The 230,686-nt window shown below is 65.5% G+C and carries 188 protein-coding genes and 2 pseudogenes (1 of these 190 cut by a window edge); 94 read left to right on the forward strand and 96 right to left on the reverse strand.

Annotated elements, in window-relative coordinates; all coding sequences use genetic code 11:
- The 8 genes and pseudogenes from HL671_RS12285 to HL671_RS12325 all read left to right on the forward strand — a co-directional run.
- A partial coding sequence (locus tag HL671_RS12285) for a methyl-accepting chemotaxis protein (protein WP_246705853.1) occupies window positions 1-795 on the forward strand: 795 nt, incomplete at its 5' end.
- 77 nt (window positions 796-872) lie between these two features.
- Window positions 873-1,951, forward strand: a pseudogene (locus HL671_RS38770) (methyl-accepting chemotaxis protein); the annotation flags it as partial.
- A gap of 265 nt (window positions 1,952-2,216) precedes the next feature.
- A complete protein-coding gene (locus tag HL671_RS12300; RefSeq protein ID WP_049795495.1) occupies window positions 2,217-3,860 on the forward strand; it encodes a methyl-accepting chemotaxis protein in 1,644 nt (547 codons plus the stop codon).
- Window positions 3,861-4,107: 247 nt separating this feature from the next.
- Entirely contained in the window at window positions 4,108-5,778 is a 1,671-nt protein-coding gene (locus HL671_RS12305) for a methyl-accepting chemotaxis protein (protein ID WP_012043055.1), read from the forward strand.
- 252 nt (window positions 5,779-6,030) lie between these two features.
- Window positions 6,031-7,716, forward strand: a complete 1,686-nt coding sequence (locus HL671_RS12310) for a methyl-accepting chemotaxis protein (RefSeq protein WP_012043056.1) — start codon at window positions 6,031-6,033, stop codon at window positions 7,714-7,716.
- A 261-nt stretch (window positions 7,717-7,977) separates the two neighbouring features.
- A complete protein-coding gene (locus tag HL671_RS12315; RefSeq protein WP_172236542.1) occupies window positions 7,978-8,973 on the forward strand; it encodes an MBL fold metallo-hydrolase in 996 nt (331 codons plus the stop codon).
- Between the two features lie 40 nt (window positions 8,974-9,013).
- On the forward strand, window positions 9,014-10,090 hold the full coding sequence (locus tag HL671_RS12320; protein WP_012043058.1) for a J domain-containing protein: 1,077 nt from the start codon (window positions 9,014-9,016) through the stop codon (window positions 10,088-10,090).
- 110 nt (window positions 10,091-10,200) lie between these two features.
- Window positions 10,201-10,539 (forward strand): hypothetical protein, encoded by a 339-nt coding sequence (locus HL671_RS12325; protein WP_041750624.1) that lies wholly within the window; start codon window positions 10,201-10,203, stop codon window positions 10,537-10,539.
- 51 nt (window positions 10,540-10,590) lie between these two features.
- On the opposite strand, the gene HL671_RS12330 is transcribed toward HL671_RS12325, so the two are convergent.
- Window positions 10,591-12,105: an acetyl-CoA acetyltransferase gene (locus tag HL671_RS12330; protein WP_012043060.1), complete on the reverse strand. Its 1,515-nt coding sequence runs from the start codon at window positions 12,103-12,105 to the stop codon at window positions 10,591-10,593.
- A 183-nt stretch (window positions 12,106-12,288) separates the two neighbouring features.
- On the opposite strand from HL671_RS12330, the gene yghU reads away from it, so the two are divergent.
- Window positions 12,289-13,164, forward strand: coding sequence for a glutathione-dependent disulfide-bond oxidoreductase (gene yghU, locus HL671_RS12335; RefSeq protein WP_172236543.1), 876 nt, complete (start codon window positions 12,289-12,291; stop codon window positions 13,162-13,164).
- 164 nt (window positions 13,165-13,328) lie between these two features.
- Here yghU and HL671_RS12340 read toward each other — a convergent pair whose 3' ends face one another.
- The gene (locus tag HL671_RS12340) at window positions 13,329-13,940 is read right to left on the reverse strand and encodes a flavin reductase family protein (protein ID WP_012043062.1); all 612 of its coding nucleotides are present in this window, start codon (window positions 13,938-13,940) and stop codon (window positions 13,329-13,331) included.
- Window positions 13,941-14,123: 183 nt separating this feature from the next.
- On the opposite strand from HL671_RS12340, the gene HL671_RS12345 reads away from it, so the two are divergent.
- Window positions 14,124-14,417: a hypothetical protein gene (locus HL671_RS12345; protein ID WP_172236544.1), complete on the forward strand. Its 294-nt coding sequence runs from the start codon at window positions 14,124-14,126 to the stop codon at window positions 14,415-14,417.
- 94 nt (window positions 14,418-14,511) lie between these two features.
- On the opposite strand, the gene HL671_RS12350 is transcribed toward HL671_RS12345, so the two are convergent.
- Both HL671_RS12350 and HL671_RS12355 read right to left on the reverse strand, forming a co-directional pair.
- Entirely contained in the window at window positions 14,512-15,345 is an 834-nt protein-coding gene (locus HL671_RS12350) for an alpha/beta hydrolase (protein WP_012043064.1), read from the reverse strand.
- Between the two features lie 169 nt (window positions 15,346-15,514).
- The gene (locus tag HL671_RS12355) at window positions 15,515-16,294 is read right to left on the reverse strand and encodes an SDR family NAD(P)-dependent oxidoreductase (RefSeq protein ID WP_172236545.1); all 780 of its coding nucleotides are present in this window, start codon (window positions 16,292-16,294) and stop codon (window positions 15,515-15,517) included.
- On the opposite strand from HL671_RS12355, the gene HL671_RS37995 reads away from it, so the two are divergent.
- From HL671_RS37995 to HL671_RS12370, 4 genes are read left to right on the forward strand one after another with little or no spacing between them, the layout of a single operon-like run.
- Window positions 16,287-16,463 (forward strand): hypothetical protein, encoded by a 177-nt coding sequence (locus tag HL671_RS37995; RefSeq protein WP_168167892.1) that lies wholly within the window; start codon window positions 16,287-16,289, stop codon window positions 16,461-16,463. The two genes, HL671_RS12355 and HL671_RS37995, sit on opposite strands and share 8 nt — an antisense overlap.
- Before the next feature lie 9 nt (window positions 16,464-16,472).
- Window positions 16,473-17,267: an enoyl-CoA hydratase/isomerase gene (locus HL671_RS12360; RefSeq protein WP_012043066.1), complete on the forward strand. Its 795-nt coding sequence runs from the start codon at window positions 16,473-16,475 to the stop codon at window positions 17,265-17,267.
- Window positions 17,264-18,253 (forward strand): phosphotransferase family protein, encoded by a 990-nt coding sequence (locus HL671_RS12365; RefSeq protein WP_041750626.1) that lies wholly within the window; start codon window positions 17,264-17,266, stop codon window positions 18,251-18,253. Before HL671_RS12360 ends, HL671_RS12365 begins: the two co-directional genes overlap by 4 nt.
- Window positions 18,253-18,639: a DUF6285 domain-containing protein gene (locus tag HL671_RS12370; RefSeq protein WP_012043068.1), complete on the forward strand. Its 387-nt coding sequence runs from the start codon at window positions 18,253-18,255 to the stop codon at window positions 18,637-18,639. Before HL671_RS12365 ends, HL671_RS12370 begins: the two co-directional genes overlap by 1 nt.
- 247 nt (window positions 18,640-18,886) lie before the next feature.
- Here the strand turns inward: HL671_RS12370 and HL671_RS12375 are convergent, their stop codons facing one another.
- On the reverse strand, window positions 18,887-19,666 hold the full coding sequence (locus HL671_RS12375) for an enoyl-CoA hydratase-related protein (protein WP_012043069.1): 780 nt from the start codon (window positions 19,664-19,666) through the stop codon (window positions 18,887-18,889).
- Window positions 19,667-19,835: 169 nt separating this feature from the next.
- Between HL671_RS12375 and HL671_RS12380 the strand changes: the two genes are divergently transcribed.
- Complete coding sequence (locus HL671_RS12380) at window positions 19,836-21,110, forward strand: acyl-CoA dehydrogenase family protein (RefSeq protein WP_012043070.1); 1,275 nt, start codon at window positions 19,836-19,838, stop codon at window positions 21,108-21,110.
- Between the two features lie 294 nt (window positions 21,111-21,404).
- Here HL671_RS12380 and HL671_RS12385 read toward each other — a convergent pair whose 3' ends face one another.
- Together HL671_RS12385 and HL671_RS12390 are read right to left on the reverse strand one after the other, a co-directional pair.
- Complete coding sequence (locus tag HL671_RS12385; protein WP_172236546.1) at window positions 21,405-22,985, reverse strand: fatty acid--CoA ligase; 1,581 nt, start codon at window positions 22,983-22,985, stop codon at window positions 21,405-21,407.
- Window positions 22,986-23,119: 134 nt separating this feature from the next.
- On the reverse strand, window positions 23,120-23,995 hold the full coding sequence (locus tag HL671_RS12390) for an SDR family oxidoreductase (protein WP_012043073.1): 876 nt from the start codon (window positions 23,993-23,995) through the stop codon (window positions 23,120-23,122).
- A gap of 102 nt (window positions 23,996-24,097) precedes the next feature.
- On the opposite strand from HL671_RS12390, the gene HL671_RS12395 reads away from it, so the two are divergent.
- From HL671_RS12395 to ppc, 3 genes are all read left to right on the forward strand, one after another.
- Entirely contained in the window at window positions 24,098-24,907 is an 810-nt protein-coding gene (locus tag HL671_RS12395) for a crotonase/enoyl-CoA hydratase family protein (RefSeq protein WP_172236547.1), read from the forward strand.
- 93 nt (window positions 24,908-25,000) lie between these two features.
- Window positions 25,001-26,545: an acyl-CoA synthetase gene (locus tag HL671_RS12400; protein ID WP_172236548.1), complete on the forward strand. Its 1,545-nt coding sequence runs from the start codon at window positions 25,001-25,003 to the stop codon at window positions 26,543-26,545.
- A 137-nt stretch (window positions 26,546-26,682) separates the two neighbouring features.
- Window positions 26,683-29,469, forward strand: coding sequence for a phosphoenolpyruvate carboxylase (ppc, locus tag HL671_RS12405; protein ID WP_172236549.1), 2,787 nt, complete (start codon window positions 26,683-26,685; stop codon window positions 29,467-29,469).
- An 82-nt stretch (window positions 29,470-29,551) separates the two neighbouring features.
- Here the strand turns inward: ppc and HL671_RS12410 are convergent, their stop codons facing one another.
- From HL671_RS12410 to HL671_RS12425, 4 genes are all read right to left on the reverse strand, one after another.
- Window positions 29,552-30,667, reverse strand: coding sequence for an SMP-30/gluconolactonase/LRE family protein (locus tag HL671_RS12410; protein WP_012043077.1), 1,116 nt, complete (start codon window positions 30,665-30,667; stop codon window positions 29,552-29,554).
- A 126-nt stretch (window positions 30,668-30,793) separates the two neighbouring features.
- Window positions 30,794-31,708 carry an SDR family oxidoreductase gene (locus tag HL671_RS12415; protein WP_012043078.1) on the reverse strand — a complete coding sequence of 305 codons (915 nt, stop codon included), beginning with the start codon at window positions 31,706-31,708 and terminating at the stop codon, window positions 30,794-30,796.
- 249 nt (window positions 31,709-31,957) lie between these two features.
- Window positions 31,958-33,097, reverse strand: coding sequence for a thiolase C-terminal domain-containing protein (locus tag HL671_RS12420; RefSeq protein WP_172236550.1), 1,140 nt, complete (start codon window positions 33,095-33,097; stop codon window positions 31,958-31,960).
- Between the two features lie 4 nt (window positions 33,098-33,101).
- Entirely contained in the window at window positions 33,102-33,515 is a 414-nt protein-coding gene (locus HL671_RS12425) for a Zn-ribbon domain-containing OB-fold protein (protein ID WP_172236551.1), read from the reverse strand.
- A gap of 194 nt (window positions 33,516-33,709) precedes the next feature.
- On the opposite strand from HL671_RS12425, the gene HL671_RS12430 reads away from it, so the two are divergent.
- The 4 genes from HL671_RS12430 (at window position 33,710) to alkB (ending at window position 36,878) form a co-directional block, all read left to right on the forward strand.
- Window positions 33,710-34,033 (forward strand): AtuA-related protein, encoded by a 324-nt coding sequence (locus tag HL671_RS12430; protein ID WP_172236552.1) that lies wholly within the window; start codon window positions 33,710-33,712, stop codon window positions 34,031-34,033.
- A gap of 6 nt (window positions 34,034-34,039) precedes the next feature.
- Window positions 34,040-35,392 carry an amidase gene (locus tag HL671_RS12435; protein WP_172236553.1) on the forward strand — a complete coding sequence of 451 codons (1,353 nt, stop codon included), beginning with the start codon at window positions 34,040-34,042 and terminating at the stop codon, window positions 35,390-35,392.
- An 89-nt stretch (window positions 35,393-35,481) separates the two neighbouring features.
- Window positions 35,482-36,225: a 2OG-Fe(II) oxygenase gene (locus HL671_RS12440; protein ID WP_172236554.1), complete on the forward strand. Its 744-nt coding sequence runs from the start codon at window positions 35,482-35,484 to the stop codon at window positions 36,223-36,225.
- A 5-nt stretch (window positions 36,226-36,230) separates the two neighbouring features.
- A complete protein-coding gene (alkB, locus tag HL671_RS12445) occupies window positions 36,231-36,878 on the forward strand; it encodes a DNA oxidative demethylase AlkB (protein ID WP_172236555.1) in 648 nt (215 codons plus the stop codon).
- 6 nt (window positions 36,879-36,884) lie between these two features.
- Here alkB and HL671_RS12450 read toward each other — a convergent pair whose 3' ends face one another.
- The 5 genes from HL671_RS12450 to hpaH are packed head-to-tail and all read right to left on the reverse strand — an operon-like array spanning window position 36,885 to window position 42,201.
- Entirely contained in the window at window positions 36,885-38,510 is a 1,626-nt protein-coding gene (locus tag HL671_RS12450) for a thiamine pyrophosphate-dependent enzyme (protein WP_172236556.1), read from the reverse strand.
- A 22-nt stretch (window positions 38,511-38,532) separates the two neighbouring features.
- A complete protein-coding gene (locus tag HL671_RS12455) occupies window positions 38,533-39,405 on the reverse strand; it encodes a fumarylacetoacetate hydrolase family protein (protein ID WP_172236557.1) in 873 nt (290 codons plus the stop codon).
- A gap of 12 nt (window positions 39,406-39,417) precedes the next feature.
- The gene (gene hpaE, locus HL671_RS12460; protein WP_172236558.1) at window positions 39,418-40,956 is read right to left on the reverse strand and encodes a 5-carboxymethyl-2-hydroxymuconate semialdehyde dehydrogenase; all 1,539 of its coding nucleotides are present in this window, start codon (window positions 40,954-40,956) and stop codon (window positions 39,418-39,420) included.
- Window positions 40,949-41,347 (reverse strand): 5-carboxymethyl-2-hydroxymuconate Delta-isomerase, encoded by a 399-nt coding sequence (locus HL671_RS12465; protein ID WP_012043088.1) that lies wholly within the window; start codon window positions 41,345-41,347, stop codon window positions 40,949-40,951. Before HL671_RS12465 ends, hpaE begins: the two co-directional genes overlap by 8 nt.
- Before the next feature lie 47 nt (window positions 41,348-41,394).
- Window positions 41,395-42,201: a 2-oxo-hept-4-ene-1,7-dioate hydratase gene (gene hpaH, locus HL671_RS12470; protein WP_012043089.1), complete on the reverse strand. Its 807-nt coding sequence runs from the start codon at window positions 42,199-42,201 to the stop codon at window positions 41,395-41,397.
- Between the two features lie 114 nt (window positions 42,202-42,315).
- On the opposite strand from hpaH, the gene hpaR reads away from it, so the two are divergent.
- The 4 genes from hpaR (at window position 42,316) to HL671_RS12490 (ending at window position 46,637) form a co-directional block, all read left to right on the forward strand.
- Complete coding sequence (hpaR, locus tag HL671_RS12475; RefSeq protein WP_012043090.1) at window positions 42,316-42,831, forward strand: homoprotocatechuate degradation operon regulator HpaR; 516 nt, start codon at window positions 42,316-42,318, stop codon at window positions 42,829-42,831.
- Window positions 42,832-42,998: 167 nt separating this feature from the next.
- Window positions 42,999-44,084: a malate/lactate/ureidoglycolate dehydrogenase gene (locus tag HL671_RS12480; RefSeq protein WP_012043091.1), complete on the forward strand. Its 1,086-nt coding sequence runs from the start codon at window positions 42,999-43,001 to the stop codon at window positions 44,082-44,084.
- A gap of 140 nt (window positions 44,085-44,224) precedes the next feature.
- Window positions 44,225-45,004: an HpcH/HpaI aldolase family protein gene (locus HL671_RS12485; RefSeq protein WP_008964011.1), complete on the forward strand. Its 780-nt coding sequence runs from the start codon at window positions 44,225-44,227 to the stop codon at window positions 45,002-45,004.
- Window positions 45,005-45,113: 109 nt separating this feature from the next.
- Window positions 45,114-46,637: a UxaA family hydrolase gene (locus HL671_RS12490; protein WP_012043092.1), complete on the forward strand. Its 1,524-nt coding sequence runs from the start codon at window positions 45,114-45,116 to the stop codon at window positions 46,635-46,637.
- Window positions 46,638-46,734: 97 nt separating this feature from the next.
- Here HL671_RS12490 and HL671_RS12495 read toward each other — a convergent pair whose 3' ends face one another.
- A complete protein-coding gene (locus HL671_RS12495; protein ID WP_012043093.1) occupies window positions 46,735-46,932 on the reverse strand; it encodes a hypothetical protein in 198 nt (65 codons plus the stop codon).
- Window positions 46,933-47,368: 436 nt separating this feature from the next.
- Here HL671_RS12495 and HL671_RS12500 point away from each other — a divergent pair, with 436 nt between their 5' ends.
- The 4 genes from HL671_RS12500 (at window position 47,369) to HL671_RS12515 (ending at window position 54,603) form a co-directional block, all read left to right on the forward strand.
- On the forward strand, window positions 47,369-50,680 hold the full coding sequence (locus tag HL671_RS12500; protein WP_172236559.1) for a transglutaminase family protein: 3,312 nt from the start codon (window positions 47,369-47,371) through the stop codon (window positions 50,678-50,680).
- A gap of 30 nt (window positions 50,681-50,710) precedes the next feature.
- Window positions 50,711-53,245, forward strand: a complete 2,535-nt coding sequence (locus HL671_RS12505; protein ID WP_012043095.1) for a circularly permuted type 2 ATP-grasp protein — start codon at window positions 50,711-50,713, stop codon at window positions 53,243-53,245.
- Window positions 53,242-54,120, forward strand: coding sequence for a transglutaminase family protein (locus tag HL671_RS12510; protein WP_172236560.1), 879 nt, complete (start codon window positions 53,242-53,244; stop codon window positions 54,118-54,120). The genes HL671_RS12505 and HL671_RS12510 overlap by 4 nt, the downstream gene beginning before the upstream one ends.
- A 102-nt stretch (window positions 54,121-54,222) precedes the next feature.
- Window positions 54,223-54,603 carry a hypothetical protein gene (locus HL671_RS12515; protein WP_012043097.1) on the forward strand — a complete coding sequence of 127 codons (381 nt, stop codon included), beginning with the start codon at window positions 54,223-54,225 and terminating at the stop codon, window positions 54,601-54,603.
- Between the two features lie 685 nt (window positions 54,604-55,288).
- Here the strand turns inward: HL671_RS12515 and HL671_RS12520 are convergent.
- The 9 genes from HL671_RS12520 to HL671_RS12560 form a co-directional block, all read right to left on the reverse strand.
- Entirely contained in the window at window positions 55,289-56,182 is an 894-nt protein-coding gene (locus HL671_RS12520; protein ID WP_012043098.1) for an SMP-30/gluconolactonase/LRE family protein, read from the reverse strand.
- 154 nt (window positions 56,183-56,336) lie between these two features.
- The gene (locus HL671_RS12525) at window positions 56,337-58,382 is read right to left on the reverse strand and encodes a PQQ-dependent sugar dehydrogenase (protein ID WP_172236561.1); all 2,046 of its coding nucleotides are present in this window, start codon (window positions 58,380-58,382) and stop codon (window positions 56,337-56,339) included.
- Window positions 58,383-58,390: 8 nt separating this feature from the next.
- Window positions 58,391-59,674 carry a sodium:proton antiporter NhaD gene (nhaD, locus tag HL671_RS12530; RefSeq protein WP_012043100.1) on the reverse strand — a complete coding sequence of 428 codons (1,284 nt, stop codon included), beginning with the start codon at window positions 59,672-59,674 and terminating at the stop codon, window positions 58,391-58,393.
- Between the two features lie 98 nt (window positions 59,675-59,772).
- Entirely contained in the window at window positions 59,773-61,299 is a 1,527-nt protein-coding gene (locus HL671_RS12535) for a cryptochrome/photolyase family protein (RefSeq protein WP_172236562.1), read from the reverse strand.
- A gap of 9 nt (window positions 61,300-61,308) precedes the next feature.
- On the reverse strand, window positions 61,309-61,905 hold the full coding sequence (locus HL671_RS12540) for an RNA polymerase sigma factor (protein WP_172236563.1): 597 nt from the start codon (window positions 61,903-61,905) through the stop codon (window positions 61,309-61,311).
- A 187-nt stretch (window positions 61,906-62,092) separates the two neighbouring features.
- Window positions 62,093-62,743 carry a ChrR family anti-sigma-E factor gene (locus tag HL671_RS12545; RefSeq protein WP_012043103.1) on the reverse strand — a complete coding sequence of 217 codons (651 nt, stop codon included), beginning with the start codon at window positions 62,741-62,743 and terminating at the stop codon, window positions 62,093-62,095.
- Complete coding sequence (locus tag HL671_RS12550; protein ID WP_012043104.1) at window positions 62,740-63,285, reverse strand: sigma-70 family RNA polymerase sigma factor; 546 nt, start codon at window positions 63,283-63,285, stop codon at window positions 62,740-62,742. Before HL671_RS12550 ends, HL671_RS12545 begins: the two co-directional genes overlap by 4 nt.
- Before the next feature lie 203 nt (window positions 63,286-63,488).
- On the reverse strand, window positions 63,489-64,109 hold the full coding sequence (gene folE / locus HL671_RS12555; RefSeq protein WP_012043105.1) for a GTP cyclohydrolase I FolE: 621 nt from the start codon (window positions 64,107-64,109) through the stop codon (window positions 63,489-63,491).
- Between the two features lie 134 nt (window positions 64,110-64,243).
- Window positions 64,244-65,980: a methyl-accepting chemotaxis protein gene (locus tag HL671_RS12560; RefSeq protein WP_172236564.1), complete on the reverse strand. Its 1,737-nt coding sequence runs from the start codon at window positions 65,978-65,980 to the stop codon at window positions 64,244-64,246.
- Window positions 65,981-66,521: 541 nt separating this feature from the next.
- Between HL671_RS12560 and HL671_RS12565 the strand changes: the two genes are divergently transcribed.
- Window positions 66,522-68,108, forward strand: a complete 1,587-nt coding sequence (locus tag HL671_RS12565) for a B12-binding domain-containing radical SAM protein (protein ID WP_172236565.1) — start codon at window positions 66,522-66,524, stop codon at window positions 68,106-68,108.
- Between the two features lie 358 nt (window positions 68,109-68,466).
- Window positions 68,467-70,824, forward strand: coding sequence for an efflux RND transporter permease subunit (locus tag HL671_RS12570; protein ID WP_172236566.1), 2,358 nt, complete (start codon window positions 68,467-68,469; stop codon window positions 70,822-70,824).
- Between the two features lie 300 nt (window positions 70,825-71,124).
- Here HL671_RS12570 and HL671_RS12575 read toward each other — a convergent pair whose 3' ends face one another.
- A complete protein-coding gene (locus HL671_RS12575; protein WP_012043109.1) occupies window positions 71,125-71,619 on the reverse strand; it encodes a hypothetical protein in 495 nt (164 codons plus the stop codon).
- Window positions 71,620-72,090: 471 nt separating this feature from the next.
- On the opposite strand from HL671_RS12575, the gene HL671_RS12580 reads away from it, so the two are divergent.
- The 5 genes from HL671_RS12580 (at window position 72,091) to HL671_RS12600 (ending at window position 76,628) form a co-directional block, all read left to right on the forward strand.
- The gene (locus HL671_RS12580; protein ID WP_012043110.1) at window positions 72,091-72,324 is read left to right on the forward strand and encodes a hypothetical protein; all 234 of its coding nucleotides are present in this window, start codon (window positions 72,091-72,093) and stop codon (window positions 72,322-72,324) included.
- Between the two features lie 226 nt (window positions 72,325-72,550).
- On the forward strand, window positions 72,551-73,429 hold the full coding sequence (hpnC, locus tag HL671_RS12585; RefSeq protein WP_012043111.1) for a squalene synthase HpnC: 879 nt from the start codon (window positions 72,551-72,553) through the stop codon (window positions 73,427-73,429).
- Window positions 73,426-74,265: a presqualene diphosphate synthase HpnD gene (hpnD, locus tag HL671_RS12590; protein WP_172236567.1), complete on the forward strand. Its 840-nt coding sequence runs from the start codon at window positions 73,426-73,428 to the stop codon at window positions 74,263-74,265. The genes hpnC and hpnD overlap by 4 nt, the downstream gene beginning before the upstream one ends.
- Complete coding sequence (hpnE, locus tag HL671_RS12595) at window positions 74,265-75,515, forward strand: hydroxysqualene dehydroxylase HpnE (protein ID WP_172236568.1); 1,251 nt, start codon at window positions 74,265-74,267, stop codon at window positions 75,513-75,515. The genes hpnD and hpnE overlap by 1 nt, the downstream gene beginning before the upstream one ends.
- Window positions 75,516-75,863: 348 nt before the next feature.
- Window positions 75,864-76,628 (forward strand): phosphorylase, encoded by a 765-nt coding sequence (locus HL671_RS12600; RefSeq protein WP_374050100.1) that lies wholly within the window; start codon window positions 75,864-75,866, stop codon window positions 76,626-76,628.
- Window positions 76,629-76,914: 286 nt separating this feature from the next.
- Here the strand turns inward: HL671_RS12600 and hpnH are convergent, their stop codons facing one another.
- Together hpnH and ispH are read right to left on the reverse strand one after the other, a co-directional pair.
- Window positions 76,915-78,063 (reverse strand): adenosyl-hopene transferase HpnH, encoded by a 1,149-nt coding sequence (gene hpnH / locus HL671_RS12605; protein WP_012043115.1) that lies wholly within the window; start codon window positions 78,061-78,063, stop codon window positions 76,915-76,917.
- A gap of 34 nt (window positions 78,064-78,097) precedes the next feature.
- Window positions 78,098-79,024 carry a 4-hydroxy-3-methylbut-2-enyl diphosphate reductase gene (ispH, locus tag HL671_RS12610; RefSeq protein ID WP_041751430.1) on the reverse strand — a complete coding sequence of 309 codons (927 nt, stop codon included), beginning with the start codon at window positions 79,022-79,024 and terminating at the stop codon, window positions 78,098-78,100.
- 488 nt (window positions 79,025-79,512) lie between these two features.
- Between ispH and hpnN the strand changes: the two genes are divergently transcribed.
- Entirely contained in the window at window positions 79,513-82,101 is a 2,589-nt protein-coding gene (gene hpnN, locus HL671_RS12615) for a hopanoid transporter HpnN (RefSeq protein ID WP_012043117.1), read from the forward strand.
- Window positions 82,102-82,178: 77 nt separating this feature from the next.
- Here the strand turns inward: hpnN and HL671_RS12620 are convergent, their stop codons facing one another.
- Window positions 82,179-82,802 carry a DUF2147 domain-containing protein gene (locus HL671_RS12620; protein WP_012043118.1) on the reverse strand — a complete coding sequence of 208 codons (624 nt, stop codon included), beginning with the start codon at window positions 82,800-82,802 and terminating at the stop codon, window positions 82,179-82,181.
- Between the two features lie 101 nt (window positions 82,803-82,903).
- Between HL671_RS12620 and hpnO the strand changes: the two genes are divergently transcribed.
- On the forward strand, window positions 82,904-84,295 hold the full coding sequence (hpnO, locus tag HL671_RS12625; protein WP_041750630.1) for an aminobacteriohopanetriol synthase HpnO: 1,392 nt from the start codon (window positions 82,904-82,906) through the stop codon (window positions 84,293-84,295).
- Between the two features lie 261 nt (window positions 84,296-84,556).
- Here hpnO and HL671_RS12630 read toward each other — a convergent pair whose 3' ends face one another.
- From HL671_RS12630 to HL671_RS12645, 4 genes are all read right to left on the reverse strand, one after another.
- Window positions 84,557-85,339 carry an anti-sigma factor family protein gene (locus tag HL671_RS12630; protein ID WP_172236569.1) on the reverse strand — a complete coding sequence of 261 codons (783 nt, stop codon included), beginning with the start codon at window positions 85,337-85,339 and terminating at the stop codon, window positions 84,557-84,559.
- Window positions 85,340-85,342: 3 nt separating this feature from the next.
- Entirely contained in the window at window positions 85,343-85,891 is a 549-nt protein-coding gene (locus tag HL671_RS12635) for a sigma-70 family RNA polymerase sigma factor (RefSeq protein WP_172236570.1), read from the reverse strand.
- Between the two features lie 97 nt (window positions 85,892-85,988).
- Window positions 85,989-86,321 (reverse strand): cupredoxin domain-containing protein, encoded by a 333-nt coding sequence (locus HL671_RS12640; RefSeq protein WP_012043122.1) that lies wholly within the window; start codon window positions 86,319-86,321, stop codon window positions 85,989-85,991.
- A 12-nt stretch (window positions 86,322-86,333) separates the two neighbouring features.
- Window positions 86,334-87,278: a metallophosphoesterase family protein gene (locus HL671_RS12645; protein ID WP_012043123.1), complete on the reverse strand. Its 945-nt coding sequence runs from the start codon at window positions 87,276-87,278 to the stop codon at window positions 86,334-86,336.
- Window positions 87,279-87,468: 190 nt separating this feature from the next.
- Between HL671_RS12645 and HL671_RS12650 the strand changes: the two genes are divergently transcribed.
- Window positions 87,469-88,674: an acyltransferase family protein gene (locus tag HL671_RS12650; protein WP_246579477.1), complete on the forward strand. Its 1,206-nt coding sequence runs from the start codon at window positions 87,469-87,471 to the stop codon at window positions 88,672-88,674.
- A gap of 258 nt (window positions 88,675-88,932) precedes the next feature.
- Here the strand turns inward: HL671_RS12650 and HL671_RS12655 are convergent, their stop codons facing one another.
- Window positions 88,933-90,552 carry a GMC family oxidoreductase gene (locus HL671_RS12655; protein WP_172236571.1) on the reverse strand — a complete coding sequence of 540 codons (1,620 nt, stop codon included), beginning with the start codon at window positions 90,550-90,552 and terminating at the stop codon, window positions 88,933-88,935.
- 190 nt (window positions 90,553-90,742) lie between these two features.
- On the opposite strand from HL671_RS12655, the gene HL671_RS12660 reads away from it, so the two are divergent.
- Window positions 90,743-91,912, forward strand: coding sequence for a M20 aminoacylase family protein (locus HL671_RS12660; protein WP_172236572.1), 1,170 nt, complete (start codon window positions 90,743-90,745; stop codon window positions 91,910-91,912).
- A gap of 72 nt (window positions 91,913-91,984) precedes the next feature.
- Here the strand turns inward: HL671_RS12660 and HL671_RS12665 are convergent, their stop codons facing one another.
- Together HL671_RS12665 and HL671_RS12670 are read right to left on the reverse strand one after the other, a co-directional pair.
- Window positions 91,985-93,475 carry a UdgX family uracil-DNA binding protein gene (locus HL671_RS12665; protein WP_172236573.1) on the reverse strand — a complete coding sequence of 497 codons (1,491 nt, stop codon included), beginning with the start codon at window positions 93,473-93,475 and terminating at the stop codon, window positions 91,985-91,987.
- A 132-nt stretch (window positions 93,476-93,607) separates the two neighbouring features.
- Window positions 93,608-94,846, reverse strand: coding sequence for a putative DNA modification/repair radical SAM protein (locus tag HL671_RS12670; protein ID WP_172236574.1), 1,239 nt, complete (start codon window positions 94,844-94,846; stop codon window positions 93,608-93,610).
- Between the two features lie 181 nt (window positions 94,847-95,027).
- Here HL671_RS12670 and HL671_RS12675 point away from each other — a divergent pair, with 181 nt between their 5' ends.
- From HL671_RS12675 to HL671_RS12695, 5 genes are all read left to right on the forward strand, one after another.
- Entirely contained in the window at window positions 95,028-95,822 is a 795-nt protein-coding gene (locus tag HL671_RS12675; RefSeq protein WP_172236575.1) for an ImuA family protein, read from the forward strand.
- A complete protein-coding gene (locus tag HL671_RS12680) occupies window positions 95,716-97,305 on the forward strand; it encodes a Y-family DNA polymerase (RefSeq protein ID WP_172236576.1) in 1,590 nt (529 codons plus the stop codon). Before HL671_RS12675 ends, HL671_RS12680 begins: the two co-directional genes overlap by 107 nt.
- Window positions 97,306-97,639: 334 nt before the next feature.
- Window positions 97,640-101,230 carry an error-prone DNA polymerase gene (locus HL671_RS12685; protein ID WP_172236577.1) on the forward strand — a complete coding sequence of 1,197 codons (3,591 nt, stop codon included), beginning with the start codon at window positions 97,640-97,642 and terminating at the stop codon, window positions 101,228-101,230.
- A 401-nt stretch (window positions 101,231-101,631) separates the two neighbouring features.
- Complete coding sequence (locus HL671_RS12690) at window positions 101,632-102,870, forward strand: efflux RND transporter periplasmic adaptor subunit (RefSeq protein WP_371260196.1); 1,239 nt, start codon at window positions 101,632-101,634, stop codon at window positions 102,868-102,870.
- 39 nt (window positions 102,871-102,909) lie between these two features.
- The gene (locus HL671_RS12695) at window positions 102,910-106,032 is read left to right on the forward strand and encodes an efflux RND transporter permease subunit (RefSeq protein ID WP_172236578.1); all 3,123 of its coding nucleotides are present in this window, start codon (window positions 102,910-102,912) and stop codon (window positions 106,030-106,032) included.
- Here the strand turns inward: HL671_RS12695 and HL671_RS12700 are convergent.
- The 7 genes from HL671_RS12700 to HL671_RS12730 form a co-directional block, all read right to left on the reverse strand.
- Window positions 106,029-106,730: an ABC transporter ATP-binding protein gene (locus HL671_RS12700; protein WP_172236579.1), complete on the reverse strand. Its 702-nt coding sequence runs from the start codon at window positions 106,728-106,730 to the stop codon at window positions 106,029-106,031. The two genes, HL671_RS12695 and HL671_RS12700, sit on opposite strands and share 4 nt — an antisense overlap.
- On the reverse strand, window positions 106,727-108,541 hold the full coding sequence (locus HL671_RS12705) for a branched-chain amino acid ABC transporter ATP-binding protein/permease (RefSeq protein ID WP_311991863.1): 1,815 nt from the start codon (window positions 108,539-108,541) through the stop codon (window positions 106,727-106,729). Before HL671_RS12705 ends, HL671_RS12700 begins: the two co-directional genes overlap by 4 nt.
- Window positions 108,534-109,370, reverse strand: coding sequence for a branched-chain amino acid ABC transporter permease (locus HL671_RS12710; RefSeq protein ID WP_172236580.1), 837 nt, complete (start codon window positions 109,368-109,370; stop codon window positions 108,534-108,536). The genes HL671_RS12705 and HL671_RS12710 overlap by 8 nt, the downstream gene beginning before the upstream one ends.
- A gap of 61 nt (window positions 109,371-109,431) precedes the next feature.
- On the reverse strand, window positions 109,432-110,592 hold the full coding sequence (locus HL671_RS12715; RefSeq protein ID WP_172236581.1) for a substrate-binding protein: 1,161 nt from the start codon (window positions 110,590-110,592) through the stop codon (window positions 109,432-109,434).
- Between the two features lie 44 nt (window positions 110,593-110,636).
- Window positions 110,637-111,512 carry a nitrilase family protein gene (locus tag HL671_RS12720; protein ID WP_172236582.1) on the reverse strand — a complete coding sequence of 292 codons (876 nt, stop codon included), beginning with the start codon at window positions 111,510-111,512 and terminating at the stop codon, window positions 110,637-110,639.
- Between the two features lie 240 nt (window positions 111,513-111,752).
- The gene (locus tag HL671_RS12725; RefSeq protein WP_041751433.1) at window positions 111,753-112,376 is read right to left on the reverse strand and encodes an ANTAR domain-containing response regulator; all 624 of its coding nucleotides are present in this window, start codon (window positions 112,374-112,376) and stop codon (window positions 111,753-111,755) included.
- A 14-nt stretch (window positions 112,377-112,390) separates the two neighbouring features.
- Complete coding sequence (locus HL671_RS12730) at window positions 112,391-113,566, reverse strand: transporter substrate-binding domain-containing protein (RefSeq protein ID WP_012043140.1); 1,176 nt, start codon at window positions 113,564-113,566, stop codon at window positions 112,391-112,393.
- Window positions 113,567-114,006: 440 nt separating this feature from the next.
- Here HL671_RS12730 and HL671_RS12735 point away from each other — a divergent pair, with 440 nt between their 5' ends.
- The 4 genes from HL671_RS12735 to HL671_RS12750 all read left to right on the forward strand — a co-directional run bounded on the left by HL671_RS12735 (window position 114,007) and on the right by HL671_RS12750 (window position 120,683).
- Window positions 114,007-115,086, forward strand: coding sequence for an AI-2E family transporter (locus HL671_RS12735; RefSeq protein WP_012043141.1), 1,080 nt, complete (start codon window positions 114,007-114,009; stop codon window positions 115,084-115,086).
- A gap of 577 nt (window positions 115,087-115,663) precedes the next feature.
- A complete protein-coding gene (locus HL671_RS12740) occupies window positions 115,664-116,644 on the forward strand; it encodes a fatty acid desaturase (protein WP_049795358.1) in 981 nt (326 codons plus the stop codon).
- 729 nt (window positions 116,645-117,373) lie between these two features.
- Window positions 117,374-119,545 (forward strand): DUF3141 domain-containing protein, encoded by a 2,172-nt coding sequence (locus HL671_RS12745; RefSeq protein ID WP_172236637.1) that lies wholly within the window; start codon window positions 117,374-117,376, stop codon window positions 119,543-119,545.
- A gap of 19 nt (window positions 119,546-119,564) precedes the next feature.
- The gene (locus HL671_RS12750; protein WP_049795359.1) at window positions 119,565-120,683 is read left to right on the forward strand and encodes a CBS domain-containing protein; all 1,119 of its coding nucleotides are present in this window, start codon (window positions 119,565-119,567) and stop codon (window positions 120,681-120,683) included.
- A gap of 32 nt (window positions 120,684-120,715) precedes the next feature.
- Here the strand turns inward: HL671_RS12750 and HL671_RS12755 are convergent, their stop codons facing one another.
- From HL671_RS12755 to HL671_RS12770, 4 genes are all read right to left on the reverse strand, one after another.
- Window positions 120,716-121,678: an amidohydrolase family protein gene (locus HL671_RS12755; protein ID WP_172236583.1), complete on the reverse strand. Its 963-nt coding sequence runs from the start codon at window positions 121,676-121,678 to the stop codon at window positions 120,716-120,718.
- Between the two features lie 148 nt (window positions 121,679-121,826).
- The gene (locus HL671_RS12760; RefSeq protein WP_172236584.1) at window positions 121,827-123,236 is read right to left on the reverse strand and encodes a TolC family outer membrane protein; all 1,410 of its coding nucleotides are present in this window, start codon (window positions 123,234-123,236) and stop codon (window positions 121,827-121,829) included.
- A gap of 455 nt (window positions 123,237-123,691) precedes the next feature.
- Window positions 123,692-124,471, reverse strand: coding sequence for an enoyl-CoA hydratase (locus tag HL671_RS12765; RefSeq protein WP_012043147.1), 780 nt, complete (start codon window positions 124,469-124,471; stop codon window positions 123,692-123,694).
- 83 nt (window positions 124,472-124,554) lie between these two features.
- Window positions 124,555-124,935, reverse strand: a complete 381-nt coding sequence (locus HL671_RS12770) for a hypothetical protein (protein ID WP_012043148.1) — start codon at window positions 124,933-124,935, stop codon at window positions 124,555-124,557.
- 341 nt (window positions 124,936-125,276) lie between these two features.
- Here HL671_RS12770 and HL671_RS12775 point away from each other — a divergent pair, with 341 nt between their 5' ends.
- A complete protein-coding gene (locus tag HL671_RS12775; protein ID WP_172236585.1) occupies window positions 125,277-125,822 on the forward strand; it encodes a sigma-70 family RNA polymerase sigma factor in 546 nt (181 codons plus the stop codon).
- A gap of 3 nt (window positions 125,823-125,825) precedes the next feature.
- Window positions 125,826-126,464 (forward strand): NrsF family protein, encoded by a 639-nt coding sequence (locus HL671_RS12780; RefSeq protein ID WP_012043150.1) that lies wholly within the window; start codon window positions 125,826-125,828, stop codon window positions 126,462-126,464.
- A gap of 120 nt (window positions 126,465-126,584) precedes the next feature.
- On the opposite strand, the gene HL671_RS12785 is transcribed toward HL671_RS12780, so the two are convergent.
- Window positions 126,585-127,694 (reverse strand): DUF2336 domain-containing protein, encoded by a 1,110-nt coding sequence (locus HL671_RS12785; protein ID WP_012043151.1) that lies wholly within the window; start codon window positions 127,692-127,694, stop codon window positions 126,585-126,587.
- A 15-nt stretch (window positions 127,695-127,709) separates the two neighbouring features.
- Complete coding sequence (locus tag HL671_RS12790; protein WP_012043152.1) at window positions 127,710-128,858, reverse strand: sensor domain-containing diguanylate cyclase; 1,149 nt, start codon at window positions 128,856-128,858, stop codon at window positions 127,710-127,712.
- A 423-nt stretch (window positions 128,859-129,281) separates the two neighbouring features.
- On the opposite strand from HL671_RS12790, the gene HL671_RS12795 reads away from it, so the two are divergent.
- Window positions 129,282-129,851, forward strand: coding sequence for a sigma-70 family RNA polymerase sigma factor (locus HL671_RS12795; protein ID WP_012043153.1), 570 nt, complete (start codon window positions 129,282-129,284; stop codon window positions 129,849-129,851).
- The gene (locus HL671_RS12800) at window positions 129,848-130,729 is read left to right on the forward strand and encodes a zf-HC2 domain-containing protein (protein WP_172236586.1); all 882 of its coding nucleotides are present in this window, start codon (window positions 129,848-129,850) and stop codon (window positions 130,727-130,729) included. Before HL671_RS12795 ends, HL671_RS12800 begins: the two co-directional genes overlap by 4 nt.
- A gap of 314 nt (window positions 130,730-131,043) precedes the next feature.
- On the opposite strand, the gene HL671_RS12805 is transcribed toward HL671_RS12800, so the two are convergent.
- A complete protein-coding gene (locus HL671_RS12805) occupies window positions 131,044-131,934 on the reverse strand; it encodes an ATP-grasp fold amidoligase family protein (protein ID WP_172236587.1) in 891 nt (296 codons plus the stop codon).
- A gap of 488 nt (window positions 131,935-132,422) precedes the next feature.
- Between HL671_RS12805 and HL671_RS12810 the strand changes: the two genes are divergently transcribed.
- Window positions 132,423-132,995 carry a TIGR03809 family protein gene (locus HL671_RS12810; protein WP_210263871.1) on the forward strand — a complete coding sequence of 191 codons (573 nt, stop codon included), beginning with the start codon at window positions 132,423-132,425 and terminating at the stop codon, window positions 132,993-132,995.
- 37 nt (window positions 132,996-133,032) lie between these two features.
- Here HL671_RS12810 and HL671_RS12815 read toward each other — a convergent pair whose 3' ends face one another.
- Complete coding sequence (locus HL671_RS12815; RefSeq protein WP_172236588.1) at window positions 133,033-134,409, reverse strand: TIGR03808 family TAT-translocated repetitive protein; 1,377 nt, start codon at window positions 134,407-134,409, stop codon at window positions 133,033-133,035.
- A 292-nt stretch (window positions 134,410-134,701) separates the two neighbouring features.
- Between HL671_RS12815 and HL671_RS12820 the strand changes: the two genes are divergently transcribed.
- On the forward strand, window positions 134,702-134,989 hold the full coding sequence (locus tag HL671_RS12820) for a GlsB/YeaQ/YmgE family stress response membrane protein (protein ID WP_012043158.1): 288 nt from the start codon (window positions 134,702-134,704) through the stop codon (window positions 134,987-134,989).
- Window positions 134,990-135,005: 16 nt separating this feature from the next.
- Here the strand turns inward: HL671_RS12820 and HL671_RS12825 are convergent, their stop codons facing one another.
- From HL671_RS12825 to HL671_RS12875, 11 genes are all read right to left on the reverse strand, one after another.
- Window positions 135,006-135,662, reverse strand: coding sequence for a pyroglutamyl-peptidase I (locus tag HL671_RS12825; RefSeq protein ID WP_172236589.1), 657 nt, complete (start codon window positions 135,660-135,662; stop codon window positions 135,006-135,008).
- Window positions 135,659-136,651, reverse strand: a complete 993-nt coding sequence (gene meaB / locus HL671_RS12830; RefSeq protein WP_012043160.1) for a methylmalonyl Co-A mutase-associated GTPase MeaB — start codon at window positions 136,649-136,651, stop codon at window positions 135,659-135,661. The genes HL671_RS12825 and meaB overlap by 4 nt, the downstream gene beginning before the upstream one ends.
- A gap of 35 nt (window positions 136,652-136,686) precedes the next feature.
- Window positions 136,687-137,463 (reverse strand): DUF3298 and DUF4163 domain-containing protein, encoded by a 777-nt coding sequence (locus HL671_RS12835; protein WP_012043161.1) that lies wholly within the window; start codon window positions 137,461-137,463, stop codon window positions 136,687-136,689.
- 122 nt (window positions 137,464-137,585) lie between these two features.
- Window positions 137,586-139,742, reverse strand: coding sequence for a methylmalonyl-CoA mutase (gene scpA, locus HL671_RS12840; protein WP_172236590.1), 2,157 nt, complete (start codon window positions 139,740-139,742; stop codon window positions 137,586-137,588).
- Window positions 139,743-139,970: 228 nt separating this feature from the next.
- Complete coding sequence (locus HL671_RS12845) at window positions 139,971-140,435, reverse strand: GFA family protein (protein WP_172236591.1); 465 nt, start codon at window positions 140,433-140,435, stop codon at window positions 139,971-139,973.
- A 2-nt stretch (window positions 140,436-140,437) separates the two neighbouring features.
- Window positions 140,438-142,303 (reverse strand): methylmalonyl-CoA mutase family protein, encoded by a 1,866-nt coding sequence (locus tag HL671_RS12850; protein WP_172236592.1) that lies wholly within the window; start codon window positions 142,301-142,303, stop codon window positions 140,438-140,440.
- A gap of 100 nt (window positions 142,304-142,403) precedes the next feature.
- Entirely contained in the window at window positions 142,404-142,895 is a 492-nt protein-coding gene (gene folK, locus HL671_RS12855; RefSeq protein WP_172236593.1) for a 2-amino-4-hydroxy-6-hydroxymethyldihydropteridine diphosphokinase, read from the reverse strand.
- A gap of 4 nt (window positions 142,896-142,899) precedes the next feature.
- Window positions 142,900-143,268 carry a dihydroneopterin aldolase gene (folB, locus tag HL671_RS12860; RefSeq protein ID WP_012043166.1) on the reverse strand — a complete coding sequence of 123 codons (369 nt, stop codon included), beginning with the start codon at window positions 143,266-143,268 and terminating at the stop codon, window positions 142,900-142,902.
- Window positions 143,265-144,122: a dihydropteroate synthase gene (gene folP / locus HL671_RS12865; protein WP_172236594.1), complete on the reverse strand. Its 858-nt coding sequence runs from the start codon at window positions 144,120-144,122 to the stop codon at window positions 143,265-143,267. The genes folB and folP overlap by 4 nt, the downstream gene beginning before the upstream one ends.
- A gap of 79 nt (window positions 144,123-144,201) precedes the next feature.
- Entirely contained in the window at window positions 144,202-144,609 is a 408-nt protein-coding gene (locus tag HL671_RS12870; RefSeq protein ID WP_012043168.1) for a DUF4332 domain-containing protein, read from the reverse strand.
- 38 nt (window positions 144,610-144,647) lie between these two features.
- Window positions 144,648-144,884 carry a hypothetical protein gene (locus HL671_RS12875; RefSeq protein ID WP_172236595.1) on the reverse strand — a complete coding sequence of 79 codons (237 nt, stop codon included), beginning with the start codon at window positions 144,882-144,884 and terminating at the stop codon, window positions 144,648-144,650.
- A 322-nt stretch (window positions 144,885-145,206) separates the two neighbouring features.
- Between HL671_RS12875 and HL671_RS12880 the strand changes: the two genes are divergently transcribed.
- Both HL671_RS12880 and HL671_RS12885 read left to right on the forward strand, forming a co-directional pair.
- Window positions 145,207-146,817 (forward strand): helicase HerA-like domain-containing protein, encoded by a 1,611-nt coding sequence (locus HL671_RS12880; protein WP_012043169.1) that lies wholly within the window; start codon window positions 145,207-145,209, stop codon window positions 146,815-146,817.
- Between the two features lie 145 nt (window positions 146,818-146,962).
- Window positions 146,963-148,366 (forward strand): M20/M25/M40 family metallo-hydrolase, encoded by a 1,404-nt coding sequence (locus HL671_RS12885; RefSeq protein ID WP_172236596.1) that lies wholly within the window; start codon window positions 146,963-146,965, stop codon window positions 148,364-148,366.
- A gap of 18 nt (window positions 148,367-148,384) precedes the next feature.
- Here the strand turns inward: HL671_RS12885 and HL671_RS12890 are convergent, their stop codons facing one another.
- Both HL671_RS12890 and HL671_RS12895 read right to left on the reverse strand, forming a co-directional pair.
- Window positions 148,385-149,602: a GGDEF domain-containing protein gene (locus HL671_RS12890; RefSeq protein ID WP_172236597.1), complete on the reverse strand. Its 1,218-nt coding sequence runs from the start codon at window positions 149,600-149,602 to the stop codon at window positions 148,385-148,387.
- Between the two features lie 149 nt (window positions 149,603-149,751).
- Entirely contained in the window at window positions 149,752-150,849 is a 1,098-nt protein-coding gene (locus HL671_RS12895; RefSeq protein ID WP_012043172.1) for a trypsin-like peptidase domain-containing protein, read from the reverse strand.
- 222 nt (window positions 150,850-151,071) lie between these two features.
- Here HL671_RS12895 and groES point away from each other — a divergent pair, with 222 nt between their 5' ends.
- The 5 genes from groES (at window position 151,072) to HL671_RS12920 (ending at window position 154,860) form a co-directional block, all read left to right on the forward strand.
- The gene (groES, locus tag HL671_RS12900) at window positions 151,072-151,386 is read left to right on the forward strand and encodes a co-chaperone GroES (RefSeq protein WP_012043173.1); all 315 of its coding nucleotides are present in this window, start codon (window positions 151,072-151,074) and stop codon (window positions 151,384-151,386) included.
- Between the two features lie 40 nt (window positions 151,387-151,426).
- Complete coding sequence (groL, locus tag HL671_RS12905; protein WP_172236598.1) at window positions 151,427-153,049, forward strand: chaperonin GroEL; 1,623 nt, start codon at window positions 151,427-151,429, stop codon at window positions 153,047-153,049.
- 263 nt (window positions 153,050-153,312) lie between these two features.
- Complete coding sequence (locus tag HL671_RS12910) at window positions 153,313-153,543, forward strand: hypothetical protein (protein WP_012043175.1); 231 nt, start codon at window positions 153,313-153,315, stop codon at window positions 153,541-153,543.
- Between the two features lie 218 nt (window positions 153,544-153,761).
- Window positions 153,762-154,211 carry an Hsp20 family protein gene (locus tag HL671_RS12915; RefSeq protein WP_172236599.1) on the forward strand — a complete coding sequence of 150 codons (450 nt, stop codon included), beginning with the start codon at window positions 153,762-153,764 and terminating at the stop codon, window positions 154,209-154,211.
- 88 nt (window positions 154,212-154,299) lie between these two features.
- Window positions 154,300-154,860 (forward strand): hypothetical protein, encoded by a 561-nt coding sequence (locus HL671_RS12920; RefSeq protein WP_172236600.1) that lies wholly within the window; start codon window positions 154,300-154,302, stop codon window positions 154,858-154,860.
- Between the two features lie 125 nt (window positions 154,861-154,985).
- Here the strand turns inward: HL671_RS12920 and HL671_RS12925 are convergent, their stop codons facing one another.
- Entirely contained in the window at window positions 154,986-155,765 is a 780-nt protein-coding gene (locus HL671_RS12925) for a class II aldolase/adducin family protein (protein ID WP_012043178.1), read from the reverse strand.
- 292 nt (window positions 155,766-156,057) lie between these two features.
- On the opposite strand from HL671_RS12925, the gene HL671_RS12930 reads away from it, so the two are divergent.
- Window positions 156,058-157,449: an NAD-dependent succinate-semialdehyde dehydrogenase gene (locus tag HL671_RS12930; RefSeq protein ID WP_041750634.1), complete on the forward strand. Its 1,392-nt coding sequence runs from the start codon at window positions 156,058-156,060 to the stop codon at window positions 157,447-157,449.
- A 180-nt stretch (window positions 157,450-157,629) separates the two neighbouring features.
- Here HL671_RS12930 and HL671_RS12935 read toward each other — a convergent pair whose 3' ends face one another.
- Window positions 157,630-159,282 carry a glycosyltransferase family 39 protein gene (locus tag HL671_RS12935; protein ID WP_172236601.1) on the reverse strand — a complete coding sequence of 551 codons (1,653 nt, stop codon included), beginning with the start codon at window positions 159,280-159,282 and terminating at the stop codon, window positions 157,630-157,632.
- A 442-nt stretch (window positions 159,283-159,724) separates the two neighbouring features.
- Here HL671_RS12935 and HL671_RS12940 point away from each other — a divergent pair, with 442 nt between their 5' ends.
- The gene (locus tag HL671_RS12940; protein ID WP_172236602.1) at window positions 159,725-160,690 is read left to right on the forward strand and encodes a hypothetical protein; all 966 of its coding nucleotides are present in this window, start codon (window positions 159,725-159,727) and stop codon (window positions 160,688-160,690) included.
- 200 nt (window positions 160,691-160,890) lie between these two features.
- Complete coding sequence (locus tag HL671_RS12945) at window positions 160,891-161,307, forward strand: Ros/MucR family transcriptional regulator (RefSeq protein WP_012043182.1); 417 nt, start codon at window positions 160,891-160,893, stop codon at window positions 161,305-161,307.
- 9 nt (window positions 161,308-161,316) lie between these two features.
- On the opposite strand, the gene HL671_RS12950 is transcribed toward HL671_RS12945, so the two are convergent.
- Together HL671_RS12950 and HL671_RS12955 are read right to left on the reverse strand one after the other, a co-directional pair.
- A complete protein-coding gene (locus HL671_RS12950) occupies window positions 161,317-161,742 on the reverse strand; it encodes a SufE family protein (RefSeq protein WP_012043183.1) in 426 nt (141 codons plus the stop codon).
- Window positions 161,743-161,815: 73 nt separating this feature from the next.
- Window positions 161,816-162,277: a DUF5330 domain-containing protein gene (locus HL671_RS12955; RefSeq protein ID WP_012043184.1), complete on the reverse strand. Its 462-nt coding sequence runs from the start codon at window positions 162,275-162,277 to the stop codon at window positions 161,816-161,818.
- A gap of 455 nt (window positions 162,278-162,732) precedes the next feature.
- Here HL671_RS12955 and HL671_RS12960 point away from each other — a divergent pair, with 455 nt between their 5' ends.
- From HL671_RS12960 to HL671_RS12970, 3 genes are read left to right on the forward strand one after another with little or no spacing between them, the layout of a single operon-like run.
- Window positions 162,733-164,496 carry a sensor histidine kinase gene (locus HL671_RS12960; RefSeq protein WP_012043185.1) on the forward strand — a complete coding sequence of 588 codons (1,764 nt, stop codon included), beginning with the start codon at window positions 162,733-162,735 and terminating at the stop codon, window positions 164,494-164,496.
- Window positions 164,489-165,184: a peptidoglycan-binding domain-containing protein gene (locus tag HL671_RS12965; RefSeq protein WP_012043186.1), complete on the forward strand. Its 696-nt coding sequence runs from the start codon at window positions 164,489-164,491 to the stop codon at window positions 165,182-165,184. The genes HL671_RS12960 and HL671_RS12965 overlap by 8 nt, the downstream gene beginning before the upstream one ends.
- A 59-nt stretch (window positions 165,185-165,243) precedes the next feature.
- Window positions 165,244-165,594: a DUF1491 family protein gene (locus HL671_RS12970; RefSeq protein WP_012043187.1), complete on the forward strand. Its 351-nt coding sequence runs from the start codon at window positions 165,244-165,246 to the stop codon at window positions 165,592-165,594.
- Between the two features lie 85 nt (window positions 165,595-165,679).
- On the opposite strand, the gene HL671_RS12975 is transcribed toward HL671_RS12970, so the two are convergent.
- Window positions 165,680-166,642 carry a DUF2336 domain-containing protein gene (locus tag HL671_RS12975; protein ID WP_172236603.1) on the reverse strand — a complete coding sequence of 321 codons (963 nt, stop codon included), beginning with the start codon at window positions 166,640-166,642 and terminating at the stop codon, window positions 165,680-165,682.
- 398 nt (window positions 166,643-167,040) lie between these two features.
- Here HL671_RS12975 and HL671_RS12980 point away from each other — a divergent pair, with 398 nt between their 5' ends.
- Together HL671_RS12980 and HL671_RS12985 are read left to right on the forward strand one after the other, a co-directional pair.
- Window positions 167,041-167,229: a hypothetical protein gene (locus HL671_RS12980; RefSeq protein ID WP_172236604.1), complete on the forward strand. Its 189-nt coding sequence runs from the start codon at window positions 167,041-167,043 to the stop codon at window positions 167,227-167,229.
- Window positions 167,230-167,259: 30 nt separating this feature from the next.
- Window positions 167,260-168,009 (forward strand): hypothetical protein, encoded by a 750-nt coding sequence (locus HL671_RS12985; RefSeq protein ID WP_012043190.1) that lies wholly within the window; start codon window positions 167,260-167,262, stop codon window positions 168,007-168,009.
- A 113-nt stretch (window positions 168,010-168,122) separates the two neighbouring features.
- On the opposite strand, the gene HL671_RS12990 is transcribed toward HL671_RS12985, so the two are convergent.
- From HL671_RS12990 to HL671_RS13010, 5 genes are all read right to left on the reverse strand, one after another.
- Window positions 168,123-169,613 (reverse strand): acetyl-CoA hydrolase/transferase family protein, encoded by a 1,491-nt coding sequence (locus tag HL671_RS12990; RefSeq protein ID WP_172236605.1) that lies wholly within the window; start codon window positions 169,611-169,613, stop codon window positions 168,123-168,125.
- A 109-nt stretch (window positions 169,614-169,722) separates the two neighbouring features.
- Window positions 169,723-170,226 (reverse strand): CYTH domain-containing protein, encoded by a 504-nt coding sequence (locus HL671_RS12995; protein ID WP_012043192.1) that lies wholly within the window; start codon window positions 170,224-170,226, stop codon window positions 169,723-169,725.
- Window positions 170,227-170,347: 121 nt separating this feature from the next.
- The gene (locus HL671_RS13000; RefSeq protein WP_172236606.1) at window positions 170,348-170,932 is read right to left on the reverse strand and encodes a DUF1254 domain-containing protein; all 585 of its coding nucleotides are present in this window, start codon (window positions 170,930-170,932) and stop codon (window positions 170,348-170,350) included.
- Window positions 170,929-171,510, reverse strand: a complete 582-nt coding sequence (locus HL671_RS13005; protein WP_012043194.1) for a DUF1214 domain-containing protein — start codon at window positions 171,508-171,510, stop codon at window positions 170,929-170,931. The genes HL671_RS13000 and HL671_RS13005 overlap by 4 nt, the downstream gene beginning before the upstream one ends.
- A 14-nt stretch (window positions 171,511-171,524) precedes the next feature.
- Window positions 171,525-173,804, reverse strand: coding sequence for a transglycosylase domain-containing protein (locus tag HL671_RS13010; protein WP_012043195.1), 2,280 nt, complete (start codon window positions 173,802-173,804; stop codon window positions 171,525-171,527).
- A 338-nt stretch (window positions 173,805-174,142) separates the two neighbouring features.
- Between HL671_RS13010 and HL671_RS13015 the strand changes: the two genes are divergently transcribed.
- Both HL671_RS13015 and HL671_RS13020 read left to right on the forward strand, forming a co-directional pair.
- Entirely contained in the window at window positions 174,143-174,655 is a 513-nt protein-coding gene (locus HL671_RS13015) for a YcgN family cysteine cluster protein (protein ID WP_041750638.1), read from the forward strand.
- Window positions 174,656-174,824: 169 nt separating this feature from the next.
- Window positions 174,825-176,408: an MDR family MFS transporter gene (locus tag HL671_RS13020; RefSeq protein WP_012043197.1), complete on the forward strand. Its 1,584-nt coding sequence runs from the start codon at window positions 174,825-174,827 to the stop codon at window positions 176,406-176,408.
- Between the two features lie 68 nt (window positions 176,409-176,476).
- On the opposite strand, the gene HL671_RS13025 is transcribed toward HL671_RS13020, so the two are convergent.
- The 4 genes from HL671_RS13025 to HL671_RS13040 all read right to left on the reverse strand — a co-directional run bounded on the left by HL671_RS13025 (window position 176,477) and on the right by HL671_RS13040 (window position 184,209).
- Window positions 176,477-178,633 (reverse strand): cell envelope biogenesis protein TolA, encoded by a 2,157-nt coding sequence (locus tag HL671_RS13025; RefSeq protein ID WP_246705855.1) that lies wholly within the window; start codon window positions 178,631-178,633, stop codon window positions 176,477-176,479.
- A 12-nt stretch (window positions 178,634-178,645) separates the two neighbouring features.
- On the reverse strand, window positions 178,646-180,769 hold the full coding sequence (locus HL671_RS13030; RefSeq protein ID WP_172236607.1) for an OmpA family protein: 2,124 nt from the start codon (window positions 180,767-180,769) through the stop codon (window positions 178,646-178,648).
- 262 nt (window positions 180,770-181,031) lie between these two features.
- Entirely contained in the window at window positions 181,032-182,633 is a 1,602-nt protein-coding gene (locus HL671_RS13035) for an MBL fold metallo-hydrolase (RefSeq protein WP_172236608.1), read from the reverse strand.
- A 40-nt stretch (window positions 182,634-182,673) separates the two neighbouring features.
- Entirely contained in the window at window positions 182,674-184,209 is a 1,536-nt protein-coding gene (locus HL671_RS13040) for a thymidine phosphorylase family protein (protein ID WP_172236609.1), read from the reverse strand.
- A gap of 410 nt (window positions 184,210-184,619) precedes the next feature.
- Between HL671_RS13040 and HL671_RS13045 the strand changes: the two genes are divergently transcribed.
- Window positions 184,620-184,784 carry a Flp family type IVb pilin gene (locus HL671_RS13045; protein ID WP_041750640.1) on the forward strand — a complete coding sequence of 55 codons (165 nt, stop codon included), beginning with the start codon at window positions 184,620-184,622 and terminating at the stop codon, window positions 184,782-184,784.
- Between the two features lie 162 nt (window positions 184,785-184,946).
- On the opposite strand, the gene HL671_RS13050 is transcribed toward HL671_RS13045, so the two are convergent.
- From HL671_RS13050 to ku, 3 genes are all read right to left on the reverse strand, one after another.
- Window positions 184,947-186,443 carry a porin gene (locus tag HL671_RS13050; RefSeq protein WP_012043202.1) on the reverse strand — a complete coding sequence of 499 codons (1,497 nt, stop codon included), beginning with the start codon at window positions 186,441-186,443 and terminating at the stop codon, window positions 184,947-184,949.
- Window positions 186,444-186,848: 405 nt separating this feature from the next.
- Window positions 186,849-187,838, reverse strand: coding sequence for a LysR family transcriptional regulator (locus tag HL671_RS13055; protein ID WP_172236610.1), 990 nt, complete (start codon window positions 187,836-187,838; stop codon window positions 186,849-186,851).
- 442 nt (window positions 187,839-188,280) lie between these two features.
- A complete protein-coding gene (gene ku / locus HL671_RS13060) occupies window positions 188,281-189,246 on the reverse strand; it encodes a non-homologous end joining protein Ku (RefSeq protein WP_172236611.1) in 966 nt (321 codons plus the stop codon).
- Window positions 189,247-189,498: 252 nt separating this feature from the next.
- On the opposite strand from ku, the gene HL671_RS13065 reads away from it, so the two are divergent.
- The 13 genes from HL671_RS13065 to HL671_RS13125 all read left to right on the forward strand — a co-directional run bounded on the left by HL671_RS13065 (window position 189,499) and on the right by HL671_RS13125 (window position 203,377).
- Window positions 189,499-189,651: a hypothetical protein gene (locus HL671_RS13065; protein ID WP_012043205.1), complete on the forward strand. Its 153-nt coding sequence runs from the start codon at window positions 189,499-189,501 to the stop codon at window positions 189,649-189,651.
- A 294-nt stretch (window positions 189,652-189,945) separates the two neighbouring features.
- Window positions 189,946-190,620, forward strand: coding sequence for a response regulator transcription factor (locus tag HL671_RS13070; protein ID WP_006614547.1), 675 nt, complete (start codon window positions 189,946-189,948; stop codon window positions 190,618-190,620).
- A 62-nt stretch (window positions 190,621-190,682) separates the two neighbouring features.
- The gene (locus HL671_RS13075) at window positions 190,683-192,059 is read left to right on the forward strand and encodes a sensor histidine kinase (RefSeq protein ID WP_012043206.1); all 1,377 of its coding nucleotides are present in this window, start codon (window positions 190,683-190,685) and stop codon (window positions 192,057-192,059) included.
- 110 nt (window positions 192,060-192,169) lie between these two features.
- The gene (locus HL671_RS13080; protein ID WP_012043207.1) at window positions 192,170-193,639 is read left to right on the forward strand and encodes a hypothetical protein; all 1,470 of its coding nucleotides are present in this window, start codon (window positions 192,170-192,172) and stop codon (window positions 193,637-193,639) included.
- A gap of 105 nt (window positions 193,640-193,744) precedes the next feature.
- Window positions 193,745-194,014 (forward strand): hypothetical protein, encoded by a 270-nt coding sequence (locus tag HL671_RS13085; protein WP_012043208.1) that lies wholly within the window; start codon window positions 193,745-193,747, stop codon window positions 194,012-194,014.
- A gap of 138 nt (window positions 194,015-194,152) precedes the next feature.
- Complete coding sequence (gene ccmI, locus HL671_RS13090; protein ID WP_012043209.1) at window positions 194,153-195,253, forward strand: c-type cytochrome biogenesis protein CcmI; 1,101 nt, start codon at window positions 194,153-194,155, stop codon at window positions 195,251-195,253.
- Between the two features lie 31 nt (window positions 195,254-195,284).
- Window positions 195,285-195,797, forward strand: a complete 513-nt coding sequence (gene ccmE, locus HL671_RS13095; protein ID WP_012043210.1) for a cytochrome c maturation protein CcmE — start codon at window positions 195,285-195,287, stop codon at window positions 195,795-195,797.
- Window positions 195,794-197,773 (forward strand): heme lyase CcmF/NrfE family subunit, encoded by a 1,980-nt coding sequence (locus HL671_RS13100; protein ID WP_172236612.1) that lies wholly within the window; start codon window positions 195,794-195,796, stop codon window positions 197,771-197,773. Before ccmE ends, HL671_RS13100 begins: the two co-directional genes overlap by 4 nt.
- 5 nt (window positions 197,774-197,778) lie before the next feature.
- A complete protein-coding gene (locus tag HL671_RS13105; protein ID WP_172236613.1) occupies window positions 197,779-198,267 on the forward strand; it encodes a cytochrome c-type biogenesis protein in 489 nt (162 codons plus the stop codon).
- A gap of 216 nt (window positions 198,268-198,483) precedes the next feature.
- Window positions 198,484-199,827 carry a methyl-accepting chemotaxis protein gene (locus tag HL671_RS13110; protein ID WP_172236614.1) on the forward strand — a complete coding sequence of 448 codons (1,344 nt, stop codon included), beginning with the start codon at window positions 198,484-198,486 and terminating at the stop codon, window positions 199,825-199,827.
- A 653-nt stretch (window positions 199,828-200,480) separates the two neighbouring features.
- Window positions 200,481-200,744, forward strand: coding sequence for a hypothetical protein (locus tag HL671_RS13115; protein ID WP_148221440.1), 264 nt, complete (start codon window positions 200,481-200,483; stop codon window positions 200,742-200,744).
- Window positions 200,745-200,835: 91 nt separating this feature from the next.
- Window positions 200,836-202,419 carry a Do family serine endopeptidase gene (locus tag HL671_RS13120; protein ID WP_172236615.1) on the forward strand — a complete coding sequence of 528 codons (1,584 nt, stop codon included), beginning with the start codon at window positions 200,836-200,838 and terminating at the stop codon, window positions 202,417-202,419.
- A 277-nt stretch (window positions 202,420-202,696) separates the two neighbouring features.
- Window positions 202,697-203,377 carry a response regulator transcription factor gene (locus HL671_RS13125; protein WP_172236639.1) on the forward strand — a complete coding sequence of 227 codons (681 nt, stop codon included), beginning with the start codon at window positions 202,697-202,699 and terminating at the stop codon, window positions 203,375-203,377.
- A 33-nt stretch (window positions 203,378-203,410) separates the two neighbouring features.
- Here HL671_RS13125 and HL671_RS13130 read toward each other — a convergent pair whose 3' ends face one another.
- A complete protein-coding gene (locus HL671_RS13130) occupies window positions 203,411-204,085 on the reverse strand; it encodes a response regulator (protein ID WP_041750641.1) in 675 nt (224 codons plus the stop codon).
- 26 nt (window positions 204,086-204,111) lie between these two features.
- Complete coding sequence (locus HL671_RS13135; RefSeq protein WP_172236640.1) at window positions 204,112-206,445, reverse strand: GAF domain-containing protein; 2,334 nt, start codon at window positions 206,443-206,445, stop codon at window positions 204,112-204,114.
- A gap of 368 nt (window positions 206,446-206,813) precedes the next feature.
- Between HL671_RS13135 and pufB the strand changes: the two genes are divergently transcribed.
- The 6 genes and pseudogenes from pufB (at window position 206,814) to HL671_RS13165 (ending at window position 214,230) form a co-directional block, all read left to right on the forward strand.
- Window positions 206,814-206,969: a light-harvesting antenna LH1, beta subunit gene (gene pufB, locus HL671_RS13140; protein WP_008963656.1), complete on the forward strand. Its 156-nt coding sequence runs from the start codon at window positions 206,814-206,816 to the stop codon at window positions 206,967-206,969.
- A 10-nt stretch (window positions 206,970-206,979) separates the two neighbouring features.
- Window positions 206,980-207,159 (forward strand): annotated as a pseudogene (locus HL671_RS38730) (light-harvesting protein); the annotation flags it as partial.
- Window positions 207,160-207,487: 328 nt separating this feature from the next.
- On the forward strand, window positions 207,488-208,915 hold the full coding sequence (locus HL671_RS13150; protein ID WP_172236641.1) for a PucC family protein: 1,428 nt from the start codon (window positions 207,488-207,490) through the stop codon (window positions 208,913-208,915).
- A 14-nt stretch (window positions 208,916-208,929) separates the two neighbouring features.
- Window positions 208,930-209,517 carry a hypothetical protein gene (locus HL671_RS13155; RefSeq protein WP_172236616.1) on the forward strand — a complete coding sequence of 196 codons (588 nt, stop codon included), beginning with the start codon at window positions 208,930-208,932 and terminating at the stop codon, window positions 209,515-209,517.
- Between the two features lie 298 nt (window positions 209,518-209,815).
- Complete coding sequence (locus HL671_RS13160; RefSeq protein WP_012043221.1) at window positions 209,816-211,276, forward strand: ATP-binding protein; 1,461 nt, start codon at window positions 209,816-209,818, stop codon at window positions 211,274-211,276.
- Window positions 211,273-214,230: a bifunctional [glutamine synthetase] adenylyltransferase/[glutamine synthetase]-adenylyl-L-tyrosine phosphorylase gene (locus tag HL671_RS13165; RefSeq protein WP_172236617.1), complete on the forward strand. Its 2,958-nt coding sequence runs from the start codon at window positions 211,273-211,275 to the stop codon at window positions 214,228-214,230. The genes HL671_RS13160 and HL671_RS13165 overlap by 4 nt, the downstream gene beginning before the upstream one ends.
- Window positions 214,231-214,267: 37 nt before the next feature.
- On the opposite strand, the gene HL671_RS13170 is transcribed toward HL671_RS13165, so the two are convergent.
- From HL671_RS13170 to HL671_RS13190, 5 genes are read right to left on the reverse strand one after another with little or no spacing between them, the layout of a single operon-like run.
- Window positions 214,268-214,510, reverse strand: coding sequence for a formate dehydrogenase subunit delta (locus tag HL671_RS13170; RefSeq protein WP_012043223.1), 243 nt, complete (start codon window positions 214,508-214,510; stop codon window positions 214,268-214,270).
- Entirely contained in the window at window positions 214,500-215,336 is an 837-nt protein-coding gene (gene fdhD / locus HL671_RS13175; protein ID WP_172236642.1) for a formate dehydrogenase accessory sulfurtransferase FdhD, read from the reverse strand. Before fdhD ends, HL671_RS13170 begins: the two co-directional genes overlap by 11 nt.
- Window positions 215,337-215,349: 13 nt before the next feature.
- Window positions 215,350-218,229, reverse strand: a complete 2,880-nt coding sequence (gene fdhF / locus HL671_RS13180; protein ID WP_172236618.1) for a formate dehydrogenase subunit alpha — start codon at window positions 218,227-218,229, stop codon at window positions 215,350-215,352.
- A gap of 22 nt (window positions 218,230-218,251) precedes the next feature.
- The gene (locus HL671_RS13185; RefSeq protein ID WP_012043226.1) at window positions 218,252-219,808 is read right to left on the reverse strand and encodes a formate dehydrogenase beta subunit; all 1,557 of its coding nucleotides are present in this window, start codon (window positions 219,806-219,808) and stop codon (window positions 218,252-218,254) included.
- Window positions 219,805-220,281, reverse strand: coding sequence for a formate dehydrogenase subunit gamma (locus HL671_RS13190; protein ID WP_012043227.1), 477 nt, complete (start codon window positions 220,279-220,281; stop codon window positions 219,805-219,807). The genes HL671_RS13185 and HL671_RS13190 overlap by 4 nt, the downstream gene beginning before the upstream one ends.
- Window positions 220,282-220,541: 260 nt before the next feature.
- On the opposite strand from HL671_RS13190, the gene HL671_RS13195 reads away from it, so the two are divergent.
- On the forward strand, window positions 220,542-221,435 hold the full coding sequence (locus HL671_RS13195) for a LysR family transcriptional regulator (RefSeq protein WP_012043228.1): 894 nt from the start codon (window positions 220,542-220,544) through the stop codon (window positions 221,433-221,435).
- Window positions 221,436-221,516: 81 nt separating this feature from the next.
- On the opposite strand, the gene HL671_RS13200 is transcribed toward HL671_RS13195, so the two are convergent.
- The 7 genes from HL671_RS13200 to oxlT (HL671_RS13230) form a co-directional block, all read right to left on the reverse strand.
- Window positions 221,517-221,834, reverse strand: a complete 318-nt coding sequence (locus tag HL671_RS13200; RefSeq protein ID WP_172236619.1) for an antibiotic biosynthesis monooxygenase family protein — start codon at window positions 221,832-221,834, stop codon at window positions 221,517-221,519.
- Between the two features lie 339 nt (window positions 221,835-222,173).
- Window positions 222,174-224,498 carry a sensor histidine kinase gene (locus HL671_RS13205; RefSeq protein WP_172236620.1) on the reverse strand — a complete coding sequence of 775 codons (2,325 nt, stop codon included), beginning with the start codon at window positions 224,496-224,498 and terminating at the stop codon, window positions 222,174-222,176.
- Between the two features lie 207 nt (window positions 224,499-224,705).
- Window positions 224,706-226,094, reverse strand: coding sequence for a cation diffusion facilitator family transporter (locus HL671_RS13210; protein WP_012043231.1), 1,389 nt, complete (start codon window positions 226,092-226,094; stop codon window positions 224,706-224,708).
- Window positions 226,095-226,202: 108 nt separating this feature from the next.
- Window positions 226,203-227,171, reverse strand: a complete 969-nt coding sequence (locus HL671_RS13215) for a quinone oxidoreductase family protein (RefSeq protein ID WP_172236621.1) — start codon at window positions 227,169-227,171, stop codon at window positions 226,203-226,205.
- A gap of 131 nt (window positions 227,172-227,302) precedes the next feature.
- Window positions 227,303-227,722, reverse strand: a complete 420-nt coding sequence (locus tag HL671_RS13220) for a CBS domain-containing protein (protein ID WP_012043233.1) — start codon at window positions 227,720-227,722, stop codon at window positions 227,303-227,305.
- Window positions 227,723-227,970: 248 nt separating this feature from the next.
- Complete coding sequence (oxlT, locus tag HL671_RS13225) at window positions 227,971-229,287, reverse strand: oxalate/formate MFS antiporter (RefSeq protein WP_172236622.1); 1,317 nt, start codon at window positions 229,285-229,287, stop codon at window positions 227,971-227,973.
- A 245-nt stretch (window positions 229,288-229,532) separates the two neighbouring features.
- Window positions 229,533-230,686, reverse strand: the 3' portion of a protein-coding gene (gene oxlT, locus HL671_RS13230) for an oxalate/formate MFS antiporter (protein ID WP_172236623.1). The gene runs 136 nt beyond the window's last position; only the last 1,154 of its 1,290 coding nucleotides appear in the window; the start codon falls outside the window, past its right edge — the gene reads right to left on this strand; it ends in the stop codon at window positions 229,533-229,535.

Genomic DNA, 230,686 nt, shown 5'->3' on the forward strand with positions numbered 1-230,686 from the left:
ATCGTCGAGACCGTGTCCCATGCCTCGACCGAGCTCGAAGCCTCGGCCACCTCGCTGAGCACGACCGCCACGCGCTCACAGACGCTCGCCACCACCGTGGCGTCCGCCTCGCACGAGGCCTCGACCAATGTGCAGTCGGTGGCGTCGGCGACCGAGGAGATGGCTTCCTCGGTCAACGAGATCAGCCGGCAGGTGCAGGAATCCGCGCGCATGGCCAGCGATGCCGTCGACCAGGCGCGCCGGACCAATGAGCGTGTCGGCGAGTTGTCGAAGGCTGCAACCCGGATCGGCGACGTCGTCGAGCTGATCAACACCATTGCCGGCCAGACCAATTTGCTGGCGCTCAACGCCACGATTGAGGCGGCGCGCGCCGGCGAGGCCGGCCGCGGCTTTGCGGTCGTCGCCTCCGAGGTGAAGGCGCTGGCCGAGCAGACCGCCAAGGCCACCGGTGAGATCGGCCAGCAGATCGGCAGTATCCAGGCGGCGACGCAGGAATCGGTCGGCGCAATCCGCGAGATTTCCGGCACCATCGAAAAACTGTCGGAAATCTCCTCGACCATCGCCGCCGCGGTGGAGGAGCAGGGCGCCGCGACGCAGGAGATCTCGCGCAACATCCAGCAGGCGGCCATCGGCACGCAGCAGGTCTCGGCCAATATCTCCGAGGTGCAACGTGGCGCCGGCGAGACCGGCTCGGCCTCGTCCCAGGTGCTCTCGGCAGCGCAGATGCTGTCCGGCGACAGCAACCGGCTGAAGGTCGAGGTCGACCGCTTCCTGAGCACGGTGCGCGCCGCCTGAGCGCGGCGGTCGAGTCGAGTTTGCTTCGTCGACGAACAAGGCGCGGCCGCAAGGCCGCGCCTTGTACGTGTACCGCTTTCAAGAAGGCACTGACGGAGGTGAAGCAGCTGACCTCCGACAATCGGCTCAGCAACGCCGCCTTGAGCAGAGCGAGAAGGCTGCGACCGGCTGGCGCCAGGACGTTGCGGAGAAAGAGATCGCGCTGATGCGCAATCCGCAGACCGTGCAGGAGGCGCGCAACCTCGCAGCCTCCGGCGCCGGCAAGAAGTACATGGATGGCCTCGGCGGCCTCGTGAAGGAGGTGATCGACGTCGAAGCGGCCCTGCTGCAGACGCAGCCGAGGCCGCTCTGGCGTCGTCGAAGACCTCGATCGTGGTGGGTGGCACCGTCATGGCGGTGATCGCGCTGCTCGTGCTGAACTCCGCCGTGACCCGCGGCATCACCTGCATGACCGCCGCCATGGGGCGGCTGGCCAACAATGATCTCAGCGTCACGATTCCCTATGGCCGATCGCCGTGACGAGGTCGGCGCGGTGACCGAGATCAGCCGCCAGGTGCAGGAATCGGCCCGGATGGCGGGCGAGGCCGTCAACCAGGCCCGCCGCACCAACGAGCAGGTGAGCGAGCTCTCCAAGGCGGCCGCGCGGATCGGCGACGTCGTCGAACTGATCAACACGATCGCCGGCCAGACCAACCTTCTGGCGCTCAACGCCACGATCGAGGCGGCGCGCGCCGGCGAAGCGGGCCGTGGCTTCGCCGTGGTCGCCACCGAAGTGAAGGCGCTTGCCGAGCAGACCTCGAAGGCGACCGGCGAGATCGGTCAGCAGATTTCCGGCATCCAGAGCGCGACCCAGGAATCGGTTGGCGCCATCAAGGAAATTTCGGCGACCATCGAGCGGCTTTCGGAGATCGCGTCGACCATTGCCGCCGCGGTCGAGGAGCAGGGCGCCGCGACCCAGGAGATTTCCCGCAACGTCCAGCACGCTTCCCAGGGCACGAAGGATGTCTCGACCAACATCGTCGAGGTCCAGCGCGGCGCCAATGAAACCGGCTCCGCCTCCTCCGAGGTGTTGTCTGCGGCCCAGGCGCTGTCGTCCGACAGCAACCGTCTCAAGGCCGAAGTGAGCCGCTTCCTCAATACCGTCCGCGCCGCCTGATTGCGGCGTTCGACCGGCGTACTCGTCCTGGGCGTGGCCGCTGGCCACGCCCTTTCGCTTGGCGCGGGAGCAACGCAAAGGAGCGCCATCGTGAGATGCATGAGCGCCATGCAATCCGCGAAACTACGGGCGCGGCGGCTTAAACTTTATCCTATGTTAAACTGATCAGGCGAATTTTAACTCTCTACAACTTTTGGAATGAGAGACATTCGCCGTGCTCAGCAATTTTCGCATCGTTTTCAAGATCGGCCTGATCGCCCTGATCATGGGCGTCATCATGATCGGCCTGGTCAGCCATATGTCGAGCCAGATGTCCGGCATCGACTTGGCCTATACCGATGTCGTGAAGCGGATCGACAGTTCCACGGTGCTGCTGGCGCGGACCGGGCGCCGGGCCGAGACCTATCGCGCCTCGGCCTTCGAGCTCCTCGCCGAAACCACCGAGGCGGGCAATGCGCGCCTGCTCAAGGCGGCACAGGATGCCGCGGCCCAGGTGCGGAACGGTCTCGACAAGATCCGGACGGATCTGCCGGAAAAGGCCGATCAGATCGGCAGGATCGCCGATCGCTTCAAGACGGCTTTCGCCGCCTGCGAGCCGGGCATCCAGGCCGCGAGCGCCGCGATGACCCCGGAGCAGAACGTCAAAGCGGGGCAGAAGTTGAACGACGAATGCCGGGATGTCCTCAATTCCGCGGTGAGCGTCCTGCTCGCGGCGGTGAACGATGTCGTCGCGTTCTCGGAGGCCAAGGCGAGGGAGCAGCATGAGGCGACCGTCAACGGCACGCGCGACACGCTGATCATGGCGGTGCTGGCCACCCTTGTTGCCATCGGCGGCGCGCTCGCCACCGGCGTGTTCGGCATTGCGCGGCCGATGCGGGCGCTCGTCCTGGTGCTGCAGGGCATGGCGCGCGGCGAAGCGCCGGCGATGGTCGGTCTCGACCGCAAGGACGAGATCGGCGACACCGCGCGGGCGGTGGAAGGCGTCAGCCAGATGCTGGCCGAGAAGGCGCGCCATGAGGCGGAGGCCAAGATCGCACAGGACCAGATCGCCGCCGAGCAGCGCCGGGCCGAGATGCAGACACTCGCCGATGGCTTCGAGGCCGCGGTGGGGCAGATCATCGAGGTGGTGTCGTCAGCCTCCACCGAGCTCGAAGCGTCCGCCACGTCGCTGTCGTCGAGCGCGGACCGCGCCAGCCGGCTCGCCACCACCGTGTCGGCGGCCTCGGAGGAAGCCTCGACCAACGTCCAGTCCGTCGCCTCGGCGACCGAGGAGTTGTCCTCATCGGTCAACGAGATCAGCCGCCAGGTGCAGCAATCGGCGCGCATGGCGGTCGAGGCTGTCGGTCAGGCGCGCTCGACCACCGATCGCGTCGGCGAGTTGTCCAAGGCCGCCACCCGCATTGGCGACGTGGTCGAACTGATCAATACCATTGCCGGCCAGACCAACCTGCTGGCGCTCAACGCCACGATCGAGGCGGCGCGTGCCGGCGAGGCGGGCCGTGGCTTCGCCGTGGTCGCCTCCGAGGTGAAGGCGCTGGCCGAGCAGACCGCCAAGGCCACTGGCGAGATCGGCCAGCAGATCGGCAGCATTCAGAGCGCGACCCACGACTCGGTGACGGCGATCAGGGAGATCTCGGTCACGATCGAGAAGCTGTCGGAGATCTCGTCGACGATCGCGGCTGCCGTCGAGGAGCAGGGCGCGGCCACTCAGGAGATCGCCCGCAACGTGCAGCAGGCCGCCGCGGGCACCGAAGAGGTCTCGGCCAATGTCGGCAATGTGCAGCAGGGCGCGACCGAGACGGGCAGCGCGTCATCGCAGGTGCTTTCCGCCGCCAAATCGCTCGCAGCGAACAGCAACCGCCTGAAGCTCGAAGTGTCACGTTTCCTGCAAACCGTGCGCGCCGCCTGATCGGAGACCCCAAGCGCTGGGAGGCGTGGTGATCAGCTACGCCTTCTTGCATTGCGGCCGCGTTCTCGTCGGCTAGAGATCTCGCTTAGTCGGAAAAGAGCTGATCCCGCGCGGCGGCCCGCTGGATCCGTAGGATTACGGTGAATTCAGTATCCTTTAACCAACGTTAATAGGGCGCGCACAATCGTCCCTTCACGCAGCTTTTCATACGCAACAGAGAGACGTTCTCGTGCTCAACAATACTCGTATGGTCTTCAAGGTCGGTCTGATTGCGCTTCTGATGGGCACCGCCATGATCGGTCTTGTCAGTTACATGTCCAGCCAGACATCGTCCATCGATCGCGCTTATGCCGATGTCGTGCAGCGGGTCGATGCCTCCACTTCATGGTTGATCCGCTCGACCCGCCGGGCCGAGACGTATCGTGCTGCTGCCTTCGAACTGCTGACGGAAACCTCCGATGCGGGCAATGCGCGCCTGTTCAAGACGACGCAGGACATGTCGGCTCAGGTCATCGACGGTCTGAACAAGGTCGATCTGCCGGAGAAGGCGAGCGGCATCGCGAGGCTGAAGGGACTTTACGGTCACGCATTTTCAGCCTGTGCTCCGGTGATCCAGATCGCAGCGAGAGCCTCCACGGTTGAGGAAAAGGCGAAGGCCGCAGAACGCATGCGGGCAGAATGCAATGACAAGCTCAGAGCCGCTGTGGACCTCTCGGTCGAGCTTCAACGCGAAGCGATCGCGTTCTCGGAGGCCAGGGCGAGGGAGCAGCACGAACTGGCCGTCGCGGGGACGCGCAATACGCTGATCATGGCGGTGCTGACCGCCCTTGCAGCCCTCTCCGGTGCGCTCGCGATCGGTGTGTTCGGCATCGCGCAGCCGATGCGGGCCCTCGTTCTGGTGCTGCAGGGCATGGCGCGCGGCGAAGCGCCGGCGATGGTCGGTCTCGACCGCAAGGACGAGATCGGCGACACCGCGCGGGCGGTGGAAGGCGTCAGCCAGATGCTGGCCGAGAAGGCGCGCCACGAGGCGGAGGCCAAGATCGCACAGGACCAGATCGCCGCCGAGCAGCGCCGGGTCGAGATGCAGACACTCGCCGACGGCTTCGAAGCCGCAGTGGGACAGATCATCGAGGTGGTGTCATCGGCCTCCACCGAGCTCGAAGCCTCCGCCACGTCGTTGTCATCGAGTGCGGACCGTTCGCGACGGCTGGCCACGACGGTGTCTGCGGCATCGGAAGAAGCCTCGACCAACGTTCAGTCCGTCGCCTCTGCCACGGAGGAGCTGTCGTCCTCGGTGACCGAGATCAGCCGCCAGGTGCAGCAATCGGCGCGCATGGCCGGCGAAGCGGTCGGTCAGGCGCGCTCGACCACCGATCGCGTCGGCGAGTTGTCGAAAGCTGCGACACGGATCGGCGACGTGGTCGAACTGATCAACACCATTGCCGGCCAGACCAACCTGCTGGCGCTCAACGCCACGATCGAGGCGGCGCGTGCCGGCGAGGCGGGCCGCGGCTTCGCCGTGGTCGCCTCCGAAGTGAAGGCGCTGGCCGAGCAGACTGCCAAGGCCACTGGCGAGATCGGCCAGCAGATCGGCAGCATCCAGAGCGCGACCCACGACTCCGTGACGGCGATCAGGGAGATCTCGGTCACGATCGAGAAGCTGTCGGAGATCTCGTCGACCATCGCGGCTGCCGTCGAGGAGCAGGGTGCGGCCACTCAGGAGATCGCGCGCAATGTGCAGCAGGCTGCGGTCGGCACTGGAGAGGTGTCGTCCAACGTCGTCGAGGTGCAACGCGGTGCGACCGAGACGGGCAGCGCGTCCGCCCAGGTGCTGTCGGCCGCCAAATCGCTTGCGGCCAACAGCAACCGGCTGAAGCTCGAGGTCGGCCGCTTCCTGCAAACTGTTCGCGCCGCTTGACGCGGCCGGGTCGCAGAAGCGAGCGAATCATTCCGGAGGACGGCGGCGACGGTGCCGCCGTTCGTTCATGAGCGGAGCGCTGCCCAGAACAGCGAACAACAGTCATGAGCGTAACGCGCCGTACTTCCACGGGGGTAGGGCTTTATCTTGGGTTAATTTACCCGTGCGATGTTCGAGCTCTTCATTGCCCTAAAAGTAGTCATGCCAACGCAGGTATGACGATTGACTGTCATTGTGGATCGGAAATCCCGCATGCGTAAGAACCTGCCCATCACCAATGTCGAGTATCCGATCTCCGACGATACTCTGATCGTCTCGAAGACCGACACCAAGGGCAAGCTGACGTTCTTCAATGAGGACTTTGTCAAGGCGGCCGGCTTCACCGAGACGGAGCTGATGGGGCAGCCGCACAACATCGTGCGCCATCCTGACATGCCGCCCGAGGCGTTCGACAATCTCTGGACCACGCTGAAGGCGAAGCGCCCCTGGGTCGGCGCGGTCAAGAACCGCCGCAAGAATGGCGATTATTACTGGGTCCTGGCGACGGCCTCGCCGATCTGCAAGGACGGCCAAGTCGTCGGCTACACGTCGGTGCGCACCAAGCTGCCGTCCGACCAGCGTACCGAGGCCGAGCAGGTCTACGCCGCGATTCGCGAGAACAAGCCGCACAACTACAAGATCGAGGACGGCATCATTCGCCGCCGTTCGGTGTTCGACCACCTCGCGATGTTCACCGGCACCATTGCCGCCCGGCTGCGGACGCTGGTCGCGCTGCAGACGCTGTTTCTGATCGTGCTGGGCGCGATGTCCTTCGGTGCGGGCGGCGGCATGACGGCCGCGGCGATTGCGGCTCTCGGTGTCGTGCTCTGCGGCCTGGTCGGCTATCGTACGATGAGCGTCATCGTCGGTCCGCTCGATCATGTCAACGAGACGATGGAGGCCATCACCCAGGGCAAGCTCGACACCCGCATGCGCATCGAGCGCGACGACGAGATCGGCCGCGCCTTGCGCAACCTGCAGACCGTGCAGACGATGGTGCGCTTCAACGCCCGGGAGCTCAAGGAGCAGGAACAGCGCGCCGCTTCGCTGCGCAAGCAGGAGATGTCCAAGCTCGCCGACAGTTTCGAGGGAGCCGTCGGCAATATCGTCGAGACCGTGTCCTCGGCCTCGAACGAGCTCGAGAGCTCGGCGAACTCGCTGTCGGGCACCGCGATGCGGGGCCAGGAGCTTTCGACGGCTGTTGCTGCGGCGTCCGAGGAGGCGTCGGCAAACGTTCAGGCGGTCGCGTCGGCGACCGAAGAGCTCACGTCGTCGGTGAAGGAGATCAGCCGCCAGGTGCAGGAGTCCGCGCGCATCGCGTCCGATGCCGTCGATCAGGCGCGTCGCACCAATGACCGCGTGGGCGAGCTGTCGCGGGCTGCGACCCGCATCGGCGACGTCGTCGAACTGATCAACACCATCGCAGGCCAGACCAATTTGCTGGCCCTGAACGCGACCATCGAGGCGGCGCGCGCCGGTGAAGCGGGCCGCGGCTTTGCGGTCGTGGCGTCCGAAGTCAAGGCGCTGGCTGAGCAGACAGCCAAGGCCACCGGCGAGATCGCGCAGCAGATCTCGGGGATCCAGGCTGCGACGCAGGAATCGGTCGGCGCCATCCGGGAGATTTCGACGACGATCGAACGGCTGTCCGAGATCGCGGCCACCGTCGCCGCCGCAGTGGAGCAGCAGGGCGCGGCGACCTCCGAGATCTCTCGCAACATTCAGCACGCTGCGACCGGGACCCAGGAGGTCTCGTCCAACATCACAGACGTCCAGCGCGGCGCAAGCGAGACCGGGGACACATCGAACCAGGTGCTCAACGCAGCGCGCCAGCTCTCCGAGGATAGTCATCGCCTCAAGCAGGAGGTCAGCCGCTTCCTGCAATCGGTTCGCGCCGCCTGATGTGAATGATGAGCGCGACCCGGCCGGCGACGCCCTCAATATGGGGGCCTTTCGTCGGCTGCAGTATCGCCCGGACAGCGAACAGGTTGGCATGTGGTATGATGTAGCTGATCTACCAACGCCGTAGCGTTGCAGCGATCCCACACTGGCCGGCACCTGCCAGAAACGCCGCCGTCGCGCCTTAATCCCGCTAAGGTGCGCATGTCCTTTGCCGCCCGACTGGTCAATCAACCAGAGATTTGATTGGTGGCGGACGATGTGATGGCAGGCGAACCTTCCCGAAGGACCTTGGTGCTGTCGGCGGCGACCGCTGCCATGGCCTTTGGTCTCGATGCGAGCCTTGCCATCGTCGCTGCCGGGCCGCGCCGCCGGACCGCGGACCCCGAGCCTGGTTACCGCCGGATCGCCATCGGTGAGGCTGAAATCATCGCGCTCTATGACGGCATGTGGGAGAAGCCGCATGAGGCGGGGTTCTTGAGCAATGCCAGCGTCAGCGACGTCAAGCAGGCGCTGCGCACGGCGGGTCTCGACGCCAGCTTCGTCCCGGTGCCGATCTCCACCTTCGTGGTGCGGCTGAAGGGCAAGACCGTGCTCTGCGATGCTGGCGGCGGCGGCCAGGTGCAGGGCTACAATTCCGATTCCATCTTCGTCTCGGGGCGAATGCTGAACAATCTGAAAGCGGCTGGCATTCGCCCTGAGGATATCGACACCATCCTGATCTCACATTTCCATCCCGATCATATTTTTGGATTGCTGAGTGAGGACACCAACGCCCAGGTGTTTCCTCATGCCGAGATCATCGTCGCTGCGGCGGAATACAAATTCTGGACCGATTCATCATCGACCGCCCGCCTGCCGCCATGGCGGCAGTCGCTGGCACGGCGAATTCAAAGTGTGATCCCGAGCTGGAAAAACGTGCTGCCGGTCGAGGGCGAGGACGAGGTTGTGCCTGGCATTCGCTTCGTCAGCGTCTTCGGTCATACGCCGGGGCACACGGGATTTCATATCAGCTCAGGTGCGGAGCAATTGATGATCTCAAGCGATACTGCCTATGTTCCGGCGCTTTGCCTGCGCCATCCCGAATGGCACGGCGCCTATGACCAGGACGGCGCTGCCGCCGAGGTCAGCCGGCGCAGATTGCTCGACCGGGTGGTCGCCGAAGAGATGATGATCTGCGGATCTCATTTTCCCTGGGCCGGGTTCGGCCGGCTCGTTCGCGATGGCGCCCATTATGCGCTCGACCTGCTTCCCGCCTGATTCCGGTCCGGCCCCAGAGCAAGCGCGGGGGCGCTGAGCCATGAAGACGCATTATCAGGTGCTCGGTGTTTCGCCGCGCGCCGATCTCGACACGATCAAGCGGGCCTTCAGGCGGGCCGCCAAGGCTCATCATCCTGATCTCACGGGCGGCGGTGATGCAGCCGCGGATCATCAGCTCAAGGTGATCCTGGCCGCCTATAAAGTGCTGCGTGATCCCAATCTGCGCGCCGAGTACGACGCTCAACTCGCATTCGAACGTGAGTCCGTGCGGCGCGAGCGCTGGGATGCGGTTCTGCAGTTCGTCGCGGCGACCGCCGTGCTCAGCGCGATCCTGATCGGGCTCGAGATCCTGCTGCTGCCCTCGGTCGGAGACTGGATGAGCAGGCAGCCGCAGACCCGCTCGGCCACGGTCCAGCCCTTGCCGCCATTGCCATCCAGGCCACAGCCCGATGTCGGTGGCCTGACCGTGCCGGGGCCCGCAGCGCCGCAGGCGACCGGCGCGTTGCCTCCCACCAAGCCGCCTCAGACCGCCAGCCTCCCTGAGGCGCCCGCATTGACGGATGCTGCATCCTACCTGAAGCGCGCGCTCGACCGCAGCCGGCTGGGCGATCTCGACGGCGCCATTGCGGATTTCGACGAGGCGGTACGGCTGGCGCCACGAAACGCCGACATCTATCGCTACCGCGCCCGCGACCTTGGCCGCAGGGGACGCTGGGAGCGCGCGCTCGCCGATTATGACCGGGCGATCCGCCTGGACCCGAACAACCCCGCGCTGTTTCATGATCGCGGCCTGGCGCTCCAGCAGCAGGGCGAACTCGACGGTGCGCTGATCGATCTCGATCGCGCGGTGCGCATGAGCTTCAGCGATGCGCGGCTGTACAGCGACAGGGGCGCGGTCTGGCTGGCAAAGGGGCGCTACGACCGCGCACTCGCCGATTTCAACCAGGCGCTCAAGCTCGATCCGGCCCTGGCGGTCGCTGCCGCGCGCCGCGACGAGGCGCTGGATCGCAAGCGTGAGCAGCGAATGGCGAACGACAGCAGCGTACCGGGAGCCCCCGGGAACGAGACGACGGGGACATTGCCGCCCAAGGCGCCGTCGAACACGCCGCCGCGCTGATCTCGTCTCCGTCGCGGGAACCCGACATCCAAGCTGCGTTCAGCAGCGTTGCCCTTGCAGCTGTCCGGGCGCGCGATCGCGACGCCTGCCAACCACGCGCAGGAGCCGCGATGAGTGTCTACGTCTCTGTGACGGGCTTCCGGCCCCATCGCGGTTGGCTCCGGCTCGTCCGCTTCTGGTGGCACGTGCTGCGGGCCGGCCGGCAGGCTCGCCGGGCGGCCGGTAATCTGCGCGTCGAGCTGCGTCCCGTCGATGGCATCTATCACACGCTGACAGTCTGGACGGATGAGGCCAGCATGCGGGCCTATGTCCGGAGCGGTGCGCATCGCCGCGCGATGATGAATTTCCGTGATCTCGGCGGCGGCAAGACGCTGGGTTTCGTCGCCGAAGCGGATCCCGGCTGGGACGCGGCCTATGCGCGCTGGCAGCGCGAGGCGCGGGACGCGTAAGCAATCCAGGGCGCGCAGCGATAGAGGAGTTCGCTGCAGCGGCATCGATCCTCAATTCGCGCGCCACTCCGGCACGCCGTCGGCGGACATGGAAATCGTACCGATCGCGCTTACCGGTGTCCGGTCGGGCCTCATCAGCTGCGCCAGCGTGACCTGGTCCTGCGCCGGCACACGCGCCAGGGTACGCGTATCCTGCTCGGTGCGCAGCATCACCACGCCATGCTCGATCTCGCCGTTGCGATCATAGAGCGCGGTGAAGCTCTCGACCTTGCCGTGGCCGCGCGCCTCGCTGACAAAGTCCGGCGCGGCCGCGCGACGCCGGTCAGCATCCGCCTGGACGCTGACGTCCTGGGACAGAGAGGGCGGCGGTTCCCGCGAGATCACCAGAGCATGGTGCTTGGTGACGAAGCCGCCCTGGCCGTAGAGGAGGCCGCGCTTGGCGCCGCCGCCGCGCAGCCGGCGGACCATCGCGCAGGCGGCATGTGTCATGTAGGTGTTGAGCGGCGCGCCGAAGAAGGTCAGGCCGCCGGTGACGGTCGGCTCGACGTCGGCGCCGAGCCCAAGGGTGCGCCGCGCCATCTTCGGCACGCAAGGAAAACAGCTGTAGAGCTCGATGACGTCGAAGGCCGTGCCCTTGCCGCCGACGAGATCCATCGCCGCCTGCAGCACCGCGTTCTGCGGATGGCTTTCGGCGAACTGATCACGGGTGAGATAATCGCGTGGATCTTCGGCCGAAGCGCCACCGAGCGGGTAGATCATGCGCGCGTCGGCGATGCCGGAGGCGCGTGCCTTTGCGAGGCTGGTCAGAATGAGCGCGGCGCCCATGTTGACCATGGGATTGGCCACCATCAGCTTGGTATAGGGCCAGGCGATCGGCCGGTTGTCGACCGATGCCGTCGTGATCTCCTCCGGCGTAAAATGCCGCTTCAGCCAGGCATTCGGATTGTAGGCCGCGACCGCCGAGAACCGCGACCACAGCTCGCCGGATTCGGCGAGCGCCTGCCGCGGCGTCTGGCCCCACTTCGCCGCGCTCGCGACTTCGTAGAACGGATAGACCGAGACCGGGCGGAACACGCCGAGCTTCACCGCCAGCGGATTCTGGAACGCCGCGCCGCGCTTCGGCTCCTCGACGTCATGGGCGAACGGTGTCCATGGCAGCTGTACGCCGGCGCGCTCGGCCTTGGTCGCGGTCGACTGCGCCTCGGCGCCGCAGACCACCGCGACCTCGCATTCGCCGCGCGCGATGCGCAGGGCGGCTTCATGCAGATAGCGGATCGGGCTCTCGCCGCCGACCGGACCGTAATAGCAGTGCGACGGTGTCACGCCGAGCCGCTGCGCCAACAGCTGCTCCGGATCGCGGTAGCGCCAGCTCAGGAAGTTGACGACGTCGAGCGAGCCGATGTCTTGGACCAGCTTGGCTCCGGCGTCATTTTCCGCACGGCGGATCGCCTGTTCCAGGAGCGCCAGCGGCTCGAGCCCCTCCGCGATGTCCTTGGGACGGTCGACGATCTCGCCGACGCCGACGATGACGGGAATGCGGTCCGCGGGCAGGGCAGTTGCAGTCATGGGCGTTTCCGAACGGGCGGCCCGTGACGGACCACCATCTTGATCTTGTCTCCGTTCTGTCATTGCAGGTTCGGTGGCGCAATGCAGAAAATGCGGGCGCCGCACGCGCGCGGCGTGGCTTCCGCTCCGCGGCATATCCGCCTAGAACATTCGCTCCTTTGCCGCTCACGCCGGAGTTTTTTCGTGTCCGAACAGAACAGCTATGTGCCGCCCAAGGTCTGGACCTGGAACAAGGCCAGCGGCGGCCGCTTCGCCAACATCAACCGTCCGATCGCGGGTCCGACCCACGACAAGGAATTGCCTGTCGGCCGTCATCCCTTGCAGCTCTATTCCCTCGGCACGCCAAATGGCGTGAAGGTCACGGTGATGCTCGAGGAGCTGCTGGCGCTCGGCCATGCCGGCGCCGAATATGACGCCTGGCTGATCCGCATCGGCGAGGGCGACCAGTTCGGCTCCGGCTTCGTCGCCATCAATCCGAACTCGAAGATCCCGGCGCTGTTGGATCGCAGCGGGCCCGAGCCGATCCGCGTCTTCGAGTCCGGAGCGATCCTGGTCTATCTTGCCGAGAAGTTCGGCGCCTTCCTGCCGACGGAGCCCGCCAAGCGCGCCGAATGCCTGTCCTGGCTGTTCTGGCAGATGGGGGCCGCGCCCTATCTCGGCGGAGGCTTCGGCCACTTCTATGCCTATGCGCCGACCAAGATCGAATACGCCATCGATCGCTTCGCGATGGAGGTCAAGCGCCAGCTCGATGTGCTCGACCGCCGTCTCGCCGAAACCGAATATCTCGCCGGCCCGGACTACACCATCGCGGACATTGCGGTGTGGCCCTGGTACGGCGCGCTCGCCAAGGGGCTGCTTTATGAAGGCGGCGAGTTCCTGTCGGTGCAGGACTACAAGAACGTCCAGCGATGGACCGACCAGATTGCGCAGCGCGCGGCCGTGAAGCGCGGTCGCATGGTCAACCGGGTTTCCGGCGACCCCGCCAGCCAGCTGCACGAGCGCCACGACGCCAACGATTTCGACACCAAGACGCAGGACAAGATCGGGAAAAGCGGATAGGCCGCAGCGTCGTCCCTTGGCCCGGATAGCGCTACGCTCATCCGGGCCCAGTCCGCGCCCTTGAAGCGTGTCCACCGTCATTGCGAGGAGCGCGGCGACGACGCGTTCCCAGAGTCGTCCCGGGCCCTGGATTGCTTCGCTGCGCTCGCAACGGCGATCGCCTCTCAGCCGAGTCCGTTCGCCGGCGGGAAATCCATCCGGTCGTTGGTCCGGCAATAGCGGTCGGCGAACATGCGGCCGACCGGGTGGAACAGCTCCATCTCGACCCGCATCTTCTCGGAATCCCACAGCTCATCGCGGATGTGGAAGGCGAGGCCCTCACCGAGCACCAGCACGCGATCGCCATTGACGTCGATCAGCTGCCAGGTCTTGCACTCCATCGCGAAAGGCGCATCTGCCAGCCGCGGCACGCCGATCATGTGTGACGGTGCGAGCTTGAGCCCGAGATGATCTGGCTCGCTGACCTCTGGCGGAAAGTCGCCGCCGGTCTCGTGCATGGCCTGCGCCAGCGGCTCGTCGGTGATGTGCACCACGAACGCGTTGCTGTGGCGGATATTGACGAGCGTGTCCTTGACCCGGCCGTCGGGCCGCAAATTGATCGCGAACACGCAGAGCGGCGGGTCCTCGCCGAGCACGTTGAAGAACGAGAAGGGGGCGGCGTTGATGACCCCGCTCTCGCTCTTCGTCGTCACCCAGGCGATCGGCCGCGGCAGCACGAAGGAGGTCAGGATTTTGTAGCGCTCGCGCGGGCTGAGATCGGTGGAGAGGTATTGCATGGTCACGGCCTCTGATGCGTTGGTCGCCCGACCGTAGTGACCCGTGATGCAATGCGGAAGGCGATAAAGCGGGCAGGAGCTGCGCGTGTCGGCGGCGGTTGCCGGGTAAATCAGGTGTTCCCTGGAACGGCTCCGGGGGACGCCACGTTCGAACAGCACAGCAACTACAAAGGAGGTCGCGCCATGAAACCAATGATCAGCTTGATTGCCTGTGCGTTCGTCGTCTCAGCCAGTTCGGCTTATGCCCAAGGCACGCAGCAGCAGACCACCATGCCGCCGAGCGCACAGAATTCCGGAGCCGGCATTCAAGGAGCCCCCGGCAACAAGAATGGACCCGCGGCGACCGAATCCGGCACGGTTGGATCGTCTTCCACGATCAACCGTCACAACACGGACGTCAGCAATCAGGACACGTCGAACATCAAGGGCATGCCGGGCAACAAGAACGGCCCACCCGCGAAGAAGCCGCAGGAGTAAGCGCTACGGGGGGGCCGCGTTGGCGCGGCCGCCCCGTATATTTTGAACCGCCGGTATCCGGCAGTCTCGAACCGGCAAGGCCCGGCTGACCTCGTCACGGTAGCGCCGCCGCGGCGTTGGTTACGATCAGATTATCCGTATCAGCCGGCGCCAGCTCGCTGGTGGTCTCGCCGCCGAGATATTTGTCCAGCGTCGCCTGGATTCGTTCCCGCGCCGTATAGGGGCCGCGATCGCTCATCCAGGTGTGCTGGAACTCGGTCTTGATGATGTCGATGCCGCTCTTGGCTCCGACCTGCGAGGGCAGCACGCCCGGGTCGGTCTTGAACTGCGGATCGTCCGAGCGGAACGACAGGATCTTGAGCTTGTCCCTGACAACGAAAGGCACGCGCAGATTGTCCAGCGTCACGACCTGGGAGACGATGTTGGGATGCTCCTTGGCGAAATACATCGCGGTGTCGCCGCCATTGGAATGGCCGACCAGGGTCAGATGATCGTAATCGGCATGGGGATGGCGCTGCTTCATTTCGTTCAAGACGCAGAGGATGTTGGCCTCGCCTTTCTTGTAGACGTCGAGCCGGCCGACATAGGGCAGTCCGACCTTGGTGACCAGCGGCGGATCGGTCGGCAGGTCCTGCTGCACGCTGGCGACGAGGTAGCCGCGGGCGGCAAAGACGTTGGCGAGGAAGGAGTACTCGGTGTTCTTGACCGTGTTGCCGTTCGAGATGACCGCGACCGGCAGTCGCCACAGCCCGGCATTGGCCTTCATCTCGTAGTCCTTGCGCACGGCGATATCGACGTTGATCGGCCGCTGCCGCGCCGCGTCGTAGAACTCCCGACTCTCGTGCTGGATGCCCCATTTGGCCATTGCAAAGTAACCGGCAACAGCCAGGGCAGACACACAGGCCAAAACCGTCACACCGCGCTTCATGGCGTCCTTCCCCTTGGAATTCTCTCCGTCATGTGATGAGGGACAACGCCGGGGTCACGGGGGCGTGGCACCTGAAACCGGATTAAATTTCGGAAATCTTGGAATATGGGACCGGAACAAACCCGGGTTTCGTGGACCGGCGCACCGGTCCACCTCGCGCCGGAGCGGGTCAGAAGGCGGTGTAGCCGCCGTCGATCACGAAGCAGTCTGCGGTATGGTAGGACGACGCCTTGCTCATGAGGTACACCGCGATGCCGCCGAAATCCGACGGCTCGCCGAAGCGCCGCACCGGGATGCGCGGCATTACATTGGCGACGAACTTCTCGTTGTCCATGATGCCTGCGGTCATGTCGCTCTTGATCCAGCCCGGCAGGATCGCATTCGCGGTGACGCCATAGCGCGCGAGCTCGACCGCCAGCGCGCGGCACAGCGCGTTGATCGCCGCCTTGGTGGCCGCGTAGTGCTCGTTGCGCGCGGTGCCGAACAGCGAGGCGAGGCTCGAGGTCGCAACCAGCCGGCCGAACGGGTCGCCGGCTTCGGCGCGCGCCGTCATGTGCTTGGCCGCCGCCTGGAAGGCGTGGAAGACGCCGTCGAGATTGGTGGCGAACATCGTACGCCATTCCTCCTCGCTGCGCTCGATGAAGGGCTTGCGACCGCCGCCGCCGATGCCCGCATTGGCGAAGCAGCCATCGACGCGGCCGAACGTGTCGAGCGTCGCCTTCATCGCCTCCGCCACGGAGGCGGGGCTGGTGACATCGCAGATGCGCGTGTCGACCTTGCCGGGCCCTGCGGCCATCGAGGCCGCAGCTGCCTTGTTCTTCTCGGCGTTGCGGCCCCAGATCGAGACATTGCAGCCACTTGACGCAAGTGCCTGAGCGATGCCGAGGCCTATGCCTCCATTGCCGCCGGTGACGACGGCCACCCGGCCGGTGAGATCGAACATGGTCATGATTGTTCTCTTTGGCGTTTCCGTGATGATGTCAGCGCGCCCGGCGCCGCTTGGTTATTTGGATGACGCAACCATGGACAAGCGAAGCGCAAAAATCAAATATGCTGCACGAACCAGGCTCTGCTTCGAATTTCCGCCGCGAAGAATGCAGCGCTCGACAAGCCATTGAGAGGAAACCATGCAGTTCAAGCACGTCACGCTCGATTTCGACGGACCCGTCGCCGTCCTCACCCTTGACCATCAAGAGGTGATGAACGCGGTCTCGATCGACATGCTCGGCGGCCTTGCCGAGGCGCTCGACGAGATCGAGGAGAGAAAGGCGGAGGTGCGCTGCCTGGTGGTGACAGGGGCGGGACGCGCGTTCTGCACCGGCGCCAATCTGCAGGGCCGCAACGCGCAGGCCAAGCCCGGCCGCAGCAATGCAGGCGCCGCGCTCGAGACCGCCTTCCACCCGTTCCTGCGCCGCCTGCGCAACCTGCATTGTCCGATCGTGACATCCGTGAACGGGCCGGCCGCCGGTGCCGGAATGAGCTTCGCGCTGATGGGCGACATGATCCTGTGCGCCAGGTCCGCCTACTTTCTGCAGGCGTTCCGCCGCATCGGGCTCGTGCCTGATTGCGGCTCGACCTGGCTGCTGCCGCGTCTCGTCGGCAAGGCGCGCGCCATCGAGCTGTCGCTGCTCGGCGAGAAGCTGCCGGCCGAGACCGCGCTGCAATGGGGCCTTGTCAACCGCGTGTATGACGACGCCGCGTTGAAAGAGGAGACGATGAAAGTCGCGCACGAACTCGCCAACGGTCCGACGGTCGCGCTGGCGCAGATCCGCCGTCTGTATTGGGAGAGCCCGGAGAACTCGTTCGAGGAGCAGCTCAACGAGGAGTTCCAGTCCCAGCGCATCGCGGGCGCGACCGCCGATTTCAAGGAGGGCGTCACCGCGTTCCTCGAGAAGCGTCCCGCCAAGTTCAAGGGCCAATGATCGAGACCGAACTGTCCCGCTGCGTCGCCGCGTTCATGCCGGGGGCGATCGGCGTGCGCGGCGCCGCAAAGCTTTCCGGCGGCGCCAGCCAGGAGACGTGGCGTTTCGACATCATGCACCCTGATGGCGCGATCGGTGCCATCCTGCGCCGCTCGCCGAAAGGCTACGGCGCGGCGCCCGGCCGTGCGGCGGGGCTCGACAATGAGGCGGCCTTGATGCGGCTTGCGCATGCGGCCGGCGTGCCGTCGCCCGAGGTGCTGCACGTGCTGACGCCCAAGGATGATCTCGGCACCGGCTTCATCATGCGCCGCGTCGACGGCGAGACCATCGCGCGCAAGATCCTGCGCGATGCTGACTATGCCGAGGCGCGGCCGCGTCTTGCGCGCCAGCTCGGCGGCATTGCGGCCAGCATTCATGGCATCGCCCGCGAAGCGCTGCCGCCGTTGCGCGAGATGAATGCGACCAAGGAGATCGCGGAGCTCGCGCGCGAGTATCGCAGCTTCGACTGGCCGCGCCCGGTGTTCGATCTGGCGCTGCGCTGGCTGTCGCAGAATGATCCCGGTCCCTCGGCCGATGTGACCCTGGTGCATGGCGATTTCCGCAACGGCAATCTGATCATCGGCCCCGACGGGGTGCGCGCGGTGCTCGATTGGGAGCTCGCCCATCTCGGCGATCCGATGGAGGATCTCGGCTGGATCTGCGTCAATTCCTGGCGCTTTGGCGAGATCGACAAGCCGGTCGGCGGTTTCGGATCCCGCGAGGACCTGTTCGCCGGCTATGAAGCCGCTGGACGAAAAGTCGATGCTGCACGCGTGAAGTTCTGGGAGGTCATGGGCACGTTGCGCTGGGGTGTGATGTGCTGCGGCATGATGCAGCGGTTTCGGCTGGGTCCCGACCACTCGATGGAGCGCGCGATGATCGGCCGGCGCGCGTCGGAAACGGAGATCGACCTGTTGCGGCTGCTTGCGCCGCGAGGAGAGGGCTGATGCAGGACGAACCGACGCCGACCGAACTGGTGCAGGCCGTGGCGGATTTCCTGCGCACCGACATCGCGCCGCTGATCGCGGGCCACCAGGCGTTCAAGCTACGCGTCGGCATCAACGCGCTCGATCTCGTGGTGCGGCAGCTGACGCAGGCCTCGCCGGCGGAGGCTGCCGAGCTCACGCGGCTGAAGCAGCTGCTGGGACAGGATGGTGATTTGCTCGAACTCAATCGAGCGCTCGCTGCGCAGATCGCCAGCGGCACGGTCTCTCTCGAGACCCCGGGCCTGAAGGACCACCTCTGGCAGACCACGCTCGACAAGCTCGCCGTCGATCAGCCGAACTACGCGTCCTACAAGCGCGAGGCGGGAAGGGGCCTGAATGACGCATAACTCTCCGCCGTCATTGCGAGGAGCGCAAGCGACGAAGCAATCCAGACTGCCTCGGCGGTGGGAGTCTGGATTGCTTCGCTTCGCTCGCAATGACGGCGGTGGACGAGGCGGCACCGTCGCAAACAAAGGCTTCGTCATTCCGGGGCGCGACGCAGTCGCGAGCCCGGAATCCAGACGTCCGATCGAGGTTATGAATTCCGGGCCTGCGCTTGGCGGCACATCCCGGAATGACGAACGTCAATGGAGCTCACCGCCCCAGCCAGTTCGGCGGGCGCTTCTCCGAAAATGCCTTCGGTCCCTCGATATAGTCCTGCGAATGGATCATCGCCTGCACCGCCGGGTAGTCGCGCTGCTCGGTGATCGCCTGCTGCAGCGACACCGCGAGGCCCTTCTCGATCGCCTGCTTGGAGGCGCGGATCGACATCGGCGAGTTCTTGGCGATCGTCTCCGCCCAGCGCTCAGCGGCCGCCAGCGCCTCGCCTTGCGGCACCACCTCGTTGACGAAGCCGAGCTCGTGGCCCTCGCGCGCCCCGACATGGCGGCCGGTCAGAATCATGCTCATCGCGCGCTTCATGCCGATCTGGCGCGGCAGCCGCTGCAGGCCGCCCGCGAGCGCGGCGAGGCCGACGCGCGGCTCGGGCAACGCGAAGGTCGCATTCTCGGCGGCGATGATCAGGTCGCAGGCGAGCGCGATCTCGAAGCCGCCGCCCATCGCGACGCCGTTGACGGCCGCGATCAGCGGCTTGTCGCAGTCGAAGCGCGAGGTCAGTCCGCCAAAGCCGCTCTTGCCCCAGCCACGCGCGCCGCCGGCGGCCTGCCATTTGAGGTCGTTGCCGGCGCAGAACGCCTTGTCGCCCTCGCCGGTGACGATCGCGACCCACTGTTCGGGATCGGCGGCGAAGGTATCGAACACGCGCTCGAGCTCGTAATGCGCCTCGATATGCAGCGCGTTGTAGACCTCGGGCCGGGCGAGCGTGACGATCGTGACCGGCCCCTTGCGCGTGATCTTCGAGTATTTCAGCTCCATCGCCCGTTCCTCCTGATGTCCGATGATTGGCAGCCCTGCGCGAGCTTAGCGGCTGGGCAGCGTTCGCAGTCATCCAAATACGCAACCGCGCTGCGCGCCACAAGCACATGGCAGGAGGCGGCGCCGACCAAGATAACGAACAACAACAACACGCACAGGGAGACACGCCATGGATTTTTCCTTGCCGAAGGAACTGGTCGCCTATCTCGACGAGCTCGATCGCTTCATTGCCACCGAGATCAAGCCGCTGGAGGAGGCCGACGACAACATCCGCTTCTTCGATCATCGCCGCGAATGGGCGCGCACCGATTTCGAGAATGGCGGCCTGCCGCGGCATGACTGGGAGCAGCTGCTGCGCAAGGCCAAGGACCGCGCCGACGCGGCCGGGCACCTGCGCTTCGCGATCCCGAAGCGCTATGGCGGCAAGGACGGCTCGAACCTCTGGATGGCCGTGATCCGCGAGCATTTCGCATCGAAGGGCCTCGGCCTGCACAACGACCTGCAGAACGAGCATTCGATCGTCGGCAATCTGCCGATCGTCACCATGCTCGACCGCTACGGCCGCGACGACCAGAAGGCGATGATCGACGGCTCGATCACCGGCAAGTACCGCATCACTTTTGGTCTCACCGAGCCGCACCACGGCTCCGATGCGACCCATATGGAGACCAAGGCGGTGCCTGCGACTCGCGACAACGTCAAGGGTTGGCTGATCAATGGCGAGAAGATGTGGACGACGGGCATGCACGTCGCCACCCATTGCGCGCTGTTCGCGCGCACCTCGGGCAATGACGGCGATGCGCGCGGCATCACCTGCTTTCTCGTGCCGGCGAAGGCGGAAGGGGTGAAGGTCGAGGAGTATCTCTGGACCTTCAACATGCCGACCGATCATCCCCGCGTCAGCTTCACCGATGTGTTCGTACCTGAGGATGCGCTGTTTGGCGAGGTCGGGCGCGGGTTGTCGCTGGCGCAATGCTTCGTGCACGAGAACCGCATCCGGCAGGCGGCGAGCTCGCTCGGCGCCGCGGTGTTCTGCATCAATGAGAGCGTGAACTACGCGCGTGAGCGCAAGCCGTTCGGCAAGGCGCTGGCCGAGAACCAGGCGATCCAATGGCCGCTGGTGGAGCTGGCGACCCAGGCCGAGATGCTGCGGCTGCTGATCCGCAAGACTGCATGGGAGATGGACCAGCTCACCCAGGCGCAGGTGGAGCATACGCTCTCCGACAAGGTCTCGATGTGCAATTACTGGGCTAACCGCCTGTGCTGCGAGGCCGCCGATCGCGCCATCCAGGTCCATGGCGGCATGGGCTATTCGCGCCACAAGCCGTTCGAGCACATCTATCGCCACCACCGCCGCTACCGCATCACCGAGGGCAGCGAGGAGATTCAGATGCGCAAGGTGGCAGGCTTCCTGTTCGGCTATATGGGGGCGAACAAGAGGTGAGACGAGCTTGAACTGCGCACCGTCATCGCGAGCGTCAGCGAAGCGATCCAGGGCTGTGGGCGGGACTCTTGATGGTTTCGGCGCAAGGGCGCATCGCCATGACGCGGGGAGAAAGCGCGGGCTCTCTCGTCCGTCATCGCGAGCGGTAGCGAAGCGATCCAGGGTTGTTTACGTGGCCCTGGATTGCTTCGGCGCAAGAGCGCCTCGCAATGACGGGAGAGAGAGCGCGAACTCTCTCCTCGTCATCGCGAGCGTAAGCGATGCGATCCAGAATGGTCACCGCGGGCCCGGCAATCAATTCACCTGCCGGTCCTTGCCTGCCCAATAGGGGGCGCGCAGAGTCCGCCGCAGGATCTTGCCGGAGGGGTTGCGCGGCAAGGCGTCGAGGAAGTCCACGCTCTTCGGCGTCTTGAAGCCGGCGATGCGGGTGCGGGTGAAATTGATGATGTCGGTCGCGGTGGCGCGCTTGCCGGGCTTCATCACGACGATCGCCTTGACCGCCTCGCCCCATTTGTCGTCGGGGATGCCGATGACAGCGGCCTCCGCGACATCGGGATGGTCGCAGATCGCGCTCTCGACCTCGGCCGGATAGATGTTCTCGCCGCCGGAGATGATCATGTCCTTGATGCGGTCGTGGATGTAGACATACCCGTCCTCGTCCACGTAGCCGGCATCTCCGGTGCGCAGCCAGCCATCCTTGCCGAGGGTCCGCGCGGTCGCTTCGGGCAAATTCCAATAGCCGGCCATGTTGGAGCCGGAGCGGGTGGCGATCTCGCCGACCTGGCGCGGCGGCAGCGGATTGCCGAGCGGATCGATGATCGCAACCTCGATGCCCGGCAGCGGCTTGCCGGCCGAGCGCATCCGCTCCAGGCCCTCGACATGGTCCTCGGGCGGCAGCGCGATGATGGTGCCGGTGGTCTCGGTCATGCCGTACATCTGCACGAAGCCGCATTTGAAGACCTCGATGCATTCCTTCAGCAGCGCAGCTGGAATCGGCGAGGCGCCGTAGAGCATATATTTCAGCCGCGAGAAATCGACCTGTCGCGCGCGCGGCTGTCGTACCACGAACTGCATCGCGGCCGGAACCATGAACAATTTGGTGATGCCGGACTGCTCGAAGAAGTCCAGGATCTTGGTCGGATCGAACTCGCGCGCGATGACGCCGCGGGCGCCGTGATAGAGGCTCATCAGCCCCCAGCCGGAGCCGCCGATATGGAAGATCGGCATCGCGATCAGCGAGACGTCGTCGGTCGACCATTTGTTCCAGTCCGGCCTGTCCGCGGGATCGCCGGTGTTGACCAAATTCAGGAAGTTGGCGTGCGACAGCATCGCGCCCTTCGGCTTGCCGGTCGTGCCGGAGGTGTAGAGCTGCAGCGCGATGTCCTTCGGCGTGATCGGAACGCCCGGATCCTCCGCGCTCTGTACGTCGCGCCAGGCGGTGTAGTCCTGCCATTCCGGCGCGCCGCCTTCGGTGGTGATGATGTGCCGGACGCTCGGGATCTCGCCGCTGATGTTCCGGATCATCGTGATGAATTCCGGCCCGACGAACAAGACAGGGGCCTTGCAGTCCTCGACGATGAAGGCAACCTCTGGGCCCGCAAGCCGCCAATTGACCGGCGCCATCACCACATTGGCCTTCATCGCGCCGACCAGCAGCTCGAAATAGATGTCGCTGTTCTTGCCGAAATAGGCGATCCGCTCATGCGGCTTGACGCCGAGCGCCTTCAACGCGTTGGCGACCTGGTTGGTTTTGCGGTCGAACTCGGCGAAACTGGTGACGTGGCCTTCGAACTCATAGGCGGTGGCGGAGCCGAGCGCTTGCGCCTGCTTGCGCACGATATCGACGAGCGTCGACGCTGCCGTCGCGACGGACATGTTTCCCCTCCGATGATGTCTTGTTCTTCGTTGTGGTAGGTCTTGTCGTCGTTCCCGCTCCGGATACGCCGGAGCGGCTTTCGTTCGAGCAGTCTACAGGGCGGGCTGCGCCGATCAACAGTCTGGTTGTGTCCTCAGCTCGTGCGCGTCGCGCGATCCTTCTCGTTCTGGGCCTTGATCGAGTCCTTGGCCTTGGTCCAGTCGTCATCGCTCCAGTCGCGCAGCTGATAGAAATTGCCACCCATCGCCAGCGCCTGGGCGCCGTCCATCGCGATGGTCTCGCCATTGATCCAGTTGCAGCCGCCGGAGATCAGGAACACCGCGAGGTTCTGCAACTCCTCCATGGTGCCGACGCGGCCCATCGGGTTCATCGCCTTGGTCCGCGCGCCGGCCTCGTCGCCGGGCTTGATGCGCTTGCTCATGCCTTCGGTCGGGATCTCGCCGGGCGCGATGGTGTTGAGGCGGATGCCGTAGCGGCCCCATTCGGTGGCGAGCGACATCGTCATGGCGTGGATCGCCGATTTGCTCATCGCTGAGGGCACGACATAGGGCGAGCCGTTGCGCACCCAGGTCACCGTGATCGACACCACGTTGCCCGGCTGCTTCGCGGCGATCCAGCGTTTGCCGACGGCATGCGTCACGTAGAACGTGCCGTGCATGACGATGTTGGCGACGGCATCGAAGCCGCGCGGGCTCAATTCCTCGGTGCGGGAGATGAAGTTGCCGGCGGCGTTGTTGATGAGATCGGTGAGGCCGCCTTCCTGGAAGATGGCCTCGATCATCTCCTCGACCGCCATCGCATTGCGGATGTCGACGCCGTGGCTGGTGACCCGTCCGCCGTAGAGGTCCATCAGTTCGGTCGCGGTCTCGTCGCAGACGATTTTCCGCCGGCCGCAAATATGCACCTCTGCGCCCAATTGCAGGAAGCGCGCGGCCATCGCCTTGCCAAGGCCGGTGCCGCCGCCGGTCACCAGAATGCGTCGACCTTCGAGGAGATTGTCCTTGAACATGGGAGTTTCCGCCTGACATCTTGTGAGTTAATTGGTCGATTGACTAAATCGCTCTGACAGCCTTCTGTAAAGTCACAAAGACATCCGTAGGGAGACCGCTCGATGGACAACCGCCTCGCGATCGAGATCAAGAACGGCGTCGCCGATGTTCGGCTGGTTCGCGCCGACAAGATGAATGCGCTGGACATGGAGATGTTCGAGGCGCTGGTCGCGGCCACCGAACGGCTGTCAAAGGAGAAGGGCCTGCGGGCGGTGGTGCTGTCCGGCGAGGGGCGTGCCTTCTGCGCCGGGCTCGACATGGGCCGTTTCGCGGCGATGAAGGAGTCCGGCGGCAATGGTATTCCGGGCGGCGAGAAACGCGATCTCACGGTTCGCACCCACGGCAAGGCCAATTTCGCCCAGCAGGCGGTGTGGGGCTGGCGGCAATTGCCGGTGCCGGTGATTGCTGCGGTGCATGGCGTCGCCTATGGCGGCGGCTTCCAGCTCGCGCTCGGGGCCGACATGCGCTACGTCGCGCCGGATACCAAGATGTCGATCATGGAGATCAAATGGGGGCTCGTGCCTGACATGGCCGGCACCCCGATCCTCGCAACGCTGATGCGCGACGACATTCTGCGCGAGCTGACCTACACCGGCCGGGTGTTCTCGCCGGAGGAGGGGCAGTCCTACGGCCTCGTCACGCGCATCTGCGCCGATCCGCGTGCGGCGGCGCTGGAGACCGCGCGTGAGATCGCCGGCAAGAATCCTGATGCGATCCGCGCCGCCAAGCGCATGCTGAACAATCTCTCGGTCGATCCGGGCCCGGCGCTGCTCGCGGAATCGGTCGAGCAGCAGAAGCTGATCGGCAGCCCGAACCAGCTCGAATCGGTACGCGCCAATATCGAGAAGCGCGCGCCGAAATTCACAGATTAACACGGTCCTTGCTTCATACCGTCCTTCACGGGGGGATGCGAGGCATCGCCCCCGTGTTGAAGTTGAACCGACGCCAGATCGGATAACAAGAAAATGGAAACGTCCTCTTTGTTCTGCGGCATCATCTCGGGCGATCGCCGCCGCAGCCATGCCGACATCGCCGATCGCGCGGCGCGCATCGCCAGCGGTCTGGCGCAGCTCGGCGTGGGCCAGGGCGACTGCGTCTGCATCCTCATGCGCAACGACATCGCCTTCATCGAGGCGGCCTATGGGGCGATGCGGCTCGGCGCCTATGGCGTGCCGGTGAACTGGCACTTCAAGCCGGAGGAGATCGACTACATCCTGAAGGATTCCGGGACCAAGGTGCTGATCGGCCATGCCGACCTGCTGCATCAGCTCGCCGGGCTGATACCTGCAGGTGTCACCGTTCTCAGCGTGCCCACGCCGCCGGAGATCCTGTCGGCCTATCGGATCGATGCGCATCTGCTCGCGGCCCCGGAATCGGCCATCGCGCTGGAGAGCTGGCTCGCCCAGCAAAGCCCCTATGACGGTCCGCAGGTGCCGCAGCCGCAGAACATGATCTACACGTCCGGCACGACCGGGCATCCGAAAGGCGTGCGCCGCAACGCGCCGACGGCCGAGCAGTCGCAATCCGCGGAACGGATGCGGGCCCTGATCTACGGTCTGAAGCCCGGCTCGCGCGCGCTGCTGCCGGGGCCGCTGTATCATTCGGCGCCGAATGCCTTCGGCCTGCGCGCGGGCCGGCTCGGCGGCGCGCTGGTGCTGATGCCGCGCTTCGAGCCGGAGGCGTTTCTCGACATCATCCAGGCGGAGCGGATCGATACCATCTTCATGGTGCCGACGATGTTCATCCGGCTGATGAAGCTGCCGGAGGAGGTTCGCCGCCGCTACGACATGTCGACTTTGCGCCATATCATCCATGCCGCGGCGCCGTGCCCGGCCGATGTCAAGCGCGCGATGATCGAGTGGTGGGGGCCGGTGATCTATGAGTTCTACGGATCGACCGAATCAGGCGCGGTCACCTTCGCGACCTCCGAGGACGCACTGAGGAAGCCAGGCACCGTGGGCAAGGTCTCGCCGGGGGCGGAGCTGCGCTTCGTCGGCGAGGACGGCCGCATCCTGCCGCAGGGTGAGATCGGCGAGATCTATTCGCGCATCGCCGGCAACCCGGATTTCACCTATCACAACAAGCCGGAGAAGCGCGCCGAGATCGACCGTGACGGCTTCATCACCTCGGGCGATGTCGGCTACATGGACGCCGAGGGCTACGTGTTCCTGTGCGACCGCAAGCGCGACATGGTGATCTCCGGCGGCGTCAACATCTATCCGGCCGAGATCGAGGCGGTGCTGCACGCCGTGCCGGGCGTGCATGATTGCGCGGTCTTTGGCATTCCGGATGCCGAGTTCGGCGAAGCCTTGATGGCCGTGGTGGAGCCGCAGCCCGGTCGCGTGCTTGACCCGATGGAGATCAGGACCCGGCTCAAGGCCTCGCTGGCCGATTACAAGGTGCCCAAGCACATCGAAATCCAGCACAAATTGCCGCGCGAGGATTCCGGCAAGATCTTCAAGCGGCGGTTGCGCGATCCCTATTGGGAGCGGGCAGGACGTCAGATCTGACGCAATGTTGCACGCCCCATCGCAAGAGGACGACATCAGCATCGAATAAGGCAGGCGACGCCTCTTTCTTGATCTTGCGCTGCGGTACAGATACGGCAGACTGACCCGTAAATGGGCAGCAGCTGGAGAGATCATCCATGTCGCCGCAAACCATGCCGTCCGAGGACATCCGGCCCAGTCGCGCTGCTGACGCCCAGGCCATGGAGGAGGATGCCCGCCTCCGGGACGATATCCGGCTGCTCGGCCGCATTCTCGGCGACACCGTGCGCGACCAGGAGGGCGCCGACGTCTTCGATCTCGTCGAGCGCATCCGCCAGACCTCGGTGCGCTTTCACCGCGACGAGGACCGCCAGGCCAGGCGTGAGCTGGAACAGATCCTCGACGGCATGACGATTGCTGAAACCGTGCGCATCGTGCGCGCCTTCAGCTATTTCTCGCATCTCGCCAACATCGCCGAAGATCAGAACAATATCCGCCGCATGCGCGCCAGGAGCGACGCCAATGGCGGGGCGGGCATGCTGGCGGCCACGCTCGCCCATGCCAAATCGGCCGGGTTCGAGGCCGCCGACCTGCGCAAGTTCTTCTCGACCGCGCTCGTTAGTCCCGTCCTCACCGCGCACCCGACTGAGGTGCGGCGCAAGAGCACGATGGACCGCGAGATGGAGGTGGCCATGCTGCTCGACCGCCGCGAGCGGATGCAGCTGACGCCGGACGAGCGCGAGGCCAATGACGAGGCGCTGCGCCGGGCGGTGCTGACCCTGTGGCAGACCAATTTGTTGCGCCGGACCAAGCTGACGGTGCTTGACGAGGTCACCAACGGGCTGTCGTTCTACGACTACACCTTCCTGCGCGAGGTGCCGCGCCTGTTGTGCACGCTGGAGGATCGTCTCAATGACGGCGCCGAGGTCGCGGGTGATCTCGCCTCCTTCCTGCGCATGGGCAGTTGGATCGGCGGCGACCGCGACGGCAATCCGTTCGTGACCGCGGAGGTGATGCGCGGAACGCTGAAGCTGCAATCCAGCCTAGCGCTGCATTATTACCTCGAGGAACTGCATCTGCTCGGCGGCGAACTGTCGATTGCGGCGCATCTCGCCGATGTCTCCGAGGAGCTGCGCGCGCTGGCTGAACGCTCGCCCGACACCTCACCCCACCGCAGCGGCGAGCCCTATCGTCTGGCGGTGTCCGGCATCTATGCGCGGCTGGCGGCGACGGCGAAAAAGCTCGGCATCCAGATCAGCCGGCTGCCGGTGGGGGCGGGGGCGCCCTATGACAGCGTCAAGCAGTTCCAGGACGATCTCGACGTGCTGCACCGTTCGCTGATCGCCAACAACGCCGAGGTGATCGCGCGCGGCCGGCTGCGGCTGTTGCGGCGCGCAGTGGACTGTTTCGGATTCCATCTGGCCCGGCTCGACATCCGGCAGAATTCGACGGTGCACGAGCGCACGGTGGCCGAGCTGATCGATACCGCCATGCCCGGCATGTCCTACATGGCGCTCAGCGAGGATGCGCGGGTCGGGCTTCTGGTCAGCGAGTTGCGCAATACCCGGCCGCTGGTGTCGCAGTTCGTCAAATACAGCGACGAGACGGTCGGCGAGCTCGAGCTGTTCCGGGCCGCCGCCGAGGCCCATGCCACCTTCGGCGCCGACGTGATCTCGCAATGCATCATCTCGATGTGCAAGGGCATGTCCGACATGCTCGAGGTCGCGCTGCTGCTCAAGGAAGTCGGTCTGATCGATCCGTCCGGCCGCTGCGCCGTCAACATCGTGCCGCTGTTCGAGACCATCGAGGATCTGCAGGCCTCCAGCGGCATCATGGACCGGATGCTGGCGCTGCATGATTATCGCCGCCTGGTCGACAGCCGCGGCGCCGTCCAGGAGGTCATGCTCGGCTATTCCGACAGCAACAAGGACGGCGGCTTCGTCACCTCCGGCTGGGAACTGTACAAGGCAGAGATCGGCCTCGTCGAAATCTTCGAGCGGCATGGCATCCGTCTCAGGCTGTTCCATGGCCGCGGCGGCTCGGTCGGCCGGGGCGGCGGCCCGAGCTATGACGCGATCATCGCCCAGCCCGGCGGCGCCGTGAACGGCCAGATCCGCATTACCGAGCAGGGCGAGATCATCTCCAGCAAATATTCGAATGCCGAGGTCGGTCGCAACAATCTGGAGATTCTCGCCGCTGCGACCCTGGAAGCCAGCCTGTTGCATCCGCGCCAGCCGGCGCCGAAGCGCGAATATCTCACCGCGATGGACCGGCTCTCGGAGCTCGCCTTCAAGGCCTATCGCGGCCTGGTCTATGAGACCGACGGCTTCGTCGACTATTTCTGGGCCTCGACCGTCATCAACGAGATCGCGACCTTGAACATCGGCAGCCGTCCGGCGTCGCGCAAGAAGACCCGCGCGATCGAGGACCTGCGCGCGATCCCCTGGGTGTTCTCCTGGGCGCAATGCCGGCTGATGCTGCCCGGCTGGTATGGCTTCGGCAGCGCGGTGGAGACCTGGATCGCCGAGAACCCGGAGCAGGGCATGCCGTTCCTGCGCGAGCTCTATCAGGAATGGCCGTTCTTCCGCATGCTCCTGTCCAATATGGACATGGTGCTCGCCAAGAGTTCGATCGCGATCGCCTCGCGCTATGCCGAGCTGGTGCCCGATGAGACGTTGCGTGAGAAGATCTTCGGCCGCATCCGTCGTGAATGGCATCTTGCGATCGAGACCTTGCTCGACATCATGGGGCAGGAGCGTCTGTTGCAGGGCAACCCGCTGCTGGAACGCTCGGTGCGCAACCGTTTTCCCTATCTCGATCCGCTCAACCATGTGCAGGTCGAGCTTTTGAAGGAGCATCGCGCGCAGAACCCGGATGAGCAGGTGCTGCGCGGGATCCAGCTGACGATCAACGGCATCTCGGCCGGTCTCAGAAATACGGGATGATGCGAATAGCGCGTGGCGAGTAGCGAATAGGTGTCACTATTTGCTACTCCCACTTCGCTATTCGCCTTTCTTTATTCGCTCATCAACAGATATGCGCGCCCTGCGTCTCGACATAGACCGCATAGAGCGACTGGCTCGCGGTCATGAACAGGCGATTGCGCTTCTTGCCGCCGAAGCAGACATTGGCGCAGATCTCCGGCAGCTTGATCTGGCCGATGCGGACGCCGTCCGGCGCGAAGATGTGGACGCCGTCATAGCCTTCGCCGACCCAGCCGGCGCCGACCCAGATGTTGCCGTCGATATCGACCCGCAAGCCATCGGGAAAGCCCGACTTGCCGTCCAGTGTCATGTCGATGAACGCCTTGGGGTTGGCGAGCTTGTCGCCATTGATGTCGTACTGCCAGATCACGTTCTTGGCGTTCGGATAATGCGTGATGCCGGTGTCGCAGACATAGAGCTTCTTGTAGTCCTGGCTGAAGGCGATGCCGTTCGGCTTGAACGGCTCGTCGGCGACCTTGGTGATGGCGCCCGACTGCGCGTCGACGCGGTAGACGGCCTCCTTCTGGAACGGCTGGTTGGAGCCGTTGCGGACGTTCTGGCCCTCATAGAGATTGATCGAGCCGTAGCCAGGATCGGTGAACCAGATCGACTTGTCATTGGGGTTGACGACCATGTCGTTCGGGCCGTTCAGCGGCTTGTCATTGGCCTTTTCGGCGAGAACGGTCACCGTGCCATTGTGCTCGAAGCGGACGAGGCGCGTGCGCTCGGCCGTGATCTGGCGGCCCTCATAGTCGAAGGTGTTGCCATTCGACTCGTTGGAGGGCTTGCGGAACTGCTGCGAGATGTGGCCGTCATCGTCGAGATAGCGCAGCTGACGATTGTTCGGGATGTCGCTCCAGACCAGATACTGGCCCTGTGTGTTCCAGGCCGGTCCTTCCGCCCACAGGCAGCCGGTGAACAGGCGCTTGATCGTGGTGTTGCCGACCTTGGCCTTGAAGCGCTTCTCGTCGATCACGACGATGTCGGGATCGGGATAACGCTGCGGCTCGGCCTGCGGGCCGTAGTCCCGCGCGAGCGCAGGCGAGACGGCCGCAGCGGCCGCGGCAAAGCCGGCGACGCCCTTGAGGAGCGTGCGCCGGTCGAAGCCATCGGCCCCGGTCGGCGAATCCTGCGCGATATCGTGTCGTGGATTTGTCATGGTCTCCTCCCAGTTTCTTGTTGGGAGGCGATCCTACGACGAAATCATGGCTATGCGCGGGTCGTTTAGACAAAAAACAACTTCAGATGGTGTGCACTGCAAGCGGCGTTTTTGCGCGCCGCAATGTCAGATCGGATCCCAGCCGAACACGTCCGCCGAGCGATCGAGCTTGTAGAATGACGGCTTCAGCGCCGGCATCGCGTGTTCGGCGATGGTCTGCGGCGTCCAGCCTTCGCCGCGGTGCACCGAGCGCAGCGGACGCGACTGGCCCATCAGGAAGATCTCGTTCATGCGCACCGCGAAGATCTGGCCGGTGACGTCTTTCGAGGCATCGCTCAGGAGATAGGCGACGACGGGCGCGATCTTCTCCGGCCCCATCCGCTTCATCCGCTCGACGCGCTCCTTCTCGGCCTCGGTCTCGGCCGGAATGGTGCCGATCATGCGGCTCCAGGCAAATGGCGACACGCAGTTGGAGCGGACATTGAAGCGGCCCATGTCGAGCGCGATCGACTTCGACAGGCCGACGATGCCGAGCTTGGCGGCGGCGTAATTGGCCTGGCCGAAATTGCCGATCAGGCCCGAGGTCGAGGTGAAGTGGACGAAGGAGCCGCTCTCCTGCTCGCGGAACAGCCGCGCCGCGGAGTGAGCGACGTAGAACGAGCCCATCAGATGCACCTTGATGACGGCCTCGAACGCCTCGATGCTCATCTTGTGGAAGATCATGTCGCGCAGGATGCCGGCATTGTTGACCACGCCGTCGAGCCTGCCGAAATGGTCGGTCGCGGCCTTCACGATTTTGCTGGCCGGGATGGCCTCGGACACGCTCTCGAAATTCGCAACCGCCGTGCCGCCGTGCTTCCGGATCTCCTCGACCACTTCTTCGGCCGGCGCAGCGCTGGTGCCGGAGCCGTCGGAGGCGACGCCGGGATCGTTGACCACGACCTTGGCGCCTTCGGAGGCACAGAGCAGCGCGATCTCCCGGCCAATGCCGCGGCCGGCGCCGGTGACGATGACGACTTTGTCCTGGAGCGATTTGGTCATGGTGGTTTCCTTGGCTTGATGTGTATTCTTACCTCGCCCCCGCTGCGACGGGGAGCTCGAATGTCTGGCGGCCGGGGCCTCATGGTTCGAGACGCGCCGAAGAGGCGCTCCTCACCATGAGGGTTGATATCTCTTCACGACATCAGTCCTCTTTCCGCGAAATCAGTCCTCGTCCTGAGGAGCCCGCCGAAGGCGGGTGTCTCGAAGGACGTTGGAGGCCATGCTGACCGCCACGACTGACGAGCGTTGTTACCTCTCGTTCGTGAAGATGATCGTTCCCGACGCAGCGAACATGCCGCCGACGCCGTGACACACGGAAATTTTCGCTCCCGGCACCTGTGCCGGTGCGATGCCGCGCATCTGGCGTACGCTTTCCTGCAGCGCGTACATGCCGTACATGCCCGAATGCATGTAGGACAGGCCGCCGCCATTGGTATTGAGCGGCAGCTTGCCGCCCGGCCTGGTGTGCCCGGCTGCGATGAACGGCCCGGTCTCCGCATGCGGCATGAAACCGAGATCGCCGAGGCCGAACAGCGGCAGATGCGCGAATGCGTCGTAGATCATGAGATGGTCGACGTCGGCATGGCTGATGCCAGCCTCCTTGAAGGCGAGGGGGCCTGCGACCTTGAAGGCGCGCGACGAGTTGAACGTCTCCATCTGGCTGACCATCGGCGTCTCCACGCTCTCGCCGGTGCCGAGAATGTAGACCGGCTTCTGCGGAAAATCCTTGGCGCGGTCGGCCGAGGTCAGGATCAGCGCGCCGCCGCCGTCGGTGACGAGACAGCATTGCAAGAGCCGGAACGGATAGGCGATCATGCGCGAGTTGAGCACGTCGTCGACCGTGATCGGATCCTTCATCATCGCGCGCGGATTTTTCGCGGCCCATTCGCGCTGCACGACGGCGACCATCGCGAGCTGCTCATGGGTAATGCCGTAGGTCTTCATGTAGCGCAGCACGGGGATCGGGAACATGCTGGGTGGCCCGTAGACGCCGAACGGCGCCTCGAACTGGCCCTGCAGGCTGTCCGGCGGAATCGATCGCGGCAGCTTGCCGATCATCGACCTGCCACTCTCGGCATGGGTGATCAGCACCGTCTTGCACAGCCCGGCCTCGATCGCGGCCGCGGCGTGCCGGACATGCAGCATGAAGGAGCAGCCGCCGACCGAGGTGCCGTCGACCCAGGTCGGCGTGATGCCGAGATAATGGCAGATCTGCTGCGGCGTCTCGACCGCGGTGGCGAAGCCGTCGATGTCGGACAGTTTCAGCCCGGCGTCGGCAATCGCGTTCAGCGCGGCGTCGGCATGCAACTGGATCTGCGACATCGTCGGGATGACGCCGAGTTCGGTGGTCTCGGCCGCGCCGACGACGGCAACCTGGTTTTGGCGCATCGGCTCAGCCCTTCGCTGGACGGAACAAAGGCAGGGTGATCTGCTCGTCGAGCGTCTCGAAGGTGACTTCGAGCGGCATGTCGAGTTCGAGTGCCTCGGGTGTCTGCGGGCAGCCCGTGATGTTGCTCATCATGCGCGGGCCTTCCTCCAACGCCACCACGGCGATCGCGTAGGGCGGCGTAAAGCCCGGGGCGGCCGGACGATGGTTGATCACATAGCTGTAGAGCGTGCCTTTCCCCGAGGCCTTGAACACGCTGACCTTGCGGCTGGCGCAGGCCGGACAGAACGGGCGCGGCGGGAAGTAGACGTGGGCGCAGGCGTCGCAGCGCTGCAGCCGCAGCTCGCCGGTCTTGGTGCCGTCCCAGAAATGCTGCGTCTCCGGTGTCGGCTTGGGACGTGCGCGCATCGGCTCGGCCATCCGGATCGATCCTCCCGTCAGGCGGGCTCCGTCGCCCGCTCATTTGCCGCATGTGATGCGCCATTTGGCGCAGATGCGTCAACGGTCCATCACGCCGCGCATGCGGCCCTCCGGCGAGCGCAGAGGTGCCGGGGACGGCAATTGCCGCCTGATGAAAATTGGTCTTTGATGCGGCGCGTAGGATCGGAGACGAGATGAAGCTGCGCGACATCGCCCATTCCCGGACCGGCGACAAGGGGGATACCTCTAACATCTCGGTCATCGCCTATGACGCCAAGGACTATCCGCTGCTGGTCGCGCGAGTGACGGCGGAGCGGGTCAGGGCGCACTTTGTCGGCATTGTCCAGGGCGAGGTGGTCCGCTATGAGCTGCCCAACATTGCGGCGCTGAATTTCGTGATGAGCCGGGCGCTCGGCGGCGGTGTCACCCGCTCGCTGGCGCTCGATGCGCATGGCAAATCGCTGAGTTCCGCGCTGCTCGATCTCGACATTTCGGCGGATGCCGCAGACACCCGATAGGATGCCATGACCGTTTCAAATCCGACCCTGGCCACACTCGCCGACGATCTCGCCGCCGGCCGCACCACGTCCCGCAAGCTCGTCGAGGCGTGTCTGACCCGCATCGCAGATCCTGCCGGCGAAGGCCAGCGCGCCTTCATCCATGTCGACAAGGAGGCGGCGCTTTCGGCGGCCGACGGCATGGACGCGCTGCGCAAGGCGGGGGCCGCGCCGTCGCCCTATGCCGGCATTCCCGTCTCGATCAAGGACCTGTTCGACATCAAGGGCCAGGTGACCCGCGCCGGCTCGCGCGCCCTGGAGGATTCCGCGCCGGCCGAGGCGGATGCGCCCGCGGTGGCGCGGCTGCGCCGGGCCGGCTTCGTCGTGATCGGCCGCACCAACATGACCGAGTTCGCCTATTCGGGCATCGGCATCAACCCCCATTACGGCACGCCGAAGAGCGCCTGGAAGCGCGACGTTGGCTACGTGCCCGGCGGCTCGTCGTCGGGCGCGGCGGTGTCCGTGGTCGACCGCATGGCCTATGGCGCGCTCGGCACCGACACCGGTGGCTCCTGCCGCATCCCGGCCGCCTTCAACGGCATCACAGGCTTCAAGCCGACGCAGGCGCGCGTGCCGCTCGACGGCGGCGTGCCGCTGTCGACCACGCTCGACAGCTTTGGTCCGCTCGCCAACACGGTGGCCTGCTGTGCGGTGCTGGATTCCGTGCTGGCATACGAGCCGATCCGGCCGCTCGCGCCGCGCCCGGTGAAGGGCCTGCGGCTTGCGGTGCCCACCACCGTCGTGCTCGACGAGCTCGACGTCGAAGTGGCGGAGACGTTCGAACGCGCGCTGGAGACCTTGGCGAAGCAGGGCGCGCTGATCGAGCGCATCGAATTCCCGGAATTCCTCGACGTCGGCCTCATCGGCATGAAGGGCGGCTTTGCCGCCGCCGAGAGCTATGCTTGGCACCGCTTCCTGCTCACAGCCAAGGGCGACGTCTATGATCCGCGCGTGTCGGTCCGCATCATGCGCGGCGAGGCGATCACCGTGCCCGACTACATCGAGATGCTCAACGCCCGACGCTCCCTGGTGGCGCGGGCGGCCGCGCGCATCGCGCCCTATGACGCGTTGGTGATGCCGACCACGGCGAATGCGCCGCCGAAAATCGCCGATCTCGCCGACGACCAGGCCTTCGCCCGCGAGAACATCCGGGCCCTGCGCAATTGCACCTTCATCAACATGATCGACGGCTGCGCCATCTCGCTGCCGGCGCATCGCCACGGCGACGTCCCGGTCGGCCTGATGCTGGCACAGTCCGGCGGCAATGACCGCAAGCTGCTGGAGATCGCCGCGGGGGTCGAGGGTGTGGTGCGGGGCTGAGTTCATCTGACCGACTAGCGTCGCCTCGGAACACCTTGTTCATCCGGAAACGGGTGGCGTGACAGGGGTCTGAGGGCCACATTGTGTGGATGACGAACGTACGCAAATTGACCCCGGTTCCGCCAGTCCTTGGTTCTCCGTGTATCGACGCGATTGATTGGGCCATAGTCGAACGCGACCTCGATGCGCGCGGCTGCGCCGTGTTGACGCAGCTGCTGTCGCCCGATGACTGCCGCGCGCTGGCGGCGCTCTATCCGGACGACGCGCGTTTCCGCAGCCGTGTCGTCATGGCGCGTCACGGCTTCGGGCGCGGGGAATACAAATATTTCAACTATCCGCTGCCGGATCCGATCGCGCAGCTGCGGCCGCATCTCTATGCGCAACTTGTCCCGATCGCCAATCGCTGGACTACGACGATGGGGATCGATGTGCACTATCCGGCCGAGCATGCCGACTTCCTCGCCCGCTGCCATCAAGCCGGCCAGAACAGGCCGACGCCGCTGCTGCTGCAATATGTCGAGGGCGACTACAACTGCCTGCATCAGGACCTCTATGGCGAGCACGTGTTTCCGCTGCAGGTCGCGATCCTCTTGTCCGAGCCGGGGCGCGATTTCGAGGGCGGCGAGTTCGTGCTGACCGAGCAGCGGCCGCGCATGCAGTCGCGTGCCGAGGTGGTGCCGCTGCGGCAGGGCGATGCGGTGGTGTTCGCGGTCCATAATCGTCCGGTGCAGGGCACGCGCGGCAGCTACCGCGTCACCATGCGCCATGGCGTCAGCCGGCTGCGTGCGGGACGGCGGCACACGCTCGGCGTGATCTTTCACGATGCGAAGTGAGGGGCATGACGGCTGATCTGTTCGATGGATTCGAGGGACCGGCGCGCGAGCCGCTCGCGCCCGGCGCGGCGCTATTGCGTGGCTTCGCGCGGCGACATGAGACGGAGCTGATCACCGCGATCGAGGCGATTGCCGCTCAGGCGCCGTTCCGCCGCATGGTGACGCCGGGTGGCCACCAGATGTCCGTCGCCATGACCAGTTGCGGATCGTTCGGCTGGGTGACGGATCGCAGCGGCTACCGCTACGATGCCCTCGATCCGGACAGCGGTCAGCCATGGCCGGCGATGCCGCCGCGGTTTCGAGAGCTCGCCGAGCGCGCCGCGGGTGAGGTCGGCTTTGCCGGCTTCGCGCCGGATGCCTGCCTGATCAACCGCTATGAGCCCGGCGCCAAGATGTCGCTGCATCAGGATCGCGACGAGCGCGACAATGGTGCGCCGATCGTGTCGGTGTCACTGGGCCTGCCGGCGACGTTCCTGTTCGGCGGCCTGAAACGCGCCGACAAGACGCAGCGCTACCGTTTGGCGCACGGCGATGTCGTCGTGTGGGGCGGCCCGGCGCGACTCGCCTTTCACGGCGTCGCGCCGCTCGCCGACGGCGAGCACGCGCTGCTCGGCCGCCAGCGCATCAACCTGACGTTCCGTCGCGCGCGTTGAGCGCGCTCACGGCTTCGGCGGGTGAATGAACGCCCAGGGCGAGACCTCGCTGTCGCGCGGTATCTCGATGTCGATCAGATAGGGGCCGCCATGGGCGAGCGCGGTCTCCAGTGCCGACTTGAACTGGTCGGGCGACGTGACCTTGCTGGCGGCGACGCCGAAGGATTCGGCGAGCCTGACGAAATCCGGATTGACGAGATCGGAGGCGACGACGCGGCCGTCGAAGCGCTCGCGCTGGTCGCGCCGGACATTGCCATAGGCGTTGTTGTTGAACACCAGCGTGACCACGCCGATATTATACTGCACGGCGGTCGCCAGCTCCTGCACGGCGAACATGAAGCCGCCGTCGCCGGTGATCGCCACGACCGGCCTGTCGGGATGCGCGACCTTGGCGCCGAGCGCGGTGGGGAAGCCGGCGCCGAGCGTGCCCTGATAGCCCGACGTGATGAAGGTGCGCGGCTCGTAGACCGGAAAACCGTACCAGGAGGCGAAGCCGACCTGCGACAATTCGTCAGTGACGATGGCGTCATGCGGCAGCACCGCGCGCAGCACGTTCAGATAGGCCATCTGCGGCTGCACCCTCTGGATCTCCTGCAAGCTCGCCGCGCTGGCCTCGCGAATGATTGCGCGGCGGCCCGCCGTCTTGCGATAGCCAGCCTTGCTGACTGCCGCGGCCAGTGCGGCCGTGCCGGCCTTGGCATCGGCGACGATACCGGCGTCGACGATCAGGCGCCGCATCTCGACGGGATCGATGTCGATGCGGATCGATTTCAAGCCGTCCGGCTTGAACGGCCAGCGGAACGTGGTCGGCAGCTCCATGCGGGTGCCGATGCCGATCATGAGATCCGTGGTCGGCCAGAGCTTGTAGGCCGCGGCCATGGTGAGTCCGAGCTCATGTGCGTTGGAGAGGATGCCGCGCCCGGAGCGGAAGGCGACAACCGGCGCGTCGATCATCTCGGCCAGTTCCAGGATCTCGTCGCGCGCCTCGATCGCGCCGGCACCGACGAAGATCATCGGTGCCTTCGCGCCCGCAATCAGCGCCGCCGCCTTGGCGATGCGATCGGGATCGGGCTGCGGCGGCGTGAACGGCCCCAACGGCTTTGCAGCGGATGTCTCGGCCTTTTGCGTGAACACGTCCCACGGCATTTCCAGTGCGGCAGGGCCGCGCCGTCCCGACAGCATCTCCTGGAAGGCGCGGGAGACCAGTGTCGGCGCCGAGTCCGGATATTCGATGCGCTCGGCCCATTTGACGAAGCTGCGCAGGGTGGCGAGTTGGTCCGGCATCTCGTGCAGATGGCCGCGGCCGCGGCCGAGATAGTCGGTCGGGACCTGGCCCGTGAGGCACAGCACCGGCTCGTTGCAGCCGAACGCGGTCAGCAGCGCCGCGCCGGCGTTGAGCACGCCGGGGCCCGGCACCACGCTGAACACGCCGGGCCTGCCGCTGGCGCGGGCATAGCCGAACGCCATGTAGCCGCAGGCCTGCTCATGGCGGGCGCCGACGACTTTCAACTGCGCCTGGTGGAATGCGTCGAACAGGCCGTAGACCTGCGCGCCGGGCAGGCCGAACACGGTGTCGACGCCGTGGGCGACGAGCCCGCTGACGATGGCTTCGCCGCCGGTCATGGTGGTCATGCGTAGGTCCTGTTCTCTGATCTTACAGTGCTTCGTCGACGACGCCGTTGCGCAAGGTGCCGACGCCTTCGGCAGCGATCTCGATGACGTCGCCGGGCTTGAGATAGCGCGGCGGATCGAACCGCGCACCGGCGCCGGTCGGAGTGCCCGTCACGATGACGTCACCGGGAACGAGCGTCGTGAAGGTCGAGATGTAGTTGATGAGATAGCGGAAGCCGAAGATCAGCCGCGACGTGCGGTCGTCCTGGCGCAGCTCGCCATTGACGTGCGTCGTCAGCCTGATATCGGCGATCTGGCTTTCGTCGGTGTAGGGCACGATCCACGGGCCGAGGCTGCCGGTGGAGTCGAAGTTCTTGCCTTGCGTGACGTTGAACTTGGCGTGCCGCACCCAGTCGCGGATCGTGCCTTCGTTGCACAAGGTCAGCGCGGCGATGTGATCCAGCGCCGAGGTTTCCGGAATGTGCCGGCCGGCCTTGCCGATGACCAGCACCAGCTCGCCTTCATAGTCGAGCTGCGACGAGGCGCGCGGGCGCACCAAGGGCGTCTCGTGGCCGACGAAGGAGCGCGGCGTGCGCATGAACATCGAGGGATATTTCGGCGCGTCCTGGCCGTCCTTGTACTCGGCGTTGCGGTCGGGATAGTTGACGCCGATGCAGATGGTCTTCTCGGGCACTGATATCGGCGGCTGCCAGGTGATCGCATCGAGGCCGTGATCCGGCGACAGCCCGGCTGCGGCATCGATCAGCCGGGGCAGGGCGCCGGCGGCAATTGCTTCACGCAGAGTCGGATACTCCTTGGCAAAGCGCGCCGAGAGATCGACGAGGCCGGTGTCGGTCACGAGCCCGTAGCGGACCGAGCCCTTGACGGCATAGGTGGCGAGGCGAGGGGAGGTCATGGGCTGTTCTCCTTACACGCCGAGCCGCTGGATCTTGTGGGTGCCGCGCGCGAGCGAGACGTGCTTGGTCTCCATGTAGAAGTCGAACGAATAGTCGCCGCCGTCGCGGCCGATGCCGGACGCCTTCATGCCGCCGAACGGCGTCGGCAGATGGCGGACGTTCTCCGAGTTCAGCCAGATCATGCCGGCCTCCAGCGCGTCGGCGACGCGCAGCGCGCGGCCCATGTCGCCGGTCCAGACATAGCCGGTGAGGCCATACTGCACGTCATTGGCGATCGCGATCGCGTCCGCCTCGTCGCCGAACGGGATCACGGTCAGGAATGGCCCGAACACCTCTTCCTGCGCCACGCGCATGATCTGGCTCGCGCCCGTGACGAGCGTGGGCTCGACGTAGTGGCCGCCGCCCGGACCAGCGACCGGCTTGCCGCCGACGGCAATGATCGCCCCGTCCTGGCGCGCGATGTCGACATAAGAGCAGACCTTGGCGAGGTGCCGCTCATGAATCAGCGGCCCGACCTCGGTCGCGGGATCGAGCGGATGACCGACCTTCAGCGCACGCACGCGCGCCGCGAGCTTGGCCGTGAATGTCTCGGCAATGTTCTGCTGCACCAGCAGGCGGCTCGAGGAGGTGCAGCGCTCGCCGTTGAGCGAATAGATCATGAACACGACGGCGTCGAGCGCGCGATCGAGGTCGGCATCGTCGAACACGATCACCGGGTTCTTGCCGCCAAGCTCGAAATGCACGCGTTTCAGAGTCGGCGCGCCCTGCGCCATGATCGCCGACCCGGTCGTGCTCTCGCCGACGAAGCCGATCGCCTTGATGGCAGGATGTTCGGTCAGCGCCCTGCCGGCCTCCTCGCCGAAGCCATGGACAGTGTTGAGCACGCCATCGGGGATACCGGCGTCCTTGGCGAGTTTTGCCAGCCAGTGCGCCGTGATCGGCGACCATTCGGCCGGCTTGTGCACGACCGTGCAGCCTGCCGCGAGCGCCGGGGCGATCTTCCAGGTCGACAGCATGAACGGCGTGTTCCACGGGGTGATCACGCCGACCGGGCCGATCGGTACCCGCGTGGAGATGTTCCAGTGCTCTTCGCTCGGCGTATTCAGCCCGTCGCGCGCCTCGGTGCATTTGTCGGCGAAAAACCGGAAATTCTCGGCGGCGCGGATCGCCGCCTTGGCCATGAAGCGATAGGCCTGACCGGTGTCGATGCATTCGAGCACGGCGATGTCGTCGGCATGATCCTCGATCGCATCGGCCACGCGGTGCAGCAGCTTGCGCCGCATCGCCGGCGCTATCTCGCGCCAGGATTTGAAAGCGAGCGCAGCGGAGGTCGCCGCGCGGTCGATGTCCTCGGCATTGCCGCGCGCTACTTTGGCCAGCACGGTGTTGTCGATTGGCGACTTCGTCTCGAACGTCGCGCCCGAAATCGCCGGTACCACCTTGCCATCGATGAAGTGGCCGATGCCCTCGTCCTTGAGCTTGGCGAGCAGGGGGGCGGCGCGGTCGAGATTGGCCTTGTAGATGTCGGCTTTGGGTGTGGCCTTATCCATGTGATGCCTCCGCTTTCAGGGCGTCGTGGATGTTGTTGCGTTTCCAGCTGGTCGCTGCGTCGTTGATCTGCATGTCGAAGGACAGCGCGAACTTGCTGCTCGCGAAGATCGGGTCGAGATGCGCTGAGAGCGCTTTGAAGACGTGTTCCCCGGCGCGCTGCCGAGCTGCGAGATCGCGGCCTTCGCCGAGCCGCAGCAGCATCGCGAGGAAGCCATAGTCGGGCTTGCCGTCGGCGATCGCGTAATGCTCACAGCGGATGGCGCGCACGCGGATGCCGCCAATCGGAAAGATGCCGGTTTCGCCGGCGGCCTTGCGAACGATTTCACAGACTTCGGCCATGTCGAGGCGCTCGTCGAGATTGGCCGAGTATTCGATGCTGAAATGCGGCATGCCCTTCTTTCTCGGTCTTTGCTCTCGGTTTTTGTCTCGCGCTGGCGTCAGCCGAAATAGCAGCTTACCGTCCCGTACGGACCGTAGTCGGCTTGAATCGTATCGCCCTTGCGTGCCTCGATCGGCCGGATGAATGAGCCGGCCAGCACGACCTGTCCCGGTTCCAGGGCCAGCCCCTGCGCGGCGATCTTGTTGGCCAGCCAAGCCACCGCCGTCGCGGGATTGTTGAGGACGCCGGCCGCGAGACCAGTTTCTTCGAGCTGTCCGTTCTTATAACAAAGCGCGCCGATCCAGCGCAGGTCGGCGTCGAGCGGTCGCAGCGGCCGGCCGCCGAGCACGATGCCGGCGTTTGCGGCATTGTCGGCGATCGTGTCAAAAATCTTGCGCGTGGCTTTGGTCTCGGGATCGACGCGCTCGATTCGGGTGTCGAGGATCTCCAGCGCAGGCACGACGTAATCGGTCGCATTCAGCACATCGAACAAGGTGCAGTCCGGTCCCGAAAGCCGGTGCTTCATGACGAATGCGAGCTCGGCCTCGATCCGCGTCGCGATGAACCGGTCCGACGGCACGATGCCGCCATCGGCGAAGAACATGTCGTCGAGCAGTACGCCCGAATCCGGCTCGTCGATGTTGAGCGCGCTCTGCATCGCCTTCGATGTCAGGCCGATCTTATGGCCCTTGATGATCCGGCCCGCCGTGACCTTGATGTCGATCCAGGCCCGCTGGATCTCATAGGCGTCCGCGATCGTGATGGCGGGAAACTCCCGTGAGAGCTGTCGGATCTGGCTACGGCTTTTCTCGGCCTGATCGAGGCGCAGGGCGCAGCTGTGGATCTGGTCGTGCGTCAGGGGCATGAGATGATTGCTCGGAAATAACGTGTCAGTACATGATTAACATGTTAAGTTTCGACGAGCAAACCGAAACGATATTTGCTGCGCTGCAAATATTTGTGCGGGCGGGGGAGAGGCATGGGCGAGACCAGAAGCAAGGGCGAAAAGCGGTCGGCGAAGGAGAGCCGCAAGGTGCCGATGCGTGACTTCTCACAATCCTTGCCGATGGCGCTGCTGCGCGCCCGCGAGGCGGTCATGCGTCAGTTCCGTCCAATCCTGCGGCAGCATGGGTTGACGGAGCAGCAATGGCGTATTTTGCGTGCGCTGGCGGCCGTCGATGCCATCGAGGTGACCGAGCTGGCGCGGGTTGCGTTTCTGCTCGGCCCCAGCCTGTCACGCATTCTGCGCGATCTGGAGACGCGCGGTCTCATCCAGCGCGAGGTGAATGCGCGCGATCTGCGGCGGGGCGTCCTCTCCATCTCAGCGAAGGGCCTGAGGCTGATTGCGCTGGTCGCGCCGAGCTCCGAGGCGGTCTACGCGTCCATTTCGGAGCGTTACGGCGCGCGCAAGCTTGCCGCGTTGCACAAAATGCTCGATGAGCTCGAACAGAGCGTCGGACCTGATCTCGAGCCGGATGACCGCCCCGATGAATGACATCGTGCAGAGATCGGCTAATTTCATCCTTGCCCGATGCTCATGCTTGGCAGGCTCTTCAACAGTTTGATAAGAAGCGATGCAGTCGAGCGGAGATGGCGTGCGTCGCAGACATGGCAATCCATGCTAACTCTGGTTTCGCATTTTGATCGAACCCGCGAGTTGTCATGGTCATAATCAAGGTTTCCCGCCTTATTGATTTCGTTGCTGACATTTTCGAACATTCCCACTCCTCGTCCGAGGAGGCCCGCCGAATAGCCACCTACCTCACCACCGCGAACCTGACCGGCCACGACAGTCATGGTGTGATCAGGGTTCCGGTCTATATCCGCTGGCAGAAGATGGGCTTTATCGTGCCCAATCAGTCGGCCGAGATCGTTGTCGACACGCCGTCGATGGTCGTCGTCGACGGCAGGTTCGGCTACGGCCAGACCGTCACGCCCCAGGCGGTGAAGATTGGGATCGATCGGTGCAAAAAGAGCGGACTCGCGGCGCTCGCGCTGCGTAACTCGGGGCATCTCGGCCGTGTCGGCGATTGGGCGGAAATGGCCGCCGCCGAAGGATTGGTTTCAATTCATTTCGTCACTGCTGCGGGCTCTTTGCTAGTCGCGCCTTTCGGGGGGGTCGAGAAACGGTTCTCGACGGCGCCGTATTGTGTGGGTATCCCGCGCCACGGGCAGGATCCCATTGTTCTGGATTTTGCAACCTCCATCGTCGCCGAGGGCAAGGTGCTGGTGGCAAGCCGTGGCGGCAAGAAACTCCCCAAAGGTGCCCTGATCGACGCCGACGGTACGCTCAGCGAGGATCCGTCGGTGCTTTACGGTCCATACGAGCCGGAGGGAACGCGGGATCATACCAAGGGAACAGGTGCCATTCGCGCCTTCGGTGAGCACAAGGGCTCTGGTCTGGCCTTCATCTGCGAGTTGCTCGGAGGTGCCTTGACCGGGACCGGCGCAACCTCGGCGGGGCGGCGCTTTGCCAACGGCATGCTCGCCATCTACATCGACCCCAAAGTGATCGATCCTGCCAGCTTCTTCGACGGCGAGATCGCCCGCTACACGGATTTCATCCGGGCTACCAAACCGGTGTCCGGCGTCGATCAGGTGTTGGTGCCCGGTGATCCCGAGCGCAAGATGCGGGCGGAGCGGACCGCCAACGGCGTGCCCTTGCCCGATGACACCTGGGCAGCGATAGTGAGCACGGCCCGTGAAGTGGGTGTCAGCGAAGCGAGCATTCAGCGAGCCACATCGTGACATCGGCATGATCGCGGGGCGCGCGGAGCGACCCCGAAGCAAAATCGACAGGGTTGGATCTCTTCGCGCCGCGCCTCCGTGAGAACGGGCAAGTTCGAAAAAGACAATTCGATTGAACAACAAGGGAAGGAAACGCAGTCGTGGCGAATAACAAGGTCAAGCAGCTCTGGGCCGAAGGCAAGGCGGTGGTGAATGCCTGGCTCGCGATCCCCTCGGGATTCTCCGCGGAGGTCGTGGCGCAGTGCGGCTTCGACAGCGTCACCGTGGATATGCAGCACGGCGTGCAGGATTATCTGTCGATGGTGCAATGCTTCCAGGCGATGCATGGTCACCCGGTGACGCCGATGGTTCGGGTGCCCTGGAACGAGCCCGGGATCATCGGCAAGGTGCTCGACGGCGGTGCCTATGGCGTGATCTGCCCGATGGTCAATACGCCGCAGGAGGCGCGCAATCTCGTCTCCTACTCGAAATATCCGCCGAAGGGCGTGCGTTCGAACGGCCCGATCCGCTCGGGCATGTATGGCGGCGCCGGCGAGTATCAGAAGACGGCCAATGACGAGATCGTGCTGTTGCCGATGATGGAGACCAAGACGGCGGTCGAGAACATGGAAGCCATTCTCGATGTCGAAGGCATCGACGGTGTCTATATCGGGCCGTCCGATCTCGGCTTTTCCTATGGGCTTGTGCCGAAGCTCGACCGTGACGAGCCGGAGATCCTGAAGATCTATGAGAAGATCGTGAAGGAATGCGGCAAGCGCGGCCTCAACCCCGGCATCCATTGCAGCGGCGCCGAAGGCGCTGTCCGCGCCATCAACATGGGCTTCAAGCTCGTGACCTTGTCGAATGAGGTCGGGCTGATGCAGGTCTATGCTCGCCAGCAGGTCGCCCAGACCCGGAAAGAGTCGGGCGGCAAAGCCTGAGAGCGAATTGCGAATGGGGAGTAGCGAATAGGGATTGATTCAATCCGCTATTCGCTCTCGCTGTTCGCGTATCTGTTACCGGTCGACGTCTCGAAACGAGAGAAACGCCATGGCTCCCGCCCCCGTCATCCGTCTTCATCCCGAGGATAGCGTGCTGATCGCCCGTTCGAGCCTGCCGCCCGGGCTCACGGTGGCCGATGGGGTGGTGACGGTCGACCGGATTCCGGCAGGCCATAAGGTCGCAGTGCGTCCGATTGCCTTGGGTGAGCCGGTCCGCCGCTATGGCCAGATCATCGGCTTCGCGACCGCGCCGATTGCGCCAGGGCAGCATGTTCACACACAGAACTGCGGCATGGGCGATTTCGCCAAGGACTACGCTTATGGCGTCGAGGTCAAGCCGACGCCGAACTTCGACCTTCCCGCAACCTTTGAGGGCATTCGTCGCCCCGATGGTCGCGTTGCGACGCGCAACTATATCGGCATTCTGACGTCCGTGAATTGCAGTGCGCATGTCGCGGGCCTGGTCGCTGATGTCTTCAAGAGGAATCCATTTACGGGAGACAACCCGCTCGCCGACTATCCGAATGTCGACGGCGTCGTGGCGCTGACGCACAAGACCGGCTGCGGCATGACGCTGGACGAGCCGCTGAAGTTGCTACGACGCACCCTCGGCGGCTACGCGCGGCACGCGAACTTCTCAGCCGTGATCGTCCTGGGCCTCGGTTGCGAGGCGAATCAGATCGGCGGACTGATGGAGGAGCAGAAGCTCGCCGGGCGGCTGCGCGCGATGGACATTCAGGAGGTCGGCGGCACCCGCAAGACGGTCGAGGCCGGCATCGCCTTCGTCAAGGAGTCGCTCGCTGATGCCAACAGGGTGAAGCGCGAGACGGTCCCGGCGAGCGAACTGACGGTGGCGCTGCAATGTGGCGGGTCCGACGGCTATTCCGGCATCTCGGCAAATCCGGCGCTGGGTGCTGCCAGTGATCTGCTGGTGCGACATGGTGGCACGGTCATTCTGTCCGAGACGCCCGAGACCTATGGTGCCGAGCACCTGCTGACGCGGCGCGCGGTCAGTCGCGAGGTCGGAGAGAAGCTGGTGTCGCTGATGCGCTGGTGGGAGGAGTATACGGCGCGCGAGGGCGCCGAGATGAACGCCAATCCCAGCCCGGGGAACAAGGCCGGCGGCCTGACGACCATCCTCGAGAAATCACTCGGCGCGATGGCCAAGGCCGGCAGCACCAATCTTGTGGATGTGCTGCATTACGCCGAGGCGGTCACCAAAAAGGGTTTCGTCTTCATGGACACGCCCGGCTATGACCCCGTGGCCGCCACCGGACAAGTTGCGGGTGGTGCGAATCTCGTCTGCTTTACCACCGGGCGTGGCAGCGTGTTCGGCTGCAAGCCTGCGCCGTCCATCAAGCTCGCCACCAACACGCCGATGTACAAGCGGATGGAAGACGACATGGACGTCAACTGCGGCACCATTCTCGATGGCGAGGAGACGGTGCAGGAGTGCGGCCAGCGCATCTTCGAGTTGATGCTGAAGACCGCCTCCGGGCAACCGACCAAGAGCGAGAGCTTCGATTTCGGCGGGGCCGAGTTCGCGCCCTGGGTTCTTGGCGCTACGATGTAGCTCGGACTGGAACTTTTCAGCTGCTGAGATTGATTTGCAACTGATGAGCGCCGTCGTTGCGTGGCCGCTGTCGCGCGCGACAGCGGCGCTGAACCGTTTACCGCTGGTGGCCGAGGCCGATGCCGAGTGCCAGCGCCTTCTGCCGGAGCGAGCCTTCGGTCCGCTTCATCATCTTGGCGATCTTGGCCACCGGGGTCTTGGACTTCGAGTGCTGCTTCAGCAGCTTGATGTCGGCCGGGGTATAGGGTTTCCGCGCCAGTTTCTTGGTAGCTGCCTTCTTAGCTGTCTTGGCCAATTGATTCTCCTTTTGATAATTGGGGGTCCTAAATAGCATGTGTAGTCGAGCTATCAAGCGATTGCGGCGAGTGCAACGCTATTAGTTCTTGTTAGTTCACCGGTCGGGGTTAACCCGAACTGTAATGATCCGGTCAATCTTCCGTGAGGAAGTCGCGGGGCTGGGTTGTGGACAACTCTGCGGAGAGACGCGCATCGCGAACCTTGTTCCGGACTCGTTCTCATGAAAGCGGGTCGGCCTAGCTGGTCCCGAGCAGCGAAAAACGACCTGATTAGGCAGTTGCACGACCAAACTGGGGCGAATAGGCCTGCTTTCGGGCTCGATACGGTCCTTTAAGCCCAGGATAGTTCATAGGCAGCTCTGCCCGTTGTTAGTGCTTGATCCCTGAGCATGGCAATGTTCTGCTCAAAAATGTTGCTGGAGCTGTGAACCCCCCGTGTCGATCTACGTCGCATTACATCACGTCACCCACTACAAATATGATCGTCCGGTCGAGTTGGGCCCCCAGACGATACGTCTCCGCCCCGCACCACATACCAGGACGCCGGTGCTGAGCTATTCGCTCAAGGTCACGCCCTCCAACCATTTCGTGAACTGGCAACAGGACCCGCAGGGCAATTGGCTGGCGCGCTATGTCTTCCCTGAGAAGGTCAACGAACTCAAGATCGAGGTCGATTTCACGGCGCAGATGACCGTGATCAACCCGTTCGATTTCTTTGTTGAGCCTTACGCCGACAGCTTTCCCTTTGTCTATCCCGAGAGTCTGAAGGCCGAGCTCGCACCTTATCTGGAGACGATCGAGCCGGGACCGCTGTTCACCGAGTACTTGAAATCCATTCCGCGGGAGGCTGACAATACCGTAAGTTACCTCGTTGCTCTCAATGCTGAGTTGCAAAGTAGGATTCGTTATATAATCAGGATGGAACCGGGCGTTCAAACGCCGGAGGAAACCTTGGCGTCCGCAGCAGGGTCGTGCCGCGACTCCGCATGGTTGCTGATTCAGACGTTGCGGCATCTTGGCCTCGCAGCTCGGTTTGTTTCTGGATATTTGATCCAGCTGCGTCCTGATATCGATCCGATCGAAGGGCCGCGCGAAGTTGAGAACGATTTCACTGACCTGCACGCTTGGGCCGAAGTCTATCTGCCGGGCGCCGGATGGATCGGCTTCGATGTCACCTCGGGGATGCTCGCGGGCGAGGGACATATCCCCGTCGCTGCTACGCCGCACTACCGTTCGGCAGCGCCGATCAGCGGCAGTGCCGGCATTGCCGAGGTCGACTTCAACTTCGAAATGAACGTCAGGCGTATTCGCGAAGCGCCACGCATCACTCGACCGTTCTCGGACGAGGCCTGGACCAAGCTCGACCAGCTCGGTGAGGCCGTCGATGCCGATCTGGCCGCCCATGACGTGCGACTGACGATGGGCGGCGAGCCAACTTTCGTGTCGATCGACGACATGGAGTCGGCTGAGTGGAATACCGCCGCCGTCGGACCGACCAAGCGCGGACTGGCCGACAGCCTGATCCGGCGTCTGCGCTCCCGCTTCGCGCCCGGCGGTCTGCTGCATTACGGCCAGGGCAAGTGGTATCCGGGCGAAAGCCTGCCGCGCTGGGCGTTCGGACTTTATTGGCGCAAGGACGGCCAGCCGATCTGGCGCAATCCGGACCTGATTGCCCATGTCGATGGCCCGCGCGTGGCGACGATCGCGGATGCGCAGCGCTTTCTTGATACGACGGCGGAGGCGCTCGGGCTCGAGGCGGACTACGTGTTGCCGGCGTTCGAGGATCCCGCGCATTGGCTGCAGAAGGAAGCCGCATTGCCCGAGAATGTCGACGCGCTCGATTCCAAGCTCGCCGATCCCGAGGAGCGCGCGCGCATGGCCCGGGTGTTCGACGAGGGACTTCATATTCCGCGCGGCTTCGTGCTCCCGATCCAGCGCTGGAACGCGCAGCCCAGGCGCTGGTACAGCGAACGCTGGGGTCTGCGGCGCAAGCGGTTGTTCCTGATTCCCGGCGACTCGCCGCTCGGCCTGCGGCTGCCGATCAATTCGCTGCTCTACATCCCGCCGGAGGATTTCCCTTATATTCACGAGCAGGACCCGATGGAGCCGCGAGGGCCACTGCCGGTCTACACGCAGGGGCGCCCGGTCGTCGTGCCGCAGGTGCCGCCGCTGCCGAAGCTCAATCGGCCGACGCAGCAGCAGGACGTCCAATATCAGTATTGGAGTGGGCTCGGCGTCCGCACCGCGATGTCGGTGGAAATCCGCGACGGCATTCTCTGCGTGTTCATGCCGCCGGTGGAGACAATCGAGGATTACCTCGAATTGATCGCCACGGTCGAAGCGACGGCTGAGGCGATGCAGATCAAGGTTCATGTGGAAGGCTATGCGCCGCCGTTCGATCCGCGGATCGATGTGATCAAGGTGACGCCCGATCCTGGGGTGATCGAGGTGAATATCCAGCCGGCGCAGAACTGGCGGCAGGCGGTCGACATCACCTTCGGCCTCTATGAGGACGCCGCCAAGGTGCGGCTCGGCGCCAACCGCTTCCTGATCGATGGCCGTCACACCGGCACCGGCGGCGGCAATCATGTCGTGGTCGGCGGCAACTCGCCGCCGGACTCGCCCTTCTTGCGCCGCCCCGATCTGCTGAAGAGTCTGGTGCTCTATTGGCAGCGGCATCCGTCGCTGTCTTATTTGTTCTCCGGCATGTTCATCGGCCCGACCAGCCAGGCGCCACGCATCGACGAGGCCCGGCACGACAGCCTTTATGAGCTGGAGATCGCGCTCGCCAATGTGCCGCCCGCGGGCCAGAGCGTACCGCTTTGGCTGGTCGACCGCCTGTTCAGGCATCTGCTGGTCGACATCACCGGCAACACCCATCGCAGCGAGATCTGCATCGACAAGCTCTATTCGCCGGAAGGGCCGACGGGACGTCTCGGACTGGTCGAGTTCCGCGCGCTGGAAATGCCGCCCGATCCGCGCATGTCGCTGGCGCAGCAGCTGTTGATCCGGGCGCTGATCGCCAAATTGTGGCGCGAGCCGCAGCAGGGCAATTTCGTGCGGTGGGGCACCGCGCTCCACGACCGTTTCATGTTGCCTCACTTCATCTGGGACGACTTTATTGATGTGCTGGATGAGCTCAGGTCCTGCGGTTACGATTTCTCGCCCGAATGGTATCAGGCGCAGCTCGAGTTCCGTTTTCCGACCTTCGGTCGCGTGCAGCATGGCGGCGTGACCTTGGAACTGCGGCAGGCGCTGGAGCCCTGGCATGTGCTGGGCGAGGAGGGCATGGCGGGCGGCACGGTGCGCTACGTCGACTCCTCTGTCGAACGATTGCAAGTGAGGGCCGAGGGCTTCATCGAAGGCCGGCATCTCATCACCTGCAATGGTAGGAGAATGCCGATGACCTCGACGGGGCGTTCGGCCGAGGCGGTTGCAGCGGTTCGCTTCAAGGCCTGGCAGCCGGCCTCCGGCTTGCATCCGACCATCCCGGTGCACGCGCCGCTCACCTTCGACCTGATCGACACCTGGAATGGCCGGTCGCTCGGCGGCTGTGTCTACCACGTCGCCCATCCTGGCGGCCGCAACTATGACACCAAGCCGATCAACTCCTACGAGGCCGAGGCACGCCGGCTCGCGCGCTTCCAGGATCACGGCCACACCCCCGGACGAATCGCGTTGCCGCCGGAAGAACGCACAAATGAATTCCCGATGACGCTCGACTTGCGCAGGCCGCTCCTGCATTGATGGAACGGATTTTGTGCGGAGGATCAGGAAATGGACGGCCCGAGCGGCAAGGACCAGGGAGCGCGACCCGCCGGTCAGCCCGGGACCGCCCGCCGGGTCCTGCGCCGGGCCACGCAATGGGCGAGCGACTATGCAAGGCTGCCCGGAATTCCGGATGAGTTCATCGGTGCCGACGGTCAGCCCCGCCCGGTCTGGAACCGCTTTGCCGACACTTTCGCAGCGCTCGCGCCGACGGATATCGACCGTCGCTTCGCCTCGGCCGACCGCCATTTGCGCGAGGCCGGCGTCACCTACCGCTCGCCGAGCGACAACGCCGAACGATCCTGGCCGCTGAGCCACCTGCCGCTGCTGATCGACGAGGCCGAGTGGGCGCAGCTCTCGCAAGGCATCGTCCAGCGCGCCGAACTGCTCGAACGTGTGCTGCAGGACATCTATGGCGAAGGGCGCCTGATCGCGAGCGGCGCGCTGCCCGCCGCGGCCGTCGCCGGCTCCAGCGAATATCTGCGTCCGGTCTGCGGCATCAAGCCGCCGGGGGGCCGCTTCCTCAGCATCTATGCCGCCGATATCGGGCGCGGCCCTGACGGACGCTGGTGGGTGCTGAGTGATCGCACGCAGGCGCCATCCGGGATGGGCTATGCGTTGGAGAACCGGCTGGTGCTGTCGCGCGCCTTCTCCTCGATCTACAAGTCGATGAATGTCGAGCGGCTGGCGCCGTTCTTCGAGGCGTTTCGCGACGCGCTGCGAGCCAGCGCCGATCGCGACGAGCCGCGCATCGGCCTGCTGACGCCGGGCACCTTCAGCGAGACCTATTTCGAGCACGCCACGCTCGCGCGTTATCTCGGCTTCCTGCTGGTGGAGGGCGACGATCTCGCCGTGAGCGGCGACCGCGTCCATATCCGCACCGTCGCCGGCCTCAAGCGTGTCGACGTGCTGCTGCGCAGGCTGGACTCCAACTCGATCGATCCGCTGGAGCTCGATGCCGCCTCGCGGCTCGGCGTCGCCGGCCTGATGGACGTCGTGCGCAAAGGCGGCGTCGTGGTCGCGAACATGCCCGGCTCCGGCGTGCTCGAGGCCCGCGCATTGCTCGGCTTCCTGCCGAGCCTCTCGCGACGTGTGCTGGGCGAGGATCTGAAGATCCCGCACATCGCGACCTGGTGGTGTGGCCAGAAGTCGGCGCGCGACGAGGTGCTGTCGCGGCTGGACGAGTTTGCGATCGAAGGCGCCTATGGCCGCGCGGTGCCTGGCTTTGCCAATGCCGGCCCGGTGCTCGCCAGCGAACTGCCCGCGGCCGAACGTGAGCGGCTGCGCAACGCCATTGCCCAGCGCGGGATGGAATATGTCGGCCAGGAGGTGGTGCGGCTGTCGACCACGCCGGTGTGGCAGGACGGACGGCTGAAGCCGCGGCCCTTCGTGCTGCGCGTGTTCGCGGCGGCCACCTCGGAAGGATGGACGGTGATGCCCGGCGGGTTCTGCCGCATCGCCGACGAGCCGGACGCCCGTGCGGTGTCGATGGGCGACGGCGTGCGGGCGGCGGATGTCTGGGTTCTCGCGGACAAGGCCGTGGCAGCGCGCAGCCTGCTGCCGGGCTCGGACAATGTCCGGATCCGCCGCATCGCCGGCGTGCTGCCGAGCCGCGCCGCCGACAATCTGTTCTGGCTCGGCCGCTATCTGGAACGCGCCGAAGCGACTTTGCGGCTGATCCGGGTGCTCGCGGCTCAGCATCGTGATCCCGGCAAGGGTTCGCCCGCCCAGCTCAACACCGCCGAGCGCATTCAGCGCCTGCTGCTGGCCTGGGGCGCGATCGAGCAGACGTCGCGCGCGCGCGGATCGCAGGTCTCCGCGGAGGCGCTGCAGGCGGAGGCGCAGTTCGGCTCGGCGCTGTCCCTGCTGAGATCGGCGCAGCGCACGGCGACGTCGTTGCGCGAGCGTCTGTCGCCGGATGCCTGGCAGGTGATCACCGAGATGCCAGGCAGGTTGGCGCAGGACGCCGAGGACGAAGATGCCATCGTCAGCCTCGCCGAACTCACGCTCGAGAAGCTCGCGACCTTCGCCGGCCTCGCCCAGGAGAACATGAACCGCGCCGCGGGCTGGCGCTTCCTCGATATGGGCCGCCGCGCCGAGCGCGCCATCAACACCGTGCGTTTCGCGCGGCAATTCGGCTATGACGAGGCGACGCCCGAGGATCTCGATGTCCTGCTCACCTTGGTCGACTGCCAGATCACCTATCGCTCGCGCTATTTGATCGGCCCGTCGCTGGCGCCGATCCGCGATCTCGTCGTGCTCGATCCCTATAATCCGCGCTCGGTCGCATTTCAGATCGAGGTGCTGAACGAGCACATCGCGAGCCTGCCGGCGCTGAAGGAGAATGGGCTGATCGAGCGGCCGCAGCGGCTTGCGGTGTCGCTGCAGGCCCGGCTCACCACCGCCGAGGCGGCCCATCTCGACGGCCGCGGCCTGTTTGCGCTGGAGCAGGATCTGCTCAACCTGGCGGAGGCGATCGGCCAGCATTACTTCCCGCACGGTCCGAACGCGACCCGGCCGGAAAAGCTGACGGGCCTCGCGTGATCTACGACATCCGGCATGTCACCACCTATGAATATGAGAGCAACGTCAGCTTTGCGCGCTGCTCGCTGCGGCTGGAGCCGCTCAGTGGCGGCGGCCAGGAGCTGATCTCCCACAGCGTCGACATCCGGCCGCGGCCCTCGGAGCGGACGGCACGGCGCGACTTCTTCGGCACCTTGACCGAGAGCATCGTCATCGACACCCAGCACCGCCATCTGCGCATCGATGCGCGCTCGCGGGTCAAGCTGTCGCGCACACCGCCGGAGCGCGATGCGCCGAGCTCGGCCTGGGAGCGCGTGCGCGATGCCGCCTTCGAGGCCACCAGCCTCGGGCCGTCGTCGCCGATCGGCTATGTCTTCGCCAGCGCGCTGGTGCCGGTGCTCGCTCCGGTGGCCGACTATGCCGCCGGCAGCTTTCCAGCGGGCACAGGCATCGTCGTCGGAGCCGCGGACCTCATGCGGCGCATCCACAAGGAGTTCCGCTACGATCCCAAGGCCACCGTGATTTCGACCCCGTTGCGCGAGGTATTCGACAACCGCCACGGCGTCTGTCAGGACTTCGCCCATGTCATGATCGCGGGCCTGCGGGGTCTCGGATTGCCGGCGGCCTATGTCAGCGGCTATCTGCGCACCATCCCGCCGGAAGGCGAGCCGCGGCTGCAGGGCGCCGACGCGACGCATGCCTGGGTGTCCGTGTGGTGCGGCGAAGCGCTCGGCTGGGTGGGATTCGATCCGACCAATGATCTCCTGGTCGGCAATGATCACATCATGCTCGGCATGGGCCGCGACTTCTCCGATGTCTCGCCGGTCGACGGCATCATCGTCGGGTCGCCCAAGCAGAAGCTCGGCGTTGCCGTCGACGTTGTGCTGGTCGAGTAGGGCGGTTCCCGTGTCGGGAACAGCCGGAACATTTTCGTCGCACCGCGCTTGATCCGCCCGAGGGGCCCGACTGGGGGCTTGCTGTCCCATTCGAGCAAGGGAGTGATCGACATGAAGCGTGTTGCAATCGTCATCGGCCTGCTTGGCGCCTGTGTGGCCGGCGCCGCCTCGGCCCAGCCGAGTGCGAACCTCACCGGCACCTATCGCTGCATCCAGATGTGCCGCGACGGCTTGATCGGTGCGCCGGCCTTCGTGACCCAGAACGGCGATGCGGTGAATCTCACCACCGAGACCGGCGAGTCCTACCGCGCGTGGCCGGACTGGTCGGCACCGGACAGCCGGCTCTGGATCGACGCGCGCGACGAGGGCGCGGTGTATTCGCCTGACGGCATGCGCATTCAGTTCGACGACGGCCGCGTCTGGCAACGCGATCTGCCGCCGCCGCTGATCGTGCGCCGCGCGCCGGTCGTGTACGGCCGGTAGCCGTCCGCCGCTCATCGTCCGCGCGGCGGACCATCCAGTCATCACCGACAGCGGTGGTCGATCGACAGGCCGCGGCGTCTTGGATGGCCCCGCTTGCGCCGGACATGACGGTGAGTGGCTAGGCATGATGATGGACGTGTGAGTTCGTTCTCGCGACACGACATGTCCGAGCTGTGCTGATGAGTTCGACCCTCCGATCGCGAGAGGGTGCAGGGAATGCCGGGCGATGGCCTCACCCATGGCCCGCCTGCGTGAAAAAATGCAGGCGGCAGGTACCACAGGTGCCGCCGGATCGACCCGGCATTCCCTGCGCGATGGCGTTACGGCTTATACGTGGTCTCCCTGGCGCGCCGGGCTTTCTGGCCGCCATCCCCGGCGCGATCGTATGGCGCCAGGTTGATACCAGCATCGGGGTATCAGGACATCACGACTTCACCTTGCGCATCATGCTGTTCGTCGGCGCGATTGATCACGCTGCAGCACGATGTGCCCACCGCTCCCCAGGCTCCACGTTCGTGACGATCGCGATCCGCCCCTCTCACGAGCCCGGGATGCGCGGAAACATCCACCCGATTTGCCCGACAGCGCAAGCGGCAAATGTGCGACGAACTGGCACGACGGGCAGTTTGGGCATGAGACAGATGCGTCAGCTATGACTTGTCGCGCGGACATCGCCGAGCAGAGTTCAACATCGCCCCATCTGCAGGCAATGCTCTCGGCCTTCCATGTCGGTGCGGAACGATTCGATGAAGCCGCCTTGCCGTTGGGTGACGAACACGGTCTTGCCGTCGCTGCCGCCGAAGGCGAGGTTGGTCGGCTCCTTGGCCTTGAGCGTGATCTCGCGAACAATGCGGCCGTCCGGCGTCAGAACGGCGATGCTGCCCTTGAGAATGCGGGCGACGAGCAGACGGCCGCTGGTGTCGGTGCGCAGGCCGTCGATGGTGTTGGCTTCGAAGGTTTTGATCAGCTTCGGCCGCGTCAGCGCGTCGCCGTCGATCGCGTAGGACCAGATCTCGCCGCTGTTGGATTCGCCAACATAGAGCGTGCGGCCGTCGGGGCTGAGATCGATGCCGTTGGTGGTGCCCATGGCGCGTGGCGCCGTCATCGCCGCGCCCTGCATCGCGCCGTCCGGGCCCTTCGCGATCCGCCAGATGCGGCCGCTGCGCGCCTTCCAGCTCGGGTCGCTCGCATAGATCGTGCCGTCGCGCGCCAAGGTGATGTCATTGGGCTGGCTCATCTCGTCGGCGTGGAAAACGATGCGGGGCTCCGTCCTGCCGGGGGCGATGGCGAAGATGTTGTGCTTCTTGTAGTCGGCGATGAACATCGTGCCGACCGCGTCGATCCGGATCGCATTGCCGATGCTGCCCTCCGGCAGCGCGGTGAACGGCTCCGAGGCCGTCGCTTCGGGCGCCAGCCGGCCGATCGTGCCGGTCTTGCCGAGATTGACGACGAACAGATTGCCGTCGCGGTCGACGGCCGGTCCCTCGATGCCGAACGTGTATTCGCCCGCAGGGGTGAGCTGCGCACTTTCGAACAGCTTTGGCGCGGCGAGGGCAGGGACGGCGACGAGGGCGAGCATGACCAATGTCGCCACATGCGCGATGCGTCGGGGGGAAGACGAGGCCTGGCTGAGATCGCCGCGTCCGGCATCGCGGGCACCGGTGGCGGCGGCCGGTCCGCGCGCGCCGCTCTCGGCGACAGCCTTGCCCAGCCCACCCCTCATGGCGGTGACATCAGAGCGGCACCAGAAACTGCTGTGGGATGTAATAGCCATTCTCGTCCGTGCAGGTGCCGTTCAGATGCGGATCGGCCGGCCGGAAGAAACGACTGAAGCCGGGCTTATTGACGGCAAACCGCTCCGTCACCACCACAACCTTGCCGAACGGAATATCACCGCATTCGCGGCCGTCGGCTGCGTAGAACTTGCGATGCGGCGGGCCGCCGGCTTTGACGCGCATGCGGCTGCCTGGAACCATGCGCGCCACGAACGCGTCGGCGATATCGAGCAGCCTTGCGTAGCCTGGTTCCGTCTTGATCAGGTTGCCGCCCGGCGGCATCTGCCGTTCGGCTCCCAATCCCCGCAAGCGTTGCCGCAGCCGGCCCTCTTCTGGATCGCCGGGATAGATCCAGCCGTCCTGGGCCAGCATGAAGCGCAGCACCGCGCGGTCCTTGTCCTGATCGGATTGTCCGGCCTTGAGGCCGAAATCCGAATGGCATCCGAGGCAATGTTGCTCGATGAGGGTCTTGCGCAAGGTCGTGAGGCGCGCGCGGTTCGCGGCATCGTTCTCGACATAGGCGGCAAGCCGCGCGATCAGCGCATCGCTTCGCGTGTCGCAGGGCAGTGGATCTGGCGCTGTTCCGCTCGCGCGATCGATGCGGATCACGGTCTGGTTCTTGTCCTCGACCAGCCAGATGGCGCCGTCATCCGACACGGTCATGCCCACCGGCGCGCCCTGCGGCCGGATGCCGTTGACGCGATGCCAGCCGGCAATGAGCTCGTCATAGGCTGCGGCCGGCACCTCTCCCGTCGCGGTCTGGAAGGCGCGCGTCGGCTCGGCGGCGCAGCTTACATGATAGCGCACCGGCGACGTGCTCAGCCTGGGGAAGCCGTGCTCGTCGACCTCATAGGCGAGCAGGCGGCTGCCGGTCGGCCGATAGCCGTGCAGGCCGACCAGCAGCCTGCCTTTCAGCTCCGCGAATCGGTCGGCGTTGTAATAGAGCATGCCGAGCGGTGCGCCGTGGGGCGGCAGCAGTGACAAGGGGGGCTTGTAGCGCGCCGCCGAGGTGCAGAAGTCCTTGTAGCTGCCCGCCTGCAGCACGCGCTTGAACTCCGGGCTCGCCGTGGTCAGATCGTAGCAATAGGGCCAGCCATAATGACGGCCTTGCTCGATGGCGTTGATCTCCTCGTTGGGCGTGAAGATGTCCTGCAGGTCGCGCGCATTCTCGCCCTGCAGGAAGGCGGTGCCGGGCTCCGGGAAGCGCGGATGCAGCGCCAGCGCCAACGAGTTGCGCAGCCCGCGCGCAAACACCTCGTGCGGCGGGCTGGGGTCGCCGGGCTTCAGCGCCGGAAAGACGCCGCCCGCGGGCGGTGTGAACAGCCAGATGGACGCCAGAGACGACGCGCCTTCGCCCGCCGCGCAGGGGCGCAGGATCGGAGCGGGTGACAGGCAATTGTCGCTGTGTGCACCGATATTGACGAACAGCCGGCCGTTGCGGTCGAAGGCGAAGGCCTTCAAAGGATGGGCGCTCTCGTCGATGCGGGTCCCGTCCGGCAGCGTGAGGCGGCGTCCGGGCAGGTCACGAATGATGGTTTCGATGGTCGCCGCCGGATTGGCGGCGAGCGGATCGAAGCGGAAGATCGCGGTGTCGGTCGCGGCGTAGATCTTGCCGTCGGGACCTGCGGCGACCCCGAACGGGTAGGACAGCCGTGTGATCGCCTCCCGGATGCGGCGGCCGGCAGGAGCCGCGGGATCGAGGATCAGCAGCCGCCCGTCGTCATGGCCCCAGCCGCCCATATCGGCAATCACGAACAGCGGCTGGCCGGGGATCTGCACGATGCCGCGGGGAAATTTCAGCCCGTCCTCGCGGCTGGCGACGAGGCCGGCGCAGAAGCCGGGCTTCATGTCGATCTGCAGCCGCGGAAAGCCGACAGCGCCGTCGCCGCAGCTGGTACTCCCCAGCGCATAACCGCTGCGGCTCGTTGTGGTCTCGGTGTGACCGGTCCCGGCGCCGATCAGCAATGCGGTCGCGACAGCTGCAAGGATGCGCCACGGCGTCATCGGTCTGCTCAATGCGTCAGATGGTATTGCAGGATATAGGCGGCAGCGCCGGCAAAATAGCCGAGCAGGGCGATGGCGCTGATGCGGCGCACGTACCAGAAGAAATGGATGCTCTCCAATCCCATCGCCGCGACGCCGGCCGCCGAGCCGATGATCAGGATCGAGCCGCCGGTGCCGGCGCAATAGGCGACGAACTCCCACAGGAAGCTGTCCGGCGGGTGCTGATCGAGGGCGTACATGCCCATCGAGGCCGCGACCAGCGGCACGTTGTCGATGACGGCGCTGGCAAGGCCAAGCACGATCACGATCAGGTCGAGCCGGCCGACGGTGCGGTCGAGCCATTGCGCGAGCGCCTGCAGGATGTGGGTGTGCTCGAGGGCTGCGACCGCGAGCAGGATGCCGATGAAGAACACGATCGAGGGCATGTCGATCCGCGTTAGCGCATGCACCAGCGTCAGCCGCTGCTTCTGCTCGGAGCCCTTCTCGCGATGGATGATCTCGCCGACCATCCAGAGCAGGCCCAGTCCGAACAGGATGCCCATGAACGGCGGCAGGCCGGTGACGGCCTTGAATGCCGGCACCAGCACCAAAGCACCGAGGCCGAGCATGAACATCAGGTTGCGCTCGAATGGCAGGATCGGACTGATCGAGGCGAGTCCTGCGGCCGCCGGCGCCGCGAGTTGCTTGCCGCGCAAACCCAGGCTCACGGCGGCGAGCGGGACCAGCAGGTTCAGGAGCGACGGGATGAACACCGATTTCATGATCGCAAGCGGCGTGATCTGACCGCCGATCCACAGCATGGTCGTGGTGACGTCGCCGATCGCCGACCAGGCACCGCCGGCATTGGCGGCGATGACGATGATCGCGGCGAACACCAGGCGATCCTCGTCGCGGCCGGACAGCTTCTTCATCAGCGACACCATCACGATCGCGGTCGTGAGATTGTCGAGCATGGCGCTGAGGAAGAAGGTGACGAAGCCGACCAGCCAGACCAGCGCGACCTGGCTCCTGGTCCGGATCAGCGAGGTCACGACCTCGAAGCCGTTATGGGCATCGATCACCTCGACGATCGTCATCGCGCCGATCAGGAAAAAGATGATCTGCGCCGTCGCGGCCACGGATTCGTTGAGCTCGCCTGCGACTTGCGCCGCGGCATGGCCCGATAGCGCGTAGACCGTCCACATCAGCCCGGCGCCGACCAAGGCGGTGGCCGCCTTGTTGATCCGCAATGGATGCTCCAGCGCCACGACCGCATAGGCGAGGGCGAAGACGGCGACGATGGCCGTGGTCATTGCGGGAGGTATCCGGTCATGGATCTCGGAAGGGCGGGTGGGACCGTCCGACATATGACCGATCGCCGCCCGGCCAGCAAGCCGGCCGGGGCGTGGGGCTACACCAGCGCGGCGGTGATCGTATCGGCGTGGGCGCGGATGGCGCGGATCTCCGTTGCGCTGCGGCGGTCGAGATTGACGTATTGGTTGCGCATGCGGCCGTTATTGGCGAAGCGGCGGCGGTGCTTGGCGAGGAAGCTCCAATACAGCGTCGTGAACGGGCAGGCGCGGTCGCCGGTCGCCTGTTTGGGATCGTAGCGGCAGTTGCGGCAATGATCGCTCATGCGATCGATATAGTGGCCGGACGCGGCATAGGGCTTGGTACCGACCACGCCGCCGTCGCCATGCTGGCTCATGCCGAGCGTGTTGGGCAGCGACACCCAGTCGACGGCGTCGTGGAACATCGACATGTGCCACAGATGCACGTCGTAGGGCCGGACGCCGAGCAGCATCGCGAACAGGCCGAGCACCATCAGCCGCTCGATGTGATGCGCATAGGCGTGATCGATGGTGTGGCCGATCGCCTGAGCCAGGCAGCGCATGTCGGTCTCGCCGGTCCAATAGAAGCGGGGCATCGGCAGATCGGCGTCGAGCGCGTTCTCCTCGGCATAATCAGGCATGCGCTGCCAATAGACGCCGCGCACGAATTCGCGCCAGCCGATGATCTGGCGGACGAAGCCTTCCAGGGCATTCAGCGGCGCGTTGCGGTTGGCGAGCGCGGCCTCGACCACCTCGCGCGGATCGAGCATGTGCAGGTTCAGCGCCCCCGACAGCCGCGAGTGATACAGGAACGGCTCGTCGGACAGCATCGCGTCCTGATAGGTGCCGAACAGGGAGAGGCGCCAGGCGACGAAATCCGACAGCTCTGTCAGCGCGTCCACCCGCGAGACCGGCAGGTCGAAGCGGTCGAGCCTGCCCGGGCTGTTCGAAAAACGCGCCGCGACGAGCTTGAGCACGTCGCGCGTGATGGCGTCGGGCGCGTAGGATCTGGCCAGCGGAATCGGCGGGCGGCTCTTGCCGAATCCCTTGCGGTTCTCGGCATCGAAATTCCAGCTGCCGCCGACGGGGCGGCCGCCCTCGTCGAGCAACAGGCCGGTCTTGCGCCGCATCGCGCGGTAGAACGTCTCCATGATCGGCCGGGGATGCCGCTCGGTGAATGCGTCGAACTCGTCCGCCGTGCACAGGAAGTGGCGGTCGGCGCGCAGCTCGACGCGTTGCGGCAGCTGGCGGAGCTTCTCGCGCACCCGAAACTCGCCGGGCTCCAGCACGATCGTCGCCTGTGGCTGCAGCGCCGCCTGGTGGCGGGCGATCTCGCTGTCGAACGCGCCGGTATTGGCCGGATCGTCCAGCCGCATATAGTGGACCGTGCGGCCGCGGGCCTCAAGCTCGGCGCGGAAGTGCCGCATCGCCGCGAAGAAATAGGCGATTCGCATCTTGTGCTGCGGGACATAGGTCGCCTCCTCGGCGACCTCCATCTGCAGCACGACGTCCTGTGCCGGGTCGAAGCCGTCGAACGCAGCCGAATCGGCGTCGAGCTGGTCGCCCAGCACGACGACGAGATGTCTCACGGCAGCTGTCTTGGTCATCGTATCCCGTCAGGCGGCTGCGGCCGTCACGTCATGGGCGTGCCCGAGGCAGTCCTTGCGCAGCATGATCAGGCTGCGATGCAGCCAGGTCTTGATGGTGCCGACCGGCACACCAAACCGTTGCGACAGCCGCGTCCGGCTTTCGCCCTCGAGATAAGCGAGCGCGAGCAGTTGGCGGCGTTCCTCAGGCAGACGTTCAAGCGCCTCGCGCGCGATCGGTTCCGCCAGCGCATAATCGAACTCGTCATCCGGAGCCGTGGCCGCCGGATCCGGGATCGCCAAGGCCTCGTCCAGCTCCGAGGTCGGCAGACCCGTCGCCCGCAGGGCGTCGATCGCGGTGTTGCGCATGATCGTGCACATCCAGGTGATGGGTGAGGCGCGGGCCGGATCGAAGCTCGCCGCGTGCCGCCAGATCTTCAGATAGCCGTCCTGCAGGATGTCGTCGACATCCGCCGCCGACGGGACCACCGCGCGCACGGTCTTGCGCATCTTCACGACGGTCGCGGTGTGGAGCTCAGCGAAGGCTTGCGCGTCACCGCGTCCGGCACGGGCCAGCAGACTGCTCAGATGCGCGACGTAGCTCTTTTGCGCGCCCGCTGATTGCATCATTGTCCTCCTTGCGCTTCCTATGCGGAAACGGGTGGGGACCGGATGCGGATCACTCGCCGCGCGTGCGGGCTTGGCTGCGAACAGCTGATCGACCACGCGATCCAGGCCATTGAGGCTCTGGATTGCTTTGACGGATTTTAGAGGCGGAGGACGGTTCGTTCCGCTCGCAAGCGCGAGCGGCGGATCAGAGACGAACGAACGGGCTGATCAGTCGGCCGAGCAGGCCGTGCATGCGAAGGTCGCCGGTCATGGCGACGAGGCACAGGCAAGGGCCTTCATCGCCGACCACCGGACGATGGTCGACCTCGTCGTCGCCATAGTCGAAGTCACCGGGACCGTAGTAGCCGCCGAGATGGCTGAAGCTGCCCTTCAGGACGCAGGTCAGCTCACTGCCCGAATGGGTATGCTCCAGCATGCGCGCGCCGGGTTCCGAACGGAGCAGGAAGGCGCGCGACTTGCCGGTGCCGGAGAGCATGATCGGACGCATGCTGATGCCGGGCGCCACGCGCCGCCGCTTGCCGATCTTGCAGCGCTTGACCATCTCGGGCAGGTCGGCGAGCTCGGGATCGTGCTCGGCGGCCTCGCTGACACGCGGCGCGGCTTGCGGGCGGCGGTCGATCCGGGCCATCACGGCGTCGAATGCATCGGCGGCCACCGCGACCGGCTCGGCCGCCTCGATCGAGGCGCCGGCCAGCCGCTCGATCGCACGCACGAAGCGCCGGCAGCGTGGGCAGTCGGCGACATGGACGCCGACCACCAGCTGCTCGGCCTCGTCGAGCGCACCAGTGGCATAGTCGGCCAGCAGGTCTTCCGGCGGGTGATGGCTGATCGTCATGTCGCGTCGTCCAACAGGTCTCTCAGGCGGTTCATCGCCAGTCTGATTCGTGATTTTACAGTTCCGAGCGGCAGTCCAAGCACGGCCGCGATTTCCGAATGCGGTCGTTCCTCGATGAACGACAGCCGGATCACGGTGGATTGCTCCACCGACAATCTTTCGATCGCCGCCTCGACGCGTGTGGCATCTTCGACACGCGACAGGATCTGGTCGGCGGCGAGCGTCGGATCAGCCTCGTCGTCGAGCACGATTTCCTTGCTCAGCCGGCCCTCGCGGATGGCCTTGCGGGCCACATCGATCCGCTGATTGCGCGCAATCGTGAAGATCCAGGCGGCAGCGCCTGCGGTCGACGGATCGAACTGCCCGGCCTTGGTCCAAACCGCGACCATGGTGGATTGGGCAATCTCCTCGGCCTCGTCGGCATTGCAGCCGGACTTGATGAGGAAGCCTTTGATGCGCGGCGCAAAGTGCTCGAACAGGGCCTTGAACGCCTCACGGTCGCCGCGTTCGGCGACGCGTCCGATCAATTCCGCCCAATCCACGGTTACCTTCGGCCCACTGCTCGCGTTGATCCGGATCGGGGCACCTGCGCGCACGACCCTGCGGCGCGACGATGCCACGTTCGAACGTGCGAATCCAGCAGCTCTCAGTCGTGCGCTCATGATCCCCGACACACATGCCCAATGCAGGATAACGTGGGCGGTGTCGGGTTGGATCACTTCGGCTCCTGGAAGGTTCCGGAACCTCAATCCTTCAGGTCCGCATTGACCATGGCCAGGAACTCCTGCCGGCTCATCGGATCGTTGCGAAAACAGCCCAGCATGCGGCTGGTGGTGAGGTCGACCCCGTGCTTCTTCACGCCGCGCGAGCTGATGCAGTGATGGGCTGCCTTGATCACGACGGCCACGCCCTGCGGCTGCAGGACCTCATCGATGATGTTGGCGATCTCGGCGGTCATACGCTCCTGGATCTGCAGCCGGCTGGCATAGGCCTCGACGACGCGGGCGAGCTTGGAGATGCCGACGACCCGGCTGCGGGGAACGTAGCCGACCCAGGCGCGGCCGATGATCGGCGCCATGTGATGCTCGCAATGGCTCTGGAACGGGATGTTCCGCAGCAGCACCATCTCGTCATAGCCGGCCGTTTCTTCGAAGGTCTTGCGCAGATACTCTTCAGGGTTCTGGTCATAACCGGCGAAGTAGCTCTTATAGGCGCGGGCGACACGCGCCGGCGTCTCGGAGAGACCCTCGCGCGAAGGGTCTTCACCGATCCATGTCAGGATGGTGCGAATGGCGTCTTCGACATCGTCCTGGGTAACGCGGACCGGGTCGCAGGCGAAGGGAAGCTTCTTGGCTGTGTTGCGCACGGGGGCTCTCCGAAAGCAGGGTAACGGAACCCAAACCGGCGCGGATCACCGGGGATCAGGAAAATCCCCGGCGGACGTTTGTCGGAGCTTGTGGTCGGTGTGTGCCGTGACCGACCAGGTCGCAGGGAGGCCGGTCAGGACGCCCGCCGCAGCGTCGGGACTGTGGACGGGCCGGAGCGGAGGTTCTGGAAGAACCTCTCGACCTCCTGGGCGAGCGTCTGTGCGGTCGAGTTGAGATCGCCGGAGGCTGATAGCACGGAAGCCGCGGCAGTCGAGGTTTCCCCGATCGCATCACGCAGCGAGCCGATGTTCATGACCAGCGTCTGATTGCCATGCGCGGTCGATTGCGCATTGACCGAGATCTCGCGCGTCGCCTGATCCTGCTGCTGGATGGCATTGGAGATGTTGGAGGTGATCTCGTTGATGCCGCGCACGGCATCGCCGATCTCCCGGACCGCGTCGACCGCGGTCTTGGTCGAAGACTGGATCAGTGCCACATTCTCGCTGATCTCCTCCGTGGCCTTGGCGGTCTGCCCCGCCAACGCCTTGACCTCATGCGCGACCACGGCAAAGCCCCGTCCTGCGTCGCCCGCTCGCGCCGCCTCGATGGTCGCGTTGAGCGCCAGCAGATTGGTCTGTTCGGCGATGGTCTGGATCAGCGTCAGCACGCCGTCGATGCGCTGGGTGGCGGCGGCCAGGCCCTCGATCTCGGTGATCGACTTCTCGGTGCGCTGGCCGGTCTGCTCCACGGCGCCGGCGGACTGCCGGATCTGGCGGCCAATCTCTTCGACGGACGCGGAAAGCTCCTCGGCCGCGCTCGCGACGGCGGAGACGTTGGTCGAGGCTTGCGTTGTGGCGCCGGCCGCGGTGGTGGCGCGCTCGTTGGCGTCCGCCGTCAGCCGCGTGATCGTCTCGGCAGTGCTGCGCATCGCGGCGGCGTTCTCGGTGACGGTCCGCATCACGCCGCTGATCGCCGTGCGAAAGTCTTCGACGGCCGCTTCGATATGGCGCGCGCGGGCCTCGCGAATCTCTGAATCCTGCGAAACTTGGTTGTTGAGGTCGCGGTTGTGAGCCATCGCCTGTTGGAAAACGCCGATGGCGCGCGCGAGCTCGCCGATTTCGTCGGCCCTGGAGGCATGCGGCACCTCGACATTCTCGGCACCGGTCGCGACTTGACGAATGGTATCGGTGATCTGCGACAGCGGCCGGGCGACTGACCGGGCGATGATCACGACGCCGGCGGCGACGAGCAGCAGCATCACCCCGCCCAGGCCTGTCAGGACCAGCGACAGCCGGCGATTGGTCTCGGTGTCCTCGCTGATCCTGCGGCCGCGTTCCAGATAGACTTTCGACAGCTCGTCGAGATCCTTGTTGAGCGCCGAGCGAACCGATCGGTTGGCGTCATTGTCGCCCCATTCGCGCCCCGCGGCAGGACTGATCTCGATGGCGCGCCGCACCAGCTCCTTGCGAAAATCGACGAACTGCTCGATGCGCTTCTTGAAGGTCGCAAATTGTTGCGCGTCGTCGGCCTGCACGATCGCCTGCCACTTGTCGACGACCTTGAGGATCTCGGCATTGAACTTGAGCAACCCGTCGCCGTAGCGCTTCACCACCGCGGGGTCGGTCGACATGTAGACGCCGCGCGACTCCATCACGACGGCGTAGATGAGGCCGTTGACCAGCTGGACGTTGAGCGCCGCGAGATTGGCCGTCTCGATTGCCTTGGTCAGCTCGGCGCCGCGCCGCGAATTGTAGTCGGACAGCCAGGTGATCGCGGCCGTCAACAGGGCGAACAGCGCAAAGATCGCGTAGAGCTTCACTGCGATGGAATGGCGCGTGGCCGTCTTCGTTGACGTCGAACGTGGAGTCATGAGGTGGATTACCGCAGGGTTGGGCTGCAACGCAGAAGCGATTATTTGTTAATAGTTATGCAAAACCTTCATGGAGAAAGCGTTAAGTGGGGCATCGCCAGTATGATGCAACCACCACGGAATTGATCCACGATCTCAAAATAATAGGGGCGTCCTCGGAACCTGCTGCAGCACCGCGGTCTCCGCGTGATTACGGATACCCCTCGGGCCCGCCGGCGTCGCCTCACTCCGTCCCTCCTCATTCCACGCGCCCTCATTGCAAATGCATCGCAACTCGTCGCCGGCAGCATTTGCGATCCGAGGGACGAATCGCGCATGTCCTGAGCGACCGCAGGTCAGCTGTCGACCTTGATGTCAGTCAGCGCGGGCCTGCAGTGAGTCGGAACCTTTGATCATCGACATCGTTGTCGATCTTCGTCCGGCGGCTTGGCTTGTGTCGCACTGGGTGCGCGCGCGGACGCGACTCAACTTTTCTGGAAGTGGTGGCGCAATCGCGTCCATCGCTCTATGGTATCATGGAGCCGTGACTGCGAGGGCGATCATGAGATTCGAAGGGGTCCAGACCGTACGCCGTATCCTCTGTGTGTTTCCGCGCTACACCTCCTCGTTCGGAACGTTCGAACATGCCTATCCGCTCACGGACGGCATCCAGGCCTTCATGCCGCCCCAGGGGCTGCTGCTGATCGCAGCCTATTTGCCGAGTTCATGGCAGGTCCGTTTCATCGACGAGAACATCCGCGCTGCGCAGGCGGAGGATTTCGCCTGGGCCGAGGCCGTGTTCGTCAGCGGCATGCACATCCAGCGTCAGCAGATGAACGACATCTGCCAGCGTGCCCACGCCTTCGATCTGCCGGTTGCCCTCGGCGGACCCTCGGTCAGTGCCTGTCCCGACTATTATCCGAGCTTTGACTATCTGCATGTCGGCGAGCTCGGCGATGCCACCGACGAGCTGATTGAACGCCTCGCGCGGGACCCGTCACGGCCTGAGCAACAGGTCGTGCTGCGCACCAAGGAGCGCGTGGCGATGACGGAATTCCCGGTGCCGGCCTATGAGCTCGCGGAGGTGAAGAAGTACTTCCTCGGCAGCATCCAATATTCCAGCGGCTGTCCCTATCAGTGCGAATTCTGCGACATTCCCGGGCTGTATGGGCGTAATCCGCGCATCAAGACGCCGCAGCAGATCATCGCCGAGCTCGACAAGCTCCGGGAATGCGGCGTCACCGGCTCGGTGTATTTCGTCGACGACAATTTCATCGGCAACCGCAAGGCGGCGATGGAGCTGTTGCCGCATCTGATCGAATGGCAGAAGCGCACCGGCTATGTCATGCGGCTGGCCTGCGAGGCGACGCTCAATATCGCGAAGCGGCCCGAGATCCTGGAGAAGATGCGGGAGGCCTATTTCATCACCATCTTCTGCGGCATCGAGACGCCCGATCCCGATGCGCTGACGGCGATGCAGAAGGACCACAACATGATGGTGCCGATTCTCGAGGGGATCAGGACCATCAACAGCTATGGCATGGAGGTGGTCTCCGGCATCATCATGGGACTGGACACGGACACGCCGCAGACCGCCGATGCGCTGCTGCAATTCGTCGAGGAGAGCCGGATTCCGCTGCTCACGATCAATCTGCTGCAGGCGCTGCCGAAGACGCCGCTGTGGGATCGCCTGGAGCGCGAAGGCAGGCTGGTCCATGACGACAGCCTCGATTCCAACGTCAAGTTCCTGATGCCCTATGACGAGGTGGTGTCGGCGTGGCGGCGCTGCATGGATGTGGCCTATGAGCCGGAGCGGCTCTATGCGCGCTATCAGCATCAATGCGACACCACTTATGCCAACCGCATCAAGGTGCCGGTCAGCGCGGAGATGAAGAGCTGGCCGAACATCCGGCGCGGGCTGGTGATGATGGCCAAGATCTTCTGGAAGGTCGGTGTGCTCGGCGACTACAAGCGGCCGTTCTGGCGCTTTGCCTGGACCCAGCTCAGGCGCGGCGAGATCGAGAACTTCATCGCGGTGGCGATGATCGCGCATCACCTGATCATGTTCGCCCGCGCGGCCTCCCGCGGCCATCAGAACGCCTCGAACTATTCGATCCGACTGCGCGAGGCCGCCATCCCCGCCGCGTAAGGGCCTTCGGAGCCGCGCCGCCGGGCGGCGCGGTGGCTGCAGATCGGGCGTCCGCCCAGATTGTTGAGCGCATCAGCTATTCAGGGCACTCGACCCGCTGACCCGGCCTTTTCAAGGCCGCCAGAATCGTGGCGTGATCCGATTCGATGCTGGCTCCCGGTCTTGTGTGGGCTCGCATGGTTGCGGCCGGGGAGTGAACCCTGCTAGACCCTGGCCCGACGAATTTTCACGCATTTTCAAGGATTAGCTGCAGCTGCAGGCCACAAATCGGTCATGTCTGGCTCGCTGAGCGGCCTTAATTCTGCCCTATGCGCTCGAGCCTGCCGAATTGGGCCGCGCTTCAACCACTGGACACCGAATGCTGGAAGTCAGGCACGACAACGAAGTCCATGTCGAGAAGGTCGAGCAGCGGCCGGCCGACAGTATCGCGTTCGGGCTCGAACGCCTCGGTCTGTTCGCCGTCAAGGTGCCGATCCTCTCCTGCGTCGTTCTGCTGTTGCTGATTGTGGCGGCCGTCTTCGGCATCAAGCGCATCCAGATCGACGATTCGCTGAGCCAGCTGTTCCGCTCCGACAGCAAGGAATTCCACCAATATGAGGAGGTCACCAAGAAGTTCCCGGCCGAGGAGTTCGACGTCCTCGTCGTGGTTGAGGGCAAGTCGCTGCTCGCCCGGCCCAACCTGGAGAAGCTCCGCGAGTTCGTGACCGATCTGCAATTGGTGGAGGGGACGCGCGGCCTGGTGTCGCTGTTCTCCGCCCGCCAGGCCCCGGCACCGGGCAAGCTTCCCGCGGCGTTGTTTCCCTCCGATCTGCCGGAGGGCGAGGCCTATGACAAGTTCATCGAGACGGTGAAATCCAACGAGATCATCCGCGGCAAGCTGTTGTCGGAGGATGGCACGCTGGCGCTGATCGTGCTGTCCCTCGAGCCCAAGGTGGTCGCATCGAACGACCTCGGCAAGGTGGTCGGCGACATCAGAAAGCTGATGACGGACGACTTGGCCGATACCGGGCTGAACGTGCAGCTCTCCGGTGTCCCGGTCATGCAGCTCGAGATCCGCAATGCGGTCGAGCGTGACGGCTTGACCTACAATGTGCTCGGCATTCTCGCCGGCTGCATCATTGCCATCATCTTCTTCCGCAAGGTCTCCTTCATGATCGCGGCGGCCTTCCCGCCGCTGATCGCGATCCTGCTCGCCCTGGGCGCGCTGGGCTGGGCCAATTTCAACCTCAACATGTTCCTGAACGTGATGACGCCGCTCATCATGGTCATCAGCTTCTCCGATTCGATGCAGCTCACCTTTGCCGCGCGGGACCGGCTGATCGCCGGCCAGGACAAGGTGACGGCGTTCAAGAACGCGGTGCTGGTCGTCGGGCCGGCCTGCGTGCTGACCCACGCCACCGCCGGCATTTCCTTCATCGCTCTGCAGTTCTCCGACAGCGACCTGATCCGCAAGTTCGGCGAGGCGGGGCTAGCCGCCACCATCATCGCGCTGCTCGCGGTGCTGTCGCTGGTGCCGGTGTTCGGCGTGTTGCTGGTGCGCAACGAAAAGACCTTCGCGGTCAAATTCCAGGGCGCCGATGCCGGCGTCCAGGCGCTGCGCAATTTCTGCTACTGGATCGCGGTGCGCATGGTCGGCCGGCCCGGCCTGTTCAGCCTGATTGCGGTGGTGTTCGTCGGCTCGCTCGCGGTGATCTATGCGAGCCTTGAGCCGCGCTATCGGCTCGCGGACCAGGTGCCGGACAAGCGCCAGGCCGTGGCGGCCAGCAATCGGCTCGATGCCAAGCTCACCGGCGCCAATCCGGTCAATGTGCTGATCCAGTTTCCCAAGGGCGCATCGCTCTATTCGCCTGAGACCTTACAGACGATCGCCGACGTCCATGCCACGGTCGAGAAGACCGCCGGCGTCGGCAATGTGTGGTCGGTCGAGACGCTCCGGCGCTGGCTCGCCGAGAAGGCCGGCTCATCGGACACGGCAACCCTGCAGGAATATGTCAGCCTGATCCCCGAGCATCTGGTGCGCCGCTTCATCGACAAGGAGCAGGACGCCGTCGTCGTGGCCGGCCGCGTGCCCGATCTCGATTCCAGCCAGCTGTTGCCGGTGGTCGACAAGCTCGACCGCGAGCTCGATACGGTCAGGAAGAAGCACCCTGGCTATGAGGTTGCAGTGACCGGCCTGGCCGCCATCGCGGCGCGCAATTCCGCCGCCATGATCCAGAAGCTCAACCATGGGCTGACCATCGAGTTTGCCCTGGTGGCGATGTTCATCGGCCTGGCCTTCCGCTCCTGGGTCGTGATGCTCGCCTGCATCCTGCCCGGCATCTTCCCGGTCGTGATGTCCGGCACGCTGCTCTGGGCGATGGGGGAGGGGCTGCAATTTGCCAGCGTCGTCGCGCTCACCGTGTCATTCGGGCTCGGCCTGTCGGCCACCATCCACTTCCTCAACCGGCTGCGCATGGAAAGCGCGCCCGGCGTGAGCGCGGCGGTGGCAGTCGAGCGCGCCACCGTACTGGTCGGACCGGCGCTGATCCTCACCACGGTGGTGCTGGCCTGCGGCCTCGTCGTCACCGTGTTCTCGGATCTGCCCTCGTTGCGGCTGTTCGGCTGGCTCAGCGCCTTCTCGATGGTGGCGGCGCTGTTCGCCGATCTCTTCATCCTGCGTCCGACCGCAATGTTCCTGATCAACCTGGCCCAGAAACTGAAGCGCAAGCCGGTGTGAGGGGCGGGACTTGGTCTAAGCCCAACACACAATTGTCATCGCCCGGCTTGACCGGGCGATCCAGTACGCCGCGGCCTATCCGTTCAATCACAATCGCCCCGGAATAATGGGGCGCCCGGTCCCGTCTTCGGCTTCGACGCGGCCACGAGCTCAAGGGCGCGCCGCAGCTTTAGCGAAGGCGGCAAGCCGGGCGGCGACAGTGGGGCTTAAACGCCTATGTTCATCTTGGACGCAGTAAGAAACAAAAGCGGCCCTGACATCGTCAGGGCCGCTTGCCTATTCCGGTGCTGATCGTGTGGGTCAGGTCTTCGACATCGTGATGTTGACGCCGCGGATCTCGCCCTTGGACGAGATCTGAACCACCTGCTTGTTGCCGTTGGTCCTCAGCGTGATGCTGGCGGCGAAGCCTGCGGCCTGGACGAAGACGTCGATCTGGCCATTGCCCGCAGTGCCCTGCAATTCGCCGTTCACATTGCGGCTCGCCTCGCTCCAATTGCCGGAGATGCGGTCGCCCTGGCTGGTGACGTCGCTGGACAGCAGGAACTTGTAGCTGTCGCTGGCGCATTGCAGGCTCTGCTTCAGATTGGCGCCGGCCACCTTGTAACTGGCCTTGCAGCGGATGCGCTCGGTGGTTCCGTCCGACAGCGCGACCGTGCCGTTGCCCGACCACGAGCCGTCGAAGCCGGCGAACGGACCCGACTGCGCCTGAACTGCCGATGCCGACAGGATCAGCGCCGCGCCGAGTCCGGCTGCCTTGATGACACGGCCTGAGAGAGGTGAGCCGAACAGTTTCATAGTGAGTTTCCCATCCAGAATGACGCCGTTGTGCGGCCGCGTTTCACCGCTTCGAACACTTTAGTGTCCCCGCCAAAAGTGAGGTTCAAATGACAGCTGACCGGGCGTGAGGTGCGGTCAGGTGCCATGATGCCGCGCGGTGATCGTGCGATCGGTCGCGCCGCTCGTGCAAATGGCTGTCGTCCCTCGCACCCCGATTGGCGCGCATCTAACGGTCCGCGCGGCATGCTTGCAACAGCCAAATGCGAAAAACGTGTTCCGAAAATAATGCCCTAGTATCAAAGCCTTGTTTATGTCAAAGCTTGGCCCTGGGCTCGACCTGCCCAGAGATCCTAGGGCGTAAATTTGGCCGCAATTGGCAGCGTTTCTTTGGCGCTGGGGGGCTGGCGGTCCTTGCAAACCAAACAGGTGTTTTCCCGGGCAGCATCGGCGATCCGGGAGGTCTCCTCTGCTGTCAAACGAAGGAACACGATGCGTAAGATTTTCCTGGCACTTTCTCTGCTCTCGCTGTCCGCTACCACCGCCGCGTTCGCGCAAGGCGCGCGGGGGACCGCAGAGGAGCAGGCGGCTTGCACCCGTGACGTTCAGAAGTTCTGCCGGGCCGTGATCGACCAGGGCGATTTCACGATCCTGGCGTGCCTGAAGGAGAACCGCCCCAAGATCAGCCCGGCTTGCGATCAGGTGCTGAAGAACCACAACCAGTGAGGCGTGTCGACCGGGGCTGACTGTGCTCCGGTCCATGCAATGGTTAACGGCTGCCGTCCCGCCGATTCGAGGTGGACGGCGGCCCGGCCGTGTTGCTTCCCCGAGATGGATTGCATTGGTTTTGGCCGGATCTTCGCCTATATGGAGGCCAGCGATCCGTTCGCATGAGCGAAGCGGCGGGCATCGTTTGTCGTAGCGCCCTTCAAACCTGATAGCTGTTTCGTCCATGACCACCGCGAGCGATTTGCGATCCGGCAAGACACACCGGGACGAGAACTTTCCGGTCGCGTCCTGGATCATCCGCCCCGAGCATCGGGCGCTGATCCTCGCCTTCTACAATTTCGTGCGCACCGCCGACGACATCGCCGACCATCCGAGCTTGCCGGGCGACGAGAAGCTGCGGCTGCTGGATCTGCTCGAGGCCGAACTCACCGGGACCGGCGAGACGCAGGATGTCGCTGTCGGCCTGCGCCGGGCGCTCGCCGCGCGCGGCATGGCCCCGCGCCATGCTCTTGACCTGCTGGTCGCCTTCCGCATGGACGTCACCAAGCTGCGCTACGAGAACTGGGACGAGGTCATCCATTACTGCCGCTATTCGGCGATGCCGGTCGGACGTTTCATGCTCGACGTGCATGGCGAGTCCACCGCGACCTGGCCGGCATCTGACGCGATCTGCGCCGGACTGCAGATCAACAACCACCTGCAGGATTGCGCCAAGGACTACAAGGCGCTCAACCGCGTGTACCTGCCGCGCGATGCGCTGGCCGAGGCCGGTGCCACGGTCGAGATGCTCGGCGCGCCCAAGGCGGCGCCGCCGCTGCTGACCTGCCTGCAGAAGCTCGCTGTGCGCAATGCGGCGTTGCTCGAGGAGGGCAGGGACCTCAACAGCGGCGTCAAGGACTTCCGCTTCGGACTGGAGATTGCCGTGATCCAGGCTTTCGCCGATCGTATTGTCGCAATGCTCAAAGTGCGCGATCCGCTCAGCGAGCGGGTGCATCTGTCGCCGATGGGGATGCTCGGTCTCACCGCCGCGGCGGTCGCAGGCGAGATCGGGCGTCGCCTCGCGGGACGTCATCCGGTCAGCAAATCGGCGGCCGGCGCATGACTCTGGAGGCGACTGCAGACAGCATCGATCACGGCACCGCCGCGTCCGGCAGCTCGTTTTATGCCGCCATGCGCATCCTGCCGCCGGCCCAGCGCGATGCGATGTTCCAGGTCTACAGCTTCTGCCGCGAGGTCGACGACATCGCCGACTCCGATGGCCCGCGTTCCGAACGGCTGGCCGCGCTGCAGAAATGGCGCGACGATATCGACGCGCTGTATCAGGGCAACCCGCCGCCGCGGCTGCGCGACTACGTCAGTTCGGTGAAGACGTTCGGGCTGAAGCGGGAAGACTTCCTCGCCATCATCGACGGCATGGAGATGGACGTGCCGCAGGAGATCCGCGCGCCCGATCTCGCCACGCTCGATCTGTATTGCGACCGGGTGGCCAGCGCCGTCGGCCGGCTGTCGGTGCGCATCTTCGGCATGCCCGAAGAGGACGGCATCCTGCTGGCTCATCATCTCGGCCGCGCGCTGCAGCTCACCAATATCCTGCGCGATATCGACGAGGACGCCGGCATCGGCCGGCTCTATCTGCCGCGCGAGGCGCTGCTGTTCGCCGGCATCACCGGCGACGATCCAGCGAAAGTCGTGCACGAGCGCGCGCTGCCCAAGGTGTGCAACTCGGTTGCCATACGGGCGAAAACGCATTTCGAAAAGGCCGACGAGATCATGCGGCGCAATCGCCGGCGCACCGTGCGGGCGCCGCGGATCATGGCGAAATATTACCGCGCCGTGTTCGACCTGTTGCTCGAACGCGGTTTTGCCCCGCCGCGTGAGCCGGTGCGCGTGAGCAAGCTCACGAAGATCGGCATCATCCTCCGTTACGCTTTCATCTGATGAACAAGATCGCTCACATTATCGGCGCCGGAATCTCCGGCCTCTCCGCCGGCGTACGGCTCGCCAATGCCAGCTACACCGTCCATGTCCACGAGGCGACCCAGCAGCTCGGCGGCCGGTGCCGCTCTTATTACGATGCCGCCACCGATCTCGTGATCGATAATGGTAATCATCTGCTGCTCTCGGCCAACCACCACGTGCTGGCCTATGCCCGGGTGATCGGCTCGGAGGCAGGGCTGGTCGGGCCGAAGGAGGCGCAATTCGCCTTCGTCGATATCCGGACCGGCCAGCGCTGGCTGCTCGATCTCGGCAGCGGCCGGCTGCCGCTCTGGGTGTTCGACGAAAGCCGCCGCGTCCCCGATACCACGCTCGGGGACTATCTGGCGCTGTCGCCGCTGATCTGGGCCGGCACCGCCAAGACCATCGGCGATACGATACCCTGCAAGGGCACGTTGTATGACCGGCTGGTGCAGCCGCTGCTGCTGGCGGCCTTGAACTGCGATCCGCCCGAGGGCTCGGCTGGCCTGGCCGGGGCGATCGTGCGCGAGACGCTGTTGGCCGGCGGCCAGGCCTGCCGTCCGCTGATCGCGCGCGACGGTCTCTCCGGCGTGCTGATCGACCCCGCCGTCAAATTCCTGGAAGGCAAGGGCGGCAGCGTCCGGATCGGGCGGGAGCTGCGCAGCCTCGATCAGGCCGCTGGACGCGTCACCGGGTTGCGCTTCGGCGGTGACGAGACCGTCGCGCTCGGGCCGGATGACGTTGTCGTGCTGGCGGTGCCGCCGCGGCCCGCGATGGCGCTGCTGCCGGGCCTGACAGGCCCGACGAAGTTTCGTGCCATCGTCAATGCCCATTTCCGCATCACCCCGCCGAAGGGCGCGCCGGCGCTGCTCGGCGTGGTCGGCGGACTGGTCGAATGGCTGTTTGCCTTTCCGGAGCGGCTGTCGGTCACGATCAGCAATGGCGACAGGCTGGTCGACATGCCGCGCGAGCAGCTCGCCGCTGCGATCTGGGCCGACGTCTGCAAGGCCGCTGGCATCTCCGCCGAGCTGCCGCCCTGGCAGATCGTTCGCGAGCGCCGCGCGACCTTCGAAGCCACGCCGGAACAGAACGCGCTGCGGCCGGGCGTCAAAACCAGTTTTGCCAACCTCGCTCTGGCCGGGGACTGGACCGATACCGGCCTGCCGGCGACGATCGAGGGATCGGTGCGGTCCGGCGATCGCGCTGCGGATCTGTTGCTCGGCAAAGCCTGACGGACGACAGAAGCGCCGCTGCGGCCGTCTGGCCTGAGGTGAGGCCGGGACGGGATTATCACATTTTCGTGGCGTGGTTTTTGCTTGGAGTTCCATGACCGGTGAGGCCGGCCGGGCGATGTTCCACTCTGGGACGGCGTCAGCGGCACCAAATGGCAACACCGGGCAGAAAATGCATCGCTTGCGGGTGCAGTGCGGCGCAAACAGGGTTTCCTCGCGGATTTTTTCTGCGTAATCCTCGGTTTGTTAAGGTCTTTCCGCTCTGGCGCCGCCGCGCTCGAGGCATTGGAACAAGAGACGGAGACGTCGGCTTTCGCGACGTCCGATACAGGTGGCAGGGGTCGGATTGTGAAGTTGGGGATGGGGGACGAAACGTCCGCGGATCGCCCCATTGATCCGCGACCGGTTCTGGTTGTGACCGGTCTGGTGCAGGAGGCCCGGATTGCTGCCGGGCCCGGCATGATGGTTATCTGCAGTTCGAGCGATCCAAAGCAATTGCGCTCGCTGCTCACGGTGTTCGACCCGACCTCTATTCGCGGTGTCGTCAGCTTCGGCGTGGCCGGCGGCCTCGATCCCAGTCTCAAGGCCGGTGATATCGTCGTCGCGACCGAGGTGACCGCCGGGGATGCGCGCTGGCTGTCGGGCATGTCGCTTCGTGAGGAGCACATCGCGCGCGCCGCGCTGAAGAAGCGCCGCGTGGTGCGCGGCGTGCTCGCCGGGGCCGAGGAGGTGGTGGTGGCGCAGGCCCGCAAGGCCGCTCTGCGGATGAAGACCGGCGCGGCCGCTGTCGACATGGAGAGCCACATCGCAGCCGCTTACGCCGCTGAGTATGGACTGCCGTTCGCGGCCCTGCGGGTGATCTCCGATCCCGCGCATCGTACGCTGCCGTCGCTGGCCAAGGACGCCATCAAGCCGAACGGCGCCATCGACCTGCCGATGATCCTGCGCGGCGTGGCCCGCAATCCGACCGTGCTGGGCGGCCTGGTCTCCACTGGCATCGAGTTCAATCGCGCTTTGCGCTCGCTGCGCGGCGCCCGTGACCTGCTGCTGAGCGGCCTGCTCGCCGCGGAGCATTTCCTCGAAACCGAGACGCTGGCCGCCGCCGAGGCGTGAGCGGTCCCGATCTTGCGCCGTTGAATCAGCTGTCGCCGCGAACGTTGTGCGCGTCGACGATCTTGGCCGTTGGCTGCATCAGCGAATCCGCTGTCTCAGGACAATTCTCGCCACCCCTGACCCTGCAAGCCGGGCGGGGGAGCGCACCGGCCGGGAAGGATGAGAGCCCGGCTGCTACTCCCTGTGACGCTCGCCCGCGGCTTCGCAGGCAGCTCACTCGTTCTCAGTCCAAAAACAAAGGCCGCCGATTGCTCGGCGGCCTTCTTTGCTGTCCGTTGATGTCGTCTCAGGCCGCGGTCGAGGCCTTCTGCTGCGCCTCGATCGCCTCGTCGCGGCGGATCTCGGAGAGGCGCTTCTGCACCTCGGACGAGAACACGTACTGCGCCGGGCGCTGCTTGGAGAGGTCGATCTCCGGCGCCATCGGGCCTTCGGTCTTGATGCCGCGCAGCGACACCCACATCGCCTTCAGTGGATTCGTCAGCGCTGCGTCGGCTGCGGTGGCCTCGTAGCCGCAATGCGCCATGCAGTCGGCGCACTTCTCATACTTGCCGGTGCCGTAGGAGTCCCAATCGGTGGTCTCCATCAGCTCCTTGAAGGTCTTGGTATAGCCTTCGCCCAGCAGGTAGCAGGGCTTCTGCCAGCCGAAGATGTTGCGCGCGGGCATGCCCCAGGGCGTGCACTCGAACTCCTGGTTGCCGGCCAGGAAGTCGAGGAACAGGCCGGAATGCATGAAATTCCACTTCTTGCCCTTGCCGAGCGCGAACACGTCGCGGAACAGCTGCTTGGTCTTGGTGCGGTTCAGGAAGTGCTCCTGGTCCGGCGCGCGCTCATAGGCATAGCCCGGCGACATGGTGACGCCGACGCCGAGCTCAGTGGTGAAGTCGAGGAACTTGGCGATCTCCTCGGCCGGATGATTGTCGAAGATGGTGGCGTTGACGTTCACGGTGAAGCCGCGCGCCTTGGCGGCCTTGATCGCCGACACGGCGCGATCGAACACGCCCTTCTGCGACACGGCCTTGTCGTGATGCTCGCGCAGGCCGTCGAGATGCACCGAGAAGAACAGATAGGGCGAGGGCTCGAACAGATCGAGCTTCTTCTCGAGCAGCAGCGCATTGGTGCAGAGCGAGACGAATTTCTTGCGCGCCACCAGACCGCGCACGATCTCACCGATCTCCTTGTGGATCAGCGGCTCGCCACCGGGGATCGCCACCATCGGCGCACCGCATTCGTCGGCCGCGTCCCAGCACTCCTGCGCCGTCATGCGGCGGTTGAGAATCGCGTCGGGATAGTCGATCTTGCCGCAGCCTGCACATGCCAGGTTGCAGCGAAACAGCGGCTCCAGCATGAGCACGAGCGGATAGCGTTTGCGGCCGAGAAGCTTCTGCTTCATCAGATAGGCCCCGATACGCAGTTCCTTGTGGAAGGGGATTGCCATTACGTCTCTTCTTTCTGGACCAAACGAGGAGCGATCAGCCCGCGACCAATTCGGCCGGCAGGCGAAATTCGATGTTTTCTTCCCGCCCCGGGACCACCGCGACCTCAACCGGTCCGATGCGCCGCAAGGCTTCGATGACGTCGTCGACGAGCACTTCGGGAGCCGAGGCGCCAGCGGTGATGCCGACGGCCCGGGCGCCCTTCAGCCACTCCGGATTGAGCTCGCTGCCATCCGCGACCAGATAGCTTGCGACCCCGGCCTCGGTGCCGATTTCGCGCAATCTGTTCGAGTTGGAGCTATTGGCGGCGCCCACCACCAGGATAACGTCCACCAGCTTGCTTAAGTCCCATACCGCAGATTGCCGGTTCTGTGTCGCATAGCAGATATCCCGGATATCGGGACCTTGAAGGTCTGTAAAGCGGGCTTGAAGGGCCGAAATGATGTCCTTGGTGTCGTCTACGCTCAGGGTGGTCTGGGTGATATAGGCCACGGGCGTGTCGCTGGGCAGGGGCAAAGCGGCCACATCGGCGACGTTTTGGACCAGATGAACGGGGCCGGGAACCTGGCCCATGGTGCCCTCGACCTCCGGATGTCCGGCGTGGCCGATGAGTACCAGGGTACGGCCCTTGGACATATAGCGTTTGCCCTGGTTATGCACCTTGGTCACAAGGGGGCAGGTGGCATTGAGGACCGGCAGGCCCCGGGCGGCCGCCTCCTCCTCGACGCTGCGTGCCACGCCATGCGCGCTGAACACTGTCACCGCGCGCGGCGGGACCTCCGAGAGGTCCTCGACGAAGATCGCGCCCTTGGCCTTGAGGCTCTCGACGACATATTTGTTGTGCACGATCTCGTGACGCACATAAACGGGCCGGCCGTACTTCTCCAGCGCGCGCTCGACGATCTCGATGGCGCGCACGACTCCCGCACAAAAACCGCGCGGCTGCGCGAGATAGATCTGCAGTGGACGTCGGTCAGTCACGTTACCTCACTTTCGACCCGCACCTCCGTGCGCGTGATGAGCTGCAATATCCGCACCAAGCGGATGCCTCATTTGCGCGCTGCGCCGCATGGAAGCGCAGGGCTTTGTGTCAAAAATCGAGCACGGAGGAAAGCCGGTTTGCAACTCGCTCGCATGTGATTGAACGCACACGAGCCGCGAATCGGTGGTGGTATTTTAGTAATTGCAGATTATCCCTGTTACCTGAGCTACTTAGGATCTCACTCGTTCGTCACTTTACCGCCGAGAACAGCCGCTATATCAGCCGCCCCGACGGTTCCGTGCATCGCTCGATCTGAGCCGCCGTCCAGGGACCATCCGACTCGTCACGGGTTTGGGCCAAGGCCGTGTCGGGGCCGCTTCGGACATGGTCCGCGGCTGGTCCTGGCCAGGGAACTCCGCCATGAAGCGGACGTTTCCGCCCAGCCCGTAAAACATTAGAAAGTCAAGAAGTGCTGACAACGATTGTCGTCTCCATCGTCAAGGCCTGCACGCGGTTTGCGTGGCCGACATTGATTGCGGGCCTGCTTTTGTCGGTGGCGGCGGGCGTCTACACCGCCGGTCATTTCGCCATCAACACTGACATCAACAAGTTGATTTCCCCGGAGCTCGATTGGCGCAAGCGCGATCAGCAATATGAGCAGGCGTTCGATCGCGACCGGATGATCCTCGGCGTGGTCGAGGCGGCGACGCCGGAACTGACCGGCGTGGCGGCGGATGCGCTCGCCAAGAAGCTCAAGGGCGACACCAAGAACTTCTCCTCCGTGGATCTGCTCGGCGGCGGCGAGTTCTTCGCCCGTAACGGGCTGCTGTTCCTGCCGACGGACGAGGTGAAGCAGTTGACCGGGCAGTTCGCTGCCGCGGCGCCGCTGATCGAGATCATGGCCGGTGACCCGTCGATCCGCGGTCTGACCGGTGCGCTGGAGACGGGTCTTGCCGGCGTCACGCGTGGCCAGGTCAAGCTCGACAGCACCGCGCGTCCGTTCGACTACATCTCGCAAACGGTGGAGACCCTGCTCGACAAGGGCGATGCCACCTTCTCCTGGCGCCAGCTGATCTCGGACAAGCCGCTCACCGAGGGCGACAAGCGGGCCTTCATCCAGTTCAAGCCGATCCTCGACTATCAGGCGCTCGAGCCCGGCAAGGCGGCGACCGATGCGATCCGCCAGGCGGCGGCCGAGCTCGATTTCCCCAACCGGTTCCACGCCCGTGTCAGGCTGACCGGGCCGGTCCCGATCGCCAACGAGGAATACGCCACGGTGCAGGAGGGCGCCGTCGTCAACGGCATCGGCACCGTCGTGGTGGTGCTGGTCATCCTGTGGCTGGCGCTGCATTCGGCCAAGATCATCTCGGCCGTGTTCATCAATCTGTTCATGGGCCTTGCCATCACCACGGCGGTGGGCCTGATGATGGTCGGCTCGCTGAACCTGCTGTCGGTCGCCTTTGCCGTGCTGTTCATCGGCCTCGGCGTCGATTTCGGCATCCAGTTCAGCGTCCGCTACCGCTCCGAGCGCTTCAAGAACGACGATCTGCCGGAGGCGCTGGCCGAGGCGGCGCGGCGCTCCGCGGTGCCGCTGTCGCTCGCGGCGATGGCGACCGCTGCCGGATTTCTCTGCTTCCTGCCGACCGACTACAAGGGCATTTCCGAGCTCGGCGCCATCGCCGGGGCCGGCATGATGATCGCCTTCCTGTCGTCGATCACGGTTCTGCCGGCGCTGCTGAAGATCCTCAATCCGCCCGGTGAGAAGGAGCCGGTCGGCTATGCCTTCCTGGCCCCGGTCGATCACTTCCTCGAAACGCACCGGGTGCCGATCATCGTCGGCACGCTTGGCCTCGTCATCGCCGGCCTGCCGCTGCTTTATTACATGAAGTTCGACTTCAACCCGATGAACCTGCGCAATCCGCACGCTGAATCGATTGCGACCTATCTGGACCTCCGCAAGGACCCGAACACCGGCGCCAATGCCATCGACGTGCTGACGCGCTCGGAAGCCGAGGCCAAGGCGATCGAGGCCAAGCTCGCGAAGCTGCCTGAAGTGGCGCGCGTGATGTCGCTCGACAGCTTCGTGCCGGAAGATCAGCCGGCCAAGCTGGCGATGATCGCGCAGGGCGCGAAGGTGCTCGGGCCTGCACTCAATCCGGATCAGGTCGATGCAGCGCCGACCGACAAAGAGAACATCGACGCGCTGAATTCGACCGTCAACAATCTGCGCCGCACGGCCGGTGACGGGCAGGGGCCCGGCGCGGTGGCATCTCGGCGGTTGGCCGACGCGCTCGCCAAGCTCGCCGGCGCCAGCGAGAGCCTTCGCAACAAGGCGCAGGCCGTGTTCGTTGAGCCGCTGCGGATCACGCTGGAGCAACTCAACGCGACCTTGCAGGCGCAGCCGGTGACGCTTGCGAACCTGCCGCCGGAGCTCGTATCGCAGTGGAAGAGCAAGGACGGCCTGATTCGCGTCGAGGCCCAGCCCAAGGGTGACCCGAACGACAACGATAATCTCAGGCGGTTCGCCAATGCGGTGCTGGCCGCGGAGCCGAATGCGATCGGAGGACCGGTCTCGATCCTGAAGTCCGGTGACACGATCGTGAAGGCGTTCATTCACGCCGGCATCTACTCGCTGGTCGTGATCAGCCTGTTGTTGTGGGTGACGCTGCGCCGCTTCTCGGACGTGCTCATGACGTTGGTGCCGTTGCTGGTGGCCGGTGCGGTGACGCTCGAAATCTGCGTTCTGATCAAGCTGCCGCTGAACTTCGCCAACATCGTCGCACTGCCGCTGCTGCTCGGCATCGGCGTGGCCTTCAAGATCTATTATGTCGTGGCCTGGCGTTCCGGCAGAACGAACCTGCTGCAGACCAGCCTGACACGCGCGATCTTCTTCAGCGCGCTGACGACAGCGACCGCCTTCGGCAGCCTGTGGCTGTCGAGCCACCCCGGGACATCCAGCATGGGCAAGTTGCTGGCGCTGTCGCTGGTCACCACGCTGGCCGCGGTGTTGCTGTTCCAGCCGGCCCTGATGGGCAAGCCGCGCGAGGTCAAGGAATAGGCGCGCACTGCGGATTTTGATGACGAAAAAAGCGGCCGAGCATCTCGGCCGCTTTTGTTTTGGACGTCCGCCGTGCTTCAGCGGACCCGTGCGATCTCCGGCAGCAGGCAGATGTCGCCGACCTGGTCGGCGGGCTTTGCTGCCGGTTTACCGGCCGCTGCCACCACGCCCGTGGTCGTCTTCGGAGCCGGGGCCGCAGCTGGAGCGGGCGCGATGGGTTTCTGTGTACCTTTGGCCATGCTGTTCACGGGGCTCGACGGGATCGGCGGACCGACCCGCGTCCACGTCTCGCCCCCACACAGGAAGCCGAGCACGCATCCTTTGATCTCCAGATGATCTGGGTCGCTGGGTGTGATCGTGGAGCTATAGAGCTGACCGTCCTTGGCGTTGTAGACTTGGCCTTCCCATTGGTCAGCTCCGGCCTTCTTCTTCATGTCGATCAGGATCGGCATGCCGAGTGTCGGACGGCTCTGCTTGGCCGGATCGGGATTGTTGCTGTCACGCCCCCCCGGGGTCTTCTCCCAGGCCACGACGCCCCACATGCTGCCATTGCATTGTGCGACTCGGATGTTTGCGACACCGTCAGACACTCGCCAGTCGCCGGTCGGATCGGCTGCGAGCGCGGACGAAATTCCTGATGCGAACAAAACGCCCGAATATGTTATCATTGTCCGCATGAGGTTTTTGGAGCGATGCAACATTGGCAGAAACCCGTGCTTGCTTTGATGATGCGAATGAGGGCAAAACGCCGCATTGCGCGTTTTCAGTTGACGAAACGTCTCTCAACCGAAGTATGTAGCTGATGCTAAAACCAAATCTAGACGTTTCCGAGATGTTTGTGGAGCGCCAAGCGCAGCGCAGCACGATGCACTCTCGGCATCTGAACGAGCAGCTGGTTCGCGTTCTCAAGACGATCGGATACGATGTCGGGTTCCAAAAGGGACAAGGCCAATATCTCTACGATCGTGACGGCGCCCGCTACCTCGACCTTCTGAGCGGTTTTGGTGTCTTTGCAATCGGCCGCAACCATCCGACCCTGCGTGACGCGCTGAAGAGTGTGCTCGACAGCGATCTCCCGAACCTCGTCCAGCTCGATGTTTCGACACTTGCCGGCGTTCTGGCCGAGCGGCTGCTCGAATATGTCCCATATCTGGACAAGGTGTTCTTCGCCAATTCCGGCGCCGAGACCGTCGAGGCGGCGATCAAATTCGCGCGTGGCGCGACCGGCCGGCCCGGCATCGTCTATTGCGGGCATTCCTATCACGGCCTGACCTATGGCGCGCTGTCGCTGACCGACGATTCCAACTTCCGGACCGGCTTCGAACCGCTGCTGCCGGGTTGCACGGCCGTGCCGTTCAACGATCTGGCTGCTCTGGAGCAGGCGCTGTCGTCGCGCGAGATCGCGGCCTTCATCGTCGAGCCGATCCAGGGCAAGGGCGTCAACATGCCCTCCGACGAGTTCCTGCCCGGTGCGGCTGCGCTCTGCAAGAAATACGGCACGATCTTCATCGCCGACGAGATCCAGACCGGCATGGGCCGCACGGGGCGGTTCCTTGCGGTGGAACATTGGAACGTCGAGCCCGACATGGTGCTGCTGTCGAAGGCGCTGTCGGGCGGCCACGTGCCGGTCGGCGCGCTGCTGACGCGCAAGCACATTTTCGACAAGATCTTCAACCGCATGGATCGGGCTGTCGTGCACGGCTCGACCTTCGCCAAGAACGACCTCGCAATGGCGGCCGGGATCGCGACGCTCGAGGTGATCAAGGCCGAGAAGCTGATCGAGGCTGCCGCCAAGCGCGGTGCCGAGCTGCGCCTGGCGCTGACGCGCATGGTGCCGGGCTATGAGCTGTTGAAGGAAGTGCGCGGCAAGGGCTTGATGATCGGCGTCGAGTTCGGCCCGCCGAAATCGCTGCGCCTGAAGGCCTCGTGGAATGTGCTGGAGAGCGCCAATAAGGGCCTTTTCTGCCAGCTGATCACGGTGCCGCTGTTCAAGGATCACAAGATCCTGACCCAGGTCGCCGGCCACGGCCTGCACACCATCAAGCTGCTGCCGTCGCTGACGATCACCGAAGAGGACTGCAGCTGGATCGAACGGGCCTTCGACGACGTGATCGCCCAGAGCCACAAGGTCCCCGGCGCGATCTGGTCGCTCGGCAAGACCCTGGTCGACAACGCGATCCGCAAATCGGCGTGAGCCGACCGACCCTGCGATCAACGTCGGCGCCACACGCCGAGCTGTCATCGCCCGGCTCGACCGGGCGATCCAGTACATTGGGACGGTTGTGATCATCTCGATGGGCCGCGGCGTATTGGATGCGCGCCTGCGCGGGCATGGCATCCGAGGAATGCGGCTTCGCAGGGGGGCAAAAGCGCGAAGCGCCGTGCCCACCATATCAGTTTCTCTCTCGCCATTGGTGGGCTCACGTCGTTTCGTTCGCAACGACTGAAGCTCGTCTCAGCCGCTCCCCCCCATCGTGCGCTCGAAGCGTTCGCCGAACTCATTGAGCTCGTCCGGATTGATGTCGCTGACCGCCCAATAGCTCAGGCCGCGGTCGCGCCAGCTGCGGATGTTGAAGCCTTGGATCGTGTCCAGCCGTGACGCGCGGCGTGCAGTGGACGATGTCTGCGCCACGAACAGATTGATGACGTGCTGGCGCCGGCGATAGACGACGGCGCCGATCGGGCGCGCGTCGACGTAATCGAGCCGGCCGCCGATCAAAGTGAAGCCCTGTGCGGTGAGGTCGATCACCGGCGGCGCGACGTCGAGCTTGCCGTTGAACCAGGGCTTGACGGTGTGTTGATCGGTCGAGATCACATCGGTCAGGTGACCCGCCTGCAGCGAGCGCAGATGCGCCGAGACGATCTCGGCCTCGATCCGCTGCTGGTCGTCGTTGCGCAACACGATCGCGACGAGACCGGTGGCGGCCAACGCCGACACGGCCGAGCCCATCGCAAAACCCTTCAGCAGCGTGCGCCGGCTCGGCACCGCGGCGAGCGGCGTGATCGACGCCGCAGCAGCGGCAGGCAGCGCAGCTTCGATGCGCTGGCGCAAGGCGGCGGGCGCCTTCGTGATCAGGTCAGCGCCGGCCAGCGCCTGCTTCATCTGCCTGATCGCAGTTAGCTCGGCAGCGCAGCGCGGGCAGGCGGCAATATGGGCCTCGACCTCCCGGGCATGGCCGGCATCGAGCTCGCCATCGGCTAGCGCGTGGATCAGGATTTCGGCATCGTCGCAGGTCATGGCTTAGGGCTCCTCCTGCGCCAGCCAGGCGGCGCGCAGCATCGCGCGCGCCCGGGCGAGACGCGACATGACCGTGCCCACAGGCACGCCGGCGGCCTCCGCGATCTCGCGATAGGACAGGTTGTTGATCTCGCGCAGGACCAAGGTCTCGCGAAACGGCTCGGTGAGCGTATCGATCAGGCGCTGGATCGACGAGGCATCGCGCTGGCGCAGCATGGCGCCTTCCGGCGTCTCGACGCTGTCCTGCCAAAGCGGTGCCTGCTCCGTGGTCTCCGCCGCATCGTCGAGCGCCTTGACCGGCGCGCCGGCGCGACGTGCGAATTCGGCGTGGCAGACATTGCGCAGGATCGCGAACAGCCATGGCTTGATCGCCGGGCCGCGATAAGTGTCGAAATGCTTGTAGGCGCGCAAATAGCATTCCTGCACGGCATCCTCGGCGTCGGCCTGATGACGGAGCAGATAGCGCGCCAGCGTATAGACGTCGTCGAGATGCGGCAGCGCCGCCTCGCGGAAGCGCCGCGCCCTTTCGGGATCATCATGCGGTGTGGTCACCGGCTTCCTCTCCGGGTCGCTTCGCGGCATCACGGCCGGGCCCGCGCAGCGCTGCCGGCTCGACCGTGATGTGATGCTCATGCCCTGGTTTGCGGCGCTACTCAACCTTCACCAGCCCCGTCATGTGCGGATGCAGCGAGCAGAAATATTTGTAGTCGCCGCTCGCCGCGAAGGTGAACGAAAAGCTGTCATCGGTGTCGAGCGTCTTCGATCGGTATTTGCCGGCCGACACCACCGTATGCGGAATGTCGTCGTGGTTGGTCCAGGTCACGGTATCGCCGGCCTTCACCGTCACCTCGGCCGGGGTGAAGGTGAAATTGTCGATCGTGACCTTGATGGTCTCGGCGCGCAGCGGGGTTGCCGCGAAGCCGAGCAGGGCAGCAGCGAGCGCCCAGCCGATGCTGCGGTCGAACGACACGAATCCTGTCATCGCGATCGATCCTCAGCCCGCCAGCGGCGTGTCGATGATCGCCAGGCGCTCAGCGCCGGGCTTGAAGTCGATACTGGCGATGCCGAGCAGGCTGCGCAGCTTCGCATCCTCGACCTTCATCGGACCCGGCGAGGGCGCTGTGCCCGGCGCCGGCTGCGGGAATGCGGTCGATCGCGCGGTGTGGAAAGTGACGTTGCCCTCGACCTTCTGCATCACCTGGTGGATGTGGCCGTTCAGCACCGTCACCGAGCCGAACTCTTTCAAGGTTTCCAGCGCGCGGCCGCCATCCTCGGTTCCCCATCCCCATTGCGGGTACACCGTCCATAGCGGGATATGCGCGAACACCACGATCGGCGTCGAACGGGAGCGGCCCTTGAGGTCCTGCGCCAGCCATTCCAGCTGATCCGCGCCGAGATTGCCGAGGCCGCCGGCCTTGAGATCAACCACGTTGACGAGGCCGATGAAGTGCACGCCGCTGGCGTCGAACGAATACCAGCCGGCGCCGCGTGTGCCCTTGCCATAGCGCTCTTTATAAAGCTTGACCTCCTCGTCGAGGAAGTCGTGCTCGCCGGGCACGTAATGGACGTCGAGCCTGCTTTGCGAGATGATGCGGTCGGCATCATCGAACTCGGCCGCCTTCGACAGATGCGAGATGTCGCCGGTGTGGATCATGAAGGCAGGCTTCACCGGCATCGCCTTGATCCGATTGACGGCCTCTTCCAGCGTGCCGATCGCGTTGGGATTGGCCGGCTTGTCGAAGCCGACATGGCTGTCGCTGATCTGCAGGAAGGTCAGGCCGGACGCCTGCTGCTCGGCGGCCCGGGCCGCGTCGACGAGGCCGAGCGAGCGTGGCACGCCGCCTGACAGCGTCCAGAGCACGCCCGTGCCGGCCCATGTCATGCATTCCAGCACCTTGCGGCGGCTGGCGCCGCGCGCGTCATGATCATCGAAGCTCATCATGCTCTCCCGTTGTCCTCATTGGGCTTACGGGTAGGGAGAGCGAAGAAGCGGACGGTTTATTCCCGGCCTTGCGCGGCCGATCCTGCGATGACGCGTTCGTGATCATGCCAGCATCGGCGCACGGCTCGCATACGCAAGCAGGATATCGGCCGGGCGCCGTGCGAAATATAGTGATGTCTGGTGCCGCATGGCCGCGGCTGATCCACTGGACGCCATTCCGATGCATGACCGCGTGACCCCGAACCTGCAACAGGCCGAGACGGTCGCCGGCCGGATCGTCGCGCTCGACCGCGCCAGGACCTTCATCACGCTGTCGGTCGTGCTGTATCACTCCGCGATCAATTACACCTATTTCGGCCAGGGCGGCGACCGCATGCACTGGCTCGGCTTCGATCTCATCGCGCTGTTCAACGACAGCTATTTCATGTCCTGCATGTTCTTCATCTCCGGCCTGTTCGTGCCGGCGAGCCTGGCGAGGCGGGGACCGTCCGATTATGTCGGCCGTCGCGCGCTGCGCCTCGGCGTGCCCTATATCGTGTCGATCTTCGTGATCATGCCGATCGCCTACTACCGCTACTATGTGGCGGAGGACCATTTCACCACGGTGTGGTGGCGGATGATCAGCGAAGGTCCGTGGCCATCGGGCTCGGCCTGGTTTCTCGGCGTGCTGCTGGCGTTCGATGCCGCCGCGGCGCTGTCATGGGCCATGGCGCCGCAACTGATCGGTCGCCTGGGCCGATGGCCCGCAGCGTTGCTGCGCCGGCCCCTGTTAGGATTTGCCGTCTTCCTCCTGGTCGCGAACGCCGCCTATCTGCCGCCGCATCTCTGGTTCGGCGACGGCGTATGGTTCATGCCCGGGCATTTTCCGCTGCCGCTGCAGGCGAGCCGGTCGTTGCTTTATCCCGTCTTCTTCATGGCCGGTGTGGCGATGGGGGCGGCCGGACTAACGACCGGGCCGTTCGCCGCGCAGGGGGCGCTGGTGCAGCGTTGGCCGGTGTGGTTCGGACTGTCCTATGGCTGCTATGGTCTGATCCTGTTTCTCGCCTACGCGCATCACAATTGGATCGCCGATTTCGACTCGCCGCCGCTGTGGTGGCGCGCGGCCTACGGCATGGCGGTGGCTAGCTTCTGCGCTTCGATGGCGTTCGCAGTACCGACCTTGTTCCTGCGCTGGAGGAGTGTGCCGCTGGCGCTGATGGATCGCATGCAGCCGTCGGCCTACGGCATCTATCTGCTGCACTTCCTGCCGCTGTTGTGGCTGCAATATCTGGTCTACGTTCCGGCCTGGCCCGCGGCGGTGAAGTTCGCCATCGTCCTGGTCGGGACGCTCTCGGTGAGCTGGCTTGCGGCGGCGCTGTTGCGGCGCCTTCCGCTGGTCGCGCGGGTCATCTGAATGCCGTGTCCGATGCGTGAGCATAGTTTGACGACGGCAGCATGACCCGCCGGGTCTTATCCCCATTGTCCTGCGCGTGCCTGCCGTCGTCGGCCTGTCAGCGAAATGTTAGTTTCGCGCGATAGCGTCCGCAGCAGTTCGCGCGGCGTCAAGCGCGCAGCCCGTAGCGTAAGCGTATCGTGTGCGAGATCGCGTCGTGCCGCTCGTGACAGGCGAGCGGCACGGGTCGCGATCAGCGCGTTTCCCCGCCCGACGTCCTCACCGCGCATCTTCCAGGATCATCGCGGCCGCCTTCTCGGCGATCATTGCGGTCGGCGTGTTGGTGTTGCCTGAGGTGATGGTCGGCATGATCGAGGCGTCGGCGATGCGCAGGCGCGCGATGCCGTGGAAGCGCAGCCGTTCGTCGACGACCGCCATTGGATCGTCCGCGATACCCATCTTCGCCGTGCCGACGGGATGGAAGATCGTGGTGCCGATGTCGCCGGCCGCCTTGGCCAGCGCCGCATCGTCGTCGCCGACGGCCGGACCGGGCAGATATTCCTCGGGCCTGTAGGCTGCGAGCGCGCTCTGCTTCATCAGCCGGCGCGTGACGCGGATGGCGTCGGCCGCGACCTGGCGGTCGTCCTCCGTCGCCAGATAGTTCGGCGCGATCGAGGGCGCCTCGTCCAGCTTGGCGGAGCGAATGCGCACCGTGCCGCGCGAGGTCGGCCGCAGGTTGCAGGCGCTGACGGTGATGGCCGGGAAACGGTGCAGCGGATCGCCGAACTTGTCGAGCGACAGCGGCTGCACGTGGAACTGGATGTTGGCGCGGTCGCGCGTCGCGTCCGAGCGCGTGAAGATGCCGAGTTGGGACGGCGCCATGGTCAGCGGTCCGCGGCGGCGGAACGCGTAGTCCAGTCCCATCAGGCCGCGCCGGACCAGCGAGTAATAGGTCTCGTTCAGCGTCTTCACGCCCGTGACCTTGTAGATCGCGCGCTGCTGCAGATGGTCCTGCAGATTGCGCCCCACGCCGGGCTTGTCGAGGACAGTGTCGATGCCGAGCCCGGACAGCCAGTCCGCCGGGCCGATGCCGGAGCGCTGCAGCACCTGCACCGAGCCGATCGCGCCGGCGCTGAGGATCACCTCGCCCTTGGCGCGGGCTTCGATGGTCTCGCCATTCTGCTGGAAGCGCACGCCTGCGGCGCGGCCGTTCTCGACGATCAGGCGATCGACGAGGACGTTGGTCTCGAGCCGGAGGTTCTGCCGATGCAGCGCCGGCTTGAGGAAGCCCCGCGCGGACGACCAGCGCCGGCCGCGCTTCTGGTTGACGTGGAAATAGCTGATGCCTTCATTGTCGCCGGTATTGAAATCGGGGATGCGGCGGATGCCCATCTGCTCGGCGGCATCGCCGACCGCATCAAGCACCGCCCAGGACAGCCGCGGCGCCTCGATCCGCCAGCCGCCGCCCACGCCATGGTGCTCGCTCTCGCCCAGGAAATGGTCCTCGAGCCGCCGGAACACCGGCAGGACATCGGAATAGGACCAGCCGGCGAGGCCGAGCTGCCGCCAATGGTCGTAATCGGCAGCCTGGCCGCGCATCGAGATCATGGCGTTGATGGCCGAGCTGCCGCCGATCACCTTGCCGCGGGGATAGGCCAGCGAGCGGCCGTTGAGGCCCGGCTCGGCCTCGGTGCGAAACATCCAGTCGGAGCGCGGATTGCCGATGGCGAAGAGGTAGCCGACCGGAATATGGAACCAGATCCAATTGTCCTTGCCGCCGGCCTCCAGGATCAGGACGCGCTTGGTCGGATCAGCCGACAGCCGGTTGGCGAGGATGCAGCCGGCGGTGCCGGCGCCCACCACGATGTAGTCATAATCGCCCTCGAGCTGTCTCGGCATGCGGCATTCCCTTCCCATCATTGGGGAGGCTTTTAGTCAGCGGAGACGGGGAGGGACAAGCGTCACGTTCATGGCTGGTTGACCGAGCCATGAGACAGGCGCAGCCCAGACCCCGGCGAGATCTTGGGCGGTGCGACTTTTGCATGCTAGAACGGCTCAAATATCCTTTCCTGAGCTACGAGAGTCACCCATGCCCATCGTCAACCGCGTCGCCGATCTGCAGCCCGATATCCAGGCCTGGCGGCGGGATATCCATTCGCACCCGGAGCTGCTCTACGAGGTGCACCGGACCGCGGCCTTCGTCGCCGACCGGCTGCGCGAATTCGGCTGCGATGAGGTCGTGACGGGTCTCGGCAAGACCGGCGTGGTTGGTGTCATCAAGGGCCGCAAGCCGGGCAATGGCGAGGTCAAGGTGCTCGGCCTGCGCGCCGACATGGACGCGCTGCCGATCGAGGAGGCGACCGGGCTGCCTTATGCCTCCAAGACCCCGGGCCTGATGCATGCCTGCGGCCATGACGGCCATACCGCGATGCTGCTCGGGGCCGCGCGCTATCTCGCCGAGACCCGCAACTTCGCCGGCGAGGTCGCCGTGATCTTCCAGCCGGCCGAGGAGGGCGGCGGCGGTGCCGACGCGATGATCAAGGACGGGCTGATTGAGCGCTTCAAGATCGACCAAGTCTACGGCATGCACAACGGTCCGGGCCTGCCGGTCGGGGCCTTCGCGATCCGCCAGGGGCCGCTGATGGCCTCGACCGACTCGGTCGACATCACCATCGAGGGGCATGGCGGTCACGCCGCCAAGCCGCATAATTGCATCGACTCGCTGATGGTCGGCGCCCAGCTGGTCACGGCGCTGCAGCAGATCGTGGCGCGCAACGTCGACCCGCTGGAAGCCGCCGTGCTCTCGATCTGCGAGTTCCACGCCGGCAATGCCCGCAACGTGATCCCGCAAAGCGCGGTGCTGCGCGGCACGGTGCGCACGCTGACGCCCAAGGTGCGCGAACTGATGGAGAAGCGCGTTCGCGAGGTCGTGATCGGCGTCGCGCAGATGACCGGGGCCAAGATCGATCTGAGCTACACCCGCGGTTATCCCGTGGTCGTCAACCACGCCGAGCAGACCGAGATCGCGATCCGTGCCGCCAAGGAGGTCGCAGGCGACGCCAATGTGCACGAGATGCCGCCGATGATGGGCGGTGAGGATTTCGCCTATATGCTCGAAGCCCGCCCCGGCGCCTTCATCTTCGTCGGCAATGGCGACTCGGCCGGCCTGCATCACCCGGCCTATAATTTCAACGACGAGGCTATCGTCTACGGCACCTCGTTCTTCATCAAGGTGGTGGAGAACACGCTGGCGGCGTGAGCCGCCCCGCGCATCTGCTGTCTCGTCGTGATGGCCGGGCTCGACCCGGCCATCTTCGTTTCGGCCGCAGCGTCAGGCCGCATGCGCGCGCTTGAGCGCGGCCGCGGCGATCTTCAGATCCTTGACGAAGAGCTCATACTCCCGCGCCTTGGCGTCGGCATCAGGAAGCCGGAGCAGGTAGGACGGATGCACCGTGACCATCGCCTTGGTTGCGATCATGTTGGGACCCTCGGGCAGGTCGACGACGTGGCCGCGGTTCTTGGTGACTGGCGTGATCTTGCCGAACACCGATTGCGCCGCGGTCGCGCCCAGCGCCACCACCAGGGCCGGGCGGACCGTAGCGAGCTCACGCTCGTACCATTGCCGGCAGGCCTTGATCTCCGGCGTCGCAGGCTTCTGGTGCAGCCGGATCTTGCCGCGGGGGACGAACTTGAAGTGCTTCACCGCATTGGTGACGTAGACCTTGCTGCGGTCGATGCCGGCCTCCTGCAGCGCCCGGTCGAGCATCTGGCCGGCCGGGCCGACGAAGGGATGGCCGGCGAGGTCCTCCTTGTCGCCGGGCTGCTCGCCGACCAGCATCAGCGGCGCATGGTCAGGGCCTTCGCCGAACACGGTCTGCGTGGCATCCTTCCACAGCGGGCAGGCGCGGCAGGCAGCGGCTTCTTCACGCAAGGTCTCAAGATCGGCCGCGGCGACATCAGGTGAGATCTCAGCAGCGGGTGCCGTGGGTTTGCACGTCATTGCTGGCTCCTCAATCCGTTTCTGCGGCTTGTGCGGCGCGGTGCCGGGCTCGGCGATCATTGCCGACATGCGCCTGCCGGCGGCCGCGATCAGCGGCTGGATCAGCTTGGCCTCGGGCAGGTTCTGCCAGTATTTCTTCGGCATCTCCTTTTCCATCGCCTTCACTTTCAGCCGTGCCGGATTGAAAATGCTGGCGTAATAGCGCAGCCACACCTCTTCGAGCCGGTCTTCCGACGGCGCTTCGGCCTTGCTCACACCGGGTGTGAAGGAGACGCGGCTGCCGTCCCAGTGGGCGCACATTTCCGGCGTCAGGATCGACCAGGGCATGTCGGCGAAGCGGCGGGCGAAGAACGGCGCGGCGCGTTCGACGATGTGGTGCTCCGGCTCGAACCAGGCGACGTAGCGCGCCTCGCGCTCGCGGCCGACTTCGCGGAAGCGGACGAAGGCGTGCATCTTGTGGACGTCGCGCCGCACCGCCCGCGCCAGCGCATTGGCCTGCGCCACGTCAGGATCAGTCGCGATCTCCATCAGATCGTGGTTGGTCCTGAGACGCCACAACAGCCGATAGAGCAGGGTGAAGCGGTTGGGATCGTGGTGCAGGATCGCGCTTTCGGCCAGCTCCATGAAGCTCGCCGGCACCGAGAATGCGCCCTTGGGCACCTCGGGGAGCTGCGTATCGGCCTGATCGTCGAACAGGTCGGGCGCGGCGCCTTTGACACGCCAGGAGACGTCGGCGGGCCTGACGTCGTTCATCGCCAGCGCCCGCGCCGCCGTCCGCCAGCCGTCGAAATCGGTGTCGCTGTCGAGGGTTACGACGTGCATTTGTCTCCTCACGTCATTGCGGGCGAGGCGGCCTGTCCGCCATAGCCCGAGGGGCCACGGCGGAAGCAATCCAGAGTCGTCGTGCCGCCCCTGGATTGCTTCGGGGCGTCGCCCCCCGCAATGACGACCTGGTTAGAATCCAAATCCCAACTGCTGCGGTTTGGGGCGTAGCCGTGCCGCCAAGCCGGCGCCGTCGAGCAGAGACGGCTGTGGCCGGTGGTCGGAGAGAACGATGAACGGCAGTGCCTTGTTCCGGATGACGTTGAGCCGGGCCAGATCCGCGAAGCGGATCGTGGTGGTGCGGCGGGTGGCGAGGATGCGCTGCACGGTGCGGGTGCCGAAACCGGGGACCCGCAGCAGCTCCTCCCGGCTGGCGGTGTTGATGTCGAGCGGGAAGCGGTCGCGGTGGCGCAGCGCCCAGGCGAGCTTGGGATCGATGTCGAGCGGCAGCATGCCCTCGTTCTCCTCGACGATCTCATCGGCCTCGAAGCCGTAGAACCGCATCAGCCAGTCGGCCTGGTACAGCCGGTGCTCGCGCACCAGGGGCGGCGCCTGCAGCGGCAGCGCGCGGCTGGCATCGGGGATCGGGCTGAAGGCGGAGTAATAGACGCGCTTGAGCTTGTAGGCGCCGTACAGATTGGACGAGGTCGACAGGATAATGCGGTCATTGGCCTGGTCGGCGCCGATGATCATCTGTGTGCTCTGGCCGGCCGGCGCGAAGCGCGGCGGCCTGGCGCGGCGCGCCGTCTTCTTCGCCTCCGCCGTCTCGTCGAGCTTGAGCCGGAGATGGCCCATGGTGCGGCGGATCGCGCGCTGGTCCTTCTCCGGCGCCAGCTTCGTGAGGCTCGCCTCCAGCGGCGTCTCGATGTTGATGCTGAGCCGATCGGCATATTTGCCGGCCTCCGCGATCAACGCCTCGTCCGCTTCCGGAATCGTCTTCAGATGGATGTAACCGCGGAAACGGTACTCCTCGCGCAGCTTGCGCGCGACGCTGACAACCTGCTCCATCGTGTAGTCGGGACTGCGGATGATGCCCGACGACAGGAACAGTCCCTCGATGTAGTTGCGGCGATAGAAGTCGATGGTGAGCTTCACCACCTCGTCGACCGTGAAGCGCGCGCGGGCCACGTTGGAGGAGGCGCGGTTGACGCAATACAGGCAGTCGAAGTTGCAGGCGTTGGTCAGCAGGATCTTGAGCAGCGAGATGCAGCGTCCGTCCGGCGCATAGGAGTGGCAGATGCCCATGCCGGGCGATGTCGAGCCGAGCCCCTTGCCGTCGCGGGAATCCCGCATCTCGGTACCGCTGGAGGCGCAGGACGCGTCATACTTGGCGGCATCGGCCAGGATCTCAAGTTTGCGCAGCAGCTCCATGCTTTTGAATCCCTTTGATTCCATTCGTTGAATCAGACCCGGGTCAATCCCGATTGACTCTCTCGAAGGCGTTAGCTTTATATTAGAACGTATCATGAACAAAGAGGGTCGTCGCGGGTTCACTGCCTGACACTGAAAGAACGGCAGCGCCCGCACGATGGATTGAAAGGAGCGGCGACGGATGACCGGCGCACGCATGGAGACGCTCGCGCGGTTGCGCGGCCGCATTGCCCGCCTCGAAGCGGCCGATGGTGCGCATGATCTGCGCCGGGTCGCGCTCGGCCATGACGAGGCCGATGCGGTGCTGCAAGGCGGCCTCGCCACGGGCGCGCTGCACGAGGTGTTCGCCGAGAGCGGTCGCCAGGCGGTGGCTGCGACCGGCTTTTTGTGCGGGCTCGCGGCGCGCGTCGCGGCACGTCGGCCGTTGATCTGGATCCGGCAGGATTTCGCCGAGCGCGAGGCCGGCGCGCTGTCGATGAGCGGGCTCGCCGAACTCGGGCTCGATCCGCGCCGCCTCGTGATCGTGCGCGCGCCCGATCTCGACCATGCTCTGCGCACCGCTGCCGACGCGCTCGCCTGCGATGCGCTCGGCAGCGTGATGCTGGAGGTGTGGGGCGAGACGCCAAAGCTCGATCTCGTCGCCAGCCGCAAGCTGACCTTGATGGCGCAGGAGTCCGGCGTGACAGCGCTGCTCTTGCGCATCGCCGCCGCGCCTGAGCCCTCGACCGCGGAGACGCGCTGGGTGGTGCGCAGCGCGCCGTCGCTCTCAGCTGCACCGTGGATGGCGTGGGGCGCGCCCCGCCTCGATGCCGAGCTCATTCGCAACCGTCACGGCCAGACCGGACGCTGGATCATGGAGTGGACCCCCGATGCGTGCCGTTTCAGCGAACCGGCGACGGATCCTCAGCCTGTGGCTGCCGCGCCTGCCCATCGATCGGATCAAAAGACAGCTGACCTTCACCGGCGCTCCGCCTGAGAGCAAGCCTCAGGTCGTCGTCATCAAGGACGCCAATGCACTGCTCATCCATGCGCTCGACGAGGCCGCGGCGCGTCACGGCGTCAGCCTCGGCCAGCCGCTGGCGAATGCCCGCGCGGTCTGTCCCGACCTCGTCGTGCACGAGGCTGATCTCGCGGCTGACGCCAAGATGCTCGAAGGCATCGCCGATTGGTGCGACCGCTTCACGCCGCTGGTGGCGCTCGACCCGCCGCATGGGCTGTCGCTCGACATCACCGGCTGCGTGCATCTGTTCGGTGGCGAGGCCAAGCTTATGCAGTCGGTCTGTGACGCGCTGACCGCGCATGGCCTCACAGTGTCGGCGGCGATCGCCTCCAATGCGGTGTGCGCGCGCACCCTGAACCGGCAGGTCCATGGCCGCATCGTGCCTAACGGCGAGGAGGCGGCCGCGGTGGCGCCGCTGCCGGTGGTCGCACTCGGCGGCAGCGAGGCTGTTACGCTCGGCCTGCGCCGTGCCGGCCTCAAGACCATCGGCGATGTTGCTTCGCGCGGCCGCAACGAGATCACCGCGCGGTTCGGCGCCGCCTTCACCCGCGTGCTCGCGCAAGCGCTTGGCGAGGCCGATGCGCCGATCAGCCCGCGCAAGGTGCCGCCGGACTACATCGTCGAGAAGCGTTTTGCCGAGCCGGTCGCGACCGACACCGTGATCGCGGCCAGTCTCTCCAGCCTTGCCGCGATGCTGGTGGCGGCGATGGCGCAGCAGGGCAAGGGCGCGCGGCGGCTGGAGGCCTGCTTCTTCCGCACCGACGGATTGGTGCGCATCATCGCGGTCGACACCGGCCAGCCGGTGACCGAAGCTGCCGTCGTCGACCGGCTGTTTCGCGAGCGCCTGGATGCCTTGAGCGATCCGCTCGATCCCGGCTTCGGCTTCGACATGATCCGGCTGTCGGCCAGCCGCAGCGAGATCGTGGTGCAGCAGCAGCGCGATCTCGACGCCCATGTCCACGACAATGACGAGCTGTCGGCGCTGATCGACCGCATCGCCGCGCGCATCGGCGGCAAGCGCGTCATCGTGCATCTGCCAGTCGACACCCACATCCCCGAGCGCGCGGCGCTGCCGCTGCCGGCGCAGCACAATCTGGCGGCCACCAGCACGGCCGATTGGCCGGAGCGTAGCGACGGCGAGCCGCCGCTGCGACCGCTGCGGCTGTTCGCGCGCCCCGAGGCCATCCAGGTGATCGCCGGTGTCCCGGATGGTCCGCCCGCGCGCTTCGTCTGGCGCCGTGCCGCCCATGCGGTCGTGCGCGCCGAAGGCCCGGAGCGCATCGCGATGGAATGGTGGCGGCCGGAGGGGCAGGGGCTGACGCGCGACTATTTCCGCGTCGAGGACGAGCACGGCCTGCGCTTCTGGCTCTATCGCGATGGTTTGTATGACCGCGAGTTCGAGCCGCAGGAGGGCCTGCCGGTGCAGCCCGTCTGGTATATGCACGGGCTGTTCGCATGAGGGTAGGCGAGATCGCCTCCATCCCGCGCCGACCTCGCTGTTCACCCTCCCCTGCAGGGGGAGGGTCGGCGCGCATGCGCGCATGCGCGCCGGGGTGGGGTGACAGAGCATCCGCGGCTGCGGTGCTCAACTTTATGCGAGCGAGATCACGCATAGCTGAGAAGAGCGGAGTCAAGAGCGACCGTTTGCTGGGCTCACCCCACCCCGCCGCGCGCTTTGCGCGCGTCGACCCTCCCCCTCCAGGGGAGGGTGGGCAGCTGCGCAAGCCGCTTTGTGAGCGCTTTTCTTCCGCATCGCAAAGGCAACGCGTCGTCCCAATCTCTGTGGCCCCGCCATGACTCCGATCCCCTATGCCGAGATCGGCGTCACCACCAATTTCTCGTTCCTGCATGGCGGCTCGCATCCGCAGGACTATGTGCACCAGGCCGCCGAATATGGTCTCACCGCCATCGGCATCGCCGATCACAACACGCTGGCCGGCATCGTGCGCGCCTATAGCGAGTTGAGTAACGACCGGCTGAGTTACAAGCCGAAGCTGATCTATGGCGCGCGGCTGGTGTTCAGCTGCGGCACCCCGGATATCCTGGTCTATCCGCGCGACCGCGCGGCGTACGGCCGGTTGTGCCAATTGCTCACCCGCGGCAAGCGCGGTAGTGATCTCGACAGGGTCGCCAAGGGCGATTGCCGCCTGAGCTTCGCGGATCTGTTCGACTTCATCGCGGGCCAGCTCCTGGTGCTGATGCCGCCGCATCGCTTTGACGAGGACGCCCTCGGCAACATCCTGGCACGGCTGAAAGACAGCCGCGCCGACGGCGTCTGGCTCGCGGCGAGCCTGCTGTATCGCGGGGATGACCGCCGCCGGCTGGCGCGGCTCGCGCGTCTGGCGGCTTCAAGCAAGGTGCCGCTGATCGCGACCAACGACGTGCTCTATCACCATCCCCAGCAGCGGATGCTGCAGGATGTGCTGACCTGCATCCGCGAGAAGGCCACGATCGAGAGCATCGGCCGCCGTCTCCAGGCCAATGCCGAGCGCCATCTCAAGCCGGGACACGAGATGGCGCGGCTGTTCCGCGATTACCCCGATGCGATCACTGAGACCATCCGCTTCACCGACCGCATCGTCTTTTCGCTTGACCAGCTCAAATACCAATATCCCGACGAGCCGGTGCCGCCCGGCAAGACCGCGCAGGGGCATCTGGAGGACCTGACCTGGGCCGGCGCGAAAACCTATTTCGGCGATGACCTCGACGACAGGCTGCGCGCGGTCCTCAACAAGGAGCTGGCGCTGATCGCCGAGCTCAACTACGCGCATTATTTCCTCACCGTCCACGACATTGTCCGCTACGCGCGGAGCCAAGGCATTCTGTGCCAGGGTCGTGGCTCGGCAGCGAATTCGGCGGTATGCTACGTGCTCGGCATCACCTCGGTCGATCCGACCAAGATCGACCTCTTGTTCGAGCGCTTCATCTCCAAGGAGCGGCTGGAGCCGCCGGATATCGACGTCGATTTCGAGCATTCGCGGCGCGAGGAGGTGATGCAATATGTCTACCGCCGCTATGGCCGCCACCGCGCCGCGATCATCGCCACCGTCATCCATTATCGCCCGCGCAGCGCCATTCGCGATGTCGGCAAGGCGCTGGGGCTGACCGAGGACGTCACCGCCGTGCTCGCCGACACCGTGTGGGGCAGCTGGGGTGACGGGCTCTCCGACATGCAGGTGCGTCAAGCCGGGCTCGATCCCGCCAATCCGATGATCCGACGCGCGGTCGAACTCGCGGCCGAGCTGATCAATTTTCCGCGCCATCTCTCGCAGCATGTCGGCGGCTATGTGCTGACCCAGGACCGGCTGGACAGTTACGTGCCGATCGGCAATGCCGCGATGGACGACCGCACCTTCATCGAATGGGACAAGGACGACGTCGACGCGCTCAGCATGATGAAGGTCGACGTGCTGGCGCTGGGCATGCTGACCTGCATCCGCAAATGCTTCGACCTGATCGCCGATCACAAGGGCAGGCGGTACGTGCTCGCGGATATCAAATCGGAGGATGATAACGAAGTCTATCAGATGCTGCAGCGAGGCGATTCGCTCGGCGTGTTCCAGGTCGAGAGCCGGGCGCAGATGAACATGCTGCCGCGCCTCAAGCCGCGCACCTTCTACGATCTCGTCATCGAGGTCGCGATCGTCAGGCCCGGGCCGATCCAGGGCGACATGGTGCATCCTTATCTGCGCCGCCGGAACAGGCTGGAAAAGGTGACCTATCCGTCGCCGTCACCGGATCATGGTCCGGCGGACGAACTCTACAAAGTGCTGCACAAGACGCTCGGCGTGCCGCTGTTCCAGGAGCAGGCGATGCGGATCGCGATCGAGGCCGCCAAGTTTTCACCCGAGGAGGCCAACGGCCTGCGCCGCGCGATGGCGACGTTCCGCAATGTCGGCACCATCGGTTCCTATGAGGAGAAGATGGTCTCGAGCATGATCGCGCGCGGCTACGATCCGGCCTTCGCCAAGAGCTGCTTCGACCAGATCAAGGGCTTTGGCTCCTACGGCTTTCCGGAAAGCCATGCCGCGAGTTTTGCACAATTGGTCTATGTCTCGTCCTGGCTGAAATGCTTCCACCCGGATGCCTTCTGCTGCGCGCTTCTGAACTCGCAGCCGATGGGGTTCTACGCGCCGGCGCAGATCGTCGGCGACGCCCGCAAGAACGGCGTCGAGATCCGCAACATCGACGTCTCCCACAGCTTCGCCGACAACACGCTGGAAGAGACCGACGGCAAATACTGCGCCGTCCGCCTCGGCTTCCGCCAGATCGACGGCTTCCGCTGGATCGACCGCGACGAGGAGCGGATCAGGAAGCTGTCGGAGGTGGTGCGAAAAGCGCAGGCGGCGGCTGTTTCTCCACGTTCTTTGCCAGCTATCTCCTCGGTGTCATTCCGGGGCGCCCGGAGGGCGAGCCCGGAATCCATAACCACGATCGGGAGTATGGATTCCGGGATCGCCCTCCGGGCGCCCCGGAATGACAGCGTGGAGGCAGTCGTTCCTGACTCACAAGCCCTTGATGAAGGTCGAGGGGGCGATGCTGTCGCTTCACTCCAGAACGATGACCGCGACGATGACTGGGCCGACCGCATCGTCAAGGCGCGCGCCCGCGGCCCCTTCACCTCGCTGGAGGACTTCGCCCGCGACACCGCGCTGCCCAAGCGCGCGCTCTTGCTGCTGGCCGATGCCGATGCGTTCCGCTCGCTCGGGCTCGATCGCCGCGCCGCGCTCTGGGCCGTGCGCCGGCTACCCGACGACGTGCCGCTGCCCTTGTTCGAGGCCGCGATCGCCCGCGAGCAGCCGGACGAAGGCGCCAAGCCGCTGCCGGAAATGCCGCTGCCGGAGCAGGTGGTCGCGGACTATCAGACCATCCGCTTGTCCTTGAAGGGGCATCCGATGGAGTTCCTGCGCCGGCGCTTCACGGCTGAGGGCGTGCTGGCCTGCCGCGATGTCAACGACGCCAATGATCGCCGCCATATCCGCTGCGCCGGCGTGGTGCTGGTGCGGCAGCGGCCGGGCAGCGCCAAGGGCGTCGTGTTCATGACCCTGGAGGACGAGACCGGGATCGCCAACATCGTGGTGTGGCCGAAGGTGATGGAGACCTTCCGCAAGGAGGTGATGGGCGCGCGCCTGGTGCTGGTCGAGGGCCGCATCCAGAGCAGTCCGGAGAAGGTGGTGCATCTCGTCGCCGAGCGTCTCGTCGACCGCAGCGCCGATCTCGCATTGCTGGCGGATGATCGCCTCGGCAGCAGCGCCATCCCGCAAGGCCCGATGCCGGCAGAGCCGCTCAACGACGACCGCCGCGATCATCCCGACAATCCCTCGCAGCGCGTCAGCCATCCCCGCAACGTCCGGATTTTGCCACGCTCGCGCGATTTTCATTGAGATGTCACATTCCATCGCGTCACGGCATCGCGTCGCGCGCCACTGGCCGCGGCGCGGGCCCGAGCCCTTCAGATGCCCGGGGATCCCGTCGTGCAAACGTCAGAGTAGCGTCGTACCTGCCGAGGTTGTCCTGATGTTGCGTCTCACCGCCAGCGCTATTTCTGGTTCCCCCGATATGGGGATGGTGCGTTGCAACGAAATTGCAACGGGCCAAAACCAGCTGAATGCAGGCTGAACGGCTGTCGTTGAACTTTCAAATTTTTAAAGCAAAACAGAGGCGAGTTGGGCGATTTTTAGGTTGTTTAAAGTGTCAGTTCCGCACTAATAGCGCAGCAATCAACGGCCGATACCCGGGCGCCATCGTAAGGTGGACGTAAGGTGGATGGGCTATGGCGTCGAACATGAACCAGTCCCCGCAATTGCTGAGTACAAAACGGCTGATCATCGGTTTGGCGACGCTGGCCGTGGCCGGCGCGGGTGGCTATGTCTACGCCCAATTCCGTTCGATGCCGTCCGCCAAGGACAATATCGAGCTGTCCAGCCAGTCGCGCCGCAATAGCACCACTTTCACGCCCTCGGCAGCGGAATGGGCGACGCTGACCATCGAGCCGGTCTGTGACAAGATCTTCCGCGCCGAGCACATCACCGAGGGCAAGGTCGCCGTCGACGAGGACCGTTCGACACCGGTTTTCTCACCCTATGCCGGCCGCGTGACCAAGTTGCTGGCGCGCCCGGGCGAGACCGTCCGCCAGGGCCAGCCGCTGTTCGTCATCGAGGCCGCCGATACTGTCCAGGCGCAGAACGATTTCATCACCGCGATCACCTCGATGAACAAGGCCAAGTCGGCGCTGGATCTCGCTGATATCCAGTACAAGCGCGCGAAGGATTTGTTCGAGGGGCGGGCGATCCCGCTGAAGGACTTTCAGCAGGCGGAGGCAACCTCCGTTCAGGCCCAGAACGACATGCGTTCGTCACAAACGGCGCTGGAGGCGGCCCGCAACAAGCTGCGTATCCTCGGCTTCACCGATGCCGCGATCGCCGATTTCCAGAACAAGGGCACCATCGATCGCGAGATCACGATCTACGCGCCGATCGGCGGCACGGTCGTGCAGCGCAAGGTCGGGCCGGGCCAGTACGTCAATGCCGGCGCCAGCGATCCCGTGTTCGTGATCGGCGATCTGTCGACCGTCTGGCTCACGGCCTTCGTTCGGGAGAGCGACGCCGCGCTGGTCGATGTCGGCGAGGAAATCCTCGTCAACGTGCTGGCGCTGCCAGGCCGTCCTTTGAAGGCCAGCATCAATTATGTCGCCACGTCGATCGACCCGGCGACGCGCCGGCTGTTGGTGCGCGCGACCATCGACAACAAGGACGGTCTGCTCAAGCCGGAGATGTTTGCCAACGTCACGATCTATTCTCCGGGCGAAAAGCCCGCCGTGGCCGTGCCGCGGCAGGCGCTGATCTATGAAGGCAACCAGGTTCGGGTCTGGGTCGCCCGTCCCGACAAATCGATCGAGCTCCGCAAGATCAAGACCGGCCTCGTCAACGGCGACCAGGTGGCCGTGGAGGACAATCTGAGCGCGGGCGAGCAGATCGTCACCAAAGGCAGCCTGTTCATCGATCGCGCTGCCTCCGGCAGCTGAGATGTGGTTCTGCCTGCCTTGCTGAAAGTGCCGACCTGAATGGATCGCCTCGTCGCCATCGCCGTCCAGCGGCGCTTCCTCATGGTCGGAATGTTTGTCGCCGTGCTGATCGGCGGCCTGATCGCGTTCCGCCAGCTCAACATCGAGGCCTATCCCGATCCGACCCCGCCGATGGTCGACATCGTGACGCAGAGCCCGGGACTGTCGGCCGAGGAGATCGAACGTTACATCACGATCCCGATCGAGACCCAGGTCGCCGGCATCAAGAACCTGCGCACGATCCGAACGATCTCGCTGTACGGCCTTTCCGACGTCAAGCTGCAGTTCTCCTTCGACTACACCTATGACGAGGCGCTGCAGCAGGTCCTGAACCGGCTGTCGCAGCTGTCGCCGCTGCCGGGCAATGTCACGCCGCAGATCTCGCCATTGAGCGCCGTCGGTGAGATCTATCGCTATCGGCTGCGCGGCCCGCCCGGCTACAGCGTGCTCGACCTCAAGACCCTGCAGGACTGGGTGCTGCAGCGGCGCTTCCGCGCCGTGCCGGGCGTCATCGACGTCACCGGCTGGGGCGGCAAGACCAAGACCTATGAGATCCAGGTCGACTTCAACAAGCTGGTTGCCAACGGCCTGACCCTGCCGCAGCTGTTGCAGGCGGTCGGCAACTCCAACATCAATGTCGGCGGCAACACGGTCGAGATCGGCACGCAGTCGGCGGTGGTGCGCGGCGTCGGCCTGATCCGCTCGATGGACGACCTCGCCAACACCATGGTGTCGCAGAGCGGCGGCAATCCGGTGCTGGTGAAGGACGTTGCCAATGTCACGGTGGCGGAGAAGCCGCGGCTCGGCATCGCCGGCCTCAACAACAATGACGATATCGTCCAGGGCATCGTGCTGATGCGGCGCGGCGAGCAGAGCTCGCCGACCATCGCCCGCGTCGAGCAGCTGGTCGATCAGATCAACAACTCCACGATCCTGCCGCCGGGCGTGCGCATCGAGCGCATCTATGACCGCAAGGACCTGATCGACACCACGACGCACACCGTGCTGCACAACATGGTGGTGGGCATCGGCCTGATCGTGCTGCTGCAGTGGGTGTTCCTCGGCAATCTCCGAAGCGCGCTGATCGTCGGCGCCACGATTCCGTTCGCGCTGTTCTTCGCCGTCATCATCCTGGTGCTGCGCGGCGAATCCGCAAACCTGCTGTCGGTCGGCGCGATCGATTTCGGCCTGATCGTCGATGCCACCGTGATCATGGTCGAGGCGATCTTCCGCCGGCTGTCGCAGACGACGCCGCTGTCCGCCGCCGAGGAAAGCCACATCTCGCCGGAAACGATGATGGGCATGAAGAGCCACGCGATCCTGTCGGCCGCGGCCGATGTGTCGCGCTCGATCTTCTTCGCCGCCGCCATCATCATCGCCGCCTTCCTGCCGCTGTTCACCTTGAGCGGCGTCGAGGGCAACATCTTCGGGCCGATGGCGCGTACCTATGCCTATGCGCTGGCCGGCGGCCTGCTCGCGACCTTCACGGTGACCCCGGCGCTGAGCGCCATCATCCTGCCGGCGCATGTCGAGGAGACCGAGACGCGCTTGATGCGGCTGCTGCACGCGATCTATGCGCCGGTGCTGCGCTGGGCCGTCGGCAACCGCAATCTGGTGATCACGGGTGCGATCGGCCTCGTGCTGCTCACCGTGGTGGTCGGCCGGTTGCTGGGTCTCGAATTCCTGCCCAAGCTGGAAGAGGGCAATCTCTGGATCCGCGCCACCCTGCCGCCGACGATCTCGCTGCAGGAGGGCAACGCCTACGTCAACGAGATGCGCAAGATGATCCGCGCGCGGCCCGAGGTCGAGGCCGTGGTCTCGCAGCATGGCCGTCCTGACGACGGCACCGATGCCGCGGGCTTCTTCAACGCGGAGTTCTTCGCCCCGCTGAAGCCGGTCAAGGACTGGCCCAGCACCAAGGACAAGGACCAGCTGACGGCCGAGCTGTTGAAGCAGCTCGATGACCGCTTCCCCGGCGTCGAGTTCAACTTCTCGCAATATCTGCAGGACAACGTCTCCGAGGCTGTGTCCGGCGTGAAAGGCGAGAACTCGATCAAGCTGTACGGCAACGACCTGCAGGCGCTGACCGACACCGCCAACAAGATCAAGCAGGTCCTGTCCACGGTGCAGGGCGTGACCGACCTTGCGGTGTTCACCTCGCTGGGGCAGCCGACCGTCCAGATCGACATCGATCGTGCCAAGGCGGCGCGCTACGGGCTGGCGCCGGGCGACATCAACGCCACCATCAAGGTGGCGATCGGCGGCGACACCGCGGGCGATCTCTACGAGCCGGGAAGCGACCGGCATTTCCCGATCATCGTCCGCCTCGCGCCGGAATATCGCAAGAGCGCCGAGGCGATCGAGAATCTGCGCATCGGCGCCCAGGGGCCGAACGGCGTCACCCAGATCCCGCTGAGCGAGGTCGCCACCATCAAGCTGGTCTCGGGCGCGGCCTATATCTATCGCGAGCAGCAGGAGCGCTATCTGCCGATCAAGTTCTCGGTGCGTGAGCGCGATCTCGGCAGCGCCATCCAGGAGGCGCAGCAGAAGGTCGCCGAGCAGGTGCAGCTGCCGGCCGGCTCGCGCGTCGAATGGGTCGGCGAGTTCGGCAACCTGCAGGACGCGATCAAGCGGCTGTCGATCGTGGTGCCGATCAGCCTGGCGCTGATCGGCGTGCTCTTGTGGTTCAATTTCGGCTCGATGGCCGACACGCTGCTGGCGATGAGCGTGATCCCGATGGCGATCTTCGGCGGCGTCGTCGGCCTCGTGCTGTCGGGGATTCCGTTCAGCGTCTCGGCGGCGATCGGCTTCATCGCGTTGTTCGGCATCGCGGTGATGGACGGCATCATCATCCTGTCGCAGTTCAACCAGCTGATCGACGAGGGCGTCGACCGGATCGAGGCGGTGATCCGCACCGGCGAGTTGCAGCTGCGGCCGGTGCTGATGACCTGCGTGGTCGCCGGCATCGGCCTGTTGCCGGCGGCGCTTTCGACCGGCATCGGCTCGCAGGTGCAGAAGCCGCTCGCGATCGTCGTCGTCACCGGCATGATGCTGGCGCCAGTCGTCATCCTGATCACGCTGCCCGTACTGATCTCGCTGTTCTCGCGGCGGCGGGTTCGCTAGATCCGCATGTGCGCGTCGATGCGCGCGGCCGCGCCGGCATCGACCACGGCGGCATCGACGATCTCGCCGCGCTTGAACACGAGATAGCGGTCGCTGATCGACAGTGCGAACGGCAGATGCTGCTCGACCACGATCATCGAGGTGCCGATCTCGCGGCGGACGCGGACCAGCACCTCCGACAGGCGGTCGACCACAGAAGGCTGAAGTCCTTCCGTGACCTCGTCAAGCAGCAGCACGTCGGGCTTGGCCATCAGCGCGCGGGCGACGATCAGCATCTTCTGCTCGCCGCCCGACAAGGTCCCGGCGCGCTGGTTCAGCCGCTTCGTCAACACCGGAAACCAGCTGCCGACCTGCTCGAACAGGGCCTCGATGTCCTTGTCCGACAACAGGCCGAGCCTGAGATTGTCGCGCACCGACAGGTCCTGGAACAGCGCGTGCTCCTGCGGCACGTAGACCAGCCCCATCTTGCGCTTCAGATGCGGCGCCACCCGCGTCACGTCCTTGCCCGCGAGGGTGACGCTGCCGCGCCACGCCGGCAGAAAGCCCATGATCGCCTTGAGCAGCGAGGTCTTGCCCATGCCGTTCTTGCCGACGATCGCGAGCGTCTCGGCCTTCGCCAGCGTCAGGCCGACATTGCTGATGACCTCCGACGAACCATAGCCGCTGGCCAGCGCGTTGACCTCAAGGATCGCGGTCATGCCCGCTCCTCCGCATGCGGCACGTGCTGGCCGGTGTAGATCTCGCGCACCAGATCGCTGTTGACGACCTCGTCGACCGAGCCGTCGAGCGCGAGCCGGCCCTGGTGCAGCACGATGATGCGCGAGGAGATCTCGCGGACGAAATCCAGATCGTGCTCGACCAGCAGGATGCAGAGGCGATCACGGCGCGCCAGCGCGGTGAGAATCTCGGCGAACCCCTGACGCTCGGCGCGGGTGAGGCCGGCGGTGGGCTCGTCGAGCAGCAGCACGTCGGGCTCGAGCGACAGCACCATCGCAAGCTCGAGCGCCTGCTTGAGGCCGTGGCTGAGATTGCGCGCCTCTTCGTCGAGCCGCTCGCTGAGGCCGGATCGTTCGACCACCGACATCGCCGCGGGCGGCAGCGCGAGTGTCGCCGAGCGGGCGGTCAGCGACGGCGGATCGGCATGCGTCCGTGCGACGCGCAGGCATTCGGCGACGGTCAGGGTCTCGAATACCGAGGCGGTCTGGAACTTGCGCCCCAAGCCGAAGCGCACGACGCGGTCCGGCGGCAGCCGCGCAATATCGTGCCCGGCGATCGCGACCTCGCCGGTGGAGCGTTCGCGTCCGTCCGACAGGCAGCGGATCAGGGTGGTCTTGCCGGCGCCGTTGGGGCCGACCAGGCTCAGCAGTTCGCCGCGATGCGCGGTGAACGCGACCCCGTCCAGCACCGAGAGGCTGCCGAAATGCTTGCCGAGCCCACGCACCTCGATCGCAACGGCATCCGGATGGCTGACGGTCGTGGCGGCAGGCGCCGGACAAAGCCTCGTCGCGGCGGCGCTCCCCGAACCGCGTGTGATCAGGCGCATCACGGCGCCGAGCAGGCCGTCGGGGAAGGCGAGGATGACGATGATCAGCGCGAGCCCGACGATCAGCTCCCATACATAGGGCAGGCTGTTGGCGAGATAGGCGCTGGCGACCTCGATGCACAGCGCGCCGATGACCGGGCCGATCACGGTGCCGCGGCCGCCGAGCGCGACCATGATCACGAGGTTGGTGCCGAAGGTGAAGCTGGCGTTTTCGGGCGCGGCGACCGCGCCGAAGCCGGCATAGAAGAAGCCGGCGAGCGCAGAGACGATCGCGGACAGCACCAGCACGATGATGCGCAGCCGCGATGTATCGATGCCGAGATAGCTGCAGCGCGCGTCATTGTCGCGCAGCGCCGACAGCAGCCGCCCGGTGTCGCTGCGCATCAGCCCGAGCGCGAGCACCGCGGTCGCGAGCAGTCCGAGGCCGGCGAGGCGCAGCCAGGTCTCGATCTCCAGATCGAAGCTCTCGAAGCCGACAAGGCCGCTGGACGAGCCGGTGAAGGTGCCGCCGGAGTACAGGATCTGCACCAGCACGATCGGCACCACCAGCGAGATCACCGAGGCGTAGAGCGGCGTCGAGCCGGGATAGAATGACAACCAGCCGGTGAAGGCGGCCACAGCGGCCGCCACCGCGACCGCGGCGGCGATCGCGGCGCAGATCTGCCAGGGGCCGAAGCCATATTCGGTGAACATGATCGCGAGCGCATAGGCGCCGATGCCGAAGAAGGCGGACTGGCCGAAGGTCAGCGTGCCGCAATAGCCCCACATGATATCGACGGTGATCGCGGCGATCGCGACGAAGCAGGCGCGCACCAGGATGTTCACGAGGTAGGTATCGAGCAGCAGCGGCGCGATGATGATCACGCCGGCCGCGATGGCCACGAGCACCGCCGGGACGATCAGGCGCGGCAGCGCACGGCTCGTCGCGGGCGTCTCGGGAGAGGCGAGGGGGCGCGTATCAGGCACGGGCAAAACCCTCCGGCCGGATCCGCAGCACGATCGCGGCGCAGATCGCGATGGTCAGCCCGCCAAGGATCGGATTGACGAAGGTCGAGACCAGAACCTGCAAGGTCCCGAGCACGGCGCAGGAGCCGGCCAGCGCCAGCAGCGACCCGCCGGACACCATCACCAGCATGAACGCGCCGATCAGCCAGGGCACGCCCATGTTCGGATCGACACTGGACAGCGGCGTGATCAGTGCGCCGGAGAGCGCCGCGAGGCCGCTGCCGAGCGCGAAGGTGATGAGCCGCACCCGCGAGGAGTCGACGCCGAGCCCCTGCGCCAGCATCTCGTTCATGATGACCGCCTTGGTCGACAGGCCGAGCCGCGTGCCGTTGAGCAGGCCGGTGAACAGCAGGCCGACCATCACGGCCGCGACGATCATCACCAGCCGGTAGGCGGAATAATCGACGCCGAACAGATGCACGGTGCCAGAGATCGGCGCCTGCACGAACTGCACCTCGCGGCCGAACATCAGCGTGATCAGCTGTCCCAGCACGATGCCGAGACCCCAGGTGGCGAGGATCGCATCGAGCGGGCGTTTGTAGAGACGGCGAACGATCACGATTTCAGTGGCGCCGCCGCAGATCGCGCCGGCAACGAAGGCCAGCGGCAGGATCAGGAACCATGGCAGGCTCAGCTGCGCGCCGACCAGCGCGGCATAGGCGCCCACGGTGAGGAAGGCGGCGTGGGCAAAATTGATGATCTTCATGACGCCGAACACGATCAGCAGGCCGGCGGCGATGATGAAGAGCATGGCAGCCGTCGTGACGGCATCGAGGGCGACGGTCAGCATGGTCATTCCCAGTCGAGAGGGACGAGGCGGAGATGCTCCGCCTCGCCGGGATCATAGACGATCAGGACTTGCCCGGGCACTGCGCGCCAGGATCGACGTTCTTGAAGCTCTGGATGACCTTCACGCTGCCGTCGGCCTGGACCTGGCCGAGATACATGGTCAGCGGCGCATGGCGCTGCTTGTCCATCTTGATGGTGCCGCGCGGACCCTCGACCGAGACCTCGGCCAGCGCCTTCAAAACCTTGTCCTGGTCGGTGCTGCCAGCCTTCTCGACGGCAGCCTTGTAGGCGTAGACCGCTTCGTACTGCGGAACAGACAGATCGTTCGGCGTCTTCAGCTCGGCGCCGAACTTCTTGGCCATCGACGCCAGGAAGGTCTTGTTGGCTGGCGTGTCGATGCCGGTCACGTAGGACGCCGACAGGTAGATGCCGGCGGCATCCGCGCCCATGCCCTTGGCGGTGCCCTCGTCGACGGCGAGATTGCCGTAAGGCAGGGTCACGCCGGCGGCGCGCAACTGCTTGGTCAGCGTCACATTCGGCGCGCCGCCCGCGGTCGAGGTGATCAGCGCATCCGCGCCGGAGGCCTTGAGCTTGGAGATGATCGAGGTCCAGTCGGAGCCGTCCATCGGCAGATACTCTTCACCGACCACCTTTCCGCCGGTCTTCTCGATGTACGTCTTGGTGAAGCCAAGCATACCGCGGCCGAAGGCGTAGTCGGAACCAATCAGGAAGTAGCTCTTCGCCTTCTTCTCCTTGTTGAAGTAGTCGACGATCGGCGGCACCTGCTGGTCCGGCACCCAGGCATTGACGTAGAGATAGGGGCTGCAGGACTTGCCTTCGTAGAACGAGGTGTAGATGTAGGGCGTCTTGCCGCGGGCGACGATCGGCAGGCCGGCGTTGCGCGCCGCGCTGGTCTCCATCGAGATCAGCACGTTGACCTTCTTCTGGAAGATCAGCGCGTCGAACGCCTTCTGGGCGCCGGCGGCGCCGGACGCATCATCGGCAACCTCGAGCTCGAGCTTGCGGCCGAGCACGCCGCCCTTGGCGTTGATCTCCTCCACCGCGAGCTCGGCGGACTGCACGACCGACGGCGCGACGACGGAGTTGGCGCCGGACAGGCCGACGGGGACGCCGATCTTGATCGGATCGGCGGCCAGAGCAGGGGAGAGCGTGGTCGCTGCTAGGGCGAGCGCCAGCGAGGTCGTCAGCAAACGCGATGTCATCGGTTGTCCTCCATGAATGGTCGAAATGGAAAGGGCTGAAGCAGTCAGTACCAGCCGCGCTTGACGTCGCTGCCGAGCATCTCGTCATAGACGTCGGAGCGGCGATCACGCAGAACCTGATTGAAGGCGTTCCAGTTGCGGGCCCGGCGAGCCTCGCCGAGCGCCACGTCGGCAATCACGATTTCCTCCTTGTCGCGGCTCGCAGGGCCGGCGACCGGCCAGCCGGTGTAGCTGACGATCAGGCTCTGCCCTTCGAAGGGCTGGCCGCGCTCGACGCCGACGCGGTCGGCGCAGGCGATGAAGATCGAGTTGGAATGCGCGGCCGCCATCGCCAGGATATTGGCCATCGCCTCGCGGCCCTCGGCCTGGCCGGGGATCGGAACCCAATTGGTCGGCACGCAGACGATGTCGGCGCCCTGCAGCGCGTTGAGCCGGTAGCTCTCCGGGAACCAGCCATCGTAGCAGATCGCCATGCCGATGCGGCCGATCTCGGTGTGGTAGACCGGGAAGCCGAGATTGCCTGGCTCGAAATACAGGTTCTCCTCGTTCCAGAGGTGCACCTTGCGGAAGCTGCCGATATAGCCCTTCGGCCCGATCAGCACGGCGCTGTTGTAGAGCTTCGTGCCGTCGCGCTCACAGATGCCGGCGACGAGATGCAGGCCGTGCTTGGCCGCGATCTCGCTCCAGGCGGTCACGGCCGGCCCGCCGGGGATGGTCTCGGACGCCGCGAACGCCTCCTCGCGTGACTTGAACACGTAGCCGGAGGAGGTGAGCTCGGGCAGCACCACGAGCTTTGCTCCCATCGCGACCGCCTGTTTGATCAGATCGAGGCTGTGGGCGAGGTTGGTCGCCAACTCGCCGACCATCGGCTGCATCTGGATGCAGGCGATCCGCACTTTGCTGTCATCATCCGTCGTCAAGGCACGAGTCTCCGTTGCGTTCGCGAGGTTCGCGCGCGCCAAACAAAAAGCCCCCGACTGCGCCTTGCGGCGCAATGCGAGGGCTGCATAGCCTGATGTGAAATGGCCGACCGGCCATTGGCGGACATCCGATTTCCGCGACGGCCTCAAGTAATTCCCATGCGCGAAACGAAGTCAACGCCGTCGCTTGCAAAAAATTCAGGCCGCCGCTGCCCAACCCGTGAGCGCGGAACGGCGCGCTCAGCGCGAAACTGGCGCATCAAGCACCCCCAATCCGCCGAGCGTCTCCTGTGCATTGATGATCGAGATCGCGATGTCGGCCATCGCCACACGCTTCTGCGTCGCCTGCGCGCGGATCAGCTCATAGGCCTCGACCTCGCCCACCTGCTTCAGCCCCATCAGGATTTTCACCGCTTTGTCGACGTCGCGCCGCGCCTTCAACGTCTCCTCGAGCTTCTGCACCTTGCCCTCGAGCCGGCGCGTATAGCCGCGCAGCGAGCGCGCGAGCACGAGCGAGGATAGGATGCCGAACGAGCGGATCGGCTTGTTGACGACGCCATGGGCGTTGCTGTCGAGCAGGCGCTTGAGGATCGTCGGGTTCTCGTAGTCGACGATGGCGATGAAGGTGAGCGGATGATCGCTGGTACCTTCGGGAAAGATCATCTCCTCCGAGGTCTCGATCAACTGAAACACGGTGTCGATGTCGTGCGGGATCGCGGCCGGCGGAGGCCAGACGCCGCGGACGTTGCAGCCGATGCGCTTCAGCTGGTCGATCAGGGCGTCGCCCTCGGCATCGCGCGGATGGATCACCAGCACGCGCGCGCCGCGCAGATCCTCAATGAGGCGGCGCACACCAGGCTTCATGCGGTCATCCGGCCTCATGCGGACAGCGCCTCTTCGCTCAGCCAGCGGCCGCCGATCGGCGACACCGAGAGGTAGGGATCCGGCTTGATCGGGCTCTTGCTCTCCCAGACGATGTCGAACTGGCCGTCGGCGCGGACGCGCCCGATGCGCGGCGTCACCCAGACATGGTTGTTGTCGGGATCGATCCGGATCGGTCCTTCCGGCGCCTCGAGGCTGAGGCCGAGCGCGGCCTCGACCAGCTTCTGCGTATCGAGGCTGCCGGCCTGTTCCAGCGCCCGCGCGAACAGCTTGATCTGCGCATAGGCCGAGGCGCTCCACATGCTGACCGGCGTCTCCATGCCGAAGGCCGCCGCGAACGCCGTCTTGAAGCGGTCGTTGCTGTCGCGCGCGAGCGTGCCGAAATAGCTCGCTGCGGTGAGGTGGCCGACGCAGTATTCGGCGCCGATGGCGCGAACCTCGCCTTCGGCCATGGTCAGGCTCGCGATCGGCAGCCGCTTCGGGTCGAAGCCCGCGGCCGCATACATGCGATAGAAGCGCTGCGCAGTGCGGCCGACGATGGTCGAGAACACGACGTCGGGCGCGGCCTCCCTGATGGCATCGAGCCCGCGCGTCAGCTCGGCGTCTCCCGCCTCCATCGTCACATATTGCTCGCCGACGACGCGGCCCGCATAGGACTCGACGAGGTCGCGCATGATGCGGTTGGACTCGCGCGGATAGATGTAGTCCGAGCCGATCAGGTAGACCCGTGGACCATGCTTGCGCACGATGTATTCGGCGAGTTGGAACGCGTTCTGGTTCGGCGCCGGTCCGGTGTAGATCACGTTCGGCGAGTATTCGAAGCCTTCGTAGAGCGAAGGGTACCAGAGCAGGCCGTTGCGGCGCTCGATCGCCGGCAGCACCGCCTTGCGCTCGGCCGAGGTCGAGCAGCCGAAGATCACGGAGGCGCCGTCCTCGGTCAGCAGGCGGTCGGCGAGCTTGCGGAAGGTCTCGGGCTGCGAGCCCGGATCATAGGCGATGACCTCGATCTCGCGGCCGAGCACGCCACCGGCCTTGTTGATTTCCTGGATCGCGAGCGCCGTACCGAAGAAGTGCTCGGACTCGGTGACCTCCATCAGGCCACTGCGCGAGAACAGCACGCCGACGCGCCAGACATCCTTGTCGGATGATTTTGCGGTCGGTGTCGTCGTCATCATCATGCCTCCAGGTCGGCGGGCCGGTCGCGCCGGCTCGGAAAGCGCGGACTATTGCGGCTTGCCGTGCGCTTGGCAACGGGGCAGGGCCTGCAGAAGGTTCCGTGCCAGGACAGGCCGCAGCCGTGGCTGAGCCTGGACCAACGTCACGAATGGCCCGGGGAGATCGCGTGCGATCTGGCGGTCGGCCTCTGCGCGCTGCGAACCGGCAGGCGTCATCGGAGGCGTTGCGGTCGGTTCGGTCGGCCGGTGCCGAACGTGGTATGGGCTGCGAAAGTGGCGGGTGATGTGATGCAATTTGCGGTCTCGATCGCGACCTGATGGGAGCCCGAATGGCGCGTTGCCGCGTTGACCGCTGCTGAATTCGGCGATACGCGGCTCGCGACGCCCGGAAGACCAAGCCGCGCGTCCAGATGTCGCGGCCAGACTGGAAAGTGGAAATGCGCAGCTTCGAAGATCGAGTTCTTCTGGTCCTGCTCGTCGCGATCACCCTGACGCTCGGCTGGATCCTGCTGCCGTTCTACGGAGCCGTGCTGTGGGGCCTCGTCGGCGCAGTCGTCTTCGCTCCGCTTCACCGCCGACTGGCGCGATCGATGCACGGCCGAGATGGCCTCGCTGCCGCCGTGGTGGTGCTGCTCGTCGTCCTGATCGTGATCATTCCGCTGTCGCTGATCGGGGCGGCGCTGGCGCAGCAGGCGACCGGTGTCTACGCACAGGCGCAGTCCGGCCAGCTGGATATCGGGCAGTACTTTCAGAAGATGATGGAGGCGCTGCCCACCTGGGTGGTCGACCTGCTCAACAGGTTCGGTCTCGGCAGCCTGGCCGGGCTGAAGGACAGGCTGTCCGCCGTGCTGCTGCGCGGCAGCCAGATGATCGCAGGTCAGGCCCTCAACATCGGCCAGGGAACCTTCGAGTTCTTCGTCAACCTGTTCCTCATGCTGTATCTGCTGTTCTTCCTGCTTCGCGACCAGGACGCATTGTCGGAGCGCATCGCGACCGCCATTCCGCTGCGGACCGAGCAACGCAATGCACTGCTGCACAAGTTCACGGTCGTCATCCGCGCGACCGTGAAGGGCAATCTGGTCGTGGCGCTGGCGCAGGGCGCGCTGGGCGGTCTGATCTTCTGGTTCCTCGGCATCACCGCGCCGCTGCTATGGGCCGTCGTGATGGCGTTCCTCTCACTGCTTCCGGCGGTCGGAGCAGGGCTGGTGTGGTTTCCGGTCGCGCTCTATCTGCTGGCCACCGGAGCGATCTGGCATGGTGTGATCCTGATCGCCTATGGCGCGCTGGTCATTGGCCTCGTCGACAATCTGCTGCGTCCCATCCTCGTCGGCCAGGACACCAAGATGCCTGATTATGTCGTGCTGATCTCGACCCTGGGCGGGATCGAGGCGTTCGGCCTCAACGGCTTCATCATCGGCCCGGCGATGGCGGCGATGTTCATCGCGATCTGGAGCATGTTCTCCGACGCACGACGCGACGGGGCGTTCGTGCAGGAGACCCCGCCCGGGCCGGGATGAAGGCGCGCGGTGCACGATTCGGTGGTCATGGCAAGCCCCAGGGGATCTGGCTGCCTTCCGTCCGGACCGGCCGGGGCAGCGATCGAGCCCGAACGCGCTATCGTTCCTGGCGCGCGCCCCGGAAAGACCCGGAGGAGGCACAGCAACGCCTCATTGACGCAGCAATTCAGGGGGGGATTAACGGAACGTAATCCGCCATCTCCTAGCAATGAGGAGGCTGGCGGGTTACCTTACACAGATCCGCCCTGTGCGCTCTCTTACTCGCTCCTGACGGGCGTAGACGTCCCAGACTCCTCTTCCAGACCGGTTCATCGCCAGGGCGCATGATGAACCATTTGGCTTCGACCACGGTTAGACCAGCGAAGGCGCATGGTTTCGAACTCCTGCAGCCGGTTCGGCGGTGCTCAGGGGGCAATTGGCGCGCGGTCGCGACATGCGCGATCGCCAAGAACACAAGGTGGAGACGACATTGCAATTCGATCAGCCAGTCGCGATGGCGGCTGTGCAGCCCAAGGACTCCGCACCCCCACGTACTGGCCATGACCAAGGCCGCGCGACGGCCGATGCCCGGTACTGGATGCAGATTCTCAGCAACTACCGCACGCCCAGCCGCATGCGCAGCATCGTCGAACTGGTGATCACGGCGGTGCCGCTGGTGGCGTTGTGGACGGCAGCCTGGTTCGCGTTCTCGCTCGGCCATGCCTGGGCGTCGTTGCTGATCGCGATTCCGGCCGGCGGCTTTCTGGTGCGTCTGTTCATGATCCAGCATGATTGCGGCCATGGCACGTTCTTCGCTGGGCGCCAGGCGAACGACTGGGTCGGCCGCGTGCTGGGCGTGCTGACCTTGACGCCGTACGACTGGTGGCGGCGCGCCCATGCGATCCACCACGCCACCAGCGGCAATCTCGACCGCCGCGGCATCGGCGATATCGATACGTTGACGGTGCGCGAATATCAGGCGCTGTCGGCCTTCGCGCGGCTGCGCTACCGGCTTTACCGCCACCCCCTGGTGATGTTCGTGGCCGGGCCCGCTTATTTGTTCTTCCTGCAGCACCGCCTGCCGTTCGGCTTCATGCGCGCCGGCTGGTCGCCCTGGATCAGCACGATGGCCACCAATCTCGGCATCGCCCTGGTCGTCGCCGGACTGATGTGGCTGATCGGCATCCAGGCCTTCCTGGTCGTGCATCTGCCGATCATGCTGCTCGCCGCCATGGCCGGCGTCTGGCTGTTCTATGTCCAGCATCAGTTCGAGCACACCGTCTGGGAGCGGGACGGGCGCTGGACGCAGCAGCAGGCCGCGCTTTACGGCAGCTCGCATTACGATCTGCCGGCCTGGCTGCACTGGCTCACCGCCAATATCGGCATCCACCACGTCCATCATCTGTCGAGCCGGATTCCCTACTACCGGCTGCCGGTCGTGCTGCGCGATCATCCCGAGCTGCGCGAGATCGGCCGCATCACGCTGCCCGAAAGCCTGCGCTGTGTCCGGCTGGTGCTGTGGGACGAAGCGCAAAGCCGCCTGGTATCCTTCCGCGACGCCAGGGCTGCGAGGCGATAAAACCGTACAGCCTCGCCATCGTCGTTCGGGGCAGGGCTATTGCATATGGAGGTCGACGTGTTGCGCCCAGGCGTTTCCACGTCGTCATGGCCGGGCGTGTCCCGGCACCCACCTGGTCCGGCGCCCTCGCGACGATGTGGATGCCCGGCCTTCGCCGCGCCGAAGCGGCTTCGACCATGCAGGCGGGACAAGCGCCGCATGACGGCGCAACTCATTGGCAGGCGTTTCGCGCCACGCTTGCTCCATGCGACAGATGCGACCGCACTTTATTCCGGGCAGGGCCGCAGGCCTTGACGCCGGAATCCGAGATTGTCGCGCGTCCATCGGCGTCGCCGTCATCCGACGCGGCTGCGCAAGAACTCATGACCAAGACATGTAAATTTCGCAGACGCCGCGCAGACGTGCTCCAGCGTTCTTAAGTCATCTCGCTTCGCTCGCGATGACGTGGACTTTGTGCAGTGCTCCGCCTTCGGCAGGTTGTCGGCGAGGTGGCGTAGCTCAAATGGTCGTGAAGCTCCCGCGACGATCAAGTGCTTCTGTCCTGCACATGCCGGAATTTGCTCGGAGGTCAATGGGATCTCCGTCTGCGGCACCGGGGTCTAAGGAGCGCTGCGGGGCGCTGTCGCGCTCTTGCCTTTCGGGCGATTGTCATTCTATTTAAGAACGAAACTGTGTCGTTTTATAATGCGGGCGTGCAGGCAGCTGCGCGGGTTCAAAGGAAATCGATCCATGTCAGTCGGAGAAGACCGGGCCTTCGGCATTGCGCCTTCGAACCCATTCGTCCTCGCGTTCGCCTATCTGCGCGATGCTGCCGAACGCAGCGTGTTGTTCTGGGACGTCATGCGTCAGCGCGCCGACGAACATCGCAAGCGCAGCCTGCAGACGGCGCCGCACGTTCTCGACTACGCGTTCGAGATTCTCCGGGACGGACGCAATTTCGAACGCCCGGTCAATTACGCCCTGCTTCGAATCGTCCCGCCAGCGGGGGAGGAGATCAGCACCACGCGCCGGCCTTTTGTCGTCATCGATCCACGCGCCGGGCACGGTCCGGGGATCGGCGGCTTCAAGGCCGACAGCGAAATCGGCGAGGCCCTGAGGGCAGGGCATCCCTGCTATTTCGTGGGGTTCACGGCCGACCCGATGCCCGGCCAGACCATCGAGGACATCGTTCGGGCCGAAGCAGTCTTCCTGGAGCACGTCATCTCCTTGCATCCCGACGCCGATGGAAAGCCGTGCGTGATCGGCAACTGCCAGGCCGGCTGGGCTGTGATGATCCTGGCGGCGCTTCGGCCCGAGCTCTTCGGGCCGATCATCATCGCGGGCGCCCCATTGTCCTATTGGGCGGGCGTGCGCGGCAGGAATCCGATGCGGTACTCCGCAGGCCTGCTCGGCGGCAGCTGGCTGACCGCTTTCACCAGCGACATGGGGGGCGGCAAGTTCGACGGCAGCTGGCTGGTGCAGAACTTCGAAAACCAGAATCCAGCGAATACGCTCTGGAGCAAACAATACAACGTCTATTCGAAGATCGACACCGAAGCATCGCGCTATCTCGACTTCGAGCGTTGGTGGGGCAGACATGTGAACCTCAACGCCGAAGAAATGCAGTTCATCGTCGACAAGTTGTTCGTCGGCAACAGGCTTGCTGCCGGCCACATCCGGACCTCCGAGGGCAATGCAGTCGATCTGCGCAACATCCGCTCGCCGATCGTTGTCTTCTGTTCGAAAGGCGACAACATCACGCCGCCGCAGCAGGCATTGGGATGGATCCTGGATCTCTACAGCGACGTCGATGAGATCAGATCCTACGGTCAGACCATCGTCTACACGGTCCACGAAACCGTGGGCCATCTCGGAATCTTCGTGTCCAGCGGCGTCGCCAAGAAGGAATACCGCGAGTTCGCCGGAAATATCGACCTGATCGATCTGCTGCCGCCCGGTCTCTACGAGGCGACGTTCGAGCACGCCGACGATGCCGCAGACGCGGCGCTCGTTTGCGGCGACTGGGTCATGCATTGCCGGGAGCGAACGCTCGACGACATCAGGGCCATGGGCGGCAATACGAGCGATGACGAGCGGCGCTTTGCCACCGTCGCCCGTGTGTCGGAGATCAACCTGTCGCTCTATCGGACCTTCGTCCAGCCCGCGATCAGAGCATCGATGACGCCACAGGCCGCCGAGTGGCTTCGCCAGGTTCATCCGCAGCGCATGCAATACGCGCTTTTCAGCAATCTGAATCCGTTGATGAAGCCCATTGCCGAGCTTGCCGAGCAGATTCGAACGCACCGCTCTCCGGTATCTGCCGACAATCCCTTCCTGCTGGCGCAGGAGGCCGTCTCCGGGCAGATCGTGTCCGCGCTCGACGCTTGGCGCGACCACCAGGAGAAGCTCAGTGAATCGATCTTCCTGGCTGTTTACGGTTCACCCGTTCTGCAGGCCGCCGTCGGAATCGATCGCACGGCCGCTTGGTCCAATCGTCCGGAGGAATCGCCGCTGCATCGCGAGCTGCTGCAACTGCGTGCCGCCGAGCTGAGGTCGCACATCTCGAGCGGCGGTCTGCTTGAGGCGGCCATTCGAGGGCTGATCTTCGTCGGGATGGCCCAGGAAGGCATCGACGAGCGCGCTCTCCACGCGCTGCGGCTGATCCGCCCGCGCACGGAAGGTGCGCTGCTGACGCTGGCTCAATTCAAGGCGATGGCGCGCGAACAGTTTGACCTGCTGCTTCTGGATCAGGAAGCGGCGCTTGCCGCAATTCCGGGACTGCTGCCGGCTGATGCCGGCCAGCGGAGCGAGAGCCTTGCGGTCATCCGCGACATCGTCAGCGCAGGCGGTGAGGTGACGCCGGAGGCTGGCAGGCGGCTGGCCCGGGTCCAGCAGCTGTTTGGGGCGGTCGGAACGAATTGAGCAGAGGAAGGAGCGATCCATGTCGGTGGCAGATACCGCGTCCTGGGACGGCAGCAGCCATATCGGCGGAACGTCGACGGCGACGGCCGTGCACGAAGCTGGAGGAAAGCGCCGGATGAGCACGGCCCGCGACGTCATGACCACTGCCGTCGTATCGGTCTTCGCGGACACGCCGGTCCGCGAGATTGCGAGGCTGCTCCTCGGCCAGGGCATCAGCGCGGTGCCCGTGGTCGATGCTGAAGGTTTGCCGCTCGGGATGGTCAGCGAAGGCGACCTGATGGGGCGAAACGATCTGGAGCGGGTGGCGGGCACAGAGTGGTGGCTTCAGCTGCTGGCCGGGCAGGAGGAGGTGCATCGTGATTGGCCGGCCAGCGCGCATGTCCTGGCGAGAACCGCCCGCGATGTCATGTCGGCACCGGTTGTTGCAGTCGGGGAGGATACCAGCGTTCCCGAGATCGCGCGGCTCTTGACGGCCCACCGGATCAAGCGCGTACCGGTCGTCCGCGACGGCCGCATCGTCGGCATTGTCAGTCGCGCCAACCTTCTCGCCGTGCTGTTGTCACAGGAGGAGACCGCGATGTCCCGGCACGAGAACGGGGTGCTATCACGCGCCCTTGCCAGTCTCGACGGGCAGTTTCTGCATCGCCGCCGACCAGCCGAAGCCCCTGAGGCGCGGCGCCCCGTCAGCCGATCGGAGGAGGAGCTCCCGCTGGCGGCGGACTTCCGGGATCTGGTGGACGAATTCGAGCGCCATGAGGGGGAACAGCGCAATGCCCTTCGCGAGGCAGCCGCCGCACAGCGCCGGCAGCAGGTGAAGGACTTGATTGATCGGCATATTTCCGACGACAAATGGCGAACCCTGCTCCACCTCGCGCGCGAAGCAGCGCATCGCGGCGAGAAACAGCTCATGCTGTTGCGTTTTCCGAGCGGGCTCTGCATCGACGGTGGCCGCGCTGTCAACGTTGCCGAGCCGGGCTGGAATGCGACGTTACGCGGCGCAGCAGCAGAGATGTATCTGCGCTGGGAGCGGGATCTGAAACCGCATGGCTTTCGGCTGACTGCGAGCGTGCTCGAATTTCCCGATGGCCTCCCGGGCGACATTGGGCTGTTTCTGATCTGGGGAGACACGCAGGAGTGACCGGACCGGACTCCTAATGGCGGTCATGCGCATCAAAACCCGTACAGTCGCGCCGGATTGTCGACCAGGATCTTCTTGCGGATCGTGGCGTCCGGGGCCCACACCGGCAGCTGGTTCATCAGGCGGCCGTCGTCGATCGCGTAGAACGGCCGGACGTCCGTCACCTTCAATTCGGGATGCGGCGAGGAATCCGGATGCGGCCAATCTGTGCCCCAGACGATGCGGTCGGGGTTGGCTGCGATCAACGCCTGCGCAAACGGGATCACGTCGGCGTAGTCGGGGCCGCGGGTCGAGGCGCGGTAGGCGCCGGAAATCTTGACATAGGCCTTGCCACTGCGGACGAGATCAAGGAGGTCGGCGAAGCCGGTCTGCTCGAGGCCGAGTTCGGCCTGCGCACCGCCAAAATGATCGAACACCGCCGGGACCGGCGACTGCATCACGAGATCCTTGATGGCTGCGATCATTGGCGTGTTGGTGTAGAGCTGGACGTGCCAGCCGCGCGCTTTCATGCGCTCGACCGCGGCCTGGAAGCGGGCGCGTCCGACATTGGGATCGTTGATGCCGCCGGTCGCAAGGTTGAGACGGATGCCGCGGAAGCCGTCCGCGTTCATCGTATCGAGTTGTGCCTCGGTCGTCTTGTCGTCGATCACGGCGACGCCGCGGGCGTCGTTGCCGCGCGCCTTCATGCCGAACAATGTCGCTGAATTGTCCGTGCCGTAGACGCTCGGCGAGACGATGACGACGCGCTGGATGTGCAGAGCCTTGTGCAACGCGGCCATCTCCTCGGGCGACGCCGGCTCCGGCGTGTAGACGCGGGTGGCGGCGAACGGAAATTTTTCGGGATCGCCGTGGATGTGGGTGTGACAATCGCAGGCGCCGGCCGGAACGTCGAAGTCGACGGGTGTCGCGGGTTGCGAAGGCTTGGCGCGGGCTGTGGTGGTCATCGTCACTCCGGCGGCGAGCGAGGCCAGCAGCAGGCTGCGGCGGTTGAGCATGGTGATCCTCCCCGGATGTCGCGCGTGCGTTGCGGGTGACGCGCGTGATGTCGAAGGATGAGCGTGAACCGGCGCGGCGCAGGGGGCAAGAGCGAAGACGCGGGCCGAGAAACTCGGCCCGCTCGCGAATGGCCCTTGATGACGATCGCTACTGCCCCGAGGGCGTGCGCAGGCCGTGCCAGGCGTCACGAACCTGATGGTAGTGAACCTCCGGCAGATAATCGGGCGTGTTCAGGTTGAGATTCTTGACGTCGAGCCGGCCGATCGCGCTCAGCAGCGTGTAGGAGGCGATGACGCGGTCGCGCTGGGCGCCGATCAGGCGCGCCTTGGCCTGGATCAGATCGGCCTGCGAGTTCAGCACATCGACGGTGGTGCGCTGGCCGCCTTGCGCCTCGCGCGAGACGCCCTGCAGCGCGACGGTCGCGGCTTTGACCTCGGCCTCGGAGGCGCTGACCGCAACCTTGGCGCCTTCATTGGCCACCCAGGCGCTGATCACGGCGGTGCGCGCCTGGTTGCGCACCTGGTCGAGGACGAGACGGCTCTGCGCCGCGACCTCCTTGGCCTGGCGGGTCTGCGAGGCGGCCGTGCCGCCATCATAGATCGGTGCGGTGACGTTGCCGAGGATCGAGGCTTGGTCGGTCCCGAACGTGCCGAGCGTCTGGTCCGAATCGCGGCTGCGGCTGACGCTGCCCTGCACGGTCACGCTCGGCAGCAGGGCGCCCTCGGCAACCTTGATGGCCGTCGAAGCCACGTCGACGTCGAAGCTCGCCGCGGCCACGGCCGGGTTCTCTTTGTTGGCCAGGGCGATCGCGTCTTCGCGACTGCGCGGCAGCAGGCGATCGACCGGATCCGCGGCGCGCAATTGGCCGGGCGCCATGCCGATCACTTGCGCGTAAGTCGCCTGGCTGATCGCGAGATTGACCTCGGCGGCGTTGAGATCGGAGAGTCCGCGGGACAGCCGGGCCTCGGCTTGGGATGCATCGGTCGGCGTCACGTCGCCGGCATTGAGACGGCGCTGCGTCACCGCCAGGGTTTCGCGCAGGAATGCGACGTTCGAGCGCTGCGCCTCGACCAGCGACTGGTTCGCCAGCACGTTGGTATAGGCGGTCACGGCATCGAGCAGGATGCCCTGGCCGACATTGCGCAGCGCCTCGCGTCCCGACTGCACCTGGAGCTCGGCCACCCGTACGCTGTTGGCGGTTCTAAACCCGTTGAAGAGGGTCTGTGTGACGGTCAGCCCGATGGTCCAGGGCTTCAGCGTCTGGCTCTGAATCGCGTTGGTCGGAAGCAGATTGCGCACCGCCTGCAGGCCGGCCCCGAGAGTCGCGACAAGCTGGGGGCGGTAACCCGCCAGCGCCTGCGGTACGTTCTCATCGGTTCCGCGCTGCCGGGCGCGCTCGGCATTGAGGGCCGGGTTGGTCTGGTAGGCCTTGGCCAGCGCGGCGGCGAGATCCTCGGCGCGGGACGGCGAGCACAAGGCGACGACGCCCGTCGCGATGGCCAAGCCAATGCCGAACCGCCGCGTCCTCCCGGTGAATTGCTTGCCCCGACCCACCATCTGACACCGCCGCGCCTCATGACCTTAACCGGTTGTTTACCTGTTTAGGGCGGACGGCTGCCACACACAAACCATCGGTGTGGATTCGGGTTGGCTTTTCCATGGTTTGTTGTGGCGGTCTCGCCACAGACCGCCATGCGGGACCACGCAAATACATGCGATCAGGTCAGCCGATAGCGCCATCGCTTCATGCTGTTGTAAGCGAGGCATGATGCGCGGCCAAAACCGCGAGACGCGCCGCACGCGGAGGCTGCGAATCGCACCGGCCTGTCGCGAGCCATTGGCGACTTGCCCGCCTTGTATCTCTCCGCGTCCTCGCAAGGAGACATCGATGTGCGTCGAAAGGTGCTCTGCGGCTGAGGGAGCAGGGGGTGACAACTGATCACATCCCCCGCCGTCCTCAGACCAGCTCGCTCCGCCTCATCACGACGAGGCGGGCGTCTGCAGCGCTGCTCTCAGCGGTTCTTGTTGACCGGCTTGCGCTTCTCGATGAACGCGGCCATGCCTTCGGCGCGATCCTCGAGCGCGAAGGTGGCGTGAAACAGGTTGCGCTCGACATTCATGCCTTCCGAGAGCGGAGTTTCGAAGGCGCGGTTCACGGCTTCCTTGGCCATGGCCGCCGCCGGGCGCGACATCGACGCGATCTTCTCGGCCGCGGCCATCGTCTCTTCCATCAGCCGGTCCGCCGCCACGACGCGGCTGACGAGGCCGGAGCGCTCCGCTTCCGCCGCATCCATCATGCGGCCGGTCAGGCAGAGGTCCATCGCCTTGGCCTTGCCGATGGCGCGCGTCAGGCGCTGGGTACCGCCGATGCCGGGGATGGTGCCGAGCGTGATTTCCGGCTGGCCGAATTTCGCGGTGTCGGCCGCGATGATGAAGTCGCACATCATCGCGAGCTCACAGCCGCCGCCGAGGGCGTAGCCGGCCACCGCCGCGATGGTCGGCTTGCGGCAGCGCGCGACCCGGTCGCCGCCAATCGCGGTGAAGTCGCTCGAGAACATGTCGATGAAGCTCTTGGGCTGCATCTCCTTGATGTCGGCGCCGGCGGCAAAAGCCTTCTCACTGCCGGTGATCACGATGCAGCCGATGGCGTCGTCGGCCTCGAGGTCGTCGACGGCCGCGGCAATCTCGCGGAAAACGCCGAATGACAGCGCATTGAGCATCTTGGGCCGGTTCAAGGTAATGACCCCGACCGCGCCTTTGCCTTCGACGATGATGTGCTCGTAAACGCTCATGATCCTACCCCGCAAATCGAAACAGCGGGCAATGTGCCCGCTGGTGGGTTGCGCATCAAGTAGGAGCAGCGCCGCGCGGCGTCTCAGATCATGAACATCCGCGCCGCCGAGCCCAAGGTGAGCAGGGTGCCACAGGCGATGAAGATCTTGCCGATGATCGAGGCCTTGTCCCAGCCCGAACTGTCGTCATTGCTGACCGTCACGAGGTTCACGGTGACCGGCTCGGCCTGGGCCGGCTCGGCTGATGCCGCGTCGGTAGCCTGCGTCATCGGTGCGGGCGGCGCCTCCGCCTGTGGCGCAGGGGACACCTCCTGCTTGGCCGGCGCGCTCGTGTCAGACCCGACCGGAAGGAACGGGCTGAAAGTCTGAGTTTCGGCCGCGCGCGCCAATCCAGTGCCGGTGAGGCTGAGTACGAGCGCGGCGGCAATGATCAATGCTGAACGTCCACTGGCTTGGATCGTCATCGTCGGCCTTCTCCCCGTCCCGCCAGCCCAGCCGAGAGTGAGACCCCGACAGATGTCGAGAACGGGGCAGAACTTGGGTATCTTCCTGCCGCCCGAGGCAAAAGCAGGGCGAGGCCGCAATCATGCTGGCCCGCCCTCGATGATATGGCCCAGTGCCCGATCCTGCTCCGTGCAATTCGGTGCTATGGAAGCAGGGTTGAGACTTGCGTGCGGCCATGATCTGGGTATGGCGGAACTCGGCTGGTTCCATGGCTGCGCAGGTGATCACGAATTCGTGAATGTCTCGGCGGCGGAGTAACAGCGCGCGACGACGGGCGAATAATCGGGGGTGGAAGCGTCAGGTGCGCGAGCGTGACGACGAGTGGACGGCCTGGATGCGCCAGGCCATCGCCGGAGACGATGAGGTCTATCATCGGTTGCTGAAGGCGATCACGCCGGTGCTGCGCGCAGCTTCACGGCGCGGGCTTTCGCGCGCCGGTCAGCCCGTCGATCAGGCCGAGGACATCGTGCAGGACATTCTGTTGGCGGTTCACCTCAAGCGGCACACCTGGGACGTCGATGCGCCGTTCGCCCCATGGCTGTTCGCGATCGCGCGCAACAAGCTGATCGACGCGCTGCGGCGGCGCGGCCGGCGGGTGTTCGTCGACATCGACGATTTCAGCGAGACGCTGGCCGACACGCCGCCCGCGCCGACCGTCTCTGCCGGCGAGGTCGAGGCGCAATTGAAGACGCTGCCGCAGCGTCAACGCGACGTGCTGCAGTCGATCGCCGTGGAGGCGAGTTCGATCAAGCAGACGGCGGAAAAATTTTCGATGACCGAGGGCGCGGTGCGCGTGGCGCTGCATCGCGCGCTCGCCAGCCTCACGGCCAAGCTACGGGACAATTGAGCCATGGACACCGATCAGCTTATCCGCTCGCTCGCGGCCGACAATGCCCAACGGGCGCAGCCCGTGGGCATCGTGCTGGCGCTGGCGCTGATGGCGGCGACGCCGGTCTCGACCGCGATGCTGCTCATCGGCCTCGGCATCCGGCCCGACATCTGGCTCGCGGTGCGCAATCCGTTCTTCGATCTCAAATTCGTGGTGACCACCGCGCTGGCTATTCCGGCGCTTATCATCAGCCTGCATCTGTCGCGGCCCGAAGCGTCGCTCCATGGCTGGAGCTGGCTCCTGATCGCGCCGGTCCTGGTCCTCGTCGGCGGCATCGTGGCGGAGATGATGGTGCCGCAGCGCGCGCCGATGATGGCGCGGCTGGTCGGCCATAACTCGATGCTGTGCGTCAGCGCGATTCCCGTCTTGTCGCTGCCGCTGCTGGCGGCCGCGCTGTTCGGGCTGCGCCATGGCGCACCGTCGCGCCCGGCGTTGGCCGGTGCGATCGCCGGCCTGGTTTCGGCGGGACTGGCCGCGACGCTCTATGCCGCGCACTGCACCGACGATTCGCCGCTGTTTGTCGCCACCTGGTACACGATCGCGGCGCTGGTCGTGGCCGGCCTCGGCGCCGGGATCGGTGCGCGGGTGCTGCGTTATTGATGCACGAGAGCTAGATCATGATGCGTTTCCACGGAAACGCATCATGATCTTTCCTCTTTGTTTGAGCATGATCTTTTCGGAAAACCGGTTTCCACTTGTCCGGATCATGCTCTTGAGCGATCAGGCCTGTGCAGGCGTTGCGGCATCCTGAACCCGATGGAAGCGCAGCACCTGTTGTGCCGTCGACGGCCTGAGGCGCTCGTAAGTGGCCTTGCTGGCGACGAGGTCAGTTGGTCCTGTGCCGGCGAGCTCATCCCGCATCAGGATGATCGACTTGACCGTCGGCCAAGACAGGCCTGCCACCTTGGCGAGGATCATCACGCCTTCGGCGCGGCTCTCCACCATGATGCTTTCGGCGACCGCGACCGGGACGTTGGCCATCGCTGCGACCGCGGCATTGGCCTCGTCGAACTTCCGGCTTTCGGTGAACTGGGCGACGAGCTGATCGTCCAGCCGGCCATCGGCGTGCAGCGACCGGATCAGCCGATGTGCAATTTCCGTCTGGCTGGTCAACGCCACCGTCGCCGAGCGGGCACGGCGGCCCGCGGTCCTCACCGCCTGGGAGACTTCCTGCGCCAGTTTGGGGTTCGCCGTTTCCAAACGCGCGCGGACCGCCGCGGAAGCCTTGGCCACAAGCTTCAGAAAGAGGTGGCGCGGCAGATCAGGCCGCAACGCGAGACATGCAGCCAGATCGCCATCCTGTGCGGCGCGATCCAGGAGCGCGTCGACGCTGCGTTCCGACAGATCGGCGCCGGGATTGCTGACGGTGCTGTGGACGACCTCGTCATTGCCGCGCCGGAGCAGGATGTCGGTCACGGCGCGGCTCAGCACCCGGCGGATGGAAATCGCGAGCAGATGCGCCTGGCTCTTGGTCTGGGCGGTCCTGATCAGCGCGGCCTCATCGAGCCGTTCCGATTTCGATAGTATCGGACCGGCGACCTCGATGGCATCGTCATCGGCCAGCCGGGCGAGCGTTTTCGGCGGTGCGCAGTCGATCGGTGCCAGCCGGCTGGCGAGCAGGGCGCGCGCCGATGTTTCGATATGCGCGATCAGGCATTCGAAGACGTCGTCGAACAGCGCGACCTGGTCGTCGGCGAAGTCTGGTGCGCCGTCGATGAACAGGTCGGTGACCTTGCGCAGGGTCTCGACACGACGCGCGACGGTGCCGTTCGCGAGCGTGTCCTGCAGCTCGTCCAGCAGGCTCTCATTGGGCGCTGGCTTGCCACTCATCCCGGCGCGCTCCCGTCAGGCGCGGGTGACGCGATTGCGTCCCTGGGCCTTCGATGCGTAGAGCGCACGATCGGCGCGGGACAACAGCGACTCGGTGGTCTCGTCGCCGCGCGAGGTCGCAACGCCGGCCGAGAATGTCACCTGCAGGCCGGCCGAGAATGCGCTCCAGTCGAGATCGGCGATGATCTGGCGCAGGCGCTCGGCGAGCCGGCAGGCCGGGTCTAATGGTGCGCCGGGCAGGACAAGCAGGAACTCCTCGCCGCCATAGCGGCCGAACCGATCGCTGCTGCGGATATTGGCGAACATCGTGATGGCAAAGGTGCGCAGCACGTCGTCGCCGGTCGGATGGCCGTGCTCGTCATTGATGCGCTTGAACCAATCGAGGTCGATCAGCATCACCGAGCATGGCTTGCCGGTCTGCCGCGACCGCGTCAGCTCCTCCTCGAGCACATGCATGATGGATCGCCGGTTGAGCGCGCCGGTGAGCTCATCGAGCTCGGCAAGCTCCTCGATCCGGCGATACGCCTCTTTCAGCTTCAGGCCGCGCTGATACAAGGACTCGCGCAGCGAACTCGAGAAGATGCCGAGGAACATGCAGCCGGCGATCGTCAGCACGAACACCAGCAGCGTGGCGAGCCGCTCCAGCGCACCGCCAGTGGGCATGCCGAGCGGCTTGTCGGTCAGCAGGAACAGTCCGGCGAGGCCGAGCGCCAGGAAGGTCCAGCAGATCGCGGTCTGGCGCGGCGTCGCCCGGAGCGAGCTGAAGCCGACGACGAGGTAGAGCGTGCACAGGAACACGATGCTGACCTCGGGTGCGACGTAGCAGAAGGCCACCGTGAACATCATGCTCACGATCGACTGCGGAACGACCAAATAGTGGTCCCTGAAGCGCTCGTTGAAGCCGCTCTCCGACAACAAGGTCCACAGCGCGACGGTGGCTAGTCCGATGGCTGCGTAGACCGGCGCGATCGAGGCCGGCACGGTGCCGGCCTGCGCGTAGATCAGGAGGATGACGGCATCGATCAGGTAGCAGCCCGCGATCATGGCATAGATCTGCCGCCGCTGGCCGACGCGGCGAGCGCGAACGTCGCGAGACGGCGGCGGCTTGACGCCGCGCGTGTCGGCAACGATCGAAGGTGAAAGAGGCGGTGCCGTCGTGCCCATGTGCTCGCAATTCGTCGTCGCTGGCTGAAAATCTACGTGGGAAAGCCTTTAACTTTGGTATCTATGCACGTGTGGTGATGCGGTGGCGACGAACCGCCGCCGCGCGCCGCGACCGCAAAATCACGGGCTTTTCGTCGTGTGAGCCTCAGCGAACCCGGTGTCGGTCAGGAGCTGTCGACATCGACGCTTGATCGGCACTTGGAGCCGGAGGCCGGAAGGTAGCGGAGGGGTATGAGCGACGATGGGTCTGAACAGGGGATGCGAGAACGCGCCGGCCGGGGTGCGCCGGGAGACCGCATGTCGGACGGCGGAACTGTGCGCCAGCTCACAGTCAGGGACGTATGTTTCCGGTATTTTGAAGAATTTTGCGGTTGAATTCGAACCGCGTCCTCATTCCTCCAGACCAACCTTGCGAGACGGCCATTGAGCGTGACAGCGGCGGCGTCGGATGAAGCCCTGATGGCCAGGATCGCCCAAGGCGATCGGCTCGCCATGCAGGTGCTGTATGGCCGGCACCATGTCAGGGTGTACCGTTTCGGGCTCCGGCTCGTACGGGACGAACAGGTGGCGGAAGACCTCATCAGCGAGGTCTTCCTGGATGTGTGGCGTCAGGCCGGCAAGTTCGAGGGCCGTTCTGCCGTCTCGACATGGCTGCTGGCGATCACGAGATTCAAGGCGCTGTCGGCACTTCGGCGCCGCAAGGACGTTGAGCTGGAAGACGAGGCCGCGAACGCGATCGAGGATACGTCCGATGATCCGGAAATCGCGGTCCAGAAGAAGAATACCGGGGAAGCCCTGCGCAAGTGCCTGACCGCGCTTTCGCCTGACCACCGGGAGATCGTCGATCTCGTCTACTACCACGAGAAGTCCGTGGAGGAGGTGGCCGAGATCGTCGGAATTCCGGAGAATACCGTCAAGACGCGCCTGTTCTATGCGCGCAAGAAATTGGCCGAACTCCTGAAGGCGGCCGGCATTGAGCGAGGCTGGCCATGATGGCTTTGAGCAACAAGATGCTGGACCACGAGCCCAGTGAAATCGAACTGCTGCTGCCCTGGTATGCCGCCGGCACGCTGAACGCGCGCGACATGCGCCGGGTCGAGGAGGCGCTCGCCAGCGATCCCGATCTCGCGCGTCAATATGCCGAGATCCAGGGCGAATATGCCGAGACCATTGCCCTCAATGAAACCCTCGGGGCGCCGTCGATGCGGGCGATGCAGAAGCTGTTCGCCGCGATCGATGCGGATCCGACGCAGAAGCCGGCCGTCGCGCCCGGCATCGGCGCCCGTCTTCTGGCGTTCTTCGAGAGCCTTTCGCCGCGCACATTGGCCTGGACGGTCAGCCTCGGCGGTTTGCTGGTGCTGATCCAGGCCGGGGTCATCGGCGCGGTGCTGATGCGGTCGCAGGTCGCGAGCTTTGAGACGGCCTCGCTCAGCCAGGACAAGCTCGTCGCCAATGAGCCCATGAGCAAGTCAGCTCCCGCCCTGCCAGGTGCCAGCGCGCCTGCCCCAAGGATGGCCGCGCCGCCGCCGAGCCCCGCCGCACCAGCTGCGGCCGACCGGGCCGAGAGCATGGCCCGCTCGCGGGTGGCCGAGGCGCCGGCGCCGGCGGCTCCGCTGATCCGCGGCCTCGGACCACAGGTGGCTGCATCGGCGGCGCCCGCCTATGCGCTGGTTCGGTTCGCGCCGGATGCGCGGATGGCCGACATCACGGCGCTGCTCGATTCCTACCAGGGAACGATCGTCGAGAGCGCAAGAGGCGGGACCTTCAAGCTGCAGCTCGGCGACCGACCGTTGTCCAAGGCCGAAGCGGACGGCCTCATCGGTCGGCTGGCGCGGGAGAAGATCGTCAGCCTTGCGGTGGCCGCTCAATAGGCCGGCTCAATAGGTCGGGGCGAGACGTTGCGGCATCGGCCGAGGGCCGCAAACAGATCGTCAACGTTTTCGTGAACGTTCGGGAATTTTCCGCCTCGCTTTGAACGTGCCCGGCGGCGCCCTCGACAGAACGAATGTGGGAGCGGTGATCCCTCTCCCCAAAGCTATATAAGGCGCGAGCGCCCATCCACCCCAAGCGCCCATATGGCTCGAGCCGTCCGGTTGTCCCCCCGGACGGCTCTTTCATTTGCCCCCGACGGCTTGAGTCTGAGCTCGTCCGATGTGCCGGGGTGTAGCGGTCTCAAGCGCGGTGCTCACCGTGCAGGACAATCCGGACGCGCCTTGATCTCGGAGAGCAGGCGTCTGCTGAAATCCGGCTCAGAGAATGGCTCCATGCCGGCTCCGGGGGTGAAGGTGAATTCGCCAAAGAACACTTGTCCTGCCTTTTCATAGAGATCGACTCTGACAAAATCGAATGGTCGGGACAGGTCCTGTGCGGCGTGACAAAGCGCCTCAAACTGTTTGGGTCTGACCCATGTTGTCGTCGGCTTGAAAGCGCCCAAGGTCAGGTTGAGCGGCTCGAAGTCGGGAGGTGAGAGCAGAATGCGCTCGTGCTCGATAAATCGATTGGCGTCGACCTGAACGAAGAGAATGCGTCCAAAGCTACAGAAGAATTTGAAATCGCGCAGGTCCGAACCGTGTTCGGCGATGTTTTCTTCAATGATGATTTTGCGTTCCAGCGGCGCGTACTGACTTTCGCGAAAACTGTAGAAATAATTGTAGCGCCCGGCGCGATAGAGCTTCGTGAGATCGGGGCGGGCGTCCAGGAATTCCGTCGCTGCTGAACCGTGTGTCGGTTTGGCGACGAAATGCCGTCCCAGATACGGTCCCATGGCCTCCGTAAAGCGATCGATGCTCATGCCTCGGATCGGGATGACCGCGACCGTTTCGGCAGCCTTGATTGCGGGATGGAGCTTGCTCGCTTCAAGTTTTGCAAACTCCTTGTCGACGCATCGAAGCTGTGTGCTGCTCCAGCTGCCGCGGCTCATCCGATCGACCAGGAAATCATGATAGTCCGCCTCCGGATCCTGCGGCGGCCTTGGCCGCCGGCCGAACACGCGGTTGAAATGTCGGGCAATGAAGATCGCGTTGATCGGGGCGACGTTGGGCGCCAAGCGGCTGGCGTAATGTTCAATTCGTGACATGGCGCAATTCCGGTTCAAGGAGCCTGTGCTCCTTGCCAACATCGCCAGGACCGACCTTTGGGGTCTCGGGGTCAAAGGCCTGGGTAGTCGCTCCAAAAGGTTTGACGCTCAAACGCAACGATGAACTGCGCGCAGCCAGCTGCTTTCGACACTGGGGAGTGATTGATCACGGAGCTCGCATCGGGCGGCCGAGTTCGGGGCAATTCGAGTGGCGCGATGCTGTCGCAGCATGCGGAATGATGAAAAGGGCAATGGTCGAGATGGGGGACGCGAGAATCAGATGAGAGCCGGTGTCGGCTGTCACGCTCAAATTGTATCGATGCAGATTGAGAGTGGAAAAAGAGCCCGTAAAGTCCGCGAAACTACGGGCGGCCGCCGAAAGAAGATGGCGTCATCTAGACTTTGTTAACCTTTTCCACAAAATATTCACGTCACGTTGCGTTGATTCGTGCCGAGTGCGTCCGTCCCTTCTTCTTGCGGGCTCCCCTATGACACATCGACTGGACGTGGCTTGCAGCCGCGAACTGGCTGAGCGCTGGTGCGCGCTTGCCGAACGGCGGCTCGATCACCTCACCGAACTCTACGAGAGCGGCCGTTGGCGGCGCTATTACACCGAGCAATCCCTGTTCGACGATCTCCGCAATGCCAAGGCGGCGGTGTTGGCTTGGCGGTCGCTGTCTGAAGCCCCGTTGCCGGCTGCGAGAGCCCGGCCGGTGCTGGAGCCGCTGTCCGTCGCGCCGCGCGCGCCGACATCCTGGCTGCCGCCTGCGGCCGTCCAGGCGAAACCGATCGAGTTGCCGCGCTCGCTGGAGACCGTTCTTGCCGAATCCGAGATCATCGTGCCGATCGAGGACGACGTGGCCGAGGACGGTCTCGACGCTGGCCTGCCTGCGGAGGACGATTTCGAGGTCGAGCTGACCCTGGCGGCGCCGCGCATCGACATGGCCGCCCTCGCGGAGGCCCTGAGCGTCGGTATCGGACCCGATGCTGATGACGATGCGCCGCTGGTCGAACTTGACGCCATCGAACGCCGCTATCCGGCGCTGGCGGTCGCGTACTGACACGCGCCGCGTTCGCCCGAATGACGCGCAAGGCGTGTCAGCTGCGTTGCACCGCGTTTGCGGTGACCACGAGCTGGCTGAATTGCTGCGTGCCGGCCTGCGTCAGATCCGCGGTCACCGGCTTGATGTGATCCAGCCCGATCACGGCGCCACGCGGCGTGCCCGAGATCATGTTGTTGCTGATGAGAGCCGTGCCGGCGCCGCGGACGACGGACACGCCGACGCCGGCCAGCGCGTTGCGGATCACGTTGCCGGAGATGACGACGTCCCTGAGATAGCGGCCCCAGCCGGCGACGATGCCGTAGGAGGGGGCGTTTTCCACGACGTTGCCGGTCACCGAGGAATCCGCCTCGACATAGATGCCGATGCCGGCGTCGTCGTCGGGCGCGGTGCCGATCGGGCGCTTCGGGATCAGGTTGCGGATGATGTTGCCCTGGACGACGGCGATGCGGCCGCCTTCGTTGAAGTTGCAGACGGAGACGCCGAAGGCGGCGCCATCCACCGTGTTGCCTGATATCACCGCGCCCTCGAACGCGAACTCCGAATAGAGCGCGACCTCGCGCATATCGGTCACGCTGTTGCCGACGATCTGGATGTTCGAGGCCGAGTTGCCGCGTACGGCCGAATAGTCGCAGTTCTTGATACGATTGCCGCGGATGATCACGTTGCCGGCGCGAAAGGCGTTGATGGCGTTGCCATACTGGCCGGAGCCGCCGGGGCCGGCCTTGATGTCCTCGATGACGTTGTCGAGCACCATCGTGCCATCGTCGCCGATCGCCGTGCGCAGGATCTCGATGCCGTTGTCGCGCGTGCCCTTGATGGTGTTGCGCGACACGATCAGCCCGAGCGCGTCGAATGACACGATCGCGGTGACCGCGATGTCGGTGAGGAGGTTGCCGCTGACATCGCCGGAGACCTGCTCGAGCCAGATGCCGCTGCCGCCGGAGCGGGCGATCTCGCAATCGATGACTCGGATATCGCGGGCGGCTGCAAGATGCAGCAGACCGCGGCGCTGGGGCAGGGCGATGCTGCCACCGTCGAGCGAGATGCCGTCGATGCCGGCGCCATCAGCGCCTTCGCCTGAGAGCAGCGACGGGCCGCCGCCGGTGAAGACGAGCTTCGTCGCGCCGCGGACGCCGACCAGCTGGGTGCCCCTGGCGAGTCGCAGCATTGAGCTTCTGTAGGTGCCGGGGGGCAGCGCCAGCGGTGCCTGGACCCGTGCCGCCTCGTCGATCGCGCGCTGCAGCGCGCGGGTCTGGTCGTCGGGACTGTTGGGCTTCACGCCATATTGCGTGGCATCGCGGCCGAGCGTGGAGATCAGCGGTGTGGCCTGCGCGGCATCGACCGGCAAGGCCAAAGCCCCGGCGGCGCCGGCGGCCGATCCGGCCAGAATGCGGCGGCGATTGACATCCATGGTCAGCGTCTCGCGCAAAAGATGATGGGCTGCCACGACTTAAGCCGAAAGCCTGAAAGCGGATGCTGAGGATCAGCGCCGGCGCCTGGGATTGTTGCCGGTAGGGTTAAAGCTTCACATCAGGCCGTCGTGGGCGTTTGGCCTATGCGCGGCGCGCGTGAGCCGAGCGAGCGGCTGTCATCGGACTGCGGACAGATGCCCCAAGCAGCTATTTGCCCGGACCACGTCCTCCTGACGGGAACCATCGGGACTCGCCGCGCTTGTTCCAGCTGGGATCAAGGAGGAGAGGGTCATGCATTTGTCCAATGAGAGTCTGCTGGTTATTCTGTTCGTCGGTATCGTGGCCGGGTGGCTCGCGGGCCGCGTCATGGAAGGTGGCGGCTTCGGCCTGATCGGCGATCTGATCGTCGGCCTCGTCGGCGCGTTCATCGGCAACTGGCTGCTGCCGCAGCTCGGTATTCATCTGGGTGTCGGACTGGTCGCCGCGATCATCAACGCCTTCATCGGCGCGGTGGTCCTGCTGCTCGTGCTGCGCCTGATCGGTGGCGGATTTGGCCGCCGGCGCCGCTGGAGCGCGTGATCTCCAACAAACGACGTCAGCTCGCGCGGCTGGATGCCTGTCGCGCGAGCTTGACCAATTCCATCAGCATGGCTTCGCCGGCATCGACCAGCGCCTCCAAGGTGATGCGCGGGCTGCCCTGCGGCAGCGCCGTCCCAGCGCGTGGCAGCGGCGGAATGTGGATGAACGCCGCGATGCGCGGACCATCGGCGGTCTTCGTTGCCTCGATCGCGCGCCAGCTCAGATAGTTGCAGAGATAGCTGCCGGCATCGCGCGAGGCCCGCGCATCGATGCCGGTGGCGCGCGCCGCGCGCAGCAGTCGGCCCATGTGCGGGCCGAACGGCATCGGATGCGCGCCCGGCACGATGACGCCCTTGCGGGCGATCTGGCGATCGGCATCGGGGAAGGTGGTCGTTACGGCGTTGCGGGCGCGGGTCTCGATGCGGAGATACGATGTCCGACCGGCGAGACCGAACATCAGCAGCGCATGCGGACGGCGCTCGGCGATCAGGGCCGGCAGTTCGCGATCGACGGTGCTGTAGGTGACGTGAAAGATGTGGCTGCTGATCTCGACATCGTCCAGCGCCGGCCGGCGCAGCGCCGACAGCCGCTGCACCAGCGGCATCGTCGGATTGGATGGCGCGCCGGGAAACGGGCCGAAGCCTGTCAGCAGGATGCGAAGCGGCTCGCTCATGTCAGCAGCTCCGCCAACTGCTCGGCGGCGAGCGCCGGTGCCACGCGGCCCTCGGCAACGTCGGTCTCGAGCTTCTTCACCTTTGTGCGGATCGACGGATCGGTGCGCAGCCGCGCCATCAGCCGCTGCTCCAGCATGGTCCACATCCACTTCACCTGCTGGTCGCGCCGGCGCGCGGCGAACTCGCCGGAGGCGATCATGGCCTTGCGATGATCGAGCACCTTCTGCCACAGCTCGGCGATGCCGGTGCCGGTCATCGCCGAATAGGTCACGACCGGCGGATGCCAGTGCTCGGAGCGGGGGGCCAGGAGATGCAGCGCGCCGCGATAGTCGGCCGCGGTGATGTTGGCGCGCTTGAGATTGTCGCCGTCGGCCTTGTTGATCGCGATCATGTCGGCGAGCTCGACCAGGCCCTTCTTGATGCCCTGGAGCTCGTCGCCGCCGCCGGGCAGCATCAGTGCGAGGAAGAAGTCGGTCATGTCGCAGACCGCGGTCTCGGACTGGCCGATGCCGACGGTCTCCACCAGGATCACGTCGAAGCCCGCGGCCTCGCACAGCAGCATCGCCTCGCGCGTCTTGGCGGCGACGCCGCCGAGCGTGCCCGATGAGGGCGACGGGCGGATGAAGGCGTGTTCATCGTGAGAGAGCCGCGCCATCCGCGTCTTGTCGCCGAGGATGGACCCGCCGGTGCGCGCCGAGGACGGATCGACCGCGAGCACCGCGACCTTGTGGCCCTGCGCGATCAGGTGCATGCCGAGCGCATCGATCGTGGTCGACTTGCCGACGCCGGGCGAGCCGGTGATGCCGACGCGGATAGCGTGCCCGGTCTGCGGCAGCACCGCCTGCACCAGTTCGCGCGCCGCGGCCTGGTGGTCGGCGCGGCGGCTCTCCACCAGCGTGATCGCGCGCGCCAGCGCCGCGCGGCTGCCGGCGCGGAGATCGTCGGCCAAGACCGTCGTGTTTGGCTGAGCGGGGGAGCGGGAGGACATGCGCCCGTTATAGCGGATGCGCGCGGCCGGGCCAGCTAGTTGTCTTCCGCGTCCCCCTTCGGCCTGACGCCGCCGAAGATCGCCTGGCCCTCGGGGCTGAGATAGGGCTTCAGCGTTTCCCAGGGCACGAAGGCGACATACTGGCCTTCGGCATAGGGGCCGACCGCATAGGGCGGATAGTGGAAGGTGAGGCCGGAGCTCTTGCCGGTCTCCGTCGACGGCGCGAGCGTGACGGCGCCGATCTTCAAGAGCGCCGGCTCCAATCCCTTGAACCATTCGGCCGTGGCCGTCTCTCCGGCATCCCGCTTTGTCTTCTCAGCTTTCAGCGAGGTGATCACCGCCGCCAGCATCGCCTTCATCGTGGCACCATTGTCGGCGGTCTCGGTGAAGAAGGGGCGGATGCTGATCGGCTTGGCTGCAGACTTGTCCCACAGGATGGTGTTGACGTCGCTGTTGGGATGCGCGCCGCCCGTGTCCATGTAGTCGTCCCTGACGACGCTGACATAGCGATCGGCGACGACGGAGCGCAGCGAATATCTGCGCTCGAACGACCATTTGCGGTCGCGGAACAATTGCGGGTCCGCCTTGCGCTCCTTGGCGGCATCGGCGGCGTTCCTGTCGATCCATTTCTTGCCCTCAGCGAGGCAATAGGCGGCGAGCGGTCCGTCGGCCTTGATGGGCGCATCGAGCGTCACATTGGCCTCGACCGCCTTGGTGTTGATGGTGGCGTCCGGCTTGCGGTCGGCAGCGAGGGCAGGGGAAACGGCGAGCAGGCCGAGGAGCGCAGCAATGCAGATCGAGGTCCGCGTCATGGCAATCGATTTATCCAATGGGTGAAGATGCGTATCGCGGGGAGGCGCCGAGGTTCATGCCAACGCATTAACGCGCGATCTGGCGACCGCGCGCCTACCCAAGCGCCTGCGAATCCGAAGGACTACTCCGCCGCCTCGCTGTGGCCGAGGCGGGCGTTGAGCTTGTGGATCAGCTCCTCGGCCGCATCGGCGATGACGGTGCCCGGCGGGAAGATCGCCTCGGCGCCGGACTTGGTGAGTGCGTCGTAATCCTGCGGCGGCACGACACCGCCGACGATGATCATGATGTCCTCGCGTCCCTGCTTCTTCAGCGCGGCCTTCAGCTCCGGCACCGCGGTGAGATGGGCGGCCGCCAGCGACGAGACGCCGAGAATATGCACGTCGTTCTCGACCGCCTGACGCGCCGCCTCGTCGGCGGTGGCAAACAGCGGCCCGATGTCGACGTCGAAGCCGATGTCGGCGAAGGCCGACGCGATCACCTTCTGGCCGCGGTCATGGCCGTCCTGGCCGATCTTGGCGACCAGGATGCGTGGACGCCGGCCCTCGGCCTCCTCGAACGCCTCGATCAGCGCCTGCAGCTTCTCGGCTTTGCCGGACATGGCGGCAATCTCCCGCTTGTAGACGCCGGTGATGGACTTGATCTCGGCGCGATGGCGGCCGAACACTTTCTCCAGCGCGTCGGAGATCTCGCCGACGGTCGCCTTGGCGCGCGCCGCGTCGATCGCCAGCGCCAGCAGATTGCCGTTGCCGTCGCCAGCCGAGCGCGTCAGCGCGGCCAGTGCGGCATCGACCTCGGCCTGCTTGCGCTCGGATTTCAGCCTGGAGAGCTTGTCGATCTGCAGCCGGCGCACGGCGGAATTGTCGACCTTGAGCACGTCGAGCGGCGGCTCGTCGGTCGGCTTGTATTTGTTGACGCCGATCACCGACTGCCGGCCGGTGTCGATGCGGGCCTGCGTCTTGGCCGAGGCCTCCTCGATGCGCAGCTTGGGCACGCCGGCTTCGATCGCCTTGGCCATGCCGCCGAGCTCCTCGATCTCCTGGATGTGGCCCCAGGCCTTGGCGGCGAGATCGCGGGTGAGACGCTCGACGTAATACGAGCCGCCCCAGGGATCGATGATCCGGGTGGTGCCGCTCTCCTGCTGCAGGAACAATTGGGTGTTGCGGGCGATGCGCGCCGAGAAGTCGGTCGGCAGCGCGAGCGCTTCGTCGAGCGCGTTGGTGTGCAGCGACTGCGTATGGCCTTGCGTCGCCGCCATCGCCTCCACCGCGGTGCGCACCACGTTGTTGTAGACGTCCTGCGCGGTCAGCGACCAGCCCGAGGTCTGGCTGTGGGTGCGCAACGACAGCGAGCGCGGATCCTTCGGATTGAACGGCTTCAGGAGCTTCGCCCACAACAGCCGCGCGGCGCGCAGCTTGGCGACCTCCATGAAGAAGTTCATGCCGATCGCCCAGAAGAACGACAGCCTTGGCGCGAAGCGGTCGACGTCGAGCCCGGCGGCGATGCCGGCGCGTAAGTATTCGACGCCGTCGGCCAGCGTGTAGGCGAGCTCGAGATCCTGCGTCGCGCCGGCTTCCTGCATGTGATAGCCGGAGATGGAAATGGAATTGAACTTCGGCATCTTCTGCGAGGTGAAGGCGAAGATGTCGGAGATGATCCGCATCGAGGGCGTCGGCGGATAGATGTAGGTGTTGCGCACCATGAACTCTTTCAGAATGTCGTTCTGAATGGTGCCCGACAGCTTTTCCGGCGGCACGCCTTGCTCTTCGGCGGCGACGACGAACAGCGCCAGGATTGGCAGCACTGCGCCGTTCATGGTCATCGACACGCTCATCTGGTCGAGCGGAATGCCGGCGAACAGCGTGCGCATGTCGTAGATCGAGTCGATCGCGACGCCGGCCATGCCGACATCGCCGCCGACCCGCGGATGATCGGAATCATAGCCGCGATGGGTGGCGAGATCGAATGCGACCGACAGGCCCTTCTGTCCCGCGGCGAGGTTGCGCCGGTAGAAGGCGTTGGAATCCTCCGCGGTGGAGAAGCCGGCATATTGCCGGACCGTCCAGGGCTGGTTGACATACATGGTCGGGTAGGGACCGCGCATAAACGGCGCGATACCCGGCCAGGTGTCGAGGAAGTCGATGCCGGCGAGATCAGCCTCGCCATAGGCGGGCTTGACGGGAATGCCTTCGGGCGTCAGCCACGGTTCGGCGCTGCCCGCCGGCGCAGGGGCTGCCGTGGGCGCGAAGGCGATGTCGGCGAAATCAGGTATGCGGCTCATTCCCTGGCGTCCTCAATTGCGGCTCTGTTCAGTTCGTCGCCGAACGTTGTTCTTGTACACCGGATCGTCAAAGCCTCTGCCTTGCTACGTCTTCGCCATGGACGAGGTCCATGCCCATGGCGCGGATCGCAGCAGCCACCACACAATACATTCAACTGCGAAGATGATGATGAGCGTCCAGATCATGGTCCTCTCCAACATCTCCAAGCTGATGCCTGACCAGGTCGCTCAATCATGGTCCGGATGCTGATGGCTGACGATGGTAGCCATCTTCTCCGGCCCGTAATTCTGCTGCGTGGTCTGGCTCGGCAAATTGGCGATCGCAACCACCCAGCCGAGTCGGGATTCCGAACCGAACTGGCGGGTCGGCACGACACGGTCGGGCCGGTCGAAGGTTCCGGTCATGATCTCGATCCGCGGTCCATCGATGCCGCCGAAGCCGAGCGGCGTGCCGCAAGCGGGGCAGAAATACCGATCGGCGATCGAGGAGGAGTGGAACGTGGCAGGCGTGCCGCGTGTCCAGGTCAGGTTCTCGCGATTGATGTCGGCCAACGATGCGAACGGCGCCCCCGAGGCCTTCTGGCACATCCGGCAATGGCAGATGCTCACGCGCGTCGGCGCCGCCGTCAGCGCGTAGCGGATCGCGCCGCATTGGCAGCCGCCGGTCAGGACGGGTTTGCTCGCCTCGGTCATGCTCACTCCAGATGCGTATAGGCGTCTTCGAGTGTCTTCAGCGCGTCGCCGCCGGCGAACACGAAGCTGCCGATTCCGGCCTCGCGCAGCGCAGCCTCCTGCTCGCCGCCGCGGCCTGCCAGATAGATATGTCGGGCGCCGGCGGCCTGAAGGGCTTGGGCCACGGGAACCGCGGTCTCCGCATAGACCTTGTCCGACGAGCAGAGGCAGACGATGGCGGCTCCCGACGCGCGGTACGCGTCGGCGAGCGCGGCCGGATCGGCGCCGCCCGGGCCGTCGACCGCTGTGATGCCGCCGGCTTCAAAGAAGCTGCGGGCGAAGGTGGCGCGCGCGGTGAAGTCCGCGGCGGTGCCGAGATTGGCGAGGAAGATGGCGGGCCGCTGGCCTTTGCTCTTGAGCAGGGCGTCAGAGCGGTCGCGCAGCCGTTCGAACGCGTCCGCGAGACGGATCGGCGCGAGCGCAGCAAAGGTAAGAGCAGCCTTGGCAGCCGGTTGCGGAGCTAGCGATGCGACCGCGTCGACCGCGACCTCGGCCTCATTGAGGTTCGGAAACTCGCTGGCGCCGGTGAGCACGTCGCGACGCTTGGCGAGATTGGCGTCGCGCGCCTGTTTCACCGCGGCGATCTTCGACTGGATCAAGCCGGCCTGCAGCGCGGCCACGACACCGCCGGCTTTCTCGATCTCCTGGAACAGCGTCCAGGCGGCGGTGCTCAGCTCGTTTGTCAGCGCCTCGATGCCGCCGGCGCCAGCCGCGGGATCGGCCACGCGGGCGAGATTGCTCTCTTCGAGCAGCACCAATTGCGTATTGCGCGCGACGCGGCGCGCAAAGGCATCGGGCAGGCCGAGCGCCGCGGTGTGCGGCAGAACCGTGATCGCATTGGCGCCGCCGAGGCCGGCTGCGAAGGTCGCGATGGTCGCGCGCAGCATGTTCACATAGGGATCGCGCCTGGTGAGCATGCGCCACGCGGTCTCGCCGGAGATGAAGAGCGGCTTGGGTGCCAGCCCGCACGCGGCCTCGATGCGCGCCCACAGCCGGCGCAGGCTGCGGAACTTCGCCAGCGTCAGGAACTGATCGGTGTCGGCGGCGAGCCGCGCATAGATCATGTCGCGCGCAGTCTCCAATGCGACGCCGCCGGCTTCGAGCGCGCGCAGATAAGCGACAGCGGAGGCGAGCACGAATGCCAGCTCCTGCGCCTCCGATCCGCCGGCATCATGCACGACGCGTCCATCGGCCGCGAGGAACGGGCCCTTGAAGCCGCCAGCGTGCAACTGCTTGACGAGTTCGACGGCGCTGCCGGCGAGCTTCGCTGCATCATGCGCGCTGGCGCCGCGGCTGGCCGCGTCGCCGATCGGATCGAGGCCGAAGCGGATCTCGCAAGCCGCCGGCGCAAAGCCGCGCTGTCTGACGTCGGCGGCCAGCAGCGAGGCTGCCGATATCGAGGACTCGCCGAGCTGCAATTCAATGGCAATCGCAGCGTCGAGATGGACGCTCTGAAGCGCGCGCGCCAACGCGTCCGCGGTGGCGGCGAGCCCGAAGCCATGCGCGGCATTGGCGCCGGCAAAGACCAGCGTCAACCCGGTCGCGCCATTTTCCAGGTCGAGCAGGGCCTGCGCGTTGGCCTTGGCCGGATCGGGATGATCGACGCGCTGCATGATCTGCCACGCGGCGGCTGGCGCACGTCCGACGACGGGGGCGGCGTCCTTGGCGCGCGGGTAGATCGGCTGGATCTTGAGTCCGTCATAGGTCTTGCCGACCAGTTTCTCGAACGCCACGCCCTTCAACACGCCATCGACCAGCTTGCGCCAGTCCGCCTCGCTGGCCGGCGCGAAATCGGCGGCCAATCGCAGCTGTTCGGTGTCGGTCGTCATGCGGCTCGTGTCTCCCGGGCGTCTGTTATCGCGATTATTGTGGCGCAAAATGCCACGTCGCGACCGCCAAGCCAAACGGTTGTTTGGCCGGAGATGTCAGCTATTCGGCTGACGGCAACGCCCGGATTCCGTCGCGCGAAACGCCCCGCAGCGCCTCGTCGACCCGGCGGCCGGCGATCCGGCGATCCGGGGCGATCTCCGCCAGCGGCACCAGCACGAAGCCGCGCTCGAACAGGCGCGGATGGGGCAGGGTGAGGTCGGGCGTGTCGATGGTCAGGTCGTCATAGGCGATGAGATCGAGATCGAGCGTGCGTGGACCCCAGCGGGTCTCCTGGGCCCGGTTACGGCCGAACATGCGCTCGACCTCGTGCAGTTTCGCGAGCAAAGCCTGCGGTGCCGTGGTGGTCTCGATGGCGATGCAGGCGTTGACGAAGGGCGGCTGCTGCTCCTCGCCCCATGGCGGGGTGACGTAGTCGGATGACCGCGCCACAAGGCGCGCGGATGCGCGCCGGCAGATCTCCGGAATGGCCTCCCGGAAAGTCGTGCGGACATCGCCGACATTGCCACCGAGAGCAATCAGCGCGCTGGCCATCGCGTCACGGATGCCGCGAACGTGTCAGCACCACGCCGACATCCTCGAAGATGGCGGCGATCGGAGCATGCGGCTTGTGCACCGTCACCTTGACCGCGCGGATGCGGGCGAAGGTCGCCAGGATCGCATCGGCCACCGCGCCGGCGGCGCGTTCGAGCAGGCGGTAGTTCGTGTCCTTGAAGGCCGCGGTCGCGGTCTCCACCACGTCGGAATAGGACACGGTATCGGCCAGGCGGTCGCTGCGCGAGGAGGCCGACAGGTCGGTGTCAAGCTCGAGGTCGATGACGAAGCGCTGGCCGACTTCGCTCTCATGCTCCATCACGCCGTGGCGCGCATGGATCAGGACGCCTTTGATGAAAATCCGATCGGTCATCGCTGTGCCTCGATTGCCGCGGCCACACGCACGGCTTGAACGGTTTCGGCGACGTCATGCGCCCGGATGATCGCAGCGCCGCGCTGAGCGGCCATCAGATGCGCCGCGATCGATCCGCCGAGACGCTCTCGGGGCTCCGACTCCACCACGGTGCTGATGAAGCGCTTGCGCGAGGCGCCGACCAGCAGCGGCAGTCCGAAGCGCGCCAATTGATCGAGCCGCGCCAGCGCCGTCATACTCTGCTGTGGCGTCTTGCCGAAGCCGATACCGGGGTCGAGCACGATGTTGCCGGCAGCAATGCCGGCCTTGGCGGCGATCTCGAGCGAGTGCGCGAAGAACCGGAGCATGTCCTCGATGATGTCGATGTCCGGATCGACCGTGACGCGGTTGTGCATCACCACGACCGGCGCGCCGTGCACGGCGACGATCGCGGCCATTGCGGGATCACGCTGCAGGCCCCAGACATCATTGGCGATCTGAGCGCCCTGGTCCAGCGCGTAGGCGGCAACTTCAGCTTTCATGCTGTCGATGGACACGGGCACGCCAAGTGCAACGATCGCCGGCAGGACGGGGCGCAGGCGGGCCAGTTCCTCCGCAGCGGTCACCGGCTCCGCACCCTTGTAGGGCCGGGTCGATTCGGCGCCGATATCGATGATCTCGGCGCCCGCCGCGATCATGCTTTTCGCCTGGGCGATGGCGCGGTCCGGTGCGTCAAAACGGCCGCCATCGGAGAAGGAATCCGGCGTGACATTCAGGATGCCCATCACCGCCGGATAGGGGCGTGCCAGCCACGGCCGCAGCAGCGGGTGGCTTGATGCGAGATCCGATGCGGCGTGCGGCGAAATGGCGCTCATGGCCGCCGCTTTGCGCGGTTGCTACGAGCGAGTCAAGGTGTCGCGCTGCAACAGCCGCGCGCATCCCGCCAGCCGCCGTTCAATAGCTGATCTTCGGCTCCAGCCGCCGCGCTTTTTCGATCAACTGCCCGACCGATTTCTCCGACGGCAGGATGCGAACCAGCTTCCGCCTTGTGTTCACTTCCTTGATGTTCTGCGCCAGCCGGGCGGGATTGCGGTGCGCCAGCTCGCGCACCGTGGTGACGCCGGCGGCCCGCACCAGGCAGACCTTGGCCCGGCCCATGCCGGGAATGCGCATGTAATCGGCGGCATTAGCCCAATCGAGCAGCAGCTGCTCGCTGATGCCGGTCTTGGCGGCGAGCGCCTTGCGGCCTTTGACCGTGCGGGCGGCTTCGAGGAACGAGTCGGTGGTCCGGATGCCCAAGGCTCTCAGCTTCGAGGCATAGAAGGACGTCATGCCTTCGAGTTCGGTGATTGGATATGTCATGAATACTCAGGCGAGAAGGTGCTGCGGACGACGATGCTTCAGGCGAAGCGGCCCAGGCTGGGCGCGCTTGCCAGCATCCTGCCGATCGGGACGGTCGCGCTGAGGTGGCGGCCGAGCCCTGATGGCTCAGCTTCAAGCCGTCGATGCGGCTGATGGTGCGATCCGTCGGTGCGAAGACCCTCAAGCGAAACGCGGAAAGGCCATTCGATGGACCTTTCAGGCACGGCGCCATCGATGCCAGCCATTCTGGCCAGCGGCTCAATCAGCTCGCTCATGTGAACCCCGTCTTCATCCGGTCCCCCACGACCGGACGTCCTCGCTGAAATTCATCTTGATCGGACCAACCGTGAATTACAAGCGAGGAGCTGGCTCGCGTCGCGAATCGATTCGCGAACTGTTGCAGCGATGCAAGACCAGGTGGCGAGTCTACCGTTGAATGTGCAGCTTGCGTGCATCGCATGCTAAGAAGAGCACCGGTCTTACGAACAGGTGAAGCGGTCGGCGCTGGTTCCAAAACATGAAACTAAAGTATGTTAGTGCGCACGATGCTTGCAGCACACGCGATGCAGCCGATCATATATAGAAAGACGGATCATCATGGCACCATCCGGAACGTCACTGGGCGATACCGACGACAAGATTTTCGTGGGTGGCGGCGAGCAGCCGGCGTGGTTGACACTGGCGTTTGCCAATCGCCATGGTCTCGTGACCGGAGCGACCGGAACGGGCAAGACCGTGTCGCTGCAGGTGATGGCCGAGGGCTTTGCGCGCGCAGGTGTTCCTGTCTTTGCCTCCGACATCAAGGGCGATCTCTCCGGGATCTCTCGGCCGGGTGAGCCGAAGGACTTCATCCTCAAGCGCGCCGGCGAACTCGGACTGACCTATCAGGCCGATGAGTTCTCGACGGTATTTTGGGATGTGTTCGGCGAGCAGGGCCATCCGGTGCGCGCTACCGTCACCGAGATGGGCCCGCTGCTGCTTGCGCGCATGCTGGATCTCAACGATGTCCAGGAAGGGGTGCTCAACGTCGCGTTCCGCGTCGCCGACGAGAACGGCCTCGCCTTGATCGACATGAAGGATCTGCGCGCGCTGCTCGACGCCATCATTCCGGAGGCCGGAAAGAAGGGCGCGGATGCGGCAGAAGATCCGCTGGCGCCGATCCGCAAAGCGGCCCAGTCGTTCGGCAACGTGACGCGCGCCACCGTCGGCACGATCCAGCGCCAGCTGCTCGTGCTCGAGAACCAGGGCGGCACGAAGTTCTTCGGCGAGCCGGCGCTGTCGCTGAAGGACTTCATGAAGACCGACCGCGACGGCCGCGGCATGATCAACATCCTGGTTGCCGACAGGCTGCTGCAGAATCCGCGGCTCTATGCAACCTTCTTGCTGTGGATGCTCTCGGAGCTGTTCGAGGAACTGCCCGAGGTGGGCGATCTCGCCAAGCCGAAGCTGGTGTTCTTCTTCGACGAGGCGCATCTGCTGTTCAACGATGCGCCCAAGGCGCTGATGGACAAGATCGAGCAGGTGGTGCGCCTGATCCGTTCAAAAGGCGTCGGCGTCTATTTCGTCACGCAGAACCCGCTCGACGTGCCGGATCGCGTGCTCGGGCAATTGGGCAATCGCGTGCAGCATGCGCTGCGCGCCTTCACGCCGCGCGACCAGAAGGCTGTCGCGGCGGCCGCCGAGACGTTTCGTCCCAATCCCAAGCTCGACACCGCCAAGGTGATCATGGAGCTCGGCAAGGGCGAGGCGCTGGTCTCGTTCCTGGAGGGCAACGGGACGCCGGCGATCGTGGAGCGCGTGCTGATCCGGCCGCCGTCGGCGCGGATCGGACCGATCACGCCCGAGGAACGCAAGGCGATCATGGACGCGAGCCCCGTCAAGGGCAAATACGACACCGAGATCGACGCCGAGTCTGCCTATGAGCTGCTGCAGAAGCGGATCGCCGGCACGGCGGCAACGGCGGACGCATCGTCCGGCAGCGTATTGGGCAAGATCGGTGACATCGCGGCGACCATCTTCGGCACCAACGTCAAGCGCGGGCAATTGTCGACCACGCAGGTGATCGCGCGCAATGTCGCGCGCCAAGTCACCGACAAGGTGGTGGGCGGCATCGCCGCCGATCTCGGCAAGCAGGTCGGCGGCTCGCTGGGCAGCTCGATCGGCCGCAGCCTGGTGCGTGGCGCACTTGGCGGATTGCTGCGGCGCTGATGTCAGACCCGTTCCCGGTCGGCGCGATGTCATCCGCGCCGGCAGGGGACATGCGGCATTCTCCGCCGTCGCATGAGGCTGGCCCGGGCCGCGCAACGGAGCTACAAGCGGCCAATAGCCGTCACATGCGAAGGATCCAGTGGCCATGGCCAATGCGCAGCTTCAATCCGTTCTCGATCACATCGATGCCGATTTCGACAACAGTCTGGACCGGCTGTTCCAACTGATCCGCATCAAGTCGATCTCGGCCGATCCGGCCTTCGCAGCGGATTGCAAGGCGGCGGCTGATCATCTTGCCAAGGACCTGTCGACGCTCGGTTTCGCGACCGAAGTGCGTCCGACCGCAGGCCATCCAGCCGTGGTCGGCAAGAGCAACGGCCATGGCGCCGCCAAGCCGCATGTCCTGTTCTACGGACATTACGACGTGCAGCCGGTCGATCCGCTCGAGCTGTGGCACCGGCCGCCATTCGAGCCTGTCGTCACCGATCATGCCGACGGCCGCAAGATCATCGTCGCGCGCGGGGCCGAGGACGACAAGGGTCAGCTGATGACCTTCGTCGAGGCCTGCCGCGCCTGGAAGAAGGTGACCGGATCGCTGCCGCTCGACATCACCATGCTGATCGAAGGCGAGGAGGAGGTCGGCTCGAAGAACTTCGTGCCGTTCCTGGAGGCCAACAAGGACGAGTTCAAGGCCGACTTCGCGTTGGTCTGCGACACCGGCATGTGGGACCCCAACACGCCGGCGATCACCACCTCGCTGCGCGGGCTCTTGTACGAAGAGGTGAAGATCAAGGCGGCCAATCGCGATCTGCATTCGGGCGTGTTCGGTGGCGGCGCGCGCAACCCGATCCGGGTGCTGACGGAAGTTCTCGGCGGCCTGTTCGATGAGAATGGCAGGATCACCATCCCCGGCTTCTATGACGGCGTGAAGGACGTTCCGCCGGAGGTTCTGGAGCAGTGGAAGAAGCTGAACCTGACGCCCGAGAGCTTCCTCAAGCCCGTCGGTCTCTCGATCCCCGCTGGCGAAAAGGATCGCCTGCTGATCGAGCAGATCTCCTCGCGGCCGACCTGCGACATCAACGGCATCTGGGGCGGCTATATCGGCGAAGGCTCCAAGACCGTGATCCCGTCGCTGGCGCATGCCAAGGTCTCGTTCCGTCTCGTCGAGGGCCAGGATCCGCTGAAGATCCGCAAGGCGTTCCGCGACTACGTGTCGGCGCGCATTCCCGGCGACTGTTCCGTGGAGTTCGGCGACCATTCCGCGGGTGCGGCGATCGCGCTCGACTGGACCATGAAGCCGCTCGCCGCCGCCAAGCAGGCGCTGACCGAGGAGTGGGGCAAGGAGACCATCCTGATGGGCTCGGGCGCGTCGATCCCGATCGTCACCGACTTCAAGAAGACGCTCGGGCTCGACTCGCTGCTGGTCGGCTTTGGTCTCGATGACGACAACATCCATTCGCCGAACGAGAAGTACGACCTCAAGAGCTATCATAAGGGCATCCGCTCCTGGGCCCGCATCCTCGCGGCGCTCGCGGAGATGCCGCGCTAACAGGCCGGCGCGAACGCCTCAGGCCGCGGTCAGCTTCTCGGCCGCGACCTGATCGATGCCGGCATATTTGCGCAAGGCTGCGAGATTGGCCTCTGCCGAGGCCAGTCTCCAGCACGATTTGCCGCTCGACTTGGCATCATAAAGCGCGGCGTCGGCGGCAAACAGCAGAGCCTCGGCATCGCTGCCGTGCTCGGGTGCGGCCGCAATGCCGATGCTCATGCCGATATGCACGCGCGCGCCGCCCGGCAGCACCACCGGCGCAGTGATCATCTCGATGATGCGTTCGCCGAGCGCCAGGGCGTGGTCGATCGACGGATCGCTGACCAGCACGACGAACTCGTCGCCCCCGATCCGCGCAATCAGGTCGGCCGGAGACACGACCTGCCGCAGCGTCCGGCCGACGATCTTCAGCAGTTCGTCGCCCGCCGCATGGCCAAAGGTGTCGTTCACCGGCTTGAAGCCGTCGAGATCGAGATAGAGCACGGCGAAGCGCTGGTCCGCATCGGCCTTGCCCGCGAGCTTTCGTTGCAAGGCCTCGATCAGGCCGGCACGGTTGGACAGGCCCGTGAGCGGATCGCGCAGCGCCCGCTCATCGCTCTCGGTCTTGGCGCGCATGACCGCGACGAGCATCTTGTTCAGGCGGAATGCCGCGCCGGTCATCGCCACGAAGTACACCGGCATCTGCAGATACATCACGAACAGCAGCGGTTCATGGGAAATCGCGACACCCGGGAGCACCGGGCCGATGCTGCACAGGATCATCGTGCCGACGAGGCGTGGCGCACTGAAATTGCGAAAGCAGATGCCGCCGACCATGGCCGCCGACGAAATGCAAGCGAGCGAAGCCGCGACCCAGTCGCCCGACGCCAGGCTGATGCCGACACCGAAACCGACGCTGGCGCTCCAGGCCACCGAGAGCAGGATGTGGACATCGGTCGGGGTCGTGAGCTTGTGACGTGACCTGCGATAGGCGATCATCATCACGATCAGCCGAGACAGGCAGATCACGAGCTCCAGGGCAAGCCAGCTGATGAACAGGGCAGTCGGTGTGCGCAGTGCGAGCGCTGCCGCGACGGCCACGGTGTTGATGGCGCCACCGGCGAACACGGACCAGCAGCCATAGAGCTCGCCGATCAGGGCGAGCCGATCGTCGGGAGATACCGGATATCCCGGGTCTGCCAGCCAGCGCGTCACGCGCCAGCGTGGCAAACTGAAAGCCAGACCGTCACCCCGCATGTCATTACCTCCGCCCTCGCGCTCACTAAGGGCAAGGCGCTTAACAGGCCTTTAGAGAGGTATCGGCGTCTCGTTCCATGCTTGATGAGCGGTAAAAAATTACTACACGTCGTGGGCGCTCCCCATTGTGGACTGAAGGTTGATCATGCTCAGCCCGAGCTTCGCGCGCGGGCGCGTTCTTCGGTAACCGGCGCGACCTCGACCGTCGCATTGCCGAGCGCGCGGTCGCGCTCGAACACGAGGCGGACGCGTTGGCCGACCGGCGTCAGCCCGATGAGATTGCGAACCTGCGTCGCGCTGCGCACTGGCATGTCGTTCGCCTTCACGATGATGTCGCCCTTGCGCAGTCCGGCCCGCTCGGCCGGGGAGCCGACGGTCACATCGGCGACGCGGGCGCCCTGGACGCGGCCATCGGCCGGCGAATCCAGATCGAGCAGGGTGACCCCGATGCGTCCGCGGTCGACGCGGCCGTTGGCGACCAGTTGCTCCATCACCCGTCGCGCCATGTTGATCGGCACGGCAAAGCCGATACCGACATTGCCGCCGCCCGGCGAGATGATCGCGGTGTTGATGCCGACCAGTTCGCCGCGGAGGTTGATCAGCGCCCCGCCTGAATTGCCGGGATTGATCGCGGCGTCGGTCTGGATGAAATCCTCATAGCCCTGCTTGCCGAGCCCGGTTCGCCCGAGCGCGCTGACGAGGCCGGAGGTGACGGTCTGTCCGAGGCCGAACGGGTTGCCGACCGCGATCACGAAGTCGCCGACCTCGAGCGCATCGCTGTCGCCAAGCGCGATCGCCTTGAGCTCGGTCGGATCCTTGATCTGCAGCACCGCGATGTCGGTGGCGGGATCGCGCCCGACCAGGCGGGCGGAGAATTTGCGGCCGTCCTTGGTCCGGATTTGTGCGGTGCTGACATGCTCGACGACGTGATTGGCGGTCATCACGTAGCCGCGCTGCGCATCGACGATGACGCCGGAGCCGGTGGCGCTGATCTGCTTCTCGACCTGTTTCGGAACGTCGAAGAACTCGCGGAACAGCGGGTCCTGGTACAGCGGATTGTCCTGCCGGACCTTGCCTTCGACCGAGATGTTGACGACGGCCGGGGTGACCTCCTTGACCAGTGGCGCCAAGGTCGGCACGCGGCCGAGCTTGAGGTCCGGGATCTGGGCGAGGGCAGGGGCAGCCAGGAGGGAGAGCACGATCGCCGGCAGCAGAACCAAAGGCCGGACACAACGCAGAATCTGCATCGTTTTTTCCTCGACGGAATCTGGACGGATTTGGCGACGGTGAAACTGGTCAGGACGGCCGGTGCGGTCAAGAGCCGTCCTGGCAATCGTTCCCACCGAGTGCCAAAAATTTTTCGTGACCCTCTTGAACGAAAAGTTCGGCTTTCCTAGGTCGTTGCTCGCCCGGGGGCCTCATGGGACCCGGGTCCTATGACATCGCTGATCTTGTGAAGGAGGATGTGCATGCATTTCCGTCCATTGCACGACCGCGTGCTCGTGCGCCGCATCGATGCCGAAGAGAAGACCAAGGGCGGCATCATCATTCCCGACACCGCCAAGGAGAAGCCGCAGGAGGGCGAGATCGTCGCCGCGGGCCCTGGCGCGCGGAATGAGCAGGGCCAACTGGTGCCGCTCGACGTCAAGCCGGGTGACCGCGTGCTATTCGGCAAATGGTCCGGCACCGAGGTCAAGATCGACGGCAAGGATCTCCTGATCATGAAGGAGAGCGACCTGCTCGGCATCATCGATGCCCCCGTCGCGGCCAAGAAGGCTGCTTGATCCCCGCAACTGACAGTCATCGGAGAAAGGAGACGAGAACATGGCTGCCAAGGACGTGAAGTTTTCGACCGACGCGCGCGACCGGATGCTGCGCGGCGTCGACATCCTCGCCAATGCGGTCAAGGTCACGCTCGGCCCCAAGGGCCGCAACGTCGTGATCGAGAAATCGTTCGGCGCGCCGCGCATCACCAAGGACGGCGTCACGGTCGCCAAGGAGATCGAGCTCGAGGACAAGTTCGAGAACATGGGCGCGCAGATGGTGCGCGAGGTGGCCTCGAAGACCGCCGATCTCGCCGGCGACGGCACCACCACCGCCACCGTGCTCGCCCAGGCGATCGTGAAGGAAGGCGCGAAGTCGGTCGCCGCCGGCATGAACCCGATGGACCTCAAGCGTGGCATCGACCTCGCGGTCGACGCCATCGTGGCCGACCTGAAGTCGCACGCCAAGAAGATCACCAGCAATGACGAGATCGCCCAGGTCGGCACCATCTCGGCCAATGGCGACAACGAGATCGGCCGCTTCCTGGCCGAGGCCATGCAGAAAGTCGGCAATGAGGGCGTGATCACGGTCGAGGAGGCCAAGAGCCTCGACACCGAGCTCGAAGTGGTCGAGGGCATGCAGTTCGACCGTGGCTATGTCTCGCCATACTTCGTCACCAATTCCGAGAAGATGCGGGTCGAGCTCGAGGATCCCTATATTCTGATCCACGAGAAGAAGCTGTCGGGCCTGCAGACCATGCTGCCGCTGCTCGAAGCGGTGGTGCAGTCCGGCAAGCCGCTCTTGATCGTCGCCGAGGACGTTGAAGGCGAGGCGCTGGCGACCTTGGTCGTCAACAAGCTGCGCGGCGGCCTCAAGATCGCCGCCGTCAAGGCGCCGGGCTTCGGCGATCGCCGCAAGGCGATGCTGGAGGACATCGCGATCCTCACCGGCGGCACCACGATATCAGAGGATCTCGGCATCAAGCTGGAGAACGTGACCCTGTCGATGCTCGGCCGCGCCAAGAAGGTCGTCATCGACAAGGAAAACACCACCATCGTCGATGGTGCCGGCGCCAAGAAGGACATCGAGGCGCGCACGCAGCAGATCAAGCTGCAGATCGAGGAGACCACCTCCGACTATGACCGCGAGAAGCTGCAGGAGCGGCTGGCCAAGCTCGCCGGCGGCGTCGCGGTGATCAGGGTCGGCGGCGCCACCGAGGTCGAGGTCAAGGAGCGCAAGGACCGCGTCGACGATGCGCTGCATGCCACGCGCGCGGCTGTCGAGGAGGGCATCCTGCCCGGCGGCGGCGTGGCGCTGTTGCGCGCCACCAAGGTGCTCGACGGCGTCAAGACCGCCAATGCCGACCAGAAGGCCGGGGTCGACATCATCCGCCGCGCCATCCAGGTGCCGGTGCGGCAGATCGTGCAGAACGCCGGCGAGGACGGCTCGCTGGTGGTCGGCAAGCTCCTGGAGAAGGACACCTACAGCTGGGGCTTCAACGCCGCGACCGGCGAGTACCAGGATCTGGTGCAGGCCGGCGTGATCGACCCGGCCAAGGTGGTCCGCACCGCGCTGCAGGATGCGGCCTCGGTCGCCTCGCTGCTGATCACCACCGAGGCGCTGGTTGCCGACAAGCCGAAGAAGGCGGAGGCCACGCCGGCAGCGCCGGCGATGGACTTCTGATCGCCAGAACCCGTGGCGGGCCGGCTCGGCCCGCCACGGTATTCGGTGCGCTTCGCCGAAAAGAAAGCAGCTGATGGCCGTGACTGGCCGTGGATCGGCCATAACGCGCAGCTATCAAACAACCTAAGACCGCAATCCGTCCATGGCCGGCCACAATTGCTGCGGCCATCGATGGAGCGACGGTCGACGGGAGGTGTGATTGGGGCGCTGTCGCGCCGCCCGGGGTTCGGTCGCAGCGCTTTCGCGTGTTTGCAGGGGCGATCATGCCTGCCTGGCAGTACGATCATCCGCCACCCAATCCGGCCGCCGCCATGGCGATTGCCGATCCGCGGCGTTTGACTCGTTTTCTCATCGAAAGTGAGCAGCGCGTGGTCGCGCATTGCCAGACGGTGCTGTCGCGCGGCGATCTCGATGCGCGCGAGCGCGACCGGCTGGTCAGCGTGCTGCGCGAGGCCACGATGCGGCTGCAACGGCTGTCGGCCGTGGCGGCCTGACCGGCCGATCAACCGCATCGCAGATGCGACAAAAAAATCTGCCGGCAGCCTCTTGAAACCGGTTTCGGTTTTTCTAATTCGTTGTTTGCCGCTTCGGCGGTGCCGGGTGCCTTCGGGGCCCGGCTGTCATCTGGGCGCTGACCGCTTGTCTGGTACTCAGAGGTCCTGCATCGGCCGGCGCTCCTTCGTATCCATCTTGCTCTTTGGAGGACTTGGCTATGAGGACCTACGATTTCAGCCCGTTGTGGCGCTCCACCGTCGGCTTCGACCGTCTGTTCGACCTGCTGGATGAGACGCAGCGCGCGGTCGAGGACAATTATCCCCCTTACAATATCGAACGTCTCGGCGACGACTGCTATCAGATCTCGCTGGCGCTCGCCGGCTTCTCTCCGGACGAATTGGCGATCACGGCCGAGCATAATGTGCTCACGGTCGAAGGTCGCAAGGCCGACAAGGAAGGCCGCGAATATCTCTACCAGGGCATCTCGTCGCGTCCCTTCAAGCGGCAGTTCAATCTCGCCGACTATGTGCAGGTCACGAAGGCGTCGTTCGACAACGGCCTGTTGCGGATCGAACTGGTGCGGGAAATTCCCGAGGCGATGAAGCCGCGCCGGATCGCGATCAACACCGCGCCGGTCGAGCAGATCGCGCAACAGAAGGCGGCGTGAGGCCGATGTCACGTGGCGCGCGGGCGGTGGTGCCCGCGCGCTTCGGCAGCAGTGTCCATGCGAAAGGAGCGTTAGGAGGAGACACGACATGAGTGAGCGCAGTGTTTCGATCACCACCGCAGGCGGGGGGACCTTCCACCCGGTCTCGCACTACGAATCCCCGGCCGATCTGCTCAACGACGCGAAACTGTCGCGGGCCGAGAAGCGGCTGATCCTGTCCTCCTGGGCATCAGATATGTATGCGGTCGAGTCACAGCCGCAGCTGCGCGAAATTCCCGGCATTGCGCGGCCGCTGCGCCTCTCCGATGTCCTCGGCGCGCTGCGGCAACTGGATCGCGAGGATCAGCCGCCGCGGCCGCGCGGCGGCGCCGCGATGCGTGTCGTGCCCCGGGCCGATGTGCAGGCGGACGGAGCTGCGCCCGACCATGCGCCAAGCGGGGCTGCCGGCCGGGTGCGGCCGGCGGCACGGCTGCGTTTCTCCCGCGAAGCCTTTTCCCGTGAAGCCAATGTGCGGCGCTATCGCAAGCTGCTGGCCACCCGGCTCGCCGACCACGAGCGCCGTTTCGTCGAGCGCCGCCTGGCCGAGGAGCTGCAGCAACTGCACGGTCTGTCCGAGCATCAAGGCCTGGGCCGCGCCGGCCGCTGCTGACGTTTCCCCGGGCGTGGTCAGTCAACAACCACGCTCAAATCAAAACGCCGCCCGGAATTGGGCGGCGTTTCATTCCAAATAGCGTAGAGGGTGATGGTTGTTTCTATCGCCCGCGCGCGCGAAAATCAATTCCTGTAACCGGGATTGACGCGATCGAGCCTGCGCAGCAGCGGTGGCCAGACCAGCTGGTTCGAGCGCAGCTCGACGCGATCCTGATTGTCGAACAGCTTCGCATTCTTGTCGACCACCTCGTCGCGGACCGGATAGGCCGTTGCGCCCAGCGTGCGCGTCCGCACCTGGATCGAGCAGGCGCGCTCGAGATGATACATGCGCTCGAAGGCGGAGGCGACCGAGCGTCCGACGGTCAGCGTGCCGTGATTGCGCAACAACATGTGGTTCTTGGTGCCGAGGTCGCGCTGCAGCCGCGGCCGCTCGTCATGGTCCAGGGCCACGCCCTCATAGTCATGATACGCGAGATCATGGGTGACATATTGGGCGATCTGGTTCAGCGGCAGCAGGCCGTCGGCGCAGCTCGACACAGCGACGCCGTCCAGCGTGTGCAGATGAATGACGCAGCCGGCATCCTCGCGCACCTCGTGGATGGCCGAATGGATGGTAAAGCCCGCCGGGTTGATGCTGTACTGACTCTCCGACAGTTGATTGCCATAGAGGTCGACCTTGATCAGGCTGGAGGCGGTGATCTCCTCGAACAGCAGGCCATAGGGGTTGATCAGGAAATGGTGCTCGGGGCCGGGCACGCGGGCGGAGATGTGGGTGTCGACGAGATCGTCCCAGCCGAACATCGCCACCAGGCGATAGGCGGCGGCGAGATTGACCCGCTGCGACCACTCGGCCTCGGTCATGTTCGAGGGCGCGTCCTTCAGGCGAGCTTCCGCGGGCGACATGGCATTCTCCAATCTCGATATCGTGACCGGAGCCTAGGCGGCCCGCTTGCGGCCGACAAGACGCCGGGCGCAGAGGCGGCCATGCATGGATTGCGGCCTTTCGGCCGCCCATGCCGCCGCGGTGGCCGGTGCGAGCAGGGCGCCGGTGGCCCGTCTTGATTACCGTCAATGCGCATGGCGGCGTGCACAATAGCTTGGCGACCGACATGCCAGGCCGTGGCTCCGCGCGCTCCGCAGGACCCTGCCGCAGGTGCATGTGCAGCGGGCGAGAGGGGTCCACGGAGTACGATCAATGACCTACCAGACCATCAATCCATATACGGGGGAAACCCTCGCTTCCTTTCCGGATGCGACCGACGACGAGGTGCGTGCGGCGATCGCCGCCGCGCATGAGGCGTTTCTCGCCTGGCAGCAGACGTCCTTCGCCGAACGCGGCCGGATTCTGCAGACGGCCGCCGACATCCTGCGCCGGGACAGCGACTCCTATGCGCGGCTGCTGACGCTGGAGATGGGCAAGCTGTTCAGCGAAGCCAAGGCCGAGGTCGAACTGTCGGCAAAGATCCTCGAATATTACACCCGCCACGCCGAGGCGCTGCTGGCGCCGGAAAAGCTGCCGGTTCTGGATCCGGCCGAAGGCGAGGCCATTCTCGTCTGTGAGCCGCTTGGCGTTCTGCTGGCCATCGAGCCGTGGAATTTCCCATATTATCAGATCGCACGCATCCTGGCGCCGCAGCTGTCGGCCGGCAACACGCTGCTCCTCAAGCATGCCTCGAATGTCCCGCAGTCGGCGGCGGCCTTCGAGAAGCTGATGGCCGAGGCCGGTCTGCCCCGCGGCGCGTTCAAGAATCTCTATGCCACGCGGTCCCAGGTCGAGCTCATTCTCAACGACGACCGGGTTCACGGCGTGGCGCTCACCGGCTCCGAAGGGGCAGGCTCGGTGGTGGCTGCGCAAGCCGGCAAGGCGCTGAAGAAATCGACGATGGAGCTCGGCGGTGCCGATGCCTTCATCGTGCTCGCGGACGCTGATCTGGACAAGACCACCAGATGGGCGGTGTTCGGCCGGCACTGGAATGGCGGGCAGGTCTGCGTGTCGTCCAAGCGGATGATCCTGGTCGATCCGATCTATGACGAGTTTCTCGCCCGCTACCGCAAGGGCGTTGCGGGTCTTGTCGCCGGCGACCCGTTCGATCCGAAGACGACGCTGGCGCCGCTGTCGTCGCAAGGTGCGGCTGACGAGGTGAAGGAGAAGATCCGGGCAGCGGTTCAGCTCGGCGCCAAGGCCGAGGAGGTGGGCCCTCCGGTGCCCAATCGCGGTGCTTTCGTGCAGCCGACGATTCTGACCGAGGTCGCGGACGACAATCCGGCACGTCATTGGGAGTTCTTCGGCCCGGTGTCGATGCTGTTCCGCGCCAAGGACGAAGATGACGCGGTTCGTATCGCCAATGATTCACCGTTCGGTCTCGGCGGCTCGGTCTTCACCGCCAACCCGGCGCATGGTGCCGAGCTCGCGAGAAGGGTCTCGACCGGCATGGTGTTCGTGAACCATCCGACCAAGGTCGAGGCTGATCTGCCGTTCGGAGGCATCCGCCGCTCGGGCTATGGTCGTGAGCTGATCGGACTCGGCCTGAAGGAGTTCGTCAATCACAAGCTGATCGACATCGTGGACATCGATGCGCGGTTCTAAGCCCGTCTAATGGATCATGATGCGTTTGCACGGAAACGCATCATGATCTTTCCTCTTTGTTTGAGCATGATCTTTTCGGAAACCCGGTTTCCACTTTTCCGGATCATGCTCTAGAGATGCCAAGCTCATCGGGCGATCGTTCCTCATCGGGACGATCGCCCTGACCATATGGCCGATCGGCTAGGGAGCCGGGATCGACAGCAGGCTCGAAATGCTGCGGCCGCGGATGTCGTAGACCCGTGCGAACACCACGTCGTCGCGCTTGATCTCGACCATCACCGGAGCGGTCAGTCCCTTGCAGTAGAACTCACCGAGGGTCATCGCGAAGTCGGCGGCATGACTGTCCCAGCCGATCGTGAAATCGGGGCCGAGCGCGACCTGGGCCGGCCGCTGCGGACCGCAGACCGCGACCTTCCATTTGTGACCGATCGGCGGCACTTCCTGACGCTCGTCGAGCTGCTCCTTGAGGCCATCGGAGGCCTGCTTCAGTGCCAGACCCCAATAATCGAGCATGAAGCGGGCGTCGGCCTCGCGCACCGTGCCGGCGATGAAGTTGAAATGCGTGTACTGGTAGGGGTGCAGGCGGATCATCTCCGCCAGCGGCAGCAGCAGGCCGAAGCAGAAGGCGGCGATCGCCACCGGCTGCCAGCTGCGGCGCTCGTCCTTGTTGAGCCAGGACAGCAGCCAGGAAAAGGCGATGCCGCCGAGCAGCGCCATCGGTGGGATCACGAACACGAAGTGGCGGATGCCGTTGTAGAGCGCCGGGCGTTTGACGATCGCGATCAGGATCGGCAGCGTTGCCGCCAAGGTCAGCATCAGCAGGATGCTCTTCTGACGCGCCGGCATGTCGGGCCGCGACAAGGACATCAGCGAGGTGACCACGCCGGCCACGAACAGCCCGATCATCAGCTCCGGCATCTGCAGCGCAAACAGCGTCGGCAGATACGACCAGGGCATGTCCGGCACCGAGACCAGGGCCCCGTCGAACATCTCCTTCCACGGCTTCTCGAAGAAGTGCGAGAAATAGGTCAGAGCCCGGAACGGATTGGCCGGCTCGATGATCGACCACGGCCAGATCAGGCCCATGATCAGGTAGCCCAGGATCAGGCCGGGGATCAGCACATAGATCAGATGCGCGAAGCGGCGGATGGCCTCGCGGGCGCCCTGCGTGCGGTATTCTTCCACGAACAGGGGCATGAAGCCGACGACGGCGTAAACCACCGCCATGCCGCCAAGGATGCGCGAGCCGATCGCAAATCCGGCGCCGAGCCCGATGATCAGGACGGTGCGCGGCGAGGGGTAGGGATACTCCTCGGCCAGGCGCACCAGACCCATCAGCAGCACCACCATGGCCACCGCGAATGGCGCATCCTTCGGGTTCATGAACATGTGGCCGTAGAAGATCGGGCAGAGGGCCAGCAGCAGCAGCGCGGCCACGCCGGCCACGGCGCCGCCGATGCGGCGTGCCAGCCGCCACGTCACCGCGAGGCCGATCAACCCGACGATGGCGCCGACCAGCCGGCGCGTCTCGAACAATTCCAGGGGCAGGATCTTGTGCAGCAGGGCTGCAACCATGTCGAACCCGCCGCCGTACATATAGAGATTGGCGAACGACAGTGCCGCCGTGTCCCTGAATCCGGAGCCGTACATGCGCAGCAACAGATCGGCATACTCGGCATGGGTGTAATCGTCCCAGCCCAGGCCGTAATCGCGGAACGTCAGTCCGGCCACCACCGCGACCGCGGCGAGCACGAACATGGCGAAATCGTCACAAGTCCGCTCGAGGGTCCGCCGCGTCGGCGTCTCGAGGACCGAAGTGGTTATCGATGTCATGGCTGAGTGTGACCCGGCGTCCCCAAACGACCCCGCTCCCGCGCTTCAGGCCTGTGTTCCCCGCCTGGATATAGCGCGTCCTCGTTTCCAAGGTGTTGGAAAAGTCGCGTCATGCGTCCATTGCAGTGCAGCAGGAGCCCGAATTTCGGCTGCTTGGTGCCATATTGGCATAGCCACATGAACGCGTCCTGAACCATCAGGCTCCGGGAAAACACGGAGGAACCCGAGCCGGTTCCGTGGGTTAGCGGCGGAGAAATGTGGCACGATCGTGGCGTGCTTGGCCGCTTCGACGTGGAGAGCCGGGAGTGCGGCCGAAGTTCCGCTGCAAATTGTCGCGGATTTCGACTAGAACCGGATTCAAGGGACGCGGGCAACCGCAGGAAACTAGTGTGATATCGGTCGGGACGCAGTCCGGTACCGGCGCATTAGGGGATAGGTTCGAATGATGAGTGCGATGTTGGCCGCTGGGGCTCTGGCCGTACTGGCTGGGCTTGGAGCGATTGCCTGGGGTATTCCGGTCAAAGAGTTCAGCGTCGGCAACACGCTGATCCTGTCTGGAACCCTCGGCGTCTGCAGCGGCCTGCTGATGCTCGGACTCGCGGCTGTGCTCGCCGAGTTGAAAGTGATCTCGCAGCGCTTGCGCACGCGCGGTCCGGCGGATGCAGAGATCCGGCCGCTGCAATTGCCGGGGGTGAACAAACCTGACCTCGACGCGCCCGCGATGCCGCCGGCCGAGGATGCCTGGCGGGAGGGCGTGACGCCGCGCGCGCGTCCGCGCATGCCGGACCTGTCGGCGCCGTTGTCGTCGGCGCCTATTCCTGCCTCGCCAATGTCCGCCGGGCCCCTGTCGTCTCTGTCCGCGCCGCCACCGCTTGCTTCGCCGCTGCGGCCGTCCGAGCCAGAACGGACCCTTGGCGGACCGGAGACGGAGGCGTCCGAGCGTCCCAAGCGCAATCTGCTGTTCGCCTCATCGTCAAGGCGGGATCGTGAACGGGCGGACAAGCGCGGCTCCGAGCCGTTCGCCAGCGATTTCCGGCAGCCTCCGCCGACCGAGCCCCCCGCTGAGCCGCTTGAGGCTCCGGCGCCGCCGGAGCCTGCGCCGGGATTCGATGATGGTTGGCAGCGCTCCGAGCGGCCGCGGGCGGCAGAGGCGCCTCGACCGCCATTCCCGCGTCGCTTCGCGCGCGCCGCGCCGGCTTTCGTCGAGCCGGAGCCCGAGCCCGCCCCTGAGCCTGAGATCGCGCCGGCCGAGGCACCGGCTGCGATCAGCATCATCAAGTCCGGTGTTGTCGATGGGATGGCCTATTCGCTCTATTCGGACGGCTCGATCGAGGCGCAGATGCCGGAGGGCATGATGCGCTTTGCCTCGATCGACGAATTGCGCACGCACCTCGAAGGCCGCGGCTGAGCCGCGGACGGCCGACCTCACTGGTATACCGCACACATTACTTCGCCGTGGACAGATCTTCTCAAGAAGAAGTCCTCACCTTATTGTCATTTCGCCAGTCATTTGCCCATATTGCTTGAAGAATCGTAAGACAACAGGGGCGCTCGGCCAGAGCGATACTTGCTTACGAGAATCACCGGGTGGAAGACGGCGAGGGGGCAATGACGGACGGAGCCGGCAAGAGCTTCATCGATCTGACTGCCGACATCGTGTCGGCCTATCTCAGCAACAATCCGACGCCTGCGGCCGAGATTCCCTCGCTCATCAGCCAGGTCCACGCCGCGCTGACGCGCGTCGCTGCGGGACGCAGCGAGCCTGCGCCCGAGCCGGCGCGGCCCGCGGTGCCGGTGAAAAAGTCGATCCATCCGGACTATCTGGTCTGCCTCGAGGACGGCAAGCGCTTCAAATCACTGCGCCGCCATTTGCGCACCCAGTACAACATGACGCCCGAGCAATATCGCGACAAATGGAACCTGCCGCCGGACTATCCGATGGTGGCGCCGAACTACGCGGTCACGCGCTCGCAACTGGCCAAGAAGATGGGGCTTGGTCAGCAGCGCCCCGAGCGCGAGAAATAGCGGAACCGATCAGCCGGCGGCGGCGAGTGCTTCGCGCGCGTCCGAGCGGATGCGCTCGACCATGGAACGCAGACCATTGGAACGCTGCGGCGTCAGATGCTCGCGGAATCCGAGCTCGTCGAACACAGCAGGCGCGTCGATGGCGAGGATCTCCTGCGGGGTGCGTCCCGAATACAGCGTCAGCAGGATCGCGATCAGGCCCCGCACGATATGGGCGTCGCTGTCACCGAGATAGTTCAGGATCGGCCCGGCGCCGCCGCGATCGACATGGCGCGACAGCCACACCTGGCTGGCGCAGCCCTGCACTTTGTTGGCAGCCGAGTGCTCGTCCTCGGGCATCGGCGCCAAGGTGCGGCCGAGCTCGATGACGTAGCGGTAGCGGTCGTCCCAGTCGTCAAGCAGGGCGAAATTGTCGCGGATTTCGTCGATCGTCATGGTGCTCTCAGGTCCCGATATGCGCCCTCATATAGGCGTTCGGCGGGACGAAAGCGACAGCGCTGCGGTGGGGTCAGGGCGTCGGCGGCAGGCGCCATTCGGCTGCGAGGTCGTCGCTGGACAGCGTGTCAGCGGCAGCGTCTCCTGGCAGAGCCTCCTCAGCCGCGGGGCCGTCGATCGACCCGGTATGATCGTTGGCGCGCTTGTCGAGATTGGCCGGCTTCACCGGCCCGATCAACTTGTCCGCAGTGGCCGGCTTCTCGGCCGTCTCCGGCTTGTCGGTGATGATCTGATAGATCTTGCGCGCACCTTCCTGGGCACGATGACCGATCACGGTCGCAGCCTGGCCGCCGACCTCGCAGGCTTGCGGCTGACGCTTGCAGAACTGGCTCATGTCGGAGACCGCAGCGGTCGCCGCCTGCACGGCTTCGTGCGCATTGATCTGCGGCAGCTTGTCGGCGTCGGGGCTCTTCTCGCGCGGCAGCAGCACCAGCACGAGTCCGAGCCAGAATGCCATCCGAAGCAGAAAGAACATCACGCAACCCCGACCGTCCTGCCTGATCTCGCCTGTCTCTGAGAGGCGCGGCCGAGATCGGCGGATGCTTTGTTTTACGTCGCGACTGCTTGCTGTGAGCTTAATTGGTTGAGATTTCGCGAAGCCGGCCCGGGAACTTTTTTCGACGTAAACGTTTCGTTGGCGACGGCAGCGCGCGCCTTCCAACCAGCTGCGGATGGCGACGCTTTGGCGGTCGCACTGAGAGGCGGAAACCATGCGTTCACCATCCCGGCCGAATGGCGCAGTCACCGCAGCGTGGCCCTTAGCGTTCGCTTAATGCGAGTCTGACAGGTTGACGCGTGACGACAGGGGGCGTCCCGGCACGTTCTTTATGACAGTGTCCGACAGGCCGAGGCGCGAGAGCCGTGAGTGTGTTGAGTATCATCCGCGAATGTCTTGATGCTTTGTTGCATCCATCGGCTCGAACTGATGCGATGACGCGCGCGCGCCACCGCGCCTTCATCGCGCCGCGCCTGCTCGGCAGCCTGGCTGCGTTCGCCGTCTTTCCCGCCTATCTCGCGATGCGCGGCGCGCCAAGTGCGCTCGAGGTCGGCGCGCTGGCCTGGCTGATCGCGCCGATCCTGCTGTCCTGGTATCTGTCACGCACGGGCCGCTATGAGAGCGCCTGCGCGCTGTCGTCGCTCGCGCTCTCCGCCTTGATCATGTCCGTCTCGATCGAGACCGGCGGCATCGAATCCTTTGCCGCAGTCTGGCTGATCGTCGTGCCCCTGGAGGCCGCGTTCTCGGCGTCGCGTCGCGTCGTGGTGTTCTCGGCGGCGCTGGCGCTGTCATGCGCCTTGCTGCTGATCCTCATCGGGCATCTCGGCTGGCTGCCGAGGCCGGAGATGAATCCGGCGGTGCGAATGGGTCTGCTCGCCTTCGGCGTCGCGTCTGCCACGCTCTATGCCGCCGTGCTCGCTTTTGCCGCCGACACGCTGGCGCGAACCGGCGTGACGTTGTTGTCGATGGAGGAGGAGCGTTACCGTCTGCTCGCGCGCAACATGAGCGACGTGATCTCCCGCCACCGGCGCAACGGCGCGGTGATGTTCATTTCGCCTGCAGTCGAGAATCTGCTTGGGACCTCCGTTGCCCAGTTGCAAGGCCATGGCCTGTTCGAGCGGGTTCATGTCGCCGATCGCCCCGCTTATCTGACGGCGTTGTCGGAAGCGGCGCGCGGCAGCGAAGCGTCGAGCGTCGAGTTCCGGCTCCGCCGCGATGCCGGGGGCGACACGCGCGGCCCGCATCATGCGGTCGATTTCATCTGGGTCGAGATGCGCTGTCGGCCGCTCGATGCCGCGGCCCGGACCCCGAGCGGCGCGGAGCAGGAGGTGGTCGCCGTCATGCGCGATGTCACCGATCGCAAGCTGCAGGAGCAGGCGCTTGAATTGGCGCGCAGCGCGGCCGAACGTGCCGATGCGGCCAAGACGCGATTCCTCGCGACCATGAGCCACGAGCTGCGCACGCCGCTGAACGCCATCATCGGCTTCTCCGAGATGTTGATGCAGGAGCAGGCGCTGGTGCTCAACGCCGCGCGCCGCCGCGAATATGCCCAGCTGATCAATGATTCCGGTCAGCATCTTCTGTCTGTCGTGAACGGTATTCTCGACATGTCGAAGATGGAGTCGGGCAATTTCGAGCTGACGCCCGAGCCGTTCGCGCCGCGCGCAGCGCTGATCAATTGTTGCAATCTGCTGGCGCTGCGCGCCCGGGAAAACGGCGTCGATCTGTCAGCCGACGTGCCGCACGATCTCCCGACCATCACGGGTGATCCGCGTGCGTTCAAGCAGATCGTGATCAATCTGGTGTCCAACGCGATCAAGTTCACGGAGCGTGGCGGCCGGGTCATGGTGTCGGCCGCCATCGAGGGGCCGCAACTGCTGCTGCGGATCACCGACACAGGTGTCGGGATCGCGGCCGACGACCTGAAGCGCATCGGCGATCCATTTTTCCAGGCCGGCAAGACCTATCAGCGGCGGCACGAGGGAACCGGCCTCGGTCTCTCGATCGTGAAGAGCCTCGTGAACTTGCATGGCGGCGAAATGTCGATAGAAAGCAAGCTCGACGAGGGAACGACGGTTTCGATCGCGCTTCCCATCGATTGTGTTGCCGCGGAGGCGGCGGGCGCGACGATCACGGCGCTGTCGCCTTCGCGATCTGCCCAGGCCGGGCAGGTGATTCAGGTGAAGAAGAGTGCCTAGACGAGCTGCAGACGAGGATGAGGCGCCGGTCCGGCGCCGCCGCAAGCGCGCCGGTGCCGCTGCTGCCGCGGTCGAGGCGGTGGACGAACGCGGCTGGCTGATGCGTGCCGTCCTCTACAGCCCCAAGGACATGTTCGCCGGTCTGCTGGCCTGTGCGGCCGGCAGCGCGATCATTGTCAACGCTGTCTTCCTGCAATCGGGTCCGCATCCCGCACCGATGTTCGGCTCGATCGTCACCATTCCTCCGGCGCTTGCCAATGCCAATCCGTTGCCGCGGCCGCGACCGACGGAGGCCGATCTCTCTCCGTTCGATCCCAAGGTGACCGAGACCCGGCCTCCCGACACGCGGGTCGTGGAACCGAGGCCGGCGGAGCAGCGGACCGCCGATGCGCGGCCGGATCAGAAATACGCCGATCCGCTGGCCGACCTGGTGCGGTCGGTCAGCGGCGGCCAGGGCGCCTCACGCGCCCAGCCCACGCCGGGCGGCAACGCGCGTCGCGTCGCCGCAGTCCAGCGCGCGCTCACTGAATATGGCTATGGTCAGTTGAAGCCCACCGGGATGATCGGCTCCGAGACCCAGGCTGCGATCCAGAAATTCGAGCGTGAGCGCAAGCTGCCGGTGACAGGCCAGCTGTCGGACCGGCTGGTGCGCGAGCTAGCGATTGTCATCGGCCATCCGATCGAATAGAGCAGGGCGTCCCTGGGCTGCAGCTTGCAGCGCGTCGTTCCGCCGGCCGTGAACCTGTCATGCGATTGAAGAGCAGCATCTGGGTGAGCGCCTATTTGCGCCGCTGCCAGTCGGCCGGCGCATTCAGCGCGATTCGCCGGCGTGGCGCCGAAGAGGCCGGTGCGGTGTTCATCAAGGTTGCCTTGATGGATGGCACCGCGCAGCTGTACATGCCGGCGCCGCAGACCGTCTATGACGACAGTCGCCCCATCGACCGCTTCTTTGTCCCGATCGCTCCGCAGCCGCAGCCCGAGACGCAGATCGAAGAGCGTCTGGTGAAGGAAGTGCGTTTCGATCCCGACGCCTGGATCGTGGAGACCGAGGACAAGCAGGGCCGCCACTTTCTCGACCTCGCCCGCGATCAGGCGTAATCCGCCATCGCGAGCCTCCCGTTGCGAGCGCCAATTCGCAAGCGTCCATGCCGAAGCCGCTCAGCCAGGACGGCAGAGCGGCGCGTCAGCGCTTGAAGCCCTCGCTGACGGTGCGCACGATCGGCCGCGGCGAACTTTGCGCTGTGCGCGGCGAGCTCGCGCGGACATTCTGCCGTTCGTCATCATAGAGAGCGGGGCGATGCTTCGCCCGGATCGCCGCGATCGCCGAGCCACGCCAGGCCGCCAGCATGATCAAGGCTGCCTGCTCGCTGAGGCGCTCGTAGAGCCGCGACAATCTGAAGACGGCCTCGACCGACTGGCCGATCTCGGGCTTGAGGAACAGCAGCACGCGTTCGAATGCCGCGCCCGGCATGCCCAGCGCCTTTGCCGCGCAGGCGAGCGGCTCGCCGCTCGCATCGTTCATCACCTCCTGCGTGATGCGTGCCGGAAGCAGCAGGCTTTCGCCGAGCTCCAACGTGAACGTCTCCACGTCCGCATTGAAGGCCGCCATCTCCAAAGCCTCGATTGCATTCAGCGCGCGATGCGGCGGTGTGGGCGCTGCAGGCCGCAGCGGCGCGGTGGCGAGGTTCTCCAGGATGGCGATGCGCTCCTTGACGCCGGCGCGCAGGAACATCTCGCTGAGCTCGGCCGCATCACGCGGCTGCATCGTCAATCCGGCGGACGGGGTGTCCTCGCGTGCGGGAGCTTTGAGCGGAGATGCGCGGAGCGCCGACGGAATGGGCCCGGCCAAGGGCAGCATCGCTTCATTCTGTGCCGGGCGCAGTCCGAGCTTCGTCAGGATCTCGATCGGTGTACCCGGATAGATCGCGAGGCGGGCGCGGACGGCCGCGCGGGTCGCGTCATCGACGTCATCGACCAATCGCGAGACCAACTCGACGAATTGCCGCTCCTCATCCGCCGAATGGGTGCTCGCCTGGACATAGAGGTCGGTCAGGACACGCAGCAGAGTGGGCTTGATGTCGACGCCCTCGCGGCGCGACAGCGTCAGCAACCCGTCGAAGCCGGGGAACAGCGATGATCTTGTCATGTCGGGTACGCAACTTCGGCAATCGTTGTGTCGATTAGAGCCGAGTTGTTTTAATGGGCCGTTAAGGAAAACAATCGGTGAAGATGGGCCGAATTTTCCCGGTGAGACAAAGGCGCAACGCCCACTTGCGATCTCCGCTACGGCTGCACGCCATCCGTGTTTCCTGCAGCGTGCATTAACACCCTCTTAACCACGTCCTGATCTTAATCGACCCGTTCGAGCGTCGAGCCATGGCGTTGACATGATGCCGGCTCGATCCTGTCTCACTGCGTCGCCGCTGCCTTGTCTCGTCAGGGCGTCGCATCGAAATCGTCAGTTGTGCGTGCCCTCTGGCCTGCGAAGTTCGGGCAAGGGGGAAAGTTTGGGGGTTCGAACTTCGGGCACGAAAGAGAGCTGACATGGCGACCATCATTGAATTCCCGACGGATGCAGCGCGTCGCGCGCGATCCCCGGTGACCGGCGCGCCGCAGGAGGGCATGGGGACGATTGTGATTCTTCCCGTTGTTCGCATCGAGCGGGAAAGCAGCAGTGACGATCGCGGTCCTCGCGAGGGCGCCGCACCAAGCCGCCGCCGTCGTCGCCGCTGATTGCGCAGGGGAATGGGAATGCCGGACATGATGGTTCGGGTCCGGCGGGCAGCGCCGGCCGTCGCGCTTGGTCTTTCCAGCGCATTGCTCGGCGCCTGCAGCGGCGGTGATTTCGGCCGCACGCGCGCCGATATGCGCAACGACGACATGCACAAATGGATCGGGGCGGAAGCCACCGCCAGCGTGGGCGTCAAGCCATCGCAGTTTCAGCTGACTGACAATGAGCGCCAACTGCGCGATCTGGCTTATCCGCTGATCGAGCCGCCGCATTCGCGTCCCGCCTGGAAGGCGGTGTTCGGCGACTACCAGCCGTCAGCATCGCCCTGGCGCCAGAAGGTGGCGTTCGATCGCACCGCCTATGGCCGTGCGCTGATCGACGAGCCGCATCGCTCGCATGCGTCGCGCTACGCGCAGCTGATCGACGACGTACGCGACGACATCACTCGCTTCGAACCGTTCTTTGCATCCGCGATCCGCGTGATCGATCTCGACCGCAAGCGCGATGCCAGCATGCACTATATGACCGAGCTGTCGCCGCGCGAAAAGGCCGATGCCGTCGCGCGCATGCAGGAGAATTCGCTGATCGTGCAATGGGTACAGATCTGCCTGGAGCAGCGCGTCTCGTCCTATCGCTGGGCGTTGGAGCGGCTGGTGCTGCAGGCGCCGGATTCGATCGCAGCCGAAGCGGATCGCCTGATCGGCGAACTGGCCGCTCAGACCGCCAATCCGCCGGTGGCCGCGCGCCCGCTCATCCAGCGGCCGCTGACCTCCAAGGGGTAGAGCATGATCCGGAAAAGTGGAAACCGGTTTTCCGAAAAGATCATGCTCAAACAAGGAGGAAAGACCATGATGCGTTTCCGTGGAAACGCATCATGATCTAGCCGAGGCCAGTCTCATTCGGGCCTGAGCAGGCGGAGCGCCTCGTCGAGCAGATGCGGCGTATGCTTGCCGCTCGAATCGCGGCAGGCCCGCTCGAAATAGTCCGACAAGGCCGGACGGAATTTCGCATGCGCCGCCTTGTCGATGATGGCGCGCGCGCGCTGCTTCGGCGACAGGCCGCGCAGATCGGCCAGTCCGTGCTCGGTCACGAGGATCTGCACGTCGTGCTCGGTGTGGTCGACATGGGTCACCATCGGCACGATGCAGGAGATCGCGCCGTTCTTGGCCGTCGACGGCGTCATGAAGATCGACAGATAGGCATTGCGGGCGAAGTCGCCGGACCCGCCGATGCCGTTCATGATGCTGCTGCCGCGGACATGGGTCGAGTTCACATTGCCGTAGATGTCGGCCTCGATCAGCCCGTTCATGGCGATGACGCCGAGCCTGCGGATCACCTCGGGATGGTTGGAGATCTCCTGCGGCCGCAACACGATGCGGTCGCGCAGGAACTCGATTTCGCGGTTGAACTCGATCGCCGCCTCCGAGCTGAGCGACAGTGCGGTTGCCGAAGCGAGATCCATCCGCCCCGAGCGGATCAGGTTGAGCATGCCGTCTTGCAGCACCTCGGTGTACGCCGTCAGGTGGGGGAAGGGCCCCTCATCGAGCCCCGCCATCACGGCGTTGGCGACATTGCCCACGCCCGACTGCAGGGGCAGCAGTTTGCGCGGCAGGCGGCCCTGCTTCACCTCATGTTCGAAGAACTCCAGGATGTGGCCGGCGATCGCACCGGAGACCTCGTCAGGCGGAGTGAAGGTGGTGTTGCGGTCCGGCGCATGGGTCTCGACGATCGCGATGATCTTGTCCGGATTGCAGCGATAGGTGGTCTCGCCGATGCGGTCGCCGGGAGCTATGATCGGGATCGGCTTGCGATGCGGCGGCAGCCGCGTGCCGTAATAGACGTCGTGCATGCCGAGCAGCGCCGGGTTCATCCAGGAATTGACCTCGATGATGACGCGGTCGGCCTGGTCGAGCCAGGTCTTGTTGTTGCCGATCGAGGTCGACGGGATCAGTCGTCCGTCGGGAAGGATGCCGGCGCATTCGATCACGGCGATGTCGAGATGGCCGAGGAATCCGAACCACACGAATTGCGCGACATGGCTGAGATGCAGATCGATATATTCCATGCTGCCGGCGTTGATGCGCTGGCGCGTGGTGGGATCGGACTGATAGGGCAGGCGCAGATCGATGCCATTGGCTTTGGCCAGCGCGCCGTCGAGTTCGGGCGCGGTCGATGCGCCGGTCCAGACGCCGATGCGGAACGGCTCGCCGCGCCCATGCGCCGCCTCGATGCGGCGCGCCAGCGCCAGCGGCACGGCCTTCGGGTAGCCGGAGCCGGTGAAGCCGCTCATGCCGACATGGCTGCCGGGCTTGACCAACGCGGCGGCGTCGTCCGCCGACATGATCTTGGCGCGCAGCGCCTGCGACATCACCTGCGATGAACTCATCGTATCAGACACTCCGTGCGCAGGCCTGTTCACGCCCGCCAAAACCCGGGCTGTTTAGGATGGGCGGCGCAGGGATGATTTGACACGGGTCAAGCGGCGGATCCGCGCATCACAGGCCTGCAAGACGCGCGCGTCGCAGCTCGCGAACGTCCGTCGCACGCAACCGCTCCGTCAGCATGTTGGCCTTGCTGTAGCGTGGATCGCCGGTGACGTCGTCGCCGACCCAATCCGGGATCTGCACGGCAGCCGTTTCGGTCGGCAGCTCGATTTCTGCGATGATGATGCCGTCCAGTGGCCCGTGATACTCGTCGACCTCCCAGAGGCCGCTGTCGCCCGGCACATAATGACGGGTCTTCTCGATGATGCGTCCCTCGCAATGCGCGAAGATCGCCTCGGCATGATCCCTGGGAATCTCGTACTCGAATTCTTCCCGCGACAACCCCCGCCGGCCGCTCTTCACGCAGAGCGTCGTTCGATCGCCATAGCACCGGACGCGAACCTTGAGCCCATCCTGACGCGCGACGAGACCATCGCGAAGACGCTGACGATGCGTCGCCTGACCTCGCCAAGCCTCGGACTTGACGAGAAACTTCCGTTCGATTTCGAGGGGCATGACCTTGATATTGGGCGAAGCGCCGCCGTCCTGTGCCGTCATAGCAGCGAAGCGCGACAACGACTATGCCACCAAGGATGAAGAGAGCGTTGTGGATTTGATTGAAGGTCCTCGTAACGCCTTACCGCTTGCCGCGCGGCTTTTCCGCCTTGGCGGGAGCCTCGGCCTGCAGGCCGCAACTGGCGGCTGCAAGGGAGGCCTGGGCCTGCGGCATCAGGCCGGGCTCGGCCGCGAGGGCCTTCAACACGATCAATCCGGTGGTCGTCGGCGAATCGATGATCAGCCGGTCGGCGGCGGTGATCTCTTCGTCCTCTGGAAGATCCTCGTGCTCGGCTTCGGTCATCAGATCGAGCTCGATCACGCGCTTGCCGGCGGAGCGATCATTGATGGCGTAATAGGCGATTTCGTTGCGGGTATAGAATGACACCGACGTATAGGCCTGGCTGACCGGAACGGTCAGCTTGAGCGGCCCCTCCGACAGATCGTAGCGACAGATCGCCATCGCGAAGGCCGGGTCCATGAACGGCATCGGCGAGTTGTTGGGATCGGCAAGCGGCAGCTGCGTCACGGCATTGAGCTTGGTCATCGGCGTCAGCCGCGAATAGGCATCCTGGGTCGAGATCCGCGGCAGGGCCAGCACGCTAACGAGATGGACCACGCCGCCGAGCAGCACGCCGACGATCACGGTGAACAGCAGCCGGATCATGATGGGCAGCCCACTGTCGTAATCGCGGGCATCGGCGCGTCGCGCTGCGTGCGCGTGGCGACGCCCACCGGCGTGTCGTACAGCCGCAGCATCAGCGCGTAGCGCTCGATGCCGCCGGTCGGCAACCAGTTGCCGGAGCGTGAGCGCGATGCGACGCGAATCTCGAACGAGCCGTCGGCGCCACGCACGAGCTCCTGGCTGGTGAAGCCGTAGCGCTGCAGCGTGTTGGGCACGAGGTGGCCCTTGCGATCGTACAGCGTGAGCGTCCAGAAGCGGGCGGGGGGCGTCACGCCGCTGACGAGGATGTCGCAGCGGCCATCGAGCGGCTTTTTCTTGTCGTCGGTGGTGGCGGTGAACGCGACACCATCGCCGGTGCCGATCGGCAGCTCGCCGTTGCGGGTGATGGTGGCGCGTGCGTAAGGATCGACATCGGCCGTGCCGGTCTTCGGGCGTGCCGTCCACGCTCCGATGGTCAAGGTGCCGAATTCGGTGCCGCGCGTGGTGGTCATCCAGGTTGCGCCGATGCCGACGCCGGTCGCGATCAGGAGTGCAATCAAGGTGATGAAGAGCAGCCGCACGGAAATCGCCGTCGTCAGTTCTTGCGCAAGGCAGGCGTGGTCACGCCATCGGCGGTTGCCGCGGCGTAGTTCTCAGGGAAGGCGAGCGCGCTCGACGACACGGGCTTGGCCGGCTTGCGCGGATCGACCGGTGCCGCCTTCTCGGCGACGCGGGCGGCATCGTCGAGCATTTTCTCGACCTGGACCAGGATCTCGGCGCCACGGCGGGTCAGCACCGGCGGCGGACCGGGCTTGATCTCGAGGGTTTTCGGCTGGCCTGCCTGGGCCATCGCGGCGGAGGCCGGCTGCGGCAGTTTCTCGCCCATGCCGACGCCGGGCAGCTCCTTGACCTCGACGCCCTGATGCGCGGCGACCATGATGTCGTGCCAAGTCTGCGCCGGCAGCGAGCCGCCGGTCATGCGGTTGGTCGGCGAGTAGTCGTCATTGCCGTACCAGACGGCGCAGGTGAAGTTTCCGGTGTAGCCCACGAACCAAGCATCACGGTAGGCGTTGGTGGTGCCGGTCTTGCCGGCGGTCGGGATGCCGTCGAGTGCGGCGCGGCGTGCGGTCCCCTCGCTGACCACGTGGCTCATCATGCCCGCCATGTCGGCGGCCACCGAGGCCGGGATCGCCTGCTTCGGTTTCGGACCGTCGCGGTCCCAGCGCCAGACCAGGTCACCGGCGCCGGTGCGGACCTCCAGCACCGAATGCGGCGTGACGGCCTTGCCCTTGTTCGGGAAGGTCGCATAGGCGACAGCGTGCTCCAGCACCGTCACCTCGTCGGAGCCGATCGGCATCGACGGCGTGTCCGGCAGCGGCGCCTTGATGCCGAAGCGGCGGGCGACCTCGACGATCTTGGCGCGGCCCGCCTTCGGGCCCTCCTTGCCGCCGAGCGCGATCGACAGCTTCACCGGAACGACGTTGATCGAGCGGGTAATCGCCTGCGTCAGCGTCACCGTGCCTGAATAGGAATGGCCATAGTTCTGCGGACACCAATTGCCGATGCAGACCGGGCCGTCGACAATGGTCGAGGTCGGCTTGTAGCCGTTGAGCAGCGCCGTCGTGTACACGTACGGCTTGAACGACGAGCCCGGCTGCCGATAGGCGTCGGTGGCGCGGTTGAACTGGCTGGCGCCGTAGTCGCGGCCGCCGACCATGGCGCGGATGCCACCGTCGAGGTCTGAGACCACGGTGGCTGCCTGGGTGGCATGGTAGTCGCGGCCGAACTGGCGCAGCTGGTTCTCGATCGCCTCGTCGGCAGCATGCTGCACGTTCATGTCGATCGAAGTCCGCACCACGAACACGCGCTCGGTGTAGGATTTCGGAAACGTGTCGACCAGCTTGCGCATCTCGTCGAAGGCATAGTCGAGGAAGTAGTTGGGCGAGCTTTCGTCGCGGCGGTCGACCGCAAAGGCCGGGTTGCGGCGGGCGCCGAACACCTGGCCCTCGGTCATGAAGCCGGCATCGACGAGATTGTCGAGCACCACATTGGCGCGGGCGCGGGCGGCGGGCAGGTTGATGTGCGGCGCGAACTTGGTCGGCGCCTTGAACAGGCCGGCCAGCATCGCGGCCTCGGCCAGGTTGATGTCGCGCACCGACTTGTTGAAGTAGAAATGCGCCGCGCCGTCGACGCCGAAGGTGCCGCCGCCCATATAGGCGCGATCGAGATAGAGCTTGAGGATTTCGTTCTTGGTCAGGCGGGTCTCGAGCCAGATCGCCAGGAACGCCTCGTTGACCTTGCGCTCGATGGTGCGCTCGTTGGACAGGAACAGGTTCTTGGCGAGCTGCTGGCTGATCGAGGAGCCGCCCTGGCGGACGCCGCCGGCCTGGGCGTTGGTGACGAGCGCGCGCGCGAGGCCGGGGAAGTCGATGCCGAAATGGTCGTAGAAGCGGCGGTCCTCGGTGGCGAGCGTCGCCTTGATCAGATTATCCGGGAAGTCCTCCAGCGGGATCGAGTCGTTGTGCTTGATGCCGCGGCTGCCGATCGGGTTGCCGTAGCGATCGAGGAAGGTGACCGCGAGGTCGGACTTCTTCAGCCAGTCCTCGTCCGCCGTTTCCCGGAACGCGGGGATCGCGAGCGCCAGCATCAGGACCAGGCCGCCGAGGCCGATCGTGGCAGCCTCCGACAGCGGCTCGACGAACACCCAGCGCTTCCAGCCGCCGACGTAGAAGCGGTCCATGAACGCCGAATAGCGCTCATACAGCTCGCGGGTGCCGCGCAGCGAGGAGAACAACGCCGAATCGAACCGGGCGTCGAGATCCAGGCGGAAATTGTTGATCCGCTTCTTCCATTCGTCTGGAATGATCTGCCGCACGGGAACCCTGGTCGTTTCGAAAGCGTGTCAGCTGGCTTCGAAAGCACTCAGCACACGGGGCTGGGGCTATCGAAGGGTCTTGCGCGATTGTTGCGGCAAACCCAAGGCAGCTCCAAGTTCAGGTCCCCCAACTTGGAGTAGCCTGCACCGAGTCGCAATGCCGCTGCCGGGGACGACTCGCCTTCATATCTAGCTGAGCGGGGGGCACAAACCAATGGTTCCGCTTATAATTTGATGCACAAAGCTAACGTGCCGCTTCAACCGGCCAAGCGCCCCTTGCGCCCGCTCGGGTGGGGCCACTAGATGGCGGCGATGCCGCGCCCGCTGGGATTCGTCTGATGACTGCTCCGCTCAAACGTCCCTCGGGCCAGGAGGGATTTTTCTGGAAAACCAAGACCTTGGAAGAGATGTCCGAGGCCGAATGGGAAAGCCTGTGCGACGGGTGCGGTCGCTGCTGCCTGGAGAAGCTCGAGGACGAGGATACCGGTGACATCTACTTCACCCATATTTCCTGCCGGCTTCTCGATGCGGGTCTATGTGCCTGCAAGGATTACGCAAACCGCTCCGAACAGGTGACGGATTGCGTTCGCCTGACGCCTGAGAATGTCCGCACCATCACCTGGCTGCCGCCGAGCTGCGGCTACCGGCTGGTGGCGGAGGGGCGTGATCTCTATTGGTGGCATCCGCTGATCTCGGGGGATCCTCAGACCGTGCATGAAGCCGGGGTGTCCGTGCGCGGCCGCGTCGAGGGGACGGAGGACACTGTTCCGGACGACCAGCTCGAGAACCACATCGTCGCGTGGCCGGTGCTGCTGCCGAAGCGCGCCAAGCTGAAGCGCCGGCCGAAATAGGCCGGTCACTTCGCGCTCGCAGCAATTCAACTCGGCGCGACCGCACGTGCGCTGCCGGGATGCACCCATGCGCGCCGCCTGCTGCCGCAAGGGAAAATTATCCCTTAAGTAGTTCGCTATCTGGCGAATCTGCGCGGCGTTGGCCGCGCGCGGCATAGCATTTATCCCCATGAACAAGTTTGATCGGCAGAGCCATTATCCGGCTGCGTCCCAATCCTTGCCCGAAGAGATTGCGGCCGAGCTGGCGGCCATTCCGCCGCAGGTGCAGGCGGTCGAGGACGCCCCGCCGATCGCGCCGCCGGTGCCGCTGACCCAGACCGAGGTCCGCACGATTCTGATGAGCCTGCTGCTGACGATGTTCCTGGCCGCGCTCGACCAGACCATCGTCGCGACGGCGCTGCCGACCATCGGCCGCGAGTTCCAGGACGTCACCAATCTCTCATGGGTGATTACCGCCTATCTGCTGGCCTCGACCGCGGTGGCGCCGGTGTTCGGCACGCTCTGCGACATCTATGGCCGCCGCGCCATGATCATCACGGCGCTCAGCCTGTTCGTCGTCGGCTCTGTGGTGTGCGCGCTGGCGCCGAACATGCCGGTCTTGATCCTCGCCCGCGGCCTGCAGGGGCTCGGCGGCGGCGGCATCATGCCGGTGGTCCAGACGGTGATCTCGGACGTGGTCAGCCCCCGCGAGCGCGGTCAGTACCAGGCCTATTTCAGTGGTGTCTGGCTGCTCGCCGGCCTGCTCGGGCCGGTTATCGGCGGCTTCTTCGCCGACCACCTGCACTGGTCGATGATCTTCTGGATCAACGTCCCGCTCGCGATTGCCGCGCTGGCACTGCTGTTGCCCAAGATGGCCCGGCTGCCGGTCTATCACCGGCTGCGCAAGGTCGACTGGGCCGGCGGCCTGCTGCTGATGGCCTCGGCCGTCGTGTTCATGCTGGTCCTGACCTGGGGCGGCCACCGGCTGGCCTGGTTGTCGCCGACCATTTTGGCGATGATCGGCAGCGCCGTTGCGCTCGGCCTCGGCTTCGTCTGGCACGCCAAGCGGGCCGATGAGCCGTTCCTGCCGCTGTCGCTGATGGGCGGCACGGTGGTGCCTTATGGCATGCTGGCGAGCGGCTGCGCGCTCGGCGCGCTGATCGGGCTGACCGTGCACCTGCCGCTGTATTACGAGCTGGTCTATCATCTGACGCCGAGCCAGGCCGGTCTTGGCCTGATTCCGATCGCTGCGATCTCGACCTTCGGGGCGGCCATCGCCGGCCGCACCATGGCCCGGGTCAAGCACTACAAGCGCGTCGCCATCCTCGGCACCTTCATCGGCACCATCGCGGCCGCGGTCATGACGGTGACCACGCCGTCGCTGTGGGTCCTGCTGGTGCTGCTGTCGGTTTGCGGCATCGGGCTCGGCACGGCGTTCCCGATTTCGGTGGTGTCGCTGCAGAACGCCGTGGCGCGGTCGCAGATCGGCACCATCACCGGCGCCATGAACTTCTTCCGCTCGATGATGTCGTCGTTCACCGTCGCGGCTTTCAGCGCCATCCTGCTGATGGTGCTCGGCGCAGACATCTCGCTGGCGGAGGGGGCGCATGGCGCGGTCAGCGGCATCGCGGAAGCCGACATGATCTATGCCTTCCGCTTCGTGTTTGCGGCCGCCACCGTGATGCTCGCCTGCGCCTCCGTCTGCATGATCCTGATGGAGGAGCGGCCGCTGGCCGGCCCGTCGCGCACCGAGCCGGTGGATATGGCGGAGTAAAACAGCGGGACACAGGCTCCGCGCGTCCCGCAATGAGGGAGGAGCGCCACGGGCTCTCCGCGTCGAGTTCACTCCCGCGGCTGCACGATCTCGATATTGTCCTGGCCATGCGAGCCGTCGTCGAGCGACGACTTCACCAGACCTGCTTCGACGCGGCGGGCGAATTCGGTGGTGCCGCCGCTGGCCAGCTCCTCGGCCTGCGCGATCCATTGCTCGCGCTCGATCCGGCCGGCGAAGGCGAGATAGGAGCCGACCCATTTGGCGTGGTCGGGGGTCCATGCCGCGATCTGCGCGAAGTGCCAGATCCCCAGGCCGTGCAGTCGCGCCTCGTTCTGCTTGCCGATGCCCTTGATCAGCTTGAGATCATCAGCCTGTCCGCCGCGAGGCGCCGCCAGGCCGAGCGGCCGGCGACCAGCATGGGCGTCCTCGTTCTCGACCGCGGGCGCCAAATCCGGCAGCTGCGCCAGGAGGGCGTCGGCCTCGTCGCCGCTCAGCGGCGCATCGGCCGTATCATCGATCGTGATGGCCCCTGATTTCACCGCGCTCGAATGCGCGGTGTCGAGACCGGCCGCGAGCAGCTTCGCCTGAGCGATCCAGTGCTCGCGCTCGATGCGGCCGGGAAACGCCATGTGATCGCCGACCCAGCTCGCCTGGCCTGGCGACCATGCCGCGATCTGGCTGAAATGATGCACGCCGATCTCGTTGAGGATGCGCTCGTTCTTCGGGCCGATGCCCTTGATGAGCTTGAGGTCGTCAGCCGTGCCGTCGGGGGCGGGCAGGGCCCGTGGCCTGTCGTCGGCGGTGACGGTGGTCGGCGCTGAGGCCGCAACTTCGGCCGCAAGCTGGTCGGCTTCGGCCTCCGCGGCAAGGCGATCCGCCTCAGCCTTTGCTGCGGCGGCTTCCGCGGCCAGGCGATCGGCCTCGGCCTTTGCGGCAGCTTCAGCGGCCAATCGATCTGCCTCGGCCTTTGCGGCGGCTTCAGCGGCAAGACGATCGGCCTCGGCCTTCGCGGCAGCTTCAGTGGCAAGACGATCGGCCTCGGCCTTTGCGGCAGCTTCAGCGGCCAATCGATCTGCCTCGGCCTTTGCGGCGGCTTCAGCGGCAAGACGATCGGCCTCGGCCTTCGCGGCAGCTTCAGTGGCAAGACGATCGGCCTCGGCCTTCGCGGCAGCCTCCGCAGCGAGACGATCCGCCTCAGCCTTTGCGGCAGCCTCCGCGGCCAGTCGATCGGCCTCGGCCTTTGCGGCAGCTTCAGCAGCCAGGCGATCGGCCTCGGCCTTTGCGGCAGCTTCAGCGGCAAGACGATTGGCCTCGGCCTTCGCGGCAGCCTCCGCAGCGAGACGATCCGCCTCAGCCTTTGCGGCAGCCTCCGCGGCCAGTCGATCGGCCTCGGCCTTTGCGGCAGCTTCAGCAGCCAGGCGATCGGCCTCGGCCTTTGCGGCAGCTTCAGCGGCAAGACGATTGGCCTCGGCCTTCGCGGCAGCCTCCGCGGCCAGTCGATCGGCCTCGGCCTTTGCGGCAGCTTCAGCAGCCAGGCGATCGGCCTCGGCCTTTGCGGCAGCTTCAGCGGCAAGACGATTGGCCTCGGCCTTCGCGGCAGCCTCCGCAGCGAGACGATCCGCCTCAGCCTTTGCGGCAGCCTCCGCGGCCAGTCGATCGGCCTCGGCCTTTGCCGCAGCTTCAGCAGCCAGTCGATCGGCCTCGGCCTTTGCCGCAGCTTCAGCAGTCAGGCGATCCGCCTCTGCCTTTGCGGCAGCTTCAGCGGTCAGGCGATCGGCCTCGGCCTTTGCGGCAGCTTCCGCGGCTAGCCGATCAGCCTCGATGCTGGCTGCGGCTTGCGCGGCCGGCGAAGGGCTGTCTGCCCACGGGCGTGCCGGCGGCGCTGGGGCCGCCGTGAACGCCGCGCTGGTCCCGGGGCCTCCCGGCGCCATTGCGCTGCTGTCGCCGAGCCCGACATATTCCTTCAACTGTCCGCCGCTCAGGCAGCCGAGCACATAGGCGCTGACCGTTAGCAGCGCGACCTCGAGCCACAGCCCGGCGCGCCCCGGCAGCACGCTCAGCAATGCCAGAAGGGCGCCGATCCCGAAGGCCAAAGTGGCGGGCAGCAGCCAGCTGCGCAGCCAGTCCGGGCGCTTGTCGTCCGACCAGCTGTGCCAGCCGACGAAGCCGCCGATGACCGCAGCGAGCAGGATCCAGAATAAGAACGTCGTAAGGTCGTACATCATGATGTCAGCGCCTCACTTCACGACGAATTCAATGCGGCGGTTTTGCGCCCGGCCTTCCGCGGTGTCGTTGGAGGCGATCGGCCGGGTCTGGCCGTAGCCCGCCGAGGTCATGCGCGAGGTGTCGATGCCGGCCTCGCCGATGTAGCCGACCACGGCCACCGCCCGCCGCTTCGAGAGGTCCATATTGTCCTCTTCGTCGCCGACATTGTCAGTATGGCCTTCGATCACGATCTCGGCGTCCTTGCAGCGCTGCGCCACGACGACGATGTGGTCGAGCAGCGCCAGCGACTCGCGGCTGAGCTCGGCGCTGCCGGTATCGAAGCGGATCCGGCCCTTGGCGAGCAGGCCGTTGAAGGCCGGCTGGCAGGCCTCGGTGGGCAGTGGCGGGCTCTCCGGCTTGAGGCCGATCCTGACGTCCGCGAGCTTGACGTCACCGCCGGCTGCGTCGGTGAGCTCCTTGCGGACCTGCTCGGCCGACTTGTCGTAGATGGCCTCGCCCTCGATCGTGATGTCGGCGTCTTTCGCGGCGAGCTTGGTCGACCACAGCCGCGCCAGCGCCGGGAACGTCGCCTTGAGCGACGTGACGAACGCCTTCGGCGCGCCGTCGGCGGTTTTCAGGCCGTCCTCGACCGTGTCCGTGACGAAGGCCGCGCTGGCGGCCTCGACGAGATCGCGCCGTGCCGCGTCGTCAGGGACGTAGCCGCTCAATCGGACGCGGCCGTCCTGCTTCTGCAGTTCGAACGCGTAAGGCGACACCGGACCGTCGCGCACGTCGACCGCCGCGACCGCAAACGGCGCGGCGAGCGCGCCGGCGAGCGACTGCCGCACCGCCGCGCCGGTGACGTTGGCCAGTCCGACGCCGCTGAGCGAAATCTGCGCGTCGTTGATTTCGGCGCGGCCCTGGGCCAGCTTGCCGAGCTCCGTCAGCAGGCTCACGCTCGCTTTGGCGATGTCGCCCTCGGGCGCGCCGCGCGCGATGCCGATCTTGGCCGTGACCGTTCGGCCTGCGAATTGTCCATTCGCCGCGGCTGTGATCGCGTCGCGAACGGACGTGCTGGGCGCAAGGCCGGTCAGGGTGAGGCCGGTCGGGCCGAGCTCCGCCGACAGGCGATAGGGCTTGATCTCAGGCGGCACAATGTCGGCCTTGGCAAGCGTCAGCCCGCTCGGCAGCTTGCCGACGCCGGCCATGGCCTCGTCATACGCGGCGGGCGAGGGGACCTCGCCAGCGATCGTGTAGTTGGCATCGGAGATGACGACACGTCCGGTACTCAGCCGGGACAGCTCGGCCAGGGCATAAGTCGTGTACGCACTGAAATCGCCGGACGGCGCGCCGCGTGCGATCTGCATATGATGCATCACCGACGCGCCGGGCCAGGCCTTGGCCGCGGCAGCCTCGAGCGCGCGCCTGATCGCGTCGTTCGGTACCACGCCGGACATCACGACCGATTGACCCTCGCGGACCGCGCTCCAGATGAACGGCTTGGCCTCGGGCGGCAGGATCGACACCTTGTCGAGCACGGCGCCGCCCGGCAACTGGCGCATCGCAGCGACGGCCGCCTCATAGATGTCGGACGATGTCGCCGCACCGGCGAGCGAATAGGCCTTGTCCGCAAGCGCAAAGGTGCCGCCATTGAGCTTGCCGGCCTGCGTCAGTCCATGGCTGGCGATCGCCGCGAAGTCGGCGGGTGCACCCAGGGCATAGCCGAGGTGGTCGACCACCGCGCCGCTGCCGAGGGCGGCGCGCGCGGTTTTGATGAGGGCCTCGCGGACCGCGGGGGTCGGCACGCCGCCCTCGAGCACCAGCTGGTTGCCATCGCGCGCGGCGCGGAATGCGTAGGGCTTGGGCGTCGGCAGCTTGTCGTAATTGCCGACGACGAGCCGGACGCCATTCACGGCTGCGGCGTCGTCCAGCCGGTCCGCCTGCTCTGGACTGAACTCCGGCCCTTCGATGCGAACGTCACGGCCGGCGACCGAGACCTTCAACGCTGCGACGGTATCGGGGGCGGCGGACGCGACGGCGGCGCGGGCGCGCGGTGCGATCTCGTCTTCCACCCCGGCGGTCTTGAAGGCGATCGCAACCAGCCACAGCACGGCGATAGCGATCAGGCCTGGCCACCATTTCGATGGTTGATGCATGTGAGAGCCCCCGTTTCCCCACCTGCGCCGGGTTCAGTCGGATCAATCCGGCATCGCGAACCACGTGATCAGCGTAACAGAATCGGCTTCGAAGACCAGTCGTCCCCGCGTTGTGCCCTTGGCTATTCACAAGCGGGGCTGGCGCCGTGACCTGCAGCTGCGTTCCTCAAAACCTCGGCCGTTTCTGTTCGACGTTCAAGCCGATGAAGGTGCGATCAAACTGTGACCGTTCGACGACGGAGGCCCGTCAACGTCACGCCGTTCACGGACGCTGTTCTTCCAGCGCCCGCCTGAGCCGGCGAATGATGACGCCGCGGGCGCGATCATCCGCCGCCTGCTCGATGCGCTCGTGAATGTCGAGCAGCAGGCCCGACATGTCGTTGTGCCAATCAAGCCGCGTCACCGCTTCCGGCGCCAGCCGCCGCCGATGCGCTACGTCCAGCAAGGCCGGCGTCGCGCTGGTCAGCTCATAGACGTCGTCGAGCAGGGGCGAGAACAGCCTGGCCGACGGCACGATCCGCTCGCCGACCCGCGCCGCCAAGGCGGCAATGGCGGCGTCCTCGCCATGCGACAGGAACAGGCCGCGCGCGATCGGGCGACGCGCGGCGATCCAGCGCGCGATCTCGGCGCCGTCGGCATGGCCGGAGTAATCGTCGATCATGCGGATGCGCGCGGCGACCTTGATCTCCTCGCCCTGGATGCGCACTGCCTTGACGCCGTCCTGCAGGAAGCGCCCGAGCGTGCCGTTCGCCTGATAGCCGACCAGCAGCACCGTGGCGCGATTGTTCCACAGCCAGCGCTTCAGGTGATGGCGGATGCGCCCGGCGTCGCACATGCCGCTGGCAGCGATGATGATGTGGAAGCCCGTCAGCTTGGCAATCGCCTTGCTCTCATCCACCGTCTCGGTGAAGCGCAGGTGCGGCGAGGACAGCAACCGGCCGACATCATTGCCGCCGTCGAGGCTTGCGGCATGGTCGCGAAACACCTCGGTGGCGTGGATGGCGAGCGGTGAATCGAGGAAGATCGGCGCCGACGGAATCTCGCCGCGCTCCATCAGGCCAACCAGGTCGACGATCAGCTCCTGGGTCCGCTCCACCGCAAAGGCCGGGATCAGCAGCGCGCCCTTGGTCGTGGCGGCGTCGCGCACCTCGCCGGCGAGACGGCCTCTGCGCAGCTCCGGCGTCGTCGGTTCGCGGATGCGGTCGCCATAGGTGGCTTCCGAGATCACATAGTCGAACCCTTCAGGCGCCCGGGGATCGGGCTGCAGCAGCTTGGCATCAGGGCCGACATCGCCGGAGGCGAGCAGCCGCAGCGGCGCACCGTCGGCGCCTTGGCCCGCGAACTCGATCTCGATCGACGCCGAGCCCAGCAGGTGTCCCGCATTCCAATAGCGGGCGCGCACGCCGGGGATGATCTCGGTCCAGGTCTCGTAGGCGACGGCTTGCAAATATTGCAGCGAGGCGATCGCGTCGGCCTGGGTGTAGATCGGGGTCACCTCGCCGCGTCCGCGCGCGCTGTTGCGGCGATTCAGCGCCAGCACCTCCTGCTCCTGAATGTTGCCGGCGTCGGGCAGCATCCAGGAGCAGAGATCGATGGTGCCGCGCGTGGCGAAAATCTTGCCGTCGAAGCCCATGCGCACCAGCTTGGGCAGCAGGCCGCTATGGTCGATATGCGCATGCGTCAGCAGCACGGCATCGATGTCCGCCGGGCGGAACGGGAAGTCGCCGTAGTTCAGCTCCTTCAGCGTCTTCTGGCCCTGGAATAGGCCGCAATCGATCAGGATCTGGCCCTTGTCGGTGCGGACCAGGTAGCACGACCCGGTCACCGTATGGGCGGCACCGCAGAAGCGAAGGGTCACACTCATGGGGCCTCGCGATCGAAATTGAACAAGGTCTGACGCGCGGTCATCGCTGATGGCCGTTCGGTTCGTCGGCGAAGCCGTAACCATGGTCGGCCGCGGCTGCCGCCACCGCCAGATCATGCTCGGACGGGTCGCAGGTGAACACGCGGTAAAGTGGCTCACCGTGGTCGACCCGGTCGCCGATCTTCTTGAACAGCCTGATTCCGGCGCCCTTGTTGATCGGTGCGCCGGCGGTGCGCGCCAGGCGATTGAGCCGCAGACAGTCGATCGCCGACACGATGCCGTCGCGACCCGCCTTGACGTCGAAGGCGAGGTCGCCGAGTTCGTTCCGGCTCGTTGTCGGCCCCTGGGCATCGATGATCTTTTGCATCTGCTTCAGCGCCGCGCCGCTGTCGAGCAACTCCCGTGCCCGTTGATAGCCGGCGCCGCCGCGCAGCTTCGGATCATATTCGAGGAGATGCGCTGCCAGCCGCAGCGACTTCTCGCGCAAATCCGCCGGCGCGCCCGGCTCATTGCCGAGCACCGCCATCACATCGCGCGCTTCCAGCACCGGGCCGATGCCATTGCCGATCGGTTGGCGGCCGTCGGTCGCGATCACCTCGACGTTGAGGCCGAAGCGATCGCCGACGAACTCGAACAGCTTGCGCAGGCGCATCGCCTCCGCGCCGCTGCTGAGCTTGGCGGTCGGGCCGACCGGCAAATCGAGCAGCAGATGCGTAGAGCCGGCCGCGAGCTTCTTCGACAGGATCGAGGCCACCATCTGCTCGCGGGTGTCGAGGCTGAGCGGACGCTCCACCGAAATCAGGATGTCGTCGGCCGGCGACAGATTCACGTGGCCGCCCCAGATCACGCAGCCATTGCAGGCGGCGACGATGGATTTCATCTCCTCGGCGCCGACATTGACCCGTGCCAGCACCTCCATCGTATCAGCGGTGCCGGCCGGGGAGGTGATCGCGCGGGAGGACGTCTTCGGAATGGTCAGGCCGTGGGCGGCGACGATCGGCACCACCACCATCGAGGTGCGGTTACCGGGGATGCCGCCGATGCAGTGCTTGTCGACGACCACGGGCTCGGGCCATTTCAGCTGGGTGCCGGCATTGGCCATGGCGCGCGTCAAGGCCAGCAGTTCGCCTGATGTCATGAAGCTGGCCGAGCCGATCAGGAAGGCCGCAATCTCCATGTCCGAATAGCGGTAGTGGGCGAGGTCGTCGATGACGGCCGAGATCGCCTGGTCGCTCAATGTTTCGCCGCGGATCTTGGCGCGCACCGCCTCCAGGCTGTCAGGCGGGGTGGCCGGCGAGACGGTCGCGAATGTGCCGGCCGGCTCGGCGAAGCGCCGCAGCGCCGGTTGCGACAGCCCGATCTCGTCCGGCCCGACCAGGGCATCATCGTCGGTAATCAGGAGCGTCGCCAACAGCGTGCGCGAATTGCAGCGCAGCTCGACCCGGCTGAAGCCGCTGAACACTTCGGGGCGCAACGCCCGCGACCGGCGTGAGATCACGACCACGTTCTCGCGGCCGGTGTCGAGCGCGACGCTGCGGATTTTCAGTTGGGGACGGACGGAATCGATTGTGCTCATGGCGACCAGCATTATCCCTAGGCCGATCCCCGCCAAGCCCGTTGACCCAGATCATGCCCCGGCCCATCACTTGCCATCACACGGCATCCATCGGGCAAGCCGAATTTTTTCTGAACGTGTCCGGGCCAAATGCCGGCATTCGGGCCATGCAAGCAGCACGGCCCGAAAGCCGGCATTCGAAAATAAAGCTCAATCAATCCATATATTTGCGGACAGTTTCGCGTCCGGCCGCCCGGCCAGAAAGGACCAATGGTGCAGGGCCCGGCCTGCTCACGGCGACCCTGCGCTATCTGAGCAGATTAACTGATTGTTCAAGCCGATGGCCGAGGGTCGATCCAGGGGCGTCCGTCCCGGCCTGTGTGCGCGCGCCGTTGCGGCGCGTCGATGATCGAGCCCGACCGGAGTGGTAGATGCGGCAGATGATTGCGAGCTTCCTGAAGAATCAGGCTGGCGCGACTTCGATCGAGTACGCGATCATCGCTGGCGGACTGAGCATCGTGATCCTGGCAGCCGTGAACGGCCTGGGATCTGGCCTCAGCAGCAAGTTCACTTCGATCAACAGCTCGATCAAGTAATCGCGGTCCCATCGCGGGCCGCTCATGGCAAGGCGCCGTTGGTCTTTTACGGCGCCGCTTGCGTTTGTGCCGTCGCCGTGACGTTGCCGCCGGCAAGCAACGAGCTTCCGGCGGGGCATCGCCGGAAGCTCGTGGAGCAGTTGGAGGCTTAACAGTTCAACGTCACCAGTTGCGCTGAGCGCGCAGCAGCATGCTCACCGTGTCCTGGTCCTTCAGCTGGTAGATCGCGGCCGGCTTGGCCGTGCTCGCGACAGCCGGGGCGATGGCCGTCCCGGAGTACTTCTGGTCGAGGTGGCTGTAGGTCACGTCGGCCGAGAAGGTCAGGTTCTTGACCGGCGTCCAGCGCGTGATCAGGCCGATCTGCCCGAGATTGAAATCGGGGTTGCAGGTCGAGCCCGCGGTGAGCATGCCGGTCGCGGCGATGCCGGCGCAGATCAGGCTCGCGCCGGTCTGACCGTAGCGGACCTGCGCATAGGCGCCGTAGAGAGCCGAATTCCAGTTCGGATTCCAGTTGTGGGTGAACGCGCCGCGCATGCCCCAGGTCTGCACGGTCGAGAGCCCGGTGCCGGTCCCGAACACCGCGTCGCCGACGCCGGCGAAGCCGATGCTTTGATAGGCGCCGGTCACGCCGGTGCTGCCGTACATCGAATAGGATGTACTGGCCAGGCTCTGGAAATTGTAGCGGCTTGCGCCATCGGTATAGACTGCCTGCAGGTTGAGGACGTCGCCCGCGCCGGTCGGAATGTTCTTGACCGACAGCGACAGCTGTGCGGCCCAGCCCCATTTGTCGGACGGATGGCCCGAGGTCTCGGCCGCGCCGTAATAGGCGGCATGATTGTCATGCGCTGCGAACGACGCCTGGAAGAGACCCCAGGCCTGGTCGATGCGAACCATGCCGATGATGTCAGGAGCCACCGTGCCGCCGAAGGCGCTCGCGCCATAGCTGCCACCGAGCACTCCGGCTGCAGTGATCCCCGACGTGTTCCAGATGTTCGTGGTGAAGAACTGCGTCTGATCTTCCAGCGACACTGCGGCCGAGATGCCCTGACCGAAATCGGCCGTATAGGTGAACTGATTGACGCCGTTATTGGAGCCGCTGCCGCCGACCAGACCGTCGAAATTATTGCCGGGATAGTTGGTCCAGGGGGCGTCGAAGGTCGACACCGCCTTGCCCATCGTGAAGCCCGCGAACTGGATGAAGGCGTAGTAGACTCCGATGCTGCCGCCGGATATGGCGTCCCCCGTATAGGACGTTGCGCCGGCCCCCGCACCGGCATAGGACCCGGAGGTCCAGTTCATCACCGTCTCGAAGTAGGTCCGTACCACGCCATATTCGGTCGCGGTCCGCGTGTCGATGTTGAGGTTTTCGCGCGAGCGCATCTGGTAGCGATTGCTGAGGCGATTGTCGGCACCGGCCTGGCCCGAATAGGCGCCGCCATAATTGCTGTTGGTCCACAGCGCGGTCTCGGCGCGCAGATAGCCGCCGAGCTTGATGCAGGTGTCGGTGCCGGGGATGTAGTAGAACCCCGTGCCGTAGAGCGAGCACACCTTCACATACTCAACGGCCTTCGCCTTCAGCGGAAGGTCCGCGGCCTGAGCGGCTGCGGTGGACAATAACGCTGCTCCTGTTGCCAGGAGCAGGCCCCTCATCGTCTTCATCTTGGTATCTCCGGTTCATCGGCGATGCACACGTCCCCCGCGTGTCGCCCCTGGCCTTGCCAGATTGCTGCTCGCACACCTGCGTTCCGGGTCGGGTCGAACTCATCGACTTGCGATACGTGCGAGCGAAATGTGCGCGAGCTCATCTGGATTCGATCAATGTGCTCTGGTCTGCCGGTGCTTCACTTAGTTGCCGATCACGCCCGGCTGCTCGCACCGGCTTCGACGCAGCCACGCCGCGGTTCTGACGCTTCGCTGCCAATTTGTTAATGATGCCAATCGTGAATAGGGTAGATCAAAAAGCCGAATAATCGCGGCGCGCGGTGCAGCATTGCGCGCAGGCCGATGCGATCGCGCACCGCTGGCGATGCGCGATCGATCTCACGGAAGATCTCAGGAGAAGTTCTAATCGATAGGGAGCGCGGATCGGTGGGGCGTGGCCGCAACCAGCGCGCTTCGGCCGCCATCCGAGGCGCGCGTCATCGGAGCGATCGTCGCACGGATACGCCATCGCTTGACGAAGTCGAGAAAGACCTGCAGCGGCATCGGCGGTTGCCGCCGGCTCGGGTGATAGAGAAACAACCCGGGCGTTGCACTGCTCCAATCCGGCAGCACGCGGACCAATCGGCCTTCCGCCAGATGTGCGTCGACCAACGGCTCGACCAGATAGGCGATGCCGACGCCATCGAGCGCGGCATTCAGGGCCAGGTCGAAATCGTTGACGATCAGCGAGCCGTCCACGGCGATCTCGGCCCGTTGCTCACCTTGCTCGAACACCCAGGGCTGCAACGTTTCATCAGCGGGAAAGCGATGACGGATGCAATTATGTGCGCGAAGATCTTCCGGAGAAGACGGTGCCGGATGGACGGCGAGATAGTCTGGAGAGGCGACGGCGACGAATTGCAGGTCGTCGACCACGCGGATCACCTTCATGTCGCGCTCGACGCGATGCCCGGATCGGATGCCGGCATCGAATCGATTGCGCACAATGTCACTGTTCGTGTCGTCGACCGCCAGTTCGAGCTGGATGTCCGGATATTCGGCCAGGAACGATCTGATCAGCGGGCCCAGCCCTCTGATTGCGAACACGCGGGGCACAGCGATCCGCAGCGTTCCGACCGGCTTGTCGCGGAACGCGTTGATGCTCTCGATGGCCTGGTCGACCTGCTCGAAAATCGGCTGGATCTCTGCGAGCAGCCGCTCGCCGGCTTCGGTCAGTGCCACGCTGCGGGTCGTACGATTGAACAGCCTGACGTCCAACCGCTCCTCAAGGCTTTTGATTGTATGGCTGATGGTCGGCAAGGAGCAGCCGATCTGAGCTGCAGCCTTGGTGAAGCTCAACGTATCCGCGACGGCCGCGAATGCGGAGAGCTCAGAGAACTGGACCCGCGCCATGCTCTAGTCGTGCCGCGCCAGGCCTTGTCTCTGATCATGCTGAACCATTCATGCCCCCTGATACGCCGTGTCGTGCCGGACCGACTCCGCCAAGGTCGATCCACCATCACTGACCAGTCGCATCTGCTTGGAGGTCGCGCCTGATCATTCACCCGCGGTGCAGAACTAGGCGCGGCCTGCTCATTCCGCAAGCATCCAGGACGCATGGCATCGATCACAAATCCGCGTCAGGCGCTTGATCGGCATTGGCGGATCGACTCAGCTGAGCTGGACCGTTTTACCGAGGCGGAAAGGAAGACACGACGGGTCGCGGGGGAGGCGAGCCGCGTGGAGGAGTGTTGGACGGGCCGTCGCCGCACGCTCTCTAACTTAAGGGAACCCGATGTAAAGGGAACCCGCTGTTCGCAGGCCGGAGGGACGAGCGGGATGTGGTGTTTGCGCATCAACCCGCCTTGCGCGAACGCGCGCTCGTTCGGGCCGGCTTCTCGGCCTTCTTCGGTTCGTCCGCCTTCTTCGGCTCGTCTTTCGCTTTCTTGCCGCTGATCGGCAGCAGCATCTCGCGCTGGCCCTCGACGCGCTTCTTGGGTTTCTTGGCTTTTGCCTTCGGTGCGGGGGCAGGGGCCGCTGTGTCGGTGCTGGCGAGGCTGCGCTTCAGCGCGTCCATCAGGTTGATCACATTGCCGCTCGATTTCGGCGCGGCCTTTGCGGTGATCGCCACGCCGTTGCGCTTCTTGTTGATCAGCTCGATCAGCGCGGCCTCGTAATGATCCTCGAAATTCTCCGGATGGAAATCGGCCGACTTCTTCTCGACGATATGCTTGGCGAGATCGAGCATGTCCTTGGTGATGGTCACGTCCTGTATGTCGTCGAAATAGTCCTGCTCGCTGCGCACCTCGTAGGGGTAGCGCAGCAGGGTTCCCATCAGCCCCTTGCCGAGTGGCTCCAGCGCGATGATGTGCTCGCGGTTGGTCAGCACGACCCGGCCGATCGCGACCTTGTCCATGCTGCGGATGGTCTCGCGGATGACCGCGAAGGCGTCGTGTCCGACCTTGCCGTCGGGCACGAGGTAGTAGGGGCGGATCAGATAGCGGCTGTCGATGTCGCTCCGCGGCACGAACTCATCGATGTCGATGGTATGCGTCGAGTCCAGCGCCAGCTCGTCGAGCTCGTCCTTGGTCACTTCAATATAGGTGTCGGTATCGACCTTGTAGCCCTTGACGATGTCGTCATTGGTGACCTCTTCGCCGGTCTCGGCGTCCACCTTGCTGTATTTGATGCGATGGCCGGTCTTGCGATTGATCTGGTTGAAGGAGACCTTCTCGGATTCCGAGGTCGCTGGATAGAGCGCGACCGGACAGGTCACGAGCGACAGCCGCAGAAAACCCTTCCAATTGGCGCGCGGGGCCATGACCTACTCCACCTACTCTGAACTGACGATGTGCTCCGGACTGGACTGCTGCGGCGCGTGCTGCCGAGACGTCCGGCGAGGATAACACCCGAGCCCCCGGATTCAACACGGCTCCGCGGCTTATTTGCTCATCGGCGTTAACTGGTCGCGGGCGGGCTAAGCCGCCGGAACATCATCTGACGGCCGACGTTGCCAGAGGGAGTACGCGCACACGACAGCGCAATACCTTTTGAACTCGAGAGCTGAGGCGCCATGGCAACCAGACGACCGCCGCAGATCGTCGAAACTCCTACCGAGGCGCGCCAGGGGGAGCTGGGACCGTCGGTCCTGGCGATGCTCGCGATCTCTACCGGACTGGCGCTGCTGATTCTGGGCCTGATCTGGTTCGTGTTCTTCCACACCTGACGACGCGAGCGGCCGGCGCGGCCGCGCCGCGGCGATGCCGCCGGGGCGGCGTGCGTCTTGGACCGGCCCGCTCGGATCATCCGACCACGTCTGAGCCCGGCCGCGCACACGGCCGGGCTTTTCATTATTGCCCGCGATAGCCTATATGCCCCCAATCCTGTCGGCCCTTGCCGACGATCCTGACCGAGATGACCAAAAAGTAACGTGGTCGGTCGGGTTCCGTTCATGCGCGGTTCACGGCCTTCCGGTTCATCTTGAGGGCGGAAATCGTGCAGTTCAGCTTTGGAGGCAAGCGTGCGTCTGCTCGTTGTCGAGGACGATCCGGATCTCAACCGCCAGCTTACGACCGCGCTGAGCGACGCCGGCTACGTCGTGGACCGTGCGTTCGACGGTGAGGAAGGGCACTATCTGGGCGATAGCGAGCCCTACGATGCCGTGGTGCTCGATATCGGCCTGCCCAAGATGGACGGCATCTCGGTGCTGGAAGCGTGGCGGCGCAATGGCCGGGCGATGCCGGTTCTGATCCTGACCGCACGCGATCGCTGGAGCGACAAGGTCCAGGGCTTCGACGCCGGTGCCGACGATTACGTCGCCAAGCCGTTCCATCTCGAGGAGGTGCTGGCGCGCATTCGCGCGTTGCTGCGCCGCTCGGCCGGCCATGCCCAGAGCGAATTGACCTGCGGGCCCGTCACGCTCGACACCCGCACCGGTAAGGTCAGCGTGTCGGGCAATCCCGTCAAGATGACCTCACATGAATACCGGCTGCTATCCTATCTGATGCATCATTCCGGCCGCGTCGTGTCGCGCAGCGAGCTGGTCGAGCATCTCTACGACCAGGACTTCGACCGCGACTCGAACACCATCGAGGTGTTCGTCGGCCGTATCAGGAAGAAGCTCGACTGCGACGTCATCCAGACCGTGCGTGGCCTCGGTTATCTCCTGACGCCGCCACCGGCTGCCGGGGCGTAATCCGCCCTCCGGCGACGCCTTTCCCTGTGGCCCGGCGCCGGTCGTTTGGCTAATTTGCGGTCATGCGCCAGAGTTCACTTGCCACCCGGTTGTTCCTGTCCGCGACCGCGTGGCTCGTGGTCATCCTCGCCATCACCGGCATCGTGCTGTCCTCGGTGTATCGCAATGCGACCGAGCGCGCCTTCGACCGCCGGCTCAACCTCTATCTGCGGACGCTGATTGCCGAGGTGGCGACCCCCGACGATCCGCCGGAGCGCCAATTCCAGTCGCTCGGCGAGCCGCTGTTCGAACTGCCGCTGTCCGGCTGGTATTGGCAGATCACCCGCACCGACGCCGACAAGCCGGAGGTGCGGGCGTCGCGCTCGCTGTGGGACAAGAAGCTGCCGAAGCTGGAAGATCAAGGCATCGAGTTGACCGCGGCCGGTATCAGGATCGGCTATGTCGAGGGGCCTGAGAACCAGGACCTGCGGATGGTCGAGCGTCCCGTCGATCTCGGCTCCGACGGCAAGTTCCTGGTCAGCGTCGCCGGGGATGCCTCGGAGATCTTCGACGAGACCCGCAGCTTTGATTATTACCTCGGCGGCACCTTCACCGCGCTCGGCATCGTGCTGCTGCTGACCACGATCTTCCAGGTCCGCTACGGCCTCGCGCCGCTGAAGCGCATCTCCGAATCGATCGCCGATATCCGTTCCGGCCGGGCGGAGCGCCTGGAAGGGGAGTTTCCGGTCGAGATCGCGCCGCTGGCGCGCGAGACCAATGCGCTTATCGACGCCAACCGCGAGATCGTCGAGCGCGCGCGCACCCATGTCGGCAATCTCGCCCATGCGATCAAGACCCCGCTCTCGGTCATCGTGAACGAGGCGGCGACGCATTCGGCCGATCCGTTCGCGGCCAAGGTCATGGAGCAGGCGGATGTGATGCGCGATCAGCTTGCCCACCACCTCGAGCGGGCCCGCATCGCTGCCCGCGTCACCATCGTCTCGACGGTAACCGAGGTAGCGCCGGCGATCGAGGCGTTGCGCCGCACCATGGAGAAGATCTATCGCGCGCGGAGCATCGTGGTCGAGACGACCGCCGATCCGGCCGCCCGGTTCCGGGGCGAGCGCCAGGATCTGGAGGAAATGGTCGGCAATCTGGTCGACAATGCCTGTAAATGGGCGACGTCGCGGGTCGCGGTCGAGGTCAGCGTGGAGCCGCCGGCCCAGGCGGGGGCCACGCCGATGCTGCGCATCATCGTCGACGATGACGGCCGCGGCCTGTCGGCGGCCGAGCGCGCCCAGGTGCTGCGCCGCGGCCAGCGGCTCGACGAATCCAAGCCCGGGTCGGGGCTGGGCCTGTCGATCGTCAACGATCTCGCCGGCCTCTACGGCGGCCGTTTGACGCTAGACGACGCCCCGATCGGGGGGCTGCGGGCCGAGCTGAGATTGCCCGGCGTCTGACCGGGCGGCGATTTTCGCCATCCTAAAGGTGTTCTTAATAACGCGGGCGCTATGGTTGAGGCCGGGGTGCGCGATGTGCGCTCTCGCCGTGGAAATTTGCACGCCGGCGCATGGGTCAGACAGCTCACGAGCGGTTAAGGGAATATCTCGGGCAGCTGCCGCCGAACGCGCAGTCGCTGTTGATGCGCGAGTTCGAGCGCGCCATCGAACGCGGCCAGGATGTCGCGGTCGCCACCTTGGTGCTCGAGCAGTTGCGCAAGGTGGTGCGTCCCGCGCCACCCGCCGCGCCGCCGACGCCCGTCGCAGAGCCGGTGCGGCCGCAACCGGCCATCGAGGTCAGCCGTCCGCCGGCACGCGAGGATCGCCGACAGAGCGGCGACGGTCCGCGCCGGCTGTTTCGCCCGCTTGAGCCTTTCCTGACCGATTCTTCGGGTCCGCTGCGTCCGGGCCAGATCCGCCGCGCCTCGCTGCTCGCCGTCTGGCAGTGGCTCGGCCGCGAAGGCGCGCCGGAGCGCTATGCCGAGTTCGAAGCGGCGCTGTCCACCGCGGGCGATGGCTCGCGCGAGGTCGAGATGGCGGCCCGCAAGCTGCAGCTTGCCACCGCCGAGGCGCTGATGAAGCTGGTCGGCCCCAACGCGACCGGCGACCGCCAGCGCGCGCTCGCGCGCATCGGTGCTCCCAGCGTAATCGAGGATCTGCTGCCGATCGCCCTCGTGTTGCAGAATCGCGAGGCGCTCGACGGTCTCAACGGGCGGCTGCCCGGCATCATCCGGGTGCTCGGCGATTCCCAGATCGCTTCGGTGACCGACGCCATCAACGTGCCGTCATTGCAGACCCCGCTGATGCTGCCTTTCGCGCTGGCGCTGGTGATGCAGCGGCTCGCCGCGCCCTGGCAGATCATCCGCCTCGCCACCAAGATCGCGGCTTCCGATGACGAGATCCGCGTTGCGGCGACGCCGTTCGGCGTCGCCGTCACCATTGCGCTGAACGATCTGGCCAACCTCGCCACGGTGCTGCGTGCCGACATCCGGCGCGGCCATTTCGCCAATCTCGGCGATACGCTGAAGACGCTGCATGATGGCGTTCGCGGCCTGCGCACCGAGCTCGATCTGCGCTCGGAATCGAATTGGGGCAAGCAGCTCACCGCGATCCGCGCTGACATCTCCAACGCGCTGCAATCGGAGATCGACAGCGTGCCGGGCCGTGCCCGCCGCATCCTGCGCCAGCGCGCCGACAAGGACATTCCGGCCGGTGCCGGCGTCGATACCAGCGAGGTCGAAGAGGTCGCGGCGCTGATCGAGTTCGTCGCGGTGTGCCGCAACTACGCCAGTGAGCTCGCCATCAACGAGGTGACGCTGCGGACCTATTCCGATCTGCAGCAATATGTCGAGAAGGCCACCGAGGCTCTGGTGCAATCGCTTCGCAGTGGCGATGCGCGGGCGCGCGCCTATCGGCAATCGCAAGTCTCGGCGGCGATCCGCTTCTGCCACGTCCTGTTCGGCAATGATTATGCCCAGCTGATGAGCCGGGCCGCCGAAAATGCGCTGAATGGCGAGCGAAAATCTTCACGCGCTGGTTGATCTCTCTGCTATAGTTCCATCGTTTTTAGATTGTGGTTTCGTCTGGTCTCGCTCCGGGGCTGGGCACCCGTTCCCGCTGTCAATTTCAGACTTTTCATCAAGACCATGATTTCCGTCATCAACTTCGTCGAGGTCGAGAACCGCGTTGTGCGGGCGACCTATCGCAACCTCATGATCAAGGCCAAGGTCGTGCTCGTCGACAAGACGAGCGGGGCGCCGCTGCCCGATCCCGTCACCACGATTGCGTCTCCGGTCCCGGCAGGGTCGCTGCGGATCAGGCTGACCGACGAGATCAGGCCGGGCACCTACTTCCTCATGGCGCTGAACGGCCACGGCACCTATCTGGCCAAAAGCGCGGATTTCGAGGTGCCCTAATTACGTAATCTTCCTGAGTTTTTTGGCTTCGGGGGCTGGGCTACCAGGGTGGCAATTGTGAATTGCCGCCGGGAACGGTGCTGGTTAAAAGCTGCGCAACGCGCGTCTGCCGGTGGACGCCGCCTGGAACTCTGTCTGATGACGCTCTGGTTCGTGTTTGCCGTGATGACGGCCGCGGCGATCTTCGCCGTCCTGCTGCCGCTCGGGCTCGGCGCGCGCGCCGCGTCGGACGGCCGCGAGGTCGCCGTCTATAAGGACCAGCTGGCCGAGATCGAGCGTGATGTCGAAACCGGCCTGATCGGCAAGGTCGAGGCCGAGGCGGCGCGGGTCGAGATCGGCCGCCGCCTGCTGGCTGCCGCCGAGCAGGAGGGCGAGGCGCCGGTCCAAACCAGCCTCGGCCTGCGCCGGCTTGCCGCCGTGCTGGCGCTGATCGGGCTGCCGATCGTGGCGCTCGCGGTCTATCTGCCGCTCGGTTCGCCGCAATTGCCGGACTTTCCGCTGACCGCCCGCGCCACGCCCGCGGACGGCTCGCAGCCGCTGGAGAACCTGGTGTCGCAGGTCGAGCAGCATCTGCAGAAGAACCCGACCGACGGCCGCGGCTGGACGGTGCTCGCCCCCGTCCTGGCCCGGCTCGGCCGCACCGAGGACGCGATCCGCGCCTATCGCAACATGATCACCTATGCCGGCGACGGCGCATCCAAGCGCGCCGATCTGGGCGAGATGATCGCGGCCGCCGCGGGGGGCGTCGTCACCGCCGAAGCCAAGGCCGAGTTCGAGCGCGGCCATGCGCTCGACGCCGATGAGCCCAAATCCAATTATTATCTCGGCGTCGCCGCCGAGCAGGACGGCCGCAAGGACGATGCCGCCGCGATCTGGCGGAAGATGCTGAGCAAGGGTCCGGCGGACGCGCCGTGGCGGCCGCTGGTCAGCGCCGCACTTGCCCGGGTCGGCGGCGGCGAGGCGCCGGCGCTGCCGAACGAGGCCATGGCCGCCGCCAAGGGCATGAGCGACAATGACCGCGAGACGATGATCCGCGGCATGGTCGACCGTCTCGCGGCGCGATTGCAGCAGAATGGCGACGACGTCGAGGGCTGGCTGCGGCTGGTGCGCGCTTATGTCGTGATGGGTGATCTCGACAAGGCCCGATCGGCGTTATCGGATGCGCGCCAGGCCGTGAAGGATACAGAACGGTTGCGCCAGCTCAACGAGGGCGTGAAGACGTTCGGGCTGGATGGATGAGCGGCGCTTCCGCCGCCAACGGGATGTTGGGATGACACGCAAGCAGAGGCGTTTGACGATCATCGGTGGGGCGCTGTTCGTGCTCGCGGTCGCAGCCGGGCTGGTGCTGAATGCGCTGCGCGATTCCATCGTGTTCTTCTCGACGCCGACCATGGTGGCCGAGAAGCATATCGGCCCGGGCAAGCGCTTCCGGCTCGGCGGCCTGGTCCAACCTGGCTCGCTGAAGCGCGGCGACGATCTCGCGGTGACGTTCGAGGTTGCGGATGGCGGCGCCAAGCTGCCGGTCGCCTATAAGGGCATCCTGCCGGATCTGTTCCGCGAAGGGCAGGGCGTCGTCGCCGAGGGCGCGCTCGATGCCGCCGGTGTGTTCAAGGCTGACACCGTGCTTGCCAAGCATGACGAGACCTACATGCCGAAGGAAGTCGCCGACACGCTGAAGAAGCAGGGCCATTGGAAGGACGATTACGGCAAGCCGCAAGCGGCGAAGCCGGGCCCGGTGTCGATGCGCGAGGGCGAGAAGACGGCGGCAGGAGCGACCCAGTGATTGCAGAGAGCGGACATTATGCCCTGGTGCTGGCGCTCGCGCTGGCGCTGATCCAGTCCACCGTGCCGATGCTTGGCGCGCATCAGCGCGACGTTGCGCTGATGAATGTCGGCCGCTCGGCGGCATTGGCGCAGCTCGTCTTCGCCGGCCTGTCCTTCATCGCGCTGATCACCCTGCACGTGACCTCGGATTTCTCCGTCGCCAACGTGTTCGAGAATTCGCACTCGATGAAGCCGCTGCTCTACAAGATCACCGGCGTGTGGGGGAACCACGAAGGCTCGATGCTGCTGTGGGTGTCGATCCTGGCGCTGTTCGGCGCCATGGTCGCGCTGTTCGGCAACAATCTGCCGCTGTCGTTGCGCGCCCGCGTGCTCGCGGTGCAGGCCTGGGTCGCGACCGCCTTCTATCTCTTCATCCTGATGACCTCCAACCCGTTCGCGCGGCTCGCCACCCCGCCGATCGAGGGGCGCGACCTCAATCCGGTGCTGCAGGACATCGGCCTCGCGGTGCATCCGCCGATGCTCTATCTCGGCTATGTCGGCTTCTCGATCTCGTTCTCCTTCGCCATCGCCGCCCTGATCGAAGGCCGCATCGATGCCGCCTGGGCGCGCTGGGTGCGTCCGTGGACCCTGATGGCCTGGATCTTCCTGACGCTCGGCATCGCCATGGGCTCGTACTGGGCCTATTACGAGCTCGGCTGGGGCGGCTGGTGGTTCTGGGACCCGGTCGAGAACGCCTCGCTGATGCCTTGGCTCGCCGGCACCGCGCTCTTGCACTCTGCGCTGGTGATGGAGAAGCGCAACGCGCTCAAGGTCTGGACCATCCTGCTGTCGATCCTGACTTTCTCGCTGTCCTTGCTGGGCACCTTCCTGGTGCGTTCCGGCGTCATCACCTCGGTGCATGCCTTCGCCAGCGATCCCACGCGAGGCGTCTTCATCCTCGGCATCCTCGTGCTGTTCATCGGCGGCAGCCTGACTTTGTTCGCCGGCCGCGCCACCGCGCTGAAGCAGGGCGGCCTGTTCGCGCCGATCTCGCGCGAGGGCGCGCTGGTGCTGAACAATCTGCTGCTCACCGTGAGCTGCGCCACCGTGCTGTTCGGCACGCTCTATCCGGTCATCATGGAGGCGCTCGACTTCAAGCTCTCGGTCGGCGCGCCGTTCTACAATCTCACCTTCGGCCCGCTGTTTGCGCTCTTGCTGCTGATCGTGCCGTTCGGCCCGATGCTGGCCTGGAAGCGCGGCGATCTCGTCGCCGCGGCGCAGCGGCTGCTTGCGGCCGGCGTCGCGTCGCTGGTGGCGATCGCGATCGCCTGGGCCTGGGCGCGCGGCGGCAGCGCGCTGGCGCCGCTCGGCATCGGACTCGGCATCTTCGTCATCACGGGGGCCATCGTCGATCTCGTCGAGCGCAGCGGCGTCGCGCGCGTCCCCTTCAGGACCGCGCTGCACCGCACCCGCGGCCTGCCGCGCTCGGTCTGGGGTACCGCCTTCGCCCATGCCGGCCTCGGTATAGCCCTGCTCGGCATCGTCTGCGAGACCACCTGGAACAGCGAGCTGATCTCGACCTTGCGTCCGGGGGATGTCCGCAATCTCGCCGGCTACGAGATCAAGTTCGACGGCATGACCCAGCGCCAGGGGCCGAACTTCACCGAGGTCGTCAGCACCTTCATCATCAGCGAGGACGGCAGGCAGCTCAGCGTGATGACGCCGTCCAAGCGCAGCTTCGCCACACGTGGCATGTCGACCACGGAGGCGGCGCTGATGACCCGCGGCGTCAGCCAGCTCTATGTCTCGCTCGGCGACACCACGGCCGATGGCGGCCTTGCCGTGCGCATCTATCACAAGCCGCTGGTGCTCTTGATCTGGTTCGGCCCGGTGCTGATGGCGTTCGGCGGGCTGCTCTCGCTGTCGGATCGGCGGCTGCGCGTCGGTGCGCCGCGGCCGGCCCGTGCGGCGCGCGCGCTGCAGCCGGCGGAGTAAAGCGGATGCGGAATCGTCTCCGTCTGGCCTGCCTCGCGCTGCTGCTGCTTGCCGCCCCGGTGGCGCATGCCGTGCAGCCCGACGAGGTCATGGCCGACACCGCCAAGGAGCAGCGCGCCCGCGCGCTGTCGCGCGAACTGCGCTGCATGGTCTGCCAGAACCAGTCGATCGACGATTCCGATGCGCCGCTGGCGCGCGACCTGCGCCTTTTGGTGCGCGAGCGTCTCGCCGCCGGCGACAGTGACAATCAGGTGCTGGATTTCCTGGTCGCCCGCTACGGCCAGTTCGTGCTGCTGAAGCCGCGCTTCGAGCGCCAGACCCTGCTGCTGTGGCTGCTGCCGCCGCTGCTGCTGCTCGGTGGCGGCCTCGCGCTATGGCTGCAGGTCCGCCGCCGCAGCCAGCGCGGCGTCGAGACCGCGCCGAAGCTGACGGCGGAGGAGGAGACGCGCCTCGCCGCCCTGATGGCAGCGGAGCAGCAGCCGCCGGCGTCGTAAAGGCCCGGCTGCAACGCGCTGTCGAGGAGCCGGCGCAGCTCCGGTTTCGGACCAGCCTCCTCATGGTGAGGAGCGCGGCGCCAAGGTCGCGCGGGCGCACATCTCGCAAAGTCCCGTGCTCTCCCGTGGTCGGCACGCCCCCCGGCTTTCAGCTTATTTTACCTTTGTCTGGAAACGTGCGTCAGACATTCCGTCTGACGTTCCCGGGCAAAGCCAATGTTCTCCAACAGCAATCTGACCATCCGCTTCCTCGTGGGGGGCGTCGTCGCCTCGCTTCTGCTGCTGTTGGCGATCGGCGGCGGCACCGGCTTCATCGCGGTGCTCTATCTCAACAACCAGATCACCAGCCTGTCCTCAGACTTCGCGGCCCTGAGCGGCCCGGCGCGCGATCATGCGACCGTCATCTATCAGCAGGCCCAGTCGGCGTTCTCCTGGTTCCTGGTCGCCTGCGTTGCGATTGCGGTGTTCGCCAGCGCCGTCTGCCTGATGACCTATGCCGCCGTGCAAAACGGCATCCTGCGTCCGCTCGCGGCGATGGTCAGCGCCATGCGCGACGTGGCCGACCAGAAATACGACACGCGCATCCCCGGCCTCGGTCTCGGCAACGAGATCGGCCAGCTCGCCGGCGCGCTGGAGGTGTTCAAGACCAACGGCATCGAGCGCCAGCGCCTCACCGAACGCGAGCTGCAGGAGGCGCAGCGCCAGGGCGAGCGCTCGCGCTATCTCGACGGCCGCATTCACTCCTTCAACGAGCTCGTCGCCAGCGTCGTCAGCAGCGTCGCGTCCTCCGCGGTGCGGTTGAAGAGCAATGCCGAGACGCTGTCGCGCGCCGCCAATGACACCTCGGCCAAGGCCAACGCGGTCGAGGCCGCCGCCAACCACGCCAATCGCAGCGTGCAGACGGTGGCCGGCTCGACCGAGGAGATGACGAACTCGATCGGCACCATCAGCCGCCGCGTCTCCGACGCCACCCAGCGCGCCGAGGGCGCGGCGTCGCAGGCCGAGAAGAGCAAGAACACGATTCATTCGCTGTCCGATGCCGCCGAGAAGATCGGCACCGTGGTGCAGCTGGTGCAGGCGATCGCCGCGCAGACCAATCTCTTGGCGCTCAACGCCACCATCGAGGCGGCGCGCGCCGGCGAGGCCGGCAAGGGCTTCTCGGTGGTCGCTTCCGAGGTGAAGAACCTCGCCGACCAAACCAGCAAGGCGACCGATGAGATCTCGTCGCATGTCGCCAGCATCCAAGGCATTACGGCCGAGACCCGCGGCGCCATCGACGGCATCTCGACCACGCTCAGCGAGATCAGCGCCATCATGTCCGGCATCGAGGTCGACACCTCGCAGCAGCGCAACGCCACCCAGGATATCTCCAAGAGCGTCCAGGAAGCCGCCCGCGGCACCCTCGACGTCTCCAACCACATCGCCCAGATCACCTCCACCTCGGCCGAAACCGGCCGCCTCGCTACCGACGCCCGCGATGCCGCCGGCGAGCTGTCGCAACAGGCCGAGACGCTGAAGCGCGAGGTCGACGCGTTCATCATCAGCGTGAAGGCGAGCTGATCAGGCGACAAGTGACGCTCATCGACGTCTTCGCTATGCTGTGAGGCACACCTCTCTCCATTGTCGTGGCCGGGCTTGACCCGATACACACGAGCTCAACACACTCGGGCGTCATGCGCGGGCTTGACCCGCGCATCCATCTCCCGCGCAAAGCGGAAAAACGTGGATGGCCGGGTCAAGCCCGTCATCAGGTGAGATCGCGCGTGTCCGACGCACGCGGCCATGGGAGCGGCGAGCTCCCGGCCTTTCCTGCGTCCTCGCCGTGAGGGTGAGATGTCGGGCATGGCTCGGGCGCGGAATGCGTCGCGAGGGTGATGGGGCTCGGCTTGCTGTCATGTCTCTCCGTGGGCTGTTTGACAGTGTGGATCGGGATGGCTCTTCGCGTCATTGCGAGCATGCGCTCGCAAAGAGGGGAGTTTGAGTCGAGTAGTACTCAGGCGAGCCGAGGACAGTCTCAGTCAGAGGATCCAGGACTCCGTGGCGTCGTGGCTTGACCGAGAGGCCGCGGCGTACGGGATTCCCCGCCTTCGCGGGGAATGACGGCTGAGGGCGGGGCGGGAGCTTGCGCGACATTGATGGGGGCGGTGATCCCCGCATGTCGCTTCGCTCATGCGGGCTACGGGGCCCGGACGCAGCCGGAACGGGGAGGGCGGATGAGTGCCAGCGTCATCCGTCGTTTTGGCCAGGCGGTTGGTGTGGTGGTCTACGCCTGCGGTGAACCCGCGGCGAACGGACGGGAGGTGCGCTACGACTTTGGTCGGGCGGTCACAGAGATGGCAGCGGTGGGGCTGTCGGGACTGCGACAAGAGATTGAAAGTACGCCTCTTTTCTTGCGTGGCCCGCGATCTGCGCCATTCTGCCGCAGTCTTCATGTCCGTCCATTACAGAAGTTTAACGCCGCAGCCAGCACGCCGTAAGGCGGCGAGCCCCATCTTCACTGGCGAACGGGGCGAGTAGCCCGGGACCCAAGTTTTGACCTTGAACAAAATCGCTTGCGGAGAAAACCGTATGACTGACCGTCCGACCGACCTGTCCTCGCTTCCCTCCTATCGCCAGCCCTGGCGTGGGCTGTTCTCGGCGCGCAAATTCGCGCTGATGGCCTCCGTGGTCGCGGGCCTCGGCGTCGCCGCCTATGGCCTGTCGCCGCAGGGGGCGCAGCTCGACCTGTTCTCGACCTCGGCGCATGCGCAGGTCGCAAATGAGGTCAGCAAGGTGGCGCGCCCGGTCGGCTTTGCCGACATCGTGGAGCGGGTGAAGCCGTCGGTGATTTCGGTCAAGGTCAATATCGCGGAGAAGGTCGCCAAGAACGACAGCGACGACGACACGCCGTTCCAGCCGGGCTCGCCGATGGAGCGCTTCTTCCGCCGCTTCGGCGGTGAGAACGGCATTCCCGGCATGCCGGGCCGCGGCGGCCGCGGTGGCGGTCGCGCCGTGACCGGCCAAGGCTCCGGCTTCTTCATCTCCGCCGACGGCTATGCGGTGACCAACAATCACGTGGTCGACGGCGCCGACAAGGTCGAGGTCACCACCGACGACGGCAAGACCTATAGCGCCAAGGTGATCGGCACCGACCAGCGCACGGATCTGGCGTTGATCAAGGTCGAGGGTGGCTCGAACTTCCCGTTCGCCAAGCTCGCCGACGGCAAGCCGCGCATCGGCGACTGGGTGCTGGCGGTCGGCAATCCGTTCGGCCTCGGCGGCACGGTGACGGCTGGTATCGTCTCGGCCGTGGGCCGCGACATCGGCAACGGCCCGTATGACGATTTCATCCAGATCGACGCGCCCGTGAACAAGGGCAATTCCGGCGGTCCGGCGTTCGATGTCGACGGCAATGTCGTGGGCGTCAACACCGCGATCTATTCCCCCTCCGGCGGCAGCGTCGGCATCGCGTTCTCGATCCCGGCTTCGACGGTCAAGAGCGTGATCGCGCAGCTCAAGGACAATGGCTCGGTCAGCCGCGGCTGGATCGGCGTGCAGATCCAGCCGGTGACGCAGGACATCGCCGACAGCTTGGGCATGAAGAAGGCCGAGGGCGCGCTGGTCGCTGAGCCCCAGGCCGATGGTCCGGCGGCGAAGGCGGGCATCCGGTCCGGCGACGTCATCACCTCGGTCAATGGCGAGCCGGTGAAGGACGCGCGTGAGCTCGCCCGCACCATCGGCGGTCTCGCGCCCGGCGCGTCGGTCAAGCTGAACGTGCTGCAGAAGGGCCAGGAGAAGACCATCAGCCTGACGCTCGGCAAGCTGCCGAACACGATCGAGGCCAAGGCCGACACCGGCGGCGACAATTCCAGCCCGACCCGCGGCGCCGACGTGCCGAAGCTCGGCATGACCGTCGCTCCGGCATCGAGCGTGGCCGGCGCCGGCAAGGAAGGCGTCGTCGTCACCGAGGTCGATCCGAAGAGCGCCGCGGCCGATCGCGGCTTCAAGGAAGGCGACGTCATCCTCGAAGTGGCCGGCAAGAGCGTGACCTCGGCCGGTGACGTGCGCGAGGCCATCAATGCCGCCCGCAACGACAACAAGAACAGCGTGCTGATGCGGGTGAAGAGCGGCGGCCAGTCGCGCTTCGTCGCGGTGCCGCTGGCCAAAGGCTGATGAAGGGCTGAGGCTTTCACGAGATGGAGAGTCGCCGGCATGTTGCCCCCGCGTCGGCGGCTCTTCCTGGGGGCGGGCATAAGTCCCGCTCCCGCAAACCTTCCGGTAGGAACAACGCCCCCCTCCGTCGGAAGGAACTCGGGCGGTGAAGTCCCCCAGCTTCACCGCCCACTTTCCCCGTTTGATTAACCCCCCGGGCTGAGGCCGCCTTGCACGGAAACGGCGGCCGGACCATGTAGATGGACATCCAACCGTGACCGCCGCCCCCGTTTCCGCAATGCGCCTCCTGATCATCGAAGACGACCGCGAGTCCGCCGACTATCTGGTCAAGGCGTTCCGCGAAGTCGGGCATGTCGCCGATCTCGCTGGCGATGGCGAGGAGGGCCTCGCCATGGCCGAGAGCGGCGATTACGACGCGCTGGTGGTCGACCGCATGCTGCCCAAGCGCGACGGCCTGTCCTTGATCGGCGCGCTGCGCGACAAGGGCAACCGCACCCCGGTTCTCATCCTGTCGGCGCTCGGCCAGGTCGACGACCGCATCAAGGGCCTGCGCGCCGGCGGCGACGATTATCTGCCGAAGCCCTACGCGTTTGCCGAACTGCTCGCCCGCGTCGAGGTGCTGTCGCGCCGCCATGGCGGGCCGGCCGAGGAGACAACCTACAAGGTCGGCGATCTTGAGCTCGACCGCCTGTCGCATCGGGTCGCCCGCGGCAAGGACGAATTGACCCTGCAGCCGCGCGAGTTTCGCCTGCTCGAATATCTGATGAAGCATGCGGGGCAGGTGGTCACGCGCACGATGCTGCTGGAGAACGTCTGGGATTATCATTTCGATCCGCAGACCAACGTGATCGACGTCCACATCTCGCGGCTGCGCTCCAAGATCGACAAGGGTTTTGACCGCCCGCTGCTGCACACCATCCGCGGCGCCGGCTACATGATCCGCGACGGGTTGCGGTGATCCGCGATCGCGGGCTGCAGACCCGTCACCGTCTCACGGCGCGCTCAGCCAGCCCTTGCCGATGGCGTAGTGGATCAGCTCGACCCGGCTCTGGAAGCCGAGCTTGGTCATGCAGCGCTTCTTGTAGGTCTCGACGCTCTTGACGCCGATCTGCAGTTTCAGCGCGATGGTCTTGGCGCTGTATCCGGCCGCCGTCAGCCGCGCCACCTCGGCCTCGCGCAGGCTGAGCTCGACGCCGGAGAGCGCGTCGGCGCGGATCGGGATCTGCCGCGCCGCCGTCCCGAGCGCGCGCTCGGCGATCGCCGGATCGAGATAGACCGCGCCGGCGGCGACCGCGTGGATGCCGCGGTTCAGCTCCTCGGTGGCCGTGCGCTTCAGGACATAGCCGACGATGCCGATCTCGAGCGCCTGGCGGAAATAGGCGGCGTCCTCGTGCACGGTCAAGAGCAGCACGCGGCTGCTGGGACAGGCGGCCAGCAGCTTCCGCGCCACCTCGATGCCGCTCATGCCGGGCATCGAGAGATCCAGTACCACCACGTCGGGCCGCAGGTCGATGGCCCGCCGCAGCGCGGTCGGGCCGTCGAGCGCCGATCCGACCAGGTCCAATTGCGCGTCCTCGGCGATCAGCGCCTTGATGCCGTCGAGCACGATCGGGTGATCGTCGGCAAAGAACACGCGGATGCGCGCCGATGTCTGCAGCTCGTCCATCTGGGTTTCCCGGCCCCTCGTCGCCATCAGAGCGGCACCCTGGCAAAGACGGTGGTGCCGCGTCCCGGCGAGGATTCGATTTCCAGCGAGCCGCCGACCAGCGCCAGCCGTTCCCGGATGCCGAGCAGTCCGAGCCGCATCGCCGGACTGGCCGTGGGGTCGTCCGCATCGGCAGGAAAGCCGCGGCCGTCATCTTCCACGATCATGCTCACCTCGCGATCGGTGACGTTGAGGATCACGCCGACCTTGCGGGCCTCGGCATGCCTGACCACGTTGGTCAGGGTCTCCTGCAGGACCCTGTAGAGCGTGGCCTCGATGGCCTTCGGCAATCGCATGTCCTTGGGCGACAGATGCAGATAGTAGTTGAGGGCGGCGTTCTCGCTCCAGGTTTCCAGCAGGCTCTCGATCGCCTTCTGCAGCCCCAGATCGTCGATTGCGCTCGGGCGGATCTCGGTGGCGATGCGGTGGACGTCGCGCCCGAGGCTGTCCGCGATAGTCTTGATGCCGTCGAACCGCTGCTGCAGCTTTGGTCCGCCGGCGATCTCATGGCCGATCGCCTGCAATCCGAGCTGCAGCATCGTCAGCGACTGGCCCAGCGTATCGTGCAGCTCGCGGGCGATGCGCTGCCGCTCGGTCTCCTGATCCGCCACGGTGCGGCGGAGCACCTGGGTGAGGTCGCCCTCGACGGCGGCGCGCAGCTCGGTCTCCTTGCGCAGCGCACGGGCGAGCCGCTCCGATTGCGCCAGCCGCTCGTTGAGCTCGCTCGTCAGCCGCTCCTGCCTCTGCCGGGCGGCTTCGCGCTCGCGCGCGAGCTGGTCGATGCGCCGCAGCACCACCTCGAGCAGCGCCACCCTGAGCCGGTGCGCCGCTTCGACCTCCGCCGCGAGCCAGGGCGAGGCGTGCAATCGAACCAGCTCCTGCCACATCGCGAAGCTGGTCCGCGGCGTCAGCATCTCATGGTCCGACCCGCCTTGCGCCGGCTTGGCCGGCTTGCCCGCCCAATTGACCGTCTGCACCAGCTCGGGACGAAACCACAGCACATAGTCGCGCGGACTCTTGGACACCGACAACGCCAGCAACCCGCTGGCGACATCGGCGAAATGTTCGGCGGGCGGATAGAGCAGGGCGAGGCAGTCGGTCTGAAACACGCCCTCTTTGACGGTCGCGTTCAGCCAACCGACAATCGCCTCGGTCGCCTCGCGATCCGGCGTCGCTCCGATATTGGTGAACTGCCCGTCGATCCACAGGCCGACGCCGCCGGCCGGAATGAGATCGAGCAGATTGGGCCGAAACCGGACCAGGCCAGCCGCGAGCTCGGATTCCCGGCTCAGCCGGTTGAGCAGCTCTTCATGGATCTTCGCGCTGCGCTTCTGCAGTTCGAAGCTCTCGGCGGCGAGCCGGGCTTCCAGATGCGAGGACACCATCTCGGCGAACAACTCACAGGCCTCGCGCAAGCCGTAGGGCAGATAGCGCGGTTCGCGGTGGTGGCAGGCGATCAGGCCCCATAGCCGGCCACGCATGATGATCGACATCGACATCGATGCCACCACGCCCATATTGGCGAGGTATTGGCGGTGGATCGGCGAGACGCTGCGCAGCGTGCTCTGGCTGAGATCGAGCGCGGCGGCCGGTAGCGCGTCGCCGAGCGACAGGATCGGCGCCGGCGCATAGCGCGCATCCGGGATCGCGCGAATCCAGTTGGTGCGGTAGAGCTCGCGCGCCTGCTTTGGAATATCGGAAGCTGGATAATGCAGGCCAAGAAAGGACTCGACGTCCGGCGCCGCGGCCTCGGCGATGACGGCGCCGCTGCCATCGTCCAGGAAACGATAGAACATCACCCGGTCGAAGCCGACGAGGTGGCGGACCTCATCGACCACGGCCTGACAGAACGACGGCGCCGTCTCCGTCTGCTGGATGTTGCGCAGCATGCCCTTGACGGCCGCAAGCGGATTGTCCGGCGCTTGCTCACGTCGGAGCTCGATTTCGACCACGAGCACCGCGCCGCTGCGAAAGGCGATCACGTCGGCGTTCGCCTCGGAATGTCCGGCCATGCTGAAGGCATGCACCGCGCGTTGCGGGCCGGCGCCGCCAGCGAGCATGCGCAACTGTCTCATCTGGTCAGGCGAGAACAGCCGCGAAGCGCTGTCTCCCAGCAGCGTCTGTGGCGCCGCCGTCAGCAGGCCGGCCACATCACCGCCGGCATGTGTGATCCGGAGCTCTTCAGGATCGAGCCCGAGCAGCAGGCCGTGGGGCTGGATTGCACCTGGTGTGCGGATCGGCTCGCGGTCGCAGAGCGTCAGATCCGCTTCGCTGACGCAGGAGATGGGAGCGTTCGCCGTGCCGTCGAAGATCGGATCCATCGCTGCCATCAGTGTCACGATTTCGGTGAATGCTAATCCCGCAACCGTCGTGTGCCCACAGGCGCGCCGCGCGTTTCAATGTCCGGGATTATCCTGACAGTCCGGAATGTCCATTATAATTGACATTAACGTATGTAAATCAGAATTTACGTGGTGACAGCGGTTCTGTTTGGACACTCGATTATCAAGGCGGGATTGCGGTCACTCTGGACAACAAACGCTGCTCATGCGGGCCGGCGAAGGCACCGTCGTGCCCGGATCGAGCCGGCTGTCACGTCCAGGCGCGGGCAACGCGCTCGCGAGAGTGAAGCGAGACGACACGGTTCAGCACGAGAGACCAACCATGAGACAATACAGGAGGTGACGTGATGCCGGACGATCCCAACAGAGTTTGGCCGACGGGACTGACGATCCCGGAATCGGAGGAATTGCACAAGCACGTAATCGACGGCGCCCGCGTGTTCTTCGTGATCGCATGTGTCGCGCACTTGCTTGCGTACATCTATTCGCCCTGGCTGCATTGAGGGGGCCGACATGAACCAAGGTCGGATCTGGTGCGTGGTCAACCCCACGGTCGGCTTGCCGCTCTTTCTCGGAAGCGTCGCGCTGACATCGCTGTGCGTTCACTACACGGTGCTGACGCACACCACGTGGATGGGGGCGTTCTTCGAGGGCGGAAAATCCAAGAAGGCCTCGCTGGAGGAAACCGTGTCGCCGGTGGCCCTGAACGCGAAGGCCGTGCCGGGCTATGTCATCTCAGTCGCTCCCGTGTCGGCAGAGAATGCGAGGGCCGGCTCGTCCTTCGTCGTCACGGTCGCGCCCGTTCCTGCGCAAGCTCAGGCGACGTCCGAAGACACGACGAGTCACGCGCCGGACAAGGTGTCGCTAGCCACGCTCGCACCGCGCGACGACAAATAGGCGGCGCCGTTCGCGGACAATGAAGACGGACCGGGATCTACGGACCCCGGTCATTTTCGCGGGGGAGCGAGACACAGCTCAGCCGCGGTGATGGCGCGCATCTGCTCGGATGGTTTCAGAGATGATGAATCGGGTCAGCCAAAGTTTGATGAAGGGCTGGATCGGGTTGGGGTCGTGCTTTCTGCCTTTTGCCGATGCCGCCACCCCCGATCTGCCGCTCTCCCGGCTGCTGCGCCTGTCGCTGTTTCAGGTCTCGGTCGGCATGTCGCTGGTGCTGCTGATCGGCACGCTCAACCGTGTGATGATCGTCGAACTCGGCGTGCCGGCATCGCTGGTCGGGATCATGCTGTCGCTGCCGCTGATCTTCGCGCCGTTCCGCGCCGTGATCGGCTTCCGCTCCGACACGCATCGCTCCGAACTGGGCTGGAAGCGGGTGCCCTTCATCTACAAGGGCACGATGTTGCAGTTCGGCGGCCTCGCCATCATGCCGTTCGCGCTGCTGGTGCTGTCGGGCGGCGGGCAGGCTGGCCATGCGCCGGCCTGGATCGGTCAGCTCGGCGCTGCCCTGTCCTTTCTTCTGGTCGGTGTCGGATTGCATACGACCCAGACCGTCGGCCTTGCACTCGCGACCGATCTGGCGCCGGTCGAGTCGCAGCCGAAGGTGGTCGGACTGATGTATGTGATGCTGCTGCTCGGAACGATGGCCAGCGCGCTGTTGTTCGGCATCCTGCTCGCGGATTTCAGCCCGGCGCGTCTGATCCAGGTGATCCAGGGGACTGCGGTCGCCACGATCGTGTTCAACGCCATCGCGTTGTGGAAGATGGAGGCGCGCGGCCGCTCGACCAAGACGGTCGCCCATGTGCCAACCTTTCAGCAGTCGTGGGAAAGCTACCTCCGTGGCGGACAGGCGATGCGCCGGCTCGTCACCGTCGGCCTTGGGACGATGGCATTTAGCATGGAGGATGTCCTGCTTGAGCCCTATGGGGGGCAGATCCTGCATCTGACCGTCGGAGATACGACCAAGCTGACCGCGGCGCTTGCCATCGGCGGCCTGTCCGGCTTTGGACTCGCATCGCGCGTGTTGAGCCGCGGCTTCGATCCGTTCCGGATGGCGGGTTACGGTGCGCTGGTCGGCATCCCGGCGTTTCTCGCGGTGATCGCGGCCGCGCCGTTGTCCTCCGCATTGCTGTTTGGCTTGGGCACGCTTCTGATCGGCTTCGGCGCCGGCCTGTTCGGTCATGGCACCCTGACGGCCACCATGAACCTGGCGCCGCAAGACCAGGCTGGTCTCGCGCTTGGGGCCTGGGGAGCGGTTCAGGCTTCCGCGGCGGGCGTGGCGATCGCGCTCGGCGGGATCATGCGTGATCTGGTTGCGAGCGTTGCGCCGCCAAACACGCTGGGCGCGGCCACTGGATATGTTTCGGTCTACGCACTGGAAATCATCATGCTGCTCGCCACGCTGCTGACCATGGCCCATCTCGTTCGTGATGGTCAGGACGGGCGTCTGCAAGCACGAGTGAGGCCCGACAACGCAGGGGTCCGGACCACCTGAGCATTGGAGAAGCCATGAGTCAGACGATCAGCCGAATGTACGCCACGCCTGCGCAGGCTGCGAACGCCAAGGCGGCGCTCGAGCAAGAGGGCTATTCCGAAGTCTATCTCGTGACGCTCGACAGCGCGGGCGAGTCCAGCGATGACATCGTCGCGGCGATCACGCGGGGATACGTCCTGAAGTCGCACGCGCGGGTCTATGCCGAGGGCGTCAGCAGGGGCGGGGCGCTGGTGACGGTGCACGCGCCTTTCACCGGCGGCGGCAGGGCCATTCAGATTCTCGGCAATTTCGGACCGATCGATTCCGGAGTTTCCGAACCCGAGAGCCATGTGATGCCCTGGGACGAGGCGACGCCGATGTCGTGCATCCTGCACATGCCGGTGTTGCTGGACGACCCGACGCCGTTTGCCAGGTTCTGGAACGTCCCTACATTGTCGCGCAGTTCGTTGGCGCTATCCGCGCTGCTTGGACTGCCCTTGCTGCGGCGGTTCGATCCGGGCACCTCGTCGTTCGGCATTCCTCTGCTCAGCCACGACGCTTCGCCGCTGTCGTCGCTGCTGCGCATTCCAACCTTGATCCGACAAAGTCCAGTGCGGAGATAGAGGCGGGGTCGCCCCGACAAGGAAGCCCAGATTGGTGGGTGGAGCCGTGCGGTGCTCACGGCTTGAAGCGCCGGACCGCCGTCCCTGCCGATCGAAGGCGGCTCCGGCATGGCCATGTCCAGGCCGCATGCTCGCCCTTCCTGTCAGTGGGAGGTCTGCGGTTCTCACCCGGGGATCCTGACGGGTCGGCGCCCCTGTTCATGAACGCTTTGTCACTTCTGGCTAGCATGCCCGTTTGATAGGTTCGGAGACCTATTCGGGCTGCAGCCGGGAGTTTGAGCGCTTTGAGGACAGGTTCGTGACGGCCTTCGGTAAGCTGATCCGCACCACGGCGTTCCGGTTGACGCTGGTCTATCTTCTGTTGTTTGCGTTGTTTGCCGCCTCGCTGCTCGGCTATTTCGCCTGGAACACCCGCCGTCTCATTACGGAGCAGATCTCGACCACGGTCACCGCCGAAATCAGCGAGATGACCGACATTTTCTCCCATCGCGGTCTGCGCGGCCTGGTCTACAACATCGAGAACCGCGCTTTGCGCCCCGGCGCCAATCTCTATCTGATCACCACGCCGACGGGGCAGGCGATCGCCGGCAATGTCGGCTCGCTCGCCCCGGGCGTGATGGGCTCGTCCGGCTGGTCGGAGACGTTCTATCGCCGGCTCGACGATTCCAGCGAGCAGAACCACCGCGCGCTGGTCTATGTCACGCAGCTGTCGAGCGGCTTTCGCCTTCTGATCGGGCGCGATCTGGAGGAGCGGCGGCGGCTGTTCGGGATCGTCGCCAAGGCGGCGCAATGGTCGGTGCTGGTGGTCGTCGTGCTCGGCATCGGCGGCGGCATCTTCGTGGCGCGGCGCGTCCTGCAGCGGATCGATGCGATGACCGGGACGACGCGCCGGATCATGGACGGCGATCTCACGGGGCGGCTGCCGGTCGGACGCAGTGGCGACGAGCTCGATCGTCTGGCGGAAAATCTCAACGCGATGCTGGAGCGCATCGAGGCGCTGATGACCGGCCTCAAGGAGGTCTCCGACAATATCGCGCATGATCTGAAGACACCTCTGACGCGGCTGCGCAACCGCGCCGAGGAGGCGCTGGCGAAGTCGCGCTCCGAGGACGAATATCGCGCCGCGCTGGAGCGCACGATCGAAGAGTCCGATGGCCTCATCCGAACCTTCAATGCGCTGCTGATGATCGCGCGCGCGGAGTCGGGGCAGGCGCGCGGCGACATGGTCGAATTCGATGCGGCGGAGGTCGCCGGCGGCATCCACGAGCTGTATGAGCCGCTCGCCGAGGACAACGACATGACCTTGCGCGTCAAGGCGGCGGCAGCACCGGTGCATGGCAATCGCGAGCTGATCAGCCAGGCGCTTGCCAATCTCGTCGAGAACGCGATCAAATACGGCAAGCCGGCGGCGCTGCCGCTCGATCCGAATGCGGCGGCGGCGACGCGCGAGATCCTGATCGAGGCGCGGCGCGAGGGCGGTCAGGTGCTGCTCAGCGTGACCGATCATGGCGAGGGCATTCCGGAGGCCGAGCGCAAGCACGCCGTCGAGCGTTTTGTTCGGCTCGAGGCATCCCGCACCTTGCCGGGTTCCGGGCTGGGACTCAGTCTCGCTTCGGCGGTTGCGACCTTGCATGGCGGCGAATTGCGGCTTGGCGACGCCAGGCCGGGGCTGATCGCGACCCTCGTTCTGCCCGCGGGCGCCGGGGTGCCCGCGAAGCTTGCGGCGCCGACACAGGATGTGCCACAGAAGGCCGCATGACCTCATCCGCGCCGGGAAACGCGGACGGGCAGATCCTGGCCGAACGTTTCGTTTCCGGCCCGCATGTCCGTGCGCCCGACAAAGCCGAACATCGCCTCAATGAATGGCTCGCCGAACTCGAGCCATCCTTGGCTGCTTCGCTTCGCGCGTTGCTGGCCGAGGGCTTGCCGCGGAGCATCCTGCTCGGCATTGCCGAGTGCTCGCCCTATCTGTTCGATCTCGTCCGGGCCGATGCCCGCCGCTTCGAGTGCCTGTTGCGTTCCGAGCCGCAGGCGCATCTGGCCGAGCTGATCAGCCGCACCGGCCGCGAGGTGTTCGCCGCGACCAGTGAGGCCGACGTCATGCGCCTGCTGCGGCAGCTGAAGTCGGAAGCGGCGCTGTTGATCGCGCTGTGCGACATCGGCGGTGTCTGGCCGGTCATGCAAGTGACGGCGGCACTGACCGATGTCGCGGTCTCGGCGGTGCAGATGGCGCTGCGATATCTGCTGCGGCAGGAGGCGGTGCGCGGCCGACTGGCGCCGCGCGATGCCGACGATCCGGAGCAGGGCTGCGGCCTGTTCGTGCTCGCAATGGGCAAGATGGGCGCCGGCGAGCTGAACTATTCCAGCGATATCGATTTGATCGTGTTCTTCGATCCCGAGGTCCATTCGCTGGCCCGCGACATCGAGCCGCAGCCGTTCTTCGTCCGCGTCACCCAGGCGCTCGCCCGGCTGCTGCAGAGCCGCACCGCCGATGGCTATGTGTTCCGCGTCGACCTCAGACTGCGGCCGGATCCGGCCTCGACCCAGGTGGCGATGTCGACCGAGGCGGCGCTGCATTACTACGAGCGGGAAGGGCGCACCTGGGAGCGTGCCGCGATGATCAAGGCGCGCATCTGCGCCGGCGATATCGCCGCCGGCGAGGCGATGCTGGCGGAGCTGTCGCCCTTCGTCTGGCGCAAGCATCTCGACTTCCAGGCACTGACCGACGTGCACGACATGAAGCGCCAGATGCAGGTGTATCGCGGTCACAGCGAGATCGCGGTCGAGGGGCATAACGTCAAGGTCGGGCGCGGCGGCATTCGCGAGATCGAGTTTTTCGCCCAGACCCAGCAATTGATCGCCGGTGGACGGCATCCCGAGCTGCGGGTGCGTCCCACGCTGCAGGCGCTCGGCGTTCTCACGGCCAGCAAATGGATCACCGAGCAGGCGCGGGACGAGCTCACTACGGCCTACGAATTCCTGCGCCGGGTCGAGCATCGGCTGCAGATGATGGCGGACGAGCAGATCCACAGCCTGCCTGACGACGCCGAGGGCGTCAGACGCTTCGCCTGTTTCTTCGGCTATGAGAGCCGCGAACGCTTTGCGAGCGATCTGCTGTTCCATCTCAATATCGTGCAGGGACATTACGCACGGCTGTTCGAAGGCGACCCGACCGGTACGGTCAGCCTGCCACCGGTGAATTATGGCGCGGGTCCCGATGAGCCGCGCCTGATGGAACATCTTGCGGGGCTGGGTTTCCGCGATCCGGTCATGGTCGCCAAGACCTTGCAGCAATGGCTGGCGGGCGAGTATCGCGTGTTCCGGACCGAGGCGACACGCACCAGCTTCACCGAGTTCCTGCCGGCGCTGATCGATGGCCTCGCCCATGCCGACGAGCCGGACCGCGCCGTCGTTGCCTTCGACCGCTTTCTGCAGGCGCTGCAGCTCGGCGGACGGCTCATTTCGTTGCTTGGGCAGAACCGCGATCTGGTGGCGCTGGTGGCGCTCGTGCTCGGCGCTGCGCCGCGGCTCGGCGATATGCTGGCGAGGCAGCCGCGGCTGATGGATGGCCTGATCGATCCGCGCTTCTTCGGCGCCATGCCGGACAAGCGGGAATTGTCGCAGCGCCTGGCTGCGACCCTGCAGGACGCCGGCACCTATGAGGAGTTTCTCGACCGTCTCCGGCTGTTCGGCCAGGAAAGCCTGTTCCTGATCGGCACGCGCATTCTTTCCGGCACCGTCTCGGCGCAGCAGGCCGGCACCGCCTTTGCCGATGTCGCCGAGGGCATCGTTCACACCGTCCACGGTCTGGTCACGGAGCGCTTCGCCGCCCAGCATGGCCGCATCAAGGGCCAGGAAACCGCGATCATCGCGATGGGCCGGCTCGGCGCCCGGGAAATGACGGCGTCGTCGGATCTGGACCTGATCCTGCTCTATGACTTCGACGCCGACGAACCGGATTCCGACGGTGAGCGTTCGCTGCAGGGCGCGCATTATTTCGCGCGCTTCACGCAGCGGCTGATCTCCGCCTTCACCTCGCGTACCAATTACGGCGTGCTCTACGACATCGACATGCGGCTGCGGCCGTCGGGCCGCGCCGGTCCGCTCGCGTCGCATCTCGACTCCTTCGCGCATTATCAGGAGCGGGAGGCCTGGACATGGGAGCATATGGCGCTGACGCGCGCTCGCGTCATCTCCGCTTCACCGGCCTTTCGCGCCCGCATCGAAGAGATCATCCAGACCGCGCTGCGGCGGCCGCGCGACCCGGTTGCCATCGCGCGTGATGTCGCCGACATGCGCCGGGCAATCGCGGCCGAGAAGGGCGAGGCGGATCTGTGGGACCTCAAGCACGCCGCGGGCGGCATGGTCGACATCGATTTCGTCGCGCAATATTTGCAGCTCGTGCATGCGGCGACCAAGCCGGAGATCCTCGATGTCAGCTCGCTGCAGGTGCTCGACCATGCAGAGCGGCTCGGCGTGCTGCCGCGCGCCGATGCCGTGATCCTGCGCCATGCGGCACGGCTCTATCATGACTTGACGCAGATCCTGCGGCTCTGCGTCAGCGACAAGTTCAAGCCGGATCAGGCCGGGGAGGACCTGCTGCGCGTGTTGGCCCGCGCCGGCGACGCGCCGGATTTTTCGGCGCTCGAGGCGCGCTTACGTGAAACCCAGAGCGAAGTGCGCCGGGTGTTCACGTCACTGTTGGAGGAATAGCTGAACGCGAGCGATCGGGCTGCCGGGGAGCCGCGCGCTACGCTTTTTCCTTGGCGACCGCCGCCTGCTTCAGCCTGCCGATCGCTTCCTTCACCGCCGGATCAAGTCCGGCGCCGCCGGCGTCGTGGTGCGCGAAGATGCTCTTCAGCATCCGTGGGTCCCAGAACTTCTTGATGTGCTCGGCGACGCCGCTCACGGCCTGCTCGCCGCCCTGGGATTGGAAGAACTTGCCGATCTGGTTGGCCATGTAGACCAGGCGGTCGTGGGTGCTATGCGACATGGGGCGTGTCCGTCTGTGCTGATCGCGCGCCGGTCTCGGCACTCGCGACGATCCGTTCGGGATGGGTGAAGATTTCGAAGCCGTCATTGCGGGCGACCGCAATCAGCGTGATGCCGGCGGCCTCGGCCATGCGGATGGCGAGCGCGGTGGGGGCGGAGACGGCGACCAGCACGGGCGCGCCCATCGCCGCCGCCTTCTGCACCAGTTCGACCGAGACCCGGCTCGTCATGATCACGAGGCCTTCGCTGGCGGCGCAGCGCGACTGTGCCAATTGGCCTGCGAGCTTGTCGAGCGCGTTGTGGCGGCCGACATCCTCGCGCAGGCTCACGATGCCGCGCGCCGGCGTCCAGAACGCCGCGGCATGCACGGCGCGGGTCTCGTGGTTAAGCTTCTGCAACGGCTCGATCGCCGCCAGCGCGGCCATGACGTCACGCGGGGCGAAGCGCCGGCCCGCCGCGACATGTGCTGCCGGGCGTACCGCTTCGGCGAGGGAGTCGATGCCGCACAGGCCGCAGCCGGTGGGGCCCGCGATGTTGCGGCGGCGTTCGGCCAGGCGTTCAGCCAACGCGTCGGGCAGCCACATGCGCAACTCGATGCCGTCATCCAGCGCGACGATATCGAGTGAGACGATCTCGTCGCGGCTGGCGACGAGACCCTCATTGAGGCTGAAGCCGATGGCGAAATCGGCGAGATCCTGCGGCGTCGCCATCATGACGGCCTGGGTGCCGCCATTATAGGTCAATGCGACCGCGGTCTCCTCCGGCACGCGGCGGTGGCCCTCGGTGAGGGCTCCGTCGCGCCAGACCAGACGATCCGCGATGCGCACTGCATCGGTCATGCTACTCCGCCGCCTCCACGATCGGGGCGATGCGGCGCGAGTTGCGGGCCTGCTCGTCATAGGCCTTCTGCCAGTCCGACGGGCCGTTGGACTGCGACACCTGCACCGCCGTGACCTTGTACTCCGGACAATTGGTCGCCCAATCGGAATAGTCCGTCGTGATGACGTTGGCCTGGGTCAGCGGATGGTGGAAGGTGGTGTAGACCACGCCCGGCGCCACACGCTCGGAGATCAGCGCATGCAAGGTGGTCTCGCCGGCACGGCTGGTCAGCCGCACCCAGTCGCCGTCGCGGATGCCGCGCTGCTCGGCGTCGTGCGGATGGATCTCCAGCACGTCCTCGCCATGCCACACCACGTTGTCGGTGCGCCGCGTCTGGGCGCCGACATTGTACTGCGACAGGATGCGGCCCGTGGTGAGCAGGAGTGGGAAGCGCGGGCCGGTGCGCTCGTCGGTCGCGACATATTCGGTGACCACGAACTTGCCCTTGCCGCGGACGAAGCCGTCGACATGCATGATCGGCGAGCCCTCGGGATAGGTCTCGTTGCAGGGCCACTGCACCGAGCCCATCTCCTCGAGCTTCTGATAAGAGACGCCGGTGAAGGTCGGCGTCAGCGCCGCGATCTCGTCCATGATCTCCGAAGGATGGCTGTACTTCATCTCGAAGCCCATCGCCTTGGCGAGACCGATCGTGACCTCCCAGTCGGCGAGGCCGTTGCGCGGCGTCATCACCTTGCGGACGCGCTGGATGCGACGCTCGGCGTTGGTGAAGGTGCCGTCCTTCTCCAGGAAGGTCGAGCCGGGCAGGAAGACGTGGGCGTAGTTGGCGGTCTCGTTCAGGAACAGGTCCTGGACGATGACGCATTCCATCGCCGACAGCGCCTGCACGACATGCGTGGTGTTCGGATCCGACTGCAGGATGTCCTCGCCCTGCACGTACAGCCCCTTGAAGGTGCCGTCGATCGCGGAGTCGAACATGTTGGGGATGCGCAGGCCCGGCTCAGGGTTGAGCTTGACGTTCCACATCGCCTCGAACTGGTCGCGCACCGCGTCGCCCGAGATGTGCCGGTAGCCCGGCAGTTCGTGCGGGAACGAGCCCATGTCGCAGGAACCCTGCACGTTGTTCTGGCCGCGCAGCGGGTTCACGCCGACGCCGCGGCGGCCGATATTGCCGGTCGCCATCGCGAGGTTGGCGATTGCGATTACCGTGGTCGAGCCCTGGCTGTGCTCGGTGACGCCCAGGCCGTAATAGATCGCGCCATTGCCGCCGGTGGCGTAGAGGCGGGCGGCGCCGCGGATCGCTTCCGGGTCGACGCCCGAGATGGCGGCGATTGCCTCCGGGCTGTTCTTCTCCAGCGCGACGAACTCGGCCCAGTCCTGGAACTCGCTCCAATCGCAGCGCTCGCGCACGAAGGTCTCGTTGACGAGGCCTTCGGTGACGATCACATGCGCCATCGCGGTCATGATCGCGACGTTGGTGCCGGGCAGCAGCGGCAAGTGATAGTCTGCCTCGATATGCGCCGACTTCACGAGATCGATCTTGCGCGGATCGACCACAATCAGCTTGGCGCCCTGGCGCAGCCGCTTCTTCATGCGCGAGCCGAACACCGGATGTGCGTCGGTCGGATTGGCGCCGATCACCATGATGACGTCGGAGTCCTCCACCGAGTCGAAGTCCTGCGTGCCGGCGGAGGTGCCGAAGGTGGTGGCGAGACCGTAGCCGGTCGGCGAGTGGCAGACGCGGGCGCAGGTGTCGACATTGTTGTTGCCGAAGCCGGCGCGGATCAGCTTCTGCACCAGATAGGTCTCTTCGTTGGTGCAGCGCGACGAGGTGATGCCGCCGATCGAGTCGCGGCCATATTTGGCCTGGATGCCGCGCATCTTCTGGGCCGCAAAGGTGAAGGCCTCGTCATAGGAAACCTCGCGCCAGGGCTGATCGATGCTCTCGCGGATCATCGGCTTGAGGATGCGCTCCTTGTGGGTCGCATAGCCATAGGCGAAGCGGCCCTTGACGCAGGAATGGCCGCGATTGGCCTTGCCGTCCTTGTACGGCACCATGCGCACGATTTCCTCGCCGCGCATCTCCGCCTTGAAGGTGCAGCCGACGCCGCAATAGGCGCAGGTGGTGACCGCCGAATGCTCGGGCTGGCCGATCTCGATCACGCTCTTCTCGGTCAGGGTCGCGGTCGGGCAGGCCTGCACGCAGGCGCCGCAGGACACACACTCCGAACCGAGGAAGCTCTCGCTCATGCCCGGCGACACCCGGCTGTCGAAGCCGCGGCCGGAGATGGTCAGCGCGAACGTGCCTTGGACCTCCTCGCAAGCGCGGACGCAGCGCGAGCAGACGATGCACTTGGAGGGATCGTAGGTGAAATAGGGGTTCGACTCGTCCTTCGGCAGCCAAGCCGGGTTGGCTTCGCCGCAGGCGTCGGCGAACACGTGGTTCTCACCCTGGTTGCCGTAGCGCACGTCGCGCAGGCCGACCGCGCCGGCCATGTCCTGCAATTCGCAATCGCCATTGGCGGCGCAGGTCAGGCAGTCCAGCGGATGGTCGGAGATGTAGAGCTCCATCACGCCTTTGCGCAGCTTCTTCAGCCGCTCGGTCTGGGTGTGGACGACGAGCCCCGGCGCCACCGGCGTGGTGCAGGAGGCCGGCGTGCCGGCGCGGCCCTCGACCTCGACGAGGCAGAGTCGGCAGGAGCCGAACGCGTCGACCATGTCGGTCGCGCATAGTTTCGGGATCTGCGTGCCGGCCTCCATGGCCGCGCGCATGATCGAGGTGCCCGCGGGAACGGTGATGCTCTGGCCGTCGATGGTGAGCGTCACCATCGTTTCGGACTTGGAGCGCGGGGTGCCGTAATCGGTTTCGTGGATGAGTGACATGGCGGTGTCCTTTCCCGAATGTCTATTCCGCAGCCTGCAGGCGCGGCTGCTGAGGTCCGAAGTCCTCACGGAAGTGTTTCAGCGCTGATAGCACAGGATAGGGCGTGAAGCCGCCGAGGGCGCACAGCGAGCCGAGCTTCATAGTGCCGCAGAGGTCTTCGACCAGCGCAATGTTCTCGGCGACGCGCTCGCCGCGGCGGATCTTGTCGATGGTCTCGGCGCCGCGCGTCGAGCCGATGCGGCAGGGCGTGCACTTGCCGCAGGATTCGATGGCGCAGAACTCCATCGCGAAGCGCGCCTGCTTCGACATGTCGACGGTGTCGTCGAACACGACGATGCCGCCATGGCCGATCAGGCCATCCTTGGCGGCGAACGCCTCGTAGTCGAACGGGGTATCGAACAGCGCCCGCGGGAAGTAGGCGCCGAGCGGCCCGCCGACCTGCACCGCGCGCACCGGGCGGCCAGTGAAGGTGCCGCCGCCGATGTCGTCGACCAGCTCACCGAGCGTGATGCCGAACGCGGTCTCGAAGAGGCCGCCGAACTTGACGTTCCCCGCGATCTGGATCGGCATCGTGCCGCGCGAGCGCCCCATGCCGAAATCGGCATAGGCCTTGGCGCCCTCGTCGAGGATGAAGGGAATGGCGGCGAACGACAGCAGATTGTTGACGACGGTCGGCTTGCCGAACAGGCCGTGATGCGCCGGCAGTGGCGGCTTGGCGCGGACCACGCCGCGCTTGCCTTCCAGGCTCTCCATCAACGCGGTCTCTTCGCCGCACACATAGGCGCCGGCGCCGGTGCGGACCTCGAGATCGAAGGTGTAGTTGGAGCCGGCGATCTTGTCGCCGAGCAGGCCGGCCTTCTTGGCGATCTCGATCGCCTTGGCCATGGTCGCGATCGCGTGCGGATATTCCGAGCGGGTGTAGATGTAGCCCTTGGTGGCGCCCACCGCGATGCCGCAGATGGTCATGCCTTCGATCAGCACGAAGGGATCCCCCTCCATCAGCATGCGGTCGGCGAAGGTGCCGCTGTCGCCTTCATCGGCGTTGCAGATGACGTATTTGCGATCGGCCGCGGTCTGCGACACCGTCTTCCACTTGATGCCGGTCGGGAAGCCGGCGCCGCCACGGCCGCGCAGGCCGGACGTCGTGACCTCGGCGATGACCGCATCCGGCGTCAGCGTCAGGGCGCGGGTGAGGCCCTTGTAGCCGCCATGGGCGCGGTAGTCGTCCAGCGAGAGCGGATCGACGATGCCGCAGCGGGCGAAGGTGAGGCGGGTCTGCCGCTTCAGCCACGGAATCTCCTCGGTCAGGCCGAGCGACAGCTTATGCGGCTTGTCGGCGATGATGGCGTCGAGCAGCGACGGCGCGTCGTCAGCGGTCACCGGACCGAAGCCGAACCGGCCCTGCGCCGTCTCCAGCTCGACCAGCGGCTCCAGCCAGTACAGGCCGCGGGACCCGTTGCGGACGATCTCGACCTCGGCTCCGCGTTCAAGCGCAGCCTTGTGCAAGGCCTGCGCAACCTCATCGGCGCCGACGGCGAGCGCGCCGGCATCACACGGGACAAAAAGACGCACGCTCATCGCTGGGCCTCCGAGACGAGAGCATCAATCCGGGCTTCGTCGAGCCGACCGACCAGGCGGCCGTCCAGCATCGCCGACGGCGCGGTGGCGCACAGGCCGAGGCAGTAGATCGGCTCCAGCGTCACGCGCTCATCGGCTGTGGTGTTGCCAAGGGCAATGCCGAGCTTGGCTTCGGCGCGGGCGGCAAGCGCATCGCCGCCAGCGGCTTGGCAGGCCTCGGCGCGGCACAGCTTGAGCACGTGACGACCAGCCTTCTTGGCGCGGAAATCATGGTAGAATGTAAACACGCCGTAAACTTCGGCGCGCGACAGGTTCAGCGCGGTGGCGATCATCGGGATCGCCTCTTCCGGCACGTAGCCGAACGCCTCCTGCAGCGCGTGGAGGATCGGCAAGGTCGCCCCCTCCATCTTGCTGTGTTCTGCGATGATTTCGGCGCCGCGCGCCGTCTCCCAGGTTTCGTACACCGGCGTCATCCTGATCCCGATTCAAGCGCTGCAATCGTTTCGCATATCTGAATTGGAATTGCTCAAGATATCAATAAAGCTGTCCCGTGCTGCGATAGCGAAACGCAATCGAGAGATAATTAGAAGTTGACGGAAAATGGGCTTTCCCGGGACGGGGATGCGGCGTGTTTTGCGGTGTCGGTGCCTTCGCCGACGTGATAGAATTTTTCTATGGCCGATAATGCCGAAGACGTGCGGAACCAGGCTATTCAACTGCTGGAAGGCCGACCTTGATCGATAAGCTCGAACTGCTGCTGGCGCTGGCCAAGGAGCGTCATTTCGGCCGGGCGGCGGAGGCGTGCGGGGTCACCCAGCCGACGATGTCGACCAGCATCAAGCAGCTCGAGGAGATCCTCGGGGTGATGCTGGTGCAGCGTGGTTCCCGGTTCCAGGGTTTCACGCCGGAGGGGGAGCGCACGCTGGATTGGGCGCGCCGGATCGTCGGCGACTTCCGGGCGATGCGTCAGGAGATCAACGGCCTCAAGGACAAGCTCTCCGGTGAAATACGGCTTGCGGCGGTTCCGACCGTGCTCGGCATGGTGGCCTCGCTGACCACCCCGTTCCGCGCCCGTCATCCGGAGGTCCGGTTCCGCATCATGTCGTGCACGTCGGCCGACGTGCTCGGCCTCTTGGAGAATCTCGAGGTCGATGCCGGGCTGACCTATATCGAGAACGAGCCGATCGGCCGTGTCCGCACCATCCCGCTCTACAACGAGAGCTACCGGTTGCTGACGGCGCCGGACAGCATGTTCGGCGATCGCGACCAGGTGACCTGGCAGGAGGTCGGACAGGTGCCGCTGTGCCTCCTGACCCCGGACATGCAGAACCGCCGCATCATCGACCGCGCGCTGCGCGCGGCGGGCAACGAGGTGACGCCGACGCTCACCTCGAATTCGCTGCTGGTGCTCTACACCCATGTGAAGACCGGCCGCTGGGCCAGCGTGATGCCCGCCAAGCTGGCCGAGACGTTGGGGCTCGCCGACAAGGTGCGCTCGATCCCGATCGTCGATCCCGTGATCAACTACCAGATCGGCCTCGTTATCCCGCAGCGCGATCCAATGACGCCGCTGATCGCAGCCCTGGTGCAGGTCGCCCGCGAGGTCGCGCCGAGCCTGCAGGCGTGAGGGGTGTTGGCGCACGCTGACGGCGCTGGTCGGCTTGTCGCCTCGGATGCCCTGGGTCACAGCTGGCCGATCCGGTCTCGATCACGGCCGGCACGTGGTCCGCAGCTCGTAATGCGTCGCCTGCTTATTGTAGCGACTGAGCAGGTTCTGCGCGGCCAGCGGCACGACGGCCGTTTCATGCGCCGGCCCGGCGAAGCGAACGATCGCGTCCCGATCAGCGAAGGTCATGATCGTCATGAATTCGACCTCGGCCTCGAGCGGCTTGAGCAATAGCTCGATGCCCAGAAATCCGTCGAGCTTCCGATTCACGATGCCCGGAAAGATGGTCGCGCGGAGGAGGTCCTCATAGGCATCTGCATTCGCCGGGCTGGTCCAGCCGCGCCAAACACGCTTCAGCATCTGATCGTCCCTCAGGTGATGTCGTCACCCGAGCTATCGCATGGTGGCCGCGCCCGGGACTTGGTGAAAATTGCGCTGCCGGCGGGCCTGGTGTGCGCGCGCGGCGCGCGGCCACGCCCAGGCGGGTCACAGTCGCCCGGAGGCATGTCGGATCAAGAGCCCGCGAACGTCTCCCGCATCACCGCCGCCTCCGGCCGGGTCACCGGGACCTGCGCCCGCAGGCGTCGCTTGCGTCCTCGCCATTCACGCCGGTCAGAGGGGGCGTGACATCCGATCTCCGGCGCGTCGTCCAGGCAAGCCGTGACCGCCCGCTGCGCGGAGCACGACAACCGCTCGGCATCACGCCGCGACCGAGATGCTCGCCGTGGCCTTGTAGGCATCGCGGGGCAGGGTGACGCGGACCACGGTGCCGGACTCGATCCGCGAGCGCAGCCGCATCGAGCCGCCATGCAGCTGGGTCAGAGAGCGGGCGATGGCGAGGCCCAGGCCGGAGCCGTGATAGGTCTTGGTCATCTGGCTCTCGACCTGCTCGAACGGGCGGCCGAGCCGCGCCAGCGACTGCGCGGGAATGCCGATGCCGGTATCGGCGATGATGAGCACGACCTTGTCGTCGAACACGCGGCTGCGCATCGTGACCCGGCCGCCTTCGGGCGTGAACTTGACCGCGTTGGACAGCAGATTGACCATGATCTGCTTGGTGGCCCGGCGGTCGGCGACGATCGGGATGTTGCCCTCGATGTCGGCGTCGAGCACCAGGCGCTTGTCCTGCGCGCGGCCGGAGACGACGCGCAGCGACTCTGCCAGGGTCTTGGCGAGGTCGAGCGGCTCCATGTCGAGCTTCATGCGGCCGGCCTCGATCTTGGACATGTCGAGGATGTCGTTGATGACCTCGAGCAGATACTGACCCGACGTCAGTATGTCGTGGCAGTATTCCTGGTACTTCTCCGAGCCGAGCGAGCCGAACATGCCGCTGCCCATGATCTCGGAGAAGCCGATGATGGCGTTGAGCGGCGTGCGCAGCTCGTGGCTCATATTGGCGAGGAATTTCGACTTGGTCTGGTTGGCTTCCTCGGCGCGGGTCTTTTCCTGAGAGTACTTCTCGGCGAGGTCGGCGAGCTCGATCGCCTGGCGCTCCAGCGCGCTCTGTGACCGCTGCAGGTCGATGACGGTGGCGCGCAGGCGCAGGTCATTGTCGACGAGCTTCTGCTCGTGCTCCTTGATGCGGGTGATGTCGGTGCCGACCGACACGTAGCCGCCGTCCTTGGTGCGGCGCTCGCTGATATGCAGCCAGCTGCCATCGTCGAGCTGTGCCTCGAAGGTGCGCGCGCCCGGGGATTGCTGGCTGTGGTCGTGCAGCCGGGTGCGGATCTCCGGCATTTTGCCAACCTCGATGACGGTCTCGTAGGAGGTGCCGGGGATGACGGCGGAGTCCGGCAGCTTGTGCAGCTTCTGGAAGTGCGAGTTGCACAGCACGAGGCGGTTGTTGGCGTCCCACAGCACAAAGGCTTCGGAGATGGTCTCGATCGCGTCGCGCAGCCTGAGATCGGCCTCGACGGTCTTCTCGGCGAGGCTCTTCTGCTCGGTGATGTCGACCGCGATGCCGATCAGGTGAAGGCCGGAAGCCGTGGTGCCCTGGCTGAGCTCACAGCGCACGCGGAGCCAGATCCAGTGACCCTCGGTGTGACGCATCCGGAAGCTCTGGTCGATCTGGTGGATGTCGCCGGCGACCAGCTGGTCGGCGATCGCGAACAGGTCGATGTCGTCTGAGTTCACCAGCGCATTGACCTCGCCGAAGGTGAGGAGGTCGGTGCGGTTGTCGAGGCCGAGCATCTCGAACATCGAGTTCGACCAGAAAATCCGGCCGCGCGACAGGTCCCAGTCCCACAGGCCGCAGCGGCCGCGGTTGAGCGCGGTGTCGATCCGTCCGCGCACGGCGTCGTTGATGAGGTCGCCCTCGCGAGCGCGGGTCGACTGCCAGTGGAAGGCGAAGCCGAGGATCAGCACGACGAAGCCGGTGGTGGCGGACAGCGTGACCGACAGCGCGGCGTCCGATCCCCAGATCGGCTCCAGCTTCTCCTGGATGATGACGACGCGGCCGGGCAGGGCCTTGATCAGCTGTGAGATCGCAAATGCCGGCCGGCCGTTCGGCAGCGTGATCTCGGTGACCGCGCCCTGCAGCCCCGGCGTCGCCAGCAGTTGGGCCGTCGAGATCAGGTCGAGGATGCGGTCGTTCTCGCCGAGCGCGGCATCGACCGGCACGCGGGCCAGGATGCGGTGGTCGGCGCCGGTGACGATCACGTGGCGGCCGGGCGCGGCGCCCCAGGCGGGAATCATATCCGGCAGCAGGCTCTGCAGGTGCTCGATATGGGCAACCCGGTCCGGACGCATCGCCAGATGGCCGATGCGGTCCGCGAGCAGGTCGGAGACCGCGGTGAGGTCGCGCTTGGTCGCGGCGCGCTTCTGCCGGCTCTGGTCGAGCACCTGGACGAAGGCGCCGAGGCAGATGGTGACAAGAAAGGCGATGATCAAAGTAGGGACAGCACGACGCAATACCGGCTCAGCAGTCAGCAGCCTTTGATAGGCCGGTTTCGCGATCGATTGCGCCAACCCCTTGATGGAATCAGAAGATTGGACGCACGCGTTCGCGGCATGCGCACGCGCCATGCTGTAGACCCCCGAGACTTCCTGGATACCCGAATTTCGAAAGAGCCCCAGCCGCTTCCGAATCAAGTCAATTTGAATCCAGATTTGTCGGGCTGTCGAGAGTCAACGATTTGGCAAAAGCTAATAAATCTTATCCAATGCGGATTTGCCATGGCAAAAAGCCGGCGGAGCGAGTCCGAAGCGGGAACGGAGCGTGACGTTTAGACTTTAGCCGTGTGGCGGCTCGGCGTGGCTGATGACGCGCTTGACGCTCGGGAACGCGCGCCGCAGCCCGCGCTCGATGTGATCGACATTGTCGTGCACCTTCAGCACGCTCATGGACGGCGCGGCGCGGCAGTGAAAGTTGACGATCTCGCCGGCTTCGGTGTTGCGGACGCGGACATTGTGCACGTCGTACATGTCGGTCTCGGCCGCGAAGCGCTGCAAGGCTGCTGCGATCTGCGCAACAAACTCGGGCGGTGAGTCGACGCCGAACGGTAATTCCGGCTCCAGCGGTTCGATATGCGTGTCGACCTCGACGTCGGCGCCGAACTCCTCGCGGATGCTGCGCTCCAGCTCGTGCGCGATCGCATGCGCCGCGACCAGGGTCATGTCGCCGTCGACCTCGAGGTCGATGGCCACGATCAGCCGTCCGCCAACGTCGTGGACGGTGACGTGATGGATGGCGAGGCCGGAATTGCGCGCGATCACCATGATGCGCTCGCGCACGCTCTCATTGCTCAGCGCGACCGGCACGGTCGTGAAGGTCACGTCCGCACCGGCGAGGCTGGCATCGACGGCGGCCTGCGCGTCGCGCTTGATGTCATGAACGCGGTCGATCGGGTAGGTGCGCGGCACCTGCACCGTGGCATCGACGAAATGCGTCGCGCCGACGAGGCGGACGCGCAGCCGCTCGACGTCGACGACGCCGGCCACGGACCGGATCGCGGCGCGCGCCTTCTCGGCCGCCCCGTCCGGCGCGCGGTCGAGCAGGGTTTCCACGGTGGAGCGCGCCAGCCGCAGGCCGAGCACCGAGATCATCAGCGCCACCGCGATGGCCGCGGCGGAATCGCCCCACCAGAATCCGAGCGCCGTCAGCACAAGACCGGCGATCACGGCGACCGAGCCCAGCACGTCCGAGGCGAAATGCAGCGCATCCGCCGCCAGCGCCTGGCTGTGCGTCTCGTGAGCCGCCCGATGCAGCGCGCGGGCGCGCCAGAAGTTGACGGCGATGTCGATGAGCAGAACCAGGAATGGAACGGCCGAGAGCGTCGGCGGCGGCGCCGCCTCGCGCAAGCGGCTGACCGATTCGACCAGCACGCCGCCGGCAAGCACGTAGAGCAGGGCGATCACGCCGAGTGCCGACAGGCTCTCCAGTTTGCCATGGCCATAATGATGTTCGTCATCGGCGGGCCGGTCCGATACCCGAACGACCATCCAGGTGATGACGGTCGCGACGACGTCTACCGCGCTGTGCAACGCCTCCGAGACCAGCGCGAGGCTGCCGATCAGGACGCCGACGACGAACTTCGCCGCGGCCATGCTGGCGCTCGCCGCGATCGAAATCGCAGCGACGCGGACCTTTCCGGAATCGACATGGGAGACGGCGTCGTTCATGGGCGCGGATTTAGCAGCCGATGCCCCGCCGTGAAAGCCGGCATCGCGCGCCGAAACCGTGTTTGCCGTGCACTGTTTTGATTGCGTCTAAATATCAGGCCGTTCGGCTCACAAGGTCACCACGATCTTGCCGAGATGCTTGTTCTCTTCCATGCGGGCGAATGCCCGGCCGATGTCGTCGAACGCGAAGACGCTGTCGATCGGAAGCCGCAATGTCCGGGATTCCACGGAGCCCCAGATGTCGCGCTTCACCTCGGCGAAGATCTCGCGGATCTCCGCGATCGAGCGCGTGCGGAAGGTGACGCCGACATAGGTGATGCGGCGGGCTGCGTGGAGATCGAAATTGAAGTCGGCATGGGTGCCGCCGAGGCGACCGACATTGACGATGCGTCCGAGCACCTTGGTCGCGGCGAGGTTCTGGTTGGCGACACTGCCGGACACCTGGTCGACGATCAGATCGACGCCCTCGCCGGCGGTGGCTTCGCGCACCTGATCGACCCAGGCGGGGTCGCTGGAATCGATCGCGAGATCGGCGCCGAATTCCGTCAGACGCGCGCGGCGCGTCGCATCGGTGGAGGAGCCGATCACGAGCGAGGCCCCCTTGAGCTTCGCGATCTGCATCGCCATCAGTCCGACGCCGGAGCTCGCGCCCTGGATCAGCACCCGCTGGCCCGGCTGCAACGCGCCATTGGTGACGACGGCGTTGTGCATGGTGGTGAGTGCGATCGGCAGCGTTGCGGCCTCGTCGAAATTCATGTTCGACGGCGCGTGGAACAGCCGGCCATGATCGGCGAGGGTGTATTCGGCGAAGGCGGCGGCGCCCGATCCCATCACCTTGTCGCCGACCTTCAGGCCCTTGGCGTCGGGGCCGAGCTCGGCGACCTCGCCGGCCCATTCCATGCCGAGCACGGTGCCGACGCCGCCGGCGGCGCCGTGCGCATGTCCTTTGGTCATGCCGAGGTCGGCGCGATTGAGGCCGCAGGCGCGCACGCGCACCAACACCTGGGTGCCCGTCGGCGTGGGCTTGGCGACATCGGTGATCGCGGCGCCCTGGGCGCCGTAGACATAGGCTTTCATCACGGAATCCTGTCGGGTCAAACGGAGCGGGGCTTGCGGCCGCTCTCGGCCACGCACCGCCTAGCAGGCGGCGCGTTGCTTCGACAAGACTCCGGTGAGGACGACGCGGTTCCGTTGATCCGCCGGACGGATCAGGCGGCGACCGGGGCTGCGGCCTCGTCGAAGGCGGACGACACGTCGCGCATGCTGATGACGCCCGCCAGCGCGAAATCGTCGATCACGGGCAGGTGGCGGATGTGGTGCACGTTCATGAGGTGGCGCACATGCTCGAGCGTGTCGGTCGTGCTGCAGGAGATCAGCCGCTGCGGCGAGATCAGCTGCGAGACCTTCAAGTTGACGCCGGCGGCGCCATGCTCGGCGATGGCGCGGACGACGTCGCGTTCGGTGAACATGCCTGCGGCAGTGTTGCCCTCGGTACGGACGACGTCCTTGACGACGAGGGCGCTCACATTGCCGGCCCGCATCAGCTGCGCCGCGACGCCGACGGTTTCGTTCATTCGCACCGTAATCACGCGCGCTGTCTTGTTGCGCAGGATGTCTCCGACTTTCATGGCAACCCTCCCGTTTGATCTAATGAACGGGTGAAGTCTGGTATACGTTATGCCAGAAGTCAATCGCCGTGATGGATTTTTATGCGAGCGGTCGGCGGATGCGTCAGTCCTGCTGCCAGATCAGCAGGTTGAGAACGGTAAAGCTGCCCTGTGGTGGCATCTGGCATGCGAGCGCAGCCTAAACAAAAAGGAGAGGCGCATGCATGCGCCTCTCTCCCCCTGTCCTGGGATCTGCTCGTCGTGAGAGGCTAGGCCGTCCGTGCATCCTGCGCGGCAGGGGTCGTCGCGGTCGCCTCCTTGCCGAGAATGAAGGCGCGGCGCAGCGGCTTGATGACGAACAGCGCCATCAATGCCGCGGTGGCATTCAGCGCGACACCGATCACGAACACGGCCTGCCAGCCATACTTGGCCGAGACGAGGCTCGCGAGCGGGACCAGCAGCGACGCGGTGCCCTTCGCCGTGTACAGCATGCCGTTATTGGTGGTCGCGTATTTGCTGCCGAACGTATCGCCCGAGGTCGCCGGGAACAGGCTGTAGATCTCGCCGAACACGCCGAAATACACCGCCGTCGCGAGCACGAAGACGAGCGGGATGTGCCCGTAGGTCGACAAGGTCAGCAGCATCAGCGCGGCGGTGCCGAAGGCGATGAACATCGTGTGCTCGCGCCCGATATTGTCCGAGACCCAGCCGAACAGCGGACGACCGAAGCCGTCGAAGATCCGATCGAGCGAGATTGCGAAGGTCAGCGCCGCCATCTGGAAGCCGGCGAGAGACACCGGCTCATTGGCGATGCCGAAATCCTTGGCGATCGGCGCGATCTGAGCGGCGGTCATCAGGCCGCCGGACGCGACCATCACGAACACCAGATACATGATCCAGAAGATCGGCGCGCGCAGCACCTGCGGCGGCGTGTAGTCGATCTTGGTCTGTGGCAGATTGAGCTGCTTCTTGCGCGCCGGCGCGGCATGGCTCGGCGGTCGCAGGAACAAGGCGAGGACGAACACGATCAGGCCCTGGCCGATGCCGAAGGTGAAGAACGCGCTCTGATAGCCGCTCGCGGCGATCATGCTGGCAATCGGCACCACGGTCAGCGCGGCGCCCGCGCCGAAGCCGGCGGCGGTCGCACCGGCCGCAAGACCACGGCGATCGGGAAACCATTTCAGCGCATTGCCGACGCAGGTGCCGTACACCGCGCCGGCGCCGATGCCGCCGACAACCGCGGCCGCGTAGAGCAGGGTGAGCGAGTCGGCATAAGAGTTGAGCACCCAGGCCAGCGCGATCATGACGCCGCCGAACATAATGACGATTCGCGGGCCGTATTTGTCGACGAACCAGGCCTCGACCGGCACCAGCCAGGTCTCGGTGACGACGAAGATCGTGAAGGCCAGCTGGATCGCGGTGCGACCCCAATGGTACTTCGCATCGATCGGATCGACGAACAACGTCCAGCCATATTGCAGGTTGGCGATCATCGCCATGCAGACGATGCCCATCGCAAGCTGGATCCACCGGAAGCCGCTGGAGTGCGGCGGGGCGGGCGGTGACGCCTCTGTGCTGGAAACCATGAATCCTCCCAAACCGCGCTCTCTTCGAGGTCGCCGCCGCAGGCAGCGTGCGCCTCATCTGCGCGTCGTGACATTCTGGTATAATATATTCCAGCCTGCAATATGGCGCATGCCAGAGGCTTGGCGATGTTGCCCTGCAACCAAGTCGGGTCAGGCGGCCAAGCAAAGGAAAACGCTCGGCAAAATGCCGAGCGTTCGCTGTATTGAATCGTTCCAGTTTATTTTTCGCTGCAGTGCGAAGGCGGTCAGGACAGCATCGACTTCTCGACCACCACCTTGCGCCAGGGCTTGAGCACCGCGATCGCGAGCAGCGAGGCCAGGATGTTGGCGCCGGCCGCGATCATGAACACCTGGTCCCAACTGCCCGAGGACTGCTGCATGTAGTTGGCGATCGGCACCAGCAGCGCCGCCGTGCCCTTGGCGGTGTAGAGCAGGCCGGCATTGGTGGTCGCGAACTTGGTGCCGAACGTGTCGGTGCAGGTCGAGGGGAACAGCGAGTAGATCTCGCCCCAGGCGAAGAACACGAAGCCCGACAGGATCACGAACCAGATCGGATCGTGGCCCAGCATATACAGTGCCCAGATGCCGATGCCTTCCATGCCGAAGGCGATGAACATCGTGTTCTCGCGGCCGATCATGTCGGAGATCCAGCCGAAGAACGGACGCGTCAAGCCGTTCAGCACGCGGTCGATGGTCGCTGCGAAGGTCACCGCCGTCATGGTCATGCCGATCAGCGTCACCGGAATGTTGTCGACCTTCCAGTCGCCGGCGATCGGCTTGAGATTGGCCGTCACCATCAGGCCGCCGGCGCCCACGATGACGAACATGAAGTACATGAGCCAGAAGATCGGCTGGCGGATCACTTCGGTCGGATTGTAGTTGCGGCGGCTCTGCACCAGATTCGTGTTCTGGGCCACGGCCGGCACCTGGCCTTCCTTCGGCGCGAACAGGAAGAAGGCGAGGATGACGATGATGATGCCCTGGCCGAGGCCGAAATACAGGAAGGTGGTCTGGAAGCCGGAGTCGCGGATCATGGCCTGGATCGGCGCCACGGTCAGCGCCGAGCCGGCGCCGAAGCCGGCGGCGGTGATACCTGCGGCGAGGCCGCGCTTGTCCGGGAACCATTTCAGCGCATTGCCGACGCAGGTGCCGTAGACGCCGCCGGCGCCGATGCCGGCGATGATCATGCCGAGGTAATAGCCGTTGAGCGAGGTGGCGTAGGCGTTGATCATCCAGCCGATGGCGCAGAGCACGCCGCCGACGAGGACGACGATGCGCGGGCCATATTTGTCGACGAACCAGCCCTCGACCGGCACCAGCCAGGTTTCAAACAGCACGAACAGCGTGAAGGCCCACTGGATCGAGGCGCGATCCCACCCGAAAGTCTTGGCGATGTCGG

This window comes from Bradyrhizobium denitrificans (assembly GCF_013179005.1).
Classification (GTDB): Bacteria; Pseudomonadota; Alphaproteobacteria; order Rhizobiales; family Xanthobacteraceae; genus Bradyrhizobium; species Bradyrhizobium denitrificans.

Coding starts and splice junctions, on each gene's coding strand:
- HL671_RS13185 (WP_012043226.1), bottom strand. CDS start 219,808: ATGAGCGTGCGTCTTTTTGTCCCGTGTGATGCCGGCGCGCTCGCCGTC.
- HL671_RS13220 (WP_012043233.1), bottom strand. CDS start 227,722: ATGAAAGTCGGAGACATCCTGCGCAACAAGACAGCGCGCGTGATTACG.
- HL671_RS12810 (WP_210263871.1), top strand. CDS start 132,423: ATGACACATCGACTGGACGTGGCTTGCAGCCGCGAACTGGCTGAGCGC.
- HL671_RS12930 (WP_041750634.1), top strand. CDS start 156,058: ATGACCTACCAGACCATCAATCCATATACGGGGGAAACCCTCGCTTCC.
- HL671_RS12660 (WP_172236572.1), top strand. CDS start 90,743: ATGCCCATCGTCAACCGCGTCGCCGATCTGCAGCCCGATATCCAGGCC.
- HL671_RS12570 (WP_172236566.1), top strand. CDS start 68,467: ATGCTGGAAGTCAGGCACGACAACGAAGTCCATGTCGAGAAGGTCGAG.
- HL671_RS12790 (WP_012043152.1), bottom strand. CDS start 128,858: ATGGGCACGACGGCACCGCCTCTTTCACCTTCGATCGTTGCCGACACG.
- HL671_RS12540 (WP_172236563.1), bottom strand. CDS start 61,905: ATGCAATCAGCGGGCGCGCAAAAGAGCTACGTCGCGCATCTGAGCAGT.
- HL671_RS12360 (WP_012043066.1), top strand. CDS start 16,473: ATGCAGTTCAAGCACGTCACGCTCGATTTCGACGGACCCGTCGCCGTC.
- HL671_RS12970 (WP_012043187.1), top strand. CDS start 165,244: ATGCGATTGAAGAGCAGCATCTGGGTGAGCGCCTATTTGCGCCGCTGC.
- HL671_RS13080 (WP_012043207.1), top strand. CDS start 192,170: ATGGGTCAGACAGCTCACGAGCGGTTAAGGGAATATCTCGGGCAGCTG.
- hpnO (WP_041750630.1), top strand. CDS start 82,904: ATGCTAAAACCAAATCTAGACGTTTCCGAGATGTTTGTGGAGCGCCAA.
- HL671_RS13075 (WP_012043206.1), top strand. CDS start 190,683: ATGCGCCAGAGTTCACTTGCCACCCGGTTGTTCCTGTCCGCGACCGCG.
- ppc (WP_172236549.1), top strand. CDS start 26,683: ATGTCGCCGCAAACCATGCCGTCCGAGGACATCCGGCCCAGTCGCGCT.
- HL671_RS12330 (WP_012043060.1), bottom strand. CDS start 12,105: ATGACTGCAACTGCCCTGCCCGCGGACCGCATTCCCGTCATCGTCGGC.
- HL671_RS13150 (WP_172236641.1), top strand. CDS start 207,488: ATGAATCGGGTCAGCCAAAGTTTGATGAAGGGCTGGATCGGGTTGGGG.
- HL671_RS12750 (WP_049795359.1), top strand. CDS start 119,565: ATGTCGGTGGCAGATACCGCGTCCTGGGACGGCAGCAGCCATATCGGC.
- HL671_RS12640 (WP_012043122.1), bottom strand. CDS start 86,321: ATGACAGGATTCGTGTCGTTCGACCGCAGCATCGGCTGGGCGCTCGCT.
- HL671_RS12835 (WP_012043161.1), bottom strand. CDS start 137,463: ATGACGCGGACCTCGATCTGCATTGCTGCGCTCCTCGGCCTGCTCGCC.
- HL671_RS12545 (WP_012043103.1), bottom strand. CDS start 62,743: ATGACGATCAGCCATCACCCGCCGGAAGACCTGCTGGCCGACTATGCC.
- HL671_RS13020 (WP_012043197.1), top strand. CDS start 174,825: ATGAACAAGTTTGATCGGCAGAGCCATTATCCGGCTGCGTCCCAATCC.
- HL671_RS13130 (WP_041750641.1), bottom strand. CDS start 204,085: ATGGACGAGCTGCAGACATCGGCGCGCATCCGCGTGTTCTTTGCCGAC.
- HL671_RS12820 (WP_012043158.1), top strand. CDS start 134,702: ATGCATTTGTCCAATGAGAGTCTGCTGGTTATTCTGTTCGTCGGTATC.
- HL671_RS12765 (WP_012043147.1), bottom strand. CDS start 124,471: ATGAGCGTTTACGAGCACATCATCGTCGAAGGCAAAGGCGCGGTCGGG.
- HL671_RS12320 (WP_012043058.1), top strand. CDS start 9,014: ATGAAGACGCATTATCAGGTGCTCGGTGTTTCGCCGCGCGCCGATCTC.
- HL671_RS12370 (WP_012043068.1), top strand. CDS start 18,253: ATGCAGGACGAACCGACGCCGACCGAACTGGTGCAGGCCGTGGCGGAT.
- HL671_RS12455 (WP_172236557.1), bottom strand. CDS start 39,405: ATGACCTCCCCTCGCCTCGCCACCTATGCCGTCAAGGGCTCGGTCCGC.
- hpnC (WP_012043111.1), top strand. CDS start 72,551: ATGACCACCGCGAGCGATTTGCGATCCGGCAAGACACACCGGGACGAG.
- HL671_RS12915 (WP_172236599.1), top strand. CDS start 153,762: ATGAGGACCTACGATTTCAGCCCGTTGTGGCGCTCCACCGTCGGCTTC.
- HL671_RS12400 (WP_172236548.1), top strand. CDS start 25,001: ATGGAAACGTCCTCTTTGTTCTGCGGCATCATCTCGGGCGATCGCCGC.
- HL671_RS12990 (WP_172236605.1), bottom strand. CDS start 169,613: ATGAGTTCATCGCAGGTGATGTCGCAGGCGCTGCGCGCCAAGATCATG.
- HL671_RS13040 (WP_172236609.1), bottom strand. CDS start 184,209: ATGAGCACAATCGATTCCGTCCGTCCCCAACTGAAAATCCGCAGCGTC.
- folB (WP_012043166.1), bottom strand. CDS start 143,268: ATGACCGATCGGATTTTCATCAAAGGCGTCCTGATCCATGCGCGCCAC.
- HL671_RS12390 (WP_012043073.1), bottom strand. CDS start 23,995: ATGTTCAAGGACAATCTCCTCGAAGGTCGACGCATTCTGGTGACCGGC.
- HL671_RS12825 (WP_172236589.1), bottom strand. CDS start 135,662: ATGAGCGAGCCGCTTCGCATCCTGCTGACAGGCTTCGGCCCGTTTCCC.
- hpaE (WP_172236558.1), bottom strand. CDS start 40,956: ATGGATAAGGCCACACCCAAAGCCGACATCTACAAGGCCAATCTCGAC.
- folP (WP_172236594.1), bottom strand. CDS start 144,122: ATGAGCGCCATTTCGCCGCACGCCGCATCGGATCTCGCATCAAGCCAC.
- HL671_RS12850 (WP_172236592.1), bottom strand. CDS start 142,303: ATGACGACCGACACCGAACAGCTGCGATTGGCCGCCGATTTCGCGCCG.
- ku (WP_172236611.1), bottom strand. CDS start 189,246: ATGGCCCCGCGCGCCAATTGGAAGGGTTTTCTGCGGCTGTCGCTCGTG.
- HL671_RS13035 (WP_172236608.1), bottom strand. CDS start 182,633: ATGAGTGTGACCCTTCGCTTCTGCGGTGCCGCCCATACGGTGACCGGG.
- HL671_RS12730 (WP_012043140.1), bottom strand. CDS start 113,566: ATGACGACGACACCGACCGCAAAATCATCCGACAAGGATGTCTGGCGC.
- HL671_RS12685 (WP_172236577.1), top strand. CDS start 97,640: ATGACTCCGATCCCCTATGCCGAGATCGGCGTCACCACCAATTTCTCG.
- HL671_RS12695 (WP_172236578.1), top strand. CDS start 102,910: ATGGATCGCCTCGTCGCCATCGCCGTCCAGCGGCGCTTCCTCATGGTC.
- HL671_RS12785 (WP_012043151.1), bottom strand. CDS start 127,694: ATGAGTGGCAAGCCAGCGCCCAATGAGAGCCTGCTGGACGAGCTGCAG.
- HL671_RS37995 (WP_168167892.1), top strand. CDS start 16,287: ATGGTCATGATTGTTCTCTTTGGCGTTTCCGTGATGATGTCAGCGCGC.
- HL671_RS12525 (WP_172236561.1), bottom strand. CDS start 58,382: ATGACGCCGTGGCGCATCCTTGCAGCTGTCGCGACCGCATTGCTGATC.
- HL671_RS13065 (WP_012043205.1), top strand. CDS start 189,499: ATGGCAACCAGACGACCGCCGCAGATCGTCGAAACTCCTACCGAGGCG.
- HL671_RS12735 (WP_012043141.1), top strand. CDS start 114,007: ATGCGCAGCTTCGAAGATCGAGTTCTTCTGGTCCTGCTCGTCGCGATC.
- nhaD (WP_012043100.1), bottom strand. CDS start 59,674: ATGACCACGGCCATCGTCGCCGTCTTCGCCCTCGCCTATGCGGTCGTG.
- HL671_RS12665 (WP_172236573.1), bottom strand. CDS start 93,475: ATGCACGTCGTAACCCTCGACAGCGACACCGATTTCGACGGCTGGCGG.
- HL671_RS12875 (WP_172236595.1), bottom strand. CDS start 144,884: ATGAGCGAGCTGATTGAGCCGCTGGCCAGAATGGCTGGCATCGATGGC.
- HL671_RS12490 (WP_012043092.1), top strand. CDS start 45,114: ATGGCTCCCGCCCCCGTCATCCGTCTTCATCCCGAGGATAGCGTGCTG.
- HL671_RS12440 (WP_172236554.1), top strand. CDS start 35,482: ATGACGAACGTACGCAAATTGACCCCGGTTCCGCCAGTCCTTGGTTCT.
- HL671_RS12435 (WP_172236553.1), top strand. CDS start 34,040: ATGACCGTTTCAAATCCGACCCTGGCCACACTCGCCGACGATCTCGCC.
- HL671_RS12770 (WP_012043148.1), bottom strand. CDS start 124,935: ATGACGATCCAAGCCAGTGGACGTTCAGCATTGATCATTGCCGCCGCG.
- HL671_RS13115 (WP_148221440.1), top strand. CDS start 200,481: ATGAGTGCCAGCGTCATCCGTCGTTTTGGCCAGGCGGTTGGTGTGGTG.
- HL671_RS12700 (WP_172236579.1), bottom strand. CDS start 106,730: ATGACCGCGATCCTTGAGGTCAACGCGCTGGCCAGCGGCTATGGTTCG.
- HL671_RS12415 (WP_012043078.1), bottom strand. CDS start 31,708: ATGACCAAATCGCTCCAGGACAAAGTCGTCATCGTCACCGGCGCCGGC.
- oxlT (WP_172236622.1), bottom strand. CDS start 229,287: ATGGTTTCCAGCACAGAGGCGTCACCGCCCGCCCCGCCGCACTCCAGC.
- HL671_RS12345 (WP_172236544.1), top strand. CDS start 14,124: ATGAAACCAATGATCAGCTTGATTGCCTGTGCGTTCGTCGTCTCAGCC.
- HL671_RS12925 (WP_012043178.1), bottom strand. CDS start 155,765: ATGTCGCCCGCGGAAGCTCGCCTGAAGGACGCGCCCTCGAACATGACC.
- HL671_RS12560 (WP_172236564.1), bottom strand. CDS start 65,980: ATGACTCCACGTTCGACGTCAACGAAGACGGCCACGCGCCATTCCATC.
- HL671_RS13105 (WP_172236613.1), top strand. CDS start 197,779: ATGCGGAATCGTCTCCGTCTGGCCTGCCTCGCGCTGCTGCTGCTTGCC.
- HL671_RS12805 (WP_172236587.1), bottom strand. CDS start 131,934: ATGTCACGAATTGAACATTACGCCAGCCGCTTGGCGCCCAACGTCGCC.
- HL671_RS12680 (WP_172236576.1), top strand. CDS start 95,716: ATGCGTGCCGTTTCAGCGAACCGGCGACGGATCCTCAGCCTGTGGCTG.
- HL671_RS12410 (WP_012043077.1), bottom strand. CDS start 30,667: ATGACAAATCCACGACACGATATCGCGCAGGATTCGCCGACCGGGGCC.
- HL671_RS12885 (WP_172236596.1), top strand. CDS start 146,963: ATGGCCAATGCGCAGCTTCAATCCGTTCTCGATCACATCGATGCCGAT.
- HL671_RS12430 (WP_172236552.1), top strand. CDS start 33,710: ATGAAGCTGCGCGACATCGCCCATTCCCGGACCGGCGACAAGGGGGAT.
- HL671_RS12960 (WP_012043185.1), top strand. CDS start 162,733: ATGACGCGCGCGCGCCACCGCGCCTTCATCGCGCCGCGCCTGCTCGGC.
- HL671_RS13200 (WP_172236619.1), bottom strand. CDS start 221,834: ATGCTGAAGCGTGTTTGGCGCGGCTGGACCAGCCCGGCGAATGCAGAT.
- HL671_RS12340 (WP_012043062.1), bottom strand. CDS start 13,940: ATGCAATACCTCTCCACCGATCTCAGCCCGCGCGAGCGCTACAAAATC.
- HL671_RS12350 (WP_012043064.1), bottom strand. CDS start 15,345: ATGAAGCGCGGTGTGACGGTTTTGGCCTGTGTGTCTGCCCTGGCTGTT.
- HL671_RS12715 (WP_172236581.1), bottom strand. CDS start 110,592: ATGACATCGCGTTTGCTGACGACCTCGCTGGCGCTCGCCCTAGCAGCG.
- HL671_RS12300 (WP_049795495.1), top strand. CDS start 2,217: ATGGGCGTCATCATGATCGGCCTGGTCAGCCATATGTCGAGCCAGATG.
- ccmE (WP_012043210.1), top strand. CDS start 195,285: ATGACACGCAAGCAGAGGCGTTTGACGATCATCGGTGGGGCGCTGTTC.
- HL671_RS13190 (WP_012043227.1), bottom strand. CDS start 220,281: ATGACGCCGGTGTACGAAACCTGGGAGACGGCGCGCGGCGCCGAAATC.
- HL671_RS12310 (WP_012043056.1), top strand. CDS start 6,031: ATGCGTAAGAACCTGCCCATCACCAATGTCGAGTATCCGATCTCCGAC.
- HL671_RS12895 (WP_012043172.1), bottom strand. CDS start 150,849: ATGCAGATTCTGCGTTGTGTCCGGCCTTTGGTTCTGCTGCCGGCGATC.
- HL671_RS12520 (WP_012043098.1), bottom strand. CDS start 56,182: ATGCTCGCCCTCGTCGCCGTCCCTGCCCTCGCCGCGCCAAAGCTGTTC.
- HL671_RS12910 (WP_012043175.1), top strand. CDS start 153,313: ATGCCTGCCTGGCAGTACGATCATCCGCCACCCAATCCGGCCGCCGCC.
- HL671_RS12480 (WP_012043091.1), top strand. CDS start 42,999: ATGGTCATAATCAAGGTTTCCCGCCTTATTGATTTCGTTGCTGACATT.
- HL671_RS13025 (WP_246705855.1), bottom strand. CDS start 178,633: ATGATGTACGACCTTACGACGTTCTTATTCTGGATCCTGCTCGCTGCG.
- HL671_RS12935 (WP_172236601.1), bottom strand. CDS start 159,282: ATGACATCGATAACCACTTCGGTCCTCGAGACGCCGACGCGGCGGACC.
- HL671_RS12940 (WP_172236602.1), top strand. CDS start 159,725: ATGATGAGTGCGATGTTGGCCGCTGGGGCTCTGGCCGTACTGGCTGGG.
- HL671_RS13125 (WP_172236639.1), top strand. CDS start 202,697: ATGCGCCTCCTGATCATCGAAGACGACCGCGAGTCCGCCGACTATCTG.
- HL671_RS12755 (WP_172236583.1), bottom strand. CDS start 121,678: ATGCTCAACCGCCGCAGCCTGCTGCTGGCCTCGCTCGCCGCCGGAGTG.
- HL671_RS12800 (WP_172236586.1), top strand. CDS start 129,848: ATGATGGCTTTGAGCAACAAGATGCTGGACCACGAGCCCAGTGAAATC.
- HL671_RS13030 (WP_172236607.1), bottom strand. CDS start 180,769: ATGCATCAACCATCGAAATGGTGGCCAGGCCTGATCGCTATCGCCGTG.
- HL671_RS12565 (WP_172236565.1), top strand. CDS start 66,522: ATGAGATTCGAAGGGGTCCAGACCGTACGCCGTATCCTCTGTGTGTTT.
- alkB (WP_172236555.1), top strand. CDS start 36,231: ATGACGGCTGATCTGTTCGATGGATTCGAGGGACCGGCGCGCGAGCCG.
- pufB (WP_008963656.1), top strand. CDS start 206,814: ATGCCGGACGATCCCAACAGAGTTTGGCCGACGGGACTGACGATCCCG.
- HL671_RS12890 (WP_172236597.1), bottom strand. CDS start 149,602: ATGCGGGGTGACGGTCTGGCTTTCAGTTTGCCACGCTGGCGCGTGACG.
- hpnD (WP_172236567.1), top strand. CDS start 73,426: ATGACTCTGGAGGCGACTGCAGACAGCATCGATCACGGCACCGCCGCG.
- HL671_RS12630 (WP_172236569.1), bottom strand. CDS start 85,339: ATGACCTGCGACGATGCCGAAATCCTGATCCACGCGCTAGCCGATGGC.
- groES (WP_012043173.1), top strand. CDS start 151,072: ATGCATTTCCGTCCATTGCACGACCGCGTGCTCGTGCGCCGCATCGAT.
- HL671_RS12580 (WP_012043110.1), top strand. CDS start 72,091: ATGCGTAAGATTTTCCTGGCACTTTCTCTGCTCTCGCTGTCCGCTACC.
- HL671_RS13135 (WP_172236640.1), bottom strand. CDS start 206,445: ATGGATCCGATCTTCGACGGCACGGCGAACGCTCCCATCTCCTGCGTC.
- HL671_RS12880 (WP_012043169.1), top strand. CDS start 145,207: ATGGCACCATCCGGAACGTCACTGGGCGATACCGACGACAAGATTTTC.
- HL671_RS12725 (WP_041751433.1), bottom strand. CDS start 112,376: ATGAAGCCTGGTGTGCGCCGCCTCATTGAGGATCTGCGCGGCGCGCGC.
- HL671_RS13205 (WP_172236620.1), bottom strand. CDS start 224,498: ATGGCGCGTGCGCATGCCGCGAACGCGTGCGTCCAATCTTCTGATTCC.
- hpnH (WP_012043115.1), bottom strand. CDS start 78,063: ATGGCAATCCCCTTCCACAAGGAACTGCGTATCGGGGCCTATCTGATG.
- HL671_RS13055 (WP_172236610.1), bottom strand. CDS start 187,838: ATGGCGCGGGTCCAGTTCTCTGAGCTCTCCGCATTCGCGGCCGTCGCG.
- HL671_RS13120 (WP_172236615.1), top strand. CDS start 200,836: ATGACTGACCGTCCGACCGACCTGTCCTCGCTTCCCTCCTATCGCCAG.
- HL671_RS12870 (WP_012043168.1), bottom strand. CDS start 144,609: ATGACATATCCAATCACCGAACTCGAAGGCATGACGTCCTTCTATGCC.
- HL671_RS13165 (WP_172236617.1), top strand. CDS start 211,273: ATGACCTCATCCGCGCCGGGAAACGCGGACGGGCAGATCCTGGCCGAA.
- HL671_RS12535 (WP_172236562.1), bottom strand. CDS start 61,299: ATGACCAAGACAGCTGCCGTGAGACATCTCGTCGTCGTGCTGGGCGAC.
- HL671_RS13210 (WP_012043231.1), bottom strand. CDS start 226,094: ATGAACGACGCCGTCTCCCATGTCGATTCCGGAAAGGTCCGCGTCGCT.
- HL671_RS13170 (WP_012043223.1), bottom strand. CDS start 214,510: ATGTCGCATAGCACCCACGACCGCCTGGTCTACATGGCCAACCAGATC.
- HL671_RS12650 (WP_246579477.1), top strand. CDS start 87,469: ATGGCCGCGGCTGATCCACTGGACGCCATTCCGATGCATGACCGCGTG.
- meaB (WP_012043160.1), bottom strand. CDS start 136,651: ATGTCCTCCCGCTCCCCCGCTCAGCCAAACACGACGGTCTTGGCCGAC.
- ccmI (WP_012043209.1), top strand. CDS start 194,153: ATGACGCTCTGGTTCGTGTTTGCCGTGATGACGGCCGCGGCGATCTTC.
- HL671_RS12845 (WP_172236591.1), bottom strand. CDS start 140,435: ATGACCGAGGCGAGCAAACCCGTCCTGACCGGCGGCTGCCAATGCGGC.
- HL671_RS12645 (WP_012043123.1), bottom strand. CDS start 87,278: ATGAGCTTCGATGATCATGACGCGCGCGGCGCCAGCCGCCGCAAGGTG.
- fdhF (WP_172236618.1), bottom strand. CDS start 218,229: ATGTCACTCATCCACGAAACCGATTACGGCACCCCGCGCTCCAAGTCC.
- HL671_RS12745 (WP_172236637.1), top strand. CDS start 117,374: ATGTCAGTCGGAGAAGACCGGGCCTTCGGCATTGCGCCTTCGAACCCA.
- HL671_RS12315 (WP_172236542.1), top strand. CDS start 7,978: ATGGCAGGCGAACCTTCCCGAAGGACCTTGGTGCTGTCGGCGGCGACC.
- HL671_RS12995 (WP_012043192.1), bottom strand. CDS start 170,226: ATGCCCCTCGAAATCGAACGGAAGTTTCTCGTCAAGTCCGAGGCTTGG.
- HL671_RS12620 (WP_012043118.1), bottom strand. CDS start 82,802: ATGTTGCATCGCTCCAAAAACCTCATGCGGACAATGATAACATATTCG.
- HL671_RS12675 (WP_172236575.1), top strand. CDS start 95,028: ATGACCGGCGCACGCATGGAGACGCTCGCGCGGTTGCGCGGCCGCATT.
- HL671_RS13155 (WP_172236616.1), top strand. CDS start 208,930: ATGAGTCAGACGATCAGCCGAATGTACGCCACGCCTGCGCAGGCTGCG.
- HL671_RS12760 (WP_172236584.1), bottom strand. CDS start 123,236: ATGGTGGGTCGGGGCAAGCAATTCACCGGGAGGACGCGGCGGTTCGGC.
- HL671_RS12395 (WP_172236547.1), top strand. CDS start 24,098: ATGGACAACCGCCTCGCGATCGAGATCAAGAACGGCGTCGCCGATGTT.
- HL671_RS13015 (WP_041750638.1), top strand. CDS start 174,143: ATGACTGCTCCGCTCAAACGTCCCTCGGGCCAGGAGGGATTTTTCTGG.
- HL671_RS13110 (WP_172236614.1), top strand. CDS start 198,484: ATGTTCTCCAACAGCAATCTGACCATCCGCTTCCTCGTGGGGGGCGTC.
- HL671_RS12505 (WP_012043095.1), top strand. CDS start 50,711: ATGGACGGCCCGAGCGGCAAGGACCAGGGAGCGCGACCCGCCGGTCAG.
- HL671_RS12355 (WP_172236545.1), bottom strand. CDS start 16,294: ATGACCATGTTCGATCTCACCGGCCGGGTGGCCGTCGTCACCGGCGGC.
- HL671_RS12670 (WP_172236574.1), bottom strand. CDS start 94,846: ATGGAGCTGCTGCGCAAACTTGAGATCCTGGCCGATGCCGCCAAGTAT.
- HL671_RS12305 (WP_012043055.1), top strand. CDS start 4,108: ATGGTCTTCAAGGTCGGTCTGATTGCGCTTCTGATGGGCACCGCCATG.
- hpaH (WP_012043089.1), bottom strand. CDS start 42,201: ATGCCCCTGACGCACGACCAGATCCACAGCTGCGCCCTGCGCCTCGAT.
- HL671_RS13215 (WP_172236621.1), bottom strand. CDS start 227,171: ATGAAAGCCTATGTCTACGGCGCCCAGGGCGCCGCGATCACCGATGTC.
- HL671_RS12690 (WP_371260196.1), top strand. CDS start 101,632: ATGAACCAGTCCCCGCAATTGCTGAGTACAAAACGGCTGATCATCGGT.
- hpaR (WP_012043090.1), top strand. CDS start 42,316: ATGGGCGAGACCAGAAGCAAGGGCGAAAAGCGGTCGGCGAAGGAGAGC.
- HL671_RS12425 (WP_172236551.1), bottom strand. CDS start 33,515: ATGGCCGAGCCGATGCGCGCACGTCCCAAGCCGACACCGGAGACGCAG.
- HL671_RS12920 (WP_172236600.1), top strand. CDS start 154,300: ATGAGTGAGCGCAGTGTTTCGATCACCACCGCAGGCGGGGGGACCTTC.
- HL671_RS12575 (WP_012043109.1), bottom strand. CDS start 71,619: ATGAAACTGTTCGGCTCACCTCTCTCAGGCCGTGTCATCAAGGCAGCC.
- folK (WP_172236593.1), bottom strand. CDS start 142,895: ATGGCCAGCGCGCTGATTGCTCTCGGTGGCAATGTCGGCGATGTCCGC.
- groL (WP_172236598.1), top strand. CDS start 151,427: ATGGCTGCCAAGGACGTGAAGTTTTCGACCGACGCGCGCGACCGGATG.
- HL671_RS13000 (WP_172236606.1), bottom strand. CDS start 170,932: ATGATCCGGCTGCTGTTCACCGTGATCGTCGGCGTGCTGCTCGGCGGC.
- hpnE (WP_172236568.1), top strand. CDS start 74,265: ATGAACAAGATCGCTCACATTATCGGCGCCGGAATCTCCGGCCTCTCC.
- HL671_RS12365 (WP_041750626.1), top strand. CDS start 17,264: ATGATCGAGACCGAACTGTCCCGCTGCGTCGCCGCGTTCATGCCGGGG.
- HL671_RS12740 (WP_049795358.1), top strand. CDS start 115,664: ATGCAGATTCTCAGCAACTACCGCACGCCCAGCCGCATGCGCAGCATC.
- HL671_RS12815 (WP_172236588.1), bottom strand. CDS start 134,409: ATGGATGTCAATCGCCGCCGCATTCTGGCCGGATCGGCCGCCGGCGCC.
- HL671_RS12780 (WP_012043150.1), top strand. CDS start 125,826: ATGGACACCGATCAGCTTATCCGCTCGCTCGCGGCCGACAATGCCCAA.
- HL671_RS13085 (WP_012043208.1), top strand. CDS start 193,745: ATGATTTCCGTCATCAACTTCGTCGAGGTCGAGAACCGCGTTGTGCGG.
- HL671_RS13045 (WP_041750640.1), top strand. CDS start 184,620: ATGCGGCAGATGATTGCGAGCTTCCTGAAGAATCAGGCTGGCGCGACT.
- HL671_RS12985 (WP_012043190.1), top strand. CDS start 167,260: ATGGTTCGGGTCCGGCGGGCAGCGCCGGCCGTCGCGCTTGGTCTTTCC.
- HL671_RS12380 (WP_012043070.1), top strand. CDS start 19,836: ATGGATTTTTCCTTGCCGAAGGAACTGGTCGCCTATCTCGACGAGCTC.
- HL671_RS12325 (WP_041750624.1), top strand. CDS start 10,201: ATGAGTGTCTACGTCTCTGTGACGGGCTTCCGGCCCCATCGCGGTTGG.
- HL671_RS12955 (WP_012043184.1), bottom strand. CDS start 162,277: ATGTTCTTTCTGCTTCGGATGGCATTCTGGCTCGGACTCGTGCTGGTG.
- HL671_RS12980 (WP_172236604.1), top strand. CDS start 167,041: ATGGCGACCATCATTGAATTCCCGACGGATGCAGCGCGTCGCGCGCGA.
- scpA (WP_172236590.1), bottom strand. CDS start 139,742: ATGAGCCGCATACCTGATTTCGCCGACATCGCCTTCGCGCCCACGGCA.
- HL671_RS12465 (WP_012043088.1), bottom strand. CDS start 41,347: ATGCCGCATTTCAGCATCGAATACTCGGCCAATCTCGACGAGCGCCTC.
- HL671_RS12375 (WP_012043069.1), bottom strand. CDS start 19,666: ATGGAGCTGAAATACTCGAAGATCACGCGCAAGGGGCCGGTCACGATC.
- HL671_RS12450 (WP_172236556.1), bottom strand. CDS start 38,510: ATGACCACCATGACCGGCGGCGAAGCCATCGTCAGCGGGCTCGTCGCC.
- HL671_RS12420 (WP_172236550.1), bottom strand. CDS start 33,097: ATGCGCCAAAACCAGGTTGCCGTCGTCGGCGCGGCCGAGACCACCGAA.
- HL671_RS12950 (WP_012043183.1), bottom strand. CDS start 161,742: ATGACGATCGACGAAATCCGCGACAATTTCGCCCTGCTTGACGACTGG.
- HL671_RS12385 (WP_172236546.1), bottom strand. CDS start 22,985: ATGTCCGTCGCGACGGCAGCGTCGACGCTCGTCGATATCGTGCGCAAG.
- HL671_RS12655 (WP_172236571.1), bottom strand. CDS start 90,552: ATGCCGAGACAGCTCGAGGGCGATTATGACTACATCGTGGTGGGCGCC.
- HL671_RS13050 (WP_012043202.1), bottom strand. CDS start 186,443: ATGAAGACGATGAGGGGCCTGCTCCTGGCAACAGGAGCAGCGTTATTG.
- HL671_RS12975 (WP_172236603.1), bottom strand. CDS start 166,642: ATGACAAGATCATCGCTGTTCCCCGGCTTCGACGGGTTGCTGACGCTG.
- HL671_RS12710 (WP_172236580.1), bottom strand. CDS start 109,370: ATGCTGACCGTCGCCCTCGATGCCGTCACGACGGCTGCCATGCTCTTC.
- HL671_RS12945 (WP_012043182.1), top strand. CDS start 160,891: ATGACGGACGGAGCCGGCAAGAGCTTCATCGATCTGACTGCCGACATC.